We start from the raw sequence: 213,837 nt of genomic DNA on the forward strand, positions 1-213,837 counted from the left end.
ATGCTCGGCATGAGCTTCCAGTTGCTCAACAACCTGTTCTCGCATCTGGGATTGCTCAACACATGGCCGGCGTGGTTGACGGCGGCGTTACCGTCGCTGCTCTATCTGGTGCTCGCCATCGGGGCCTTGCGCTGGGTGGACAAACATTGAGCAAACACTGAGGTGATGACAATGCGTGGCAAACCCGGCGTCGTTCTCTTCGCTCACGGCTCGCGCGATCCGCGCTGGGCCGAGCCCTTCGAGCGCCTGCGCGACAAGCTGGTCGCACTGCGCCCGGACGCCGACGTCCGTCTCGCGTTTCTCGAACTGATGACGCCGAGCCTTGCCGACGCCGTCGACGCCCTTGCCGCGCAAGGCAGCGCCGACATCACCGTCGTGCCCGTGTTTCTCGGCCAGGGCGGCCATATTCGGCGCGATCTGCCGGTGCTCGTCGACGCCTGCCGCAACACGCATGCCGACGTGACGCTGCGCGTGAGCGCCGCCATCGGCGAAGACGACGCCGTACTTCAGGCGCTGGCAACGTACTGCGCGAGCCAGCTGGATCGCGACTGAACCGTCATCCCACCGCTCACCGGCCTTTGCGACGCACAGCAGCGTCGAGCCATCTCCTGAATCCCCCGGCGCGGGGGATTTGAACAAAATCTGCAATTCCTGCCCTTGCCTCGCGAACAGACTTGCGTTTCGCGACCGGCACGCCCTGCTGCGTGGTCTTAGCAGGCCTTTACTCGCGCTGGTCTCTTGTCGTTGCACGGTAGTGCATTCGGCGGTTTCCACGGGAGTTCCGGCATGCATGCAAACGCAGCAGGTGCACTGGCGATATCGATCCCACGTGCCAGGTTCGGCGACGCGTCCGTCGACGCGCAGCCATCGATCGTCATCGCCAACGTGGCGCGTTTCGATGCGCTGTCGACAGCGGCCTGCACGATGTTCGACGAGCCACCGGAAGCGCAGACTGCGCTGGGCCTGCTGTTGCGGCTGGCCGAGTACAACGTCTGCGTCGAGGACCTCGCCGCGCTGAACGATGACCTGATCGGGCGCTTTGCCGACGCATTCGGCGACGACCCGTGGCGGGCCACCTATCTCGTCGACCGGCTCCCCGTAGCACTCGCCGCACGCGAACCGGGAACGCGCGTGGAAGCGGTCTGCGAAACCCTGCTCGATGCGGCCGCCGGGCACGATTTCGAACCGGCCGTGGCATGCCCTGCGGCGCCGGCACCGGCAACCTCCCGCTTCGGTGGCGCGTGGCGACGCTACTTTTGCGACTGGCGCACATCGATCGTCGAGGCGTGGCGCGACTTCCTGTTGCTCGGCAGCGGGGCGCGCGCGTCGCATCGCCACCTCCGGAGGGCGAGTCCTCCCGAGGCTGCTTATGCCGCGCCTGCGCTCGATTTCACTCGCAACGGGAAGACGGGGTATGTGCTGGGGCTGTTGTTCATGTCATCGCTATGCCACGAGCGCCGCCCGGGCCTGCCGGACCGGCGGCATCCGGTTTTCGCCGCCCCCGGCATGGCGCTCGTCGACGAAGCTTGTTTCAATATCCCGGATAACATCGCGACGATGCCGACGCCGGACCGGACGATGCTCGACCGGATCGGCCGAATGCTCGCGGAATCGACCCGCGTCGTGAGAAGACTCTCACGACCTGCCGCCGGTGCGCTGCACGCGACGCTCGACCGGGTCCTGTCCTTTCCGTCGTGTCCGTTTCCTGCCGCCGAGGCTTATCTGCCCTCCCGTCCGGCCCTCCTCGTCACGAACGGCACCGCCAACGTGTCGCCTTTCCCGAGCATGGCCGCGTCTCCCGAAATGCAACGCCTGATGAGCGTTGCGCAGTTATGGCAGCACCGCGCCGCCACGCACACGGAGCTGCGTGCGGGGTTCTCGCCGATGCTCACGTTCACGCCGTTGCCCGACGAGCAAACGCTGCTCGACGGATTGCTCGGCGCCGCCGACGAACTCCGCTCGGTCACGTTGAGCGAGCTGCGACTCAGACGCTACATGCCTGCGGAAGACGACAAACGAGCCAAACGGGTAACGTACTGGCCCCTGCTCGAGGCGGCCGACAACATCCGCTCGGGCAAACTCAACCTCACCGCGACACCCGCCGGCGTCGACTTCGATATTTGTGTCGAAACGCCGGCAGGCGCCATCTACGAAACGCCCACGATCATGTCGTCCGGGCGCTTCGACGCGATCGTCTCGCGCTGGATCGTGGCGTGTCGCGAGCGCGCATCGCGCACGTGGGAACTGTCTGCCGACCTCGCCAAACGAGCGAACGGCAGTCTTATCGCGGCAGTGAGCACGTCACTGGCGAGCATCGACCTGTCGCTTGCCGGCAGTAGCGGTGTGCTCCCCTCTCAGGCACTGCGTCTGGGACAAGCCACGCTTGCCAACATTTCGCTCTCGGACGATCCGTCGGCCAACGTGTTTTTCTCCCATCGGCTCGAGTTCTCCGTGCGCCTCGACAACGGAACGACGCAACTGGCCACACCGGCGGGCACTTGCATCGTCAGTGCCCCTGCCATGAACGATACGACCTTGCTCTACGTTCAGGGGGACGCGCAAACCTGGCGGGCCTACCCGTCGCCCCAGGCGTTGCTCGACGATATCGGCAGCAACGAAACGTCTCTGCACAGCCTGCTTTGCGACCGCCTTCCGCTATCGCTGCGCCGGTGCGCCCGGACACAGTTGCCGGTCATCCGGTTGCGACATCAACAAGTCCGGCGTCCGCTGGCACTGGCGACGCAAGCCACGCTTGCCACCATCGCGGCAGATGGCCCGTTGCGCCTCATTCATCCGGGCACACGTCCCCGTCTCGCGCAATACCTTGCCTGGCTATCCGGTGCAGACTCGGGCGATGTGGCGCAACGTCTGCGGCAGCGCCGCGCACAGGAACCGCACGACGCGCCGCGCTCGCCCGACAGGTCGCCGGACGTGTCGCTGAGCGACGTCGCCGCGATCGCGCACATCGCCGACCTGCGGCACCGGGTGTCGTTATCGATTCCCCGTGTGCGCCTGATGACGCGGCAACATCTCACCACGCAACTGAAACGATGCGCAGCGCTGCGCACCGATCCCGAAAAGGTCTACGTCAAGACCAGTTGGCTCGAAGCGCAATCGCTCACCGATGTCGCCCTGAGCCCGACGCTGCGGCTGGACAAGCTTGCCAACCTGCCGTTGCTGGTCCAGGGGTCCAGCGGTCTGCGCGAAATGCCGGGTTCGCCCCCGTTGACGAAGCGCTCGCCATTGTTCAAAGACGTTTTCGATGCCACGTCGGCCCAGACCCTACGCACTAAGCTCGACAAAGCCAGCAAGACGTTCTGGGACACCTCACGCGATCACGTGCGCAATGTCATCAAATCCGAGTTCATCACCCAGGTCTGGCTACATCGCACATATGGGCGAATGTCGGACGCACTCGTCGCCATCGCGTCGCACGTGGCAGGCCCCATCGAGTTGGGTCGTCTCAGCAGCGATGCGCTCGAACAGACGATCGAAACGCCGGCGGTCGAGCGCGAATGGCTGCGTATTGCCGGCCGCACCACCACGCTGATGTCAGCGTCCGTCGCCGGGCAATCGCCGTGCCTGTTGATCGCGCCCTACACCGAAGGCCTGCGCGTGTACGGCTTCGACGATCGTGCGCAATTGACCACGTGGTTCGAGCGGCAAATGCGCAACGAAACGACACGAGCGCGCGTCGCAGCGACGCTTGCCGAGTTCACTTCGCCCACTGCCGCGTGGTTGGAGAAGGCTCGCCTCGACGAGACGGGCGAGCGCGAGACGGCGGCGCGCGACACCTTCACTGCGGTGGCGTCGGCGTACGAGACGCGACAGCAGATGCATTGGAAACACGATTCCGACGGCCACTCCGTCATGCGCCCCGTGCTGGCCATCATGGACGCACTGGCGAAATTCGATCTGGCGCTGGGCGCCGGCACCTGGCTGCAACCGGCGGCCCGCCCGATCAGCATCGCTTACTCCGCGGCGGATTTGGGGATCGGCATGATTAGTCTGGTCGGCGGTCTCATGGCCGACGACACGGACCTGTCGAAACAAGGCTGGCACTCCGTGCTGTCGGCCATCGGAGCCCAGGGGATGAGGGCCGCACACTTCCGGGCGCTCATGATTCTCACCGGGGACATGCGCTACAAGTACTTCGTCGCAGACGCGCCGCACGAAGAAGAAGTGCTGATCAACGGCCTGCATCGGGTGGCCGGCAGATTCTACGCTGCGATCGACGCGGACACGCGCGCTTATGTGTCCTTTGACGACGCTACCGGTTTTTTCCGTATGGTGCACGCCGATCCTGCCGCGCCGATAAGCGACACCGCGCCCCTGCTGACGCTGACGCCCGGTGGCGAGTGGCATGTTCCCGTGCAGTCCGATTTTCCCGTGCCTGCACTGGATGAGCCGCAGATCGCCTGGCGTATCGACCAGGGCTTCCGGGCTCGCCACGACCGGTTACGCGACGGCCGTCATGTGGTCTTCGAACGGGCGCGCCGGGCCGTCACGAGTGCGGGCGCCTCGGGCACCACGACACAGTTGCGGTGGCAATTGCGCTTGCGCAAGCTCGAATTTCTGGACTTGACCGAGCATGACCTGGAGACGCTCGGCACACTGGCCGGGCGCATCGACTTTCTGCAGAACGCAGTGGATGCCAGCGAGTTGTTCGTCATCAGTCCGCTGGCCAATGATGCGGCGCGTCTGGGGGCCGTCTACCGTGAAGTGATTCAACGTCCACGGGTGTATATCGGGTACGTACATGCCGGCTTGATGCGCGCGTGCGCACTGGTGTCGCCGGAGTTGCGAATCGAAGCGATGGTGGACATGTTCAATCAGTTGGCCCGATGGCCTCCTTCGGTGACCGCCGAATTCGTCAATGATCTCAGCGAATTCGGCCAGACGGCGATCCGTTACATCGACGAGCCGTCGCTATCGCTCGGGCTTCCCAGTCTCGACACGTTGTTCGATGGGGAACCGCGAGGCGCCCGGGCGTTCGAGATCACGGCGGGCACGCGCAAGCTCCTGCTCGGCCGCCGCCTTCGTGGCACCGGCGCGCAGGAGTATTACTTCATGGACCCGGCCGTGGCCATCGTCGTGCACGCGAACTATGCGAAGGTGCTGAGCATGATGCGCGCGCATCTCGGCGCATTGGCGCGCCCGTACGAACTGGTCAGTGAGGGCACGGTTCTCGCCGTCGAGACGAATGAAATCGACTTGCCGAGGCTCGCCGAAGTGAAGTTGTACCGAAGCCAGACGGAAAGGATACCGGCACGCATTGCCCTGCACATATGACGCACGTCGACCGGGGTTCGGACTCACGTGAGACACCCTATCCCGTTCACATCGGACAGCCTGCGCTTTGGACACCGAGCCGACTCCCCGATCCCTGCAACGCCGGCGATTTGGACGCTATCTGCAAGCTACCGGACACCCCCGCCGACAGACTGACATATCGCGACCGGCGCGCCCTGCGTTACCTCGCTCACGTCGGCCATCTGTCATTGCACGGTAGTTCCTTTCCGCTGGGAGCTCAGGCATGTTCTTAAACGCAGCAGACATTTCGCCGGCATCCGTCCACTTGCCGTGTCGGCATAACGAATGCGACGGCGCGACACACGACCTCGCCTTTCTCGACGTAACACGCTTCGATCGCCTCGCCTCGGGGGCGCAAGCCATCGTCGACGCGCCGCCCGAGGCACAACCCGCACTGGGTTTAATGCTTCGCCTAATAGAGGCCCATGTAACGCCGCACGATCTGGCGGCACTGAACGACACGATCATCGAGCGATTCGCCGCCACGTTCGACGACGCGCCGCAAGTCGCCACCTGCCTCGTGAACATGCTGCCCGATGCGCTCGCCCAACGTGCGCCGTCCGAAAGCGTTGAGGATATCTGCCGCCGCCTCCTCAGCAAGCGCGCACTGCGCGATCTCAAACGCTCGCTGTCACGCGAAGCCGCGCCGACCGTGGAATCCGCCCGTTATGGCAGCGCCTGGCATCGTTACTTTTCCGAATGGCGCGACTGGGTGGTCGACAAATGGCAGAACTTCCTGTTGCTGGGCAGCAAAGAGCGATCGCACGACCCCTGGTTCACGCTCATGCGCGGCGCAGAACCGACACGCACCGCCGGCCCGCTGCCTCGCAGACGTTCGGGGAAAACCGGCTGCGCCCTGGGAATGCTATATGCCACGTCGTTTGTCCAGTACCGCACCGAGCCGCTGCCGGCGCAGGGTTTCGCGCAAGGTTTCTCGCCGTCTCTCGCACACGGCGGCACGATCGGCCTGCCCGGGCAGACGATCGCACCGGCCACCTCGGTCACCTCCGAGACGATGCTCCTCGACCGGCTCGTTCAAACGTTCGCCGATGCGGCCCGTTACGTCGCCGATGTGGCCACACCGGTGTCGGAGCAGGTGGACTCGGCGCTGGCGGTCATATCGCCATTCATGTCGCTCGCACCGCCCGGCGCCGACGGGGCGAGCACGCCGCTGCCGGTAGTCATCAAGCGCACGGGCGTCAGTCCTGCGCCGGCGCCTCCCGACATGCAGGCGTCGCCGGAGCTGCAAAGTCTTTTCGACATCGCGCATCTGTGGCGACACCGGGGCGCGACGCACCAGGAGCTTCGCAAGTCGTTTCTCCCGTTGCTGACGTTTTCGCCACCGCCATCGGAGCGCGAGCTGCTCGACGGCTTGTTCGAGAACGCGCCCGAACTCGCCAACGCCGACCTGAGCGAATTGCGACTCAGGCGCCATACGCCCAACAAGGACGGCGGACGGCTCAAGCGAGTCTCGTACTGGCCGCTGCACGACGCCGCAGCACTGGTTCGGTCGGGCAAGCTGAACATTTCCGACACCGACGACGGCGTGCGCTTCGATGTCAGCCGCAAGACCCTTGCCGGCGCCGTGTATGAAGCGGCTTGCGTCATGTCGGCGAAACGATTCGATGACATCGTCGGTCAATGGCGCGAGGCATGCGAGCAGCGGACGGCCGCGACATGGCTCTCCCCGCCGGGGCTGGTGTCGAGGGCGAAGTCGAGCCTCACGCTCGCCATCGGCACGGCGTTCGCGCTCGACGAACTGTCGCTCGGGTACACCCATGCGTTGATCGGAAACAAGGCGTTCTATCTGGGACACAACGCGCTGACGAATCTTTCGCTCTCGAACGACGCATCGAGCCGATTGTTTGCGACCCATCGCCTCGAATTTACGATCCGTCATGCCGGACGGGATCACGTTGCTGCGCCGGCCGGCAGTTGCGTCGTGACCGAGGCGTCCGGCAACGGCACGACGTTGCTCTATCTTCAGGGCGACGTTGCGGCATGGCGCGCCTTCGCGTCGCCTGAGGCATTGCTCAGCGACATCGGACACAACGCGCTGAGTCTGCGCACGACGCTATGCGAGCGGCTTCCGCTACCGTTGCGCACCGGCGCGCTCACCGGTCGGATCACCACGAAACTGCACCCTCAACCCGGGCAGGAACCCGTCCGTATCGCAACCCAGGCCACCCTCGATACTGTGTATGCGGACGGCAAGCTGCGGACCAGCCACGCCGGCACCGGACCGCGTATCGCGCAGTACCTGACATGGCTCACGGGCGTCAGCTCGGAGAGCGTCGAACGAGGCCTGCAAACGTTTCGGGAGCGAAGTCGATCCGCGGGCGTGAGTTTGCCGGGCAAGCCGGCCAACATCGCCTTGCGCGATATCAGGAGCGTGGCGCATGTGGAAATGCTGCGATACGACATCTCGACGGCCATTCCCCGGGTCAAGCCGATGGTGCGGCAGCACATCTCGAACCGGCTAACGGATCTCGGGGTATTGCCGGCCGACGGCGATCAGGTCTATATCCGCGTCGCGGGGCGCGTCGTGCAATCGCTCACCGATGCCGTTCTGGTCGGCACCATTCCCTCGGACGCGGCGAAACGACTCCCGCTGCTGATCCCGGAAGTGGGCGGCAAATACACCGCAGTCCACGGCGCGAATCAGCCGACCGGGCAGCCCGTGTCGGTCGGGGACGTCTTCGACGAGGCGTCGATAGAAGCGTTGCGGCAGAACATCGACCGGGCCGCGACGCAGTTCTGGGAAACCTCGCGCGGCAAAGTGCGCAAGGTCCTCAAATCGGAGTTCATCGCGCAGGTCTGGATGTCGCGGGTGCAGCGACGAATGTCGGTGGATCAGGTGCACATCGCCGCCAGGATTGCCGGACCGATCGAGGTGGGGCGACTCGGCAGCGACGACCTCGAGCACGAGATCAACGCCCCCGACGTCGAACGGGAGTGGCTGCGGGTGAACGGATTGACGTCGCGACTGATGCGGGTCTCGATTGCCGGCCGCGCCCCTTGCCTGCTGATCGCGCCCTACCCCGAGGGCCTGCGGATCTACGGCTTCGACGATCGCGGCCGCATGACCACGTGGCTCACCGAGCAAATCCATAGCGAAGCGATGCGCGAGCGCATCGCCAGCATGTTCGACGCCCCGCCCGACAACGCCACGTGGTACCGGACAGCCAGCATCGACACGCAGGGCGTGAGCGACAACATCGTCACCGACACCTTCACCGCCATCGCGTCGGCATACGAGTCGCGGCAAAATCACACCGCGCCGCCCGTCGCGAAGTCCGAGCCTCGCTTGGTGCTGGAGCTCATGGACAAGTTCTCGAAAGTCGACCTGGCGTTGGGGCTCGGCACCTGGGCGCTGCCGTTCGCGCGCCCGATCAGCCTGGGCTACTCCATCGTGGACGCCTCGATCGGCACCGTGGGCATGGGCGTCGGACTCGCGACGCAAGACAGCGCGATGTTCAGGCAGGGCTGGGAAAGCACCTTATCGGCGATCGGCGCTCAAGGGTTGGCCGCGACACATTTCAAGACGATGCTGTTCCTGACGGGCGACGCTCGCTATAAATACTTCGTGGCCGAGGCCCCTCGCGCCGAGGACGCATTGATTCTGGGCCTGCACCGTTCGCAGGGCCGGTTCTATGCCGCCATCGACGCCGATACGCGGGCTTATCTCATCCTCGATAACGACACGGGCTTTTTTCGCATGGTGCCGGAAGCCGCATCGGATACCGTGAAAAAAGACGCCCCGCTGTTGCGCCGCTCGGCATCGGGCAGTTGGCGCGCCGTAACGCAATCGGAATTCGCAACGCCCGAGCTGGAAGATCCGGATACCGCGTGGCGCATCGATCAGGGCTTTCGTGCGCGTTTCGACGAGCTTCGCGACAAGCACGATCCGATTTTCGAGCGCGCGCGACTTGCCGCGTCGAGCGAGGAGACGCCGGGAAACGCTATCCCGCTCGAATGGCGGCTGCGCCTGTTGAAACTCGATTTCGTCGACCAGTCCGTGATGGACGTCGAGGCGCTCGGCAAGCTCGCGGGTCGCATCGACTCACTGCAAAACACCCTGGACGCCGCCGAGAAGTTCGTCATCAGCCCCCTCTCAGACGAGGCCACCCGGCTAGGCGCGATGTATCAGCCGATCACGCAGCGTCCCCGCGTATATCTCGGACATGTTCGCACCGGATTGTTGCGGGCTTGCCCGCTCGTGAATCGCAATCTCCCGATCGAGACGGCGGTGCGCATATTCAATCAGCAGGCGACGTGGGCGCCATCGGCCTCCGCCCGGCTCATGCAGGATCTGAGCGAGCTGGGGCGCGTGAAGCTTCAGTATTTGCCGAATCAGCGCTTGTCGCAAGAGGTGGAGACGCTCGATACGCTGTTCAGCGGCGCACCGAACACGGCGCGCGCCTTCGAAATGACGGCCGGCACCCGACTGCTGCTCGTCGGGCGCCATCTGCGCAATGGCGCGGCGGCGCAGTATTACTTTATCGATCCGGCGCTCGGCCTCGTGACGCACGCCGACAGCGAGACGTTGATCGGCATTCTGCGCACGCACCTGAACATCATGTCGGATTCGTACGCATTGGTCAGAGAAGGCCGCACCTACACGGTCAGGACGAAGGAGATCGACTTGCCGCATCTGGCTCGCGTAGACCTGCTGCGCGACTTCAATGACGTGGTGCCGATACGCGTAGCGCTGCGGCTATGATCGGGGGACCACCCCGGGGCGGCTGTTTTCGACGCGCCACGCACTTGGTTGCGATTTTCCGGCGGCGCGTGGTGCGAACTCAATGCGAACCAGGATGCGAATCAAATGCGGCATAAATACCGCCTAAATGTCGCCCAAATACCGCTTGAATGCGCCCCCATGTGACATCAAGCAGCCGCAGGCACCGGCGGTTGCGCGATGGCGACTGCCGATGTCGCCGCCGACGTCACCCCCTGCGACACCACATCGGCAAAGGCCTCGCCGACGAGTATCACGCTGGGTTGCGAGTTATCGAACCATGCGGCGGCAGCACCGTCGCGCAGCTCCGCGAGCGTCATGCCGATACGCCGCTCGCGCGACGTCGTCACCGACTCGACGATCGCCACCGGCGTGCCCGGCGACTTACCCGCATCGATCAATTGCGCCGCGATCCGGGCGGCGGCCTCGCGTCCCATGTAGTACACGAGCGAATCGGCCGAGGCGTCCTGCGCGATCTCAGGCGATCCGGGCGCACGGCTTTGCGTGACGAAAGCCACGCTGCGCGCCACGCCGCGCAGCGTGAGCGAGCGGCCCAGCGACGCAGCACTGGCCAGCGCCGCCGTAATGCCCGGCACCACCTCGACGTCGATGCCCGCCGCTTCAAGTGCACGCAGTTCTTCGTCCGCGCGGCCGAACAGCATCGGATCGCCCCCCTTCAGGCGCACGACCCGTGCATGCGTTCGCGCGTGATCGATCAGTTGCTTATTGATGAATTGCTGCGCGCTGGAGAGTTTGCCGCAGCGTTTGCCCACGGCCACGAGCTTGGCCTGCGGGCACAATGCGAGCATTTCCGGCTCCACCAGTGCGTCGTGGAGCACGACGTCCGCCTGAGCCAGCAGACGCGCGCCGCGCACCGTGATCAGGTCGGCGGCGCCCGGGCCGGCGCCCACCAGGTAAACCTTGCCCATGACCCGGGCCGGCTGCGATTGGGGGGGGTGCGTCGTCATGATGCTGCCGTCGTTGCGTGGGTCAGTCGATCTTCGGCCGGAATCAGGCCGCCAGTGCGCGGATCATACCGGCCGCCACGGTGTGATGCGTCGCTTCGTCGATGAGCACGAACGCCCCCGTAGCCGGGTTGGCGTCGTACGTATCGGCAGCGACCGGTTTTTGCAGGCTCAGTTGGACACGACCGATGTCGTTCATCGTCAGCGTCGTCTTGTCCGTGCCGTGCGAGAGCGTGCTGACGTCGAGGACCGTGTCCACGCTGCCGATCTTCACGTACACCGTGCTGGTCGCCTGCTTGAGCAGGTACTTGCGTTGCGGCGCGAGTGCGTCTTCGTCGAACCAGCAGACATCCGCCGAGAGCTTGCGCGACGGTTCGAGCGCCGAATCCGCCCCCACGAACGTATCGCCACGCGACACGTCCACGTCTTCCGTCAGACGAATCGTCACGCACTGACCGGCGAACGCTTCTTCGAGCAGTCCACGCGGGCCGACGATTTCGGCGACGGTGGCCGTGCGCCCGGCGGGCAACACGCGCAGCGACTGACCGACAAGCACCGTGCCCGATTCCACGCGCCCCATGTAGCCACGGAAGTCGTCGGCATGCGAGCCGTCCTGACGCGCAACCAGTTGCACCGGGAAGCGGAGTTCGCCGCCCGTTTGCGTGACCGGCAGCGATTCGAGGACGTCGAGCAGCGGCTCGTCCTGATACCAGGGCATGCGCTCGCTCGCGTACACGATGTTGTCGCCCTTGAGCGCCGAGACCGGCACGAAACGGACGTCCTGCAGGCCGAGGCGTTGCGCCAGTTCGAGATACGCCGCGCGAATATTGTCGAAGATCGTCTCGCTGTAATCGACCAGATCCATCTTGTTGATGGCGACGATCACGTGCTGCAAACCCAGCAGCTTCACGATGGCGCTATGACGCTTGGTCTGCGCGAGCAATTCGGTGCGACCGTCGACTTCGGTCACGCGCGTGGCGTCGACCAGAATGATGGCGGCATGTGCCGTCGACGCGCCCGTGACCATGTTGCGCGTGTACTGCTCGTGGCCCGGCGTGTCGGCGATGATGAACTTGCGGCGCGCCGTCGTGAAATAGCGGTACGCGACGTCGATGGTGATGCCTTGCTCGCGCTCGGCTTCGAGGCCGTCGGTCAGCAGCGAGAAATCGATGTCTTCGCCGGCGGTGCGCTTGTGCTTGGCGCGCGCGAGTGCGGAGAGCTGATCGGTCAACACCGACTTGCTGTCGTACAGCAAACGGCCGATCAGCGTGCTCTTGCCGTCGTCGACGCTGCCTGCCGTGATGAAACGCAGCACGCCGAGGTCTTCCTGATGCGGGGTGAGGCTCATGATCTTTTCTACTCGATGGCTTGGCCCCGGCGCGACGGTGTGGGTCGCCCGGCGGGCCGATATGTCTGAACGGGGTTCCGATCGCTACATGCGCAGCGAATCAGAAATAGCCCTGCTTCTTGCGCTGCTCCATCGCCGCCTCGGACGTCTGATCGTCCATGCGGGTGGCGCCACGCTCGGTAATATCCGTCACGGCCGTCTCGGCGATGATCTCCACCGGACTCGACGCGACGCTCGCCACCGGGCACGTGCAGCTGATATCGCCGACGGTACGAAAGCGCACCTGCGCCAGTTCGCTCGTCTCGCCGTCCTGCTTCGGTGTGAGCGGCGTGACGGGTACGAGCAGGCCGTTACGGCGCACGATCTCACGCTCGTGCGAGTAGTAGATCGAGGGCAGATCGAGGTTTTCGCGGGCGATGTATTGCCATACGTCCAGCTCGGTCCAGTTCGAGATCGGGAACACGCGCAGATGCTCGCCCTTGTGCAGACGCGCATTGAACAGATGCCACAGTTCCGGGCGCTGCGCCTTCGGATCCCACTGACCGAATTCGTCGCGGAACGAGAAGATGCGCTCCTTCGCCCGTGCCTTTTCTTCGTCGCGACGGGCGCCGCCGATCATCGCGTCGTAACCGTATTCGTCGATGGTTTCGAGCAGCGTGACCGCCTGCGCCGCATTGCGCGAATCGTTTTCGCGACGCAGGCGCACCGTGCCGCGCGCAATCGAGTTCTCGACATGGCCGACGACCAGTTCCGCACCGAGCGCCTCGGCGTGACGGTCGCGAAACTCGATCACTTCCGGATAGTTATGGCCCGTATCGATGTGCACCAGCGGGAACGGCAATTGGGTCTTGCGACCCGGGCCGAGCCCGAACGCCTTGAGGGCCAGATGCAGCACCACCACCGAATCCTTGCCGCCCGAGAACAGCAGCGCGGGTTTGCGGCACTCCGCCACGACCTCACGCAGGATGTACATCGATTCGGCTTCGAGCCAGTCCAGATGATCCATTCGCGAGCCGTTGGCCTGCGCAACTTCGTGCATCGCACCCATAGTGTTACCTTCCTTGACGATTCCGAGTGATTCCGAATACTTCACGATTCTTGTTGCCCGATGTGCGCCAGAGTCGTCTGGCCGTCACATCCGCTTCTATCTGATATCCAGTGAGTTGCCCGGCATGCCGATGATCGGATTGATCGGATCGATCGGGCCGGTCCGGTCAATCAGGTCGACTGCACCGACACCGGGATCTTGCTCAGGTTGCTCGCGTGCAACCCGCATTCCTTGCTGTCGCGCGACTCCCACCACCAGCGTCCCGCCCGGCTGTCTTCACCGGGGCGAATCGCGCGGGTGCAGGGCTCACAGCCGATGCTCGGGTAGCCGCGGGCGTGCAGCGGGTTGACCGGCACGTCGCGGGCGGTCAGGTAAGCCCACACTTGCGCTTCGGTCCAGTCGAACAGCGGGTTGTACTTGGCGATGCCACGGGCATCGTCCTGTTCCGCAAAGGCGAGTTCGCCGCGTGTGACCGATTGTTCGCGGCGCTGGCCGGTAAGCCATGCGTCGGCGTCGGCGAGCGCCCGCCCGAGCGGTTCGACCTTGCGGATCTGGCAGCAAGCCTTGCGCAGATCGACGCTTTCGTAGAAAGCGTTGGCGCCGTGCTCGGCGACATACGCCTCGACAGCCTCGGCGTGCGGTGTGTATTGCACGACGTCATAGCCGTAGCGCGTCTTGATCGTGTCGATCATGCCCACCGTCTCGTCGTGCAGACGGCCGGTGTTCAGCGTGAAGACGGTGATGGGCAGTTGCTGACGCAGGATTACGTGCGTGAGCAGCATGTCTTCGGCGGCCAGGCTGCTCGCGAACTTCACATGGCGATGCGAACCCGCGATGCGGGCGAGACGCTCGGCCAGCACGGCTTCCATTTCGTCGAGCAGCGCCATGTCCCGATGCTCGGCATCGGCCACATTCGACGGTACGGCGGCCGGGGTGGGGTCCCGGCGGGATTCGTTTCGCATGTCGCGAACTCCTTGTTTTCTGTGGGGTGTCAGCCGACCAGCTTGACTGCCGCGAGCGTGAGCGTCGCCGCCAGCGCGCCGCGCACGATGCGCTCGGGCAAGTGACGGGTGAGCCTCGCGCCCAGCCAGATCCCGGGCAGGGAGCCGATCAACAGACTGCCGAGCAGTGCCCAGTGCACTGTCTCGAGCCAGATATGACCCAACGCGGCAATGGCCGTCAGCGGCACCGCGTAGGCGATATCGGTACCGGCGACTTCGGCCGGTTCCAACTGCGGGTACAACATCAGGATCAGCGTCGCGCCAACGGCGCCCGCGCCAATCGAGGAAATCGTGACGAGTCCGCCGAGGAGCGCACCCACGGCAACCGTGGCCACGGCCTGCGGGCGTCCCCTCAACTGCCAGCTCGGATGCGCACGCAACGTCGCGAGCAACCTGGCCCGAAAGAGCAGCGAGAGCACCGTCAGCAGAACCGACGCCGCGATCGTGAGCTTGATGAACAGCAGCGCCGACGCATCGATACCGCCCAGCCGCTTCAGGAACAGGATGGTGACGAGCGCCGCCGGCAGCGCGCCGAGCGTGAGCCGACGCACGATATGCCATTTCACATGGCCGTGCGAGCGGTGCGCAAGCGTCCCGAAACTCTTGGTGATGGCGGCGAAGGCAAGGTCCGTTCCCACCGCCACCGGCGCGGCATACCCCAGCAGGAGCGTGAGCAAAGGCGTCATCAGGGAGCCCCCGCCGACACCGGTCAGGCCGACCAGCAGGCCGACGCCAAATCCGGAAAGGGGTTCAAGCCACAGCGACATGGATGACGTTCCTGGTGGTTCCTAAATGCCTGTAAGGAATAACGTTATCGAAACAGTGGCACCCACTGTAATGAAAAGGCTATATACTTCAAACGAATTAAAAATTGTTTGTATATTTTCTAAAGTTATACAAATGAACCTGCACCAGTTTCGCTTCGTGCGCGAGGCCGTCCGCCAGAATTTCAACCTGACGGAAGCCGCCAAGGCACTTTTCACCTCCCAGCCGGGCGTGTCCAAGGCCATCATCGAACTCGAAGAAGAGCTCGGCGTGGACATTTTTGCCCGGCACGGCAAGCGTATCCGTAACCTCACGGAACCCGGACGGATCATTTTCGAGTCGATCGAGCGGATTCTGATGGAGGTCGAGAGCCTCAAGCGGATCGGCAAGGACTATGCCGCACAGGATCAGGGCAGCCTGACCATTGCGACCACCCACACGCAGGCGCGCTACTCGCTGCCGCACGCCGTGGCCGAGTTCAAGAAGCGCTATCCGAAGGTGCGTCTGTCGATCCTGCAAGGCAGTCCCACGCAGATCGCCGAGATGGTGCTGCACGACCAGGCCGATCTGGCCATCGCGACCGAAGCTATCGCCGGCTATAAGGATCTGGTGTCGTTGCCCTGTTATCAGTGGCAGCATGTGGCCGTGGTTCCGCCCGATCACCCGCTGCTGCAATTGCCGTCGGTCGGCATCGAGGATCTGGCCAAGTACCCGCTCATTACCTATGACCCGCAGTTCGCCGGACGCGCCAAGATCGATCAGGCGTTCTCGCTTCGTCATATGCAGCCGGACATCGTGCTTGAAGCCATCGACGCCGACGTCATCAAGACTTACGTCGAATTGGGGCTGGGCGTGGGGATTCTGGCGGGGGTGGCCTTCGACCCGGAGCGTGACCGCAACCTCCGGGCCATTCAGGTGGGGCACCTCTTCGGCACCAATGTGACACGCGTCGCGCTCAAGCAAGGCGCTTATCTGCGTGGATATGTTTTCACGATGGTTGAGCTGCTTTCACCCATTCTCACGCGCAAGCTGGTGGAACAGGCCTTGCGCGGTGAGCACGAGAGTTACGAGCTTTGATCCGTCGGCCGGGGCTCAATGCTCCGGCAAGTCGAACGGCATCAGTTCGTCGCCGAATCGGTGCATCCATGCGGCGTTGTAGTCGAGCGCGTGCCTCAGCGTCGAGAGTTCCATCTGGATGACGGGGGACGGTCGTTGGGCCGGCGGATTGCCGGGATGCCCGTTGAGGACGCTCCGGAACGTTTTCTGCAAGTTTTCTACCCGCGCGAACTTGCTGGCGAACAGCAGCGGATTGTGCAGCCGGTGGGCATTGCGCAGCCCGTGCAGCGCCGCGTCGATGTGTCTCAGGTTGTCGACGATCTTCGTGTCACGCGCATCGAAGCGATAGCGCTGCGCATCGACATTGGCCAGCGCCTTGAACATCGCTCTGAACGCACTCGTTTTCACCCGCCCGTGGCCGTTCAGGGCGTTCGGGGCAATGCAGGCGTCGATCACTTTCCTGGCATCGGCGATTTGTTGGGCAAATGAGGGTTTTTCGGAGGGGAGGAAGACTTTCATACTGTCAGAGACTCTTATCAAACGTCGTTGGAAACCATGCGGCGATGACCGCGCCGTCAGTGACATGCCACGTCACCACGACGTTCCGCCCCGAATCGCGCCTGAACCGCTGATCGGGAAATCCCCTCAAGCCCTGTGTCGTGCGCCGATAGCGTTGCCGCAGAAACCGAAATTGACGGCAATCGGCCGGCATTGGAAGTTACCGCCGAGGTTTTGTAGCGGCAGCGGTACCCCTGCTAGAACGCTTCGTTGATCTGAAAATAGACGCCGCGCGTCTGCCGTCCGAAGCCGACATCGAACCGCACGTTCACGCGCGGCTTGAATTCGAAGCGATAGCCGAAGCCACCGTTGGGCAGCCAATGGGCCGACGCCAGATCGCCCGGCCGGTCGGCAATCGCCCCCGCGCCGACCCACGCGACCACGCCATGCCGGCCAACGAGATGCATCCGGTATTCGACCTGTGCCGTCAGCATGTTCCTGTCGCGATACTGGCCGAGGAAATAACCCCGCATGTGTTTGCCGTCGCCGAACGTCGGCATCATGCTCCATGGCACATCGCCCCAACTGAACTTCCCATAAATATCGAACGCCAGCACGTCACGCTGGCGAAACTTCGTGTAGTGGTCATAGGACCATTCCAGCGATTCGAACGACGTGCTGCTGCCGAAGGCGCGCCGGTAGACGGTCGTCGTCAACGCAAGCGCCTGGCCTTTGTATGGGTTGGGAATGAAGTCGCGCGTATCGTAGGAAAAGTTGGCGCTCAGGCCGATACTGCGCACATACGGGCCGACGGGATCGGAGACGAAGGCGCTCGCGTCGCCTTTGTCGCGGTTCACTGCGGCGTCGAAGTGGGCATCGACACCGAAGCCACCGTACGCACTCGGCCAAAGTCGCCACAGAAAGGTCGGACGCACGAACGCGCTGCGCTTCGTATATTTCTCCCGATAATCGTCGTTGCTCGCGCGGTCGTATCCAACGCCCCAGTATTGCGTCGGCATGTTCACGATGGCGCCCGCGAAGACGAAACGGAAACGGTCGTCGGTGAAGAAGGTCGTGTTGTCCACGCCGATCCCGAACGCACCGGTCGTGGTGCCGAAGCCATGGATCGTCATCGTGGAGAGTTGTGTCGTCGGCAGCGCGTCGCGCGTCTTGTAGAGTCCGACGGCTGCGGCGCCGATACCGAATCCCATCTCCGGGTTGTAGAACGGTCCGGGCATGACGCCCCAATCCATGCCATGACTGACGTCGACCGTGTCGGCGGCGCCGAGCCTGGCGAGCAGGCGATCTAGCCACCCTTGCGGCTCGGCCGGGGGTGGCGAGACAGCGACGGGTAGCGCGGTGTCGTGATGCGTCGTCTGCGCTATCGAGACGCCAACCTGCGTGAGCGCGATGCCCCACGCGGCGCAAAGCGTCGCGTGCAGCAGCGCGCGTTTGACGGCGATCGTCCGATGCGCGCGCATCAGAATCTCAGAAAGGCGGTCAGAATGACATCGTTACGGTTGTAGCCGTAACCGAACTCGGCAAGCAAGCCGAAGCGCTTGCTCGCTGCCCAACTGACGCCTGCCACACCGCTCCAGCTACCGGTCACGGACTGGTCTATCCGATAATCGAGCCGCTGTGTCTGGCCGCCGGCGGCTTCGATGGGAATGTCGAAGTGACCGGTGATGACGGCCTTCGTGCGGAACCATGTGGCGCCGACGTAAGGCGTGAGAATGCCTGCGGATCCGAGGTGCACGTTCCACCCCACGCGCGGCGAGATGTTCCACGAATGGATCAGCGATTCGGACATGGAGATGTCCGAGACGGTGTACGTCACCGGCAGCGAGAAGAACAAATCGCCGTAAGTGCCGACCAGCGTAAAGCCGCCACCGTAAGTGTGGCCGCTGTAATCGGCGTGCGCCGTCGGCAACTTGATCGGATTCGCGCAATTGGGGGGCGGACGTCTGCCCGCACACCCGATATTCAGCCCAAAGAACTGTTCGAGCGCCGTGAGCGACGAGAAGCTGATGTTGATGTCGCCGCCACCGCGCACGTTGCCCACGATACCGTAGACATTCATGAACGGGAACAGCCACGCGCCCAGTTGGAATTGATTCGATTCGCTGCGAATACGCGACTGATCGAACTGGACGAAATCGGCCGAGCGCAATCCGTTGCCGTTCGCCCCGACCATCAGATTGCTCAGTTGGTATCGCTGGGTGCCATTGAAGTACGAGTAGCCCACGTCATAGGGATTCGGCAGGTCGTAGCCACGATCGACGACGCGCTGCGCGAAAAAGGGAAGTTCACGGTCCCAGTGCTTGGGCGTGGGCGGCGCAGACGAGGCATCCGCCGATGCTGCCCCGGTCGATGACGCCGACGCATTGGCTGCCGCCTTGTCGTCGGGCAAGCCCGAGGCTGACGACGCCGTGCCGGCTTCCGGCGTGGCTGTCGGCCCGATCACGCCGCGATACCAGCCTTGACGCGCGGAAACGCTGCCGGGCGTGTCCGGTGTCGGCGCGATCATCGTAGCGCCGGTCGCGCCTGCGCCCCAGGCAGCGGCGTCGCGAGGCGAGCCGATCAGGCAGGCCGCGGCCATCGCCATCGACACCATCGCCGGCACTGAGCGCCAATGTCCGGCATTACGCCAGGTTCGCCAAGTACGCATGAGCATGCCCTGTACTGGAAACTGAGAAAAGGGACGACGAGCGAGGATCAGTGCCATGCGCTGCCGACCTGAATGTAGAAAGCGTTTTCGCCTTTACTGTGGGCGACATCCACGCCTACGGCCAGGCCCAGCTTGGCGGCGATCAGGTAACGAAAACCGGCGCCGACGCTGACAACGGCGTCCGCTTGCGAGAAGGATTTCCATTTGCCCCATGCACGGCCCGCGCCGCTGAAGCCGAGTACCGACCAGCGCGGTGCGACGTTCCAGCGCAACTCCGCTTCGACCATCGCCGCGTGTTGATCCTGATACCGGCCCTGCTGCACACCACGCAGCTTGACGTAGGGCTGGGCGTAGAACGGCGTGTCGCCGGCCGAGAAGCGGCCGTCGAGCCGCAAGCCGAGCACCCAGTCGCGTGCGAGCGGCAGCCATGTGTAACCGCGTCCGTTATATGTCTCGAACGATTGGGAGCTACCCGCCCACGGACGCGCCGCCTGAATTTCCAACTCCAGGTAGCTGCCTTTGTTCGGGAAAAACATGTTGTCGCGCGTGTCGTAGTCGATCACGAGACCGACCTTGCCGATACGTCGTTGCGCGTCCGGAATGCCGACTTCCTGTGCCGCCTGTCCGGTGAAATGCGTGTTCGAATCGAAGTAGGTGTATCGCGGGCCGACGAACCAATGCGATCTGCCGATGCGAAACAGGACTTGCTGTATCAACAGCCAGCCGTTGAGCTGATAGGCGCGCGGCGAGTTCGACAGACCGTAATAGTCCGTCTTCATGTTCACCTTGGCGAGACCACCGAGATAACGAATGGCGTCGCCGCCCCAGGTATGAAAGTGCATCAGACCGGCGCCCCACGTGCCGTTTTCCGTATACATACCGCCGAGCGCTGTGATATTTGGCGGCGACATTACCCCCGTTTCTTGCGCGTTTTTTGCCGCGTCGGCCATCGATTCGGAAAAAAAAATCAGCGCCACGCCGCCGCCATAGCCGATCGCCGGTTCCGTAATGATCATGGGAACGGGTAAGGCGCCACGGTGATTCAGCAGAAAATCGCTGGCATCGAAGTCTCCGTCTTCCGGTGCGCGCCAGGTGACTTTATGCGGCGCGGATTCGGCTGCTGTATTCGATGCCTTATTCGATATTGAATTCGCTGATGCATTCGGCTTGATATCGGTGGCATACGGCGCATCCGATGTGGCCGGCGTGCCTGTCGTTTGCGCGTGCGCCGCCACGGTGAGTGCGAGGCAATACGACGAGATTGCCATCGACAAACGTCGGCGGAGCTTGCCGGTCAATCGATGGCCGCTGCCGGCGTAAAGCCGCTCGCGAACCGCGATGCGCGTTGTTTGCGACCAGAGGAATCGGATCGACCGCGTTCGTTCGCATAACGCGGTCTCGCAAGCGTTCTCCCACGACAGTCTCCGCATCGGCTGTTCGCTCTCCGGAAGCGAGGATGAAATCGACCGTATTTAAATCGACAAAAATCACCTTGAAATCCACCAAAGTAATTTAAATTACTTTTAAATTACCAATAACTCACAAAAGCAAGGCAATCACATCAAAACACTAAATCAGCCCGCACGACTTCGTCAAAATTAATTTTCAATCCACCCGCCGCCCATTAAACAAGGGGCATTTATCGTGCACAGAAGATGACACGGCGGCCGGCACCCCGCATTCCGTGACGTTTGACGAGTATTTTTCCGGCTGGTCGAATGCTGTCGGTGCGGTATGCTTACGCGATTCGACCCAAAGGAGACCTCATGCGCTCACCTCTTCGCGGCATTCGCTTGTCGGGCATGCTGCTTGCTCTGGCGCTGACCGGTGTAGTGACGGCCGCGCGCGCCGATCTGACCGTCGGCATCGATCTGTCCTCGACGGGACCGGCGGCGGCCATCGGCATTGCCAGCAAGAACGCCATGCAACTCTGGCCTGATCGGATCGGTGGGCAAAAGGTGCATTACATCTTTCTGGACGACGCCTCGGATCCGGGCACGGCGGTGAAGAACACACGCAAACTCATCAGCGAGAACAAGGTCGACGTCATCGTCGGGCCGAATATCACGCCAAGTGCGCTGGCAATGCTCGATCCGGTATCCGAAGCGGAAACGCCGATGATCACGTTGATCGGTTCGGCGGTCGCCGTGGAGCCTCAAGACGCCAAGCGTCGCTGGGCATTCAAGATGGCTGCCAACGATTCGGCGATGGCCGATGTGATGACGCGTTATATGGCAAACCACGGTATCAAGACGGTGGGGTTCATCGGGTTTGCCGATGCCTATGGCGATAGCTGGTTCAAGGAATTCACGAAGTTTGCGGAGTTACGCAAGCTGAAGATCGTGGCGCAAGAGCGTTTTAACCGGACGGATACGAGCGTCACCGGTCAGGCGCTCAAGTTGATGTCTGCCAAACCGGATGCCATTCTGGTGGCCGGGTCCGGCACGCCGGCGGCACTGCCGCAGCGTACGCTCCAGGAGCGGGGTTACGCGGGCAAGATCTATCAGACGCACGGTATCGCCACGTACGATTTCGTGCGTGTCGGGGGCAAGGACGTCGAGGGCACGCTATTCCCGACGCAGCCGGGCGTCGTTGCAAAGACGCTGCCTGCGGGACATCCGGCGCGGACTGCGGCGTTGGCATTCACGAAGAAGTACGAGGCCAAGTACGGTACGGATACCGTGACGCAGTTTGCGGCTGACGCATATGGCGTATGGGATCTGCTCAACGATGCGGTGCCGCGGGCGGCGAAGGTGGCGGCACCGGGCACGCCGGCCTTCCGGGTGGCGTTGCGCGATGCCTTGGAGTCGACGCATAACCTTGCGATTCCCAACGGCATCATGAACCTGAGCCCGCAGGATCACGTGGGGCTGGATCAGCGTGCCGGGGTAATGGGGCAAATCAGGAATGGCAAATTCGTGTTTGTTTCGGACTGATCGCCGTCTGGCCGGAGGTTGACGCTGCCGCAGGCCCCTGATGGATTCGCGCCCACGGGGCCTGCGGCGACAAAAACCGAACGCGGCGGGCTTGTGGCCGAAGAAAATTTCGGTCATAATCTCGCCTTCGTCCGGTAAACCTTCAGGTTAATCGAACGTCTCACGCTGCGACACCGTTCGGTGCCCGCACACCCGCCCAGGTGGTGAAATTGGTAGACGCAGGGGACTCAAAATCCCCCGCCGCAAGGCGTGCCGGTTCGATTCCGGCCCTGGGCACCATCCGCAACTCGCGTATCCCCCCGCAACACCTTGCCCTGGGTGCGTTAATTAAATTTCAACTATAAAAATAGTACACGACTTTCACATCAACATCAGCAACTGGAAGCCAAACCCGGAGAATTCCCAAGCCGACGTACAGGGGGAGGTTTATTAAACAAAAAATCACTAAAAACGACCGAGCCTCCTGTCTTGGTGTAGCGCTTTTTTGGACAATCCATACGCATCCACCTCAATTGGTTTTCGAGCGCTATTACAAACGCAAAACTCACCTCACAGCCTTTCGAAGAAATCCCGGAAAGCCCCGTCTCTGCTACATCCCCAGCACCGCCCTGCTTGTCCTGATCAAGCACCTCGCCGCACGATAAAAACCAAATTCTCTCCACCACCCAACCAATTTTTTATCGTCAGAGTTCTCGCATCACATGCGTCGATTATTTGGCTTACGACGATCCAGTCTCCTGCTTCCAAGAATATTGGAAGAAGCAATCCCCTCACCCTCAAAAAATCATAGTCACCACCGATTTTTTTTTACAACACGCTTACCGAGGAACGACTGCCGTACTAATCACTCAAGACACACCGCCGAAAACCCTATAAAACCATCGACTCTTAGCGCATAACGCGGCCAAATTTTCCAACGCCAATCAAGAGAATTCGGCACAGCCATCATCAACTCTCATGACGCCGATATCTCATGAATTTTCATCACCGATTAGCGCACAAAGAAAATTACACATTAATCTCATTCTGCATACTTGCCCGGCGTCCCTCCCCCTCTCCAGACAACATATGGACATGAATCAGAGCTCGGTCCCCACGCTATGCCTCTGGGTTCGTACCGACAACCGCACAAGCTGCGACGTCCAAGATCCGGCAGATCAAATTTCGTAAGCGGACAACATCGGCTGCGCATCTCGGTAGACACTTGCCGTCGCGGATGTCGAAGCGGAAACGTCGCCAAGAGCATCCCCTTCAAGGAGGTCGTGGCGCGGTGCGCGCGCATGTGCGCGTATGTCCGCTCATGGAACAGCGCGTCGCTTGCGTAATACGCCCGCTGTCTACGGCATCAAGACAACGCATTATTCGCGATGGGTTACGTAAATTCTTAAACGGTTGCCGAGCCACGCTCACCCGGCGTCAGCCCCGCCTGCTTTCCGGGCAGTCCCGTGCGTTCCGGCGAAACGCGCGTAGCACATGGATTTGGAGATACACAGCACGTTCACACGGATTTGTGAAAAACGCCAAAACCTTTCGGGTCAGACGCGCCTGCGCTTCCTATTCGGATGATGCTGAAACTCAGGTGACTTCACTCCTGACATCATGGACTTACCCCCCATCGGAACAACTTTTGAATGGCTACTGGAGACTGGTATGAACGTTTCGAAGGACGTCAGACGCGTGAAACCCAATGGGGCAATCAAGAAGAAGCGTAAGGAGGAAGTCGTGCTGAAGGTGCCGAAGTCGCTAGCAAGAGAGGGCTATGTCGTCTGGTTTCATGACCACGGAAAGTATCTGGGACTCGCATGGAACGAAGACGCCGCGGAGATCGAAAAAGCGCACGTCACGGATGACGACCATGCGATCTACTTCGAGACGTTTGCGCAGGCGGCAGTCGCATGCGATAAGTTCGTCAGTCCTTGCCGGGTGCTCCACTCGCCCGGCCCCGGCAAGCGACCAAAACTCATGGGCTAGCAAGACGCGACGGTCCGTCGATGCAGACGGACCGTCGTTGCCTCCGACGCCGTCACCGCCCCGGACAGTGCGTCGCCCACGCGCTTTCGCACAGCGTTCATGATCACCCGGCCTTCGAAACAAAGTGCGTCGCGGCCACCAATGCGGTGCCAAGTGTCACCATTGTTCCGACCAACCGCCATGTCAGGACGTGCAACTCACGATGCAATGTTGAGAACCCTTCGCTCATCTCGTTGCGCACCTTGCCAAACTCATGATGCATTTCGGTTCGTACCTGCCCGAACTCCTCATGCATCTCGCTCCTCAGGCCACCGATCTCACGGCGCATCTCACTTCGCAGACCGCCGATCTCCCGGTGCATATCACTTCGCAGGCCACCGATCTCCTGGCGCATCTCACTTCGCAGGCCACCGATCTCCCGGTGCATATCACTTCGCAGGCCACCGATCTCCTGGTGCATCTCACTTCGCAGGCCACCGATCTCCTGATGCATCTCACCTCGCAGGCTGCCTATCTCCTGATGCACTTCCGCACGCGCCGCGCCGATCTCTTTGGCCAGATCCTCCTTCGTCGCAAGCGTGGGCAGCAACGCATCGACTGCCACAATGCGCTCGCGCATCCTCATTTCGTCATGCCTGGCTTTGGAATCTGCGGGGCTAACTTTCAAACGCGCGAACCGCGAGTCAATTTTCCGGAGTGTTCCCATCTTCATCAGCACCTTCTGTCGCATCGTTGCCTCTGAAACGGCCAACGACAACGCGTGAAAAAACGAAGTGCAATGCGAGTGATTCGGTATGAAAATCACGATGTTTCTCGGTGCTTTTCAAGGTTCGACGACTCGTTCTCGTCACTGCATGGAAACCACTCTATCCCGTCGTACGGGGCATTCGGCGCTACGTAGTCGCCGATGTCGCCTCGTTGAGATACGCAATGACTTCCTGTGCCGTCGCCCGAGCGCTGCGCATCACACCAATCAGCGTTGCCGACGCATACCCCGTCCACTCCCCATACCCCACGAGCCATAGTCGGGGTTCATCGATGCTTCGTGTCCCCGAGACGCGAATGCGTCCGTCGTCCTGCACAATCGGTAGCGACCTCAAATGCCCTAATGCCGGCCGAAACCCCGTGCACCAGATGACGACATCTACCGCCGAAAACGTGCCATCCTCCCAGATCACGCCATCCTCGACGAATCGGACGAACGGCCGCACCGTCTGCAACGCACCACGCTCGCGCGCCGCCATCACCGACGGCACCATGACGATGTGCCCGAGACCGTTATCCGGATACGGGTCGGGCAACCCGCGTTGTACCGCTTGCCACCGCGCCGTTGCACGCTCGAAGAGCACGCGCCCGTCGACATCGTCGGGAAGAAAGGACGGCGGCGCGAGCGTGACCCACTTCGCATCGCTCACGCCCGCCACTTCGGCAAAGATTTGCGCGCCGGAATTGCCGCCGCCGACGACCAGCACCCGCTTGCCGCGCACCGCGTCGTCGCCGTCGTACGCCGCCGAGTGCAACTGACGCCCGCGAAACAACGTCTGCCCCGGATACGGCGGCAAGTAAGGCGAGCGCCAGGACCCCGTCGCACTGATCACGGTACGCGCCAGCCAGTCACCCTGGTCGGTGCACACGCGCAATCCGCCGTCCTGCACGACGACACGTGTCACACTGACCGGACGTATCACCGGCACCTCATAGCGCGACTCATATTCGCGCAAGTACGCCACTACCTCGTCGCGCGACGGATAGTGCCGCTCCCCCCCGCGCATCGGCCAGCCGGGCAGCGAACTCCACTGTGCCGGCGAGAAGAGGTGCAATGACGGCCACGCGCGCTGCCACGCCCCGCCCGCCGTGGGTTGATCGTCGAGAACGACATAGTTCACCTGCCAGCGACGCAGGAAATACGCTGTCGCCAACGCCGACTGACCACCCCCGATGACGAGCGTATCGACATGCCGAAGCGGCACCGCGTTTTCCAGACCTTCGCGCAGAGGCTGTTGCCGACTCATACGGCATCCTCGTCGTCCGGTTGTGCCCGCGGCCCGACCTGCCGGAAATATCGACCCGGCGACTCACCGAACGCCCGCCGGAACATCGCGATGAAATTGCTCGGCGTGGAGTACCCCAGCGAGTCGGCGATGGTGCCGACGGGCTCGCCGTTGGCGAGTCGCTCGAGCGCGCTCACCAGACGCGCCTGCTGCCGCCACTGCGTGAACCCCATCCCCGTCTCCGCCACGAACAGCCGCCGCGCGGTGCGCGACGAAACCCCTGCATGCTGCGCCAGCATTTCGAGCGACGCCTGCCCACCCAGATCGTCGAGCACCGCACGCGCCACGCGCATCACGCGCGTATCGGTCGGCATCGGCAAGCCCAACGGCTCCGCCGGGGCACGCGCAATCTCGTCGATCAGCACCTGCGCCAGACGCATCTCTTCCTCCGTCAATACGTCGCGAGACGCCCACGCCACCGCCCGCTTCACAAGCGCCGCCAGCAACTCGGACACGCCCACCACACGCGGAGTCGACGGCAACACCGTCGCAGCGCCCGGCGCTACCAGCACGATCCATCCGCTCACCACGCCTGCGAACGATACGCGGTGCGTCACGCTGGGCGGGATCCATCCGGCACGGTACGGCGGAAGCACCCACGCCCCGTAAGGCGTGTGCACGTGCACCAGTCCCGAGTGAATGCAGAACAATTGCCCGCGCACATGCGAATGCCAGTCCAGCTCACGTGTGCCGATCCTGAAAAGACTGCGCTCCCGATCACTCCCGCCGAACGCCCATACCGGCGGACCGTCGGGACGATCGTTCGGCTTGTAACGGGCGAACGGCGAGTTGTCCAGAGACATCTTCGGAATGTCCGCCTTGCGTTGCGATTGCGCGGAGAGCGGGAACGGCTCAGCGGCATCGATGGGATCGATGGCGTCGATGGCGTCGATGCCATCGGCAGGGGCGCGGCGCATACCTTTGTCCGATTTGCATTGTTTTATGACCAAACGATGTTATCAGGTCAGCGCCCGGCGCGCAGACAATGAGCGAAGTACCACACTCAGCCGCCTCCGGGTGGCGCCTTCACGTTCATGTCAGCCTTGTATGTCAACATCATCGGCGCGGGTCTCGGGGGCCTGTGCCTCGCCCAGGGTCTGCGTCGCGCGGGAATATCGTTCGACGTGTTCGAGCGCGACACCGCGCCCGAAGCCCGTTTTCAGGGATACCGCCTGCGCATCGACGCCGACGGTCTCGACGCCCTCGCGCAATGTCTGCCCGAAAGCCATATCGACCGTGTGCGCGAGCGCTCGGCCGTCATGCGCAGCGGCGGCCGCTTCGTCACTCCGCACCTCGATGACGCCGACGTCGTGCTGCCGCCCAGTTGGCACGACGCCCATACGGACGACAGCGTCACCGTGCATCGCCGTCGCTCGACAGTGGCGGCTGCCCGTGCAGCATCACATGCCCCGGAGATTCCGGGCGACGTCAGCCTCCATCGCCAGACGCTGCGCGAAATCCTGCTCGACGGCATTCTCGATCGCGTGCACTTCGGGAAAGCCTTCTGCCGCACGACCACGACCGGAGACGGTCGCCGCATTGCGCATTTCGAAGACGGCGGACAAAGCGCTCCCGGCCTCGTCGTCGCCGCAGACGGCACCCACTCGCGCGTTCGAGAATACGTGCTGCCCGGCATGACCCCGCGTGATACCGGCGATGTCTGCATCTATGGCCTGACGCCGCTGTCCACCGCCCTGCTAGTCCTGATGGATGCGCACGGCGAAGCCACGACGATGGAGGGCAGCACCGTGGTGTTCGCCGACGGGTTCGCCGTCGTCATCGAAGCGATGCTGTTCCGCCGTCCGCTCGCCGGTTCGGGATCGACGCCCGACGCCTGCTGCGCAACGCAAATGCCGCTCTCCCCGGTCGCCGACTACCTGTACTGGGCGTTCATCGGTCCGTCGCACACGCTGCTGGGCACACCACGCACAGGCATCGGCCTGGCGGACAACGCACCGCTCGCCCGCATCGAAATGCTTACCGAGGGCTGGCACCCGCATCTGGGCTCGCTGTTCACGCATGCCGCCGCGGAGACCATCCGCACGATGCCCGTGCGCAGCACGACCAGTCCGCTGCCGTGGCAAATCGGGCACGTCACGGGCCTGGGCGATGCTGTCCACACCATGAGCCCGGCGGGAGGACTCGGCGCCAACACCGCACTACGCGACGCCGCCCGACTGGCCGGGCACCTGCACGCCGTGGCGCAGGGACGCACCCCGCTCATGCAAGCGATCGCCGACTACGAGCGCGAAATGTGTGAGCGCGCACGAGAGGCCGTCCGTCTGGCCGACGCCGGTGCGGCGTTGCTCAACGCCCGACGCCGCTCGCCCCATCAGTCGGGGCAAAGCACCTCCGACGCTATGCTGTTATGAGACGTTTGCCCTCCCGTGTTACTTTTACGGCAATGTGACTGCGCGCGAGGAGTGACCATGTACACCGTAATGGGTATCACGGGACGCGTCGGCGGCGTCATCGGCCACGATTTGCTGAAGGCGGGGCTCCCGCTGCGGGCTGTCGTTCAGGACCCCGTCAAATCGAGCCGATGGGCGACGCTCGGCGGTGAGATCGCCGTTGCCGAGAATGGCGACGTGGATGCACTGACCAATGCCTTTCGCGGCAGCGAAGCGATCTTCGTCATGCTGCCGCCGAACGCCGATCCCGAGCCGGACTTCTCGCACGCGCGCCACCTCATCGACGCCGTGCGTCAGGCGCTGGCCGCCACGCGCCCGAAGCGCGTGGTGTGTCTGTCGAGCATCGGGGCCGATGTCGAAGTCCCCAGCCTGCTCTCGGCGCTGCATATGTTCGAGACGGCAATGGTGTCGCTGCATCTGCCGGTCACGTTCTTGCGCCCGGCGTGGCTGATGGAGAACTTCGCGTGGGACATCTCGCCCGCGCGCGAACGGGGTGAATTCCCCAGCTATCTGGCCCCCGTCGACCGCGCCATTCCAATGGTGTCGACCAACGACGTCGGCCATTTCGCCGCCCGCGCCATGCAGGACGACTTCAACGACGAACGGATTTGGGAAATCGAAGGGCCCGAGCACTATTCGCCGGACGACATCGCCGCCGCCCTCGCCCGCACACTGGTTCGCGACGTACGCGCCGAAGCTGTCCCACGTGCCGGCTGGGATCCGCTGTTCCGCGCGCAAGGCATGCGCAATCCCCTGCCGCGCATTCAGATGCTGGATGCATTCAACGACGGCACGTTCCAGTTCCGTGACGGTGGCCAACACACGTTGCGGGGCGATGTCACGCTCCTCGATGCCATTGCGGCACTGGTTCGCGAAACCTGAACCGGCACGGTCATCAGTTCCGGCCACCCGACTCACCATGACGCGCGGCGCGTGAGCAAGGCATGTCGCCCATCGCTTAGCGGGACGCCCTGCACGCCGGCGTCTGCGCGAGCAGATCACGCCACTGCGCCGCCCAGTCGCCGTCGTGCGAAAGCCCCTTCACCACGGACGTCCTGACGCACTCGCCTCCCACCGCGGCAGCGAAGCGCTTCGCGACGTTCGGCGGCACGACCGTATCGTTGGCGCTGCTGAAATGGATCTGAGGAATGTCCGCGACCTGCCGAGCGACGTCGATCGGATTGCGCGACGCCGGCATCGCCGACACGTGATGCAATGCATTGACGTACTCGACATCGAGATTGCCCGCCACCGTACGTAACGAAGCGACGTCATGGCGACGGGCCGCGACCAGCACGGCAATCGCACCGCCGCCGGAAAACCCGACCAACTCCAACGGCTGGCCCGGGACGAGCTTCGCCAACTGGCCGATCTCGGTGTCCATCGCCTCGATCACTTCCTGCGCAAACCGTTTGCCTGTCCAGTAGACGACGCCACAACGCGGGTTGTCCGCCATCGGTGTGAACTGGCAGGGGCGTGCGAGATACACGACATTGGCGGACGGATCGGCGGCGGCCAGCGCAAGCCCCGTGGCGGCAACCGGCGTGGGGTCGAGCGACGGCTCCGTGCGCGACACCCACGCAAGTCCGTCGCCTTCAATGTAAATCCGCAGCGGCTTATCTGGGCGAGTGATGCGAGAGAACGCCGTCATGCGAAACGCGCCGCTGCTCAACACTTCGCGCTTCAGCCCCGCTGGCTGGGCGAGCGATTCGGCATGCGCGTTGCGATCACGACTCGCGCAGCCGCAAACGAGCGCGAGCACGCCCAGCGCCATGCCCCATCCTGCCCACTGCGCCCATCGCGGCATAACCAAACGCTCATTGCTCGCCATGGTCGCTCCTCGCGGGCGTCCACCTCGCCACGAACTGCGTCAGCTCGTGCGCCATGCGCGCGACCACCGGCGACCATTGGGCGTGGGCCGCCTGACGGAACAGTCGCACGCCGGGATACCAGGGGGAGTCGTCTCGCCCGAGCAACCAGCGCCAGTCCGGCACGAATGGCAACAACACCCACACCGGTCGCCCCATCGCGCCCGCCAGATGCACGGGAGACGAGTCGACGGAAATCAGCAGATCCGCGAGATGCAAAATCGCGGCGGTGTCTTCGAAGTCGCGAATCTCATCGCTCAACGACACCATCGACATACCGGCCGGCGGCGTATTCGCCTGCGAAGACGCCGGTCCCTTCTGAATCGACAGGAACGTCGCCCCGCTCGCCCCCAACGGGGCAAGCTGATCGAGCGCCACGGAACGGTTGCTGTCGTTCACATGCTCGGGACGCCCCGCCCACACCACCGCGACCCAAGGCCTCGGCACGTCGGCCAACCGCGCACGCCAATACGCCACGCGTGCGGGATCTGCGCTCAGATAGGCGGCATGGCCCGGCAAATCGTCGAGCGTCAGCCCCATCGCCATCGGCAAGCTCATCAGTTCGCAATGCTGATCGAACGTCACGGGCAACGTGCCGCGAGCGACGATATCGGCGTCGCCCCACATACGTCGCGCAATCGACAATGTCTCCGGATTCACCTCGAAGATCACACGCGCCTGACTCCGGTCGCGCGCCCACAGCGCCATACGCATGAACTGGAACGTGTCGCCGTAACCCTGCTCGTCATGAATGAGCAGTGTCTGCCCGGGAATCGGCTGGCCGTCCCAACGCGGGCGCTGCACCTTACGTTCGATGGATTGCGTGTGATCGAGACTGTACCGATAGCGATACTCCTGCCAGCCACGCGCGAAATCCCCCAGCAGGAGCGACGCCTCGGCCAAGTCGAATCGGTTGGACAAATCGCCCGGCACCTGACGCGCGAGCATCGCCAGCACGTCGCGGCCTTCCTCGGCCTTGCCTTGCGCGCGCAAGGCCACGGCGAGCAATCGCCACGTCGACATTGGTGCGGCGCCGGCGGACACGACCTCGCGAAGCAACGCTTCGGCCCCCTCGAAATCCTGTGACGCAATGCGTTTGGCGGCCGTCTCGTGAATCGCGGCAAGATCCTGCCTCGCGAGCACATGCGAAGCCCCATCGACACCGTCAGATGTGGGTCCTGACGACGCCCGCGCGGCGATGTCGGCTTCCACAGCCGCCAGGGTAGCGCGCAAATGGGCGTTATCCGGCGCGAGTTCGACCGCTGCACGGGCGCTGACCAGCGCCTCGTCGAGACGTCCCACGAGACGCAGGATGCTCGCACGCGCCACCAGGGTCGACGGATGCTGCGAGGCGAATGCCGACATCACCTCGACGACCTGCAACGCCGAAGCCAGATTGCCCCGCGAAAGCTCGATGTCGGCAAGATTGCGATAGGCGTCCACAAAACTCGGCGCCAGTTCGATGGCGCGCCGGGCCAGCGCCTCGGCATCGTCGAATCGCCGCAGCACGCTGAGCAACGACGCGAGATTGCTGAGCGTGTCGGCGCGCTGCGGATCGAGTTCGAGTGCACGCCGGTAATGCGCTTCGGCCACGTCGAAACGACGCAACAGACGCGCGGTGTTGCCAAGATTGTTCTGCGCGTCGGCCGAGCCGGGTTCCAGCTCGCCTACGCGGGCCAGGCAGGTCAGGCTCTGCTCAAGTTGCCCCACCTCCTGCAAGGCGATGCCGAGATTGTTCCACCCGGCAGCGAATGCCGGATCGATCTGCACCGCACGTCGCCCGGCGATCACGGCATCGTCCACACGCCCTGCCTGGCGATACATCTCGGCAAGATCCGACCAACAGGCCGCATGCACATTCGTCGCGCGACAGGTCGTCTCCAGATGCCCGATCGCCATGTCCCGTTTGCCGAAGGCATGCGCCATGAGACCCAGAAGATAGTGCGCATCGGGATGTTCGGGCGCGACTTCCAGCACGCGGCGGCACAGTATTTCGGCCTGCTGCGCCTGCCCTGCCTGCCAGTGCGAATTGGCCCGCGCCATCGCCTGCGCGAAGGTCAGCGTTTGCGGCGCGCCGTACGACGTTTCGGTGGCAGACGATGAGGATGACGTGGAGGTGGAGGCGGAGGCGGAAGACATCGGATGACGACCGGGAGAAAGCCAGAGAATGCTACGCGAGAGCGAGGCGCCGACCGGAGACATTGTACGGCCGGGCTACCGCATGATACTTCCACGGCGGTCGCAGCCGTGTCAATGGCTGCGACCGCCGGGTTTCCCCCGAACTCGTCAGACGGTCAGAAACGCTGTTGCACGCGCACGATACCCGTGTGCGACACGAAGCCCGAGCCGGCTTGCAGGTCATAGCGAATCGACGCGCTCAGATTGTTCGCCCGCATGAGCGTCACGCCCAGCGACATCTCCGCCAGATCCGACATCGGGGTGGCCCCCACGGTCGTGAACCCCGTCTGACCGGTCAGATCTGCGGCGAAGCTCGCACCGGTGGTCACGGTTCCGCGATTGACGAAAGTGCCGATCGTGCCGCTGTTGTAGGATCCCGAGCTATTGCCGGTGACATTGATCGCCCCATCGTTCTCGACGCGCGTCACATTCGCGCTTGAGCAAAACGCCAGCGCATAGGCACCCGTGAGCGTGCCAGCGTCCGAGATGGTGCCCAGAGCGCCGGTAATGATGGGGGAGATAAGCCCGCTCGTCCGAAGGTCAAGACGTTGGAATAGCCTGTGCGTGACACAGGCGTATCGATGCAGCGAGAAGCGACGCGGAACATTCGGACTACCCCGTTGTTATTGGCAAACGCGTGACGCGTGCTGTTTGTCGCAATTTTCTGATCCGACGAATCCTTTCGCACGCTTACACGACGATCAATCGCCAAACAACAATGCTCCTCGACACCGGTCTCCCCCACACGCGCGTCCTCCTCGATGCCAACGCACCCGTCACGGTCGTTGTCCCTGCAAGACCGGGCCAGCGTTCGCCCGCGCTCAGCACGCTCGCCGGGCGTGCGCTACACTCGCCGGACCCTCTGCGGCCCCTTGCCGCCCCCCTCCCATCCACAGGAATTTTCATGAGCACGAACATCGAAACCGTCGCCGTCAACCGCAACGACGGCACATCCGCCACGCTGGCCGATTACGCAGGCAAAGTGCGTCTGGTCGTGAACGTCGCCTCGAAGTGCGGTCTGACGCCGCAATACGAAGGCCTTGAGCGTCTCTATGAAGACAAGCGCCCCGCAGGGCTCGAAGTGCTGGCGTTCCCCGCCAACAACTTCAAGGGACAGGAACCGGGCACCGACGCGGAAATTCTCGAGTTCTGCACCACGCAGTACAACGTCACGTTCCCGCTGTTCGCCAAGCTCTCCGCGCTGGGCGACGACCGTCACCCGCTTTACACGGCGCTGGTCGAAGCACAACCCGACGCCGTCGGCGAAGGCCCGTTCCGTGAACGTCTGAAGGGATTTGGCGTCGAGCGCGAGAACCGCGCCGACGTGCTGTGGAACTTTGAGAAATTCCTGATCGGCCGCAACGGTCAGGTCGTGGCCCGTTTCTCGCCGGACGTGAAGGCCGACGATCCGCGTCTGGTCGCGGCCATCGACGCCGAACTGGCGAAGTAACTCGCCTCGCGGGGACGACACGTCCCCGCGCCCGCCACACCCCGACTCAGCGCTTGGTCGTGTCGGTCATGAACTTGCCGCCCGGCGCTTCCCCGCCCGTCTTCTGGCGACGCGTGTTGCCGTCCAGCCCGCCGTCCACGGCCCACTCCGCGAACACCGTCGGCCCCGGTTCGAAGTCGCGCGGCTGCCATTCCGGCGTGAGGATGTCCTCGTCGGCGTAATACTCGATAAGCGCGCCGCACGGATTCTTGAAGTACCAGAAATACGCCGACGAAATCGGGTGACGTCCCGGCCCCAACTGTGTTTCCCAACCGCAGCGGTCGATGTGCATGCCGCCGCCGAACACTTCGTGGATATCGCGCACGGTGAACGCCACGTGATTCAGGCCACGCTTGCCGTTGGGCAACGCAAGCAAGAACAGATCGTGGTGGCCGCCGTGCGGTGCACAACGCATGAATGCCCCGCGATCCGGATAGCGGTCGGACAATTCGAAACCGAGCTTGTCCTCATAGAACTGCTGCGTGGCCGCCAGCGCATTCGTGAAGAACACCACGTGACCGACTTCGATCGGTTGCGCGCGCTCATACACCGGGCTGGGTGTGTTCACGCGCTGCGCCGGCCGTCCCCACGGATTGGTCGGCGCCCCCTGTACATCGAGCGCACGCTTGCCCGTGACTTCCACGCGAACGGCCAACCCGTTCGGGTCGAGGCAGCCCGTCACGCCGTCCCTGAAGAAGTAGCCCGGCTGGTCCGCAAGGCGGTCGGCAACGGCCGCGACTTCCGCTATCGTCGTCACCCCCCACGTCACCTCACGCAGCGTCGGCCCCGCCTCCATCGCGGGCGGCAACGACGGATCGTCGTGACGCACCGCCAGCACGCGGCAGCCGTTGAGCGTCTCGAAGCGCGCGCCGCGCTCATCGGCCACGATTTCGGTCAGCCCCCAATCGGTGAGAAACCGGCGGCAAGCGTCGAGGTCGGTGACCCCGTAGGTAATTTGTTCGATGCCAAGAATCGTCATGACAGTCTCGGGTAAAGGTTCTGGGGCAGGAGATTCACAGATCCAGCGTCAGACGGTCGCCCTTGCAACCGGACACGCAGATCATCATGACCTTGTTCGATGCGCGCTCCGACGCGCTGAGCACCGAATCACGATGATCGGGACAGCCGTCGAGCACGCGCGTCTCGCACGCACCGCACACACCTTCCATGCAGCTATGCTCGGCGTCGATACCGGCGGCGAGCAGCGTGTCGAGCAGCGTCGCACCGGCCGGCACCGTGATGTCCTTGCCGGATTTGGCGAGCGTCACCACGTAGCCGTCGGACGTCGCGGGCGGCGGCGCGTCGGGCGCTGCGGCGAAGCGCTCGATATGTACATTGGCGATTCCCGCCTCGGCGCAGGCGGCCTCGAAGGCATCGAGCATCACGCCGGGGCCGCAGCAATAGGCATGCGTGCCCGCCGGCGGGTCCGCCAGAAATGCCGCAAGCGACGCCGGCTTGCCGTCATGCCGTTCGTCGAAGTGATACGTCACGTCGCCGCCGAGCGCATTCAATTCCTCGACGAAGGCAGCTTGCGATGCCGTGCGAGCGCAGTACAACAGCTTGACATTGCGTCCCAGCGAGCGCAAACGGCGATACATGCACAGGATCGGCGTCACGCCGATGCCACCGGCAACCAGCACCGAGTGCTCAGCGGTCTCGTCGAGTTCGAAGTGGTTGCGCGGGGCGGAAATCTCCAGTGTCATACCGACGCGGAAGTTGTCGTGAATGAAACGCGAACCGCCGCGGCTTTTCGGGTCGGCCAGAATACCGAGCACGTATCGGTCGACTTCGCCAGGCGCATTCACGAGCGAATAACTGCGCACCAGTCCGCTCGGCAGATGCAGATCGATATGCGCGCCCGCCGTAAATGGCGGGAACGCCGTGGTGCCGCCCGCCACAGGCACGAGTTCGATGCTCATGATGCCCGCCGCCTCGTAGCGAAGCGTGCGCACCATTGCCGACAGGTTTGACTTGCTCATAACGCCGCTCTCTGATGTTGCTGATCTACTGGATGGCCGCGCGGGTCAGCCCGCCACGGACAAATCGATGTCGAGGCGCGCGAACGCCTCGATCTCCACGCGCAGCTCCGGAAATACGAGCGCGCTGACTTCCACGAGCGTCGAGCACGGATACGCGCCGCCGTTGGCCGCCACGTCCGCGAAGAACACCCGGCGCGCACGCCGCACTTCATCCTTGTCCGCGATGTCGGTCACGTACACCACGAGCTTGTAGATGTTCGCGAGACGGCCACCGCCCGCCTCGACCAGTGCGCGAATCTTGCCGAGCACGACAAGCGTCTGTTCGTAGGTCGTGAGCGGCTGTTGTGTGTCACGCGTGGCCGGATGCGCGGTCATGCCCGACATGAGAATTTCATTGCCGAAGCGAATGCCGTTGCTCCACGTCGCCGTGCCGAGATCGGGCACGGCTTGCGCGCGGATACGCTCGGCCTTCCGGGGGTGGTCGATCTGCATGGGGTCCTTCGCGCTCCGTGCCCGTTAAGCCTTGCCTTGCTGCATGCGTTCGAGTTCCGCCTTCGCCAGTTGCTTCAGATGGCGACGCAGACGCACAATGCCCATGTCGTGCTGATACAGGTGCTCGTTCTGATTGGCGTCCGGTTCCATGTCTTCGAGCATCACGCGGTCCTGTTCCAGCACAGCCCAGTGACGCGCTTCCAGACGATTGCGATACAGGAAACGCCACGTGTCGCGCTGCCAGCCATCGAGCTTGCGGCAGCGCCAGTGAAACACGGCGGCGAGCGTGGGCGAGATCGGCGTGTAGCTGCCCACGATCACGAAGTTGCCGCCGGGGCCGCCCGTCTTCGGATACGGAATCTCCAGACGCATCCAATGCGTGCCCGTATCGGCCCACTCGGTCCAGTCGAAGTTCACGTCGCGCTGGCCTTCCTTCTCGAACACGAAGCCACGGTCGGTATCGCGAATGCGGAAGGCCGCCGAGTTGTCGCCCTCGGCCATCGAATGCGACTGCTTGTGCAGATAGGTGCCGTGCATCGGGTCCATCACGTTATCGAGCACGTAGCGATAATCGCCCTTCCATTCCGTGTAGCAGAGGAACGACGAGAACGGACCGTCTGCATCAAGTTCTTCCGGCAGCACGAGCGGCGGCGGTGTATCGATGTTCTCGGTGGCGTTGTATAGCCAGACCGCGTCGTTACGCTCGACAATGTGATACGCCTGTGTGGGACGCGAGCCTTCGAGCTTGCAGCCCGGGCTGCCGGGCACGCGCGTGACGGTGCCGTCGCAGCGCACCTGCACGCCGTGATAACCGCAGGCGATGCGGTCGCCCATCACGATGCCCTTCGAGAGCGGGGCGCCACGGTGCGGGCAGTGATCGTCGAGGGCATGCACCTTGTTGTCCTGGTCGCGCCAGAACACCAGCTTTTTGCCCAGACGGCGCAGCGAGACCGGCTCGCGGCCGATCATGTGCGAGGGGCAAATCGGATACCAGAGGTGCTTCAGGCCGCGCTCCAGAATGGCGTCGGCAGTAGGAATCGGCTGTTGCGTAGTCATGGGGGAACGTCTCCGTCGCGTTCGTCGCGCGCCATCGTGCAGGCCGCGCGCGGCGATCGCGCTGTGTGATGTTTTACTCTTCGGCCAGGCGGGCGATCTGCGCTTTGTAGACGTCTTCGGTCCACACTTCGCCGTCCTGCGGGCCGGGGCCGGTGCGATTCAGGTAAGCCACGAGGCCGGGCAAGTCATGCGTGCCGGCCGCATAGGCGCGCTCGATAGCGTCGCCCAGCAGGCTTTCGTATTGCGTCGGCTCATGGCGACGCGCTTGATGCGGTTCGAGATAACGGTCCATCATTTCCCTCCATTGCGAACCCGCTCGCGAATACGCGCGTGCACGGGTACGAAGTTGTAAGTCGGATAGCATTCGGTACGGAACACCCCCCACGCCGAGCGTTCCAGCTCGACGTTGACTGCCGGCAGCAAATGCGGCGGCAGCGCCAGCGTGACGATCTGGCCGAAGCCCATCGCCACGGTCCACGACACCACTTCCACGCCGGCGGGCGGGAAACGCTCCCACCACTCGGCCGCCTTCAGACGCGCCTGAAAATCGTCGAGATTGTTCGACTGATCGTGACGCAGGAACACCGTCAGCAACATGGTTTCGGACGGGGCGTCGCCTTGTGCGGTTTCACTCATCGCAAGCCTCGCGTTACTGCACGAACTGGTTGGTGAACAGGTCGTCCACCTTGGACTTCTCGCGAATGACCTTCTCCTGCGCATAGAAGTCTTGCAGCTTCGTCACGCGTGCCGTATCGAACGCGCCCAGACGCTGCTGGCCCGAATACACGTTGCGGGCGTAATACGTGAGGATTTTCTCGATCTCGGCTTCCGTGCCCTTGTAGCCGGGCACGGTCGCGCAGTACTCCTTCGCGGCACCCGCCGGATCCCGCATGATTTCGGCAACCGATTTGACCGTCGCGCGCACGAACTTGCGGATCATCTCCGGCTTCTCGGCAATGGTCTTGTCCGACGCCAGAATCGCCTGCGCCATGCCCGGGAAGTATTTGTCGGTCGACGTCATGGTGATCTTCACCCCGGCGTCTTCGATGTTCTGCGCCCACTCCGGCGTGCCGACCATCACCTCCGCCTTGCCCGTCGCGACCTGCTGCCACACGCCCGCCGGACCCGCGCCCTGAATACGGGCGTCGTTACGCGTGAGACCGGCGGAGGCGAGCAGACCGAGCGTGGCGTAGAAGCCCGTGTCCTGATAAGCCAGCACCGTGATCGTCTTGCCTTTCAGATCGGCGGGCGACTTGATGTTCGCGTCGTCGCGCACAACGAGTTGATGCAGCGTGCGGCCGCCGAGCAGTGCCACCCCCTTGATGGGAATGCCGTTCGGACGCAGCACGATCGGCGTGTCGCCCAGGCCACCGCCCAGATCGCCGTTGCCGGAGGCGAGCTGTTTGCCGACATCGGCGCCGCCCTGCACCGTCAGCCAGCGCACCGACAAGCCTTCGGCGGCGTAGTAGCCCTTCTTCTCAGCCAGCATCAACGGTGCAAAAGCCGGCAGGTTGGCCGGCGCCGGCAGCAGATAAGTGATCTGCTGGGTCGCCGGTTGCTGCGCCATGACCGGTGCGGCCACGCTCGTGAGTCCGGCCACAGCGCACAGGCCTGCCGTCAGAAAGGCGCGACGCGCCAACGATGCACGGAAAATCGACAACATATCTTTGCCTCGCTCAAGTTTCGGATGACCGCGATGCCCCGTGCATCGCGGCTTGCCACCATTCGTCGCCAAATTCAGACCCGGCCCGCCCAGGCGAGCGGGTGATCGTTCATGCCCCAGTAAAGACTCTTCTGGTTCGTGTATTCCAGCAGCCCCAGACGTCCCTTCTCGCGCCCCATGCCGCTCTCCTTCCAGCCGCCGAAAGGCGTCGAGATCGAGAACTGCTTGTAGGTGTTGATCCAGACGGTGCCCGTCTCGAGCGCACGCCCCACGCGCCAGGCGCGCTTGTAATCGCGCGTCCAGATGCCTGCCGCAAGGCCGTAGACGCTGTCGTTGGCTTCTCGCAGCAGGTCGTCTTCGTTCTCGAACGGCAGCACGGCCAGCACCGGTCCGAAGATTTCCTCCTGCACCATGCGCGCCTGATTCGTCAGCCCCGCGACGATGGTCGGCTGATAGAAGTAGCCCTTTTCACGGCCGTCTCCCACCGGACGCTCGCCGCCGCAAAGCAGACGTCCGCCCTCTTCCAGCCCGATCGCCACATAGCGTTCGATGGACTCGCGATGCGCCGATGTCACCAGCGGTCCCATCTGCGTGTCTTCGCGCAGCGGGTCGCCCACGCGCAACTGCTTTGCCCCGGCAACGAGACGCTCGACGAACGTCTCGAAAATCGCCTTGTGGACGAACAGACGCGAGCCTGCAATGCACGATTCGCCCGACGAGCTGAAGATGCCGTAGAGCACACCGGCCACGGCGTGGTCGATATCGGCGTCTTCGAAAACGATGGTCGGGGACTTGCCGCCGAGTTCCAGCGACACCGGCATGAGCTTGTCCGCCGCCAGCCGCGCAATGCCGCGACCGACTTCGGTACCGCCGGTGAAGGCGACCTTCTTCACTTTCGGATGTCGTACCAGAATGTCACCGATGACCGACCCCTTGCCCGGCAGCACCGACAGCACGCCGCGCGGCACACCGGCGGCTTCGCAGATGCGGCCCAGTTCGAGCGACGCGAGCGGCGTGACTTCCGCCGGCTTGAGCACCACGGCATTGCCGGCAGCCAGCGCCGGGGCAAGCTTTTGCGCGTCCGAGGCGATCGGCGAGTTCCAGGGCGTGATGGCCGCCACGACACCCAACGGCTCATGCACGCTCATCGTCAGGTAATCGCCACGCGACGGCGTGAGCGTCTCTTCCAGCGTCTCCAGGCACGAGGCGAAGTAGCGGAACGTGCCCGCTGCGCTCGCCACAAGCGCGCGCGTCTCGCTGATCGGCTTGCCGTTGTCGCGCCGTTGCAGATGCGCGAGCGCTTCGGCGCGTTGCGTAATGCCGTCGGCCACGCGGTGCAGCACCGCCGCACGCTGGTGCGGTTTGAGACCGGCCCAGTCGGCACGACGCCAGGCGGCATCCGCCGCTTCGACAGCCTCGACGGCATCGTCCGCACCGGCCGCCGCGATCTCGGCGTTCACGCTTTCGTCCGCCGGATACAGGCTCTGATAGCGCTTGCCGGTGCCGGCACGCCATTCGCCGCCGACCAGAATGTCGCTCGAAAACCCTTGCAGCAAATCTTGATGGCTCATGAGGCTATTCCTGCTAGATCACACAGTTCGCCACGCGATTGCGCAGCGCGCGAATGGCCGAATAGGCCGTCAGCGCCGAGGTCTTCGGGTTATCCGGCAACGGCTTGCCGCACATCTCCAGCGACATCTCGCCGAATGCGCCGCGCGCGGCGATGTGATGCACGTTGCGGGTGGTCGCCGGATCGGCGATCAGGCGCACGCGCGTCGCATCCAGCCCCAGGCCGGCGATGGCAACGGTTGCCGCCACATTGGCGTTCTTCGGGTACAGACGCGCGGCGTCGCGCGCACTGCCTTCGAAGATCACCCTGGCCGTGGTGAGCGTCGCCAGATCGCAGACCTGTTCGGCGGGCGTGCCCTGCCAGCCCATTGGCGGCTTGCGGCCGGTGTACAGCACTTCGTCCAGACCGCCTTCGCGGGCGGCAGCGATCGCGTCGATGCCACCGATCGCGCCCGAGAGCAGCGTGACGGTCGAGGCACCGTCCTTCGCGGCTTGTTCGAGCGCGGCGAGTAAATCGGTATCCGAGAGCGCGCCGATGGACGCCACCGCGCAATCCACACCCGACTTGAGCAGCGGCACGACGTGGCCCGACAACGCGCTATGACCGGCACACTCCAGCACGAAGTCAGGACGGCTCGTGAGCGCCTGCGCCGACGACACCACTTCGGTGCCCGCGCGCACGCTGCTGCGCACGCGCTCGGCAGCGTCTTCCGGCACGATCACGTGGCCCACGCGCAAATGGGGATCACTCGCGCACGCCTCGTAGACCTTCGAGCCAATCGCGCCGAAGCCGATCAGCGCCACGTCCACGGGACGGTGGTTCAGCTCATGCATTCGCTGGCTCCCGTACCGGCGGACCGGCAAAATGCGACGCGAAGTTGCCGACCGACAGCATGTCGACTTCGAGCAGCACCGGCCCGTCGTGTGCGACGGCGCGCGCCACGGCCCCTTCGGCCTGATCGATGGACGTGATGCGTTCGTGCTTGAGTTGCAGGCTGGCGCAGAATGCGGCGAAGTCCGGCTGATGCAGTTGCACGTAGTGACGACGCCCGCCGTACTGCGCGTCCTGAATATTGCGGATCACGCCGTAGCATTGGTCGTTCATCAGCAGAATCACGACCGGCGCCTTTTCCTGCACGGCGGTCGCCAGCTCACCGACGTTTACCATCAGGCCACCGTCGCCACACAGGGCGACGGTCTTCTTTGCGTTACCCGCGAGCGCTGCGCCGATGCCCATCTGCATGCCCTGACCGATGCCGCCGCCCAGCGCGTGCACCCCGGCGCGCGGCGAGAAGATCTTCAGCAGACGGTTGCCCCAGGTGCTGTTCGAGATCGTGACGTCGCGCACCCAGTTGAAGTCGCGACCGAGCGCGCCTTGCAGTGCGGCAACGAGTTGGCGATACGGACCGAGCCCTTCGGCGACTTGCTTGACGGCGGCGTCGCGCGCGGCGGCGAGATCTGCATGAAATGCCGGATCGACCGACACGCGCCCTTGCAGACGGTCGGCCAGCGCGTTGAGCACACTGGCCGCGTCGCCCTGAATGAACAGGTCGTTGCGATAGCCACGGTTGTCGGCGAGGCCGTCGGCGTCGATGCGATACAGCGCGCGCGGCAGCGCCAGCTTGTACTTGAGCGTTTCGTTGCCGCGCAGACGCGAGCCGACCACCACGATCGCGTCGCACGTCTTGTAAAACTTCTCGACCGTCGGGTGAATGTTGAACGCGCCGAGCGTCGCGGCGTGGTCTTCCGGCACGATGCCGCGCCCCTGCACGCTCGTCACCACGCCGAAGCCCATCTCGACGAGACGCTTGACGGCGCCTTGTGCGCCGCGCGCGCCGCCGCCCAGCCACAGCAGCGGACGACGCGCCGACGCCAGCTTGTCGGCCAGTGCGGCCACGCGGGCGTCGTCGTGGGTCGGCACCGGGATGTGGGGTGCGCCCAGATCGGCCGGCCAATCGATTTCGGCTGCCTGAATGTCGATGGGGATCTCGACGCTCACCGGGCCGGTCGGCGCCGTGAGCGCCGCGCGCACCGCTTCGCGCACGGTCGAGAGTGCCGTATCGACGCAACGCACACGGTACGCGGCCTTCGAAATCGAGTTGAGCATGCTCAACTGGTCCGGCGCCTCGTGAATATAGGCCAGATCGCGGTCGAGGAATTCGGTCTCGATCTGCCCCGTGATGTGCAACACCGGCGTGCCGGCGGTGAGTGCTTCGACCATCGCGCCGGCTGCGTTGCCCGCAGCGGTGCCCGTGCTCGTGAACGCCACGCCCAGATCGCCCGAGACGCGCGACAGGCCGTCGGCCATGTTCAGCGCGCCGGCTTCGCCGCGTGCGCCGACGTAACGGATCTTTTCGCGACGCGCAATGGCGTCGAGGATCGGCATGTTGTGAATCGAGATCACGCCGAACGCGGTCTTCACGCCGCACTGTTCAAGGAACGCCGCGATGACTTCGCCGACGGTGGTTTTGTTAGACATGTCTTGCCAAGCCTCCGGAAACATCGATGTGACTGCCCGTCGTATAGGACGATTGCGGGCTTGCCAGGAAAAAGATCGCTGCGGCCGCCTCTTCAGGCTTGCCCAGACGTTGCAACTGAATTTGCTTCTTGCGCGCAAGCTCGCCGGTCCATGCTTCCCAAGTCTGGCCTTCACCCTGCGCGGCAAAGCGCCGACGCCACTGGCCGGACTCCACCAGACCGATCAGGATCGAATTGACACGCACGCCGTGCGGCGCGAACTCGCTCGCCATCGAGCGCACGAGGTTCTGCACCCCGGCGCGCGCCGACGACGTCGCCACCATGTGCGGCTCGGGCTGCAACGCCAGCAGCGAGTTGACGCAGACGATGGCGGCGTCGCCCGTCTCGCGTGCGGCGTCGCGCAGCATCGGCAGGCACGCCCGTGTGGTCCGGATCACACTGAAGTACTTCAGTTCGAGTTCCTCTCGCCAGGCATCGTCGGTCGTATCGGCGAACGTCGAGACACGGCCCTGACCGGCGTTGTTGACGAGCATGTCGAGACGGCCGAACTCGCTACGGATGCGCCCGGTCAGCACGGCAACCTCGCTCTCGTCGAGCACGTTGCATTGCGCGGCGATGAGACGCGCGTCGGGGTGACGGTCGCGCAGATGGGCTTCGGCTTGCGCCAGCCGCTCGGTGTCGCGGCCGCAGATCGCAACAGCGGCGCCGGCGTCGAGCAGACGCTCGGCGGTGGCGAGTCCGATGCCGGACGTGCCGCCCGTCACCAGCGCGGCGCGTGCGGAAAGGTCGATCTTGATCATTTCAATCCCAGTGACTTCATGTAGGGGGTGGACGCGTTGTCGCTGCCGGGCCGGTAGTTCAGCCGGTGCGAGAGCGCGTCGGCGGCTTCGCGCACCTGTCCGATGAGGCCCGCGTCGAGCATCGACGAATCGATGTTCGCGCGCGGAATCGTGACTGTGATGGCGGCGCAGATGCGGCCCGCATCATTGCGCACCGGGGCGCTCACCACGCTGATGCCGCGCTCGAACGACGAGGCGGAGACCGCGTAGCCGCGCTCGGCGTCTTCGCGCACGCGCGCGAACAGTTCGGCGAGCGTCTCGGGGGTTTGCGGCGTGAACTTCTCCAGCGTCTTTTCCGGATACAGCGCACGCAGCTCCGCCAGCGTCAGGTCGCCCATCAGCACATGGCCGTGCACCGTTGCATGGGCCGGCAAACGCGTGCCGACGTTCACCTTGATCGAGTTGAAGACGCCGGCGACGCTCTGCGCCTTCGCCACGAACACGATGTCGCGGCCATCGCGGATCACGATGTGCGAGGTCAGTTGCGTGGCGTCCCGCAGACGCTCGATGATGGGAATGCCGAGATCCGTCAGTTCCAGCGAACTGAGGTACTCGAAACCCAGTCGCAGCACGGCCACGCCCAGACGGAAGTTCTTTTCACTGCCCGCGCGCTCGAGAAAGCCCATCGCTTCGAGCGTCTGCAACAGGCGAAACACGGTCGTGCGCGGAATGCCCAACCGCTGCGACAACTCCGGCGCGCTGAACACCGGCTCGCGCGGGGAGAACTGCGTGAGGATGCGCAGACCGCGCTCCAGCCCCGGCACGAGATAGCGGGACTCAGCGGGTCCCCCGTCATTGCCCCCATTGCCTTCATTGCCGTCAGGCGGCTCATTGGGCTCATTGGACTCATTGGGCTCGGCGGCACTCTCACCATCGACCAGCGTCGACGGCACCCGCAGGGCTTCGTCTTCCATGAGCGCTTTGCGCTTCGGCGTTGCCGGTGCCATCTCAACGCTCACCCGCCGCGACACGTCCGAGCCACGCGGCAAGCGCGGCGTTCAGCATGTCCGGCGTTTCGATACACGACGCGTGCCCCGCGCCTTCGATGATTTGCAGCGGCACCCCCGCCACGTTGGCAATGACCTCGCACGCCGCGGGCGGTGTGATGCCGTCTTGCGCCCCCACGGCGACGGCTACCGGCCCCGCGCTGGCGGCAACGTACCGGGCGAGTTCGCCCGCGACATCGCCATTCGAGAGCAGATGCGTCGCCTGGCGATAGCCAGCGGGCAGCACGCGCGCCATGTTCCACTTCACCCACGCGCGCGGCAGGTCTTGCGCGTTCGGTGCAACGAGGTTGTCGCTGCGCTCGCGCGCCATCCCCGCCGGGCCGAGCTTGTCGAGCATCGACAGACGCGCGTCACGCTTCGACACGCGCAGTTGCGGGTCGGCCCGGCCGTAGCCGTTGGCCGGTGAGCACAGGAAGAGCCCGCGCACGCGCTGCGGCGCGCGACTCGCGAACGTCGTCGCCATGATCGCGCCCAACGAATGGCCGACCAGTGCGACGCGATCCAGTCCGAGCGCGTCGAGCCACGCTTCGAGTGCGTCAGCATAGGCGTCGGCCTGCGGCTCGACAGCGGCGACGTTCGACGTCTGGCCGTAGCCCGGGGCGTCCCATGCGTAGCGCGAGGCATTCAGTCCCGTGGCATCGAGCTGTGCGACCCACGACGCAGCGCCCGAACCGATGCCGTGCAGCATCACGACCGGCACCCCCACGGCGCTCTCGCTCTGTGCACAGCGATAGCCGACGGTGCCGGCGCGCGTGGCGACGGTGCGGTAGGGGAAGGCGTCGAGTCGCGCGCGCAACGGCGCGACGACGGCATCTTCCGGTTCATCGGGCACTTCGGACGACATGGCTTCGGCTTGCATGACTTGTGGCTGAACGTCTGACTTCGTGAATTCCTGCCGGTGCCGCGTGCGTGACGAGACGACACTCGTAAGTTCGCCTCGCCCGCATTGCATGCATTGCACGCATTGCACGCGTGGCACCGGACTGCTTCGCGGCTTATTTCGCTTCTCGCTTGATCTTCGCGAGCGGCGAATCCGGCGGGTACGTCGGCGTGACCGGCTTTTGCGAGCCGAGCATCACGCACATCAGCGCATCTTCGTCGCCGATATTGATTTCCGTGCGGTACACGCCCGGCGGCACCGAGATCAGATCGCGCTCGCCGAGAATGGCTTCCCACGTCTCACCGTCGCGCTCGCAGATCACCTTCATCTTGCCGCGCATGACGAAGAAGATTTCCTCGACATCCATGTGAATGTGGCTCGGGCCGATGTTGCCGGCCGGAATCACCATCGTGGAGAACGTGAAGTGACCGGCGGGCACGGTGTTGATGTCCTTGGCTACTCCGGTGCCGCCCGTGCCGACGTAGCGCATTTGCGCGCGGCGGTACTTCGGGTCGTAGTCCGCCTGAAACTTGAGGGCGTCCCAGTCGTACTTGCGCGTAGCAAAGCGCGCCACGCGGGTATCGAGCCAATCGCCGAACGTCTGACCTTCGGCCTGTGTCCAGCTTTCGACGGCCTGCGGCGTCGCGGTGTTTTTAGCTTCGGCTTGCGCCATGGTGTAACTCCTTATAGGCGTTGCGAATGAGAGCGGCTCGTCAGGACATGACGAAGCCGCCGTTGACCGGCAGAACCTGACCGGTCACGAAACGGGAGGCGTCGGAGAGCAGGAACAGCACCGGGCCGACGACGTCGTCGGGCACCTGCGCACGCGGCAGGGCACGGCCTTCCAGATAGTGGCGATGGCGGGCCGCCGGCACATACGCCGTGGCCTCGACCTCGACGAGACCCGGCGCGATGGCATTGACGGTGATGCCGTCCGGGCCGAGTTCACGGGCGAGCGAGCGCGTCATCGACATCACGGCGCCCTTGCTGGCGGTGTACGCGAGCAGACGCGGCGCGCCCCACAGTGCGGTGTCCGACGCGATGTTCACGACACGGCCCTGCTTCGACGCGCGCAGGAACGGCAGCGCTGCCATCGTCATGAGCCACGTGCCGCGCACGTTGACGTTCATCACGGCATCCCACGTCTCGACGCTCAGTTCGGTGGCTGTCTTGCCGCCCGAGTTGGTGATCGCACCGTTGTTGACGAGGCCGTCGATACCGCCCATCTGCCGAGCCGCCGCCTGCGCTGCGGCTTGCACCGACGCCGGATCCGACAGATCGACCCGCACGAACCCCACGGCATGGCCGGCGTCGCGCAACTCGGCGGCGAGCGCCTCGCCCGCCGGCACGGCGATATCGGCAATCGTCACTTGCGCGCCGCGAGCGACGGCGGCACGCACGAAACCTTCACCGAGCCCGCGTGCGCCGCCGGTGATCAGGAGCGCCTTGCCGTCTAGCGGCGCGAGCGTGGCGATATCGAGTGGGAGGATGGGCAGCTCGTTCACGATCGATTCCTTGTGACGTCGTACGCTTACGCGATGTTCATGGCCGCACGCGGCACGTAATGCAGTGCGCGGCGCTCCAGCCAGACCACGGCGGCGTAGGCGGCGATACCGATGACTGTCAGGCCGGCGATGGCGACGAAGACCATCGCGGTATTGCCCTGGCCTTCGCCGTACACGAGCAGATAGCCCAGGCCGCGGTCGCCGCCGACGAGTTCGCCGACGGTCACGCCGATCACGGCCAGCGTCGACGCGATGCGCAGCCCCGCGAAGAGCGCCTGCATGGCCGACGGGAATTCGACGAAGCGGAAGATCTGCCAGCGGCGGCCGCACAGGGCACGCACCAGATTGACCATGTCCGGATCGACCGAGCGCACCGCACCCAGCACGTTGATCATCACGGGGAAGAAGACGATGAGTACGGCCACCAGGATCTTCGGGTAGATCGTGTAGCCCATCCACATCACGAACAGCGGTGCGAACGCGACCTTCGGCGCGATTTGCAACGCAAGGATGTACGGCGAAAGCATGGCTTCGGTCGACGGCGACAAGCCGAGGATCACGCCGATCAGCACGCCCAGCGCCGAGCCGATCACGAAGCCCGCAATGACTTCGAGCGCCGTCACGCCAATATGCAGCCAGAGGTTCTCGACCTCGAACATGCGCACGCCTTCGACGAGCGTCGACGAGAGCTTCGGCAGCACGAACTCAGGCACGCCGAACGCCGACGGGCCCCATTGCCACACGGCCGCGAAGATCAGCAGCAGCAGGAAGCTGCCGGCGGTCAGTTGCGTTTTGGAAAGGGATTTCATAGCGGAGATTCCAGTGTCTTGTGCTTGATTCGCTGAGATGAGCGGCGGTGATTCGTCGGGAGCGGTGGCGCGATCAGCCGAGGTGATCGTCGCGACCGACCTTGAGCAGTTCCATCAGATGCGCGACGTATTCGTTCATCCCGGCCTGCTTGCGGCGCTCGATAGGGTTCTCGCGATGCGGCAGATCGACGGTGATCTCTTCGATGATCGTGCCCGGTCGTTCGCTCATCACGAACACGCGATCCGACAGCGCAATCGCTTCGGCGAGATCGTGGGTGATCATCAATGCGGTCTTGCCCTCGGCGGCGAGCATCTGTGCGAGATCCTGCTGGAGCACCATCTTGGTCTGTGCGTCGAGCGCCGAGAATGGCTCGTCCATGAGCAGCACGTCCGGCTCGACGGCCAACGTCCGGGCGAGCGCGGCACGCTGGCGCATGCCGCCCGACAACTGATGCGGGTAGTGATTCTCGAAGCCCTTGAGGTGACAGCGCGCGAGCAGCGCTCTGGCGACTTCCGCGCGTTCGGCCTTGTGACGGCCGCGAATCTGCATGCCCAACTCGACGTTCTTCTGAATGGAGCGCCACGGCATGAGCAGATCCTTTTGCAGCATGAACGCGACTTGCTGCGACGGACCGCGCACCGGCTTGCCCGCAAGCGTCACCTGCCCTTCGCTCGGCGCGTAAAGACCGGCGCCCATGTTGAGCAGCGTGCTCTTGCCGCAGCCGCTCGGACCGATCAGCGAGACAAACTCTCCAGCCTTGATGCCGATGGACACATTCGACACGGCCGTCATCTCGCCCTTGCCCTGACGATTTTTGAACCGACGCGTGACGCCGTGGTACTCGATAGCGAACGGCAGAGGCGTTGCCCCCGGCTGCGCCTGACGGGCTTCGGCATAGGCCTCGGCTACGTTTGCGTCCTTCAACTGAATCGACCTGAGCATGGGAAACCACCGTGTTTCTGGATGTTCAACTTGCTTCGGGCAACGTGCGACGTCTGTTCCGGTGCACGGCTTGCCAGCCTGTCTTTCTCTTTCGCACAACGTCTCATTGGTGAAACATTGATTTACTTATGGATCAATTATAGGGAGTGACACGCGCAGTCAAAATTGTTTTTTGCCTAGGGGAAACCCGGATCCACCGGCCCGACGGACGATGGACGATGGACGACGAGGGGCGTACACGACCTCGGCGGCATCTCGCGTCCCTGACAACGTTGACAGCTGACGCGGGTCATGACGGTGTGCGCAAATGAAGCCCCAGCCGACGAAGAGGCAGCGATATCGTGACCACTTCACTTTCCGCTCGTCGCCCGCCCATATCGCGCACCGCCCGACGTGGCGCGTTGCGGGCGCTTCTTGGATGGCTCGCTTGCACGGCGGGCGGGCATGCGTATGCCATTGACGGTACCGACATCGCCTACCTGATGAATCAGCGCTATCAGGCGACGCCGAGCAAGTGCGCAGCGAATCGCCCCGCATGGATGTGCGCCGGCGTTCTGGTGCGCCCCCTGCCCGGCGACGCGTCGGCGTCGCTGACGTATCTGACGGAAAGCGAGCGAGCGCTGGGGTCGGCGAACGTCGCGTACTTGCGCAGGGATCTTGGGACTTCCGAGTTGTCGACGAGCGCCGGGATCATCTTCGCCGACGGGTTCACCGCCGCCGGATGGCAATTGCCCCTTTCCCCCCGGTGCGTCTATCCGGTCGCCGTCGCGCCGCCGTCGGGCACGCCATCGAACGGTTGCGATCTGACGTCGCCCGTGACGCGCGCCGCCGAGCCGGGCTCGTGCGCCGCCCACAACGTCACCGATGCCGCCGGTTGGCTACAGCATTTCGCGAGTGCGGACAACGACCCCGGGAAACAATGCTCGTTGAACGCCGCGAACGATCAGCAGTTCGCATCGACGCTGCAGGCGCATCAAGCGGCGGATCCCCGCGTGGCGACGAACGCTGTCGTCATGCTGCTGCCGGCCTGGCAACCGGATGCGGTGCAAAAACTGCCGATTCAGGCGTTCTTTTACGACGTGAATCACGGCGGTCAGTTGCCGCAAGCGCAGCGCTATCAACGTCAGTATTTCGACGCCACGGGAAAATGGCTGCCCATATTGCGCGTTGCGATCGCTGCCGGCGCCACGTCGTTCGGCTTCGACGAGCGCGATCAACTCGACGACGGAGAGCGCGTCGCAGCCCGGTTGAACGCCCGGTTCGCGGACGTGCGCGAGTGCCCTGGCGATCAGTCGGCATTCGTATGCAGTGGCGTGATCGTGCGAATCACCGGCTATGGCGAGAACTTTCACTCGTGGAATTTGAGTCCCACCAATATCCGGTTGAACGGTGTGGCGACGACGTGGATGCGACTCGACGCAGAAGTGTCGGGACTCGCTTACGGGGCCGGAGAAGGGTTCGCCTTTTCGGCGCTCGATGCCCCCGCGCAGGTAAAACTCGAGCCGCAGTGCTTCTACCCGAGCGACGGGTATACCTCGTTGCGCGAGACACGATGCGGCAAGTGGCCGACACACCCGACGAGCGCCTCGTGCGCCTCCCTCGGCATTCGCACCCTGAGCCAATGGCAAGCGCATTACGCAGTCACCAGCTATATGCATCAATGTTCTCTCGGCGTGGACAAGACGTCTTTTCAGCTCGGCATCGATGCGCGCCGTACGCTGAAAAAGCCGCACACCATCGCGGAGTCGTGGAACGAACTGATTCTTGCCGTATGGCCGGCCGACATCCCGACATCGCTCCCGATCGAAGCCATCGTTTATACGCCAGGCAGACTGGCAGGCGCGCAGTACATTCAGCAGGACTACTGGAGCGTGACCGGGCGCTTCTTGCCGGTGATTCAGGTCGATGTCGCCAAACGTCCGCAAGCACCCTTCGTCTACGCCCCCGCGGATCAGGCGAGCGCAGACGCCCCTCGGAAGTAGTCCGCGAAGCCTGCTTGCAGGAGGCTCCCCTACAACAATCGCTCAGCATTAAAAAACGCCGGCGGGCGATGGCCGGCCGGCGCGTCAAGAGAGACCACTGGGTGAATCTGCTGCGCGTCAGAACGAGTGATGCACGCCCGACATGATCACGAGCTGGTTCGAGGTGGACGACGGACTGATCGTGTTGATCGCCGTGACCGCACCGTTGCCGCTCGCGTGCTGATACGCGCCGCTCACGTACACCTGTGTACGCTTGGAGAAGGCGTAGACGTCACCGAGGCTGACCTGCGTCCAGCGTTTGCCGGACATGTTGGTCGTGGCTGCCCCGAAAGTGATCGTGTTGGCAACGCTCGTCGCATAGTTCACGCCGCCGTCGAATGACTGATACGTGTCGCTGCCGCCCGGCGACTGAAGCTTCACACGCGTGTACAACGCATGCAGCAGCCATGGTCCGAAGCCGTAGGAAACACCCGCCCCCATGTTCTCGACATTCTTCGCCGCGTACGTCGCGACCGGCTGCCCCTGGAACGTCGCGCCGCCGAGCACGGCAACGTTCGGCGTGCGGTCGTTCTCGTTCGAGTACACCGCCGACGCCTTGAAGCCGCCGTTCGTGTAGTTCGCGGCCACACTCCACTTGCGCCCGGTGGCGAAGTTCGTGGTGTTACCGAGCGAGATCATCGCCCCCGCCTTGAAGCCCCGGAAGTCCGGCGTCACGTAACGCACCGAGTTGTCGGTCTGCACCACGGACGTGTTCGCAAGTTCATCGAGGTTGCCCGGGTGGAACATGTACCAGTTCATGCCCAGATAGGCCGTGCTGAACGGGCCCAGCCAGTCGAAGTTGAACGAGGTCATGTGACCGATGGTGACGGTGCCCATCTTGTCCGACTGCAACCCGACCCACGACTGACGATTGAACATCGCACCAGCCTTGAGCGTGTTGCCCGTGAGCGTCGAGAAGCCGTTCTCCAGCAGGAAGATGGCGCGATTGCCGCCACCGAGATCCTCCACGCCGCGCAGCCCCCAGCGATCCGGCTGCGAACCGCCCTGTTGCGCGATCCAGTTCGCCTTGCCACCCTGGTTGTTCACGAAGGCCACCCCGGCATCCAGGCTGCCGTATAGCGTGACGTTGCTCTGCGCGTGCGCAGCAACCGGCACGCCCGTGGCCAGCAGCATCGCCGCCGCCCACCGGGTCATGCCCGGGATCCGCCCCATCGGAAACCGCTTCATCTGTGTACCCCCGTCGTTCAATGATGTTCGATGATTCAAGAACGATGGATACGTCCGGCATGTCGCACGCAAACCGGCCAGGCCCCGCCGATTGTGCCCCCTGCACGCGCCCACCTTTTCGTTCCATCTGTGAAACGTTGGATTACTTATGAAACCAACTGTGCAGAGCTTAGGCCAGGAGACGCCCGGTGCTCGCAGCGGAGATACACGAATTGATGGCGAGAAATTGGCGTGCTAACGCGCGGATGCCGATCCACGGGTGAACCGTCTTTGCCCTACATGGCAAGGTGCCGAACGTCCCGCCCGCGTTGCCGGAAGTCCCGCGCCGCGGACATTGCGCACTGCACGCGATGCTCAGGATTTACCCGAGGAGGACTTGCGATCGATCGAATCAAAAACAATAATATTTGAACGATATGTTCATATTTGAACGTTTTATTTTTTCCGATTTACGTCTCTTTCGTCAAAGGATGTCCCCATGCAACCTCCTCTCATCGGCATCAACGGTGCCGGCATCGGCGGTCTGGCCGCTGCCATCGGTCTGCTGCGCGCAGGTTTTCGGGTGCGCGTTTATGAGTAGGCGGCACAGTTCGCGCGTGTCGGGGCGGACATCAACCTGACGCCGAACGCCGTACGTGCGCTCGACGGGCTGGGGGTCGGCGACGAATTACGCAAGACGGCCGCGCAACCGAGTCACCGCATCAGCCGCACCTGGGATTCCGGGGAGGAGACGTCGCGACTCGAGATGGCGCAGACCGCACAGACGAAGTACGGTGCGCCGCAACTCACGATGCATCGCGCGGATCTGCTGCAAGCGCTGGAGCAAGCCGTGCCTGCCGAATCGATTGCGCTTGGCAAGAAACTCGTGTCGTTCGAAGCCCCGGGCGAGGGCCGGACAGGGCGCATTCGGTTGACGTTTGCGGATGGCACCCACGACGGCGTCGATGTGCTGATCGGTGCGGACGGCATCCACTCGGTGGTGCGCACGGGCCTGTTCGGCAAGGAGTCGCCCGAGTTCACGGGGGTGGTTGCGTATCGCGCGGTGGTGCCCGCCGAGAGGCTGGCCGGCGTACCGAACCTCGGTGCGTTCACGAAGTGGTGGGGGCCGACGCCGTCGAGTCAGATCGTGACGTTCCCGCTCAACCTCGGCCGCGACATCTTCGTGTTTGCGACGACACCGCAGGACAGCTGGACGCTCGAATCGTGGACTGCGCCAGGCGACGTGCAGGAGTTGCGCGCCATGTACGCCGACTATCACGCTGAAGCCCGCGCCCTGCTCGATGCCTGCGACAGCGTGCTGAAGTCGGCGCTGTATGTGCGCGATCCGCTGCCGCGCTGGTCGCAAGACCGCGTGTCGCTGCTCGGCGACGCGTGCCATCCGATGATGCCCTTCATGGCGCAAGGCGCCGGCATGGCGATCGAGGATGCTGTGGTACTGTCTCGCCACCTGACGCAGGCCGGTCCGATGGCGGATGCCGCGACACTCGCCGGCGCGCTGGCGAACTACGAGGCCGCGCGTCGCGAGCGCACGGCCCGCGTGCAGATCGGCTCGCGCGGCAATCAGTGGCTCAAGGAAGGCGGCAACGCCGATTGGGTGTACGAATACGACGCGTGGCAAGTACCGCTCGCTGCCTGAGACGTGGGCTAGCCGGCAGCGCCATCACGCGCTGCCCGCCGTGGGCAGCCGTGACGATCGTTCGCGGCGAGTGCGCCCTCACGCACGCTCGCCGACGCGCTGGGAAGATGCAGGCAACGCAAACGGGCGAGGACAATGGCCCTCCCCTCTCCCGTCCAACTCCGACGAGGAGTCAATAAAGGGTCGAAGAGGGGTCGACGAGGAGTCGACGAACGGTAACGAATGGAATCGAACGCATGACGAAAGCATCGCCCGCTGACGCGCCCAACATGGGTCCGACCGCAACCGACGCTCAGGACACCACGCAAACCGGCCTCGTGACGCCGGTCATGCGCGCGTTGAAGTTACTGCGTTACGTGGCCGACGGCGGCTCCACGGCGAACCTGAGCGATGTTGGCCGGCGCATCGGCGTGAACCGGGTGACGGTCATGCGCCTGATCGAGACATTGCAGTTCGAAGGCGTGCTGGAACCCCTGCCACACGGCGGTCATCGTCTCGGGCTGGGGTTTCTGACGCTGGCGGCCAGCGCACTGGCTGGCGAGGATCATCTGGCGACAGCCCGTCGCGTCCTTGCGCGAGTAACGAGTGAGACCGGCCTGTCGAGTTACCTGACGGTGCTCGACGGTGCGCAGCTTCGGTATCTGTTGTGCGAGACACCGTCCCTGCCGCTCGTGAGCAACATCCGTGCGGGCAGTCGTGTCACGGCGCATCTCACGGCGCCGGGCCGCTCGCTGCTCGCGCATCTGAGTACCGAGCGCCGCCGTGCGCTGCTGGGTCCCGAGCCTCTGGCCGCCGCCACGGCGCAAAGTGCGCGCACTTACGCAGCGCTCAATACGCAGTTGGCACGCGACCTCGAAGCGGGATGCGCCTGGAGCCAGGACGGTTTCGAAGCCGGTATCGACGCCTGCGCCGCAGCGGTACTGGACTCGCACGGCAGACCGCTCGCAGCGCTCAGCGTGGCGGGTCCGCGCTCACTGGTCGGCACCGACGCGGGCACGCGCGAGCGCACGGCGCGCGCCGTCAAGTCGGGCGCCGCCGATCTGGCAGTCTTACTGGCAGACGCGCCAGCATTCCTCGCAGCAGCGGAACGCGCTTGACGCGTCGATTGCGCCTCCGAAGTCGACCGCCGTCTCCCTGCGCACACGGTGCGCCATCCGATCGGAACCCGATTCGTCGGCATGACGCCGCCGTGAGGATCGCGGCTGCGCGTGCAACGCATCGGCCGACGCCGTAACACGTCGAACGCCCGCCCCGCCATCGCACTTCCCCTCGGCGCTGAGCCCCATGGGTCCCCGGCCTCGCGCGTGCCGCGGGCCAACGCTCTCCTCACGCCTCGCCCCCCCTGGATTTTTGTATCGCAGTGTATCTGCCGGGCTCCCGGAAACATGCCGTTGCACTGCCCCGCTTGCGCGGAAACATGCCGGCTACATGGCCGGGGTCAAATACCAACACGCAAGAAGCACGGTGCCTCTTGCGCAGTATCGACCCAACAGGCCCGACTGCCGGGCTACCCCTTCAGCCTCAGGAGAAATCTTCATGAAACTCGTTAAAGTCATCGCGCTTGCCGCACTCGCCGTCGCCCCTGCCCTCTCGTTCGCCCAATCGTCGAGCGGTGTCACACGCGCGCAGGTTGTCGCCGAGTTGGAACAGCTCGAACAAGCCGGTTTCAATCCGGCAAGCGACAACACGCAGTACCCGGCCGGTATCCAAGCTGCGCTGGCACGCATTCATGCCAGCGGCAACACGGTGGCAAGCGGCGCCTCCAATGCCGAGACGCCTCGCGCAGCGGCAAACCATGCATCCGCCCAGAACGACGTCACGGGCGTAGGTTCGATCTACGCACATTCGTGATCGCAACAGCATTCGCGGTCGGCGGCGTCGACCTAGCCAAGTCCCGGTATTACTGATTGCACTGAGCCATGAAAATCGACACATCTCCCGCTTCTGCCTCGCCATCACGGCGCAGGTTCGTCAGCGCGGCCGCAGCGACGGTTGCGGCCGGCTCGCTGAGTCCGCTCGTTCGCGCGGCCACGAACGAAACCGTCTTCACGGCTGCACCGACCGATCGCGAGGCGCCCGAAGCGATTCGGCGCATTCGGATACATGCGCAGGAAGCACAGCTCGTCGACTTGCGACGACGTCTTCGCGCAACGCGCTGGCCGGAGCGAGAGACCGTGGCCGACGACTCGCAGGGTGTTCCTCTGGCCATGGTCAAGGAACTGGCGCATCACTGGTCGACCGACTACGACTGGCGGCGATGCGAGCAACGGTTGAACGCATTACCGAACTTCGTGACCGAAATCGACGGGCTCGATATCCACTTCATTCATGTGCGCTCCAAACATGAGAACGCCATGCCGTTGATCGTCACACACGGCTGGCCAGGGTCGGTAATCGAACAACTGAAAATCGTCGATCCTCTGACCGACCCGACGTCCCATGGCGCGAGTGCCGACGACGCCTTTCATCTGGTCATACCGTCACTGCCCGGCTATGGATTCTCGGGCAAACCGACCACGACCGGGTGGGGTCCCGAGCGCACCGCGCGGGCCTGGGTCGTGCTGATGAAACGGCTCGGCTACGAGAAATTTGCGGCGCAAGGCGGAGATCTCGGCGGCGTGGTCGCGAACGTCATGGGCAAACAAGCCCCACCGGAACTGTTGGGAATTCACGTCAACTTTCCGGCGACCGTGCCGGCAGATATCGCCAAAGCGTTGCAAAGCGGCGCACCGCCGCTGCCGAGTCTGTCGGCAGAGGAGCGGCATGCCTACGAACAATTGGCGAGTGCCGCCGCGAAACGACGCGCTTACGCATTGGAAATGGGCACGCGCCCACAAACCCTTTACGGCCTGGCGGATTCGCCCGTTGGCCTTGCCGGCTGGTTGCTCGACCATGGCGACGGCTACGTGCAGCCCGCCGCCGCACTGACGTCAGCCGTGTTCGGACGTGCGGTCAATGGTGAGTCGGCGGGCGCCATGACACTGGATGACCTGCTCGACAACTTCACGCTGTACTGGCTCACCAACACGGGCGTTTCGGCGGCACGGTTCTATTGGGAGTCGCATTTCAATTTTCTGGCCGCCGCCGATGCGTCGGTGCCCGCCGCCGTCAGCGTGTTCCCGCGCGAGAATTATCAGGCGCCGCTGAGCTGGACCAAACAGGCGTATCACCAACTGATCTATTACAACCGCGTCGACAGAGGCGGACACTTCGCGGCGTGGGAGCAACCGGAACTGTTCGCCAACGAAGTGAGAGCCGGCCTTCGCGCCTTGCGGAAGGCTTAGGCCAACCGCAAGCCGTCGCCGGTGACTTCGCCGGTGACGTCGTCGAGCACGGACGAGGTCGCCGGTGCTCTGGCAGAGCCAGCCCGATCAACGGCCGGCTCTGCCAGAGACTTTCATCCGGACGAACCGGCGCGATCAGGCCGCAGGACGGTAGGCGGCACAAAGCTTGTTTCCATCTGCATCGCGCAAATACGCGAGATACAACCCACTGCCTGCCGGCCCCCGCCAGCCCGGTGCATTCTCCGCCGACTGCCCGCCGTTGGCCACACCAGCGGCGTGCCAGTCGTCGACCTCAGCGCTCGATCGGCACGTAAAGCCGATCGTGCCGCCGTTTGCGGGCGACGCGACCTGTCCGTTGATCGGCTCCGTGACAAAGAAAGCCCCCGTGCTTGTGCGATACGCATAACGCCGACGCGACCCGTTGTCATCGAGGCGGCCCTCGCCGATACCGAGTGCCCCCAGCACGGCGTCATAGAACCGCTTTGCATTCTCAAGGTTGTTCGTTCCCACCACGACATGACTAAACATCGATAAATTCTCCACGAAAAATTCAAACGTTCACAACGACAAACCGCATCAATCAACCTCGACATTCATCTCGATCTCGACGCACGCACCTAAAGGAATCTGCGTGACGCCGAACGCCGAACGCGCGTGCCGGCCGCGCTCGCCGAACAATGCCACGAGCAGTTCGGATGCACCGTTGGTCACCCGATGCTGCTCGATATAGTCCGGCGTCGAGTTGACCAGACTCATCAGTTTGACGACACGGGTCACGCGGTTCAGATCCCCCAGATGCGCGTGCAGCGTCGCCAGGAGATCGACAACGACTGCGCGCGCAGCGGCATACCCCTCGTCGGTTGTCATGCTATCGCCGAGTTTGCCGGTCCACACTTGCCCGTCTCTTTTGGCGATATGGCCGGACAAACATACCAAGTTGCCGGTTTGCGCGCACATGGCATACGCGGCCGCAGGCGATCCGGCGAGCGGCAGTTCGATCCCTAACGCCTTCAGTCTGGCGTAGACATCCTGTTCAGACATGTGATTCTCCGTTGTGACGACATATTTCACGCGAGGGCTATGCGGGCACCGTTTCGCGGCTGAATCTGTCCATTTCGCGAACGAGACTGTCGGCCGCCAGCGTGACCAGCGCCCCGCCTCTTTCCCTCGACGCCTGAGCCGGGTCCGATCCCATGCGCCCGTCGGCAAACCGTGCGCGAAAGTCCAGCGCTTCGCGTATCGGGCCCGATGGGGCGATCTGCGGGGTGTAATGGGCCGTCTTGATCGTTTCGGGAAGTGCCCACTGCGTGATGGCGATTTCGGAGGGCGTTGCGTGGGCGCCGTGCCCCTCGGGGAATTGCGCACGCGCCAGTTCACCCACCCCTTCGAGGTCCCACCAGTTGCACAGCGTCATGGCGAAGCCGAGGCGTCGCTTCGCGAAACTCGCCTCGGCATAGATTTCGGAAAATGCGGCTTCGATCGACGCAACATTACCGCCGTGGCCGTTCAGGAACAGGATCTTTTCGAAGCCGTGCACCGCCAACGAGCGGACCCAGTCGCCGATGGCGGCGATGAAAGTCGATGGACGCAGCGAGATCGTGCCCGCGAATCCAAGGTGATGCTGCGCCATGCCGATGTTGAAGGTGGGTGCGATCAGAATATCGGCACGCTTGTGCGCCTCGTGCGCGATGATTTCCGGGCATAGCCAGTCCGTTCCCAGCAGCCCTGTCGGACCATGCTGTTCGTTGGAGCCAATCGGAACGACGATCGAGCGGCTACGTTGCAGGTATTGCTCGATCTCGGACCACGTCGACAGATGTAAAAGCATTTCGGATTCTCTCCATTGGTATGCACCGCAAGTTGCGCGGTGCATTGAATCAGCCGCCGCCAGCCGACCGGCGGCGGCCCCTTTCCAGATACGTCGGACATATGTCGATCGCGGGGGACGACAGCTTCCCCGATCGTCATTCGGCCGGGAGTTTGTTCGTGAACAGGAGTACCGCGCCGCAGCCCGCCAAGGCCGCGATGATCAGCATTCCCAGGTGAAGATTTCCCGTCGATGTCTTGGCCCATCCGATGATGGCGGGCCCCCAGAATCCGCCCGACAGTCCGATCGTATTGATCAGTGCGATTCCGCCGGCGGCCGCGTCGCCTTTGATGTATTGAGGGGGGATCGCCCAGAAGACGGTATAGGCCATCCACAACATCGTCGTTGCCAGCGTCACCAGCACGAGCGAGGCGAAGAGGTGGCCGTCCGTGAGAACGAACGCGGCGAGCAGAACCCCGGCGAGCAGTGCCGGCACCGAACTGTGATAGCGCCTTTCCCCGCAGGCATCCGATCGACGACCGATCAGGACCATGCCGATCGCCGCACCGACGTAAGGAATGGCGGCGTACCAGCCGAGCAAAAGCGTATCTTCCACGCCTTGCGATTTGACAATGGTGGGCACCCAGAAACTCATGGCATAGATGGACGCGATGATGCAGAAATACGCGCAAGCCAGCACATAGACTTTGGGGTTACGCAAAACCGCCTTGAAGGAATGCCCGTGGCCGGTCCCGGTCATCGCGAGTTCGCTATCCAGCACGCGCTTTTCTTCGTCACTCAGCCAACGGGCTTGCGCAGGCCGATCCGACAGCACGAACAGTGTCAGGACTCCCAGTACGATGCACGGCGCCCCTTCGACGAGAAACATCCATTGCCATCCGGCAAGACCGGCCTTGCCGGCCAGCGCCGTCATCAGCCAGGCCGACACCGGACCGCCGACAATTCCCCCGATCGGCCCGGCCAGGAACACGATGGCGATGGCTCGCGCCATGCGTGACGGCGGGTACCAACGGGACAAGTAGAAAATCATGCCGGGTGCGAAGCCCGCTTCGAAAATACCCAGCAGAAAACGCATGGCGTAAAACATCTCCACATTGCGCACGAACAGCATGCTCGCGGAGGTGATGCCCCAAAGGACCAGGATGCGGCTAAACGTCTTGCGAGCACCGATTTTGGGCAGCATTAAGTTGCTGGGGATCTCGAACAGTACGTAGCCGATGAAGAATATGCCCGCCCCGACACCGTATGCCGCGTCCGAAAAGTGAAGGTCGCTTTGCATTTGCAGTTTTGCAAAGCCGACATTGACCCGGTCCAAGTAGGCGAATAGATAACAGATCAGCAGGAACGGAAGAATCCGCCAGTTGAGTCTGTCGTAAAGCGCGGGAACATCGCGCCCGGCGATCGCCGTCTGAATGGTTGCCATGCTCGTCTCCTTTACCCATGTTGTTTTCAGCGGATTCGTGGGTGCATCTTGGAGAGGACGAAATACTCTAGCAATAGCAACTAAGTTCACATTGCGTTGCTTCGTGAGCAACGGTTAAGATTCCGCCCATCGGGGGCAAACCGGTAGCCGGAGCGGCTACCGAGACGGGGGATGCGATCCATGCGGGAAATCAATCAGCAGCGCCTGCGTTATTTCTATGAAGTGCTGACGCACGGCACGATCCGGGGTGCGGCGGACCACCTCAATACGTCGCCCTCGGTGATCACACGGCAGATCAAGCTGCTGGAAGATGAGTTGGGCGCGATGCTTTTCGAGCGGCAGGCCCGAGGCGTCAAGCCGACCGAGGCGGCAGCACATCTGCTGGAGTTCTGGCGGGGATATCGCTCGCACCAGGAGAAGCTCGAAGATCGCCTTCATGCGTTGAAGGGCTTGCGGCAGGGTCACGTCCAATTGGTCATGAGCGAGGGGTATGCCGATGTGCTCGTCGATGAAGTTCTGACACCGTTTTGCGCGCAATATCCCGAATTGAGCATCGGCGTTCAGAGCCTCGGCGTGGATGACATCCTTAACGAAGTCGCGGAGAGCCGCGCGCACATCGGCCTTGCGTATAACCCGCCGCCCCACGAGCGCATCGAGTATCGCGCCACGTCCTCCCAGCCTGTCGTCCTGCTCGTGCGCCCCGGCCACCCGCTGGCGGTGAGCGGCCGGGCAGCGACGATCGACGATTTGCGCGCCTATCCGATGGCGATGATGCCGCCCACATTCGGTATCGGCCACGCGGTGAAGATGCTGGAGTTTGCAGAAAACATCGAACTCCGCCCGACGCTCGTTTCCAACTCGCTCACCACGCTCAAGCGGATCGTCGAGTCGAGCGATTTCGTCACGTTCGTCGGTGAATTTGCGGCGTATCGCGAAATCGCCGCAAGCGAGTTGACGATCGTCCCGATCGACCATCCCTTGTTTCAGGGCGCCAAGGCACGGTTGCTCGTGAGGTCGGGCAGGCCGCTCGTGGCCGCCGCGCAGGAACTACTCGACTGGATACTGGCCCGCATGTCCATGTTCTCGGAATCGGGCGACGCCAGCCAGGCTTAGCGAAGCGACTGCCCGGCGACTTCTGCGTCATGGACATCGACCGTGCGCCCACGAGCCATCTGGCATTACGTCGCAGTCCTTTTATTTAAGATATTTATTAGAGCGTTAATTCGAACGCACATCGCTTTTCGATGTGCTCGATGGCCTTATTCCATCGGGGTTTCGAGGCTTTTCGTTCTTCGCAATGCATTGTTGCGCCGTATGCGGTTACTCCTGCGACATGGACGTCCTACCTTAGAGGCGTAGGCGGTGCCGGACTCAAAAATGCGCCGGCCGACCACCAAGAAAAGCAATGACAGGAGAAAAATCATGACCCGCACACTTTCCCATCTGATGATCGCTGCGACCCTTGGCCTGGCTGCGGTTCCGGCCGCTTTCGCAGGCACTGGCGGTAACGGTTATCCGGACGAAAACTTCTTCTGGCAATCGAGCGTGTATAGCGAAAAGCTGGCCGTGCCGCGCGCCCAGGTGCGTCAGGAACTGATGCAAGCGCAAGGCTCGCTCATCCAGACCGATAGCCAGTACCCGGTGCTGAAGACCTACGGCACCCCGATCAGTGGCCGCGTGCACGGCTCGACCGAGTTGATGAACTCGACGTATCGGGGTAATTGATCGGAGCGTTCGCTGTCGATGCGTCGATCGTCAGGACACCGCAAACGACCGGCGCTTGCGATGTCGGGAGAATTTGACGAATAGAACGAATTGGACGAATCGAGTGAGTCGGACCAATGCAACCGCTTTGATTGCCGTCTCGGCATAAATACCGGAAGTCATTCGCACCCCGCCCCCTGCCGGCGGGGTGTTTCTTTTGGATGACGTGTGTCGTTGCGTGTCGACGGATCAGGCGGCGATGGCGGAAAGCTGACGCTCGCCTAGCGGCGTGACGCGCAACGCACGCGCCTCGCGTGTGGGTTCGAGCCATTTGGCGTCAAGACAGGTGCTGAGGAGCACTGCGCCCAAAGCGCCGCCGAGATGTGGCTTGCGCTCGCTCCAGTCGGGGCAGGTGCAGGCGAAACGACGGCGTCGGGCGCGAGCGATGTCGAGGTCGACGCCGAGGCCGGTAAGACCCTCGGTACCTGCCTCGGTCAGTGTCACGTCGCTACCGTCAATCCGGAGCCAGTGCCGGTCGTGCATCCTGGCAAAAAGATCGACGGCGATTTCCCCTGCGAGATGGTCGTAGCAGGTTCGGGCGTGACGCAACGGAACCGGCGTCGCGCGACTCACCGGCACCGGACGCGGCCGAAGCTCGCGCGTAGCTAGCACTGCACTGGCGAGCGCCTCGATAGCAGCCGCCGTCTCAGGCGTGGCAATCCGGAAATAGCGATGGCGCCCGCGCGATTCCTGCGCGAGCACGCCACCGTCGACGAGGCGAGCTAGATGCCCGCTGGCGCTGGACGGCGATAGCCCGGCGACAAGCGCCAACTCTCCGGCAGGACGAGCAGACCCGTCCATCAGCGCCCAAAGCATGGTCATGCGACCGGGATCGGCGAGAAGCGCGGCAAGCGAACTGACACCCGGGGTCGGGTCACGCACGGTGTCCACGGCAAGACTCCATCAGAGAACATGCATCGCAGTATAGGCCCGGCGATGCGCTCGACACTTCACAACGCGATGAAACGTGCCCGTCGTCAAAAAGCGCATGCTTGGCCGCATTGACACCCACACTCCCGGCCATCGACATGCCCTTCACTAACGCCGACGCCTTTGCCGCTTCGCATCCCAACCACGCTCCCGCCAACCCCATCGACGCCGTCGTCCACCCCGATCCGTACCCGTATTACGCGTCGCTCGCCGCGCAGCAGCCGTTCGGTTTCGATGCGTCGCTCGGGATGTGGGTCGCGGCGGGGCCAGAAGCGCTCGCTGAAGTGCTGCGGCACCCGGCTTGCGGCGTACGGCCCGCGGGTGGGGCGGTGCCGCCTGCATTGGCAGCCGGTCCTGCCGGGGAATGGTTCGGCGCACTCGTGCGCATGAACGACGGCCCCGCCCACGGCGCGATGAAGCCGTGGCTGGCGGCACGACTCGCTGCGCTGCACGCGGACCGGGCCGCCCTCGTCAGACTGCACGACGCCACTCAGGCCGCCTGTGCCGATGCATATCTCGGTCGCGGAAAAGCGCCCGGTGCTTGTCTCGACGACTTCGTCTTCCGGCAGCCGGTCTACGCACTCGCCGCCTGGCTGGGCGTGCCCGCCGCGCAATGGGCCGACGTCCATGACGATGTCCGGCGACTCGTCGCAGCGATGGCGGCGTCCGGCAAACCGTCACCGGACACAGACGTGCTGTCACTGGGTCACACCGCCGCCACCGCCCTTCGCCGTCGCGCCACCCGGTGGCTCGACAGCGAAGGCATACCCGGGACATGGCTGCGCGAGACGGCCCGCCGCGCCGCGCGCGACGACGCCATCGACTTCGGCATGGTGCGCGCGAATGTCGTCGGCCTCTTCACGCAGACACACGACGCCTGCGCAGGACTCGTGGCCAACAGCGTTCGACGGCTGGCCCGAATTGCCGCCACAGGTGAAACACCCGGCGCATCGATCAACGCACCGGGCCACGACGCAACGGGTGCCGTTTCCGCAACGACCGCCGACGCGATCCGAACCGTCGGCGACGTGATCCGCGTCGATCCGCCCATACAGAACACGCGCCGATTCCTGCATGCGCCCGCCGTCATCGGCGGGCACACGCTCGCCAAAGGAGACACGATTCTCGTCGTGCTGGCCTCCGCGCCGTCAGGCACCTCGCCCGACGGCGTCGCCTGGACCTTCGGAATCGGCACCCATGCCTGCCCGGGGCGCTCGCCCGCCAGCACCATTGCAGCCCTCGGCGTGCAGGCAATTCTCGACAGCGCCGTGGATCTGGCCCCCCTCGCCAGCGGTACGACTTACCACCCGCTGGCAAATGCCCGCATCGCCCGGTTTTCCGCATAGGGGCTGGCGCATCGCATCGATCCAGTCGGCCCGACGATGATGTTTTATCTGATGGAACTTTAATTTCAACAGATAAAACATGGTTTCGATTCCTGGAACCCAATGAATACAAGGCTTTGCGCGCCCCCGCATCGTCGTTTCAAGAATTCGTGCAGGATGACGCTTTCCCCTCGCCGCTCCCCTGTCGCGCCATTCCCGGGCACGATGGATGCTCGGCCGTCTACTGCGCCGCTCTCATGTCCGACACACTTACCGACGGTATGCCCACGCCCGCACGGCTTTGGGCCATTGCGACCGTGATGCTCGCGATCTCGCTCTCCGTCCTCGACAGCGCCATCGCCAACGTCGCGCTGCCAACCATCGCGCGCGACCTGAACACCAGTCCCGCCACGTCGATCTGGATCGTCAACGCCTATCAGCTCGCCATCACCATCTCGCTGCTGCCGCTCGCAGCGCTCGGCGAGATCGTGAGCTATCGGCGGGTCTACACCGTGGGCCTCGCGCTCTTCACCGTGGCGTCGCTGGCCTGCGCGCTGTCCGACTCTCTCGTTACGTTGACGCTCGCACGCGTGGCCCAAGGTTTCGGCGCAGCCGGCATCATGAGCGTGAATACCGCGCTGGTGAAGGCCATCTATCCGTCGCGCTGGCTGGGACGCGGCGTCGCGCTCAATTCGCTGATCGTTGCGGTGTCGTCCGCCGTCGGGCCGACGATTGCCGCCGGCGTGCTGTCCATCGCCCACTGGCCGTGGCTCTTCGCGATCAACGTGCCGCTGGGCATCGTCGCGTTCGCCATCGCCGTGCGCTCGCTGCCCGACAGTGCGCGGGCATCGCATTCGTTCGACTGGATCGGCGCTGTCCTCAGCGCGCTTACGTTCGGCTTGCTCATCTCCGGCATCGACTCGTTCGGTCACGGTCAGGAGCGCTGGCTCGTGGCGGTCGAACTCGTGGCGGCCGTCGTCATCGGTACGGTCTTCGTGCAACGCCAGCGCAACCAGCCCGTGCCGCTGCTGCCCGTCGACCTGCTGCGTATCCCGATTTTCGGGCTGTCGATCTGTACGTCAATGGCGTCTTTCTGTGCGCAAATGCTCGCGTTCGTCTCATTGCCGTTCTTTCTTCAGGACACACTCGGTTTCGATCATGTGCGCACCGGCCTGCTGATGACGGCGTGGCCGCTCACTATCGTCGTCATCGCCCCGGTGGCCGGACGGCTGCTCGAGTACTACAAGCCCGGCTTGCTCGGCGCCATCGGACTGGCCGCGTTCGCGCTCGGTCTGCTCGCGCTCGGCCTGCTGCCCGCGCAGCCGACCACGCTCGATATCGTCTGGCGGATGGCTTTGTGCGGATTCGGCTTCGGCCTGTTCCAGTCGCCCAACAATTACGCGATGCTGATGTCCGCGCCGAGGCATCGCAGCGGCGGGGCGAGCGGCATGCTGGGCACGGCGCGCCTGACCGGGCAGACGACCGGGGCCGCGCTCGTGGCGCTCGTTTTCAGCGTCGCGCCACAGGGGTACGGCACGCGCGCGTCGCTGTACGTGGCGGCCGCTTTCGCGGCGGTCGCCGCCGTCGTCAGCAGCCTGCGCACCCTGCCCGCCGCGCAGCCGGACACGAAATCGTCGCACGGATGAGTCGGCGCGCAACTGTGGGCCGATGCGGCTTACGTCGGTATTGGACGTCAGCATCGGAGATCGGCATGGGCGCCTGGCGTCGACGCGGGGCGCCCTTGAGCCGCGTCGGTTCCGGGCGGTCTGGCCGCATTCATCCGACCGACCGTCCGGCCGTGCTACACTGCCGACCTTTTACGGCTCGCCCGCGCGGGCCGCAAATGCCATGAGTTTCTGCGCCATCGATTTCGGCACTTCGAATTCTGCCGTCGCCGTGCAAAGCGGCGGCGCCATGCGTCTGGTCGAACTGGAAGCCGGCTACGGCACGCTGCCCACGGCGGTGTTTTTCAACGCCGACGAGGGCGGTCGCGCCTCGTTCGGCCGTCAGGCTGTCTCCGACTATATCGATGGCTACGACGGGCGTCTGATGCGCTCGCTCAAAAGCCTGCTCGGTTCCTCCCTGATCGAAAGCACCACCGACCTCGGCAACGGCTCGGCGATGCGCTATATCGACATCATCGCCACGTTCCTGCGGCACCTGCGCACGCACGCCCTCAAGGCCGACGGCGGTGAACTGCGTCATGTGGTCATGGGCCGCCCGGTGTTCTTCGTCGACGACGACCCCAAGGCGGATGCCGCCGCACAGCGCTCGCTCGAACAAAGCGCACGCGACGTGGGTTTCAAGGACGTTCACTTCCAGTTCGAACCGATTGCCGCCGCCTTCGATTACGAATCGCGTCTCACACATGAGCAACAAGTACTCGTCATCGACATCGGTGGCGGTACGTCGGACTTTTCGCTGGTGCGCGTCGGCCCGGAGCGGGCGCGTCATCTGGATCGCAAGGACGACGTGCTCGCGCACCACGGTGTGCACATCGCAGGCACGGACTTCGACCGCCGCATCGAACTGGCGACGATTCTGCGCGAACTCGGCTACAAGGCGCTCGGCCCGGACGGCAAGGAAGTGCCGAACCGCATCTACTTCGATCTGGCCACGTGGCACCTGATCAACACCGTCTATACACCCAAGCGGGTCGGTGAATTGGCGCTCACGGCGCATCTGTATGCGGATCCGGCGCATCATCGCCGCCTCATGCGCACTGTCGAGCAACGCCTCGGACATGCGCTCGTGGGCCATGCGGAAGATGCCAAGATCGCAGTGTCCGCCGGTGGCGATACGCGCATCGATCTCTCGGTGATCGAGCGCGAACTGAGCGTCGCGTTCTCGGAAGCCGCGTTGGTGGAGGCCGTGAGCGACGAGATCGCCAGCATCACGGCGGGCGCGGTGCACACGGCGTCGCTCGCGGGGCTGCGTCCGGAAGACGTGGATGCGCTGTACTTCACCGGTGGCTCGACCGGCTTGCGCTGTCTGTCCGACGCCATGTGCGCCGCATTCCCGAAGGCCACGCCGGTCTTCGGCGACCGTCTTGCGAGCGTAGCGCTCGGCCTCGGTATTCACGCGAAGCGGGTGTTTTCCTAATCGCCTCGTGGCCCACCGACCCCACGTTCACCGCATTCCATCGCATCAAATGAAAAAGCGCGCGACCAGCAGGTCAGCGCGCTTTTTTCATGCCATGAATCACACGGATCGGTTCACACCAGCAACTGCCAAAGCACCAACGTCATCACCAGCCCCACCACGGACACGATGGTCTGCAAGACGGACCAGACCCACAGTGTCTCCTTGAGCTTCAGGCCGAAGTACTCGCGCACCATCCAGAAACCCGCGTCGTTCACGTGGCAGAAAAACACCGAACCCGCGCCGATCGACAAGGCGATGAGCGAACCCTGCACCGGCGGCAGATGCATCACGAGCGGCGCGACAATGCCGGCCGTGGTCGTGGTCGCGACCGTGGCCGAGCCCGTCGCCTGACGCAGCGCCACAGCGATCAGCCACGCCAGCAAAATCAACGGCATATGTGTGCCGACCGCCACCTTGCCGATGGTCGTGGCAATCCCCGCCGTGACCAATGCCTGCTTCAGACCGCCACCCGCACCGATGGTCAGCAGCAGCCCGGCAATCGGCGGCAACGCACGGCGCAGCGTCTCGCCCACGCGGGCGCGCGGCACACCGCGTCCCCATCCCAGCACGACGATGGCAACGACGACCGTCAGCGCCAGCGCAATGATCGGTTCGCCCAGAAAGTTGAGCGCCTCGAATAGCGGTGTCTCGGGCGTAAGCGCCACCTTCGCGAGCGTACGACCCAGCATCAGCACCACCGGCAGCAGAATCACCAGCAGCGCCGCCGCGAACGGCGGCGGTGCGATGTCGTCGTCTCGCCTGGTGAAGAGCTCGCCCAGTTGCTGCGGCGCCTGCACCGGCAGACGCGGCGCGAGCCACATGCCGTACAGCGGTCCCGCAAGCATCACCGCCGGAATGGCGATCAGCAGCCCGAGCCCCATCGTCATGCCCAGATCCGCATGCAGCGCCGACACGGCGATCAGCGGGCCCGGATGCGGTGGCACCAGCGCATGCAGCGTCGTCATGCCCGCCAGCGCCGGGATCGCGACACGAAGAATCGGCGTATCGGCACGGCGCGCCATCACGAAGATGATCGGCACCATCATGACCAGACCGACTTCGAAGAACAGCGGCAAGCCGATGATCATCGCGACGAGCGCCATCATCCACGGCAACGCCGCCCCCTTCGCGAACTTGAGCAGCACGGTCACGATGCGATCCGCCGCGCCGGTGTCGGCCATCAACGCCCCGAGCATGGCCCCGAGCGCGATGATCATGCCCGCGTCGCCAAGCAAACTTCCCGCCCCCTTGCTGAACGAACTGGCCACCGCTTCGAGCGGCAAGCCGGCACCAAGCCCCGCAATGAACGTGCCGATGAGAATCGACAGGAACGGCGAGAGCTTTAGCGCGCTGATGAAAACGATGATGGCCACGAGGCCGACGAGACAGGACAGCAGAAGGCGAGTGTCGTGCGCTGCCCAAGGCACGACGTGGTTGACTATCTCCACGATGATCCTTGATGACGAGAAACGAAAACACCGGCGCGCAGCGCGCGGCCGGTGTGTGCAGGCATTGTGCTATCGGAGTCGGCCGCGTGCACGCACGGGCTACAACGCCCCGTGATACGGGGCAGGTGGAGGGCAGCAGCGAGTTTCAGTCGACGAAACATCGCGGCTGCCGGGTCGCGTTACTGGAACGCGACTTCGTTGAAACTGCGCAGTTTGCGACTGTGCAGACGGTCCAGACCGTTATCGCGCAGCAACTCCATCGCTTTGACACCGATTTTCAGGTGCTGATCGACCCGCTCGCGATAGAAACGATCGGCCATGCCGGGCAACTTCAGTTCGCCGTGCAACGGCTTGTCGCTCACGCACAGCAACGTGCCGTACGGCACCCGGAAACGGAACCCGTTCGCGGCAATCGTCGCGCTTTCCATGTCGAGCGCAATCGCGCGGCTCTGGCTCATGCGTTGCACCGGCTCGCGATGATCGCGCAACTCCCAGTTGCGGTTGTCGACAGTCACGACCGTCCCCGTGCGCATCACGCGCTTGAGCTCGAAATCGTCCAGTTGGGTCACGTCGGCCACGGCACGCTCCAGCGCCACCTGCACCTCGGCCAGCGGCGGCACCGGCACCCACAGCGGCAGGTCATCGTCGAGCACGTGATCCTCCCGCACATAGCCGTGCGCAAGGCAGTAGTCCCCCAGACGCTGGGAATTGCGCAGCCCGGCGCAGTGCCCCAGCATCACCCAGGCGTGCGGGCGCAACACCGCGATGTGATCGGTGATGGTCTTCGCGTTCGACGGACCGACGCCGATGTTGACCATCGTGATGCCGGTGTTGTCCGGGCGCACGAGGTGATACGCCGGCATCTGCGGCAGACGCGGCGGCGATGTGCCCTCCTCCGGGCGGGGGTCGACGTTCTGATTCCAGTGCGTCACGTTGCCCGGCTCCACGAACGCCGTGTACTGGCTGCGATATTCACGCAAGGCGGGATCGTCGGTGGCGCTCATCAACTCGCGTCCCAGTTCGACGAACTCGTCGATATAGAACTGGTAGTTGGTGAAAAGCACGTAGTTCTGGAAATGCTCGGGCGACGTGGCCGTGTAATGACGCAGACGGTGCAGCGAGTAGTCCACCCGCGGCGCCGTGAACAATGCCAGCGGCAGAATTTCGCCGGGCAACGGATCGCGTGTGCCATTGACGATGCTGTCGTCCATCTTGGCCAGATCGGGCACATCGAACACCGTGCGCATCGCGCGCAGGTGCGTCTGGTCGAGATCGCCTTCGAGATACACGCCGTCCTGATAGGCGAAGTGCACCGGAATCGGCTCATCGGACACGCCCACCTCGAACGCCACCCCGTGGTTGTGGGCGAGACGTCGCAATTGCTCGATGTAGTAGTTCTCGAACAGATCGGGACGCGTGACCGTCGTCTGATAACTGCCCGGCCCGGAAACGAAACCGTACGACAGGCGCTTGTCGAGCTGGGTGATGTCTTCCGTGGTGATGCGGATGAAAGGGTAATGCGCGCTCACCCGCCGCGCCTGATCCTTCTGCCTGGAAAAGCGCTCGAAAGCGGCGCGAAGATACGCCGTATTGGCGTCGTAAATCGTCTTCAGATAGGCGACGGCTTCCACCGGATCCGTGATCGATCGGGTGGCATGAACCGGTTCTTGTTCGGACATGCGCAAACCTCTTCTGTCTTTTTCGTGATCTCGAGTATGCGCCTATTGTGACACGACTGTACGACATCTGCGGGGCATTACAGCGTGCCGATTCTCATCGGCCGGGGCGGCCGAAAACCGCGACGCGCGGGGGAGGCGTTTCGGGAGATTGCTAGGGGATTTCCGAGCGATGTCGGAGAAATCGCGGCGAGACATCGGCACGAGAGCGGCAGGGGAAAGACGCCTTTGCCTCCCCCACCGGAAAAATCCTGCGCTCAGTCTTCCAGACGCATGCCGACCTTCAGCGTGACTTGCCAGTGAGCGACCTTGCCGTCCTCGATATGGCCGCGCGTCTCCGTGATTTCGAACCAGTTCAGGTTGCGCAGTGTCTTGCTCGCGCGCTCGATGGCCCCTTTGACGGCGTCATCGATGGACTTGGTTGACGAGCCGGTCAGCTCGATTTGCTTGTACACGTGATTCGTCATGTCAGTCTCCGGGTTGGGTTGGGAGACTTCCCATGCTAGGCCCGGACTACCGAGGCCGCAAGTCGGTGAATTCCGACATGTCGTCGTCAGTGCCGTCGAGGTGCCGCGCGGCAGCGCCCGCGCCGTCGTTCCCGCCGTCGTTCCCGCCGTCGTTCCCGCAGTCGTTCGTGCAGGCGGAACGGGAGCCCTCAACGACACCGCCGGCCGGCTCCCGACGCAGCATCGCGGGCACCACCGTGTCGAGCGGCGTGGGCACGACGTTGCTGAGATTACGTCGCACCTTTTGCAGCAGTTGCGTGAGCTGCACCGCCTCGAAAGCGGTCAGGCCGTGCAACGCCTCGTCGCGTACGTCGTCGGAGAGTTTGCGCGCGAGCTGCAACTGCGCGACGGCCGCACGCGTGACGAAAAGGCGTTCGATGCGGGCGTCGCGCGCGTCCGCACGGCGGCGAACCCAACCGGCCTCCTCCATGCGCTCGAGCATGCGGGCAAGTGCCTGCGGCGGGGTTTCGAGGATATCCGCGAGCACCGTCTGGCTCACGCCGCGATTGACGCTGAGATAGGCGAGCAAGCGGCATTGGGCGCGCGACATCGGCAGTGTGCGCTGTGCGAACTGCTCGAAGCGGCGCCCGAACAGACGTTGAATGTCTGCTACGAGAAAGCCGAAACGTTGGGCGGAATCGGTCACTTTCATATGCCGCATTATGCTGAACATGTTTAGGGATATCAAGGCGCCGAAGATTCGGCATCCGGTGTATCGCCGTCTTGGCCTACATGCCCTACATGCCCTACACGACATGGACGGCCGACGCGGCGCGTCAGGCCGCCGCAGGCGTCCCGGCGTCCTGTCCGCTGCCGTGGCCCAGCCAGTCCAGTGCCCCCTCGCCCGCCGTTTCCGCTCCCGGCCCCGCACGACGAATGGCCACGCCGACAGCGAGCACGTCGATGGCGGCCAGATGCAGAATGCGCGCGATCATCGTGACGTGCGCCCCCATCGTCTCGACGTGATCGTTAGGGAGAACCAGCGTCGCCTTGCGGGCGAGCGGCGAATTGCGTGCCGTGAGCGCAATGACCTTCGCGCCACGCGCGAGCGCGATATCGACGGCGCGGTTCAGATCGGCCGAGCGCCCCGAGGCCGAGATCGCGACGACCACATCCCCCTCGCCCAGCAAGCCCGCGGACGCCTGCAACAGATACGGGTCGCCGTACGCGATGGTCGGCTTGCCGAAGCGGAAGAACTTGTAGTGCGCGTCCTGCGCGATCACGCCGGAATTGCCCAGCCCGTAGAACTCGATGCGGCGCGCACCGTCGAGCAGTGTCACCGCCGCTTCCACCGTGCGTGCATCGAGATGCTCTCGCATTTGCAGAATCGACGAGACGGTGTTGTCGAGCACTTTGGCACTGAACTCCGCCGCCGTGTCACCCACGTGCACCTGCCCGTGACGCACCGGCAGCGTGCCCGTCAGTGCACTCGCGAGCTTCAGCTTGAAATCCGAGAGGCCCTGACACCCGAGCTTGCGACAAAAGCGGATGACCGTCGGTTGGCTGACTCGCGCCAGCCGCGCAATCTCTGCGACCGGCTCGGCCAACAACGCGCGCGGCTGCTTGAGCGTAAGTTCGGCCACGCGCTGCTCCGCCGGACTCAGGCGGTCGCGCAAGCGATGCAACCGGTCAATCAATGCGCCCGCGCCTGCGGCGTGCGTGCCGAGTTGCTCGGCGAGGATCGCGGACGTGCCGAGAAATGCCGGATGATCGGCGGTGATGACATACGTCGGAATCTTCTTCAGATACGCCTCGAAACGTCCCTTCGCCTCGAAGCGCTGGCGAAACGGCGAGTCCTCGAACAACTTGCCGAGTTTCGGAATCACGCCACCGCCCAGATACACGCCGCCGACCGCGCCGAGCGACACCGCGACGTTGCCGGCGAGGGTGCCGAGCATCGCGCAGAAGGCGTCGACGGTCTCGCGCGCCAGCGCATCGCCCGACTTTGCGAGTTCGACGATGGCCGGCGTCTCCAACGATGGCACACGACGCCCCGCACGTTCGGCCAGCGCCTGATAGACGAGCGCCATCCCGGGGCCGGCAACGAGACGTTCGAACGACACGTGCGGGAAGTGCTTCCATGCGTAGCGCAGCACGTCGATGTCACGCTCGTCCGCCGGCGCGAACGTGGTGTGCCCCCCCTCGCTGCCCAGGGCGATCCACCGGTCGCCCGCAGGAATCAGGCCGGACACGCCCACGCCGGTGCCCGGCCCCAACAGCCCCAGCACGCCGTTCGGACGGGGCTCGCCCCCGCCGATCTGATACTTCTGCGCTTGCGTGAGATACGGCAGCGCCATGGCCAGCGCGGTGAAATCGTTGACGACCAGCAGCGTCTCGAAGCGCAGCGCGCGACGCGTCGCTTCGATGGAGAAGCGCCAGTCGCGATTCGTCATGCGGATCTCGTCGCCTTCGATCGGATTCGCAATGGCGATGGCAGCATGCCGCACCGGTTCGGCGTGATCGGCCTGATCGAGATAGGCGCGAATCACTTCTGGCACGCCGGCATAGTCGTCGCAGGCGTAGTCGCGAATCTCGACGAGATCGCCCGGCGCAATCTCCAGCGCGAAACGGGCGTTGGTGCCGCCGATGTCGGCAAGCAGGCGCGGGCCGCTCAGATGCGGCGGATTATTCCTCACTCCAGAAGACATCGATTTTGACTCCTTCACGGTGGATCAGCCGGGAGATGGCGTTGTCCTGTTCGTCCGCCTGCGCTGCTTCGAGCACGGCACGTTTGGCCGGGCCCTGAATTTGCAGGATGAGCCGGTCGCAGGCCGCAAGCGCGGCGAGCGACCACGACACACGCTGATACGGCGCGCGCTGCGGCTGCACAAGGACGAACTTGTCGTGGGTGGTGATGGCGTGTTGCCACTGCGGGGCGTCGGCGAACAGCGACGCCGTGTGACCGTCCTCGCCCATGCCGAGCACGCAGACCTGCGGCACGCCATGCGTCCACGTGTCGTTGAGCGTGCGCACCTGCAAGGTCGCGGCCGTTGCCGTGTCGACGAGGGGCAGCCAGCGTGCCCCGGTCGCATCCGGCAATAACGTCTGCGCAAGCAAACGCGCATTGCTGTCGGCATGGTCGGGCGGCAACCAGCGGTCGTCGACCAGCGTGATGTCGACGTTGCGCCATGCGACGGGCAAGCGCGCGAGTTGCGAGAGAAACGCCCGTGGACTGGTGCCGCCGGAGACGGCCAGCAAGACGCGTGGCCGAATCGTCAACGCTTCGTCGATGCCCGCGACGACCGCGTTCGCGAGGGCATGCGCCTGCGCGTCGCGCGTGGGAAAGGTTCGCCAGTGGATCATGGGTGTGTGTCTCCGTGCCTTGGCTGTGGACGGTGAGCGCCGCGGCCGTTTCGGCCCCGGCGATCCGTCACGCTTGTTCTATGGGTGCTTCCGGATGGACGCTGCCGCGTCGATCAGTTGTCTTCCTCGACCCAGCTCGTGCCGTATTGCGCGAGGAGCGCGCTCGCGGCGGGCGGCCCCCAGGTGCCGGCGGCGTAACGCTTCGGCCCCTTGTGCTGGCGCGACCAGTACGCCTGAATCGGCGCCACCCAGCGCCACGCCTGCTCCTGTTCGTCGCGTCGCACGAAAAGCGCAAGGCGTCCGTTGATGACGTCGAGCAGCAGACGCTCATACGCGTCCATCCGGTGCCCCTTGAAGAACTGGTCGAATGCCAGATCGAGATGCACCGATTGCAGATTCATCCCCTCGCCCGGCTGCTTCGCGAGACAGTACAGACGAATCGACTCGTTCGGTTGCAGGCGAATGACGAGACGGTTCACGCCCGGCTGCGCGGTCGCGTCGCCGAGCAACGGGTACGGTGTTGCGCGGTAGTTGACGACGATCTCCGCCACGCGCTCCCCGAGGCGCTTACCGGTACGCAGAAAGAACGGCACCCCCGCCCAGCGCCAGTTGTCGATGTCGGCCTTGAGGGCGACGAACGTCTCCGTCTGACTGTCGGCCGGCACGCCCGGCTCGTCGACGTAGGCAGGCACCGCCGACTTGCCGATCGCGCCGCCGCCGTACTGCCCCCGCACCACATTGCGCGCCACGCTCTCGTCGTCCAGATGACGCAGCGAGCGCAACACGCGCATCTTTTCGTCGCGCACGGCATCGGCGTCCATCGACAGCGGCGGCTCCATGGCCACGATGGCGAGCAGTTGCAGCAAGTGGTTCTGCACCATGTCGCGCAGCGCGCCCGTCTGTTCGTAGAACTCGCCGCGCCCTTCGACACCGATCTCCTCGGCAATCGTGATCTGAATGCTGTCGATCAGTTCACGCCGCCACAGCGGCTCGAAAACCGCGTTGCCGAAGCGCAGCGCCAGCAGGTTCTGGACCGCCTCTTTGCCGAGGTAGTGGTCGATCCGGTAGATCTGGTCTTCGCGGAAGATCGCGCCCACGGCGTCGTTGATCGCTTCGGACGACGCCAGATCGTGTCCCAGCGGCTTTTCGAGCACGATGCGGCTGTTCTCGTTGAGCCGGGCGCTGCGCAGCCCCTCGCAAATGGGGATGAACAGCGACGGGCCGGTCGCGAGATAGAAAATGCGCACGCCCGGACGCGTCGCCAGCCGCTCGGCCAATACACCGAACTCGGCTTCGCGACCGAGATCGAGCGGCATGTAATCGATGGTGGCGAGAAAGCGCTTCCAGACGTCCCCGTCCCAAACGTCGGTCTTGATGTGCTGGCGCACATGGTGTTCGCACCACGCTTGATATTCGGCGGCGTCCATCGGCTTGCGGGCGACAGCCAGGATACGACCGGCATCGCCCGTCTGCTCGGGGCCGAGTTGCCCGGTGCGAAAGGCGCGAAACAACGACGGCAGCACTTTGCGCAGCGACAAATCGCCGGTGGCGCCGAACAACACAAAGGTATAGGGTGAAGGCGTGTTCATGACAAGACGTCCACGTGTCACTGGGAAAGCGCAACTTTGACACTGCATTGTAGTTTAACTACACTACAAATCAACAAAATCTCGTGCTTTGACTACATCGCCCTGTCACATGGCGGGGTTCGCAGATGAAGATCAGGGCCGCAACACAGCCAGCATGCGGGAGACGCGGCAGGCCGGGCAGCGTGCACATGGGCGGCCCGACGGCGATTCGATGCGCTCACCGTATGGGGCGACCCACAACGATGTCCCCCGTCCCGGAATCACCATGACCCAGTCTTCGCACAACGTGTCCCTGCATCCGGTGGTGCAACGCGTGACCGAGCGCCTCATCGAGCGCAGCCGGTCGTCCCGCCAGGCATATCTCGAAGGCGTCGCGCGCGCCACGCAGGGCCAGCCCGGTCGCGAAAGGATCGGCTGCGCCAACCTCGCCCATGCGCTCGCCGCCGCGCCCGCCGACGATCGCCTCAAGATCCGCTCCGAGCGCAGCCCCAACATCGGCATCGTCACCGCGTACAACGACATGCTGTCGGCGCACGCGCCGTTCGCCGAATTCCCCGACATCATCAAATCCGCCGCCCGCGCCCATGGCGCGAGCGCGCAGGTCGCCGGCGGCGTGCCCGCAATGTGCGACGGCGTAACGCAAGGGTACGCCGGCATGGAACTGTCGCTGTTCTCACGCGACTTGATCGCCATGGCGTCGGTCGTCGCCCTCTCGCATCAGATGTTCGACGCCGCCATGTTCCTCGGCGTGTGTGACAAGATCGTGCCGGGTCTGGTGATCGCCGCACAGGCGTTCGGCCATCTGCCCGCCGTGTTCAGCCCCGCCGGGCCGATGCCTTCCGGGCTGCCGAACGACGAGAAGTCGCGCATCCGGCAGGAATACGCGGCCGGGCGTGTCACGCGCGCCGCCCTGCTCGACGCCGAACTCGCGGCATATCACACCGAAGGCACCTGCACGTTCTACGGCACGGCCAACAGCAATCAGATGCTCATGGAGTTCATGGGCCTGCATCTGCCCGGATCGTCGTTCGTCAACCCGCATACGCCGTTGCGCCATGCGCTGACACAGGCCGCAACCGCCCGAGCGATCGCCCTGGCGAAGTCGGGCATCAACACGTCGCAAATTCTCGATGAGCGAGCGTTCGTCAACGGCGTGGTCGGGCTGCTCGCCACCGGCGGGTCGACGAACCACACGCTGCACCTCGTGGCGATGGCGCATGCGGGCGGCATTCTGCTCGACTGGCAGGACTTCGCCGAACTGTCGGACGTCACACCGCTACTCGCCCACGTCTACCCGAGCGGCAAGGCCGACGTGAACCAGTTCCACGCGGCAGGCGGCCTGAGCTTCCTGATTCGCGAATTGCTCGACGCCGGCTTCCTGCACGACGACGTGACCACCGTCATGGGGCACGGGCTGCGCACTTATACGCAGGAAGCGTTCCTGCGCGACGACGTGCTGTCGTGGCACGACGCGCCTGCCGAGAGCCTCGACGAGACCATCGTGCGCCCCGCGTCGCGACCGTTCGCCCCGGAGGGCGGGCTTCGTATGCTCGCGGGCAATCTGGGGCGCGCCGTCATCAAATCCTCCGCCGTCAAACCCGAACACCGGAAGGTGCGCGCCCCGGCACGCGTATTCTCCGACCAGGAATCGGCCCAGGCCGCGTTCAAGGCGGGCGAGCTCACGCGCGACGTCATCGTCGTGGTCCGCTTCCAGGGGCCGCGTGCGAACGGCATGCCCGAGTTGCACAAGCTCATGCCGATGCTCGGCCTGTTGCAGGACGAAGGACATCACGTGGCGCTCGTGACGGACGGCCGGATGTCGGGGGCCTCCGGCAAGGTGCCCGCCGCGATTCACCTGTCGCCCGAGGCCGAGCAGGGCGGTATGCTCGCACGGGTACAGGACGGCGACATCATTTCCATCGACTGCGAGACGAACTCGCTTCACTGTGAAGTCGACGACGCGACCCTCGCCGCCCGCGCGCCAGAACCCGCACCGCACCGGCCGTTCGATCCGTGGCGCAATATGTTCGGCTTGTTCCGCAACAACGTGGGCGCGGCGCCCCACGGCGCTTGCGTGCTGTTCAACGACGCGGACTATCCCGCGCAGGACTGATCGCGCCCCGCGATCCCCGCCAGAATGACGGTAAAGACAGGCGTCGAAATCTTGACGCCTTTTTTACCCGCGCGTCCCTAGACTGGCCTCGTTGTCACTTCAGTCGTCAAACGACACGTTGCCATGCCTGCTATCGCCCAACGCGCCAGCCTCGAACCTCCCGGTGCGAGCGCCGTCCCGTCCACTTCCGCCGACACGCTCCGAGCTTTCGGGGCCTTCGACCTCACGCCCGCCGCAGCGCGCGCCTCGGTCACGACAGCCAGCCCCGTCGCCGTGTCGACGCCGGCCAGCGCCCAGGCCGCACCTCCCGCCGACGCCTTCGCCGCAGCGCGGCAACGCAATCGATACAACCCACGCGCGCGTCTCGACGCCACGCTCGACATCACGCTCAGCCGTGCCGCCGTCTCCTCGCTGGCCGTCACGCTGGCGATGAGCCTGCCGCTGCCGTGGCGCGTCGAGACGATTCGTCCGATCCGCCGCGATACGGCCGCCGTCGTGTCGATTGCCCTGCCGCGAGTCGAAGCCTCGCGGGCGATGGATGTCGTCATGCAGTCGCTGCCGGAAGCGGAATTCGGCGCGCTGCGCCTGCGTCCGTCCGTCTGAGGTCCTGCCGTCAGAACGGCCGGCGTCGGAGAGTGTGCCGACGCCATTGGTCAAACACAGCATCTTCCGGTTATGAACACAGCCATCTTCGAAGGCGTGTGGGTTCCCCTCGTCACGCCCATGACCGGCGCCAATGGCGCCCAGATCGATCGCAACGCCTTTGCGCGCCTGGTCGACTACTACCTCGCTGCCGGCGTAAACGGTCTGGTCGTGGCCGGCACCACCGGCGAAGGCACGCTACTCGATGACGAAGAGCGCCGCTGGCTCGTCGAGACAGCCTGCCATCTGGCCCACGGCCATGCGCCGGTGCTCGCCGGGGTGGGCGCTGCCGACACGTCGAACGCCGCACGTCAGATCCGCAGTCTCGACGACCTGCCGCTCGCCGGGTACCTCGTGCCGCCGCCGTATTACCTGCGCCCCTCGCAGGAAGGCATTCTCTGGCACTACCGCACGCTCGCGGGAGGCACCCGCAAACCGCTGGTGCTCTACAACGTGCCGTTGCGCACGGGGGTCACGCTCGGCGTGGACACCATTCGCGAACTCGCCTCGCATGAAGCCTTCGCCGCCATTAAGGAATGCGACGCGCATCCGCTCACGCATCTGCCCTCGCAAGTCACCATGCGCGTGCTGTGTGGCGACGACATGCAGATCCTGCCCGCATTGCATGCGGGCGCCGTCGGCTGCATCTCCGCTGCGGCGCACGTCCGGCCCGACCTGTATCTGAAGCTCATCCGTTACGTGCGCGAGGGCGACATGGATCACGCCAACAAGCTGTTCAACGGCATGAAACCGCTGATCCGGCGTCTGTTCTCCGAGCCGAATCCGGTCGCCATCAAAGCCGCGCTCACATCGCTCGGCCTGTGTACGGAGACGGTCCGTCGCCCACTCATGCCCTGCTCCGCCGCGCTTCGCAAAGACATCGAAGCGCAGCTCGAAGTGATGATGGCGTTCTGACGTCGCACGTCGACAATCTCACGCGCGCCCTCGTCGCCCCGCATTTCCTCCGCTCTCACGACAGGACTTTCGTTATGGATGACATCGAACAGCGTCACCGCACCGTCGCCCGTCTGCTGATCAAACTCTCGGGCACGACACTGGCGCGACTGGCCTATGCGACCGGGATCACGGGCAATACGATCTCGCGCTGGGTGCACGGTGATTACTGCGCACTCGGCACACATGGACGAGACAAGCTGTTCGCCGCGCTCGGCGTGCGCAGCGACGGCGTGAACGTACGCTTCGCGCCTCGCGCCACCGGCGCCGCGCAACCGGTCTTCCAGATCAACGGCCTCGTGCAGGCCGAGCGCTTCGCGACCCTCGCCGCGCTGACCTCGACCCAATTCGTCGCCGCACGCGAGACGTGTCAGGGACAGACGCTGGTGAGCGTCGTCACCGACATCACCGGTCAAACGACCGCGTTGCTCGTCGGCACACGTGAAGCCCTCGACGAGTTGTATGCGGAGCTTGGCATCGCCGTCTCTCCCAAGCGCCGCTCGGACCGTCTCGACCGTTTGGAGGCAGACCTCCGTCCTTATGCTTCGGCTGGCACGGCCGTGCGGCTACACTCGAACTGACCGCTAAACACGTAGTGCCGCACCGCCTCGCGCAGCGCACTGCCCCAGCCGCCTTTTGCCCCGGCCGCCTTTTGCCCCGGCCCGGCAGCCCTCCCGGGGGTAAGGCGGCGTTCCATTCTTGGCCCCCCGTCAACTATGGAGCGTGTCATGACGACAGATCGCATCAACAAGCGCCTCAAGGTGTACGCCAAAGACGGCTGGCAGGACACCGGATACAAAGTCGGCGCACAAAACGCACCGAAAGTGATTTTGCGCGCCGAGGGCGAATGGTGTACCCGCACGGACGATCGCAAGTTCGGACGCCGCGACGCCAACGGCCGCACGCCGAACTCCGGCGCCACGTATCTCCACAAGGTCTCCGGCGACAAGGCTTACCCATACCACGCAAGCGACGCCTTGATGGGGCAACTGGTCGGGCGGTTCGGTGAACATGGCGAACCGTTTCTCGTCGGCAGTCACAAGTCGTTCCGCGTGGACGGCATGCCGAAGGACGTGACGCTCTGGCTGTGCTGCAACGACCCGCTCGACAGCGCCAAGCGCGACAACGACGGCGCGCTCGACGTAACGCTCGAACTCGATGACGCCCGCGACGTCTTCGCACCGCGCCCGCAACATTTCGACCGTCCGTCAGGGCGTTGGGTGGACGATTGAGCCGCTCGCCGACCCTGGTGCAGACGACATAAAAAAGCCAGCGGCGAGCCACTCGCCGCTGGCGCGATGGCGTGACATGACGTGACGCAGCGCGCGTCACCGCCATCCGAGCCGCCATCCCAGCCACCGCGCGCATGCTCTTCATGCATGGCGTGCGCACGGCGTGGGCCGGCGCAAGCGCGGCGAGCATCGGGACGTCAGGCGCGTCTGGCTTGGCCGTAGCGCTTCACGAGCGACCGCAGCCAACGTCCCACACGCGTCGTCACGCCGCTACGCGCGGCCATGTCATGGGACAAGGCAGCATCGGCGTGCGGATCGACGTGATAGTGATGCAGGCACTGGGACGGCAGCAGGAGCGCTTGCGGATTGCCCGAACGAAGGGTCATGGAGTAACGGAACACGATGAATCTCCCGGCCGCACGGCAACCGACCTTCGCAAACGTTCCGTTCGCGTCACCCCGAGGCTCAGGGACACACACGAACGCACGCGCACGACGGGACAGCCCGAACGGCAGACGTAAAACCAATAAGGGAGCGTGCTACGAGAGACGGACGCTAGCGACGGAGCCCAACCCGGTCCATGCCATGGTTACGCAACGAGTGCGGCCAAAGAAGGCAAAGAAGGCAAAGAGGGCAAACCATCGAAAGGTACGTCTGAGGTGCGCGCCAACCCGACTATGCGAGTTAGCGGCAGGGAAGATCCCGGGGACTAACTCGCGGTGATGGTGTCGACTTCGGTCGACCGGCAACTACCACTAGAACAACTGTCCACGGAAGGATCTCCTGAGAGCTATGACGGCGCGATTTTACCCCCGAGTGCGTCGAAAGAAAAGTGACAATTCAACGTGTTACAAAATGATGACGGAAGCCACTTTCCTCCGCGCGCCGGCTCGGCCAGAATCTGTCATCTATTCGTCACAAACCGCCTGCCGGCGGCCGACGGCCCGCTGCTGCGCCGGTATCCGGCGATCCGGCAACGCGCCGAACGTCCGGCAGGCACTCGATTGCCTCCGGACTTCATGGATTCGTTCAACCGCGCCCTCTTTCTGGCCATCAACGCCTCGCCCAACGTGAGCGAGGGCGAACTGGCGCTCGCCGTCTTCCTCGCGAAGTATCTGATTCTCCTGTTGCCGATCGGTCTCGCCACGCTCTGGCTGGCCGGGGGACGCGATCGCGAAGGCGCCGTTCACGGCCTGCTCGGCGTGGGCCTCGTACTGCTCGTCAATGCCGTCATCGGCCTCGCCTGGTTCGAGCCGCGTCCGTTCGTCGTCGGCCTCGGCACGAATCTGCTTGCGCATGCGCCGACGAGCGCGTTCCCCAGCAATCATGGCGCCATCATGTTCACGTCGGCCTTCGTACTGATGGGCACCGTCGCACGCACGCCGCGTCTGCTCGGCAAGCTTCTGCTGATTTGCGCGCTGCCGGTGTGCTGGGCGCGCGTCTATCTCGGCGTGCACTGGCCGGTCGATATGCTGGGCGCGCTGGTCGTGTCGATCGTCGTCGCGCTCATCATGCGCACGGCGAGCGCGCGCGAGACGAGCCGTATCGTCGCCGCCATCCTCGAAGGCGTTTATCGTCGACTGATGGCGTGGCCGATCGCGCGCGGCTGGCTGCGTCGCTGAGCGTGGCGTGACACGGTCGGCACCACGGGACGGCGGGACCGCGAAGCGCGGCGCTGAACGCTGCAAACGCGGTCGAGCCGGTTGGCGCGACTAAGTCGGCTAAAGCGCGGATAAACGGATAAACGGATAAGCGGATAAGCGGGTGAGGCGGGAAAGGCGGAAAGCGGGTGAAGGGGGTGAAGCGGGAACGTCGGAAGCGCGTGAGGGAAATGCCTGGGAGACTCGGGAGATCCGAATCTCCCAATGGTGCCGGGCAGACGTGAATCAGCGGTGGTACTCGCCAGCGGCTTCCGGCTGGTAGTCGAGGCCGAGCAGTTCAAGCTCGATCAGGTGACCGCCCGGCACTTGCCAGTGAATCGACTGACCGATGCGCAGCCCCAGCAGCGCACTGCCCACCGGCGCAAGCACCGAAATGCCGTTTTCCGTAGCCGCGAGATGCTGCGGATACACGAGCGTCACGCGATGCTCCTGCTGCGTGGCGAGGTCACGATAGCGCACCACCGAATTCATCGTAGCGACGTCGGCCGGCATTTGCTCCGGGTCGACGACGCTCGCACGGGCGAGCTCTGTTTCGAGTGCCTCCACATACGGCAATGCCGCGCGCGGCGCATTCTCGATGACCGAATAAAGACGATCGAGGTCGAGAGACGAGACAGTGATCGAGGGACGTTGCGAGTTGACGGTGGACATGTCGACGGGCCTTGAATTTCCTTGGGCGTTGAGTGAAGGTGCCCTCAATCTAACAGAAGCCCCGCGCGGGGAGAAGTCCCGGTCTCGGGCGGCATCCGCTAGAATCGACGCATTAAGGTGAATAGGCCTACGCGCCGCAAAGCTGAAGTCATGTCCGAAAACACTACGAACGACGCGCTGTTCGAGCGCGCCCAGCAAACCATTCCCGGCGGGGTGAACTCGCCCGTGCGCGCCTTCCGTTCGGTCGGCGGCACACCGCGCTTCATCGCTCGCGCACAAGGCCCCTACATGTGGGACGCCGAAGGGGTGCGCTACATCGACTACATCGGCTCGTGGGGCCCGATGATCGTCGGCCATCTGCATCCGGAAGTCGTTGCCGCCGTACAGGTCGCGATGTCGCAGGGCTTCAGTTTCGGAGCGCCGACGCAGGCCGAAGTCGAGATGGCCGAAGCCATCTGCCGCCTCGTGCCGTCCATCGAGCAAGTGCGCCTGGTGTCCTCGGGCACGGAGGCGACGATGAGCGCCTTGCGTCTGGCGCGTGGCTTTACGGGGCGCAACAAGATCGTCAAGTTTGAAGGCTGCTATCACGGCCACGCCGACAGCCTGCTGGTCAAAGCCGGCTCAGGCCTGCTGACCTTCGCCGACTCGACGCGCAATGCGCCCTCCTCCGCCGGCGTGCCGCAGGAAGTCACGCGCGACACGCTCGTGCTCGAGTACAACAACGTCGACCAGCTTCGCGAACTTTTCGCGGGACAGGGCAGCGAAATCGCCGCCGTCATCGTCGAGCCGGTCGCGGGCAACATGAATCTCGTGCGCGGCTCGCGTCACTTCCTTCAAACGCTGCGCGAGCTGTGCACCGCGCACGGCGCCGTGCTGATCTTCGACGAAGTCATGTGCGGGTTCCGCGTCGGTCTGGGCGGCGCGCAAGCGCTTTACGGCATTACGGCCGACCTCACGTGCCTGGGCAAGGTCATCGGCGGCGGTATGCCCGCTGCGGCCTTCGGCGGACGCCGCGACATCATGTCGCATCTCGCGCCGCTGGGCGGCGTCTATCAGGCAGGCACCCTCTCGGGCAATCCGCTTGCCGTGGCGGCGGGCCTCGCCACGCTCAAGCTGATCGAGGCGCCGGGCTTCTATGAGGAGCTCGCCCGACGTACGTCGAAGCTCGTGAGCGGGCTCGTCGATGCGGCACAGGCCGCCGGCGTGCCGTTCTCGGGCGATAGCGTGGGCGGCATGTTCGGTCTGTATTTCCGCGCCAACGTGCCGCAGAGCTTCGCCGAAGTCACGACATCGGACGTTGCGCGTTTCAACAAGTTCTTCCACGCCATGCTCGATCGCGGTGTCTACCTCGCACCGAGCGCGTTCGAAGCCGGTTTCGTCTCTGCAACGCATGACGACGCGATCCTCGATGCGACCATCGATGCCGCGCGCGATGCGTTTGGGACGCTCGTGTGAGCGCCGCGAGGCGCTCACTACCATTTGCACTGTGGCGCTTTCCACGTATTGCGTAGTCCGCCGGATGTCCGTCCGGCCATAACAAGGGGAAACATCATGCAAATGCTGCTGCCGATCAAGCTTCGTCAATCGTTCGTGCGCTGGCTGGCGTTGGGGCTGCTCACGTCGTTGCTCAGCGCGTGCGGATACAACGAAATTCAGGTCAAGGACGAAGCGGTCAAGGCGTCATGGAGCGAGGTCGTCAACCAGTACCAGCGACGCGCCGATCTGGTGCCGAATCTGGTCAATACCGTGAAGGGCTACGCGGCGCACGAGCAGGCCACGCTCACCGAGGTGATCAATGCGCGCGCCAAGGCAACGAGCATCACGGTCACGCCGCAGACGCTGAACGATCCGGAAGCATTCAAGCGCTTCCGGCAGGCCCAGGGCGAATTGTCCGGCGCCCTCTCGCGTCTGATGGCCGTCTCTGAGAACTATCCGAACCTGAAGGCCGACGGTCTGTTCCGCGACCTGCAATCGCAACTCGAAGGCACGGAAAATCGGATTACCGTGGCGCGCAATCGCTACATTCAGGCGGTACAGGACTACAACGTGTACGTGCGCCAGTTCCCGAACAATCTGACGGCCAAGGTGTTCGGTTACGCCACGAAGCCGAACTTCACCGTGGACAACGAGAAGGCCATTTCCACGGCGCCGGCCGTCAAGTTCTGAGGATCCGGCAATGGCGGCACTGCATCGGCCGAAGCGTTGGCTGTGGACATGGTGGGCACTGGCGCTGACCACACTGTGCTGGCTGTCGCTGCCGGCCAGCGCAGACGCGCTGGTCGCGGTGCCCGCCCTTACCGCTCGCGTGACCGACCTCACCGGCACGCTCACACCCGAGCAGCGCAACGCGCTCGAGAACCAGCTCGCGCAGTATGAGCAGCAGCGTGGCAGCCAGATCTTCATTCTGATGTTGCCCAGCACTGCGCCGGAGACCATCGATCAGTACAGCATCCGTGTCGCCGATGCCTGGAAAGCCGGCCGCAAGGGGGTCGACGACGGTGTGATCATGCTCGTCGCGAAAGACAATCCGAACGACTTGCGCAAGATGCGCATCGAAGTGGGACGCGGCGTGCAAGGCTCGCTCACCGACGCGATCTCGGGCCGTATTCTGCGCGACGTGATGGCCCCCAACTTCCGTCAAGGCGACTTCTTCGGCGGGCTGGCCGCAGGCGTGGCCGCCGTGCAGGCGGCGATGAACAACGAGGCGCTGCCCGCACCGAATCTGCCCGCCACGCGCGCGCCGCATTCCGATCTGTCCGATTTCCTGCCGTTGCTGTTCATCGTCTTCATCATCGCGATGGTCGTGATCATGGAGAGCCGCCGGCGTTTTCAGGGCGCCGGGCTACCCAGCGCCAACCCGAACGATCCGCGTTCGCGCGTGCTGACCGGACAACGCGGACGCATCGGTCCCGGTGGCTTCGGCGGTGGTATCGCCGGGGGGCTCGGGGGCGGACTCGGCGGCTGGGGACGTAACGACGGCGGCTTCGGTGGCGGCGGGGGCGGTGGTGGTGGTGGATTCGGCGGCGGGGGCGGCGGCGGTTTCGACGGCGGCGGCTCGTCGGGGAACTGGTGACGGCGATGGCGACGGCACACGAGAAGGAGATCGCGATGCAACACAGGCCGCACGACATCTCGCGCTGGCTGCGTCACGCCGGCACGTGGCGCGCGCATGCCCGCTGGCTGTTTCCGGACAATGCCCTCGATACCCTGGAGGCCTCGATCCGCGATTCGGAGCGCGAGCATCGCTGCGAGATCCGTCTGGTGATCGAGGCGGCAATGCCGCTATCGGCCGTCTGGCACGGGCAAACGTGCCGTCAACGCGCCGTTCAACTGTTTCATCAGTTGGGTGTCGCGCACACTGGCGAGCGCACAGGCATACTGCTGTACATCAACATCGCCGATCACGATATCGAGCTGATCGCCGACAAAGGCGTCAATGCGCTGGTGAGCGCTCATCGCTGGGACGCCATCGTCGAACAAATGAGCGCCGGTTTTCGTGACGAACGTTATGTCCAGAGCGTGCTCGACGCGCTGAACACCCTGCGCGGCATTGCGCGCGAATCCCTGCCGGCCCATGCCGGCGCAGCACCGGACAATGCGTTGACCGACCGGCCGCTGATGCTTTGACGATCTGACGTCTCATGTTTTCCGATCAGGATTTTGCTTACATGCGCCGCGCGCTCGCGCTGGCAGAGCGCGCGATGTTCACCACGACGCCGAACCCGCGCGTCGGTTGCGTGATCGTGCAGGATGGCCGCGTCATCGGCGAAGGCTTCACGCAACCCGCCGGTCACGACCACGCCGAGGTGCAGGCGATGAAAGACGCGCGCTCGCGCGGCGAATCGGTGCGCGGCGCCACGGCTTATGTCACGCTCGAACCCTGTAGTCATTACGGACGCACACCGCCGTGCGCCAAAGGCCTCATCGAAGCGGGCGTGAAGCGCGTGATCGCCGCGATGGAAGATCCCAACCCGCTCGTTGCCGGACGCGGGCTCGGCATGCTGCGCGAAGCCGGCATCGAGGTGCGCTGCGGCTTGCTGGAACAGGAAGCGCGCGAGATGAACATCGGCTTCATCGCCCGCATGACGCGCGGCACGCCGTGGGTGCGCATGAAGGTCGCCGCCAGCCTCGACGGCAAGACCGCGCTGAACAACGGCGTGAGCCAGTGGCTCACCGGCCCGGCAGCCCGTGCGGACGGCCATGCCTGGCGCGCGCGCGCCTGCGCCATCCTCACGGGCATCGGTACGGTGCGCGAGGACGATCCCGCCCTGACGGTACGTGAGGTGCAGACCCCGCGCCAGCCACTGCGTATCGTCGTCGATTCGCGTCTGGAGATTTCCCCGACGGCCAGGGTGCTGGCCGACGGCAATGCGCTCGTCGTCTGTGCGAACGGCGATCCGGACCGTGTGTCACGTCTGCGCGATCTCGGCGTGGGCGTGCTGGATTTGCCCAACGCGAACGGCAAGGTCGACTTGCCCGCGCTGTTGCGCGCGCTGGGGGAGCGTCAGCTCAACGAAATTCACGTGGAAGCCGGGTACAAGCTCAATGGCTCGATGCTGCGTGAAGGATGTGTGGACGAACTGCTGACGTACATCGCGCCGTGTATCGTCGGTGAGGCGCAGGGCATGTTCAACCTGCCTGCGCTCACGTCGCTCGACGACAAGCTCGCGCTCGAATTTACCGACGTGCGCATGATCGAAAGCGACCTGCGGGTGATGGCGCGTGTGGTGGCGCGTATGAAGCAGTGACGCTTGCGGGGGGCGGCGACACGACTGCCTCCGTCTTTGCCCACCCCTCCGCTCGCAGACTCACGCAACCCAAAAGCACACGGGGTGTGCCGCGTCGTATCGACCGGTACACCCCGTGTTGCTTTGCCCGGGCAGCACACACCGCCGCAGGCCGGACGATCAGACGTGGAAGCCCACGCGGCCGAGCGACTCCATTTCGACCGACACGTAGTGGCCCGGTTTGATGTATTCGGCCGGCGTGGCGCCGCCCGCCATCACGATCCAGCCCGCCTGCAACGGTTCGCCGGCGGCGGCCGACAAACGCGCCGCCGCCACCAGCGAGCGCAGCGGATGGCCGAGCAGCGCCGCCGTCGAACCGACCTGCACCGTGCGGCCGTCGATCGTCATCGCCAACCCGAGATTCGAGAAGTCGACGTGCGGGTCGTGCCATGCACCGATGACGAACCCGCTCGACGACGCGTTGTCCGCAATCACTTCCGGCAGCGTGAACTTGAAGTCCTTGTAGCGCGAATCGATGATCTCGATGGCCGGTGCAATCGCCTCCACCGCCGCGAGCGCCTGCGGCCCTGTGACGTTGCCTTCGAGCGGCGCCTTCAGAATGAACGCGATTTCCGGTTCGACGCGCGGATGCACGTAACGCTTGAAGTCGATGGCGGCCCCTTCCTCGACTTGCATGCCCGAGGTCAGACGGCCCCAGATCACGTCAGAGAGTCCCATCTGGATCATCTTGGCGCGACTGGTAAAGCCCATCTTCACACCGACGCGTGTCTCACCGCGCTCGGCGCGACGCGCAAGCGATGCGGCCTGAATGGCGTAGGCGTCGTCGAGCGACAGACGGTTATCGGTGTCGAACTGCTCGACTTCGTGGACGAAGTGCGCTGCGTCGTCGAGCAGCTTGGCGTAGTCGTGGATATGGCTCATCGTGCCGCCTCGCTGGCAGATTCAAAGACGGCGCGGACCGAGCCCAGGCCGTTGATACGGGTCTCGAAGATGTCGCCTGGCGTGACGGCGGCCATCGGGCCGAGTGCACCGGAGAGCACCAGATCGCCCGCCTTGAGCGGTGTGCCGACGGCCGCCATCGTGCGCGCGAGCCACACCACCGCGTTGATCGGGCTGCCGAGGCAAGCCGCCCCGGCCCCGACGGACACCGGCTCGCCGCGACGCTCCATCACCATGCCGCACAGGCGCACGTCGAATTCGGACAGCGTCTTCGGCGTATTGCCGATCACATAAGCCGACGACGATGCGTTATCGGCAATCGTGTCGGTGATGCGAATGTTCCAGTCGGCCACACGGCTGCCGACGATTTCCAGCGCGGGCAGCGCGTATTCGATGGCGTTCAGGACATCGAGCTGCCCCGGATTGTCGAGGTTCAGATCGCGTCCGATGACAAAGGCGATCTCGGCTTCGATCTTCGGTTGCGTGAGTATCGACGCGGGAATCGGTTCGCCGTCGCCATACCCCATGTCGTCGAACAACATGCCGAAGTCGGGCCGATCGACGCCGAGTTGCTTTTGCACGGCGACGGATGTCAGGCCGATCTTGCAGCCGACGATGCGACGCCCGGCGGCCAGACGGCGCTCGGTGTTGATGCGCTGGATTTCATAGGCGTCGTCAATGGTCAGCGGTGCAAACGTGTCGCGCAGCGGCGCGATGAAGCGATGCGAGCGCTCGGCGTCGAACAGCGCGTCGGCGGCCTGCCGCAGACGCGCCTGCGTGGCGGCGTCGCGCGGCGCGTGGGACGTGGCGGCGCGCATCACACGCCTGCCTTCGCCGGTGCCACCGGCTCGTCCTTGGTGCGCTCGCCCACCGCCCAGTGCGCCGCCGGCACCTGCGTCGCATAGACGCGAATCGATTCGAGCGGCGCGCCGAGGGTCTCGTGCACGGTGCGTACGACGGCCTTCACACAGGCCTTTACGGTGGCGTCGTCACGCCCCTCCACCAGATGGATATGAACGATCGGCATGTTGGTGTCCCCTGAGAATGCCCAAACAAAAGTCTTCGAGCGCCGATGATGCGGGCTCGACGGGATACCGTCCAATACCGATTTTCGAGAATCCGATACCATTTCGGTATCAGGATGGAGAACGTTTCATGGATATCAGGCAAATGCGGTACTTCCTCGCCGTGGCCCAGGAGGGCCATTTCGGACGGGCCGCCGAGCGACTCAACATGGCGCAGCCGCCGCTCACCCGTCACATTCATGCGCTCGAAGCGCAGTTGGGCACGGCGCTCTTCGTGCGCACCCCCAAGGGCGCCGCGCTGACCGCCGCCGGACAGACGTTGCTCGCCGAGGTGCCCAATATCCTGTCGCTCACGCGCCGGGCGGAGGAACAAACGCGGCTCGCAGGCGAGGGCTATATCGGGCGGCTCGACGTCGGCATATTCAGCTCCGGCATTCTCAACGTGATTCCGCGATTGCTGGCGAGCTTTCACACCGAGCGTCCCGAAGTGAAGATCGGCCTGCACAACCTGTCCAAGACCGAGCAGATCGCAGCGCTGCGCGAGCGGCGCATCGCCATCGGGTTCAATCGCCTGATTCCGGATGAACCGGACCTCGTCGTCGACTGGATTCATCGCGAACCGTTTCTCGTCGCGCTTTACGAAGGGCATGCGCTGTGCAAACGGACGTCGCTCACGCTCGCGGATCTCGACAATGAACGCATGATTCTTTACCCGAACGCGCCGGTGCCCGGCCTCGCGGAAGAAGTGACTGCGGCCTTCCGCGCGGAAGGCGTGACGTTACGGGTGGAGCAGGAGGTGGAAGACGTGGTGACGTCGATCGCGCTCGTGGCGAGCCGCTTCGGTATTTGCGTGACGACGGAGTCCGCCGCCAACCTGCGGTTGCCCGGCGTGGTGTATCGCCCGTTGAAATCGCAACGTTTGCGCGCCATCGAACTGAACTGCATGTACCGGCGCGACGACGACTCCCCCATCCTCGCCGCGTTTCTCGCCCTCATCCGGCAATCGCGTACTCGGCGTCATCCGTTATCGATGTAAGCGATCGGCCCCTCGGGCGCTTGCGCGCTATCAACCGTCAAATTCGGCCAGATGGATGCAAAACGTTGAACATTGGATTTCAATGCAATGCGGATTGTATCCAAAATGTCCTGATGCGTAATCCATTGTCGCCATTCAATATGGCCCCGATTCCACGATTTGATCGGCGGATATCGTATTAACAACCTGCGTAGTACTACGGAGTATCTCTGTGACGACTCTTATTTTTTTCTTGCGACCCTTTTGAAACCCTTTATCCATGGGGGTTTTCGGGGAACTCAGGATACCTGTTTCTATTGACGAGCGTATTACGCTACTATGGCGCATCGTTCGAGCCGCCGATGGCCAGAATGATCCAATACAGACCAGGTTCAGCAGTCGATTAAGACTATCGCATGCCCGGGTAGTCAAAAAATACAAATCAAGGAGATGTCCACAATGCAGTTTCGTCACAAATCCCTGTTCGTTGCCGCTGCTCTCGCCCTCCTCGGAACGGCTGCCAACGCCGAGACCGTCAAGATCGCCATCGCGGGCCCGTTCAGCGGCTCGGTGGCTCAGTACGGTGACATGGTCAAGGCCGGCGCACTGACCGCTATCGAACAGGTCAACGCCGCAGGCGGTGCGAACGGCAACAAGCTCGAAGCCGTGTTCATGGACGACGCATGCGAGCCGAAGCAGGCCGTCGCCGTCGCGAACAAGATCGTCAGCCAGAAGATCAAGTATGTGATCGGTCACGTGTGCTCGGGCTCGACGATCCCGGCATCGGACATCTACGAAAACGAAGGCGTGGTGATGATTACGCCGTCGGCCACGGCACCGCAGCTGACCGAAGGCAAGAAGCGTCACTTCATCTTCCGTACGATCGGCCGTGACGACCAGCAAGGTCCGGCAGCCGCGCAGTACATCATCAGCAAGGTCAAGCCGAAAAAGGTCGCTGTGCTGCACGACAAGCAGTCGTACGGCCAGGGTATCGCCACCTCGGTGAAGAAGGATCTGGACGCCGCCAAGGTGCCGGTCGTGCTGTTCGAAGGCATCAACGCCGGTGACTCGGACTACTCGGCCGTGATCACCAAGCTCAAGTCGCAAGGCGTGGACTTCGTGTACTTCGGCGGCTACCACCCGGAAATGGGTCTGCTGCTGCGTCAGGCGCGCGAGCAAGGCGTGAAGGCGACGTTCATGGGACCGGAAGGCGTGGGCAACAAGGACGTGACGGCCATCGCCGGCCCGTCCTCGGAAGGCATGCTCGTCACGCTGCCGGCCGACTTCGCTGCCGACCCGGCCAATGCCAAGCTGGTGAAGGCCTTCGCCGACGCCAAGCGTGATCCGAACGGCCCGTTCCAGATGCCGGCCTACACCGGTGTGAAGCTGATCGCCGACAGCATCGCCGGCGCCAAGAGCACGGACTCGGAAAAGGTCGCCAAGTACCTCCACGCCAACACGTTCGACACGCCGATCGGCAAGGTGGCGTACGACGCCGCCGGCGATCTGAAGTCGTTCAAGTTCGTGGTCTTCACGTGGCACAAGGACGCGACCAAGACCGCTGCCAACTGATTCCCTGACGCGTTACCGGCCAGCGAATCACCCTCAGCCGCCCGCCGACCCCGGCGGGCGGCTCGCATTCGCGCTCGGCCCCCGCTAGTCGCGAGGCTTCCCGCATGAACGAATTTTTCCCACAGCTTGCCCAGCAACTGGTCAATGGCCTGACGCTGGGCGCGATCTACGCGTTGATTGCCATCGGCTACACAATGGTCTACGGCATCATCGGCATGATCAACTTCGCCCACGGCGAGATCTACATGATCGGCGCCTATGTCGGGCTTGTCACACTGACTGCAATCGGAACGGCGGCAGGCTACCCCTTGCCGCTCGTGCTGGGCGCAGCGCTGCTGGTATCGGTGCTGATCACGGGCCTCTACGGCTTCGCGATCGAGCGGGTGGCGTATCGCCCGCTGCGCGGCGGACCTCGTCTCGGACCGCTGATCTCCGCGATCGGTATGTCCATCTTTCTGCAGAACTACGTGCAGATCGGTCAGGGCGCGCGTGACGTTTCCGTGCCGATGCTGATCTCGGGCGCCATCGACATTCCGATGGGCGACTTCACCGTGACCATTCCCTACGCTCGCATGCTGATCGTGGGCGTGACGGTGGCGCTGATGATTCTGCTTACGCTGTTCATCGCCAACTCGCGCATGGGCCGCGCCTGCCGTGCCTGCGCCGAGGATATGCGCATGGCCAACCTGCTCGGCATCGACACGAACCGCGTCATCTCGTTCACGTTCGTGCTCGGCGCCATGCTCGCGGCCGTGGGCGGCGTACTGATCGGCCTGACCATCGGCAAGCTCAATCCGTATATCGGCTTCATCGCCGGCATCAAGGCCTTCACGGCGGCGGTGCTGGGCGGTATCGGCAGCATTCCCGGCGCCATGCTGGGTGGTGTGCTGCTGGGGCTGGCGGAGACGCTCGCCTCGGGCTACATGCCCTCCGAGTACAAGGACATCGTGGCGTTCTGCCTGCTGGTGCTGGTGCTGCTGTTCCGCCCGACCGGCTTGCTGGGCAAACCCGACGTCGAGAAAGTCTGAGGTCGACCATGACACAACAACTCACCCTCAAGTCCGGCGCCGCCAACCGTGCACCGGCAGGAGAAACGCTCAAGGGTGCGGTCATCGCCGCAGTCATGACGATCATCCTCACGGCCCCGATCCTGGGCCTCCAACTGAAGCTCGACGGCTACAAGGTCGTGCTCGAACAACACTGGCGTCCGGTGTGGATCGCGACCGCACTGGTGTTCGTGTTCCAGTTGATCAAGCCGTTTCTGGTGCGCACGAAACGCGCCGTGAAGCTGCCGACGATGCCTGCGATGGGACGTCGTCAGCAACTCACGGCGATGTGGGTGCTGCTCGCCGTCGGGCTCGTGTGGCCGTTCGTGGGCTCGCGCGGCGCGGTGGACGTGGCGACGCTCGCCCTCATCTACTGCGTGCTGGGTCTCGGCCTGAACATCGTCGTGGGCTTCGCCGGTCTGCTCGATCTGGGCTACGTCGGCTTCTATGCCGTGGGCGGTTACACGTATGCCCTGCTCAATCAGTACTTTGGTCTGACCTTCTGGGAATGCCTGCCGCTCGCCGCGCTCATGTCGGCCACGTTCGGTTTCCTGCTGGGCTTCCCGGTGCTGCGCCTGCGCGGCGATTACCTCGCCATCGTGACGTTGGGTTTCGGCGAAATCATTCGCCTGCTGCTCAACAACCTGACGAGCATCACCGGCGGCCCGGACGGGGTGTCGGGCATTCCGAAGCCCAGCGTGTTCGGCTTCGAGATGGCGCGCTCGTCGAGCGTGGAAGGCGCGAAGACATTCCATGAACTGATCGGGCTCGATTACAGCGGCTCGCACATGGTGATCTTCCTGTACCTGCTCGCGTTCGCGCTGGTCGGCTTTACGCTGTTCGTGACGAGCCGTCTGATCCGCATGCCGATCGGCCGCGCATGGGAAGCGCTGCGCGAAGACGAAATCGCCTGCCGCTCGCTCGGCCTGAACCCCACGCGCATCAAGCTCTCGGCGTTCACGCTGGGTGCGTCGTTCGCCGGGCTGGCCGGGGCATTCTTCGCGGCACGCCAGGGGCTGGTCACGCCCGAGTCGTTCACGTTCATCGAATCGGCGCTCATTCTCGCCGTGGTGGTGCTCGGCGGCATGGGCTCGCAGATCGGCGTGATTCTCGCGGCCATCCTGCTCACGATCTTGCCGGAAGTCGCACGTGACTTCGCCGAGTACCGCATGCTGATTTTCGGTCTGGTGATGGTGCTGATGATGATGTGGCGTCCGCAAGGTCTGCTGCCCGCCACCCGCCCGCATGTGGAGTTGCCGCAATGAGTGCAGAACTGTTGAAACTCTCCGGCTTGCAGATGCGCTTCGGCGGTCTGCTCGCCGTCGATGGCGTCGAGTTCGACGTCCGCAAGAACGAAGTCTTCGCGATCATCGGACCGAACGGGGCCGGCAAGACGACGGTATTCAACTGCGTGGGCGGCTTCTATCGGCCGACCGGCGGCTCGATCGTGCTCGACGGCGACAACATCACCGGCCTGCCGAGTCATATGGTCGCGCGTCGCGGACTGGTGCGTACGTTCCAGAACATCCGCCTGTTCCGCCAGTTGACGGTCGTGGAAAACCTTCTGGTCGCCCAGCACATGACCGTGCACAGCGGTTTCCTTCAAGGGCTGTTCTCGACGGGCGCGTTCCGTCGCGCCGAGCGCAAGGCGCTGGAGCGCGCCAAGATGTGGCTCGATCGGCTCGGCCTCACCGGCGTTGCCAACCGTGAGGCGGGCACGTTGTCGTACGGGCATCAGCGCCGTCTCGAGATCGCACGTTGCATGATCACCGAACCGCGCCTGCTCATGCTCGACGAACCGGCGGCCGGTCTGAACCCGCAGGAAAAGGTCGAATTGCAGCAACTGGTCGACAAGCTGCGTCACGAGTTCGGTATCTCGGTACTGCTCATCGAGCACGACATGAGTCTGGTGATGGGCGTCTCCGACCGGATTCTCGTGATGGAACACGGCAAGCCGATCATGACCGGCAAGCCCGACGAGGTGCGCAACGATCCGCGCGTCATCAAGGCCTACCTCGGGGAGGAATAATGCTGAAGCTGGAACAGATCCACACCCATTACGGGGCCGTCGAAGCGCTCTCGGGCGTGTCGATCGAAGTGAACAAGGGCGAGATCGTCACGCTCATCGGTAGCAACGGCGCGGGCAAGACCACGCTGATGATGACCGTGTGCGGCACGCCTCGCGCGTCGAGCGGTCGCGTGCTGTTCGAAGGCAACGACATTACGGCGCGTCCCACGCACGAAATCATGCGCATGGGGCTGGCGATTTCGCCCGAAGGGCGTCGCGTGTTTCCGAGCCTGACCGTCATCGAGAACCTGAAGATGGGCGGTTTCTTCGCGTCCAGCGACGAAATCGATGCCGGCATGGACCACGTCTTCAAGTTGTTCCCGCGACTCGCGCAACGCGGCAAGCAGCGCGCGGGCACGATGTCCGGCGGTGAGCAGCAGATGCTGGCGATCGGGCGGGCGCTGATGAGCCGTCCGCGTCTGCTGTTGCTCGACGAACCGACGCTCGGTCTGGCGCCGCTCGTCATCGCACAGATCTTCGACATCATTCGCGCGATCCGTGAAGAAGGCGTGACGGTGTTTCTGGTCGAGCAGAACGCGAACAAGGCGCTACACGTGGCCGATCGGGGCTATGTGCTCGAAACCGGTCGTGTGGTGCTGGCCGATTCGGCCGACAACCTGCTCGCCAACGACGACATCAAGCGCGCTTATCTGGGCGCGTAAGTCAGTCGCAGGTATCGCCGACACGGCAGCGCGTTGGCGATCCTGTCATGCGACGTTGCCAACACGGTGTCCGTGGCGTTCGCGACATTCGGGAAGCTCGTCGGCAGCCGTTGCCGCGAGGCAAAAAAAGGGATGTGCCTTCGGGCACATCCCTTTTTTCTTGAGCCGACGACACCGTGCCGCCGTGTCACCGTGTCGCCGTACTCGTCACTTCATCAGGCCGACCAACTGATCGAGCGCCTTGCCCCAGCCGTCGTGGAAGCCCATCGCTTCGTGCTGCGCGCGGGTCTCCTCGTTACCGTGAATCGCAATCGCCGTGTAGCGCGTGCCCTTGCCTTGCGCTTCCATCAGCACGGCGGCCGTAAACGGGAAACCGCCATGCTCGGCCTCCGGCGCGGGCGCCGGACGAAAACCGGGCAGCACGGCATTGGTCCAGACCAGACGCGAGTTCTCGATGACCTCGAGATAGCAACCGACGTTCGGGAACTGCTGACCTTCGGGCGAACGCATCACGGTGTGGAAGCGTCCGCCCGGACGCAGATCGATCTCGCACTCCACCGTCTGCCATGGCGCAGGGGTGAACCACTTCTTGAGATGCTCAGGTTGCGTCCATGCCGCCCAGACGCGCTCGCACGGCACATCGACGTAACGCTCCAGCACCAGATCCAGCTTCGGGTCGACCGAGAAAAGCGTGGCTTGCTTTGCGAGGCTCATGTTCACGTCTCCTTCATCTGCAATAGATAGTCATCGAGTTGATCGAGGCGGCGCGTCCACTTGTCGCGCTGCAACTGGAGCCAATCCTGTGCGCCCGCCAGCGTCTGCGTCTCCAGGGCATAGGTCCGCACCCGCCCCGTTTTCCGTGAGACGACCAGCCCGCTCTCCTCCAGCACATTCAGATGCTGCGAGAACGACGGCAACGCCATCGAGAACGGACGCGCCAGTTCACTGACCGACGCCGGGCCCAATGTCAGGCGCTCGACGACCGCACGCCGTGTCGGATCGGACAACGCCTGAAAGATACGATCGAGAGGGATGGATTGGTTAGCCATACGCCTAACTATAGGCGCCCTCATTACTTAGGTCAATACCTTTGTATCGATGCTTTTTCCTTAGGTCGAAGCCCCAGATCGGGCGCAGGCGTGCACCGGCTTGGCGTAGAATAGAGCCTTTCCAAATTCAGCCCCGCGTCGCCCCTATGCCGTTGGCCACTACAGAAGAAATCATTGCCGAGCTGAAGGCCGGCCGCATGGTAGTCCTCGTCGACGAGGAAGATCGTGAAAACGAAGGCGACCTGGTCATGGCAGCCGAATTTGCAACGCCCGAGGCCATCAACTTCATGGCGAAGTACGGCCGTGGCCTGATTTGCCTGACGCTCACGCAAGCCCGCTGCAAACAGCTCAACCTGCCGCTGATGACGTATCGCAACGGCACGCAATACGGCACGGCGTTCACGCTGTCGATCGAAGCGGCCGAGGGTGTGACGACGGGCATCTCCGCCGCCGATCGTGCGCATACGGTGCAAACGGCGATCTCGCGCGATGCGCGTCCGGAAGACATCGTCCAGCCGGGCCACGTCTTCCCGATCATGGCGCAACCGGGCGGCGTGCTGGTGCGCGCCGGTCACACGGAAGCCGGTTGCGACCTCACGGCGATGGCAGGCCTCACGCCTGCGGCCGTCATCTGCGAAATCATGAACGACGACGGCACCATGGCGCGTCTGCCGCAGTTGCTGGAGTTCGCCGAGCAGCACAACATCAAGATCGGCACGATCGTGGACCTGATCCACTACCGCAGCCGCACCGAATCGATGATCGAGACGGTGGCGTCGCGCGAAATGCAAACGGCATGGGGCCCGTTCCAGGCAACGCTGTATCGCGACAAGCCGAGCGGCAATCCGCACCTCGCGCTGATGCGCGGCGCGCCGTCGCCCGACGAGGAGACGCTGGTGCGCGTGCACGAGCCGCTGTCGGTCATGGATCTGCTCGAAACCGGCGTGTCCACCCACTCGTGGACGCTCGCCGGGGCGATGCAGGCGATTGCCGACGCCGGCAAGGGCGTGGTCGTGCTGCTCAACTGCGTGGAAACGCCCGAGCATCTGTTCAATCAGTTCGAGGCGCTCGACGAAACCGAGAAAGCGGCCCGCGCCAAGCGCCGCCCGGTGGATTTCCGTACGCACGGTGTCGGCGCACAGATCCTGCGTGAGCTGGGCGTCGGTAAAATGCGCGTGCTGTCGAGTCCACGCAAGATTCCCAACATGGCAGGTTATGGCCTCGAGGTGACCGGTTTCCAACCGATGCCCGGTGCCGAATCAGCCTGAGTTATACCCCGTATCGATGCCTCGTCCAATGCAGACGGGGCGTCATCTTGCCGAGCATTGCCTGTCTCGGGCGTGCCGGCACAACGTTGGCCGCACCGCCTGGACGGTACTTTTTTGAGGAAGCCCATTATGGAAATCGGACAATACCAGCCGGAACTCGACGGTGTAGGCCTGCGCGTGGGCATCGTGCAAGCACGATTCAACGACGCCGTTTGCGCGGCGCTGCGTGAAGCCGCCGTCGCCGAACTCGAACGCCTCGGCGTCGACGGCGAAGACGTGTTGCTCGTGACCGTGCCCGGCGCACTGGAAATTCCGCTGGCCTTGCAGAAGATGGCCGAGTGCGGCCAGTTCGACGCGCTCATCGCGCTCGGCGCGGTAATCCGCGGCGAGACGTATCACTTTGAGCTGGTGTCGAACGAAAGCGGCGCCGGCATCACGCGCATCGGCCTCGATTTCGGCATCCCCATCGCCAACGCGGTGCTCACGACCGAAAACGACGAACAAGCCGAAGTGCGCGCCGCCGAGAAAGGTCGCGATGCGGCCCGCGTGGCGGTGGAAATGGCCAATCTGCTCGAAGCCATCGACATGCTCAGTGGCGACGAGGGATCGGATGAAGACGAAGACGAAGAAGAGGAAGATCGGTAATGAAGAGTGCACGGCGCCGCGCGCGCGAATTCGCGCTGCAAGGAGTGTATCAATGGCTGATTTCGCGCGGCCACGCGAGTGAGATCGATGCTCACCTGCGCTCCACCCCCGGCTACGACAAGGCGGATCAGGTCCTCCTGGAAGCTGTGCTGTACGGCAGCATCCGCGAGGCGGACGCCTTGTCGCAGCAACTCCAGCCCTATCTCGACCGGCCGGCGGCGCAGTTGTCGCCGATCGAACATGCCGCACTGATCGCCGGCGCGTACGAACTGATTCACCTTCAGGACGTGCCTTATCGTGTGGTGATCAACGAGGCAGTCGAAGTCGTGAAGACGTTCGGCGGCCCGGACGGCCACCGTTTCGTGAACGGCGTGCTCGACAAGTTCGCCGCGGAAGTCCGCCCGGTGGAAGTCGCCGCCAATCGCAACGGCGGTCGCGGCAAGAGCGCCTGATATCCCAATCCATCTGGACAACCCTCCCCCCGCCCCCATGGATCGCACGCCCAATCTCGCTCCCGCGCTCACGCTGGCGCAACGTGTCGACGATATCGCCCCCTTTCACGTGATGGAGCTGGCCAAGCAGGCCGCGCTACGCGAGAAGGCGGGGCACCGCGTGATCCATATGGGGATCGGCGAGCCCGACTTCACAGCACCCGAAGCGGTGATCGAGGCGGCGGCGAAAGCCATGCGCGACGGAAGCACGCAGTACACCGGCGCGATGGGCATTCCTGCGCTGCGTGAGGCCATCTCCGGCTACTACCGGAGTTTCTACGGTGTGGACGTCGACCCGTCGCGTATCGTCGTGACGGCAGGCGCATCGGCTGCACTCGTGCTGGCCTGTGCGGCGCTCGTAGGCGTGGGCGATGAAGTGCTGATGCCGGATCCCTGCTATCCGTGCAATCGCCACTTCGTCTCGACGTTCGACGGCAAGCCCGTGTTGATCCCGTCAGGGCCGGCCGAGCGTTTCCAGCTCACCGCGCAGCGCATCGAATCGCACTGGGGAGCGAAGACGAAGGGCGTGCTCCTTGCCTCGCCGTCGAATCCGACCGGCACATCCATCGAGACGGAGGAATTGTCCCGTATCGTGCGGACGGTGCGGGCACGCGGCGGCTTCACGCTCGTCGACGAGATCTATCAAGGCCTCTCGTACGACGGAAAGCCCACCACCGCGCTGAGTTTCGGTGACGACGTGCTGGTCGTGAGCAGCTTTTCGAAGTACTTCAACATGACGGGCTGGCGTCTCGGCTGGCTGGTCGTGCCGCCCTCGATGGTGCCGACGTTCGAGAAGCTCGCGCAGAACCTGTTCATCTGCCCGTCCGCCGTTGCGCAACACGCGGCAACGGCGTGCTTCCTCCCGGAAACGCTGGCTATCTACGAGCAACGCAAGGAAGCATTCCGTCAACGACGCGACTTCGTCGTGCTGGCGCTGGAACGTCTGGGATTCAAGGTGCCGGTGATGCCGGACGGCGCGTTTTATGTCTACGCGGATTGCGCCGGCGTCGCTCACGCCGATGCGGGCGACAGCGACCGTCTGACGCAATCGCTGCTTCAGCAGGCAGACGTCGTGCTGGTGCCGGGTCTCGACTTCGGTTTTGCCGAACCGCGTCAATACATCCGTCTCTCGTACGCTACCTCGCTCGAACAATTGCGCGAGGCCATGGACCGAATCGGCAAGGTGTTCGCAGCGGGCTGAGCCTGTGCCTGCATTTCAAAGTTTCCCGGATACTCGCTCGCCTGCCAGGCGCCAACAAAAAACCCATCGAAGCGATTTCGATGGGTTTTTTGTTGGCTGTTGCGACGCCTCTCTATATAGATAGCATCGCTGGCCGATGGACGCGCCGGCCGTGGCGCGTCACGCGAGGTCGTTGGCCGCCAGGGCCGCGCAGGCCGATCAGGCCGCCGTGCTGTCGTCCGCTTCCAGCGGCTTGGTGGCCGCAGCCGCCTTGCCCGACGACGTCGACGCTGCCGGCGCAGGCGCCGATTCCGTCGAGGCATCCGACTTGCCGCTCGAGACCGGCTTCGCCACCGGCTTGGCCGAGCTGACGATCACCGGTGCTTGCGGCTCGTTCGGCGACACCTTACGTCCCATGGACACGCCACGCAGACGATCGCGCTCGGCGAGAACCTTCGCGCCATAGCCGCCGTCGCCGGCGCTGGTCGATCCGACATACAGACGCAAACCACCGGCGAGCGAACCGCCGCGTGCAATGCATTCCTTCAGGATCAGCGCACCGACCTTGATGTTGGCCAGCGGATGCAGCGCCGCCTCCGGACCGCCGAAGTATTCCAGCTTGTCCTGATGCACCTTCGACATGACCTGCATGAGGCCCTGCGCACCGACGGTGCTCTCCGCATACGGGTTGAAACCCGATTCGATCGCCATTACGGCGAGCAACAGCAGCGGATCGAGGCCGACTTCCTTGCCGGTCGAATATGCCGCGCGCACGAGGTTGCCCGTCACGTCGCCCGCCACGCGATAGCGGCGTGCGAGATAGTCGGCGACCGCGATCTGCTCACGCGTATCGAGTACCTTGGTCGCGCGCGCATCGGCGGCGACACGCTGGTTCGGAATATAAGCCGCGAGGACAGCGGCCGAGGGCACGTGCTGCGCCGCTTGCGCCATCATCGTCGAATCCGACGGTGTGCCCTGTGCAAGCGCGCCGCCGGTGGCGCCCTGGCCGGCCGCATTGGCCGAACCGGTGGCTGCCTCAAGCAGCGGACCCACGCGCGACGCCAGATCGGCACGCCACGTCGGTCGGGCCCACAACGCCAGCGTGCCGACCACGGCAACCAGACCGACCGCGCTGGACGTATACAGTCCAACACGACCGCCGTGCCATGCAAGGCGACGCCAATCGCGGCGAGCCAAGGCTACCGTTGCCGCACCGCGTGCGCGAAGCGCAGCGAACACGGCCAGTAGCCAGGGTGATAAACCAGACTTCTTCATACTACGTACTCCGGTTACGCCGTCACCACGGGGTGGCCCCGGGGCGTAAGGAAGTAAGCCGGTATGCCCGCCAGGCATCCCGTGAAGCGCTTACTTACGGCATATGGAACGAGGCGGTGCATCGTGTTTGTCATGGACGATGCCGCTACCGCCGCAGCGCGCCGACCTGTTCAGGTCTTCGGCGCTGACGAGCTATCGCTCGCGCTGCTTCCTAAAACACTGGTTTCCCGACCTCGGCGAGAAAACCAGCCACTGAAAATCCACGTCGATGTTGTAGTTGTCGCTAAGCTTGAGCGGGTCGGCCTACCCGTCATCGAAGCCGCCTTTCTGGATTCAACGGGCGGATTGTAGCAGTGATATATAAACCGTCAATACTATTATTAGTGAAAATCATTACTAAAAGTAATTTGTAACGGCTGTTTTGCCGTGACGTTCGAACGCCCTGACCGGTAAAATGCCCTGCCCCGCCCCGCGTTTACAAGGGTGTTCCCCCGACATTCATCGATTTCAAACGACCGTTTACCCCGGGCGTATGAATTTCGTAAAATTTTTTGGTAACGGTTTGTTTCATGAAATATCTCGATCTTCGTGACTTCACCGCGCAACTGGAGCGATCCGGCCAGCTTCGTCGCGTAGACGTGCCGGTCTCGCCGGTGCTGGAGATGACTGCGCTCGCCGATCGCGTGCTCAAAGCGGGGGGCCCGGCCCTCTGGTTCGAGCGGCCGACCGGTTACGACATGCCGGTGCTCGCCAACTTGTTTGGCACCCCTGAACGTGTGGCGCTCGGCATGGGCGTCGAGCAAGGGGAGAATGCGCTGAGTTCCCTGCGCGATATCGGACGCCTTCTCTCGACGCTGAAGGAACCCGAACCGCCGCGTGGGCTGAAGGATGCCGGCAAGTTGCTCGGCATGGCCAAGGCCGTGTGGGACATGGCGCCCAAGGAGGTGAGCAGTCCGGTGTGCCAGGAAATCGTCTGGGAGGGGGACGATGTCGATCTCTCGCGTCTGCCGATCCAGAGCTGCTGGCCCGGCGACGCCGCCCCCCTGATCACGTGGGGTCTGGTGATCACGAAGGGGCCGCATCGCAAGCGCCAGAACCTTGGCATTTACCGCCAGCAGGTGATCAGCCGCAACGAGGTCATCATGCGCTGGCTCGCGCATCGCGGCGGGGCGCTGGACTTCCGCGAGTTCGCCCAGGCGAATCCGGGCAAGCCGTTCCCCATCGCCGTAGCGCTCGGCGCCGACCCGGCAACGATGCTGGGCGCCGTGACGCCTGTGCCCGACACCTTGTCCGAGTATCAATTTGCCGGCCTGTTGCGCGGCAGCCGTACCGAACTGGCGAAGTGCGTCACGCCGGGACTGGAATCGCTGCGCGTTCCCGCGCGCGCCGAGATCGTGCTCGAAGGGTTCATTTATCCCGCCGAACAGCCGCCCGTCGTGCCCGAAGGTGCACCGCCCGCGCCATCGCGTGGCGCGAGCGCCGCATATCAACATGCCCTCGAAGGCCCGTACGGCGACCACACCGGCTATTACAACGAGCAGGAGTGGTTCCCGGTGTTCAAGATAGCGCGCATTACGATGCGTCGTAACGCCGTCTATCACTCGACATATACGGGCAAACCGCCCGATGAACCGGCCGTGCTCGGCGTCGCGCTGAACGAAGTGTTCGTGCCGCTGCTGCAAAAGCAGTTCCCCGAAATCACCGACTTCTATCTGCCGCCCGAAGGCTGTAGTTACCGCATGGCCATCGTCCAGATGAAGAAGGCGTACCCGGGACACGCCAAACGCGTGATGTTCGGCGTGTGGAGCTTCCTGCGCCAGTTCATGTATACGAAGTTCATCGTCGTGGTGGACGAAGACGTCGATATTCGTGACTGGAAGGAGGTGATCTGGGCGATCACCACGCGCGTGGACCCTACACGCGACACGACGCTCGTGGACCAGACGCCGATCGACTATCTCGATTTCGCCTCGCCCACAGCCGGGCTGGGGTCGAAGATGGGGATCGACGCGACCAACAAGTGGCCGGGCGAAACTTCGCGCGAGTGGGGGCGTCCGATTGAAATGACCGCCGACGTGGACGCTCGCATGGCAGCGCTATACAAGGATCTCGGCTTGTAAAACCGGCATCACGATCCGCTGCCATGCCGAACGCCGGCGGCCGTCAGGCTGCCGGCGTTTTCATGGGTGCTACCGGCGCGGGAGATCCCGGTCCCTCGCGCCGTAGACGCCAGCCGGCTCCCGACGGACAGGTCAAACGATGTCGTTTCTTCCGCTTTCGTTGCTATTTCCGTCCCCTGCGCGACGCATTCCCCCCGGAGCGCGCCTCGCGGCCATCGAAAGGAGCCGATCGTGTCATCATCCCGCCCGTCCCATACCTCCCGGCAATCCCACTCGTCCGCCAGGCCGCATCCCGCGCTGGCCCGCCTGAACGACCCCGAACTGCTCAGATCCGACGCCTACATCGACGGTGACTGGACGCACGCCGACTCCCGCGCCACCTTCGTCGTCAGCGACCCGGCCACCGACGCCGAGATCGCGCATGTCGCCGACCTCGGTGCGAAGGAAACCGAGCGTGCCCTGGTCGCCGCCGAGGCCGCGCTGCCGGCATGGCGCAGCACGACCGGCAAGGAGCGCGCGCGCATTTTGCGCCGCTGGTTCGATCTCATCATGCAGGCGCAGGACGATCTCGGCGCCATCATGACCGCCGAGCAAGGCAAGCCGCTCGCAGAAGCCAAAGCCGAAGTGGCCTACGGGGCGTCGTTCATCGAGTGGTTCGCCGAAGCGGCCAAACGCATCGACGGCGACGTGCTCGCCTCGCCCGAGGGCGGCAAACGCCTGCTGGTGCTCAAACAGCCCATCGGCGTATGCGCATCGATCACGCCCTGGAACTTCCCCATTGCGATGATCACCCGCAAGATCGCCCCGGCCATTGCGGCCGGGTGCACGATCGTGGTCAAGCCCGCTCGCCTCACCCCGCTCTCGGCGCTGGCGCTCGCGGAACTCGCCGACCGCGCGGGGCTGCCGAAGGGTGTCTTCAACGTGGTGACGTCGAAAAATTCGTCCGAAGTGGGTGACGTCTTCACCGCCAGCCCGCGGGTGCGCCATCTCTCCTTCACCGGTTCGACCGCCGTGGGCGCGAAGCTCATGGCGCAGTGCGCATCGACCCTCAAGAAAGTCGCACTCGAACTGGGTGGCCTGGCGCCGTTCCTTGTCTTCGACGATGCCGACGTGGATGCCGCCGTCGAAGGCTGCATCGCCTCCAAGTTCCGCAATGCCGGCCAGACGTGCGTGTGTGCGAACCGCATTTACGCACAGGATGGGATTTACGACGCCTTCGTCGAAAAGCTCACTGCCGCCGTGAGCGAGCTGCGCGTGGGCAACGGCTTCGATCAAGGGGTCGTGATCGGCCCGCTGATCGAAGACGCCGCCGTCGCCAAGGTGGAGCGCCATGTGGCGGACGCCATCGCCAAAGGCGGGCGCGTCACCGTCGGCGGCAAGGTGCTGCATGGCCGCTTCTTCGAGCCGACCATGGTCGCAGACGCCAGCGCCGACATGCTCGTCGCGCAGGAAGAGACGTTCGGGCCCGTCGCGCCTGTCTTCCGGTTCAAGGACGAAGCGGACGGCATCCGGCTGGCCAACGCCTCCGATTTCGGGCTGGCGTCTTACTTTTTCGCCCGCGACGTCGGACGCGTCTGGCGCGTGGCCGAGGGCATCGAAGCCGGTATGGTCGGCATCAACACCGGCCTGATCTCGAACGAAGTCGCCCCGTTCGGCGGCGTCAAGCAGTCGGGGCTGGGGCGTGAAGGGTCGAAATACGGCATCGACGAGTACCTCGAACTGAAGTATCTGTGCCTCGCCGGCATCTGAGTTTTATCTGACCCTTTAACAATTTGTAATAGTGGGATTCTCACGGCGCGAGCCGCGCCGTGACTGGCTTGCGCCCATTTTGACCTAACGTCGGCGAACGGGATGTCATTGAGAAAGTGTTACAAAGTCCCACACACCCCCGTCGGCTCGGGTAGAATCGCGCTTTTTTTCGCGAACGGCGACCCCGACCCCAATTCCGGGTGCCACATGCCCCCTGCGGTGCAATGTCGGAAGCCGGTAGTTTTTCGCGAAGCCGATCAACAGAAGTCGCGTCCGTCAGCGCTACCCCCGCGCCGTCATGCTCCTTGTGATGGCGAATGGCCTGCCGGCGTGTCCGCCCTCGCGCAACGTGCCACCCCATCTCACGGGAGCGCCGCTTGCACCCCCCGGGCGTGGAGAAGACAGCAATGGACAACAACCCATCCCTCATGCGCAACATCGGGCCGTTCGCTTTGATGTTGACCGGCCTCGGCTCGATCATCGGCTCCGGCTGGCTGTTCGGCGCCTGGAAAGCCGCCAAGATCGCAGGTCCCGCCGCCCTGCTCGCCTGGCTCATCGGCGCCGTCGTGATTCTGGCCATCGCCCTCACTTACGCCGAACTCGGCGCCATGTTCCCCGAGTCGGGCGGCATGGTCCGCTATTCGCGTTACTCGCATGGCAGCCTTGTCGGTTTCATCGCCGCCTGGGCCAACTGGATCGCCATCGTCTCGGTGATTCCGATCGAAGCCGAAGCGTCGATCCAATACATGAGCACATGGCCGTACGACTGGGCGCACGCGCTGTTCGTGGACGGCACGCTCACCACCAGCGGTCTGACGCTGTCCGCCTTGCTCGTGATCGTGTACTTCATGCTGAATTACTGGGGCGTGAAGCTGTTCGCCCGCGCCAACACGGCGATCACGCTGTTCAAGTTCGCCATTCCGGCCCTGACGATTGCCGGACTGATGATCGCCGGCTTCCATGCCGACAACTTCAACATCGCCGAGCACGGCGGTTTCGCGCCGAACGGCATGTCGGCCGTGCTGACCGCCGTCGCCACTTCGGGCATCGTGTTCGCGTTCAACGGTTTTCAGAGTCCGGTCAACCTTGCGGGTGAAGCGCGCGATCCGGGGCGCAGCATCCCGTTTGCCGTGGTCGGTTCGATCCTGCTCGCCACCGTCATCTATGTGCTGCTGCAAGTGGCTTACATCGGTGCGCTCTCGCCCGAACAACTGGCCGGCGGCTGGCACATGGTGAGCTTCAGCTCGCCGTTCGCCGAACTGGCGATCGCGCTCGGCCTGAACTGGCTGGCGATCGTGCTGTACTTCGACGCGTTCCTGAGCCCGAGCGGCACCGGCACGACGTATATGGCCACGACGAGCCGCATGATCTACGCGATGGAGCGCAACCGCACGCTGCCGGCGATCTTCGGTCGCGTGCATCCGCTGTACGGCGTGCCGCGCCAGGCGATGTGGTTCAACCTCGCGATCTCGTTCGTCTTCATGTTCTTCTTCCGCGGCTGGGACTCGCTCGCCGCCGTGATCTCGGTGGCGACCGTCATCTCGTATCTGACGGGCCCGATCAGCGTGATGGCGCTGCGCTACTCGGCGCCGGACATGCACCGTCCGCTGCGTCTGCGCGGGCTGTCGCTGATCGCGCCGTTCGCGTTCGTGTGCGCGTCGCTCATCCTGTACTGGGCGCGTTGGCCGCTGACCGGCCAGATCATCGTGCTCGTGGTCGTCGCGTTGCCCGTCTACTTCTACTATCAGGCCAAGGACGAGTGGCAAGGGTTCGGTCGCGACCTCAAGGCGTCGTGGTGGCTTATCGGCTACCTGCCGTGCATGGCGTTGTGCTCGTACATCGGCAGCAAGGAATTCGGCGGCATCGGGCTGCTGTCTTACGGCTGGGACATGGCGATCGTCGCCCTGCTGTCGCTGGCGTTCTACCACTGGGGCGTGAGAGCCGGCTGGCGCACGCCGTACCTGTCGGAAGAGCGCGATCAGGACGCGGCCAGCATGGAAGGCATGCCCGCACTCTCGCACTGAATCCGCTGATGCACTGCGCCCGCCGAGCATCGGGCGTCGGGCCGACATCACCCGACATCACCCGACATCACCCGACATCACCCGACATCACGCAACATCACGCAACGAAAAGCCCGCCAACCGGCGGGCTTTTTCATGGCCGACGACAACCGCGTGAGTTGCTTTACCGATGCGCGCGCCGGCGCTCGATGAACAAGCTGTTGCCCAGCGCGCGCTTGGCCATCTTCTTGGCGTCGGCAGCGGCAGCCGAGACTTCGACATGAGAGGGGAAGCTCTCCGGCGTCACCGCAACCACACCGATGGACAGACTTGTGATCGGATGGAAGATGACCATCCCGCGACGATCCTCCGCCTCGAACCCTCCCGCCGCGATCTGATCCGGATGGAAGTATTCCGTCACCGCTTCGCCGAAACGCGTGAGGGCCTCGCGGCAACGCGCTTCCCAATCGGGGCTGCGGAACAGAATCAGAAAATCGTCACCACCGATATGCCCGAGAAAATCGCGCTCGGGATTGCGCACCGCCATCAGCACGCGGGCGACGAGTTGAATCAGATCGTCGCCACGCCGATAGCCGAACACGTCGTTGAACGGCTTGAAGTTATCCAGATCGACATAACACGCGTGGAACGACTGCCGCTCGCCGATCATGCGGTCCATATAGTCGTCGATCGGCACGTTGCCCGGCAGCAGCGTGAGCGGATTGGCATAGCGCGCCGCATCGAGCTGCATATCGGTGATGTGGCGCATCAGGGCGTGCCCTTGCGCGACACCGAAATAGCGCCCCTGATCCGTCACGATAAACCCTGCCGCAATCTGACGGCTGGCCCCTTCCGCGATCATCCGGCTCAGATCCTCGACGCGCGCGGCTTTGTCGAACGTCAGCGGACGCGGCTCCATCACGGCCGAGCAGGGTTTGCGTCCGTAAAGTTCGCGGGTAAACGGTCGCGCGAACCGGCCGATCAGCGAGGCGCGCCCGATCAGCCCCACGGCGCGCTCGCGCTCCACCACCGGCAGCACTTCCAGTGCGGGATCGCTCTCGAAACGGGCGACGACATCCTCGCTGCGCGTGTCCGGCGAGACCGGCGCGACATAAGACGCAATGCGCTCGAGCGTCACATTGCCAGCGCCCAACTGGCTCGGTTGCTGATGCACGTAAGCGCGGCGCTCGTTCACGACCTCCTGCACATTCGCCGTGATCGCCCGTTGCGGCTGCGCTTCGGGGCGCGCGATGAAGTATCCCTGCCCGAGGAAAATGCCCAGATCGCGCACGACCTGGAGTTCTTCGGCGTGTTCGATGCCTTCGGCGATCACGCGCGTGCCGCTCGTCTCGGCGATCTGACGCATCGAACGCACGAACTGAAGTTTCAGGGTGTCGGTATCGATGCCGTCGACGAAGTGCCGGTCGATCTTCACGTAATCGGGCCGCAATTCCGACCACAGCCGCAAACTCGCGTAGCCCTCGCCCATGTCGTCGAGCGCCACTTCGAAGCCCAGCGCGCGATACGCCGTCAACGACGCCCGCGTGCTCGCCAGATCCAGTGTCGGCGCGTGTTCCGTGAGTTCGAGCACCACGCGCTCGGGCGGGAGCCGAAACGACTGGAGCATGGCGAACGTCTCGTCCAGCCCGAGCGATTCGCTCACGCCGCCACCGGGCAACGCCCGCGTGACGGGACCGATGTTCAGAAAAAGACGCTCGGGCAGATCCTGCTCGACGAACCCTCGCAGCACGGTACGTCGACACGCGAGTTCGAGCGGTCCGAGCAGTCCATGGCGGCGCGCGGCGGCGAACAGCGCCATCGGCGAGTGGATCGACGTGCCGGCCGGCCCACGCACGAGCCCTTCGTAACCGGCAATTTCGGAGGTCCGGAAATCGAGTATCGGCTGAAAGACGCAGGTCAGGCCGATGCCTTCGCAAAGCTCGGCCAGCAGCGACGCCTCGTCGGGCTCGACGTAAGGCGTTGCAGACGAGACGGCAGACGCCGGCGGGGCAGAGGAAGCGATCGGGGAGGCGGGGGAAGTCGGAGCAGTCGGGACAGTGGAAGGCGAATGCGCATCGCGCGCCGTCACAGCAGCGCCAAAGCGGTCTTGCGGACGTATCCCAGCAGTGACGACAGGCGGGGGAGGGTTCAACTGAGACTCCGTTGGTCGATGCGGTGCGCCGGCATCATGCAAACCGCTTTACATTGTGCGGGCATCTGTCGGGCACACGCGTACGCACCGCAGGCATCGTGCCCCGATGAAGTCTCACCCGTTCCCCGTGCTTCGCGTGCGGTCGCTGCTCTTCGGCCCATATCCGCGTCTTGTGGCGGCGCCCGCAGGCACCTTATTTGACTTGCCGCTCAGGCTATCGCCGTTATTTGACAAAACCGTGACAGCACCGGCATCGCCACAACTGTCGGGACGACGCCTGTGCCGGCATCTTGTCACACGCGAATCCGGCGCCCGTACGCGAAAAAAACGGCAACGCCGCAAAGCGTTGCCGTTCTTGGCGCCGCTCGCCGCCGCGCGGCGAGTCGTCTCGAAACATCGTTGAACCGACGTGTTCGCGATTACCAGGCCGTAACCACCGAACCACCGAACTTTTGCTCGATGAAGGCCTTCACTTCCGGCGAGTGGTAAGCCTTGATCAGCTTGGCCACCCACGGCTTGTTCTGGTCGACCGAGCGGATCACGAGCACGTTGGCGTACGGACCGTTGGCGTCTTCGATGGCGATCGAATCCTTCTTCGGATTCAGACCGGCTTCCATCGCGAAGTTGGTGTTGATGACGGCCACGGCAACGTCGTCGAGCGAGCGCGGCAGTTGCGCGGCGTCCAGTTCCACGAACTTCAGCTTTTTCGGGTTTTCGGCCACGTCGATCGGCGTTGCCTTCAGGCCTGCGTCGGCGCGCAGCTTGATGAGACCCTGCTTTTGCAGCAACAGCAGCGCACGACCGCCGTTGGTCGGATCGTTCGGCAGCGAAACCTTGTCACCCGTCTTCAGATCGGCCAGCGACTTGAGCTTCTTCGAATAGATGCCCATCGGGAAAATGACCGTTTTGGCGATGGATTCGAGCTTGTAGCCACGGTCCTTCACCTGGGCGTCCAGATACGGCTGATGCTGGTAGCTGTTCACATCCAGATCGCCCGAGGACAGCGCCGCGTTCGGTTGCACGTAATCGCTGAATTCGATGACCTTGATGTTCAGGCCGTCCTTGGCCGCGACCTTCTTCACTTCGTCGAAGATCTGGGCGTGCGGGCCGCCCGTCACACCGACCTTCAGATTGATGGCGTCAGCCGCAGCCGCGGGAGCCGCGAATTGCGTAGCGAAAACCGTAGCGGCGCCAACACCGGCCAGCAGCTTGAATAGCGTACGACGTTGCATAGAAAACCTCGCGTGTGTGAGTGAGTGCCGGGCTCGTCGGCCCGGCGACATTGTGATGTGGGTCGTTACTTATGGCTCAGCCGGCGTACCAGCCAGTCGCCGAACGTCTGTACCAGTTGCACGAAAACGATCAGGATCAGCACAACGGTGATCATGACTTCCGGCAGGAAGCGCTGATACCCGTAACGAATCCCCAGGTCGCCCAGACCGCCGCCGCCGATGGCGCCGGCCATGGCCGAATAACCGACCAGACTCACGAACGTGATCGTCAGACCCGCCACGATACCGGGCAGCGCCTCGGGCAACAGCACCTTCATGACGATCTGACCGGTCGTCGCCCCCATCGACTGCGCTGCCTCGATCAGGCCGCGGTCGACCTCACGCAGCGCCGTTTCCACCAGACGCGCCACGAACGGCGCCGCCGCGATCGTGAGCGGCACCACGGCCGCCATCGTGCCGATGGACGAACCGACGATCAGACGCGTGAACGGGATCACGGCGACGAGCAGAATGATGAATGGCGTCGAGCGCACGGCGTTGACGATGATCCCGACGATCCGGTTGGTCGGCAGGTTCTGCAACACGCCGTTGCGGTCCGTCAGATACAGCAACACACCCAGTGGCACACCGACGACGGCGCCGATCAGGCCGGAAATCCCGACCATGACGAGCGTTTCCCAGAACGACGAGACGAACAGATCGAACATTTCACTCCACATGGCTCAGCTCCTCGACGACGACGCCTTCACTGGCGAGGAACGCCATGGCTTCGGCCACACGGGCCGGCGTGCCGCCCGCCATCACGGCGAGCGAACCGAATGCCTGGCCCTGGATCTCGTCGATCTGGCCATGCAGGATGTTGAAATCGAGTTCGTAGCGACGAATCGCCTCGGAGAGCAGCGGCTGGTCGACCCCCGCGCCCGAGAACGCCAGTCGATAGAGATGGTCGTGGCCGTTGCCGATGCGCGAGGCCACGCGCTCGCGCACGCCCGCCGGCAACTCCTGCGAGATCACATCGCCGATCAGCGCGCGGGTGACGTCATGACGCGGACGCAGAAAAACGTCGATCACGGCGCCCTGCTCGACCACACGGCCGGCGTCGAGCACCGTGACGCGGTCGCAGACCTGCTTGATGACTTCCATCTGGTGCGTGATCAGCACGATCGTCAGGCCCAACTCGCGGTTGATGCGCTTGAGCAGGTCGAGAATCGATCGGGTCGTCTCCGGATCGAGCGCCGACGTGGCCTCGTCCGAGAGCAGCACCTGCGGTTCGCTGGCGAGCGCGCGGGCAATGCCCACGCGCTGCTTCTGACCGCCGGAGATTTGCGAGGGGTAACGATCCTTTTGTGCGGTCAGCCCCACGAGTTCCAGCAACGGCAGCACCTTCGCGCGAATCTCGGCGGCCGACATGCCGGCGAGTTCGAGCGGCAGCGCCACGTTCTGATAGACGGTGCGCGAGCTAAGCAGGTTGAAGTGCTGGAAGATCATGCCGATGCGGCGACGCGCCTGACGCAGGTCGTCAGGCGATAACGAGGTCAGATCCTGACCGTCGACCCGCACCGAGCCGTCGCTGGGACGGTTCAGCAGGTTGATGACACGCACGAGCGTGCTTTTACCGGCGCCGCTCCGGCCGATGATGCCGAAGACTTCGCCGCGCTTGATCGACAGGCTGACGTTGGAAAGCGCGTCGATCGGCCCCTTGGGTCCAGCGAAGCGCTGGGTAATGTTCTGGAGTTCGATCATGCAAAAAAATAGCAGCCTCACTGCAAAACCGCCCGCAGTGCCGCCGCCAAGACTCTATTTAGCGCAAAGGCGACATTCTAGCCCATGCGCCTAAATAGTTGAAAATAATAAAATTTGATCTCTTTATATGGATTTCCGGGGGTCAAGAATCGATGCCCCCTGAGAGGGGGCTGTCAGGCCTGCCGGCCGGTCGCAAATTCGTCGAGCACCTCGATGACCCGGTCGAACTCCAGGGACTTGTCGAAAAAATGCTGCACGCCCAGTTGCTGGCAGCGTTTGCGATACGTCGCGAGGGCGTAATTCGTCAGCACGATGGCCATGAGCTTTTCCAGCAGGCCCCGCTCGTGCAAATACGACAGCACGTCCATGCCGGAACCGCGCCGCAGCTGAATATCGACGATGACCGCGTCGAAGGAATCGTTTTCCAGGGTGCGGACCGCGTCATCGGCCGTCTCCGCCACGCCTGTGACCTCCAGCATCCCGGTCGATCCGAGTGCTTCGGACAGGCTCTCGCGAATCACCGCCGAATCTTCGATCAGCAGCACCTTGAGGGGCAAACGGGACCCCGTAAGCGTTGCCGCGTTCCCGGTTGACATGACAGCCTCTCTCTCAACTGATCAAACCGTTCTTGAGCGCATACAGCGTCAGATCGGCATTGGTTTTCAAACGCATCTTTTCCAGCACCCGCGCGCGATACGTGCTCACGGTTTTCACCGACAGATGCAACTCGTCGGCGATTTCGGTCGGCGTGCGCCCCTGCGCGAGCTTGCAGAACACCTGAAACTCGCGCTCCGAGAGCTGCTCGTGCATCGGTTCGTCAACGGGCTTGTCGAGCTTTTGCGCGAGCAGATCCGCCGTCACTTCGCTCACGTAGCGATGACCGCGCGCCACCGTGCGGATCGCCCGGATGATCTCCTCGGGCGCCGCATCCTTCATCAGATAGCCGTCCGCCCCGGCGCGCAGCAGATTCACCGCGTATTGCGCCTCCGGATAGGTCGACAAGAACAAGACACCTTGCTCGGGCCGCAACTGCTTGATCACGCGCAAGGTGTCGATACCGTTCTTGTCAGGCATGGCGATATCCAGCAGCACGACATCGAATTCGGCGTCTCGCACGGCACGAATCACTTCGTCTCCGCTCGCGGCCTCGCCCAGCACTTCCATATCCGACTCGTCGGCGATGAATTGCTTGAAACCGGTACGAACGATGGCGTGATCGTCGGCAATCAGAATTTTTATTGTCAGTGACATCTAAGCTCCAGAGACTGTCCCCGTCGGCCTCATGGCCGCGCTCGAGCGACATGGGCGCGCGCCGTGCCCGTCATTCCCGGTCGAGCAGATCTCGCATATCGTCGGCATGCTCCTCCTCGACGGCGAGGATTTCTTCGAGCATGCGACGCGTTGTGGTATCCCGGTCGCCCAAATAATGAATCATCTCGCGGTAACTCTCAATCGCAATACGCTCAGCGACGAGATTTTCCCGGATCATGTCCCGCAAGGTGCTACAACTGACGTATTCCGCGTGGCTGCGGGCGGACAGACTGTCCGGGGAAAAGTCCGGCTCGCCGCCCAGTTGCACGATACGCGCTGCGATGCGATCCGCGTGATCCTGCTCTTGCGCCGCGTGCTCGGCGAATTCGGCCGCTACAGGCTCGGCGTGGATACCCGTGGCCATGAAGTGGTGACGTTTGTAACGCAGCACGCACACCAGTTCCGTCGCGAGCGCGTCGTTGAGCATGTGCACTACGGCGTCGCGGTCGGCACGATAGTCCTCGGTGACGGCGCCTTCGTCGAGGTGCTCACGGGCACGCTCGCGCAGGGCGCGAACGTCGATTTCGAATTCATCACCCGCGTGCTGGCTGTGACCATTACCCGTCATCGCGAGCTTGGCGGGCTTGGCGTGTAGCTTGGCTTGCTTGGCAGTATGCATGAGCGAATCCTCCTGTAGCGGTTGAGTGCGTGTGGCAGGGTTTCGGGGCATCAGAAAACGGGGGATGGCGACAGCGGACAGACGACGGCGCCGGCTACGGTAAAGGGCGCGACAGAGGGCAGCTCATGCCGCCCCCCGGGCCATGGCGCTATCTATCGTCGGACGACCCCAAAGAGCAGCGTGACCAGGAAGATCACCAGGAAGATGAAGAACAGGATCTTCGCGATCTCGGCGGCACCGGCAGCGATTCCCGTAAAGCCGAAAACCGCGGCGATCAACGCGATCACGAAAAAAACGACGGCATAGTGAAGCATCGCAACCTCCTTGAATGACGATGGCTAATCGACGATCTTCTTGGCGACGGTCAGTCCAAGCAGCAGGAAGATCACGAACAGGACCAGGAACAGAACGAACAGAATCTTCGCGATCCCGGCGGCGCCGGCGGCGATCCCGGTGAACCCCAACAGACCGGCCACGATCGAGATCAGTGCGAACAACAAAGCCCACTTCAGCATGGCGTTCTCCTTGTTTATTGCCTCGTATCCCGGAGACTTTTCCGGCTCCCCGTGGTCGGCTCGAACCGGGGGTCAGTAACTCCCTGGCAATGGGCAAACCCTGGGGCGCTGAATGCATAGTAGAAAAACGCCGCCGACGGGACTGCCCGCGCGGCGCTGTTTTTTGCGTAGGAATTGACTGACAAATGCCCGCATCCTGCGGTTTTCGCCGTATGATCAAAGCACCTGACGTCGCGTGATGCACGTCGAGATATGCCGGCGCACGCCACTCAACGCCATTTCACCGGCGATACACACCGTTCGCCGCCAGTCACCGCCATCCAAGGCCGCCATTTCCCCCATGCCCCGATTCACGTCCTGGTTACGTCGCAGAAGCTGGATCATCGCCATGATCGCCGCGATCGTCATCACGGTCGGCAGCCTGATCGGGCTGGAATCGGCGCACCGCCGTCTCGCGTCGACCTACGAGAGCGCGCTGCAAAGCATGATGGCCGCCAACGAACTCAACGAGATCATTGCGCGCACCTCGACCGTGGTGGCCAGTCAGCGCGGCTACCTGCTTACGAACAACCCGGCCTATCTCGATCCGTATCTGTCGGCGGTGCGGCGCATCCGCGACCTCTCGGCGCTCATCATTCAGCACTATCAGGACGTGAAAGACGATCAGGCGACACAGGAGTTCGCGCGCGTCATGAAAGTGTTCTCCCAGCGCATCACGGCGATGGACACGGCGCGCTCGGCCGTCACGCAGGGCGAGATGTCGCTGGAGGAAGCGCTCTCCCCGTCCAATCTCGGTATCGGCACGATGGAGCCCGTGCAGACCGGCATCACCGATCTTTACAACCGCGAGCTGGCGCGTGCGCGTACGGCGCAGGACGACGGACGCTTCGATCAGGCGATCTCGGCCATCAGCGCCGGCGCGCTCTCGGTGCTCACGATTCTGCTGTTCGTCATGCTCTTCCGCACGCTGGGCAAGCAGATGCGTCAGGAGCAACTCGCACGCGACCAGTTGCGCGAACAGCAGGCGCATCTGGACCGGCTCGTGCGCGAGCGCACCGAACAACTCGACGAACTGGCCACGCACTTGCAGAACGTGAGCGAGGACGAGAAAACGCGACTGTCGCGCGAACTGCATGACGAACTCGGCGCCATTCTGACCGCGTGCAAAATGGACGTGACGTGGGCGCATCACAAGCTGCGCAACGCCGATCCGGTCATTGCCGAAAAGCTCGCGCGCGCACAACGCAATCTCGACTCGGGCATTCAGACGAAGCGCCGCATCATCGAGAATCTGCGCCCGACGGTGCTCATCAACTTTGGCCTCGTCACCGCACTGCGCTCGCTCGCCGAAGAGACCGCCGACCAACAGCACTGGCAACTCGATCTCGATCTGCCGGAAGAAGACTTTGCATTGCCGGAATCGACGGCCATCGTGCTGTTTCGCGTCGCCCAGGAGGCCCTGACGAACGCGGGCAAGTACGCGCGCGCGACGACGGTGCGCGTGGCGCTGGCCTGCGACGATCAGCGCGTGCGGCTCGAAGTGATCGATAACGGCATCGGCCTCACGCGCGACCAGTTCAACAAACCCAAGACGCACGGTCTGTTCGGCATGCGCCAGCGCGTATCCGCCAAGGGAGGACGCATCGACATCCACTCCTTGCCGCAGCGCCTCGGCACCGAGATTCAGGTGGTGCTGCCGCTGTGCAATCCGGCGGATGCCCCCGAAATCGCCACGGAAGTCACCGAAAGCGCCGCGACGCAATCGTCACTGGACACGCACGGCATCAAGGCCGACGCGTCGACATCATCCGCCTCGCAAGCCCAGCCCCCGCGCCCGCCGGTCGGAATGCACTGACAGCGCAACCCGACTCCACCTACACCGCGACGAAAGCGCGGCTGACAGCGCGAACACTTCGCACTCCCTATCATGGAATCACCTGCCGCCGCCCCGACGGGCGCGGGGGCTGAACCCAACCCAACACGATAAGGAGTTGTCATGAACTCGGATCTGATCAAGGGCAAGTGGAACCAACTCAAGGGCGAAGCGAAGAAGCAGTGGGGCAACCTGACCGATGACGATCTGCTGAAGATCGAAGGCAATCGAGACAAGTTCGTCGGTGTGATTCAGGAACGCTACGGCAAGGCCAAGGCCGACGCCGAACGCGAAGTCGACACCTGGAACAACCAGCACAAGCTCTGGTAAGCGGGCAACGCAGCGCCCGATGCGTGGTTTAGCGTCGTCACATTCACAACGTCGCTCACGCAGACCATGCTCGCCGGGAGGCGGGCTTGGTCTCCCCCTCGCGCGCCCTATGCGCCTCGAACAACATCCTCTCTCGAAGGAGACATCAAAATGAAACGATTGATCGCCATCGCTCTGCTTTCGGGCTTCGCACTGGGCCTCGCAGGCTGCAACACCATCCACGGCGCGGGCAAGGACGTCGAGAAGGGCGGCGAAGCCATCCAGGGCGCCGCCGACCGCAACAAGTAATGCGACGCCACGCCGATACCCCCCCGGCGTGGCGCGCCGTTCCCCCGAATACACGAATCGCGGCGCCGCGGCGTCGCGCCTCATGCTCGCCACATCCCCAGCCAAGGAGGACTCTGAGATGAACCATCGAATCGCCATGAACGTCCTGACCTGCGCCTGCATCGCGGCAGCCGGCATGCTGAGCACCACGGCAGCCAGCGCGGCCGATGCTGCCGCCAAGGATCGCTACGACGCCGCGCAGAAGGCTGCCGAAGCGGACTACAAGGCGGCCGCCGCGCGATGCGACGACATGAAGGACAACGCGAAGAAGATCTGCGTCGAGGATGCGAAGGGCAAGGAGAAGATCGCCAAGGCCAACGCAGAAGCCGACTACAAGCAAACGCCCAAGGCCCGCTACGACGCCGCCGTCGCCAAGGCCGACGCCGACTACAGCGTCGCCAAGCTGCGCTGCGACGACAAGAAGGGCAACGACAAGGATGTCTGCGTGAAGGACGCCGACGCCGCCAAGACGAAGGCCTACGGCGACGCCAAGGTCATGCGCACGAGCCGCGAGTCGTCGAAGGACACCATGGCGGCACGCCAGGATGCCAACGCCGACGCCAACAAGGCCCAATACAAAGCCGCGATGGAGCGTTGCGACAGCCTGAGCGGCAACAGCAAGGACAACTGCGTGGCCGAAGCCAAGACGCGTTACCACCAATAACCCGAGTTATTTCCCAAAGAACGGCACCGGTTTCGCAGGGAGGAGAAGGCGTCTCACGCGAATTTCGCTGAGCGTCGGCAACGGGCGAATGTCGCGCAAGTGGCATTCGCCCGCTGTTTTTGCGCGACATCCCGAGCGCGTGATGTAAATGAATGTAACAAGTGTCGCGCGCCGTCCGCGTATCCGTAGTGCCCGCGTCACCGCCCCATGTCAACCGATACCAGCGCAAAGCGTTGATTCTGCATAGAATAGTGGTCTGATATACACGTTTGGCGGCCGCTTTTCTACACCCGAACGTTCCTCATACCGGTCAAATGCGCATACTTTGCAACAATTGCGACGAGACCGCGTTTCGGAACTTCAGTAAAGTAAAAGCTAGGAAATCCGACGAATCAGGGTGCCGGCGGGCACCAGGCGCGTCGAACGGCATGGTGCCGTCCGGGCGCTGTCATCAGTACGCTGCCAAGTCCGCAGGAGAAATGTCATGAAAACCAAGTTTGCCGCCCTTGCCATCGCCGGGGTCGCGCTCGCCGCAGGTGCGGTCGGGACGGCGCAAGCGCACGTCTCGGTCGGGATCGGCATCGGCGTGCCGCTGATCGCGCCCGCGCCGGTCTATGCGCCGGCACCGGTCTACGTGGCACCGCCTCCGCCGGTCTACGTCGCGCCGCCGCCCCCCGTCTACGTCGCGCCGGCCCCCGTCTACTATGGCCCGCCGCCGGTGTATTACGGTCGTCCGTATGGCGGCTATTACGGTCGCGGTTACTGGCGTCATGGCCGCTGGTACGGTTATTGATCGACGACGGCTCGACGCGCGACGCGCGTCACGGGTCCAGCGCAAAACGCGCCGCCGACGGCAATGTCGGCGGCGCGTTTCGTTTGTGCCGCAAAAGCGTTGTGTGACGCTCAGCGCGCGACACGGTAAGCGATACGGAAACCGCCCCAGTGGCGCCCGTTCACGTAGATCGGCGCGGAGGCGTCCTTCATCACCACGAACTCCCCGCCGCCCATGTCGCGACGATAGGTTTGCAGCAACAGCGGTTTGGTATTGCGGCCGGCCGCCGCCCCGGTGCGGTCGTTGAATAGCCGCCGGTTGCGGCAATGCGCGGCGTTCCATACGGGATCGTTCGTCGGGGCCTGCGAGAACTTGCGGTTGTGCGTGGGCAGATAACCGTTCTCATCGACGGCCGCGCAGAACGTAATGCGCTCGTTCATACCGAGCAACGGTTCCTGAATCGCCGGCAGCGTCTCGTCGGTAAAGCGCGTGAAGCGCGCCATCAACTGTTGCGGATTGGACCCCGGAATCGGCTCGTAGCGACGGTCGAACAATTCCTGCTCGCTGATCTTTCCCTTCGCCAGCGCCGCCTCGAAACTCTCACCGACCTGTTTGGCCGCACGACGAACCGCACGAATGAACGGCGTGTCTTCAGTCTCGACATCGGCCTCGGCGATCAGGCCGATCAGATGCTCGGACACCGACAGCAGGCCGTTAATACGCTCGCGGGCACTCTCGACGTGGTCGGCGGAATGCGTCACGCCGTCGGCCATTTCATCGACGTGCGCGGCCAGCGTGCTGCATTCGTTTTCGATGGCCTCGCTCGCCTGTGCGATCTGCCCGGCCTGACGGTCGAACGTATCGAGCGCGCCGCCAGCCGTCTCGATCACGCTGGCAATGGCGCGCGTGCCTTCGCGGGCGTCGTTGGCGCGTGCCACGTTGGCGTTGCTCTCGCGCATGAGACGCTGGGTGCGCTCGCTCAGCGCGGCGAGCGTGTGCTCGATCTGCTGCGTCGCCTCGGCGGTCTTGCTGGCAAGCAACTTCACTTCCGTCGCCACCACGGCGAAGCTGCGACCGGCCGCACCGGCGCGCGCGGCTTCGATCGCGGCGTTCAGTGCGAGCAGGTTCGTCTGTCGGGCGATGACGGAAATCCCTTCGGCCACTTTGCCCACGTGATCGAGCGCTTCACGCAGCCCCGATATCTCGTCGGCCATGCCCGACACCCCTTCGACAAGACCGTGGATCGACGCGAGCGAGGCGTCCGCCGTACTGCGCGACGCGGAAATTTCCGCGCTCGCGCGCTCAGCGACATCACGTGCCTCGCGCGCGGCGCTGGCGATGCGTTGATTGCCTTCGCTGGTATCGGTGGCGGCACGCCGAAGCTCCTGAAACACTTCGGCCTGACGCTTGATCCGAACGGCGATTTCGTCGACGTTACCGGCGATATCGCACAACTCCACTCCGAGGGTGCCCGCGTTGGCGGCCACCTCGCTCATGATATTGACGGTCTGCGCGGCTCCCCTTGAGCGCGTGAATAGCCCCATCGTCAGTCTCCTCGCATCTCTGATCTGCTTGTTATGACGAGGGCGCGACGGTCGCCGGCACTACGGGAAAACGTAAAACGCCGGGTAGACGTCTGCGCCACACGTTCGGGTATCTCGTTACCCTTGTGTCGAAAAGTATAACGGGAGAAAAAACGGCGGACTTGAGGGTGGCGTTACCTGCCCTCGCCTCGCGTCACCCGCGTTTTCTCCACTTTTTCGACGCTTTCGATGTGATGGAGCCACACTCTCACGCAAGGCTTACGCGGGACTTACTGCGCAGCGGCGGCTTCATCAGCCCCCCCCAGTGCCCGGCGCAACGCCTCGCCCACGGCGACGACCAGTGTCCCGGCGTCGCGGCGGCGCAGCAAGGCGACTTCGCTATCGGCATGGGCGTCGTCGAGCGCGACGCGGCTGACGTCCGGCCCCGCCAGCGCCGCGAGGCTTTCAGGCACGATCGCCACGCCGAATCCGGCAGCGACCAGATGGACGAGCGTTGTCTTGCGCGATGTCGCCACCGCTGCCGTGGGGAAAAACCCGTGCTGCTGGCACAGTTGAGCCACGCGATAGCTCAGCCCGCCGCGCTCACGGTGCGGCAGCGACACGAACGGCACAGCGGCCAGCGCCGCTACGCTCACCGACGCCCGTCCCGCCAGCGCGTGTGCCTTCGGCACGAGCAGCAGCAGACGTTCGCGCGCCACCGTCTCGCACACGAGCGACGGCGCCGGGCGCAGCACCGGCAGGCGCACGAGCCCCACGTCGATGCGTCCCGCTTCGATTTCGTCCTGCTGCTGTTCTGACGACAGCGTAGAGATGTCGACGCTCACGCCGGGATGCGCTTGCAGATGGGCATATAGCGCCGGGGGCAACGCACCGACGAACGGTACCGAGCTGGAATGCGCCAGCCTCACCGTGCCTTGCTCGCCGCGCGCCACACTGCGGGTCAACGCCACGGAGCCTGCCAGTTCGGTGAGCACGCGCCGCGCCTCGCCCACGAACGTGCGGCCTGCGGGCGTGAGCGTCACCCCTTTGGAGGAACGTTCGAGCAGCACCGCCTGCAATTCCCGCTCCAGCTCCGAGATTTGCCGGCTCAACGCGGATTGGGCGACGAACAGACGTTCGGCCGCCGCGCTGAAACCGCCTGCGTCCACCACTTCGAGGAAATAACGTAACTGCCGCAGCGACACCATGACCATGCCGTTTCGAGATCGAACATCGCCACATTCTATATTGGCGCGATACCCGCACACGGCCCTAAGCTGACGGAAAACCCGCGTGCCACCGGCTTTCCCGCCCCCGCCCGCATCACCACAACTTCCCCTCGAACGCTTGCCCTTCCTCATGCTCGCAACGCTGTCCGCCGCTCTGTCCCCGTTCTTCCACACGCTGATCGACGCCCTCCCCACGCCCGGCCACTGGCTGCTGATGAGCGTAGCGCTGGTCGTCGCCTATGTGATTTTCGGCATTGCCGGTTTCGGCACGGCGCTGGTCGCCAGCCCGATCCTCGCTTACGCGATGCCCGTCGCACAGATCGTGCCGATGCTCGCGCTGCTCGACTTCGGCGCGGCGTCGGGCAATGTCGTGCGCAACGCCCGTGCGGCCGATAGGGACGAACTCCGGCGTCTGGTGCCGGCCATCGTGCTCGGCAGTCTCGCGGGCGGCGCGCTGCTGCTGCACCTCCGACCGGACGTCCTGCTGCGTGCGCTCGCGTGGTTCGTCTGCGCTTATGCCGTCTTCGCGTTGACCGGTCCGCGTGCGAAATCGCGTCTGTCGCAGGCGTGGGCGGTGCCGTTCGGTGCCGTCGGCGGCATGTTGGGCGCGATGTTCGGCAGCGGCGGCTTCGTCTTCGCCATCTATCTGACGCGCCGGCTGGAGCGCATCGAGGCGATGCGCGTGACGCAGGCGACGCTCATCGGTCTGAGTACCCTCGTGCGCGCCGCATTGTTCCTGTTCGCCGGGGTCTATGCCCACGCGCCGATGCTCGCCACCGCTGTCTCGCTAGTGCCCGCGATGATGCTCGGCATGTGGCTCGGCAAGCACATGACATTGCGCCTCTCGCGAGAGCAGTTCGTCAAAGCGGTGAACCTCGTGGTGCTGGCCGCGGGCATCGCGTTGCTGATGCGCAGCCGGTGAGCGTGGGGCGCCGGCCGGGCGTATGACTATCGGTCATGGCTAGCGACCACGGTTATCGGAGCCGACGGGAACGGACCCGGTGTGCGGCAGGCGTCTAGGAGCGCCGCGTACGCGAGCGTGCTGCGCCCGGATCCGGGTATGCTGACGACCGTTCTGGAATGATCGTCACGCGACCTTTACATCATGTCTCTGCCCGCTTTGGTGGTTTTCAGCGAAGCCCTCACCGATCTGATTCGCCGGCCTGACGGCGCCGGCCGACGATGGATTAGCCGCGCGGGCGGCGCCTGCTGGAACGTAGCCCGCGTGAGCGCCGCGATGGGGGTCGCAACGGGCTACGGCGGCGCGATCAGCACACGCGCGCCTTTCGGCGCCGAATTGCTCGCGCTCACGCGTGCGGCGGGACTGGACGATCGCTATGTGCAAGCCGTCGATGCGCCACCGCTTCTGGCCGTGGTCCATCGTCACGATCCCCCCGCGTACTACTTTCTTGGCGAAGGGGCCGCCGATCTGGCCTTCGATCCGACCGCCCTGCCCGACGGCTGGCAGAACGCCGCCCGCGTTGCGCACTTCGGTTGCATCAGTCTCGTGCGCGAGCCGCTGGCGAGCACCCTGCTCGATCTGGCGACCCAATTGCACGCCCGCGGCGTGGCGATCAGCTTCGATCCGAATCTTCGCAATCTGATGGGGCCGGACTACTTCGCGACGTTTGCGCGAATGGCGAAGCTCGCCACGTGGCTCAAGCTCTCCGTGGAGGATTTGCGAGGCCTGTACCCCAAGCGCACCGACGACGAAGCGCTGGCGCACGTGCGTCGCATCGCGCCGCAGGCAACGGTTTTGCTCACGGACGGCGAGCGCGGCATGCGACTTGTGTCGCCCGACGGCGCAACGCGCGTCCAGCCCGCCTTCACCGTGGACGTGGCCGACACGGTCGGCGCGGGCGACGCCGCCATCGGCGGCTGGCTCGCGAGCCTCGCGCGCGCGCCGCAGGCACCGGTGGAAGATCATCTGCGACGCGCCGCTGCGGCGGCCGCCCTCGCCTGCACCCGCACCGGGGCGCATGCGCCGGACTGGAAGGCCGTCGAATCCCTCATCGCGTCGCAACGCTTCGCCTGAGCGTTCCCCTGCCGTTGCGCCAATCATCCGAATTATGGCTATGATGAGAGACAATCATCACTTCAGCCGATAATTTCACGCCATGACGCCGGACCAATTGCTGACTTTCGCGACGGTAGCCGAACTGGGCAACATCAGCCACGCGGCGCAGGCGTTGCATCTGTCGCAGCCGGCGGTCTCGGGCCAGTTGCGGCTGTTGCAGGAGTCGTTCGGCGAGCCGCTTTACCGGCGCGACGGTCGCGGCATCCGCCTGACCGCCGTGGGCGAGCAGGTGGCGGTGTACGCCAACAAGCTGCGGCAGGACTACCGTCAGGCCATCGCCCTGCGCGACAGCCTGCGGGGGCTGGAGACGGGCGCGTTACGCATCGGCGCCAGTACGACGCCCGCGAGCTACCTGTTGCCGTACGTGATCGCGGAATTCCATCAGCGTTACCCGGCGGTAGCGCTTCACATCATCGACGGCAATACCAGCGAGATCGTCGCGCAACTCGACCAGCTCGACGTGGCGTTCATCGAGGGCGCGGTGCCGCCGGGGCTGTCGCCGGAGATTGCCGTGCGGCCGTGGCGGGACGACGAAATCGTCGCCATCGCGCGTGCCGACCATCCGCTTGCGCAGCAGCCGGAAGGCGCGTCGTTGCAGGCCATCGCCGCCTATGCGCTGATCATGCGCGAGCCGGGCTCCGGCGTGCGGGCGCTGGTGGCGCGAGCGTTCTCGGTATCGGGACTGGCGCCGCGCGTGGCGCTCGAACTGGCAGGGGTGGAGAGTATCAAGGAAGCGGTGCGCGCCGGGATGGGCGTGGGTTTCGTGTCGGCGATGTCGATGCGCCATGAAGACGCGGCGCTCGCCGCCGTGCGCATCGATCCGCCGCACGGCCTCAAGCGACTGCTCACCGCGCTCGTGCCGCATGCGGATGCGCTGTCGCGTCCCACCGAGCGCTTTCTCGCACAATGCTTCGCCGGCGACGCCTCAGGTCCTATTTGAAATCCCAGGCCATTTGTTCAGCAACGGACGTGGCTTCGGACGACCGCACGCACACCTCCAGATAGTCCGTGACCGCCGGCGCAGGCGGTGTGCCTTCGGACAGCAGACGACGATTGTCGAACACGTAGTCGAGCGCGGCGAACGCGCCGTAGCGTCGCAGCGCCTTGGCCATCAGACGGCTGTTGCCATGTCCCACCTGACGCGCGAGTGCGGGCGTCAGACGATCGATCTCGGCGTCGCCGATGTGCCGGAAGCGCTCGCCCAGCGGGGCAACGCCACGCGCTTTCGCCAGCGCCGCCTCGATTTCCCGAATGGTACGCGCACCGCGCTCGCCCGCCGACACGTGATACAGGTCGTGACGCAGATGCGGCAGGAACGCGAGATCGATCAATGCATCGGCACAGTAGTCGACGGGCACCACATCGAGCCGGTCGTCCAGTCCGCACGTGAAGGCCCCGAGCAACTGCACCATCCGGAACATCCAGAAAATGCTGCCGGACGGCTCGCAACCGAGACGCGTATGGCCCACCACGATGGAGGGTCGCGCGATTACCAGCGGCAGGCCCGGCCATTCCTTGCGCAGCCGTCGCTCGGCCTCCGCCTTGGACGCCGTGTATGCCACGACCTGATGATCGGCCAGCGCGAGTTCGTGCGACTCCATGACCCGCCCGCGCAGCGAATTGCCGCAAGCCATCGCCGTGCCGACGTGCACGAAACGCTCCAGCACCGGGGATGCCGCCACCGCACGGGCCAGCGCCAGCGTGCCGCTCACGTTGACGGCATCGAGCTGCGGATGCGCCGAAAAGCTGGCGATCGCACCGGCGTGAATCACATGCGTGACGCTGCGCATGCGCGGGTCGTCGTCGAACGTGACCGGCTGCGCCAGATCCCCGCACACGATGTTCGCCTCGCTCAGCGCGAGCCGGTGCACGGGCGCGACACGGAAACGGTCCATCGCCGCGCGCACGCGGGCAAGACCGTCGCTGACGGTGCGCGCGCGCACGAGCAGCAACAACGACGGACCGAACCCGTCCTTGAGGAGCTGGGCGACAACGGCGCCGCCCACAAAACCAGTACTGCCGGTGACGAGAATTCGCATGGCTTGGGCCTCGCAACACTAGGGAGAACGAAACCGCGACGTCAGAACGTATAGTCGAGCGTGGCGGCGACCTGGTAGTTGGTCTTGTTGAAAACGATGGGACTCTTCGACGCGTTGCCGGTGTAGCGCATCACCCCGCCCGCGACCGTCGTGCTCCAGTGCCTGGTGAACTTATGCGTCCAGTTGGCGGTGAGACTCACGCCGTAAAGACCGCCGCCGACGGCGTATTGCCGGTAGCCGGAATTCAGGCTCTGGTTGGCCGTCACACCGAAATACGTTTGTGCGTATTTGCCGCTGGCGAAGTGCGCCGCAGCGCCCACACCGACGGAATCCGTCGGCGTCTCGTAGACCACGCTGTCCACCGCGAAGCGGTAGACGTTGCCGCGATCGCGGTTCGTGAGCGGGATATCGGTCGCCACGCTCACGACAGCCAGATCGCCGATGGCGTAACCGGCTTGCAGCGTGGTGAAGAGCGAACCCTTGATGTCGCCCATGCCGCGCAGCTTGTCCGAGCCGGAATCGAGGCCTTTGGCGCGGTCTTTGCGGCCGTCGTCGTACGACAGCGCGGCCGACAGGAAGAAGCCGGCCGGCAGCGTGAGGCGATAGCCGATACCGCCCAGTCCGACGAACACGCCGAAGGGCGTTTGCATCGCGAGGTTCAGGGCGGGCGTGGCGCGGTACTCGTCGCTGCCCATGTAGCGCGGGGAATAGCCGACGCCTCCGCCGATGGTGAATTCGTAGCCGCTCTCGGACGCATTGGTCGGCAGGCTCTGATCCGGCTGAATGCCGCTGTAGCGGGCCGGTTCGACGGCATACGCCAGCGAAGCCGTGCCGGCGAGCAGCAGGCCCGTCACACCGGCCGCTGCGAGGCGATGCGAAGCACGGCGGTTTCGATCGTTCCGACGCGAACGAATGTAACGAACGAGGCTGGCGGGGCGGCTTTTCATGGCACTCCTACAAAATCCGGTGAAGGGTTGAATATCGATGGCGGGGATGTCGTTGCGATTTGCAAATGGATCGCAAGGTGAACGCATAGTAGGAAAGAAGCCGCCGCGTGGCTGTTATCCGATTTAGGAGAGTTGTGAACAAATGTTTTCATTTGTTCGCAGGTTTGAAACGCCCGCCCGGAGGGGCTGCCGGGCAGTAAAATGCCCATCACCGGAGTGCCGCCGGCGTTGTGCGGCACCGCACAACAGGAAAGGAATACCGGCCATGTACCGTGTCTTGCTGGTCGAAGACGATGCGCGTCTGGCCGCGCTCGTCACCGAATATCTGCACGCTTACCGCTTCGAGGTGCTGGTGGTGGGCGACGGCTCGCGCGCGCTGGAGCGTTTTCGCGCGTTTTCTCCCGATATCGTGGTGCTCGACATGATGCTGCCCGGCATGGACGGCATGGAAATCTGCCGTCAGTTGCGCGCGGTCAGCACTACGCCGATTCTCATCCTCACGGCACGGGAAGACACATACGATCAGGTGGCCGGGCTGGAAGTCGGTGCGGACGACTACGTCGTCAAGCCTGTCGAGCCGCGTTTGTTGCTGGCGCGCTTGCGCGCCTTGTTACGGCGTGCCTTGCCGGCAGCCGAAGTGGACGTCGGGAGCGACGATGGGCTGACCTTCGGCCAGTTGCGGATCGTGCCGCGTGACCGCATGGTGTTCTGGCGCGGTGCGAGCGTCGAACTCAAATCGAACGAATTCAGCCTGCTCCTGATCCTGGCGCGCGGTGCGGGGCGGGTCGTCACGCGCGACGAAATTCTCCAGCAACTGCGCGGCATCGAATTCGACGGCATCGATCGCACGGTCGATGTCGGCATTTACCGGTTGCGCAAGCGGTTCGAAGACACCGACGGCGAACCGCAGCGTATCAAGACGGTTTGGGGCCGTGGCTATCTGTTCAGCCCGTCCGCCTGGGAGAGTTGACGCATGTTTCGCGTGCTTTTGAAGTTGTACGCGCTGGTCGGCATCTCTGTCGTCGCCGCGATTCTGATCATCACCTATACGTTCGGCCATCTGTTCATGGACACCATGAACCGCTCGGCGCAGACGCAATTGGGCGGCTACGTCTGGCTCATCAACGAGAAGCTGGCCGACATTCCCGAATCCGAGTGGCCCGCCTTCATCGAGGAATTCGCCGCGAAGACGCAGGACAAGCTTGAAATCAAACCGCTCAAGGACTTTCCGGTCGAGCGTGAATATCTTCGCAAGGAGCTCGAAGCGGGACTGCCGATCGTCAACGGCACCGATGGCGAGCATTACGCGATGCGCCTGCGCGATTCGCAGTGGGTTCTGACGTCGGAGAGCGGCACCGACCTGAGCATGAAGCAGATCAACTACCTTGCCTATGCCGTGGTGGCGCTACTGATGCTGATCGCTGTCCTCACGTGGGTGCGCTGGTACTGGTCCGATCTGAAGTCGCTCAACCGGGCAGCGATTCGGTTCGGCGAAGGCGATTTCAGTTCCCGGGCGAAGGTGTCGAGCTTCTCCAACCTGACGGCGCTGGTGCGCGTGTTCAACACGATGGCCGATCGCATCGAGCGCTCCATCAAGGCGCAGAAGGACATGATCAATGCGGTGTCGCACGAGTTGCGCACACCGATTGCACGGCTGGATTTCGGGCTGGAGATCTTGCAGCAGCGGCGTCACGACCCGGATGCGGACGACCGGATCGATGCGCTCAAGGGCGACATACGGGAGTTGGACGAACTTGTCACCGAACTGTTGTCGCTGGCGCGTCTGGACCAGATCACAGCGCCGCCAACGCGTCAGGTAGTCTCGCTGCGACTGATGTTCGACAGTCTGGCGGCGAATTGTACGGAAGTGCTGGCGGCGCGCTCGATTGCGCTGGATATTGCCGCAGAGCCGGGGGCCGATCGTGTCGACGTCGAACCGAAGCTGCTGGCGCGAGCGGTCCAGAACCTGCTCAGTAACGCGATGCGCCACACCACGCGACGCATCGTTTGCGGCGCCAGGACGAGCGAAAACGGCGAGATCGTGATTTACGTCGACGACGACGGCGATGGGGTTCCCGCACTGGAGCGGGCACGCATCTTCGAGCCGTTCCACCGACTGGACAGCAGCCGCAATCGCGCGACGGGCGGCTTCGGTCTGGGATTGGCCATCGTGCGTCGCATCGCCTTGCTGCACAGCGGACGCGTTGGCGTCGAAACCTCGCCACTCGGCGGCGCCCGCTTTACGATCACCCTCCCCGCGAGCCACGCGGCCCCGCTCGACCTCGCGCGATAAGCGACGACGACACCACGAGCGATCCGCGTTGCCTTTTGGCAGAATCCGGCAGGAACGTTTGCGTTTTTTGCCAATCTTCCCACCATCAATCACGCGCGCGGCACGCATCGCCCTCCCGGCAGCCGCCTGCCACGCCGCTTTCGGATGACGGGTCATTGTCATTTTGGCGACATGTTGGCCGCTTACATTGGCGGCTCAATTTAATCCCAAAGAGGACCTTGTCATGAAACCCAACCTCCGCTTCGCGGCGGCAGGGTGCTGTCTGGCGCTCGCCGGCAGTCTGCCCATGCCCGCGCTGGCCCAGTCGAACGTTCAGCTCTACGGACTGATCGACTCGGGTATCGAATTCCTCACCAATGCCGACAAGAACGCCGCCGGCAACACCGTCAGCCTCTCGCGCGTCACCTCGGGCAACCTCGCCGGTTCGCGCTGGGGCCTCAAGGGCACCGAAGACCTCGGTGGCGGCAACAAAGCGCTGTTTCTGCTCGAAAACGGCTTCAACCTCGGCAACGGTCAATCGCTTCAGGGCGGTCGCGAATTCGGACGTCTCGCCTACGTCGGCCTGTCGAACCAAAACATCGGCACTTTCACCATCGGTCGTCAGGGCGGTGTCTTCCTCGACTGGGTTTCCAAGTTCAACCCGCTCAACAACGCCGTCTACGCGATCAAGATGCACGACACGGCGTTCTCCGATCGCCTGGACAACAGCCTGCGCTACACCGGCAAACTCGGTGACTTCGAAGGCATGATCCAGTATTCGAAGGGATACGACGACGTGAGCTTCGGCGCAGCCAGCACCACGCCGGGCGACAATCGTCGCGCGCAAGTCGTCGACGCCGGCCTGCGCTACGCCAGCGGCCCGCTCTCGTTTGTGATCGCCTACGATCAGAAGAACGGCGGCTCGACCCTGCCGAACGCCGCCATGACCTCGAAGGTCGGCGGCTATGAAGGCAATATGGATCGCCGTATCGCCGCCGCCGTGCAGTATTCGCTGCAAAGCGTCGATCTGTATGTCGGCTACCGCTACCTGAACGCCAAGGCCATCCACCTCTCGGCCCTGAACAAGAGCCCGGTGGAAGCGTCGAGCTACTACTGGGTCGGCTCGACATGGCACGCCACGCCGGCACTCGATCTCTCGGCCACGGCGATGTATCAGGATTTCTACGGTACGAACCGCGATCCCCTGTCGTTCCAGGTCAGCGCCGACTACAGCTTCTCGAAGCGTACCGATGTCTACGTCAACCTCGGCTACGTCTTGAACCGCAACGGCTCCGACCTCGGCCTGAACGGTTTCGGCACCAACGTGGTTGCCGGCAAGCACCAGTTCGGCACGATGGCCGGCATCAAGCACGCGTTCTGATGACGAGCGACACTCGCGCTTTGCATGACGGCACGACGCCGTCGCGCCCGGGCGTGTGCGTGTCGCTGCGCGCGCTGCACCAGACCTTCGGTGCGGCGCGCGTGCTCGACGGCATCGACATCGATGTCCCGGCCGGCACCACGACCGCCCTGCTCGGCCCGTCGGGATGCGGCAAGAGCACGTTGCTCAAACTGCTCGCCGGCCTGCTTGCGCCCACCGGAGGCGAAATCCTTTTCGACGACACCGTCGTCGCCAGCGCCAGCGTATGCCACGCCCCCGAATTGCGCTCCCTCGGGATGGTCTTTCAGGACTACGCCCTTTGGCCGCACATGAGCGTGGCCGCCAACGTGGCCTTCCCCCTGGAGATGCGCGGCGTCAAGCGTCATGAGCGCGCCGAGCGCGTTGAAGACGCCCTCGCGCTCGTTGGCCTCGCGGGTCTCGGCGCACGCCGTCCGCAAGCGCTCTCCGGCGGTCAGCAGCAACGTGTGGCGCTCGCACGCGCCATCGTCTCGGCCCCGCGTCTGCTGTTGTTCGACGAACCGCTATCCAACCTCGACCGCGATCTGCGCACGCGTTTGTGCGCCGATATCGGCGCGCTGCTCTCGCGCCTGGGCACCACCGCCGTCTATGTCACGCATGACCGCGATGAAGCCGAGGCGCTGGCCGACCAGATCGTGATCCTCGCCCACGGGCGCGTTGACAAACGCATTACGAGGTAGCCCATAATGCTCCACCGCAAAATTATCGCGACACTCACCATGGCCTTTGCTGCAAGCGTCGGCGCGCAACATGCGCATGCGCTGACCGTGTATACCGCCGGCCCCGGCAATCTCAGCAAGAAACTCGCCGCGGGTTTCGAGAAGAAGACCGGCATCAAGGTCGATGTCTTTCAGGCCACGACCGGCAAGGTGATGGCCCGCATCGAAGCCGAACAGGCGAACCCGCGTGCCGACGTGCTCATCTCGGCCTCCTGGGACACCGCACAGGATCTCGAAAAGCGCGGCTGGCTCGCGCCGTTCCAGAGCGCCAACGCCGCGCGCGTGCCGGCCCCGTTCAAAACGACGCATTACATCGCGCAAGGCCTCTCCGCGCTCGGCATCGTCTGGAACGCCAAATCGGGCACGCCGGAACCTCACGACTGGCGCGATCTGACCCAGCCGGCCTACCGCAATCTCGTGACGATGCCGGACCCGGCGCTCTCGGGCGCATCGGCCGACCTGCTGCTGGGCCTGCAAGCGCGTCTGGGCAGCGAAGCCTGGAAACTCTTCGACGATCTCAAGCAGAACGGCATGGTCGTCTCGGGTCCGAACGCGCAGGCACTCAACCCGGTGCTGCAAGGCGCAAAGGCCGCCGTGTTCGGCGCGGTCGATTACGTCGCGTACGCCGCCGCTGCCAACGGCGAAGCCGTGAAGGTGCTGTTCCCGACGAGCGGCACGGTCATCGCACCGCGCCCGATGATGATTCTGAACACGTCGAAGCGGCAAAACGAAGCACGTCAGTTCATCGACTACGTACTCTCCGAAGAGGGCCAGCAGATGGTCGCCGAAGCGTGGCTGATTCCGGCCCGCGAAGACATCGCCATCAAGCGCGCCTCGTTCAAGGATCTGCGTTTGCTGCCGCAAGGCGACGCGCAATCGTCGAGCGCCTCGCGTGCCGATGTCCTGGCGCGTTTCGCCAAACTCAACGGCCAGCACTCACGGTGAAATCGCTCCGACTTCTGACGACGGCGACCGTTGCTGCGCTCGCCGTCGTGGTGGCGTTGCCGGTCGCGTTCGTGCTGTTGCAGGCGATCTTCCCGCATCTCGCGCAGGGCGTGTTCACAGCGCCCTTCTCCGCTGTGCGGCCGACGTTGGCGCATGACGACACGCTACCGCTCGTCACCAACACGCTGCGTCTGGGCTTGTCGGTGGCGCTCGGCACGGCGCTGGTCGGCGGCGCGCTCGGGGCGGTTCGCGGTCTGTTTCACGTACCGGGCGCGCGGTTCTGGGATCTTTGCTTTCTCCTGCCGTTTCTGGTGCCGCCGTATCTCGCGGCGCTCGGCTGGATGCTGCTGTTGCAAACGGGGGGCTACGCCCAGCAACTCACCGGGCTGGATGCCGGTCGGTTCCTGTTCTCGCTGCCGGGCCTTGTCTTCGTGATGACGCTCAACATCTTCCCCGTCGTGTACTTCGCTGTGTCTCGCGCGCTCGCTACCACCGGCTCGCGACTGGCCGACGTCGCACGCGTGCACGGCGCCTGCGCCTGGCGCGCGTTCGTTCGCGTGACGCTGCCGCTCGCGTTACCGGCGTTCGCCGCGAGCTTGCTACTGGCGTTCACCATGGCCATCAAGGAGTTCGGCGCGCCCGCGGCGCTCGGCGCGCGCGCCGGTTTCTCCGTGCTCGTGACTGCCATCGAAGGCCGCTTCGCCGACTGGCCGATCGATCTGCCGGGCGCCTCGCTACTGTCGGTGGTGCTCGCCGCACTCGCGTTGTTCGCCTTCGTCTTGCAGCATCGACTCGCTACGGGCAGGGATGTCGAGACGCAGACCGGCAAACCCATCGCATCGCCCCCCCGTGAATTGGGACGCTGGACGGCGCCTGCGATGATCGGCTTCGGCGCGGTCGCGCTGCTCGCCACCGTCGCCCCGTGGTTTTCGATTCTGGCGACGGCGTGCTCGGGCACGCTTTCGGGCGGCCTGTCGCTCGCCAACCTGACGACCGCCCACTTCGCGGCATTGTTCTGTCAGGGCGCGGAAGGCCTCGAAGCGTTGGTGACGAGTCTGTCGCTGGCGCTGGGCACGTCGCTCGTGACCGGCGTGCTGGGTTTCCTGTGTGCATGGTGCGTGGTGAGGTCGACGATGCGCGGGCGCATGCTGATCGACGGCCTCTCGCTGCTGCCGCACGCCTTGCCGGGCATCGTCGTCGGCGTGGGTCTGATCCTCGCGTGGAACCTGCCTTTCTGGCCGCTCACGCCATACAACACCTGGGGCATTCTGCTGCTCTCGTACAGTTGCCTGTTGTTGCCGTATCCAGTGCGTTACACCAGTGCGGCATTGCGTCAGATGGCCGCGTCTCTCGAAGCGGCCGCGCGTGTTCACGGCGCCCCGGCAGGCGTCGCACTGCGACGCATCACGCTGCCGCTGGTCATGCCCGCGCTGGGCGCATCACTGATGATCGTGTTCGCCATCGCCTCGCGCGAACTGGTGACATCGTTGCTGCTCGCCCCCAGCGGCGTGCAGACCGTCTCGATCTTCATCTGGCGTCAGTTCGAGCAAGGGTCCATCGGTCAGGGCATGGCGATGGGCGTAGTGTCGATGACGGTCAGCGCGACGCTGCTCATGCTGGCCTCGCGGCTCGGCAGCCAGCGGGAGCGCGCCGCCTGAGCATTGCCAACGGCCGTTGCACCGAGCGTCGACACGAACGGCGCGCCACCGCACACCGGTCGGCGCGCTTTTTTTGTTAACGTCCACGCCGCCCTGCACCGACACCCGCGTGCACACCTGTCCATTAGTTGTACAGGTGTCATTGCAGCGAACGTCCGCCGGTCGGCGAAAAATCCATTTGATTGTCGAGATTCTTGCGTTTCGAGACGCTGGCATCGAACTTGCTGATCCCTGTGGGCGACGACGTGAAAGTCGCGCCGCACTCCCCCTCGCACAGGTTGATTTCCATTTCGTTATCACAAGGATGCCTATCGTGGACAAGATCGAACATCTCGAACGTCAGATCAAGGAACATCACGCGACGCTTGCACACCACCCCGTTTTCCACTCCATCGAATCGATGCAGGGCTTGCAGACGTTCATGGAATGGCATGTCTTCGCGGTCTGGGATTTCATGTCGCTGGTCAAGCGCCTCCAGGCCGATCTCACGACAATCACGCTGCCGTGGATCGCGCCGCGCAACATTCACGCTGCGCGTCTGATCAACGAGATCGTCCTCGGCGAGGAGTGCGACGAGACGCCGCAAGGGCCGAGGAGCCATTTCGATCTGTACCTTGCCGCGATGCGCGACGTGGGCGCCGATACGCGTCAGATCGAGAAGCTCATCGACCTGCTGGTCAAAGGACACAGCGTGAGTGCGGCGCTCGCCGCCGTCGAAGCGCCCGCCCCCGTGCTTCGATTCGTCAACTCGACCTTCGCCACCTGCTACGAAGGCAAAACGCATCAGGTGCTCGGCAACTTCTTCTACGGTCGGGAGAACGTGATTCCCGACATGTTCCGCACGCTGCTCGACGGCTGGCAGATCGATCCGAAGCGCGTGCCGCTGCTCACTTTCTATCTCGAACGTCACATCGAGGTCGACTCCGGCGAACACGGACCGGCCGCGCGCGCCATGATCGTGGAGGCTGCGCACAACGACGAGCGCCTGCTCGTCGAAGCGCTGGAGGCTGGTCTGCGCGCCATCGACGAACGCCTGCGTCTGTGGGACGGCCTGCACGAGCACATCGTCGCGACGCAAAAGGAAGCCGTCGCCGCGTAACCCGCGACGGGCGGGACGGGAACGATGGACACGCCCATCGTCCTCCCGTCCTCACGCCGAATGCTCTCTGCCGTCCCCCATCTACCGAGGCAACGCCATGTCATTGCAGAGTTACGTCAGCCACGCTGACCAATGGGAACAACGCGCCACGATCCGCTCGCGACCGCGCCGCATCGTCGAAGACGACGATCTGAGCTACTACCCCGTCGAGCGCCAGCCGCTGTACGCGCATCCCGCCGTGATCGACGCCGGTCGCGACGTGCAGGACTACATCCTGCTGCAAAGCTTCTACAAGTACATCAACGACGTCATCATCTTCGAGACGGAAATCGTCAACCGCACGGCGCTGGCGATCGCTAAGTCGCGCTTCCCGTTCACGTTTCCGTTCGCGTGCCGCAGCGACGCCATGTCGGTCGTGATCGACGAGAACTACCACGCGTATGTCGCGATGGACTACCTCGATCAGGTCGAGCGCAGCACCGGCATCGGCCCCATCGAGCAGAACAAGGAAATCGAACTCTCGCGCGCGATTCCCCGCGCCATGGCGTACGTGCCGCCGCAGTACGCCGCCGGCATGGAATTGCTCGGCGTCGCCATTTCGGAGAACACCGTGACCGCAGAAGTCGCCGCCTTCTCGCGCGACGCCACGCTCAAACGCTCGGTCAAGGGGGTGATGGCCGATCATCTGGCGGATGAAGGCCGTCATTCGGTCTTCTGGATCAATCTGGTCAAGCTGTACTGGTCCGAGATCGACGAGACGGCCCGCGTCGAACTCGGCAAGGGGCTGCCGTTCTTCCTGCGCGAGTACCTCACCAACGAGCTTCAGCTCGAATTCGACCGGCGCCTGATCGGCACGCTCGATCTGCCCGCCGCGACGCGCGAACAGATCGCCAACGACATGGTCGGCGCGTATCCGATCACGAATCAGCACCCGATGATCGTCAACATCCGCAAGTTCTTGAAGATGGCCGGCCTGCTCGACCACGAGCCCACGCGCGCAGCCATCGCGCAATACCTGTGAGGAACGAGTCATGAGAGCGATTTCCTTCGCCATCGCGGGCAACAACCGCCTCGGGGCACGCCTGTTCGCCGCGCTTCACGACATGGGGCACGACGTAACCCCGCTGTGCCACTCGGCCGGTCCGCTCACGCAGATGGCCGAGCAACTCGGGGCGTCGGCACCCACGCCGGGCGCGACGCCGTTGCCCGTCGAATGGCGCATCGATTGCGGTGACATCACACCGGAGATCGCCTGCACCGCACGGCAGGTGCTCACGTTCCGTGCCTTCGCGCCCGCATTTGCGCCCGCATTTGCGCCCGCATTTGCGCCGACCCGCGCCGTGCTCGCATGGCAGTGGCCCGGCGTCAGCGGAGACATCGATGTCGCGACCGCCGAATGCGATTTCGGCCATGCGCGCTGCGGCGCCGATCTCGTCGCACGGATCGATGCCGAAGCCGAGGCGATGCTCGTGGATATCGTGAGCCAGCTCGGCCGCGGCATCCTGACGCCCGAATCGCTCGCCTCGCGCCCCATTGCCGTCGTCACGCCGGGCAGCATCGCACTGGACCTGCATCGCTTGTCCGGCTGGCACGCGAGCAACGAGACCGCACGCACGATCGCGCTGGCGCCTTCGCTGCCGGAGATGGTGTCGCGTCGCGCTCTGGAGACCCCTTCGGCCATCGCGTTGCGCGACGCACACGGCGACGTCGATTACCGAACCTTCGTGGCGGCGTCGATGCAACTCGCCATCGATCTTGCCGCACGGTTGCCGACAGTTGCGCCGGAAGACGGCTCGCCCCACGTCGTCGCCGTGCGTTTGCCCAAGTCGCGGTTGCTCTACACCGCGATCCTCGGCGCGATCGGCGCGGGCGCGGCCTATGCGCCGCTCGACCCGTCGTTCCCGCCCGAGCGCGTGCGCCAGATCCTCGAACAGAGTCGCGCCGCGTGTCTCGTGACGGACGACGATTTCGATGTCGGCATGCTCGACGGTCTCGACATCAAAGTGATCCGTCTGCGTGCGCTCAACGTGGCGGATGTGGCCATCGGCGCCACCGCATGGCCGGTGGAGGCCTTCGCGGACCGCGCCAGCCGCTGCGCCATCACGATCTTCACGTCCGGCTCCACGGGCACGCCCAAGGGCGTGATGCTCACCCACCGGAACATCGTGCACTTCTGCCACTGGTATCGCGATTACATCGGCCTCGACGCCGGCGCCCGCGCGTTGCAGTTCTGCACGGTCGCGTTCGACGTCTCGCTGCTCGACATCTTCCCGACCTTTCTCGCGGGCGCGACGCTGGTGATTCCCACCGAAGCACAACGCCACGCGCTCGACGACCTGAGCGCGCTCATCGAACGTGAAGCCGTCACGCACGCCTTCCTGCCGCCCGCGCTGCTCGGTGTGATGCCCGATGCGAAATGGCCGGCGTTGCGCCACCTGCTCACCGGCGGCGACGTGTGCTTCCCCGACACGATTGCGCGCTGGAGTCGGGGGCGCGAATTTCACAATATCTTCGGCCCGGCCGAATGCACTGTACTCGTCACCATCGCGCGCCTGAAGGCCGGCGACAGCAACCGACTGATCGGACGTCCCATCGCGAACGTGCGCTGCTACGTCCTGACCGAGACGGGGCAACCGGCGCTGACCGGCGAGCCGGGCGAGCTGTGTGTGGCGGGCGCAGGCGTTGCCGACGGCTATCTGCATCGCCCGGACCTCACCGAACACAGCTTTGTGCCGAATCCGTTCGCGGATCCGGCAGGCGCCTGGCCGTCGGCGCGCGACGAGAAGCGCTATCGCACAGGCGACATCGTGCAATGGGACGACGACGGGCAATTGCATTTCGTGGGACGCCGCGATGCGCAGGTCAAGATTCGCGGCTTTCGCGTCGAACTCGGCGAAATCGAGTCCGCCGCCCTGGCCACGGGACTCTTCGGCCAGTGCGCCTGCGTGGTCGACGACCGCAAGCGCATCCGCGGCTTCGTCGCCCGCACGCTGACGGCCGGTGCGACGGGCGAGGCCCTGCGCGAGCGGCTCGTCGCCAGGCTGCCGGACTACATGGTGCCGTACGAGATCGTCGTGCTCGACGCACTGCCCGCCACGAACAACGGCAAGATCGACCGGAGTGCGCTCGCACGACTGTCCGTACAGCGCGCGCTGCCGCTCGACGCCGATGCACAAGCGCCGCTGACCGAGACCGAAACGAATTTGCGCGCGCTCTGGGCGCGACTGCTCGATCTCGAACCGTTCGAGATCGGCAAGGACGATTCCTTCTTCAACCTCGGCGGTCACTCGCTGCTCGTCTCGCGACTCATGCTCGCCGTCAAGAAGGAGTTCGGCGGCAACGCGCCGCTGGCGCGCTTCATGGAACGGCCGACCATCGCTGCGCTGGCCTCGCTGCTGGCGAACGACGACGTGAACAAGGGCGAGCGTATTCCGCAACGCGTGTTCGACGACATGGCGCTGCCCGACGAGATCCGTCCCGTCGACGGCCTGCGCCCGGTCGCCGATCACGCGCGCGCCGTGCTGCTCACCGGCGCGAACGGCTTCCTCGGCACGTTCATCGCCGCCGAACTCATCGCGCAGACGTCGGCCACCGTGCATTGCCTGGTACGTGCGGCGAGTCAGAAGGAAGGCGAAGCGCGGCTGGCGCAGGCGTTCCAGGCCAACGGGCTGGCGTCGCTTGCAGGTCATCCGCGGCTGAAGGTCGTACTCGGCGATCTGACCCAACCTAGACTCGGCGTATCACCGCAGACCTGGCGCACGCTCGCGCGCGACATCGACGCGATCTATCACAACGGCGCGCACGTCAATCACGTCTACGACTATCCGTACCTGTACGACGCGAACGTCGGCGCCACGCTCGAACTGCTGCGCCTGGCCTGCGAGTTGCGCAACAAGTCGATGCACTTCGTCTCGACGTTGTCCGCTGCGAGCGCGATGGACGCCAACGGTCATGTCCTGGAGCAAGGCCCGGCCCGCAACGCCCCCGCGTTTGTCAACAACGGCTACAACGTGACGAAGTGGGTCGCCGAGCATCTGGTATGGGAAGCCGCCGAGCGGGGTGTCGATGCCACCCTCCTGCGCCCCGGCAACATCACCGGCGTGGCGGGCACCGGGCTGTGCCAACCCACACGCAACCGCATCCTGCTGCTCGTCAAAGGATCGTTGCAACTCGGCGCGGCCCCCGCCGGCGACACCGACTTCGACTTCACGCCGGTCGACTTCCTTGCGCGCGCCATCGTCCGCTGCACGACGGACCCCAAGCGCGATCTGCGCGTGTTCCATCTTCAGAACCCGCAGCCGCTCACATGGGAGGACTATCTCGGCGCGCTCGCGCAATGCGGCTATTCGCTCACTCTCGAAGAGCCGGCGCACTGGCGTCACCGGCTGACGTCCATCGACGAGAGCAATGCACTGTTCGACGTCGTCGCGTTCTATCTGGACGACAGTCAGGAGGATATCGGCGACATGGCGCGTATCGCCCACCGCCGCACGGCGCAGGCGCTGGCGCGTCTGGGCCTTGCGTATCCGCGCAAAGACGCCGCCCTCCTGTCGCATCACTTCCGCTATCTCATCGACAGCGGCTTCCTGCCCGAGCCGGGCGGCAGCAGTACCCGGCGCACCGAACGCGAAACCGAGACGGCGCCCGTCGCCTGATCGCACGTCCCGTCGACACTTCCCCTGATTTTCGCGCAGTCCCTTTTCTTTATCGAGGAGTTCATCATGCTGCAAAAAGTCCGCACCGAACTGCAACCCGATACGCTGATCCACAACCTGACGACGACGGTCCACGCCGGCGTGGCGGACCTCGACGCCCCTGCGCGCGACGTCTGGAACGTCGTGGGCCGCTTCGACGGCTACAACCGCTTCGTCACCGGTCTGGAATACATTCAGATGACCGGCACCGCGACCGGGCCTCGCTCGCTGCGCCACAAGCACTTCACCGGTGGCGATCTGGTCGTCGAGCAACTCAACACGCGTGACGACGACGCCATGACGATGAGCTGGACGCTCATCTACACCACGTTCGACATCGGCAACATGTGGGCGTCGATGGAAGTCGTGCCGCGCGGCGACAAGGCGTGCACGGCGACCTATCGCATCGTGGGCGAAGCGCGCTCGGGCAATCCGAAAGACCAACCGGCGTTCGACGCCTTCGCCGTGGCTTTCCTCAAGATGGCGATGGACAACCTGCGCAAGATGTTCAACGACTGACGGGGCGACGGCGCGCATCTGCGCGCCTTCACCGGTATTTCAGGCACTTTTTTCCGCCCTTCACCGGCATGCATCCGGGATTCCCTCCGGATGGTTCCGGCCTCACGCCCCCACCTGCCGCACGGTGGGGGCGATCCCCATCGCTTCGCTTCGTCACGGACCGCTCTATGGACAGACATCTCCCGCCCGCCGGTCGCTGGCCACTCGCGGCGCGCGCGCAACGCATGCAGCCGTCGGCGCTGCGCGAACTCCTCAAGGTCGCCGAGCGCCCCGACATCATCTCGTTCGCGGGCGGCCTGCCCTCCCCCTATGCGCTACCGGTCGAACGGCTCCGGGCGTCGGTGGAACGCATCCTGCATCGCGATGCGCTCGGCGCACTGCAATACGGTCCGTCCGAAGGCTATCTGCCGTTGCGCGAGGCCATTGCGGCGCGGCTGACACGCCAGGGCGCGGCGGTCAGTCCGTCGCAAGTGCTCGTGACGACCGGCTCGCAACAGGCCCTCGATCTCGTCGCCCGGGTACTCATCGACCCCGGTTCACGCGTGCTGATCGAGACACCGACTTACCTCGGTGCCGTGCAGGCGCTCGCGCAATACGAACCCGTCTTCGAGGAAGCGCCCGCCGACGCCGCCGGTCTGCTGCCCGAGCGCATGGACGAGACGTCGATGCGCAACGCGCGCCTGCTCTACACGCAGCCGAACTTCCAGAACCCGACGGGGCGCACCCTCGCGCTCGACCGACGCATGACCCTTGTGTCGCGTGCGACTCGCAACGGGTTGCTGCTCGTCGAAGACGACCCTTACGGCGAGCTGGTCTACAGCGGCGTCACCCCACCGTCGCTGCTATCGATGGCACCCGATGGCGTCGTGCATCTCGGCTCGTTTTCCAAAGTCATCGCGCCCGGTCTGCGGGTGGGGTATGTCGTGGCGCCTGACGAACTGATGGTCAAGCTGCTGCAAGCCAAGCAGGCAAGCGATCTGCACACGACCGGCATCACCCAGCGTCTGGCGCACGCGCTGCTGACGGATGGCGAATACGACACCCATCTCGAAGCGATTCGCCTGCGCTACCGGGCGCAATGCGCGCTCATGCTCAAATGCCTCGCCGAACACATGCCCGAGGGCGTGTCGTGGACGCGTCCCACCGGCGGCATGTTCCTCTGGGTGACGTTGCCGTCCGGCATCGACGGCGCGAGCCTGTTCGACGATGCGCTGGCGCGCGGCGTCGCCTTCATTCCGGGGGCCGCTTTCCATGCAGTCGCGCCGAAGGCGAACACGATGCGTCTGAACTTCACGACCGCGACGCCGTCGCAGATCGAAACCGGGATTGCGCGCCTCGCCCAAACGATCAAGGCGCGTTTGCGCGAGCCGCAAGCTTGTCTTAGCGTCTGCTGAAGACCGACGCTGCACGCCGTCGTCGGCCGGGCGCCGACGGCGGCGTCATGCGCACGCCTGAAGCGCAGCGTCCGACGGCCCGAACAGACCGAGGTTCTGCGCGGTCTTCACGAATCGGGGCACACAGGGGTTGAGGCTTTTCTCATTCCACACGAGCGCCACATCGATATGCGGCGCGTGCAGCAACGGCACGAACTGCACGTTCTCTGCGCGGGTACTGCGCATCGAACTATGCACGAGCGCCACGCCGAGGCGCTGTCCGACGAGATTCACGATCGTCTGCTGAAAATTCGTCTCCAGCCGCACACGCGGAGAAAACCCCGCCTGCCGGCAGTGCTCGGTGATCGTGTTGTGGATGAACGGCGAGGCTTCGTGCGGCGAGATGATGAAAGCGTCGTCGCGCAGCTCGCCGATGGAAATCGCGGTGCGGGCCGCCAGCCTGTGACCGGCGGGCAGCGCCGCCACCAGTGGCTCGCGGAAGATGGTTTGCGTGCACAACTCGTCGGTGGCGTCGGAGGAGTACATGATGCCGACGTCCACTTTGCCGCAGCGCAACTCGTCGGCAAGCTCCGTCGGGATGGTCTCCTTGAGCTTGACTTCGATACGCGGAAACGCCGCCGCAAATGCGCGAGTGAGGACCGGCAGCACGCTGCAGGCAACGGCGAACATGAAGCCGGCGCAAAGCATGCCCGAATCGCCGACTTCCGCCGCACGGGCGTGCGAGCGCGCCTGATCGAGCGTTGCGAGCACCGACCGGGCGTCGCGATAGAAGCGCTGTCCCGCCGCCGTGAGCGCGACACTGCGCTGCGTGCGTTGAAACAACACCACCCCCAACTCCTCTTCGAGCATTGCGATCTGGCGCGACAACGGCGGTTGCGAGATATGCAGCAGGTTCGCTGCGCGCCCGAAGTGAAGTGTTTCAGCCAGGACTACGAAATAGCGAAGTTGCCTCAGTTCCATGGAGCCTTACCCCTTAAAAGAACATCGGTTTCTATTCATAGCGAACCGGTATCAGTCATCGCATCATATGGTATTGGAGACCGCGTGCGAATCGAACTATGCTTGGTTTTGCTTTATGGAGCACCCCCCAAGGCATTCGCCACGATGCGATCTTGCGCCGCCAAACGCAGCGCTTGCCAATTCCAATAAAGTCAATGAGAGACGCTATGTACGCCCACGATCCGCTGGACCGTTCAAACGCAAACTTTCAACCTTCTTCCAGGCCGTCGCTCGACCGGCTCTGCGGTAACGACCCCTCGATGCTCGCCACCCTCGCCCGCGCCCGTCTGCTCATCGATCGGCAGCTTCCCATTCTGATTCTCGGAGAAACCGGTACCGGAAAGGAGTATCTGTCGCGTGCATTGCACGACTACAGCGCTCGCCGTCAGGCCAGCATGGTGTCGGTCAATTGCGGCTCGATTCCCGAAAATCTCATCGAAAGCGAACTGTTCGGCTATCGGCGCGGCGCGTTCTCCGGCGCACTCAACACCGGCATGAAAGGCAAAGTCGTGCAAGCCGACGGCGGCACGCTGTTTCTCGACGAAATCGGCGACATGCCTTTCGCCCAACAAACCCGTTTGCTGCGAGTGCTCTCCGAGCGGGAAGTCACGCCCATTGGCTCGGCAACGCCCGTGCCCGTCGATCTCCAACTCATTTGTGCGACGCACCAGAATCTGGAGTCGCGTGTTCAGGCAGGCGCGTTTCGCGAAGACCTCTACTACCGGGTCGCCGTAGGCATCGTGCATCTGCCGCCGCTACGACTCAGACAAGACCGCGCGTGGTTGCTCGACGCGATGATCGTCGCGGAGTCGCGTGGTCACGCCAGTTTCGAATCGCTCGACAATGAAACGCGCGAGCTGCTGCTGTCTTACTCGTGGCCGGGCAATCTTCGCCAGATGCGCGCGGCGGTCCAGTATGCGTGCGCCGTCAAGAGCGACGACACGATCCGCGTGCACGATCTGCCGGCGAATCTCGTGCAAGGTGCCACCGTCGCGACAACGTCCACGGTGCCGATGCCGACCGTACCGGCAAGTTCGTCCGGCAACATTCAGGCCACCCCGCTCGCCACGCTCTCGGCCATCGCCAACGGCGAACGTGAAATCATCATTCGCGTGCTGTCCTCCCGACGCTGGAACATCTCGGCCGCGTCGCGAGAACTCGGAATCTGCCGCACGTCGCTCTATCGAAAGTTGCGCGAACTGCATATCCCCCATGTGCGCGACATGGGCAGCGACGTCCTGCTCGGCACGCAGCGCTGAACGAATCGACGGGCGGTATGGCTTGCCGCCCGCCATGCTCGTTCAACGTGTCTCTCTTGCCTTCTCCTGTCTGTCCCGCATCGCCGGCGCTATGGTGGATCTTTATGGTGGATCTCTATGCCGGATCTGCCAGCAGCGCCATCATCGCCGTGGCCTTGTAGCGGGCACCGGTTGTCGCCCCGGCCCCGAAATGCGCTTCGAGTGCGCGCGACATGGCGGGATCGATGGGCACGCTCGTGGCGCCGAGGTTTTCTTCCAGACGGCTCACGCGCCGCGTGCCGGGAATCGGCACGATATCGTCGCCGCGCGAGAGCAGCCACGCGAGAGCGAGTTGCGCGGGCGTCACGCCGATTTGCGCGGCGTAGCGCGCGAGCGTTTCGGCCAGTTTCACGTTGGCGTCATAGTTCTCGCCTTGCACACGCGGATCGGACGTGCGGCGCGAATCGCCTTCCGGGAAGTCCTCCGCACGTCGCGCGGTGCCGGTGAGAAAACCGCGTCCGAGCGGCGCGAACGGTACGAGTCCCACGCCCAGTTCGCGAAGACAGGGCAGAATCGACGCTTCGAGATCGCGATGCCAGAGCGAGTATTCGCTTTGCAGCGCGCTCACCGGATGCACCGCGTGCGCGCGGCGAATCGTTCGCTCCCCCGCTTCCGATAGCCCGAAGTAACGTACCTTGCCCGCTTTCACAAGGTCGCCGACCGTACCCGCGACGTCTTCGATCGGCACATTGGGATCGACGCGGTGCTGATAGAGCAAATCGATGTAGTCCGTCCCCAACCTGGCGAGACTGGCGTCGACGACCTCCCGGATATGCGACGGCCGGCTATCGGCACCGGTCACGACACCGTTCTCGAAACGGAATCCGAATTTGGTCGCGATGATCGCCTTGTCCCGACGGCCCTTGAGCACGCGACCGAGCAACCGCTCGTTCTCGAACGGCCCGTACACCTCGGCCGTATCGAAGAAATTGCACCCCATCGCCATCGCCCGTTCCAACACGCGAACCGACTCGGTGTCGTCGGCAGGCCCGTAGGCATAGCTCATGCCCATGCAACCGAGTCCAATAGCGGGGACTTCCAATCCCTGATTCCCTAGCCGGCGTGTTGGCAGCATCGCAAAACTCCTGAGGTGTGGTCGTGGGTCCGGCATCGCATGAACGGCACACGGGCGACACCGGTACGTCGTCATGGCTATGCAAGTTTCGAACCATTGGCGCGCGATCCGTCCCGGCGTTGGCGTCTCTGCGACGTTGCGAGCGACGCAACCGTCTCACAACCCGCATGCCTGCACGTGATGAATTCGCCTGCGGTTTTTTCGCGCGGCGCGAGCTGTCGCGCAAACCGCGCCCGGATCGACGCGCTGTCGACGAGTCCGGCATGACACAGCTGTGACACAGCTGTCCGAGGCTGCGACACCTGTCGCACGCTGCTACAGGTGTCCGCGCGCACGAGCCATTGGCGAACAAAAGAGGGAGTCGTGAGAAATACTCGAGAAATTCGTGAGACATCGTTATTTTTATGATGGCATCCAAATTGCTTGGAGTCCGTTATTTGTCTTCGCCTCCCACACCATGCAGGGCGCACGACACACGATGACGAACGACAACACGGTCACACAAGCCCAACGCAGGCTTGGCGGGCCAGACCAATCCGACGGCCCCCACGCCCCCCACGCCCCCCACGCCCCCCACGCGCCCCAAGGACTCGCAGGGCTTAGCGGACTCGCGCTATACGGCGCGTCGAGCAGCGTATTGGCGCGCTTTGGCGGCTGGACGTCGCATCTCACGCCGGACGAACGTCGGCGGGCCGACGCCTTTTCCCGACCGGCCGATCGGGAGGATTATGTTGCAGCGCATATTCTCGCGCGCGTGGCGGCGGCCCGCGTCACGGGCAGCCCCGATACGCCGGGCGCCGCGGCACGGACTTACGTGCTCGTACAGCGCTGCGAGCGATGCGGCGGCGCACACGGACGCCCTCGCCTGCCCGCGCATCCCGGCTTGCATGTGAGCCTCAGTCACACCCGGGGCTCGGTGGCCGCGGCATGCGCCATTGCCCCGGTCGGCATCGACGTCGAACACTGGGACGAGACGTTGTCGCTCGATGTCGATCTGCCCGGACTGAACGCGCGCGAGCGCAGCCGTCTCGGTGCGTTCGCGAGCGTGGCGCACACCCATCACGCGCCGTCGCCGCGAGCGCTCGCCTGGCTGCGGCTATGGACACGCAAGGAGAGTCTGATCAAGGTCGGCGGCACGACGCTCGAAGGCATGAGCGGCATCGACCTGTCCGGTCTGCCGATGAGCGAGGCGCCGTTGCGCGCGTGGCAGCGCCGCGTGGCACACGGCGCCTGGGCGATGACGGACTGGCTCGACCCGGCGCTTCGCATCACCGGCACGGTATCGAGCGCGGGCAACGTGTGTGTCGAGCGTATCGACGTGTAGCCTCGCGTTTTAAGCGGGACTAATGTGCCCGTTAATGTGCCCGTTAATATGCCCATTAATGTGCCCGCTAATGTACCCATTAATGACGCGATGCCGCACGTCAACCCTCGGCCACGAAGTAACACCGACACACGACGCCCGCAACGCGGCAAGCCGCCCGTGGGCGGCTTGTTGCGTTGCAGCGATGATGCCTGACGGGGGTCTCAGGCCACAGCGGCTTCGTTCTGCGCGACGTCGGCCTCATCTTCCACCGAGCTGAGCATGAGATGCTCGAACGCGCCGAGCGATGCCTTGGCGCCCTCGCCGACCGCAATCACGATCTGCTTGAACGGCACGGTCGTGACATCGCCCGCGGCAAACACGCCGGGCACCGACGTCGCGCCCTTGGCATCGACTTCGATCTCGCCGTGACGTGACAGCGCGACCGTCCCCTTGAGCCATTCCGTGTTCGGCACAAGGCCGATTTGCACGAATACGCCTTCGAGCGCAATGGTCGAACGCTCGCCCGTCGCACGATCGAGATACGTCAGCGCGTTGACCTTCTGGCCGTCGCCGACGATTTCGGTGGTTTGCGCATTCACCAGCACACGCACGTTCGACAGGCTGCGCAGCTTGCGCTGAAGCACTTCGTCTGCACGCAGTTGCGCGCCGTATTCGATCAGCGTGACTTCCTTCACAATGCCCGCCAGATCGATCGCCGCTTCCACGCCCGAGTTGCCACCGCCGACCACCGCAACGCGCTTGCCCTTGAACAACGGGCCGTCGCAATGCGGGCAGTAGGCCACGCCGCGATTGCGGTACTCGCGCTCGCCCGGCGCGCCGATTTCACGCCAGCGGGCGCCGGTCGCCAGCACCACGGCGCGAGCCTTGAGCACCGCGCCGCTGGCGAGATGCACTTCATGAATCTTGCCCGGAATCAGGGCTTCGGCGCGCTGCGTGTCGATCACGTCCACCTCGTACGACTTCACATGCTGCTCCAGCGCCATGGCGAACTTCGGCCCTTCGGTGTGCGTGACGGAGATGAAATTCTCGATCGCCATCGTGTCGAGCACCTGACCGCCGAAACGCTCGGCGACGACGCCCGTCACGATGCCCTTGCGTGCGGCGTAAATCGCCGCAGCGGCCCCTGCCGGCCCGCCGCCGACGATCAGCATGTCGTAGACAGGCTTGTTCTCGAGCGCCTTGGCCGCCCGCGCCGTGGCCCCCGTGTCGAGCTTGGCCAGCAATTCCTTCACGCTGGTGCGGCCTTGCGTGAACGATTCGCCATTGAGGAACACCGTCGGCACCGCCATCACCTGACGGGCTTCGACTTCGCCCTGGAACAGCGCGCCGTCGATCGTGACTTGCTGGATGCGCGGGTTGATCAGCGCCATCACGTTCAGCGCCTGCACGACTTCCGGGCAGTTCTGGCACGACAGCGAAATGTACGTCTCGAAGCGGAAGTCGCCATCCAGCTCGCGAATTTGCGCGATGGTGTCGTCGTCGAGCTTGAGCGGATGCCCGCCGACTTGCAGCAGCGCCAGCACCAGCGACGTGAACTCGTGCCCCATCGGCAAGCCTGCGAAACGGATACGTGGCGCCTCGCCCGGCGTGCCGATCGCGAAGGACGGACGACGCTCGTTGGCATCGTCGCGCGACACGACCGCAATCTTGTCCGACAGCGGCGCGATCTCGTCGACCAGCGCCTTCATTTCGGCGGACTTGGGGCTATCGTCGAGCCACACGGCGATCTCGATGGGGCGCGTGACTTTCTGAAGATACGTTTGCAACTGGGCTTTGAGGTTCGCGTCCAACATGGCTTTGTTTCCGTCTCGATAGGGTGAGCGAGGTCCGCCGCGTCGGCCATGGGCTGGCGCAGCAGGCGCAAATGCGCGTCGGGAATTCGGGGTGAGGTGCCGGCGCAGCGGGGTTTAGGGGGAGCCCGAGCGCCGGCAGGACACGCCGCTGCATGACGCGAGCGGCGCTTACAGCAACGAAACGACGATATCGTTTCTCGTTTCGATAACGCGTGAAGCTTAGATCTTGCCGATCAGGTCGAGCGACGGGCTCAACGTTTCAGCGCCCGGCGTCCACTTGGCGGGGCAGACTTCGCCCGGGTGAGCGGCGATGTACTGCGCTGCCTGCACCTTGCGCAGCAGTTCCTTGGCGTCGCGGCCAATGCCGTTGTCGTGGATTTCGCACAGCTTGATCTCGCCTTCCGGGTTGATCACGAACGTGCCACGCAGCGCCAGACCTTCTTCCTCGATCAGCACGTCGAAGTTGCGCGAGATCGCCAGCGTCGGGTCGGCAACCATCGGATACTGGATCTTTCGGATCGTGTCCGACGTGTCATGCCAAGCCTTGTGCGTGAAATGCGTGTCGGTCGAAACGCTGTAGATCTCAACGCCCAGCTTTTTGAAGGCTTCGTAGTGGTCGGCCAGATCGCCAAGCTCGGTCGGGCACACGAAGGTGAAATCGGCCGGGTAGAACACCACCACCGACCACTTGCCCTTGAGGGTCTCGTCGGTCACGGTGATGAAGTCGCCATTCTGGTAGGCGTTGGCTTTGAACGGCTTGATCTGGGTGTTGATGATCGGCATGTCGTTGTCTCTTGGACGGGGTGGAAAGTGTTGACAGTATGCCGAATGCTATCGATCAATAGAAATTGATTATTGAAATCTATACGATAAAGCCAGACTATCGGGGTCGATAGTCTGGCGGCTATGGCGTCGCCCCAAGTCCGGGAGCCTTGGCGGCGACGGGGACGCTCACCCCTTCGGATAACGCACGGCGCGCACCTTGCCGCTGGCCGCGCCGCCGCAGTAGAAGGTGCCGTGACCGTCATACTCCAGGCCGCTCACGACCACGCCGTCGGGCATCCGCACCCGCGTGAGGACCTCGCCGCTGGAGCAATCGACCCGGCGCAGCTCGCTCTCGTCGTTCTCCCATGTGCCGTGCCACAACGCATCGTTGGCCCACGTCACACCGGTGACGAAGCGGTCGGACTCGATGGTGCGCAACACGCACCCGTCCGCCGGATCGATTTGCAGAATGCGACGGTCGCGATACTGGCCGACCCACAGGCTGCCTTCGGCCCATGTCAGGCCGGAGTTACTGCCGCGATCTGCCGGCGCGGGGATCGAATGCAGCACGCGCCCGGTCGCCGGATCGATCTTGTCGATGCGCGACCCGGCGATTTGGTAGAGATGCTTTCCGTCGAAGGCGGTACCGGCGTCGCTCGGGGCGTCGAGCGTGCGGCTGACTTCGCCGCTCGACGGATCGAAGGCGACCAGCGTTTCGCCGGTGGCGGCCCAGACTTGCCGTCCGTCGAAAGTCACGCCGTGAATCCGGTCGATGCCCGGGAACGGCCCGTATTCGCCGGTGATGTCGGCCGCGCTCACGGCGGTCGTCGGGAAGCTGCGTTGCGGTTTGCTCGTCATGCCAGGCTCCTGTCCTCTGAAGTCACACCGTGTTCGGCGCGCAAGTCCACTCTAGCCAAACGCCCATCCGGCAGGGAGTAACAATATCGTCGTGAATTCGGTGAGCGGCGGGGCTATCCAGCGACGCGCGCGGGCCACGCCGATCGCGCGCACACGGCCCTGCGCTTCGAGATCGCGCAGCGCACGCTGAACCGTGCGCTGACTGGTGCCGAGCGCCAGCGCGAGCGCCGAGGTCGACCACGCCGCGCCGTCGGCAAGCAACGCCACGAGCGACGCGCGCTCGCCGTCGATGGGCGGGAGCAGAATGGCGACATCGTGCCCGCCTTCGCGGGCGGAGGGCCGCAGCGCAAATCCGGCGGCAGTGGCGTCGATGTTCGCGATGCCTTTCAACAGCGCGCGCAGGCGCCCGATCTCGACGCGCAGTCGCGCCCGGTGTGTCTCGTCCATATCGTCGGCACGCCGCAGCCGGAACGCGTCGGCCATCAGCGTTTGCCGAGCGACGTCGCCCGGCCAGGCACGCGCAAGCGTCAATGCCAGCGTAAAGAGCACCGGTCGTCCGGCAAGCGGACGCCATATGTTGCCCGTGCCGACCCCGCGACGGCAGGCGTCGACCACGAGCGTTTCCGAGTGCAAGAGCGCTGCCGCAGCCTCGACGGACACCGACTGCTCGCTGCCGCGCTGCCACCGTCTGGCGGCGGGGCGTATGAGCGCGTCGAGAAGGCCGTCGACCTCGGCGCTGAGCGCGGGCACACCGGCCGCATCGGCGGCGGATCGCGCGCGAGTGAGCGCACGGCGAGCGTCGTCGACGCGCAGGGTGCGCAGCGCCAGTTCCGCGACGATCAGCGCATGAACGGCGGCCAGACGCGCCGGGACATCGCCGCAAGGGGCCTCGTCGAGCGCCTGCGCGGCGGCGTCGAGCTTGCCCACGAGCAACGCACGGCGCGCGACGATGAGCCGTGCAAGCATGGCGTTGGAAATGTCGGCATGCGCGGTGAGAAGCGCTGCGGCCGCTTGCAGCGCGCGCGGGGTGCCGCCGAGATCGCGCGTCGCGAGCGCGACTTCGGCGTCGGCAACGACACATCGTGCCCGCGCGACGGCCTCGTGCGTACCGAAGCGGCGGGCCGCGCGCTTGAGCAGGTCGCGGGCGCGCGGATAATCGCCGAGTTGCGCCATCGCGATGCCACGCAGCGCGAGCGCCGGCGGATCGTCGCGAAGGGCGACACGCTGCAACGCGCCGAGCGGATCGCCTGCGGCGAGCGCGCGGGAGGAAGCGGCAAGGAGGGAGTCCATCGGGGGATATTACCCTGCGACGTCTCGCGCCCTCTCGGGTGCGCCCAAGGCGGCGGGCACGTCGGACGCGTCGTCAGGCGCACGCCTATCGAACGCACGGCAGGAACCGCCGCCACAAGCGCAGCGCAAGCATAGGAAGGGGAGGAAGAAGGGGCAGGATTACAATCGAGCCATCCCGACGCGAGGTCATCCATGCCAAACGTATCGCATGACACCCACGACCACGATCACGGCCACGGCAGCCATGGTCATCATCATCACGGGCACGCAGGACACAGCCACGCCAGCGGCGTGACCGATCAGAAACGAATCGGCATCGCCTTCGTGCTGATCGCGGTTTTCATGGTGATCGAAATCGTGGGCGGCATACTCTCCGGCTCGCTCGCCCTGCTGGCCGATGCCGGTCATATGGTGAGCGACGCCGCCGCCCTCGCCTTCAGCTGGATTGCGATTCACTACGGCAAGCGACCGGCGACGCTGCAACTCACCTATGGTTACAAACGGCTCGAAGTGCTGGCGGCGTTCGTCAACGGGTGCGCGCTTTTCGTCATCGCGGGATGGATCGTGATCGAGGCGATCCGGCGGTTTGCCGAGCCGGTGCCGATCGTGGGCAGGACGATGCTCATCGTGGCGTTTGCAGGACTGCTCGCCAACATTGCCGCGTTCATGGTGCTGCATGGTGGCAACCGCGAGAACCTGAACATGCGCGGCGCATGGCTGCACGTGCTGGGCGACATGCTCGGGTCGGCGGCGGCCATCGTCGCGGCGCTCGTCATTTTGCTGACCGGCTGGGCGCCCATCGACCCGCTGCTCTCGATCTTCGTCGCAGTCATCATCCTGCGCAGCGCGTGGGGCATCGTGAAATCATCCGCCCACATCCTGCTCGAAGGCACGCCCGATTCCCTCAACCCGACAGAGATCAAAGCCGATCTGGAAGCCACGGTGTCGCAAGTGCGCAGCGTGCATCACATTCATGCGTGGTCGATCACGGGCGAGCGTCACATGATCACCCTGCACGCCGTCCCCGCGCCGGGCGTGAGCGCGCGCGACGCGATGGTCGCCGTGCAGCAGCGGCTCGCGACGCGCTTTAACGTCGAACACGCCACGATCCAGATGGAAGATGCGGCATGCGGGCCGGCATCGTCATGCCACGCACGTGAGGAATGACGCCGGGTAGCGGCCCGCACGGCGTCAAACGTCGCGGGCCCGCCCGCATGCGTTACCAGTGATATGTCGCGCCCAGCTTCACGACCGGGTAGAAGCGAAGCCGGTCGGCCTTGTCCTGAAGCTGCTGACGCTGCGCGTCGACGGTGGCCTGCCCCACGATGGACGTGATGAGCGGCGGCACATCCAGCTCGACCGTCGGTCGGCCGTAAGCGACGCCGGCATCGAAGGACATCGACCAGCCCGGGGCGCCTTCGGGCGTGTGGCCGAAACCGATACCGAGATACGGACGCACCGTCGGCAGCTTGATCCGGCCGGTCACCGCCTGCCCCGCCGTCGGATACGCAACGCCGCCATAGACGTAGGTGTCCTGCACCGCGTGCCCCACGAGATCGACATGGTCGTTGCCGACCAGCATGCCCGCCGTCAGACGAAACGGCAGCGTCGAGGGTGCCGGGAAAAAGTCGGCGTAAAGGCCACCATGGACGAAACGCGCCTTTCCGTCGTAACGGACTTCGCCGGCCGTGAAGCTATGCGACAGCGCCAGTCCGTTCACGTCGGCCCGCGCGCCGATATGAGGCGTAATACCGACGCCCATACCGTAACCCAGACCTTCCGTTCCGACGGTGCCGTACATTTCGATGGCGTACGCATGTGCCGTGCAGGCGAACGCCGCCACGGCAAAAGCCAATGCTTTGCAGTTCATGTGTTGCTTGAGACTCGAATAAGGGAGAAAAACGTCGGGGGACGTTCAAGGGCGAGCGTCGGTTGACGACGCGCATCGCTGAGGCAGCTGAGAGGATCGAACGACGTGGCGCGGCGAACCGCGCTCGCGCACGTCTGTTTCGACATTGCTGGCCGATGCCGGGATCGCGCAGCGATCGACGCGACCGGTCCTACGGTGGATTCCGAATTCAAACTTCACTACATTCCCCGCTGTGATGTTGCGCCCCTGACGATTGCCGTGATGTTCGGCATCGTTCTGCTTTAGTGCGGGGATGCTAGCACGCGCGCTGTGACAGTCCGATGGACAGTGAACATGCGTTGCCGTCGCACAACATGGGCGCTGCGGGCAGAGGAAATCGACGGTCGGCGGCCCCGGCCTGTCGCGCAGACACGCCGTGGACGACAGCCCTGGGTGACAGCGCTAAGTGACAGCGCTAAGTGGCGGCCGTGGGTGACGGCCGTGGGTGACGCCCTCGGAACGCGCATTCAGTGCGGTGTGGACTCGCCGTCGTCGGGGCAATCGTTGCCCGCGCAACGCGACGGCGCGCCGCGTACGTGCGCGCCCGCGCCGGGCGACGCGCCCTGACGTCCGAAGCCGATCTGCTCAAAGACACCGCCACCGATTTCGAAACCGGTGGCGTAGTGATAAGCGGCAACGGTCGAACCGAGTGCCACCGACAGCAACAACAACGTTCCCGTACGCCAGCGGCGTCGGACCGTGGAAGCCATGTCTCCTCCCTGTCAGAGGTCGGCCCGCGCGGGAGACGCCTGTCACCGGCATACGGCAAACAGCACGCCGGCACTGCTACGTCCTGGCGGGGATCGAGTTTCCAGTCACTACTGAGTCTCGTTTTTTCGCGATTCTGCACGCGCTGCCCCCCATTTGTCATCCCGGCTATCCCTAAGACCGTCAAATATATCGTTATGTGATATATTTTTCGCCTTTCGGACCTTGCCTATATCGTTGGCCGCCGACTTATGACTGCATCGACGCCGCCGGATCGTCCCGATCCCCTTACTACCGCAACGGCACCGGACACGCCGAACGTGACGAACGTCACGAAAGCGCCCACCACGTCCGCCACGTCCACCACGCCGGTCACTGCCGACGCACTGACGAAGCAAGATTTCGAAGCGCTCTCGGCATTCCGCTATCGCCTGCGACGCTTTCTCAACTTCAGCGAGACGGCCGCACGCGAGGGAGGCATCACGCCGCAACAGTATCTGTTGCTGCTGCACGTCAAAGGTATCCCGGGGCGGGATTGGGCGTCCATCAGCGAGTTGGCGGAACGTCTCCAGGCCGTGCACCACAGCGTGGTGGCGCTTGTCGCGCGGTGCGAAAAGGCGGGGCTGGTGACGCGTCGCCAGAACGAGAGCGACCGGCGTGTGGTGGAGGTGCATCTGTCGCCAGCCGGCGAAGCGTGTCTCGCGAATCTTGCCGCTCAGCATCGCAACGAACTGAGCACCTTCGCCGACATCTTCCACATTCGTGGCGTTCACCTGTAATCCCGGGGCAGCCATGGCTCGCGTACCTCTCGATAGGGCACCAGACACAGGCACGGCACGGCCGGAAAATCCGCACAAACATGCGCCCGGCCCTGCGCGCGATTTCGCGCGTACACCGGGCCTGCCGCGTCTCATGGCGCTGGCGGCCGTCATCGGCGCGTGCGGCGTGCCGGCCGCGTGGTTGCTGCTGAATCTGATTCAGGGCTTCACCAACCTCTTTTTCTACCAGACGCTATCCCTCGCCGCGCGCTCGCCGGCGCAGAATACGCTGGGGCTTGCGGTCATCGCGCTGCCCGTGGTCGGCGGTCTTGTCGTCGGCGCGATGGCGCGCTACGGCAGCGACAAGATTCGGGGGCACGGCATACCCGAAGCCATCGAGGCGATTCTCTTCGGCAAGAGCCGGATGTCGCCTCGTGTGGCCGTGCTCAAGCCGCTGTCGTCGGGTATCGTCATCGGCAGCGGCGGGCCATTCGGCGCGGAAGGACCGATCATCATGACGGGCGGCGCCATCGGCTCGCTCATCGCGCAGCATTTCCACCTGAGCGCCGCCGAGCGCAAGACCTTGCTCGTCGCCGGAGCGAGCGCCGGCATGACGGCCGTCTTCGGCACGCCGGTCGCGGCCGTACTGCTCGCGGTCGAGTTGCTGCTGTTCGAGTGGCGTCCGCGCAGCCTGCTGCCGGTGATCGTGGCGTGCGCCGTCGCGGGATTCGTTCGCCCGCTGTTGCTCGACGCCGGCCCCCTCTTCCCGATGGCGACGCCCGCCGTCTCGCCGATTGCGCTGTTCTCGTGCCTGATCGCCGGCGTGTGCGCCGGTCTGCTGTCCGCCGGCATGTCGCGCGCCCTGTACGCCATCGAAGACGCCTTTCACAAGCTGCCCGTGCACTGGATGTGGTGGCCCGCCATCGGCGGACTCGCCGTGGGTATCGGCGGGTATCTCGAACCGCGCGCGCTGGGTGTCGGCTACGACGTGATCGCCGATCTGCTCGCAGGCCACTTTACGATGCCTGCGGCGCTCGCTTTGCTGCTCGTCAAGGCGCTGATCTGGGCGATCGCGCTCGGCTCGTGCACATCCGGCGGGGTGCTCGCCCCGCTGCTCATGATCGGCGCGGGACTCGGCACCTTGCTCGCCCCGCTGCTGCCCGGCGGCGACGTCACACTGTGGGCGCTGGTGTGCATGGCCGCAACGCTCGCAGGTGTGCTCGGCGCGCCGCTCACGGCGATCGTGTTTGCGCTGGGACTCACGCACGACGTGAACGCCCTGCTGCCGTTGCTGCTGACATGCGGTATGTCGTACGGCGTTACGGTATGGATCATGCCGCGCTCGATCATGACGGAGAAGATCGCGCGACGCGGGCGTCACATCCATCGCGAATACGGCGTCGATCCGCTGGAGCGCCTGCATGTGGGCGAACTGATGACGCACGACCCGGAATCGCTGAGCGCCGATATGACCATCGACGACGCGGCACGGCAGGCGTTCGGTGCGAACCAACGTCATCGCGCTTACCCCGTGGTCGACGCGTCGCGCGCGGTGCTCGGGATGCTAGACCGGCAGGCGCTCGCGCAGGCGCAGGCACAGGGGCTGCAAACGCTGGGGCAGTTGTACGGCGTGAATCCGCCCCTCGTCGCCCTGCCTTGCGAGACAGGACGCATCGTGTCGGCACGCTTTGCCGCGCATCATCTGGAACGCTTGCCCGTGGTGAGCAATGCCACGTCTCGCCAGCTTGTCGGCATCATCAGTCGCAGCGATCTGGTGAAACCGGCCGAGCACTGGCGCGCCGAAGAAGAAGTGCGCGAGCGCATGCTGCGTTTCGGGCGCTAGCGGAACCGATAGCGAAACCGATAGCGGGACTGATAGTGAGACTGAGTATCCGGGCGGCGACGCTGCACAGCGCGTGGCGCGCATCGACGTGCGTCGCGGCAACCTCGGACTGGCGTCATGGGCAGATCTGGTTGACGCGCGCCACTCCGTTGATTCACCATCGGAGACTTCATCCCACCGAAAGCGCACCGCCGCGTGCGCCCCTACCCGATGGCGACGACCCGATCCCCCCAAACAACCGCCGGTGCAGACGACATGCGCATTCGCATCGGCGTCGGCGGCTGGAACTTCGCACCGTGGCAAGGCACGTTCTATCCCGAGAAGTGGCCCAAGCGCCGCGAGCTTGAATACGCGAGCCGGCACCTCACGTCCATCGAAATCAACAGCACGTTCTACGGTTCGCAAAAGCCTGCGACCTTTCGCCACTGGTTCGAGCAAACGCCGGACGATTTCGTCTTTTCGGTGAAGGCGTCGCGCTATGCGACACATCGTCGTGTGCTGGGCGAAGCGGGCGATTCCGTCGCACGCTTCTTCGACAGCGGTGTGCTCGAACTGGGCAAGAAGCTCGGCCCGGTGAACTGGCAGTTCGCGCCGACGAAGACGTTCGATGCGCAGGACTTCGAACACTTCCTGAGTCTGCTGCCGACGACGGCGGGCGGACACCCCGTGCGCCATGCGCTCGAAGTCCGGCACGAGAGCTTCGCCGTGCCTGAATTCGTCGCGTTGGCGAGAAAGTACGGAATGGCCATCGTGCTCGCCGGCGACGCCCGGTTTCCCTGTATTGCCGACGTCACCGCGCCGTTCGTCTACGCGCGCCTCATGGGCACTGAAGCACGTTACAAGCTGGGCTATGCGCCGAAGGCGATGGCGCAGTGGCTGGACCGTGCGCAAACGTTCGCCGCCGGTGGCGTGCCGCGCGATCTCGACACCGTCGCCAAAGCCCCACCCCAAACGCCACCCAGAACGCCACCCAAAGCGAAACAACGCGACGTGTTCCTCTATGTCATCAGCGGCTTCAAGGCGCGCAATCCGGCCGCCGCAATGGCGATGATCGACGCGCTCGGAAAGCGCTGACGTTCGCGTCGCCATGAAAAACGCGGCGCACATGGCGCCGCGTCGGATTCAGCAATGGCGACGACGGTCAATCGTCGGGGGCCGTCTGTGCTTCGGCCCGTCCACGGATCAGTGCATCGCGGCGGAATTGCGCGCATCGGCGGCGTTTTGCGCCGGCATGTTGCCGCGCGTCCGCTCCCAGGCATTTTTGGCCAGCAGCGCGACGGTCGCGAGTACGGCCGGAATCGCCAGCAACGAGAACGTCGCCGAAAACCCCAGATGACGACGCACGAGCTCGGCGCCGAGCAACGCGCCCGCGATACCGCCGAATCGACCGATGCCGAGCATCCACGCCACGCCGGTCGCGCGACCGTTCGTCGGGTAGAACATGGCGGCCAGCGAGGGCATCGACGACTGCGCGCCGTTCATCGCCGTACCGGCGAGAAAGATCAGCGTGACCAGCATGCCGATGTTGCCGATCGCCTGCCCGACGGCGTACACCAGCACCGCCGTGAGCGCATACCCGAACGCCACCACTTTCTGTGCATTGAACTTGTCCATCAACCAGCCCGAGAGGATCGTGCCGATGCCGCCACCCAGCGGGAACAGCGCCGTAATCAGCGCGGCGCGCTCGACTGTGAAACCGGCGTCCTTGAAGAGGATCGGCATCCAGCTCGTGAGCAGATAGAAGATTACGAGCCCCATGAAGTAAGTCACCCACAACATGACCGAGCCGAACCCGTACTGTTTCGAGAGCACCACGCCGATGGCCGAACCGCTGCGCTTGGGCGCAGCTTCGTTCACCGTGAACGTGGCCACGTCGTCGAACGATTCGCCCGAGATGCGCGACAGAATGCGACGCACGCGCGCCACCGGCTTTTGCTTGACCACGAGGAACTTCACCGACTCCGGCAGGCAAGCGATCAGCAGCACCGACAGCGCCAGCGGCAGCACACCGCCGAGCACCAGCACGCTGTGCCAGCCGAAGTGCGGAATCAGCCATGAGGCCACGAAGCCGCCCACGGACGCACCAAGCGGGAAGCCGCAAAACATCGTATTGACGATCACCGCACGGCGCGCCTCGGGAGCGTACTCGGAAATCAGCGTGACCGCATTCGGCATAGCGGCGCCAAGACCGAGGCCGGTCAGAAAGCGCAGGATGGTCAGCGTCTGAAGATCCTGAGCGAAGGCCGTCGCCAGGCTCGCCACGCCGAAGAACACCACGGACGAGACGAGCACCGTCTTGCGACCGACCTTGTCGGCCAGCGGTCCGGCGAAGATCGCACCGCCCGCCAGACCGAACAGCGCCGCCGAGAGCACCGGGCCGAGCGAGCCCTTGTCGATGTGCCACTGCTGCACCAGCGACGGCGCAATGTAACCGATCGCGGCCGTATCGAAGCCGTCGATGGCCACGATAAAGAAACACAGGATCAGCACCAGCCACTGGTAGCCGGAAAACCGTTGTGCGTTGATGTAGGCGGGCACGTCCACTGTGCGCGGATGATTCATGACGCTGTCTCCTCGGGGCGGGGGCGCCCCGTTGTTCATTCCATTATTTTTTTGAAATCGCTCGCCGCCTGTGCGCGTGCCTGTGTCGGGGGTAACGCGGATAACGTGGATAACGCGCGAACCGGCGATCCGACTGCCCGGCCGTCTTGATGCGGCATCGTAGCAAAGTGGATTTCTGCCGCTAATGTACGTCCTTATCTCGCCAGACGAAATGATCTTTCGTCAGGCCATCCATAACGGACGGTTATGCTTGACGCCACTGGTGGCCGTCATCACACACCGGCGGCGCGGTCCCGATGACGGCGGTGGCCTGCCCGGGCTCGTTCATGTGCCGGCGGGCACGAATCAGGTCAGGCGAGCGGCAGGCCGACGTAGTTTTCCGCGAGCATGAGCGACGCTGCGCGCGAGCTCACGACGTATTCCAGCTCGGCACGCTGCATTTGCTGCTCGAACGGCGTGGCGTCGTCCAGACGGTGCAGCATGCGCGTCATCCAGTACGAGAAATGCTCGGCGCGCCAGATGCGCCTGAGCGCCGCCGCCGAATAGCCTTGCAACGCGGTTTCACTGTCACGATGAAAGAAGTCGTCGAGCGCCTGCGACAACCGCCACACATCGGCGACGGCGAGGTTCATCCCCTTCGCACCGGTCGGCGGCACGATGTGCGCGGCGTCGCCCGCGAGGAACAAACGACCGTGCTGCATCGGCGTGGCCACGAAGCTGCGCATGGCGACCACGTTCTTCTGGAAAATCGGCCCTTCCTTGAGGCGCCAGCCGTCGTCGCTCTCGGTGCGCGTATGCAGTTCTTCCCAGATGCGCGCGTCGCTCCACGTCTCGGCGCGCTCGTTCGGATCGCACTGAAAGTACATCCGCTGCACCGTGGGCGAGCGCGTGCTGATCAGGGCAAAACCCCGATCGTGCGCCGCATAGATCAATTCGTCAGATGACGGCGGCGCCTCGACCAGCACCCCGAACCAACCGAACGGATACACGCGCTGGTACTCCTTGCGCACCGAGGCGGGCATGGCCGGACGGCACACGCCGTGAAAACCGTCGCAACCGGCGATGAAGTCGCATGTGAGGCGGCGCGGCTGACCGTCGACGACGAACTGCACGCTCGGCTGCGCGCTGTCGACGTCGTGCACGGACACCTCCGACACGTCGAACAACATCTCGCCGTGCACGGCCTCGCGCGCGGCGATCAGGTCCTTGATGACTTCGTGCTGCGCATAGACGGTGATGGCGCGTCCGGTCAGTTCGGTAAGCGCGATGCGATGGCGCTGCCCCCCGAACGCGAGTTCGACGCCGTGGTGCTCCGCGCCCTCGCGGCGCATACGCTCGCCCACGCCCGTGTCGTTGAGAATGTCCATTGTGCCCTGCTCCAGCACACCGGCGCGGATGGTCGACTCGACCGCCGCCCGCGAGCGCGATTCGAGCACGATCGAATCGATGCCCTTGAGATGCAGCAGATGGGAAAGCAGCAGGCCGGCGGGACCGGCGCCGACGATGACGACGGGGTAATGGGTGCGCATAGGTTGTCTCCTGTCATGGCACCGCCCACGTCCGGCACACCTGCGCCGGGCATCTCGCGACAGAAAACAGGGGCAGCACCGACAGACGGCGAGTTGCATTTCTTGGATGCCTTACGCTCGCTGCACCACTTAGGACTGCGCGTAAACGCGAACGTCCGAAGTGTTTTTGACGCCTTGTCACGAGGGGCGAATGCGTCATATCTTATGGAGCGCGTACGACGCATTGAATGGATGAATCGACGACTTTCTTGTACTTTTTCGACAACTTCGACCAAGGGAAAACCAGTATGCCAGGCGCGTCATCCCGGCTGCGCGCGGCGCGCGAGACGATTCCGGAATTCTCGTTGTACGGCGAGTTGACCGAAACCGACAGCGGCGATTTCGTCCATATCGAGTGGATCGAGACACGCAGCCGCCTCTACGACTGGCATATCGATACGCATCGTCATCTGGGACTGTTTCAGGTGCTCGCGATCTTCGAGGGGACTGTCGAAGCGAACGTCGACGATGCGACGTGGGAGGTCGAGGGCCCGGCCGTCATCACAGTGCATCCGTCGGCCGTGCACAACTTCCGCTTCTCGCGCGGCGCACACGGCTTCGTGCTCACCATGGCGCAGAGCGTGCCGTTCGATGCCGCCATCGGCGCGGACGCCGACATGACATCGCTGCTTCGCAAGCCGTGGCTTTTTCCGCTGGCCGAGGCACCGCAAACACGCGACCGGCTCTACACGCTGCTCGGGCTCATCATGGACGAGTTTTCGCGCCCGCAACTGGGGCATGCGGAAATGGTCGGATGGCTCACGCGCAGCGTACTGCTGTTGCTCGCACGACTGCACGCGCATCAGGATTCCGCAACGCGTACCGGGCGCATGGAACTGGATCTGTTCGCACGGTTTCGCGCGCTCGTGGAAGCGCACTACACCGAAGCGTGGGCCGTGCCCGCCTATGCGGCGCGCCTGCACGTGACGGAGAGCAAACTCAATCGCCTGTGCCGCCGGATCTCGGGTAAGTCCGCGTTCGATCTGGTGCAGGATCGGCTCATGCTCGAAGCGCGACGCAAACTCATCTACATTCCCGCGCCGGTCTCACACGTCGCCTACGAACTCGGCTTTCAGGATCCCGCTTACTTCTGCCGCGTCTTCAAACGCCATGTCGGCGTGACGCCTTCGGCCTTCCGGCGAACGGCCCAACACGCGCATCTGGGGGATGACGCCGACCTGCCTGCCGCCCCCTTGCCCTGAGGCCGTTCAGCGCGGGGGGGTGGCGGCGGTGGCTGGCGGTGGCGCCGACCAGCGGCTCAACAAGCGAACGAGCGATCGACACCGGCGCCATCGAAACCGCTCAGACCCGCAGAAAGTGCAGCAGGGCGTCGTTCACCGCCGATGCACACTCGATGTTCGACAAATGCGCGCCGGGCACGACGACCTGCTTCGCGCCGCGAATGCGTTCGACCATCGCGGTAGACATCGCGGGCGGCGTCGCCAGATCGTTCGCCCCGGTGACGACCAGCGTCGGCGCGATGATCGCCGCGATCTCGTCGAGCTGATTCATATCGCGCACTGCCGCACACGCCGCTGCGTAGCCGGCCGGAGAGAGCGAGCGGAACATCGCCTTCATGCGCTCGACGGTGGCGCTTTCGCGCTCGGCGTATGCCGGCGTGAACCAACGCGACACGACCGCGTCCGTCACGGCGTTCATTCCGTCGGCCTGCACTGCGCGAATCCGCCCGTTCCACACGTCCTCGGCGCCGATATGCGCCGACGAGCAGACGATGGCAAGACGATCGAGACGCTGCGGCGCATGAATGCCCAGCCACATCCCCGTCATGCCGCCCATCGACACGCCGACGAGACTGGCGCGTTCGATGTCAAGCGCGTCGAGCAGCGCGACGACATCGCGCCCCAACTGGCCGATGACGTACGGTCCCGGCGTAACGGACGACCCGCCATGCCCGCGCGTGTCGTAACGAATCACCCGAAATTCGCGTGCGAGCGCGGACACTTGCGGCGCCCACATCTCCAGCGTCGTGCCCAGCGAGTTCGACAGCACCAGCGCCGGCGCACGGTCGTCGCCATCGACGGCCACGCGCAGTTGAGCGTCGCCCACGTCGATCAGACATTCCACGGTCATTTGTCCTGACTCCTCAACCTTGTTCCTCAACCTTGTGCATCGGACGCCGCAGTTGCCGACCCGCGTGTTGTCGACCCCGGCTCGGCGGCTTCCATCTCCGCGAAGACCTTCTCCGCGTCGTGAATCGCCTGATTGGCTGCGGGCAGACCGGCGTACAGCGCGGCGTGCATGAACAGCTCCTTCATTTCTTCACGCGTCACGCCGTTGTTGAACGCGGCGCGCACGTGCATGCGGAATTCGTCGCCGCGATTGAGCGCAATGAGCAGCGAGAGTGTGATCATGCTGCGCATGTGCCGCGTGAGGCCCGGGCGCGTCCAGATGTCGCCCCAGGCGAAGCGCGTAATGAAGTTCTGGAAGTCGTCGTTGAAGTCGTTGCGGCGTGCGAGTGTGCGTTCGACGTGCGCGTCGCCGAGCACGCCGCGACGCACCTGCATGCCGTTGTCGTAGCGTTCCTGATCGTTCATGGGGATGTCCTGCCAGGGGGTGAGGAAGGTGCAGCCGTCGCCACGTCGGCGAGTGCGAGCACGCGGTTCACGAACGTGTCGGCGGCACCGAGATAGTGTTGGGGGTCCGTCAGGCGCGCCAGCGCTTCGACGGACAGGATGCGGGTGATGTCGGCGTCCTCGCGCAGCACGTCGAGCAAGTCGCGCTGCTGCGCGAGCGCGTCGCGGCAGTGCGCCTCGACGCGTCGGTGCGCTTCGAGCCGCCCCATCGATTCGCCGAGCGCCATCGTCACGGCTTCGGCCATGATGAGCCCGTGCGTCACATCGAGGTTCGCGCGCATACGGGACACGTCGACCGTCCAGTCGTGTACCAGCGTGCGCGCCGTTGCCAGTGCGCCGCCGCACAGCATGAGCAGTTCGGGCAGCGTCTCCCACTCGGCGTGCCAGGTGCCGAGTCCGCGCTCATGGTCCTGCTGCATCGCGCCGAACAGCGTGGCGACGAGTTGCGGCGTGCGCGCGGCCGCCGCCAGAATCGCCGCGCATCCCACCGGATTGCGCTTGTGCGGCATGGTGGACGAGCCGCCGCGCCCCGGGCCGGACGCTTCCGCGATCTCGCCGACTTCCGTCTGCGTGAGCAAGGCCGTGTCGCGCGCGAACTTGCCGAGCGAGCCGGTAAGCGATGCCGCCCAGCTTCCCACGCGCACGATGCGGTCGCGCTGGCCATGCCACGGGGTCGCGACGTCCGACAGGCCGAGATGACGCGCCAGCGCCGCCGCGACGGCCGGCCCCTGCGTGCCGAGCGACGCCAGCGTGCCTGCCGCACCGCCGAACTGCACGCAAAGCGCCTGGTCGCGCACATTGGCCAGTTCGATGCGCGCCCGCAGCAAGGCGTCGAGCGTCCCCGCGAGCTTGAGGCCGAACGTGATCGGCAACGCATGCTGAAGCCACGTTCGCCCGATCATGACGGTCGCGCGATGCTCGCGAACCTGCGCCGCGAGTCGATGGATCAGCGCGTCGAGATCGGCGCCGAGGTCGTCGAGCGCACCGCGCACTTGCAGCACGAGGCCGGTGTCGATGGCGTCCTGACTCGTCGCGCCCCAGTGCACATAGCGGGCGGCATCGGCGTCGAACGTCTTGACGCGGGCGGTGAGTTGCTTGACGAGAGGAATCGCGAGGTTGCCCGCGCACGCGGCCGCGTCGCGCAGTGCCTCCCAGTCGAGGTCGCCGGCGCGGGCGGCTTGGGCGATGGGGGCGACGGCAGCGGCCGGGATCAGGCCGGCGTCGGCTTCGGCGGCGGCCAGCGCCACCTCGAAGTCGAGCATGCCCTGTAGCGTGGCATCGCGAGAAAAACGCGCCGTCACGGCAGCGCCGCGCAGCAAGGAGTCAAGCAGTTCCGTCATCGGGATATCGATGTTAGGTGCGTTGTTGATGCATCGCAAAAAATGCACATACGGCGGCGGGCCACCGGCGTTGGCATGCCGACGGCCCGAAGCCGCCCCAGTCTCCGTTTTACATCGCCGACGTCAGATATCGAGGAACACCGTCTCCTCGTCGCCCTGCATGCGGATGTCGAACCGGTACGACACTCGCCCGCCGCTCACCTCGCGACGCGCAATCAGCGTGTGACGCCGCTCGGCCGGCACTTGTTGCAGCACGGGGTCGAGCGCATTGGCCGCCGCCTCGTCGTCGAAATAGATACGCGTAAACAGATGATTGAGCAAGCCTCGCATCGTGAGAATGACGTCGATGCGCGGCGCGTCGCCCGGCGCAGCCACGCCCGGCTTGATCGTCTCGAAGACGAAACGGTTTTCGGCGTCCGTGCCGGTGCCGCATCGGCCGGTCCCGGCGAAGCCGGTGCGCTCGATATCTTCGGCCGTCTGCACATAGCGCCCATGGGCGTCGGCCTGCACGACTTCGATCAGGGCATCGTTGACGGGATTGCCCGCACCGTCGAGCACCTGACCGACGAGACGGATTTGCTCGCCGTCGGCGCGCTCGCTCGCGACGAGCGGCGTGAACGCGCTCTTGAAGTCGTACAGGTATTGCGCCGGCGACAGGCCATAAGCGAAGTACGGACCGACGGTCTGCGACGGCGTTTGCTTGAATTCGGCGGTAAGGGACATGGCTCAGGACTCCATCGGCGTTTGGTCGGCACCGCGCAGCACGATGTCGAACTCGTAACCCAGCGCGTACTCGGGCTCGGTGATATCCATCGAGAAGCGCGCAATCAGTCGGTCGCGCGCCTGCGCCGGCGTCGCCTGGAAGATCGGGTCGTAGGCGAGGAGCGGATCGCCCGGGAAGTACATTTGCGTCACCAGCCGGGTTGCAAAGTAGTGCCCGAACACCGAGAAGTGCAGATGCTGCGGACGCCATGCATTGTGGTGGTTCTTCCACGGATACGCGCCCGGCTTGATCGTCAGAAACTTGTAGCGGCCTTTGGCATCGGTCAGCGCACGGCCCGCGCCCAGGAAATTCGGGTCGAGCGGCGCATCGTGCTGGTCCACTTTGTGAACGTAGCGCCCACACGCGTTGGCCTGCCACAGTTCCACCAGGGTGTTCGGGACCGGACGGCCGCCTTCGTCGAGCACACGGCCCGTGACGATCATGCGCTCACCGAGCGGCTCGCCGTTACGAACGGCATTGCGCGTGAGATCGCCGTCGAGTGCGCCGATGATGCCGTTGCCATAGACCGGCGCGCGCAGATCCGCGAGGTTCTGCCTGACCGGCACCAGCGGTTGTTTGGGGCCGCGCAGCGCCGTGGACTTGTACCCACTGTCGATGAGCTTGGGATGGGAATCCCAGTCGCGGGGGCGCAGGACGGTTGTCGTCTTCGACATGGTCTCACTCCGTTTTGTGTTGACTGATCTGGCAGGCATCTCGGCCAGTCGCCAGCGTGTTTTCGACACTATATCCATAATCAACGGATATATTTATTGACATTTTCTTAGGCTTTTCATAACTTTCCGGCATGGAAAGACACCGACTCGACGGACGGATCAAGCTGCGCCATCTGCAATGCCTGCTGGCGGTCGCCCAGCACGGCAGCTTGCAACGCGCGGCCGAAGCGCTGTCCATTACGCAACCGGCCGTCAGCAAGACGATTGCCGAGCTGGAGGGCCTGCTGGGCGTGCGCCTGTTCGACCGGGGCCGCAACGGCGCCCGGCCCACGGCACAAGCCGAGTTGTTTCTGCGGCATGCGGGCGCGAGCGTCAGTGCGCTGCGCCAGGGTATCGACGTGCTCTCGCGCGCCGTCGGCCAGACCGGCGGCGTGATCGAGATCGCGGTGCTGCCCACACTGGCCGCCGCGATGATGCCGGGTGTGCTCGAAGCCTTCCGGCGCGAGTGGCGCGGCATCGTGGTGCAGGTGCATACCGGTGCGAACCAGCAATTGCTCACGCAGTTGAAGTCCGGTCAGGTCACGCTCGCGCTGGGCCGGATGTCCGACCCCGACGGCATGGCGGGTCTCACCTTCGAGCACCTGTGCGCAACACCGTTGTGCGTGGTCGTGCGCCCCGGGCATCCGCTCGTGCAGCAGCGCAGCGTGTCGATGGCCGACATTGCGGGCTATCACGTCGTGCTGCCGCCGCACGGCACCATCCTTCGTCACACGGCCGACAGCTTTCTGCGCACGCATGGCGTGGGCACGCTGGACGACTATTCCGAACTGTTGTCGATGTCGCTGGCGCGCGCCATGACGTTGCGCGACGACGTCGTGTGGATCGCCTCCGAAATCACCGTGCAGGACGACCTCGCCGATGGCGCGCTGTGCGCTCTGCCCTTCGCGACGAAAGGCACGGAGGAGTCCATCGGCATTCTGTGGCGCAACGACACCGTTCCCACGCCGCCCGAACAGACGCTCATCAGCGCCATGCGCGAGGCCGCACGGGTACGCTACGGCATGCCGGGGCTGCGCTGACGTCAACGGCTGCATGTGGGCGTGTGGGCGTGTGGGCGTGTGGGCGTGTGGGCGTGTGGGCATGGTGGCTGGTGGGCACGCCGGGCATGAAGATTCACGCAGCGTCGGCTCGCATCGTCGTACCGACCGGCAATCCCAGCATGCGCGCGGCATTGTCTTTGAGCAGCAGCGGCTTGACCTCGTCGCGAAATCCCGCCGTCTCGAAATCCTTTAGCCAACGGTCGGGGGCAATGAGCGGAAAGTCGGAGCCGAACAACATCTTGTCGCGCAACAGCGAGTTGGCGTACTGAATCAGTTCCGGCGAGAAGTACTTCGGCGACCAGCCCGACAGATCGATGTAGACGTTCGGTTTGTGCAACGCGATGGACAACGCCTGCGATTGCCACGGCCACGACGGGTGCGCGATCACGATGTTCATGTCCGGGAAATCGGTCGCGACATCGTCGAGGTGAATCGGCTCCGAGTACTTCAGACGTAGCCCGCCGCCGCCGGGCATGCCCGAGCCGATGCCCGAATGACCGCTGTGAAACACCGCCGTGAGCTTGTACTCGGCGATGAGTTCGTACATCGGATACGCCATGCGATCGTTGGCGAAGAAACCCTGCATCGTCGGGTGGAACTTGAAGCCACGCACGCCGAACTCGTCCACCAGCCGGCGCGCCTCGCGCACCCCCATGCGCCCCTTGTGCGGGTCGATGCTCGCGAACGCGATCATGATGTCCGCGTTCTCCTGCGCGAAGCCGGCGATCTCTTCGTTCGGAATGCGCCGGCGGCCGATGTTTGCCTCGCAGTCGACGGTAAACATGACGAACCCGATACTGCGCTCGCGATAGTGCGCGATGGTTTCGGGAATCGTCGGACGGCGATGCTGCCTGAACACCGTCCCGAAATACTTGTCGGCGGCATCGTCGAAGGCTTTGCCGAACAGATCGGGCGGCTGGCAGCACGACACCTCCGCGTGCACATGCGTGTCGATAGCGACGAGGGTCTCGAGATTCATTGGGCCGTCTCCGGATCGTTGATCTGCGCCCGGACGATCGCCATGGCGCGACGCGTCTCCGGCAATTCGTACTTCAGCCAATAACGGGCGGCGCGCGACTTGCCGCCCTCCGGCGAATCCGCCATCGCAGCGTGTGCCCAGAGGCCAGCCATCGACAATCCGTGCACCGCACGCATCACTTCGTCCGCCACGCACAGCGCGGCGCGTGGCGACGTGCGCGCCAGCGCAACAAGGCACGGCATCAACGCAGTCCAGTCGTCGAGACACCATTGCGCGTCGGCGAAACCGCGCAACGTGTCGAGCGCTGCCGCTTCGTCCACGGTCGCACGCACCCACGTCAACCAATCCGAGAGCGCGGCCCCGTCGTCCTTGACGATCTTGCGCATCAACAGGTCGATGGCCTGAATCTCGTTGGTGCCCTCGTAGATCATCGGAATCCGCGCGTCGCGCACGAACTGCGAGATACCGGTCTCTTCCACATAGCCGTAACCACCGAAGACTTGCAGCGCGTCGCTCGCGCCGCGAAACGCCTGCTGCGTCGTCATCGCTTTGATGACGGGCGTGAGGAGTGCGGCGAGCGCCCCGGCCCCCTCTGCATGATCGGCACGATCATCATGATGGGCCTGATCGACGGCTAACGCCGCCCGGTACAGCAACAGCCGAGCGCCCTCGATGGCAACGCGCTGCCCTTCCAGCAAACGCCAGACCGCCGGATGCTGTGCGATCGGGGCGTCGGTAGGCGCACCCGGCGCACGCGACTGAACGCGCTCACTGGCGTGATGCACGGCCATTTCATAAGCGCTTTGCGCCAGCCCCACCGCCGACGCTCCCACGTGCAGACGCGCCGAGTTCATCATCGCAAACATCGCTTCCAGACCGCGATGCGGCTTGCCGACGAGATAGCCCGTCGCCCCCTCGAACGCCATCGCGCACGTTGCGCTGCCGCGAATGCCCATCTTGTGCTCGATGCCCGTGCAGTGCACTGCGTTGCGCTCGCCGTTGGCCAGCACCTTGGGAACGAGAAAGAGCGAGAGACCGGCGCTGCCGGCAGGCGCGCCGGGCGTGCGCGCAAGCACGAGATGGACGATGTTCGGCGTCAGATCCTGATCGCCGCCGGAGATGAAAATCTTCTCGCCGGTCACGCGCACGGCCCCTTCCTCGGGCGTGCCGATCCATTCCGCCCGCGTGCGGATCCGGCCGAGATCGCTGCCCGCGCCCGGCTCCGTGAGGCACATCGTCGCGAGCGATTCGCCGCTCACGAGCGGGCCGAGCCACGCGTCGCGCAGCGCGTCGCTCCCGAAGCGATGCACACACGCGTAAGCGCCGTGCAGAATACCGGGATACATGGTCCATGCGAGATTCGCACCCGCCGTCAGTTCCTGCACAGCGATCTGTGCGACGAGCGGCAGGCCCTGCCCGCCCAGCGACGGATCGCACGGCAGCGACGGCCACCCCGCCTCCCGGTAACGACGGTAAGCGTCGGCGAACCCCGTGGGGGTTCGCACTGCGCCGTCGCGCCACGTGCAACCCTCGCGATCTCCCACGGCGTTCAACGGTGCGAGCACCTCGCGGGAAAACCGGGCCGCTTCCTCCACCACCTGAACGAGTGTGGCCGTATCGAACTCGCGATACGGCGCGAGGCGCGTCAACGCCTCGCCGATGCCAAGCCGCGACAGCGCGAACGCGATATCGTCGGCCGCGCTGCGCAATGCCGCAAGCTGCATGTCAGCCCCCTGCCGGCGCGAGGATCACGCGCGGGTCATCCGCGTTCGCGGCGTGCAGCATGTCCACCGTCGACGCGCGATGGTCCTGCACCGCCCGTTGATTGATCGACCCCTTGTCGGTGACTTCGCCGCGATCGAGCGACGGCGGCGTGTCCAGCAGCACCAGACGCGCCACACGCGTGGCGCTGCCGCTCGCGCTGGCGTTGAGCCGGCTCAGCAGCGACACGAACACGTCGCGCACCGCCGCCGACGCCAGCACGTCGGCCAGCGGGGCGTCCTGCGACAGACCGCTCAGGCGGCGGCAATCCTCCACGCGCGGGAAGATCATCAGTCCGATGTCGTCACGGTTGATGCCGGTGATCACGACGTCCTGCACATACGGCGCGCCTTCCGAAATCACGCGGGCGCGCAGCGGCCCGACGCTCACGAAGGTTCCCGAACTCAGCTTGAAGTCTTCGGTGATGCGACCGTCGAATTGCAGGCCGGCTTCCGGCGCGTTTGTGTCGTGGAACGTGGCCGCATCGCCCGTGCAGTAGTAGCCTTCCTCGTCGAAGACCGGATCGGACGACGCGTGTCGCCAGTACCCGGCCATGACGTTCGGGCCGCGAAACCGCACTTCGAGCTTGCCGCCCACGGGCGCGAGCTTCACTTCGCATCCCGGCGCGGGCAGGCCGATGTAGCCGGCGCGCATGACCGGCCCCGTGGTGAACATGCAGCTCGGCGACGTCTCCGTCATCCCCAGCCCGGACATGATGCGAATTCGCTCGCCGCAATGCGCCTGCGTCACACGTTCGAGCCGATCCCATGCGGCTTGCGACAACCCCGCGCCGCCGAAGAAATACAGATTCACGCGCGCGAAGAAGCGTTCGCGCAGTGCAGCGTCGCGCTCCAGCGAGATGGCGAGGTCTTCCCAGCCCTTCGGCACGTTGAAATAAACCGTGGGGGAAATCTCGCGCAGATTGCGCAACGTTTCTTCGAACTTGCCCGCAACGGGCTTGCCGTCGTCGATGTACAGCGTGCCGCCGTTATAGAGCGCGATGCCGACGTTGTGACTGCCGCCATAGGTGTGATTCCACGGCAACCAGTCGACCAGCACCGGAGGCGTCTCGCCGAACGTCGGAAAGGTCTGGAGCAGCATCTGCTGGTTGCTGCACAGCATGCGCTGTGTGGTTGGCACGGCTTTCGGGGCACGCGTCGAACCGGAGGTGAACAGGATCTTCGCGACGGTATCGCCGTTCACCTGCGCATGCGTGGCGTCGATGTTGCGCGGCACGGCGTCGAGCAGCGCGTCGAACGCCAGCGTGTCGTCGTCACCGTGCGCCGTGACACGCATCACGTCGGCATCGAGCACGGCATCCATTGCCCGGCCATAGGCCCTCGCATCGCTCGCGTAGACCAGCCCCGGGCGCAACAGGCCGAGCGTATGACGCAGCTTGCCGTAATCCGTCGACACGATGGAATACGCCGGAGAGATCGGCGCGAACGGCACGCCGGCGTACATCGCCCCCAGCGCGAGCTGAAAATGTTCGAGATCGTTGCCGGAGAGAATCGCGATCGGACGCGCAGCCGACAACCCACGGTCGCGCAGCGACTGAGCGATGGCGCGCACGCGCGGCAGCATCTGCGCGTAGGTAATGCCGACCCACGCGCCGTCGACACCGCGTCGCGCAACGAGCCACCGCTCGGGGTGCTTCGCCGCGCCCGAGACGAGCCGGTCTGTCAGACGCTCCGGGAAATCGCCCAGCGCCTCGCGCGAACGCAGATACCAGCACGCGCCGTCGCGACGGACGTCGACACCGGGATTGCCGATGGCGACCGGCCGATAGCGATGCCCGGCCATGTTGTTGCCTTGGTTCAAAACACTGTCTCCTGCCTGCTTTGTGCTTGCTTCGTGCTAGCTTTTTGCCGTCTGGCGCCGGTTTCCCGCATCGGCGCGTCCGCGCATCTGCGCATAGCGACGCTTTCTCGGTAGCGTTCGCGCATGCGCCCTCCTCATCGAGCGCCGGACGCGATCAGATCGGGTAGTGACGCGGCGTCGTCTGCACCGTGATCCAGCGCAACTCGGTGAATTCGCCGATAGCCGCCTTGCTACCGAAGCGACCGTAGCCGCTGGCTTTCACCCCACCGAACGGCATCTGCGCTTCGTCATGCACGGTCGGGCCGTTGATATGGCAGATGCCCGATTCGATGCGTTTGGCCAATTGCAGCGCGCGCGACACGTCGCGACTGAAAATCGCCGCCGACAGACCGAATTCGCTGTCGTTGGCCACGCGCACGGCTTCGTCGTCGCCGCTCACCCGCTGCACCGTCACCACCGGGCCGAACGACTCTTCGCGATACAGCCGCATCGCCGGCGTGACACCGTCCACGATGGCGGCTTGCATGATCGCGCCCGCCACACGACAACCGAGCGGCAGGTGTGCGCCATACTCACGCGCGTCCTCCACCAACGCGGCCACGCGCGACGCCGCCTGCGCACTGACCATCGCGCCGAGCACGCTGTCGGGCGACGTCGGCGAACCGGCGTTCAGCGTCGCAGCCTTTGCCGCGAGCTTCTCGACGAACGCGTCGGCAATGCGCGCATCGACGATCACCCGTTCCGTCGACATGCAGATCTGTCCCTGATTGAAGAACGCACCGAAAGCCACGCCATCGACGGCAGCATCCAGATCGGCGTCGTCGAGCACGAGCACGGGGGCCTTGCCGCCGAGTTCGAGCAGCGCCGGCTTGAGATGTTCGGCCGCCAGCCGCGCGATAATGCGGCCCACGTGCGTCGAGCCGGTGAAGTTCACACGCCGCACCGCGGGGTGCGCGATCAGACGTGCGACGATCTCGCTCGCGTCCTGCGGCGCATTCGTCACGACGTTGACAACGCCGTCGCCCAGCCCCGCCTCGTGCAGACACGCGCCGATCAGCGCGTGCACCCCGGGACATTGCTCGGACGCCTTGAGCACCACGGTGTTGCCGCACGCGAGCGGCATGGCGAGTGCACGCGTCGCGAGAATCACCGGGGCATTCCACGGGGCGATGCCGAGCACCACGCCGACCGGCACGCGCACGGCCATCGCGAGGCTGCCGGGTATATCGCTCGGGATGACGCTGCCATCGATCTGCGTGGTCATCGCCGCTGCTTCGCGCAGCATGTTGGCCGCGAGCATGACGTTGAAGCCATACCAGTTCGCCATTGCGCCTGTCTCCGCCGCACCGATGGCGACGAACTCCGCCGCACGCGCGTCCATGCGCTCGGCCGCCGCGAGCAAGCGCTGACGGCGCGCCGTCGGTGAAAGCGCGGCCCAGGCGGGGAACGCCGCGTGGGCAGCATCGACCGCCGCGTCGGCATCGGCCAGTGTGGCGGCCGGCGCGCGCGTCGCCACCTCGCCCGTCACCGGGTCGACGCGTTCGAACGTCGCTCCGCCCTGCGCGCCACGCCACTGGCCGCCGATCAGCATCTGCACTTCATGCATTGCGCTACTCCCCTGTCATTCGGTCACTGAACGATGCCGCGCATCAACGCTTGTAGGCTTGCAGGCCCGGCTTGATCGACTTCTCGTCGAGGAACTGCTTCAGGCCCTGTTCGCGACCGTGCTCCGGATCGCGCAGTTGCGCCTGATCGAGCTTGGCGTACAGATAGTCTTCGCACTGCTCCCACGTGAGTTCGCGCGAACGCTTGAAGCCGTGCTTCGCCGCACGCAGCACCACAGGGTTCTTTTCCAGCAGCTTGGCGGCGAGCGCCAGCGTGGCGTCACGCAGTTGCGCCAGCGGCACACTCTGGTTCACGAGGCCCATGTCGGCGGCTTCGCGGCCGGTGAAGGTGTCGCCGGTCATGATGTAGTGCAGCGCGCGACGATGACCCACGGTGTCCGCCATCGCCTTGCTCACCAGATTGCCCGGCGGAATGCCCCAATTGATTTCCGACAGGCCGAAGACCGCGTCGTCGGCGGCAATCGCCAGATCGCAGGCCACGAGCGGCGAGAAGCCGCCGCCGAAGCACCAGCCGTTGACCATCGCGATGGTCGGCTTGCCGTACATGCGCAAACGACGCCATTGCCAGTCCGACGCGTCACGGCGAATGCGCTCCTGCACGATTTCCGGCCCCCCGTCGATCTCGCGGAAGTACTCCTTCAGATCCATGCCCGCCGTCCATGCCGCGCCGGCGCCAGTGAGCACGACGACGCGTGCGTCAGCATCGAGTTCTAGCGCGTCGAGCACCTGATTCATTTCCGTGTTCAGCGTCGGGCTCATCGCATTGCGCTTCTCGGGACGATTGAAGGTGATCCAGCCGATGCCGCCCGCCACCTTCACGTCGATCGTTTTCCAGCGTCCTTCGTATGCATTCATTTTGCGTAATTCCCAAGTGTCCGGGGCAGCAGGGCCGCGCGCCGGTCATGGCGCGCGGTGTGCCCGAAGTGATCTCAAGTCGACATCCGCCAATCTCGACGTGTCGCCGTCAGACACCATTTAATATCAGGCAACCTTACATTGCAAGCGCGACGTTTTCAGGGGAAACCCTGAACGCGACCGATGCCTGCGATCAGAACGTGTGGCGCATGCCGAGCATCACGCCGGTCTGGCCTTCGCCTGCGGGCGGCGTGGTGCCGCCGCCACCGCCGCTGACCGAGTAAGCCGCACGCGCGCTGTTGAACAGGTAAGCCGCCTGGGCATAGACTGCCGTGCGCACGGAGAGCGAGTAAGTGGCGCGCAGCGTCGTCATGGTGCCGCGCGTGTCGTGGTCGCTATTGATGATGCGATAGACCTGTCCGTCGATCAGCCACGCCGGCGTGACGTTGTATGCCGCGCCGAGATAGAACAGGTTCGAGTGCGTGTTCGTGGCGGACGTCGAGACACGACGCCCCAGCCATCCACCGCCGACCTTGAACGCGCCGTACTTGTAGTACGCCCCGAGGGTCGTGCGTGTGTCCTTGTCGTTGCTGCTGGCGAGGGCGGTCGTCGCCTGCCCGTCGAAGAAGTTCGCCGCCGCATTAGCGCCGCCGCGCTGCGCTTCATACGAGGCCGCGACGCCGAAGTTGCTGGCGTCGTACTTGAGCATGACCGACCAGTCGCGGCACTGCACCGACTGCCCCGGCACCTGTCCCGCGCACGTGCCCTGTCCCGGTGAATTGCCAGTGCCGGCGGCGTCGCGTCCGAAGGAATAGCCCACGCCGAACGTCAGGCCTTGCCAGCCGATCTGATACGTCACCGAGTTGTCGGTGCGCGCGTTGGGAATGTAGGCATCGAACGAGCCCATGCCGTAGATGTCAGGACCGAGAACGTCGGAACCGAGCAACGCGTAGTACGTCATGGTGTACTGACGGCCGAACGACAGCGTGCCGTAGGGGCCCTTGAGGCCGACGAACGCTTGGCGGCCGAACAGGCGTCCGCCTTGTCCGAGGTCGCCGCCACGAATGTTGAAGCCGCTCTCCAGTTGGAAGATGGCGGCGAGGCCGCCGCCGAGATCTTCGACGCCGCGCAGCCCCCAGCGAGACGGCAGCTCGCCGGTCACGCCCGGCATGCGCACGACCGCGCCTTTCGCACTCGCATGCGAGACGTACTCGATGCCCGTGTCGACGATGCCGTACAGCGTGACGCTCGATTGCGCAGCGGCGAGGCCGGGCGCCGTCATGATGGCCAACGCAGCGAGCGGGCAAAGCGATGGGAAGGTGCGACGAGAGTGCGGGAATGCCATGCGTGTCTCCAGGTTATCGATATCGTTATGGGTGTACTGCAAGAAGAACGCGACGGTGGCAGTTGTCTGCCATCCGTCGCGTGCAAGCGGGCCGACCGCAATGCCACCGGTGAAACCACCGGTTCAGTCAGCCGCGCGGGGACGACGGATCAGCATGAGCGCTGCCAGTGCAGCGACGACGGTGACGGGAATGCTCGCGCCGATCACCACGGCCGCACTGCTGCCGACGGCGAGCAGCATGCCGGCGGCGAGCGGACCGACCACCGAGCCGATTCGTCCGACAGCCACGGCCGCGCCGACGCCCGTGCCGCGCATCGCCGTCGGGTAGTAGGCGGCGGCCAGCGCATAGAGCACCGACTGACCGCCGATGATGAACATGCCCGCGAAGCATGCCGCCGCGGCAAGCACGCTGAACCCTTGCGCTGCGGCCAGTCCGACGAGCGACGCGATCATGCCGAGATACATGCCGCCGATCACGAACGACATACGCGCGCGGTCCATCAGATAGCCGAGCCCCAGCACCCCCACCGCACTGCCGACGTTGAAGAGAATCTGTACCCAGCCGATTTCGCCGCGCGCCAGACCGCGCGAGCCCATCAGCGACGGCAGCCAGTTAAGCAGGAAATACAGCACGATGAGCGTGCAGAAGTAGGACAGCCAGAGCTGCACCGTGGAGACGCCGCGCCCCTGCGAGAACAGCACCGTCGTCATCGGCGCAGGCGTGGCGCGCCGGCCCTGCAATGCGGTGGCGGCGAATGCACGCGACTCCGGCAGCAACCATGCGAGCAACGGCAGCAGCAACAGCGGGCCGACGCCGCCGACATAGAAGATGTGACGCCAGTCGGCTTCGCTCACCGCCAGCATGCCGATGGCCGCCGCAATGCCGCCGCCCAGCGGAATGCCGCAATACATGATGCTCACCGCCGTACCGCGCAATCGCGGCGCGACCGCCTCCGACGACAACGCGATCAGGTTGGGCATCGCCCCGCCCAACCCGATGCCCGTGAGCACGCGCACGATCACCAGCATCCAGAAGTCCGATACGAACGCCGTGGCGATGGACAGCACGCCGAACATCGCCGCCGAGAGCATGAGCACGCGCTTGCGGCCGATGCTGTCGGCGAGGCGTCCGCCGACCATCGCGCCGGGCAGCAGCCCGAAGGTGCCGGCCGAGAACGCGATTCCCATCTGCGCGACGCTCAGCCCGAACTCGCGCGCCATGCCGCGCGCCGCCACGCCGACCGATTGCAGATCGAGGCCTTCGAGCAACGCGACGGCGAAACACAACGCCAGCGTAAGGGCGACCGGACCGACCGCACTCACCGCACTCCCCGCACCATCCGCCCCCAATGGCAGCGCCCGAACGCCGCCCTCCCGATTCGATTCCATGGTGTCTCCTGTGATCTTCTTTATGAACGTCGGTCGTCACCCCGCATGCGCAGTCGACACCCGCACCGCCTCCCCATTTGCACTCGACGCCCAGCACTTAATCAGGAAACCTGATATTAAGGACGAGCATATGACGGGCGCGGCGACACCACGACAGCGGTGCATTGCTTTCGGTTTACGGGGTCACTGGGATTCGGTCGCGCGATTCTCGTTCGCTCGCGCGCGGCAAGCGACGGGGCGCAATCCGGTTAGTTGCCGGCAGGCATCGTGCGAAGCCCGCCAGGGCGACGGACTCCATTTAATATCAAGCAACCTGACAATACAAGCAACCGGCAGGTCGGGACAAACCCGGAGTCAGTCGCGCAGATTGCGCACGAACATTTCGAGATGACGCTGAACGGCGGCGGCGTCTTCGCGCGGTACACCGGCACGCATGCGCGTGTCGATTTCCTTGGCCACGGCTTCACATTGCGCGAGCACGCGGCGGCCTTCGTCGGTCAGCTGCAGCAGCACGATACGACCGTGATTGGGATCGGGCTCACGCGTGATCCACTGGTGCGAGGCCATGATACCGACCACTTCGTTGGCCGACTGCGGCGTGATGAACGAGCGTTGCGCGAGTTGGGCGTTGGAGAGCTTGCCGCGTGCGTCGAGTACGGAAAGTGCGGTGAATTGCGCAAGCGTGAGGCCCAGCGGGGCGAGCGCCTCCGACATGTGGCGTCGCAGCAGCCGGTCGAGACTGGCGATGACGTAAGTCAGGCGCAGCTTGGAACGACGCGGGCGTGCCTCCGACGCGGTATCGGTCGTTCCCTGAGCAGCTTCGGCGCCGGACACCGCCGCGACGTGATCGAGCGCGGCGGCGGAGGCAGTGGATGCGGCCGAAGCGACAGTCGTGGCGGCAGCCTTCTTTTTCTGGGGGACGACGCTCATGATGAGAAAGCGAGAATGCGCAGATTTTCGCGGAATGCGGGAAAGTCAGCAGTGTAACGCCGCCGCCGTGCGGTGGCGACGGTCTGCCTGCGATTCATCCCATCGATGAGCGGTATGCGGGGCATCAGGGGGCATGAGGTGCGGCACGATCGTCAAGGCGCCTGCGCCCCCCTTGCTCCCCGGCCCCTTTTGGACGCCGCTACGCGCCGTCGCCCGTTTTAGCTGGCGAGCTTGCGGAACGTCTCCAGCACGGCGTCGCCCTTGAACGGCTTGACGATCCAGCCCTTCACGCCGGCGGCCTTGCCGCGCTCCTTCATTGCGGGGCTGCTCTCCGTGGTGAGCATCACCACATTGACGGACGCATTCGCGAGTTCGCCGCGAATCTTCTCGACCATCGTCAGGCCGTCCATATTCGGCATGTTCACGTCGCTGATGACGAGACGCACACCGGGGCTGGCCTTGATTTTGGCCAGGCCGTCGCGACCGTCGACGGCCGTGTCCACGTCCAGGCCGTTTTTACGCAGAAAACCCGCAACTTCGTCGCGTACGGTGCTCGAATCGTCGACCACGAGAATCTTCGACATGGTGTTGTCCTTGTGTATGAAAGTGAATGTGCAATGGCGGTTGTCGAGCGGGAATCTCAGAACAGTTCCAGCGCCCCGGTCTCGACAGGCCCGGCCGCGCCCTGTGCCGCCTCGCGAAACGCCTCGGGCGACCAGTTCAGACTGAAAACGAAATGTTGGTGCAGCGTGACGATCTGTGCGCTCACCGGATCGGTCAGGCGGTAGACGAAACACAACTGCGGGTTGTCGGTGCCGAACGTGATGTACTTCTGCTTGTGATTGATAAGCAGCGGCACTTGCACCTGTGTGCGGTCCACGGCGAGCGGATCGCCCATGTAACGATGCTTGAATGCCCCCCAGACGAGGTTCGTGAGCTCGCCCAGCATGCCGTTCAGTTCACGAAAGCCGGCCGGCCCTTCGCAACGGCCGGTGTGTTCGAGCAACTGCATGAACGGCACCTGCTCGGCCTGCATCATCATGTAGCCACGGCACCAGGCGCTCTCGAGCGGAATCAGGCTGAACACTTCGCCGAAAATGATGCGATCGCGCACCACGCTGGGCGAATCGCAATGGATGTCGATATCGCCGAACAGGCCGCGAAACACGCCGTCGGTGATGTCGATCATGCCGCGCACGAGGGCGTCGGGATACTCGTGCTCGACGCTGTCTTCAAGAATCAGAAACGGGCCGACCGACTCGCGGGGGTTGCTTCGGTTCATTGTCTTAATTTCCTGGGGCGTGGTGTGTAAAGCGCTTGAGCGCGATGAGAAAAGCAACGCGCAAAGGTCGGCAACAGGCAGCCGGGGACACCCCGTCGATGCCACCTCAAAACAACTCGAGTTCGCCGCCGCTGTCCTGCGCTTCGCTGATATCGGCGTTGAAGTCCAGCGGTGCATGCGCACAGACACACAGCGTGGCGGCAAGACTCACCGAGTTGTCGAGCGTGATGTCCCACGACGCCAGATGGTTCGGCTTGAGTTGCATGAGATGAGGCACGCAGCGCGCGCTCAGCACATAAGGCGTCGACATGCCCAGATCGGGGAAATACCCGAGCAACGCCTGATTGATCGCGCCGCAGCACAGGTTGCTGATTTCGAGGAAGGTCTCGCGAAAGGACTTGTCCTGATCGTCGCCCAGGAAGTAGGCCTTCGTGGCGTCGTCTTCGTCGAAATGCAGCACGAGCAGCATGCGGAAGTCGATACCTGAAATGGTGAGCACCACCACATGTGCGTGGCGAGCGGTCAGTGCGGCGCCGCTTTCCTGCGGCGACGTGTCGCCCAGCGCGCTCTGGCGCTGTGCGAGCGGCGCGATGTCGCACGGGGTGTCGACCGAACGGGCCAGACGCGTGCGTGCCGCCTTGTGAAAAATGCGTTCGAAACTGTCGCGTGCGTGAGCGCTGATCACAACGAAACCTGTTGGCTGACGGATGCTGGATGGCGGATAAAGCGAAGACGACGACTCAATGAAGTCGCGAATGCAGTTGCTGCGCCAGCGCCTCGACGCTGGAGAGCGACGCGGCGATCATCTTGCCGCCCGCCTGAATGTCCTGGAATGTCGCGGTGGTCGTGACGTCGTTGCGATGCAGACTGTCGCGATAGCTTTTCGACAGTTCCTCCGAACGCGTGGCGAGGGCGCGCACTTCGCTTGCGACGATGCCGAAGCCGCGCCCCGCGGTGCCGGCGCGCGCCGCTTCGATGGACGCGTTGAGCGACACGATCAGCACATGGCGCACGATCGACGCCAGTTCGTGGTTCTTCGCGTGCATGTCCTGATTCTGCGTCATCAACGAAATCATCTGTTCGTGCCAGCGCTCGAAGGTCGCCGCGAGGCCACGCAGGCGCGCGGCTTCACCGGCGATGCGCTGCGCTTCGCTCTGCCACATCGCTTTCGCTTCGAGCACGGCGGCTTCCGACTTGAGCGCGACCTGCAAGTCCTGTTCGGCTTGCGTCAGGCGCGCCTGCAACGCGGCGATGGCGGTGTCGTGGGTTCGGGCGAATTCGTCCTTGCCCGCGAGCGCGACACGCTCGCGCTCTAGCGCTTGTTCGAGCGCCTCGTCGTGCGTCTTCGTCAGCGCACGCCAGTGCGCCGTGGCCTGCGCCATGCGCCAGCGATGCACCACGAATCCCGCCACCCCCGCGCCGACAATGCCGGCGAGCGCACCGGCCAACAACCATTGCACTGCTTCCATCCCTGCCTCTCCCAGAACGCTTCGAGCGTTCATCGTTCCCCTGGCGTCCGAAACGCCGATACCCCACAGGCCAGCCGGGCCACGCCAGGCCGCTCCGACCGGATATTGCGCTCCGAACGGCGAGGCGGCGGCAAACCCTTCAGGTCTGCGCCGCCTCGCCCATCGTGCTCGCCGAGCGCTCAGGCGTCAGACCTTGCCGGTTTGCGACAGGTCGTCACGCGACGTGTGCTGCGCCGCATCCCGCACGGCGACCGTGCTCGCGACCGTCTGCGCATCCGGTCCGATACGGGGTACGACGGCATCCAGTGCCGGCAGGTCGACGGCGTCGGCCGCGACGCTGTTCAGATCGAACCCGTCGACGACGAGGTTGTCGGGCAGACACACCACCGTCTGGAACTGACGGAACTCCGCGCCCTTGCGGTCGTCCGTGAACCGCAGTTCGATGCGGCCATGCTCGCGACGCACGAAGTCCTGCACGGCGTCCATGCCGACGCCGCGCCCGGAGACTTCGGTGATTTCCGTCGCCGTCGAGAAGCCCGGACGGAAGATGAACTGCGCAATCTGCTCGTCGGTGACGTACGTCTCCGCCGTAATCCAGCCACGCTGCACAGCGATGCCGCGAATGCGGTGCAGCGCAAGTCCACGGCCGTCATCGGTGAGCGTGACTTGCAACATGTTGTGATCGAGACCGACCTCGATGTCGATGGTGCCCGCCGCCGGCTTGCCCTTGGCAAGACGCTCGTGCGCGCCTTCCAGGCCGTGGTCCATCGAGTTGCGCATCAGGTGCATGAACACATCGCGCAGAATTCGGACGGCCGGCGCACGCAGGCGATAGCCGTTGTCGTCGATACGCACGGCCGGCGCCGGTTTGCCGAGTTCGCTCGCGAGCGACGGCAGCGAGTCCAGCACGCCGCCGAGCGCCTCGCCAACGCCTTCGGTGCCCAGCAGGCGCAGCGTCTGGTGCACGGCGTCGCGCATGGCGACCAGTTGATGCAAATCGTTCGGATCGGCCGCTTCGAGCATGCGCAGGCTGGCGCGGATGTGGGCGCGATCGACCACCATCGACTGATCGTCCGTGGCGCGGCCCGGCCCCTTGCGACCCAGGCTGATTTCGTTGATGTGCGCGTAGGCGTCCACGGCTTCCCGCACGCGTTCGAGTTCGCGCATCATGCCGTCCTGATCCCACAGGCGGCCGACGTCCGGCTGACGCAACTCGTGATAGCGCTGCTCGGTCTCGTGCACGACGTTCGTCAGGTATTGCAGGTTGTACGTGCGGGCGTTGCCCTTGATCGTGTGCATGTTGCGGAACAGCTCGGCGATGGCGGCACTGTCGGCCTGCGAGTGCTTGCGGATGATGCGCTCGTTCTCGCGGATGAAGTCCGACGAGCTTTCGATGAAGTGATGGAATTTCTCCTGGCTTACCGCCAGAATCTCGCCGATCATCTCCAGACGCTGCTTCTGCTCGTTCGCTTCGGCGGCGAGTTCGCGCAGTTCGGTCACATCGCGCACGCACAGCATCAGACGCAGAATCGTTTCGCTCTCGTCCGTGATCGCCGACCAGGTCAGGTCGAGTTGCTTGACGCGGCCGTCCGGCATGCGCTTGCCGATCTCTCCGACCAGCAGATGTTCGTTGAACGCGAAGTTGATGGCGTCCTGCCCGATACAGGCGTCGATGGCGGCCTCGACCTGCGAGAGCGCGTCCGAGCCAAGATCGCTGTCGCCGAAGACCAGCGCCATCACACCGCGACCGGCGATGTCCTGTGTCTCGAAGATCGCTTCGAGATACGCGGAATATTCACCGTGCACCTTCGAGCCGTCGACCACGGTCAGAATGCCCTGCTGCATGTTCTGCAACATCGCCTGAATATCGGCCGTCTTCTGCTTGAGTTGCGCGGAGCGCTCCTGGATTTTCTCGATCATGCCGTTGAACGCCACGATCGAATGGCCGATTTCGTCCATGCGGCCCACCGGCACGCGACGGGTGAAGTCCTGGCTGTTGGCGATCTCGCTCATCATGGCCTGCATACGCGAGAGCGGACGCGTGATCTGACGGTACAGTAGCGCGCCGATGGCCGTGAGCAGCACGATCGCCAGCGCGGTCACGATGCCGATGGCGGTCGTGGTGGTGGAGAGCGTGTCGTTGAGTGTGGTGATGGCCGAGTCTTTCTGACGGTTCTTCTCGACGCGCAACGTGTTGACCACGCCTTCGAGTTCGTCGCGGTACTGCGCGACCATGGCGAAAAGGAACGCCTGCGCCATCTCGGTTTTGCCGGCCTGCTTGAGCTTGGCCGTGTCGTTGATGGCCTTGAAATAATTCTCGACGCTCTCGCGCGCCTGCGCCACGAGCCCCTTCTGAGCGTCGCTGGCGGCGCCTTCGGCCTGACGCGCGAGCGACTGGTCGATGTCACTGCGCAGCGTCTTGAGATTGTCGAGCGCCTGCTCGACGACGGTGTCGTCCGGCGCATAGACCAGGGTCATCGTGGCGATCTGCACCGCCTTGACTTGCGAGACGAGATCGGCGGAAGCCAATGCGCTCGGCACCACGCCCGCCGTCACTTGCCGAACTTTCTGAGCGCTGGCGCGTGTCTGATACACCGCATAGCCACCGATGATCGAGAGCGCGACAAACGTCAGGATCACCAATAGCGTAATTCGATGACGGATGGTCATTGCGTCATTTCCCCGGGTCGCACCGGCGCCCGGTGCCACGCGTGATTTGACGCAGTAGATCGGCCGCCGAATTAGTGTGTAGATTCCTCGTGCGCCGTGATTATTGCGGGTGAACTGTGACGATTCGATGAATCGAGAAGCTTTACGTCACTCTGATGACGCCCCATCGCGTAGGAATCCGAGATGAGTGAGTGCGCACTGACAATTTTATGTAAGGCGAACGCTTGAGGTTTCGCTCCTCACACCGCCCCCTGCACTTTGCGACCTGATGCGCGTGCGGTGAGGCGCAGGCGGTCTGCGATCCGGATGCGATCCGTCTGCGATCTGACTTCGCGGTAGCAGCGCGCCTGCGCAAGCGAGCTATCTGCGAGCGCCGTCACGATGCGGCGCCGCAGCCTCACGGCGGTCCGATCAGTAGCCGGCCGCCAGACCGTCGCGTCGGCTGTCGCTCGCGGCCACGTAGCCGCGCGCCGGATCGTTGCGATCCAGACGCCAGATGTACTGCCCGGAGCCGAAGTCCATGTACGGATCGTCGATGGACTTCAGCTTGTGGCCGAGCGCCACCAGCCCCTGCACCGTCTCCCGATGCATCGTCGATTCGATGTCGACGGTGAAGTCGCGATTCACTTTCCAGCGTGGCGCGTCGCAAGCAGCCTGCGGCTGCTGACCGTAGTCGAGCATACGCACGACGGATTGCAGGTGCCCCTGCGGCTGCATGTCGCCGCCCATCACGCCGAAGCTCATCACGGCTTCGTGCTTGCCGTTCACCTTCTGCGTGAGGAACGCCGGAATAATCGTGTGGAACGGACGCTTGCCGCCCTCGACCACATTGGCCGACTTCGGATCCATCGAAAAGCCGCAGCCACGGTTTTGCAGCGCGATACCGTAGTCCGGCACCACCACTCCCGACCCGAAGCCCATGTAGTTCGACTGGATGAAACTGACCATCATGCCTTGCTCGTCGGCGGCCGTCAGATAGATCGTGCCGCCGGATCTCGGCATGCCGAAGTCGAAGTGCGTCGCCTTGTTCGGGTCGATCAGCTTCGCGCGCTCGGTGAGATAGCCGTCATCGAGCATTTGCGCCGGCGTCACTTCCATCGAACGCGGGTCGGCCACGTACTTGTACAGATCGGCGAAGGCGAGCTTCATCGCCTCGATCTGCAAGTGCTGCGAATGCACGCGGTCCACGGCGTGGCTGGAAACGTCGAACTTCTCCAGAATGCCCAGCGCGATCAGAGCAGCGATCCCCTGTCCGTTCGGCGGAATCTCATGCACGGTATAACCGCGGTAGTCCTTCTCGATGGGCTTGACCCAGTCCGCGCGATAGTTGCGCAGATCGTCGGTCGTCATCGCCCCGCCATGCTCGGCGTTCCACGCTGCGATACGCTCCGCGATCTCGCCCTCGTAGTAGGCACGCGGCCCTTCCTTGGCGAGCAGGCGCAGCGTGCGCGCATGCCCCGGCATACGCATCATCTCGCTGGTGGTCGGTGCGCGACCGTTCGGCATGAACGTCTGCGCGTAGCCCGGCTGGTCCTTGAGTTCCGGCACGGCGGCGGCCCACTTGCGTGCGACGATATGCGCCACGGCGTGACCGCGTTCGGCGATGTCGATGGCCGGCGCCATCAGATCCGCAAACGGAAGCTTGCCGAACTTCGCATGCAACGCCTCCCAACCGGCGATCACGCCGGGAACGGTCACCGTATCGAGGCCGCGGATCGGCTGCCTGGCGATGCCATTCGCTTCGCCGTACTTCTTGCGGAAGTAATCGACGTTCCATGCGGCAGGCGCGGTGCCCGAGGCGTTCAGGCCGTGCACTTGCTTGCCGTCCCAAACCAGCGCGAAGCAATCCCCACCCAGACCGTTGGAGACCGGCTCGACGACGGTCATGCAGGCGGCGGCGGCAATCGCGGCGTCAACGGCGTTGCCGCCCTGCCACAGCATGCGCAGACCGGCCTGCGCGGCAAGCGGGTGCGACGTCGACACGATATTACGGGCGAACACCGGCAGGCGCGGCGTCGGATAAGGGTTTTGCCAATTGAATTGCGTCATGGGAGTCGCTGTTGTCCTTGGGTTTATGTTGGTTGAAATCATGATGCAGGCATCTTGCGGCTATTGCTCTCGAGGATCCAGCGCATCGCGCAGCCCGTCGCCCAGCAGGTTGAAACCGAGCACCGTCAGGAAGATGGCGATGCCGGGGAAAATAGACATCCAGGGCGCCTGCTCGACGAAGTCCTTGGCCGTGTTGAGCATCGAGCCCCAGGACGGCAACGGCGGCAGTTGCCCCAGCCCGAGAAACGACAGGCTCGCCTCCGCGATGATGGCGGTCGCGACCGTCAGGCTCGCCTGCACGATGATCGGCGGCAGCACATTGGGCAGGATGTAGCGCACGACGATGCGCGCATCCGTCAGACCGATGGCGCGTGCGCCCTCGACATACTCCTCGGCCTTCACGCTGAGCGCCTGCGCCCGCGCGAGCCGCACGAAGCGCGGCATGGCCGACACGCCAATAGCGATCATCGCGTTCGTGAGGCTCGCGCCGAGAAACGCCGCCATCGCAATCGCGAGGATCAGGAACGGAATGGAGAGCAACGCGTCGGCCAGCCGCGAGACGATAGCGTCGACCCAGCGGCCGAAGTAGCCCGCGAGCAAGCCGAGCGGCACGCCGACGATCACCGCGATGCCCACCGATACCACGCCCGCCGCGAGCGACGCCCGCGCGCCGAAGATCATGCGCGCGAGAATGTCGCGTCCCAACTCGTCGGTACCGAACCAGTGCAGCGCGCTCGGCGCCTGACGCACCGTAAGGAAGCTCGTGGCGATCGGATCGTACGGCGAGATCCACGGCGCGAGAAGCGCCACGAACACCGCGAACGCCACGATGATCGCCCCCGCGACCGCCGCCTTGTTGCGCATGAATTTGCGCAGGCCGCGATAGCGCCGACGCGGCAGGCGCTCCGCGCCCGCCAGGGACGCTGCCGGCACGGCGGGACGGTTCGCGTCGCACGCCGGCGATTCCCGCGATTCCAGCGACTCCAGCGATTGGCCGGCCGGATCCGATGGCGCGGTGGTGGATGACGTCTGAATAGCAACCATGTTCGAAGGAGTCTCAGGCGCGACGCAGGCGCGGGTTAAGCAGGACGTAGAGCACGTCGGCCAGAAGATTGAGCACGATGAAACTGACGGCTGTCACCAGCACCACGCCCTGCACCACTGCGTAGTCGCGGTTGAACACGGCGTCGACGACGAGTTTGCCGAAGCCCGGAATCGTGAAGACCTGTTCCGTGAGCACGGCGCCCGCAAGCAGTTCGCCGAAGAGCAGCGCCAGCACCGTCACGATGGGAATCAGCGCGTTGCGAAACGCGTGCTTGAGCACCACGGTGCCGCGCAGCAACCCCTTGGCACGCGCGGTGCGAATGTAGTCGGTGCGCAGCACGCCCAGCATGGCGCTGCGCGTATGACGCATCAGTTGCGCGCCGAGCGCCGCCCCCAGCACGAACGCGGGCATCACCATCGTCTTGACGCTCATCCACAGGTCCTCGCCCGGCGGCACGTAGCCGGACGACGGCAGCAACTGCCACCGCACCGAGATGAGAAAGATCAGCAGAATGCCGAGCCAGAAGTTCGGGATGGACATGCCCGAGAGCGCGAGCACATTGGCGCCGTAATCGATCGCCTTGCCGCGATTGGCCGCCGACAGAATGCCCAGCGGAATGCCGATGCCGATCGCGATGATCAGCCCGAACATCGCCAGTTGCAGCGTGACGGGCAGCTTCTGGGCGATGAGCGACGTGACCGGTTCGCCGGTGCGCAGGGAGTTGCCGAGATCGCCGCGCAGCACGCTGCCCATCCACAGTGCGTACTGCGTGGGCAACGGCTTGTCGAGGTGGTACTTTTCGCGCAGCGCGGCGATGACCTGCGGGTTCTGGTCTTCGCCGGCCATCGCGAGCACGGGATCGCCGGGCAGCATCTTCTGCAGCCCGAAGATCATCATCGACACGATGATAAGCGTGGGAATCGCAACCAGCGCACGATGAACGACGAGGCGCAGCATGGCGGCAGTCCCCTTAACCCTTGAGGCTCACGCCGCGCAGACGGATCAGTCCGTCCGGATACGCGACGAAACCCTGCACCTTCTTCGTGAGCACGTACGGCCACGGTTGCACGTACAGATAGAGGATCGGATCTTCGTCGGACAGGATCTTGTTCGCGGCGTCGTACAGCGGCTTGCGCTCGGCCAAGGTGGATTTCACACGCGCCTCGCCCAGCAGCTTGTCGACTTCGGCGTTGCAATACTGCCCGTAGTTCAGATTCCCCTTGCACGACACGAACTGGTGCAGGTTGCCGTCCGGATCCACACGCCCCGACCAGCCGTTGTAGAGCACGTCGAAGTCGCCGCGATGCGCGGCGTCGAGCGCCGCCGCGTAGTCCATCGGGCGCAGTTTCACGGTAATGCCCGACTCGGCCAGCATCGCCTGCAACATCTGCGCCATCTGATTGGAGACGGTGCTGTTGCCGAAGCTCAGTGTGACCTCGACCTTCTCGAAGCCGGCGGACTTCAGCAGCGCCTTGGCCTTGGCAACGTCGCGCTTGGTCGTCTTGATCGACGTGTCGTAATACTGGCCCGAGTGCGGCAACGCCTGATTCGCCGGCGTGAAGATGCCACCGCCGATGACCTGATTGATCGCGTCGCGATCGATCGACAGATCGAAAGCCTGACGCACGCGCTTGTCGCGCAGCGCCTTGTTCGCATTGGCTGCGACGTTGAACGTCAGGCCGTAGTAACCCAGTCCGTCCATCGAGATGAACGTGAGGTTGACATCGCGCTTGACCGATTTCACGTCGGACGGCGAGAGACGCTCAAGCATGTCGAGCGAGCCTGAGCGCACATTCGCCAGGCGCACCGTCGTGTCCGGAATCGGCAAGTAAATCACCTTCTGGACGGGATATTTGTCGGCCTCCCAGAATCCCGCGAATTTTTCCAGCACCACGCGGTCGTTCTGCACGCGCTGCACGAACTTGTAAGGTCCCGAGCACACCGGACGCGACTGCACGGCGGCATCGTCGGACAGCGTCTTGGGCGCGAGCATCATGCCGGCACGGTCGGACAGTGTGGCGAGCAGTGCCGAGTCGGGCGTCTTGAGCACGATGTTGACGGTCGAGTCGTCCACCACGTCGACGTGATCGATCGACGACAACTCGCTCTTGCGGTTGCTCGCCGGCATGCTGCGCGCACGGTCCAGGTTGGCTTTCACGGCCGCCGCGTTGAACGGCTCGTCGTCGTGGAATTTCACGCCTTTGCGCAGCTTGAACGTCCATGTCTTGCCGTCGGCACTCACATTCCAGGCGGTCGCGAGCATCGGCACAAACTTCAGGTCCGTGCCGATATCGACGAGCGAACTGCACAGCGAGCGCAACACCATGCGGTCGACGACCTGCGAGCTGCGCGCCGGGTCGAGCGAGCCGATGTCTTCCTGCAAGCCGATACGCAGGGTGGACGCGGTCGATTGCGCCATGGCCGAAGCTGCACCGGTCGTCAGAGCCGCCGCCAATACAAGATCGAGCAGAACGTTGCGCATGCGTGTGATCCCTTGTCTGTGTGATGGTGTGTGAGGTTGGGGTAAAGGTGTCGCAACTCGGGTAAGGCAGGGCGGGCGTGGCTACGCGCCGGTCGTACCGGATATCGCTGATGTCGCCGATGTGCCTGCCCCAGCGGTACCGGCACCCGGCACATCGGCCTGCGCCTGTCTTGCGCGATACACCGCCAGCCGCTCGCTCAGCTTTTCACTTGGCGCGGCTGCGCGCGCCGGGCTCGCGCCGGCGTTCTGAATCGCTTCCCAGAAATGACAGGCGATCTGCCGCCCGTCGGGGAGCACTTCGGTGATCGGCTGCCGCTCGCGGCAGGCGGCACGGGCATGCGGGCAGCGCGGATGAAAGCGACAACCGGGCGGCGGTGCGGTCGGGCTCGGCAGTTCACCGCCGAGCGGCGCACGCGCCCGGCGCAGGTGCGGACGACTGGCCGGAATCGCCTGAAGCAACGCTTGCGTGTAGGGATGCAACGGGTTGTCGAAGAGCGCATCGGCACTCGCCAGTTCGACGATTTCCCCGAGGTACATCACCGCCACGCGGTCGCTCATGTGACGAATCACCGCCAGATCGTGCGCGACCATGATGAGCGTGAGACCGAAGTCGTGCTTGAGCCGCTCCAGCAGGTTGATGACCTGCGCCTGCACGGAGACGTCGAGCGCCGAGACGGGTTCGTCGCCGACGATCACCCGCGGCTCGCCGGCCAGTGCGCGCGCGATGCCGATGCGTTGCCGCTGACCGCCGGAGAACTCGTGGGGAAAGCGTTGCGCGTAATCGGGTTGCAGCCCGACGGTGCGCAGCAGCTCGGCGACGCGCTCGTCCTTCGCGCGCCCTTTTGCCAGGCCATGCAACGCCATCGGCTCACCGATCAGGCCGCCGACCGTCATGCTCGGGTTGAGCGAAGCGAACGGGTCCTGGAAAATGATCTGAAGCTCCCGTCGCAGACGCCGCATCGCACCCGCGCCCAACGTCATGATGTCGTTGCCCTGATAACGCACCTCACCGCGTGTCGCGTCGATCAGGCGCAGCAGCAGACGCCCCAGCGTCGATTTGCCGCACCCGGACTCGCCGACGATGGCGAACGTCTCGCCCGCCTGCACGCAGAACGACACACCATTCACGGCATAGACCGTAGGTGCTCGCGAAAAACCGACGCGATGACCGCCGAAGTGCTTCGTCAGGTCGCGCGCTTCGAGAATCGGCGGGTGTGCGGCGTGGTGCGCGCTCATGCGGCCACCTCGTCGCGAATGGACGGGGGGGGCGTCAGCGCCTCGACCGGCGCCAGCCAGCAGGCCACGCGATGCGCACCGGACAACGTCCGCTCGGGCGGCGCCTCGCGGATACACCGCGCCTCGGCGAACGGGCAGCGCGGCGCGAATCGGCAACCGGCGGGCATGCGCTCGGGCGACGGCACCGAGCCGCGAATCGTCGCGAGCGTGCCTTTCCGTTTGCCGATGGAGGGGATCGCCCCCATCAGCCCGATGGTGTAGGGATGCTGAGGGTCGTCGAAAATCTCGCTCACGGTGCCGTGCTCGACGATGCGCCCGGCGTACATCACGGCAACATCGTCCGCCACTTCGGCCACCACGCCCAGATCGTGCGTGATGAGCACGACGGCGGTGCCGGTCTCGCGTTGCAGCGTCTGAATCAGCGTGAGCACCTGCGCCTGAATGGTGACGTCCAGCGCCGTGGTCGGTTCGTCTGCAATGAGCAGCGCAGGCCGATTGGCAAGCGCCATCGCGATCATCACACGCTGGCGCATGCCGCCGGACAATTCGTGCGGGTAGTTGTCGAGACGCGTCTCGGGCGCGGGAATGCGCACGCGCTTGAGCATATCGAGCGCCTCGGCACGGGCGGCGCGCCGGTCCAGCCCACGATGACGCCGGATCCCCTCCTCGATCTGATGACCGATGGTGAAGGACGGATTGAGCGAGGTCATCGGCTCCTGAAAGATCATCGCGAGCCGATTGCCGCGCAAATCGGCAAAGTCGCGCTCGTCCAGCGCCAGCAGGTCCCGGCCTTCGAAGACGGCGCGTCCGGCCACGACATTCGCCGGCGGGCTGGGCAGCAAGCCCATGAGGGCCAACGATGTCACGCTCTTGCCGCATCCCGATTCGCCGACGATGCACAACGTCTTGCCGGGATGCACGGCAAACGAGACGCCATCGATCAGATTCGGCGCGTCGGACGCATTGGAAAATTTCAGCGACAGTCCGGTGACATCAAGCACCGGCCCAGCGTCTGCGAGCATGGTCATGGGGCGCGTTGTGTGGGTCGGTCTTTTTCCGCCCCCGTGCGCGGCGTGTTTCGGCATGCCGGTCATGAGGGATGTGCATGACACGATTATGTCTCCCACGGACTCAAAGTAAATATTAATATTTCTTTTTTATACTTAACTTATTTTTAGCCTCGGAAGGCGTTACCCAATGCTGACGTTACGCATGTTGAAAACCTTTCGGCTGGTGGCGCAAACCGGATCGTTCGCGGCGGCCGCCGAGCGCGCTGCGCTGACGCAGGCGGCGGTCAGTCTCCAGATGCGGGGGCTCGAAGACGCCGTCGGTCAGCGACTGTTCGACCGGCGCGCGCGCCAGATCACGCTCACCCGGCAGGGGCGCGACCTGTTTCCGCGCGTCGAGCAGATTCTGGCGCTCACCGCCGAACTCACCGCCACGCCCATCGACGCCATGCAGGGTCCCGTGACCATCGGTGCCGTGGTGTCCGTCATCGGCGCGTTGTCGCTGGTGGTCGCGGAATTGAAGACAGCGCATCCCCGGCTCGATGTGCGGCTGACGTCCGCACGTTCGGACGAACTGACCGAACTGGTGGAACAGGGAGAGGTCGACATCGCGGCGGTGGTGGCGCGCGCGGACGATGCACGCGCCGACAGTCTGGTGTGGACGCCGCTCTACACCGAGCCGATGGTGATGGTCGTGAACCGCGACGTGACCGAGCCCGACCCGCAGCGCATTCTCGACGCCCATGCGTTCCTGCGCTTCGACCGTCGCGTCCGCACGGGCCTCGTTGTGGAGCAGGCATTGCGTGCCGCCCGACTCAGCGTGACGGAATATCTGGAGCTGAACTCCATCGAGACGATCGTCGCACTCGTGCGCAAGAATGTCGGTGTGTCCGTGCTGCCGTTACTGCATCGTGGCGACTGGCAGTCCGATCCGTTGTTGCGCATTGTGCCGATCGCCGACCCGCCGCTATTGCGCACCGTCGGCATGATTCACCGCGAACACGACTCCCGCACGCACAACATCACCGCCGCCATCGCGGGCATGTTGCACGAGGTGTGATGGGCTGATGGGCTCATGGGCTCATGGGCTGATGAGAGCAAAGCCCGAACGGAAAGAGAACGTCGAAATAACGTGCGGAGACAAGACGTCGATATGACAACGGCGCGAATGCTGCCGCGCCGTTGGAGAGAAACAACGCAGGCAGGCGAAATCAGTCGCGAGTCTCCAGCGCCTTGTTGATGCGCAGCGCCAGCAGCGTGCAGACTGCGCCGGAGAGCAGATAGCCGCTCACGGCGATCAGGCCGAACTCGGCAGACAGCCCAAGTGCGACCAGCGGTGCGAACGCCGCGCCGAACAGCCACGCGAAGTCGGTCGTCAGCGCAGCCCCCGTGTAGCGAAAGCGCTGCTCGAAGTTCGACGTCACCGTGCCGGCCGCCTGTCCGTAAGACAGGCCGAGCAAACCGAAGCCCACGAGAATGAAGATGTCCTGCCGCGTCGACCCGCCGCCCATGAGGAACGGTGCGAATAGGGCGAAGACCGCGATGAAGATGGCGAAAAGGCCCAAAGTGGTCCGGCGTCCGATGCGATCGGCGATGCGCCCGGAGAGCACAGTGCAGACGATCGCGATCACTGCGCCGCATAGCTGGACGATCAGCACACTGTTCAGATCCTGCGTGTTTTGCAGCGAGATCCATGACAGCGGGAAGACCGTCACCAGATGGAACAACGCGTAGCTCGCCAGCGCCGCGAATGCCCCGAGGAAGATGTTGTAGCCCTGCGAGCGCACCATCTCCCGCGTGCTAATGGGCTCCAGTTGCCCCTCTTCGAGCATGGCGGTGTACTCGTGCGTCACCACCAGACGCAGCCGCGCGAACAGCGCCACCACGTTCACGGCGAAGGCGACGTAGAACGGATAACGCCAGCCCCACGTAAGGAAGTCGTCGGCTTCGAGACTCCAGTGCAGGAACAGGAACAGCGACGCCGCGATGATGAACCCGATCGGCGCGCCCAACTGCCCCATCATCGAATACCAGCCGCGTCGCTGCGGCGGTGCGTTCATCGCGAGCAGCGACGGCAGCCCGTCCCAGGAACCCCCGAAGCCGATGCCCTGCAACAAACGGAAGAATGCGAGCAGCCAGATGGCGCGATCACCGAGCACCGCGTGGCCCGGCAGGAAGGCCATGCCGGCCGTGGCCGTGCCGAGCACGAACAGCGCCGCCGTGAGCTTCACGCTGCGTCCCCAACGACGTTGCACGTTCATGAACAACGCGGTGCCGAACGGGCGGGAGATGAAGGCGAAGGAGAAGATCGTGAACGAGTACAGCAGGCCGTGCAGCCCGTCGGCGAACGGGAAGAAAACATGTGGGAAGACCAGAACGGCAGCGATGCCGAACACGAAAAAGTCGAAGTACTCGGAGGCGCGGCCGACGACCACGCCAACCGCGATTTCCTCCGGCGCGATGCGGGATTTGCTCCCGTGATCGTGCGCCGTCGACGCGGCGGGAACGCCCGGCGTGGGCGATTGATGAGCACTGCTTGACATTATCGGACCCCCTCACGGATCGGTCGGATCGGGATGGCGCGGGCTGACGATGAGACACTTGTGCCAGAAAAGCATCGCAGGTATCGCGAGTTGCCGCTATAGGGTTTACCCTAAATTGCTGCATGAGGGAGGGCGGTCCATGATGATCACGGTCTACGGCTACGGTTCCATCGATCGCAGCATGACTTCCCCCAAGTTCCTCCGCGGGGTACTTTTACTCCCCGCCTTCGCATTGGTCGCGTTGTTGTCCGGCTGCAATACCGTCCTGATGTCGCCTTCGGGGGATCTCGCGGTGAGGCAGCGGGACATCATCATCATTTCCACGGTTCTGATGTTGCTGATCATCGTGCCGGTGATCGTGCTGACATTGCTGTTTGCCTGGCGATACCGGGCATCGAACAAGAACGCCGTCTACACCCCCGAGTGGGATCACTCGACGCTGCTCGAACTGTTGATCTGGGCAGCGCCCCTGCTCATCATCATCGCGCTCGGCGCCCTCACGTGGGTCAGCACGCACAAACTCGATCCGTACCGGCCGCTCGAGCGCATCGACGCCAAGCGCGAGATACCGCCCGACACCCGTGCGCTTACCGTGCAAGTGGTGGCGATGGACTGGAAGTGGCTCTTCTTCTATCCCGATCAGGGCATTGCGACGGTGAACGAACTGGCCGCGCCCATCGACAGGCCGATTCGCTTCGAGATCACGTCGACGACGATGATGAACTCGTTCTTCATCCCGGCGCTGGCCGGTCAGATCTACGCCATGCCGGGCATGGAGACCAAGCTGCATGCGGTCATCAACAAGCCCGGCGTGTACGACGGCTTCTCCGCGAATTACAGCGGAGCGGGCTTCTCCGGCATGCGTTTCAAGTTCCACGGCATGTCGGCGGACGAATTCGATGCGTGGGTCCGGCAGGTCAAGGCAAAGGGCGAGAACCTGTCGCGCGACAAGTACGAGGCGCTCGCCAAGCCGAGCGAATGGGTGCCGGTGAAGTATTACGCCGATGTCGCGCCCGACCTTTACGATGCGATCCTGAATCGTTGTGTCCAGCCAGGCCAGACCTGCCTGAAAGACATGATGGATCAACCGAATCACTCGCATGCCAGCCGCGCGCGCTCGCGCAGCACCGACGCCTCGCTCTCCGACACCATGTGTACCGCGCAGAACACCGTGCGGTTCGCGTCCGAGGTCGTGCGCGCCCCCGGCGCCGCGATTGCGCAGTGATGGACCACCGCGCCCAACCGTCGACAATGATGCGCCTCGCGCGCGAATGATCCCAGGTTCGAGCTTATGGACATCGTCAAGCTGATCTTCGGCCGTCTCACGCTAGAGGCCATCCCGTACCACGAACCGATTCTCATCGCGACCTTCGCAGGCGTGGCGATCGGCGGCATCGTGGTGCTGGGCGCCATCACCTATTTCAAGCTGTGGGGCTACCTCTGGCGAGAGTGGTTCACGAGCATCGATCACAAGAAGATCGGCATCATGTACGTGATCCTGGGCATCGTCATGTTGCTGCGCGGCTTCGCCGACGCCGCGATGATGCGCATGCAGCAGGCGATCTCGTTCGGCGACAACATGGGGTATCTGCCGCCGCATCACTACGATCAGATCTTCACGGCGCACGGCGTGATCATGATCTTCTTCGTGGCGATGCCGCTGGTCACGGGCCTCATGAACTTCGTGGTGCCGTTGCAGATCGGCGCGCGCGACGTGGCGTTCCCGTTCCTCAACAACTTCAGCTTCTGGATGACGACCAGCGGCGCGGTGCTGGTGATGATGTCGCTCTTCGTCGGCGAATTCGCCCGCACCGGATGGCTCGCCTATCCACCGCTGTCCGGCATTCTGCAAAGTCCGGACGTCGGCGTCGATTACTACATATGGGCGTTGCAGATCGCAGGCGTGGGCACATTGCTCTCCGGGATCAACCTGCTCGTGACCATCGTCAAGATGCGCGCGCCGGGCATGACGATGATGCGCATGCCGGTGTTCACGTGGACGTCGCTGTGCACCAATGTGCTGATCGTCGCCGCCTTCCCGGTCCTCACCGCCGTGCTCGCGCTGCTCGCGCTCGATCGCTACGCGGGCACCAACTTCTTTACGAACGATCTCGGCGGCAACGCCATGATGTACGTGAACCTGATCTGGATCTGGGGCCACCCGGAGGTCTACATTCTCGTGCTGCCGGTGTTCGGCGTGTTCTCGGAAGTCGTCGCCACGTTCTCCGGCAAGCGGCTGTTCGGTTACGCGTCGATGGTCTACGCCACGGTCGTGATCACGGTACTGTCTTACCTCGTCTGGCTGCACCACTTCTTCACGATGGGCTCGGGCGCCAGTGTGAACTCGTTCTTCGGGATCACAACGATGATCATCTCGATACCGACCGGGGCGAAGATATTCAACTGGCTGTTCACGATGTATCGCGGACGGATCCACTTCGAAGTGCCGATGCTCTGGACGGTCGGCTTCATGGTGACGTTCGTGATCGGCGGCATGACCGGCGTGCTGCTGGCGGTGCCGCCCGCCGACTTCTCGCTGCATAACGGCCTGTTCCTGATCGCACACTTCCATAACGTCATCATCGGCGGCGTGATCTTCGGGATCATGGCGGCCATCACCTACTGGTTCCCGAAAGCGTTCGGCTACAAGCTCGATCCGTTCTGGGGCAAGTGCTCGTTCTGGTTCTGGTTCATCGGCTTCTATGTCGCCTTCATGCCGCTTTATCTGCTGGGCCTGATGGGCGTGACGCGCCGGGTGAGCCACTTCGACGATATGTCGCTCCAGATCTGGTTCCAGGTCGCCGCCGTGGGGGCGCTGCTCATCGCCATCGGGATCGGCTGCTTCATCATCCAGCTGGTCGTGAGCTTCATACGCCGCGATCAACTGCGCGACGACACGGGCGACCCGTGGGGAGGGCGCACGCTGGAATGGTCGACGTCGTCGCCGCCGCCGGTCTATAACTTCGCCTTCACGCCGCTCATCCACGACAACGACGCCTGGTGGCAAATGAAGCAGCACGGCTTCACGCGTGCGCAGCAGGGCTTCATCCCGATCCACATGCCGAAGAACACCGGCGCGGGCATCATCCTTGCCGGGCTGGCGACGGTGTGCGGCTTCGGGCTCATCTGGCACATGTGGCTGGTGGTGATCGTCGCGTTCGTCGCGTTGCTGGCGGTGGCGATCGGTCACACGTTCAACTATCACCGCGACTACTACATCCCGGCCGACCAGGTCGAACACACGGAGGCAGCGCGCACGCGACTGCTCGCCCAGCATGTCTGAGACGACCGCGACCTTCCCGACAGGCGGCGCCCCGCTCGGCGGCGGCGCCCATGCCCCCCACACGCCGGCGCCGCCGGGCAACGGCGGCCTGAAGTTCATGATGACGACCGACTACCACCCGCCGGGTGGCACGTTGCTCGGCTTCTGGATCTACCTGATGAGCGACTGCCTCGTCTTCGCCTGTCTGTTCGCGGCGTACGGCGTGCTCGGTCGCAACTACGCCGGCGGGCCGACCGGCGCGGAGTTGTTCGATTTGCCGCTCGTTGCAGTGAACACCACGTTCCTGCTGCTCTCCTCGATCACGTACGGTTTTGCGATGCTGGAGATGCAAAAGCGCCGCCAGCGCGCCGTGACCGGCTGGCTGATCGTGACGGGCCTTCTCGGTGCGGCGTTTCTCGCGCTGGAACTGTATGAGTTTGCCCACCTCATCCACGAGGGCGCGGGACCGTGGCGCAGTGCGTTCCTGTCGTCGTTCTTCACGCTGGTGGGCACACACGGGCTGCACGTGACGTTCGGCATCGTCTGGCTGGTCACGCTGCTGGTGCAGATCGGCAAGCACGGGCTCACCGCGCCGAACCGCCGTCGCCTGATGTGTCTGTCGATGTTCTGGCACTTTCTCGACGTCGTGTGGATCGGCGTCTTCACGTTCGTCTATCTGATGGGAGTGCTGCCGTGAGCACCCATGACTCGACCCTGCACGGTGCCGACGGGCACGATCACGACCATGACCACGATCATGGCGACGAAGGACCGCACAGCACCCTGCGCGGCTATGCGACCGGCTTCATTCTCTCGGTCGTACTCACGGCGATTCCGTTCTGGTTCGTGATGGGCGGCGTGTTTGAAAAATCGAGCACGACCGCGATCATGATCCTGTTCCTCGCCGCCGTGCAGATCGTGGTGCACATGATCTACTTCCTACACATGAACGCGAAGTCCGAAGGCGGCTGGAACATGCTGTCGCTGATCTTCACGATCGTGCTGGTGGTGATAACGCTCTCGGGCTCGCTCTGGGTGATGTATCACCTGAACCAAAACATGATGCCGGGTATGATGCAGGATACGAAAAACCTCCCTTGAACGGCATTTCCCCTTGAGCAGCGATCGACTTCACGAATCGGGGGACGCACAGCGTCCCCCGCGCGCTTGCAGCGCATCTTCCCAAGCTTCCCCCCTGCGGCTGGTCATCCTCGGCGTCATCACGCTGGTACTCGTGAGCGTGTTCGCCTCGCTCGGCACGTGGCAGTTGCACCGCCGCGCATGGAAGCTCGATCTGATCGAACGGGTCAATTCCCGCGTGCATGCGCCGCCGTCCGCCGCGCCGACGCGCGCGCAGTGGCCGTCCATCAATGCCGGAGCAGACGAATATCGGCACATCTCGCTCACTGGCACATACCGCTTCGATAAGGACACCCTCGTGCAAGCCGTGACCGATCTGGGCGGCGGTTACTGGGTGCTCACCCCGTTACGCACGGCAGACGGCAGTGAGGTGCTGGTCAATCGCGGCTTCGTGCCGCCGGGCTGGAAGGAATCGGTGCCGCCCGCGCCCGCCGGCGAAGTGACCGTGACGGGCTTGTTGCGCATGCCTGAGCCGGTCGGGGGCTTCCTGCGCAAGAACGTGCCGTCAGAAAATCTCTGGTATTCGCGCGATGTGAGCGCCATCGCCGCCGCGCGCGGACTCCCGGCGTCCGAGGTCGCGCCGTATTTCGTCGATGCCGACGGCAAGCCCGGCGCCGGCGGCAGCGCGAACGCAATGACCAACGACGCCGAAGCCGTGACCAGCCGCATGCAATCGCAGGATCGCGATTACCCGGTCGGCGGACTCACCGTGGTGCGATTCCCCAACAACCACATGAGCTATCTGCTGACGTGGTACGCGCTGGCCATCATGTCGGCCGCCGCCGGCGCGTTCGTGATCCGGATGGAAATGCGCAAGCGTTCGGGCTGAAGGCCGGGCAACGCGCAGACGCAGCTTCATGCAGCATCAAACGACATCAAACGGCCCCTGCCGTGTCGATGGCCAGGGCGATGCACGTCGCGATCTCCGGCAGCCGCGCGTCCTCCAGCGCGGCGTAGCCGAGCACCAGCGCCGGGGCCATCGTCTGCGCGTGGGCGAACTCGCGCAGTCCTTCCACGAAGACGCCCTGCTCACGTAGCGTCGCGACGAGCGCCGCCTCGTCCCCCCGAGGCGGCAGCCAGAGCACGCAGTGAAAGCCGGCGTGATCGCCGGTGATACGGCATGGCGACGGCATCCGGGCACGAAGCGTTTCGAGCAGCAGATTGCGACGTCGCAGATAAACGCTGCGCGAGGCGCGCAAATGCCGCGCAAAATCCCCCGCATCGATATAGCTCGCGAGCGCCATCTGTTCGATGAGGCTGTTCGCTCGGCCCGACGCCGAACGCAGTCCGGCGATGCGCGCGAGCAACGCCGGCGGCGCCAGCAGATAGCCGATGCGCAGCGACGGGAACAGCGTCTTGTTGAAGCTGCTGCAATGGATCACACGTGCCTGCGTGTCGATGGCCCTGAGGGCAGGCAGCGGTGCGCTGCCGTAGCTGAACTCGCTGTCGTAGTCGTCTTCGACGATCCACACGTCGCGCGCGGCGGCCCATTCGAGGAGTTGCATGCGACGATTGATCGACATCGTGGTGCCCAGCGGCGCCTGATGGGCCGGCGTCACGTAGGCGATGCCCGCACGGCCCGCGCCCGCGCGGTCGGCCGCCGCCACGACAAAGCCTTCCTCGTCGACCGGCACGCTCACGCAACGGTGCAGCGGCGCGCGGATCAGCGACGACAAATTCTTGTAGCCCGGATCTTCGAGATAGAACACGGTGGCGTCGTCCGCCAGCACCTCCGTGACGAGATCGATGGCATGGCGGATGCCTGTCGTCACGACGATCTCGGCTGCCTCGCACGCAATGCCGCGTGTCATCCTCACGTAACGGGCGATGCTCTCGCGCAGGGGCAGATAACCGCGGGGATCGGTGTCGGCGAGCAACTCGGGCGTTACCGCGCGCAACGCACGGTTCATATGCTTGCGCCACACGGGGAGCGAGAACAGGCCGGCGTCGGGCGAGCGGCCGGTCTTCGACGCGAGCGACGCGGCGTTTTCAGGTAACGGATCCGTCGTCGCAATAGCCTCGCCCGCGGCTTCCGTATCCGCGTGTGCGCTCGCCCGCGCGCGCGGCAGATCCGCCACGACTTCCGTCCCCGCGCCCACACGACTTGCCACATAGCCCTCGAGCGTCAATTGCTCGAACGCGAGTTCGACGATCCCGCGCGACACGCCCCAACGCTCGGCCAGCGTGCGCGTGGACGGCAGACGATCGCCGCGGCGCAATTCGCCGGAAACGATGCGCTCGCGGACACAGCGATAGACCCACGCCTGACGCGTCTCCTTCTCATGACGGTCCGAGAGCGGCAATTCGAGCGACTGGCTGAGGTGACGTCGGCGCATGCGGCGATGAATGGGCAGAAGGGGCGGCAGGGGCAAGGGGCGGAAGAGGCAGAAGGGACGGAAATGGGATCGCGTCGATGATCGGGCGACCGTAAACGCGCCGGCCTCAGCGAGCCCATCTCATCGGACCGACACAAAGTGGCCCAATGGCGCCGGCAACAAATGGCGCTTCGAATTATACAAGTCAGGCCTTATCCTTGATGCCACGACGTTCGCGCCGCAGGTTTCACCGCCGACGGACGTCCCCCAATCAAAATAATCAATGGAGAAATTCGATGGAGTTGACGGAGTTGGCTCGACGCGAAGCGGTCGGAGCGAAGTACAGCGTCGAAGCCATGACGCGGGCGCAGGCCCTGACATGGGAGGCGACCGAGAAAATCGCCGCCATCATTAGGCCCGGCATGCGTGAGTCGGAAGCGATTGCGGCCAGCAAAGCGCTGCTCGGCACGCTCGGTATGGACCGTATCTGGCACCCGGTGCTGATCCGCTTCGGCGAGAACACGCTGCGCACGTTCAGCGAGCGTAGCGAGAACGATCCGGTGCTCGGTGACGACGACATCTATTTCATCGACATCGGCGTGGTGTTCGGCGCGCATGAAGGCGACTGCGGCTTCACCCGCACGACCGGCGCCGATCCCGAGATGCAACGCTGTGCCGACGATGCGAAGCGCCTGTTCGACATCGTGCATGCACACTGGCGCACCGAAGGCGTGAGCGGTCAGGCGCTGTATGAATTCGCGAAAACACAGGCCGAAGCGATGGGCTGGGTGCTCAACCTCGACATCAAGGGACATCGCGTAAGCGACTTCCCGCACGCGATCTACAAAGGCGGCAAGCTCGGCGATCTGGGCGGCACACCCAACGGCGGCCTCTGGATTCTCGAGATCCAGATCGCACATCCGACGCGGGCCTTCGGCGCTTTCTACGAAGACCTGCTTATCTGAGTATCGGGGCGTCCTTAGGTGCCTCTAGGTGCCCTAATAGGTGCCCTCAGGTCGCCCGCGCCTCGTAGCAGTATCGATCGGCCATCGGCCCTCGTGTCCGGCGACTGCCGCGAGAGCCGCGGCGCTAAAGCTCAACAAATACTCAACACGCAGTTCAATCTCGCTCAACCCTGCGTATCCTGCCTGTTTATTGCGCAGTGACTCCCCTTCGTCAGCCATCTTTTCGCAAAAAGGCTACGCGCGCCACAACGTAGTGATAACGCAACATGCTCGGGTGAATTCCGAACTTTTCCCGCTGGTTCCCGTCCCGATACCCACCGTTTCGACACACAACCCCCTCCTTTCATCCGACCCCAAATCACGTCAAACGCACATCTTTCGAGGCTTGCGGGCAGTTTCGCCAATTGTCCAGAGCCACCTGATCGCGCGTCGTGGCCCGTCGTCCGGACTTTTGGCACATCTTTCCCCAATTAGCCGTTATGCGTTACCGTTCGGTGGTCGACGGATATTTCCCAAAGTACGACACACAGCAGCGGAGACGTCACCCGTAGCCGTGCCACTCGCTCGGGCACAGGCGCGAGCGTGAGCTGCCCGTCGTGCGTCCGCCGAATGCGGCATTGAAGTGACCGCAATCGAAGTTCCTTTTTATCTCGCTTACGACAAAAACCACAGAAAGACGATGAAAAACCCAACCTTCACCAAAGCGCTACTGGCGACTGCGCTGAGCTGCGCGCTGTTCAACGTTCACGCGGCATCGCTGGCACCGGTCGCCGCGGAGAACGGCATGGTCGTGACGGCCCAGCATCTCGCGTCGAAAGTCGGCGTCGATGTGCTCAAAGCCGGCGGGAATGCCGTCGATGCCGCGGTTGCCGTGGGCTACGCGCTCGCCGTGGTGTACCCGGCAGCGGGCAACATCGGCGGCGGCGGCTTCATGACGATCCAGCTCGCAGACGGCCGCAAGACCTTCCTCGACTTCCGCGAAAAGGCCCCGCTCGCCGCGACGGCCAACATGTATCTCGACAAGGACGGCAACGTCATCAAGGGCGCCTCCACCACCGGCTATCTGGCCGTAGGCGTGCCGGGCACCGTGTCGGGCATGGAGTACGCACGCAACAAGTACGGCACCAAGACGCGTCAGCAACTGCTGGCCCCGGCGATCACGCTGGCCGACAAGGGCTTCGTGCTCGATCAGGGCGACGTCGACATGCTGTGGACGTCCACCAAGGACTTCGAGAAGGATCGCGCCAACTCGGGCGCCATCTTCCTCAACAAGGGGCAGCCGTTCCAGCCGGGCGAGCGCCTCGTGCAGAAAGACCTCGCACGCACGCTCAAGCTGATCAGCGCCAAGGGCACCGACGGCTTCTACAAGGGTGAAGTCGCCGACAAGCTGGTCGCATCGATGAAGGCGGGCGGCGGCATCATCACGCAGGCCGACCTCGACCAGTATCAGACGCGCGAACTCGCGCCGGTCGAGTGCGACTATCGCGGCTATCACGTGGTGTCGGCGCCGCCCCCGAGCTCCGGCGGCGTGGTGATCTGCGAGATCATGAACATTCTCGAAGGCTACCCGATGAAGGAGCTGGGTTATCACTCGGCTCAGAGCGTGCACTACACCATCGAAGCGATGCGTCATGCGTACGTGGACCGCAACAGCTATCTGGGCGACCCGGACTTCGTGAAGAACCCGATCGCACAGTTGCTCGACAAGAACTACGCCGCCAAGATCCGCGCCGCGATCCAACCGCAGAAGGCCGGCATCTCGCAAGAGATCAAGCCGGGGGTGCCGCCGCATGAAGGCAGCAACACCACGCACTATTCGATCATCGACAAGGACGGCAACGCCGTGTCCGTCACCTATACGCTCAACGACTGGTTCGGCGCGAAGGTCATGGCCAACGGGACGGGCGTGCTGCTCAACGACGAAATGGACGACTTCACCGCCAAGGTGGGCGTGCCGAACCTGTATGGTCTGATCCAGGGTGAAGCGAACGCCATCGGCCCGGGCCGCCGTCCGCTGTCGTCGATGAGCCCGACCATCGTCACGAAGGATGGCAAGCCGGTCATGGTGGTGGGTACGCCGGGTGGCAGCCGCATCATTACGGCCACGCTGCTGACGATGCTCAACATGATCGACTACGGCATGAACCTGCAAGAAGCCGTGGACGCCCCGCGCTTCCACCAGCAATGGATGCCGGAGGCGACCAACCTCGAACCGTTCGCCCTGAGCCCGGACACGCAGAAGATTCTGGAAAGCTGGGGCCAGAAGTTCGCGGGTCCGCAACCGGCGAACCACATCGCGGCGATTCTCGTGGGCGCGCCGTCGCTCGGCGGCAAGCCGATCGGCAAGAACCGTTTCTACGGCGCGAACGATCCGCGTCGCAATACGGGTCTCGCCCTCGGGTACTGATGCGCGATCCGGTCCGGACACGTTCCGGATCACCGGCATCGCCAACGAAACGGGGCCGCAATCGCGGCCCCGTTTTTTCGTGGCTCATGTCTCACATGTCAGCGACGATGATCGACGCGGCGCGCCAGTCGTTCGCCGGCGAACTGTACGAGCGTGACCAGCGCCACGAGAATCACGATCACGTTGAACATCACGCTCGTCTCATATCGCTCGTAGCCGTAGCGTACGGCCAGATCCCCCAACCCTCCCGCGCCCACGGCACCGGCCATGGCCGATGCGCCGACCATGGCGATCACCGTCACCGTCGCGCCGCCCAGAATCGCCGGCAAGGCTTCGGGCAAGAGCACGTGCCGCACGATATGCCAGCGACGGCACCCCATCGCCCGCGCCGCTTCGACCAGGCCCGGATCGATCTCGCGCAGGCCGACCTGCGTGACGCGCGCGAAGAACGGGATGAGATGCACGGCGAGCGGCACCACGGCGGCCCACGTGCCCATCGTGGTACCGACGATCCAGCGCGTGACCGGCAGCAACGCCACTAACAGAATGATGAACGGCACCGCACGAAACAGGTTCACGACGACCGACAACGCGCGATTGAAACGGGGACGCGGCGCCAGACCGCCCGGTGCGGTGATCACCAGAACGACGGCGAGCAACATTCCCACCGCAAAGACGATGGCGCACGCGCTCGTGACCATCAGCAAGGTTTCGCCGAGCGCGCGCAGATATTTGTCGAGCATGGAATTTCCTGAACATTCAGACGGCGTGAGCTTGCCGTGTTGCGGTGTGCGGATCGTGCTGCCCCCGCGGGAGCGAACGCCCCTGCCACGCGTGTTGCAGCGGACGCAATAACGCACGCGTCGCCTCGGCCTCGGGATGCTCGAAGACGTCGCCGACCGGACCGAGTTCTGCGATGCGCCCCTGATCGAGCACCAGCACGCGGTCGCAAGCCTGATGGATGACGCCCATGTCGTGCGTGATGAGCACGACCGTCAGACCGAACTCTCGCTGCACGTCGCCGAGCAGAGCGAGAATGGCGTCGGTCGTCTCAGGATCGAGTGCGGACGTGGCTTCGTCGCACAGCAGAATTTCGGGGCGATGCACGAGTGCGCGGGCAATCCCTACGCGCTGCTTTTGCCCGCCCGAGAGCATCGCCGGATAGGCATCGGCCTTGCCCGAAAGTCCAACGAGCGAGAGCAACTCGTTCACGCGCGGTGCGATCTCCGCCCTCGGCACCCCGGCCACTCGCAGCGGTAACGCGACGTTCTCGAAAACCGTTTTCGCCGACAGCAGGTTGAAGTGCTGGAAGATCATGCCGACGCGGCGGCGCAGACCGACCAGCGCGTCTTCGTCGAGCGACGCGACGTCCACCCCCTCCACCTTGACGTGCCCCGCGCTCGGCAGCTCCAGCGCGTTGATCGTGCGCAGCAGCGTCGACTTGCCCGCCCCGCTGCGTCCGATGATGCCGAAGCTCTCACCGCGTTGCACCGCGAAGGAGATGTCTTGCAGTGCGGCGCTCGATGCCCCCGGATAGACCTTGCCGAGTGCGTCGAAGGTGATGTGGGCGACCTCGCGCGCGGCGGCCGTGGGCAGACGCGTGACGGGGGCTGCGCCGGAGTTTCGTGTCGTCATCGTTGGCTCCTCGTGGGGAATGAGTGGCATCGTCGGTCGAATGTCGAATACCGTTCGCGATCGCTACGCGGGCACCTCAGAACGCCGGGACCACCGACCCCTGATACTTCGTCTCGATGAACTTGCGCACCTCCTCCGACTGGTACGCTTTGACCAGCGGCGCGACCCACGGCGCGTTCTTGTCCTTCTCACGCACGGCGATGATGTTGACGTACGGATTGTTCTCGCGCTTTTCCACTGCAATGCCGTCGCGCGTGGCAATCAGGCCCGCCTGATAGGCGAAGCTGTTGACGATGGCCGAGGCATCGACATCCGGCAACGAACGCGCGAGCACCACCGAGGCGCTTTCGATGAACTGAAGTTTGCGCGGGTTGGCCGTCACGTCGGAGAGCGTGGCCGTGCCGGTGTACGCATCGAAGCCGTCGCGCAGCTTGATCAGGCCGTGATCGCGCAGGATCACGAGCGCGCGCGTCTGATTGCTCGGATCGTTCGGCAAGCCGATCTTGGCGCCTTCGGGCAGCGATTCGAGCGACTTGTACTTCTTCGAATAGAAAGCGATGGGCGAGATCAGCGTGTCGCCGACCGACACGAGCTTGTATCCGCGCTGCTTGATCTGATCGCGCAGAAACGGAATGTGCTGGAACGAGTTGGCGTCGAGATCGCCGTTGTTGAGGGCCTCGTTCGGGCTTGCCGTGCCGCTCACCACGATCGGTTCGACGTTCAGACCCCGCGATTTCGCAACCTTCGTCACCACTTCCCAGATCTCTTCGTCGACGCCGCCGCGCACACCGACCTTGAGCGGTTTATCCGCCGCATGGGCGCCCATCGAACCCAGCGAACCCACCGAGCCGACGGCGAATGCGATCGAGAGACTACCGAGCAGACGAAACAGTTGGCGGCGTTGCATGAAGAATTCCCCTTGATGTTGGTGTCGGTGACGCCAGTTGAGGCGAACGCACAGTTTAGGAATTTGCCTAAAGCGCTGTCCAACAACCAATGGCGTAAAGCTAATCGGCCTCGTCGTGCAGAGCTTTCGTAGGCCGAACGTTCTGCATATGTAACTTTTTGTAATACGCATTCGAGAAATTCAGGAACTCCTCATCGTCTCGCCGTCCAACAGGTTCCCACCGTAAGTTGCGTCTGCCTTCTGCGTTGCCCGTCCGGCCGCGCGGGGATGCTTTGCATGCAGACGTCAGCCGTCCACCACTTTTCTCTACGGAACCGCGCCAAGATGCCTGCCATGTGGTCCCCGCGACACCCGCTGCTCAGTCCGTCCCTGCCTCGCCTTTACCGCATGTCGCCCCGGGTGATCGCGCTTGCCCGCCTGATGATGTTCGGCGTCATCCTGCTCATTGCCGGGCTGCCGGTGAGCGACGCGCTCGCCGCCAACGCGCATCAGGCAAGTACGGGTAAGCGCAAGCACGACGCCGTCAAAAAGAAGAAACCGGCCGCAAAAAAGGCCCGGGTGGCCCCTCAGCGCAAGGCGGTGGCAAGCACGTCGCGCAAGCGCACGGCGAGCCCGTCGGCGAAATCGCGGGCGGCGCGCACCGCCAGGCAGGCTGCGCCGCCACGTCAGGCGACGACGACGAGGGCAAGGGCGACGAGGGCGACGGCGACGGCGAGGGCGGAGAAAAAACGCGCACCGACGGTGGCCAAACGCAAAGCCGTGCCGAAGGCCGCTGTCGCAGCAGCGGGAGCGGCCGGTGTGAGCGGTGCGGCGAAGGCCGGCGCCACCGCCGCGTCGGCTCAGGTCAGCACCGACGCCAAGCCGCGCTTGCTCGCGCGATGCGGGTTCACGCCCGCGTCTCGCAAGCGTCTGTTCTCCAAGGCTGTGTATATCGTCGACGAGAAGACCCGTACGCCGTTATTCGCGCTCAACGCAGATCAGGTGCGCCCCATCGCGTCGCTCTCGAAACTGATGACGGCCGTCGTCTGGCTCGATAGCGATCCCGCCATGCGCACGCGGCTTACCGTCACGAACGCCGATCTCGACACGCTCAAATTCACGCATTCGCGTCTGGCCGTGGGCTCGACGCTCTCCCGCGCGGACATGCTGCACATCTCGCTGATGGCCTCCGAGAATCGCGCCGCTGCCGCATTGAGCCGTGATTACCCGGGCGGTCGTCCTGCGTTTATCTCAGCGATGAATGCCAAGGCGCGCTTGCTGAATATGCCGAACACACGCTTCGAGAATTCCACAGGGCTGTCGCCGCGCAACGTGTCGACGGCGCGCGAACTGGCGCAGTTGGTGCGCGTATCGAACGGTTATCCGCTCATCCGCCGCTATTCCATCGATCATCAGCAACTCGTGCCCACCGGCAACGGGCAGTTGCAGTACGTCAATACGAACCGGCTGGTGCGATACGGCAAAGTCCACGCGAGCGTGCAGAAGACCGGCTTCATCAACGAGTCCGGACACAACATGGTGATGCGCGTGATGGTGCACAAGACACGCCCCGTCATCGTGACGATGCTCGGCAGCGATACGCCCGAAGGGTCGCGCATGGACGGCGTTCGCATCGCGCATTGGTTGTCGTGCTCTTTGCGGTAAGCGGCGCGCGGGAATTCGGTTCGGGCCTCGCGCCTGGAAGACTTGCCCCTCGGCGCCCGACGAGGGTCGCGGCGCTCCCCCGGTGGACGAGTTCACGCGATGGCGCGCGGAAAATGCGAGGCGCGCAGCGCTATTTGCCAGCACTGCGCGCCATCGGGTAGCACATTGGAAGGATGAAGGCGTGCGACTATCGCTTGCGTGCGTGCCAGCGCACCCACACGGCGGCGGCAAGCAGCAGCAGCGCGCCGCCGCCGATCACGGCGTCGAAGCCGTGATTGAAGGCGGTGTTGGAAATCGTTGTCAGCACGTTTGCCATCTCGGGCGACAGATGCTCGGCGACGAGCTGCGCCTCGTCGAGGCTGTCACGCACGGTGTCGGGCAACGAGGCGACTTGCGGCACGTCCATCGCACGACCGTAGACAAACGTGAGCAAGCTGCCCATGAAGGTCACACCGAGCGCGCCGCCAAGTTCGAACGACACCTCCTCCACCGACGCAGCCATGCCCGCACGCTCTGGCGGCGCGCTCTGCATGATGGTGCTCGACGCAGCCGCTATCGTTGACCCAACGCCCAGGCCGAGCATCACCAATGCCAGCGCCCACAGGACGAAATCCGCGTCGCGAAGCAAGAGATAGCCCGCCATTCCCGCGGACGACATCGTCAGCGCAATCGGCAGCAAACGGGTACTTCCCATGCGCGGCAGCAGCCGCCCGGCAATCGGACCGGCAACGAACGCCGCCAGTGACAACGGCAGTCCCCCCAATCCTGCTTCGAGCGGCGAGTACCCCATGACCAGTTGCAGGCGCTGGCTGAACACCAGTTGCATGCCGATCAATGCGGCCGCCGCCATCAGCGCTGCGGCAACGGCCCCGGCGAACACCGGGTTACGGAACAGCGTAAGGTCCAGCAACGGATGCACGCTGCGTTGCTGACGTTTGACGAAGGCCCACAGGAAGATCACGCCGACGAGCACGGCAATGCCGACCGACATCCAATCGGGCGACGTCTTGCCTGCGCTCTTGATCGCGTACGTCACGCCGATCAGACCGATCATGAAGAGCAGCGAACCGAGCCAGTCCCATGGTTGCGTTGACGTAGCACCCCGGTTCGGGATGAGCCACCAGGCAACGGGCAGCGCAATCAGCACGATCGGCACGTTGATCAGGAAGACCGACCCCCACCAGAAGTGTTCAAGCAACGCGCCACCGATGATCGGCCCGAATGCGGCGCCGCCCGAAGCGACCGACGCCCAGATACCAATAGCAAGGGCTTGCTCACGCGGATCGTCAAAGGTCAGGCGAATCAGGGAAAGCGTTGCGGGCATCATCATTGCAGCGCCAACCCCAAGGCCTCCGCGCGCGACGATCAGAATATCCGGACTCGGCGCGAAGGCGGCCGCCAGCGATGCCGCGCCGAACACGACGAGGCCCGATAGAAACAACTGCTTATGACCAAGCCGGTCCCCGAGCGTACCCATGCCGAGCAACAGACCCGATACGACAAGTGCGTAGGCGTTGACGATCCACAGCTTGGCGGAGGCCGTCGCTGCAAGATCGTGGGTCAGGCGAGGCAGTGCCGTATAGAGCACCGTCATGTCGATCACGATGAGCAACAGCGCCACCGAAACGATAGCCAGTACCCACCAACGATGCACGCCGCTGGGACGAGGGACAGGATGTGTTGAGGTAGGCAGACTGGACATCGGAAAGCTCCTTTCCTTACGGTTGGCGGGTGCCGCTTCCGTCTGGAATTCACCATCGGATGGACGCACGCACATGGTTGCGAGGGAACAACCGCATCATCTATCAATAAATCGATTGATAAAAGTTAGATTCCATCTGAAAAGCAGATGATTATGGTGGATGTTCGGCGTATCGCGTAGGCGGGACGGGGATGCCGGCGATTTGCGGCTTGAAAGGGTCAGGTTCGGTTCGAATTCGAACGGTCGTTCTATCGCGCCCGTCAAGACTGGCGGTGCACCACGTGGGCGCATACAATCTGCGCCACATTCCCATTGGGCGAAAAATCCCCCTATTCGTACATGGCATCTCATCCGACCCGAATTCCCGACGCCGTCTCGCTCCCCGAGTTGACGGTGCGCGGCATGATCCTCGGCGCGCTGATCACCGTGGTGTTCACCGCCTCCAACGTATATCTCGGCCTCAAAGTCGGCCTCACCTTTTCGTCTTCGATTCCTGCTGCCGTCATTTCGATGGCGGTATTGCGTGCGCTGCGGGGCGGCAACATCCTCGAGAACAACATGGTGCAGACGCAGGCGTCTGCGGCCGGCACGCTCTCATCGATCATCTTCGTGCTGCCGGGTCTGCTGATGATCGGGCATTGGCAGGGTTTCCCGTTCGGCCTGACGCTTGCCATCTGCGCGTCGGGCGGCATTCTGGGGGTGTTGTTCACCATCCCGTTGCGACGCGCCATGGTCGTCGACAGCGAACTGCCCTATCCCGAAGGCGTGGCGGCGGCGGAAATTTTGCGCGTCGGCAGTGAGGGAGACGAAGGGACGCCCTCGTCTGGCAAGAACGCCTCCGGTAACGAAGCCAGCGGCGTGCGGGAGATTGCGTTCGGGGGTGTCGTATCGGCGCTGTTCGCGTTCGCGACGGCTGGACTGAAGGTATTGGGCGAGAGCATTACCGCGTGGATTCCCGCCGGCGCCGCCGTCTTCCGTCTGACGACGGGTTTCTCGCTTGCATTGATCGGCGCCGGATACCTCATCGGCATCGTGTCGGGACTGGCGATTCTGCTCGGCGTGGTGCTGACGTGGGGTATCGCGGTGCCGGTGCTGACAGCCGTCACACCGAATCCCGACGGCGTAGCGATGGCTGCGTTTGCCAACGGGCTTTGGCAGCACAAGGTGCGCTTTATCGGCGCCGGGGTCATTGGCGTGGCAGCGGTCTGGACGCTGATTACCCTGGCGAAGCCGATGGTCGATGGCGTGAAGACGTCGTTTGCGGCCCTGGGCAAATCTCGCGGTGCACGTGGCAAGGCAGAGGCGCCGGGACGCACGGAGCAGGATTTGTCGCCGTACTGGGTGATCGGGCTGACACTGGTGTGCGTGGCTGTCTGGGTGGTGACGTTCGGCGTCTTTCTCGCGGACGCCCCGCTCTCGTTCGGCGGCATTGCGACGCTGGTCGTTTGCAGCGTGGTGTTCGCCGTCGTCTTCGGTTTTCTGGTCGCCGCCGCTTGCGGCTACATGGCCGGGCTTGTAGGGTCGTCCGCCAGTCCGATTTCGGGCATCGGGATTGTGGCAGTGGTGCTCGTCTCGCTGCTCATTCTGAGCGTCAGTCAGGCCAGCGGGTTGCTTGACACGGGGGCCGGCAGCAAGCTTGCGATTGCATTGGCGCTGTTCACAACGGCGGCCGTGATCGCCATCGCGACGATCTCGAACGACAACCTTCAGGACTTGAAGACGGGTTGGCTGGTCGGTGCGACGCCATGGCGTCAGCAGGTCGCGTTGCTCGTCGGTTGCGTGGTGGGTGCGGCGGTGATCCCGCCGGTGCTGAACCTGCTCTATAACGCTTACGGCTTTACGGATGCGTTGCCGCGTCCGGGAATGGATCCGTCGCAAGCATTGTCGGCGCCGCAGGCAATTCTGATGACGGCGATTGCCAAGGGCATCTTCACGCACCAGCTCGACTGGTCGATGTTGGGAATCGGCGCGGTGCTCGGTCTCACGTTGATTGCCATCGATGCCGTGTTGGCCAAGCGCGGTGGTGTTGCGCGGGTACCGGTCATTGCCGTGGGTATTGGTATCTATTTGCCACCGACGATCGGGTCGGTGCTGGTAATCGGTGCGCTGCTGGGATGGATTGCGCAGCGTGTATTGAAAGCACGTGCGAAGGCGAAGGGTGAGGACTATGGTCCATACGCGGAAGCGTCGGAGCGACGTGGCGTGTTGCTGGCGTCTGGCCTGATCGTGGGCGAGAGCCTAGTGGGTGTCGCGATGGCGATGGTCGTCGGCTTTACCGGCTCGGACGCCCCGCTCGCGCTTGTCGGCAGCAGTTTCGCCTCGACGTCCGAATGGCTCGCGCTGATCGTTTTCGCCGGTATCTGCGTAGTCATCGTGCATAGGGTCCTGGCCACTGCGCGCTAACGACTTTGCAGCACCGACGACCGACGTCGTCGGCTAGCTGCTTAGCTGTTTCAGTGGTCTCTACGAGTCGTTGCCCAGCAAGTTGAAGGCATCGGCTCGTATATCCCTCGTATCTCCCTGCCCCTCAATCACAAGACGATTACCGCGCTATCCGCAAGTTGGTAGCCGCATCCTTGAAGGCGTTGTCCCACAACGAGTCATTCGTCCCAATCCCCTGGAATCGCCGTTATCCCTGCGGGTCATTATCGACTTGCTGGTTGCCATCGGCTCGAAACGCCTAAGCCGCTGCGATCGTTTCAATTGCCGCAGTACTCTTGAGCGCTGTTGACTTGGTCAAATGGGGCGGCCGCTGCTGTGTGGCCATCGCGATTCGGTGATGGCGTCAGGTCACGATGCTCAGCCCCCCCGTGATCTCGTCAATTGCGCAGCACATCACGAGCAATGTCGATTCGATGGTGCGAGGTGACCACCACCAGATCCTTGATCGCGTTTTCACAAAGCTGACAGAGATGCGATCACTTGATCGAGAACATCCCGTTGCAGAGGCGCCGCCAGGACAGCACGCGTTTGAGCGAAGCAAACTCGAATCTCGTGGCATCGGAACCGGGGAAGTTCTCCGCGTGTCGGCCCCATCGAAGCTGACGCATTCGATCTGCCTGCTTCAATGACTTCGTTTTGATACACCGGAGAAGATATGCAGTACAAACTACCTATTTGTGCATTTGTCTTAAGTGTTTCCAGCACGGTACACGCAGAGAGTTCAGCACCGCCCTTGACCATTGAGGCCAATCAGACGAAAAGCGTCGCAGAAAATACGGTGCTAGCCGCGGGCCAGGTAGTGATTAAGGCGGGAGCCACAGAAATCCGAACCGACAAGGCAAGGATTGTCACCGGGGTGACATGCCCCCTTCAATCGGGCCAATGGGCTTCTAGCAAAGTCCCTTTAAACCAACTCCTGGAAAGCGGTAGGAG

The 213,837-nt window shown here is 64.3% G+C and carries 191 protein-coding genes, 1 tRNA gene and 3 pseudogenes (1 of these 195 cut by a window edge); 84 read left to right on the forward strand and 111 right to left on the reverse strand.

Translation table 11 applies throughout. From position 1 onward, the window contains the following. The 4 genes from lptG to PAN31108_RS11860 form a co-directional block, all read left to right on the forward strand. Positions 1–150: the 3' end of an LPS export ABC transporter permease LptG gene (gene lptG, locus PAN31108_RS11845; protein WP_150669212.1), read on the forward strand. It extends 990 nt beyond the left edge of the window; the window shows 150 of its 1,140 coding nt (coding positions 991–1,140); its start codon lies off the left edge, out of view; its stop codon occupies positions 148–150. Between the two features lie 21 nt (positions 151–171). Continuing rightward, positions 172–552, forward strand: coding sequence for a sirohydrochlorin chelatase (locus PAN31108_RS11850; protein WP_150669061.1), 381 nt, complete (start codon positions 172–174; stop codon positions 550–552). 234 nt (positions 553–786) lie between these two features. After that, positions 787–5,292, forward strand: a complete 4,506-nt coding sequence (locus tag PAN31108_RS11855; RefSeq protein WP_150669062.1) for a dermonecrotic toxin domain-containing protein — start codon at positions 787–789, stop codon at positions 5,290–5,292. A gap of 244 nt (positions 5,293–5,536) precedes the next feature. After that, entirely contained in the window at positions 5,537–10,036 is a 4,500-nt protein-coding gene (locus PAN31108_RS11860; RefSeq protein WP_150669063.1) for a dermonecrotic toxin domain-containing protein, read from the forward strand. Between the two features lie 167 nt (positions 10,037–10,203). Here the strand turns inward: PAN31108_RS11860 and cobA are convergent, their stop codons facing one another. The 5 genes from cobA to PAN31108_RS11885 form a co-directional block, all read right to left on the reverse strand. Further along, positions 10,204–10,983: a uroporphyrinogen-III C-methyltransferase gene (cobA, locus tag PAN31108_RS11865; RefSeq protein ID WP_150669213.1), complete on the reverse strand. Its 780-nt coding sequence runs from the start codon at positions 10,981–10,983 to the stop codon at positions 10,204–10,206. Between the two features lie 82 nt (positions 10,984–11,065). Beyond that, positions 11,066–12,367 (reverse strand): sulfate adenylyltransferase subunit 1, encoded by a 1,302-nt coding sequence (locus PAN31108_RS11870; protein WP_150669064.1) that lies wholly within the window; start codon positions 12,365–12,367, stop codon positions 11,066–11,068. A 100-nt stretch (positions 12,368–12,467) separates the two neighbouring features. After that, positions 12,468–13,415, reverse strand: coding sequence for a sulfate adenylyltransferase subunit CysD (cysD, locus tag PAN31108_RS11875; RefSeq protein WP_150669065.1), 948 nt, complete (start codon positions 13,413–13,415; stop codon positions 12,468–12,470). Between the two features lie 170 nt (positions 13,416–13,585). Beyond that, positions 13,586–14,302 (reverse strand): phosphoadenylyl-sulfate reductase, encoded by a 717-nt coding sequence (locus PAN31108_RS11880; protein WP_150669214.1) that lies wholly within the window; start codon positions 14,300–14,302, stop codon positions 13,586–13,588. A 104-nt stretch (positions 14,303–14,406) separates the two neighbouring features. Then, a complete protein-coding gene (locus PAN31108_RS11885; protein ID WP_150669066.1) occupies positions 14,407–15,183 on the reverse strand; it encodes a sulfite exporter TauE/SafE family protein in 777 nt (258 codons plus the stop codon). A 133-nt stretch (positions 15,184–15,316) separates the two neighbouring features. Between PAN31108_RS11885 and PAN31108_RS11890 the strand changes: the two genes are divergently transcribed. Next, positions 15,317–16,258, forward strand: coding sequence for a CysB family HTH-type transcriptional regulator (locus tag PAN31108_RS11890; RefSeq protein WP_150669067.1), 942 nt, complete (start codon positions 15,317–15,319; stop codon positions 16,256–16,258). A 15-nt stretch (positions 16,259–16,273) separates the two neighbouring features. On the opposite strand, the gene PAN31108_RS11895 is transcribed toward PAN31108_RS11890, so the two are convergent. The 5 genes from PAN31108_RS11895 to PAN31108_RS26760 all read right to left on the reverse strand — a co-directional run bounded on the left by PAN31108_RS11895 (position 16,274) and on the right by PAN31108_RS26760 (position 20,894). Further along, a complete protein-coding gene (locus tag PAN31108_RS11895) occupies positions 16,274–16,822 on the reverse strand; it encodes a hypothetical protein (protein ID WP_150669068.1) in 549 nt (182 codons plus the stop codon). 170 nt (positions 16,823–16,992) lie between these two features. Next, the gene (locus PAN31108_RS11900) at positions 16,993–18,216 is read right to left on the reverse strand and encodes a BamA/TamA family outer membrane protein (RefSeq protein ID WP_217426300.1); all 1,224 of its coding nucleotides are present in this window, start codon (positions 18,214–18,216) and stop codon (positions 16,993–16,995) included. Next, positions 18,216–19,409, reverse strand: coding sequence for a hypothetical protein (locus PAN31108_RS11905; RefSeq protein WP_246183909.1), 1,194 nt, complete (start codon positions 19,407–19,409; stop codon positions 18,216–18,218). The genes PAN31108_RS11900 and PAN31108_RS11905 overlap by 1 nt, the downstream gene beginning before the upstream one ends. Positions 19,410–19,450: 41 nt before the next feature. Then, complete coding sequence (locus PAN31108_RS27280) at positions 19,451–20,419, reverse strand: BamA/TamA family outer membrane protein (RefSeq protein ID WP_306440144.1); 969 nt, start codon at positions 20,417–20,419, stop codon at positions 19,451–19,453. Between the two features lie 118 nt (positions 20,420–20,537). Then, on the reverse strand, positions 20,538–20,894 hold the full coding sequence (locus PAN31108_RS26760; protein ID WP_246183934.1) for a hypothetical protein: 357 nt from the start codon (positions 20,892–20,894) through the stop codon (positions 20,538–20,540). Positions 20,895–21,205: 311 nt separating this feature from the next. Here PAN31108_RS26760 and PAN31108_RS11915 point away from each other — a divergent pair, with 311 nt between their 5' ends. From PAN31108_RS11915 to PAN31108_RS11925, 3 genes are all read left to right on the forward strand, one after another. After that, positions 21,206–22,339, forward strand: a complete 1,134-nt coding sequence (locus PAN31108_RS11915) for an ABC transporter substrate-binding protein (RefSeq protein ID WP_370819642.1) — start codon at positions 21,206–21,208, stop codon at positions 22,337–22,339. 194 nt (positions 22,340–22,533) lie between these two features. After that, positions 22,534–22,618, forward strand: a tRNA-Leu gene (locus PAN31108_RS11920). A 1,371-nt stretch (positions 22,619–23,989) separates the two neighbouring features. Further along, positions 23,990–24,310 carry a hypothetical protein gene (locus PAN31108_RS11925; protein WP_174994946.1) on the forward strand — a complete coding sequence of 107 codons (321 nt, stop codon included), beginning with the start codon at positions 23,990–23,992 and terminating at the stop codon, positions 24,308–24,310. 103 nt (positions 24,311–24,413) lie between these two features. Here PAN31108_RS11925 and PAN31108_RS11930 read toward each other — a convergent pair whose 3' ends face one another. The 3 genes from PAN31108_RS11930 to PAN31108_RS11940 form a co-directional block, all read right to left on the reverse strand. Further along, entirely contained in the window at positions 24,414–25,040 is a 627-nt protein-coding gene (locus tag PAN31108_RS11930; RefSeq protein WP_150669071.1) for a hypothetical protein, read from the reverse strand. A 163-nt stretch (positions 25,041–25,203) separates the two neighbouring features. Then, positions 25,204–26,322, reverse strand: coding sequence for an ArsO family NAD(P)H-dependent flavin-containing monooxygenase (locus PAN31108_RS11935; RefSeq protein ID WP_174994947.1), 1,119 nt, complete (start codon positions 26,320–26,322; stop codon positions 25,204–25,206). Beyond that, positions 26,319–27,278, reverse strand: a complete 960-nt coding sequence (locus PAN31108_RS11940; protein ID WP_306440145.1) for an AraC family transcriptional regulator — start codon at positions 27,276–27,278, stop codon at positions 26,319–26,321. The genes PAN31108_RS11935 and PAN31108_RS11940 overlap by 4 nt, the downstream gene beginning before the upstream one ends. Positions 27,279–27,395: 117 nt before the next feature. On the opposite strand from PAN31108_RS11940, the gene PAN31108_RS11945 reads away from it, so the two are divergent. Together PAN31108_RS11945 and PAN31108_RS11950 are read left to right on the forward strand one after the other, a co-directional pair. Further along, positions 27,396–28,733, forward strand: coding sequence for an FAD-dependent oxidoreductase (locus tag PAN31108_RS11945; RefSeq protein WP_150669072.1), 1,338 nt, complete (start codon positions 27,396–27,398; stop codon positions 28,731–28,733). Positions 28,734–28,790: 57 nt separating this feature from the next. Next, the gene (locus tag PAN31108_RS11950) at positions 28,791–29,654 is read left to right on the forward strand and encodes an NmrA family NAD(P)-binding protein (RefSeq protein ID WP_150669073.1); all 864 of its coding nucleotides are present in this window, start codon (positions 28,791–28,793) and stop codon (positions 29,652–29,654) included. A gap of 76 nt (positions 29,655–29,730) precedes the next feature. Here PAN31108_RS11950 and PAN31108_RS11955 read toward each other — a convergent pair whose 3' ends face one another. The 4 genes and pseudogenes from PAN31108_RS11955 to PAN31108_RS11965 all read right to left on the reverse strand — a co-directional run. Then, positions 29,731–30,579: an alpha/beta hydrolase gene (locus tag PAN31108_RS11955; RefSeq protein ID WP_306440146.1), complete on the reverse strand. Its 849-nt coding sequence runs from the start codon at positions 30,577–30,579 to the stop codon at positions 29,731–29,733. A gap of 10 nt (positions 30,580–30,589) precedes the next feature. Continuing rightward, the gene (locus PAN31108_RS27170; protein WP_370819644.1) at positions 30,590–31,783 is read right to left on the reverse strand and encodes a glycosyl transferase family 8; all 1,194 of its coding nucleotides are present in this window, start codon (positions 31,781–31,783) and stop codon (positions 30,590–30,592) included. Positions 31,784–32,065: 282 nt separating this feature from the next. Next, positions 32,066–32,842 (reverse strand): annotated as a pseudogene (locus PAN31108_RS27175) (tetratricopeptide repeat protein); the annotation flags it as partial. A 92-nt stretch (positions 32,843–32,934) separates the two neighbouring features. Then, a pseudogene (locus PAN31108_RS11965) lies at positions 32,935–33,141 on the reverse strand (hypothetical protein); the annotation flags it as partial. 581 nt (positions 33,142–33,722) lie between these two features. Between PAN31108_RS11965 and PAN31108_RS11970 the strand changes: the two are divergent. Then, positions 33,723–34,268, forward strand: a complete 546-nt coding sequence (locus PAN31108_RS11970; protein WP_150669074.1) for a glutathione peroxidase — start codon at positions 33,723–33,725, stop codon at positions 34,266–34,268. 46 nt (positions 34,269–34,314) lie between these two features. On the opposite strand, the gene PAN31108_RS11975 is transcribed toward PAN31108_RS11970, so the two are convergent. The 17 genes from PAN31108_RS11975 to PAN31108_RS12055 all read right to left on the reverse strand — a co-directional run bounded on the left by PAN31108_RS11975 (position 34,315) and on the right by PAN31108_RS12055 (position 49,527). Beyond that, complete coding sequence (locus PAN31108_RS11975) at positions 34,315–35,286, reverse strand: VOC family protein (RefSeq protein ID WP_150669075.1); 972 nt, start codon at positions 35,284–35,286, stop codon at positions 34,315–34,317. 34 nt (positions 35,287–35,320) lie between these two features. Further along, entirely contained in the window at positions 35,321–36,286 is a 966-nt protein-coding gene (locus PAN31108_RS11980; protein WP_150669076.1) for a PDR/VanB family oxidoreductase, read from the reverse strand. 45 nt (positions 36,287–36,331) lie between these two features. Continuing rightward, entirely contained in the window at positions 36,332–36,778 is a 447-nt protein-coding gene (locus tag PAN31108_RS11985; RefSeq protein ID WP_150669077.1) for a RidA family protein, read from the reverse strand. Between the two features lie 24 nt (positions 36,779–36,802). Next, the gene (locus PAN31108_RS11990; protein WP_150669078.1) at positions 36,803–37,834 is read right to left on the reverse strand and encodes a Rieske 2Fe-2S domain-containing protein; all 1,032 of its coding nucleotides are present in this window, start codon (positions 37,832–37,834) and stop codon (positions 36,803–36,805) included. Between the two features lie 73 nt (positions 37,835–37,907). Next, on the reverse strand, positions 37,908–38,126 hold the full coding sequence (locus PAN31108_RS11995; protein ID WP_150669221.1) for a recombinase-like helix-turn-helix domain-containing protein: 219 nt from the start codon (positions 38,124–38,126) through the stop codon (positions 37,908–37,910). Beyond that, positions 38,126–38,470, reverse strand: coding sequence for a hypothetical protein (locus PAN31108_RS12000; protein ID WP_150669079.1), 345 nt, complete (start codon positions 38,468–38,470; stop codon positions 38,126–38,128). Before PAN31108_RS12000 ends, PAN31108_RS11995 begins: the two co-directional genes overlap by 1 nt. A 13-nt stretch (positions 38,471–38,483) precedes the next feature. Further along, positions 38,484–39,497 carry an ABC transporter substrate-binding protein gene (locus PAN31108_RS12005; RefSeq protein ID WP_150669080.1) on the reverse strand — a complete coding sequence of 338 codons (1,014 nt, stop codon included), beginning with the start codon at positions 39,495–39,497 and terminating at the stop codon, positions 38,484–38,486. Between the two features lie 74 nt (positions 39,498–39,571). Further along, positions 39,572–41,068, reverse strand: a complete 1,497-nt coding sequence (locus tag PAN31108_RS12010; protein WP_150669081.1) for an aldehyde dehydrogenase — start codon at positions 41,066–41,068, stop codon at positions 39,572–39,574. A gap of 13 nt (positions 41,069–41,081) precedes the next feature. Further along, positions 41,082–41,900: an aspartate dehydrogenase gene (locus PAN31108_RS12015; RefSeq protein WP_150669082.1), complete on the reverse strand. Its 819-nt coding sequence runs from the start codon at positions 41,898–41,900 to the stop codon at positions 41,082–41,084. After that, positions 41,893–43,545, reverse strand: coding sequence for a thiamine pyrophosphate-binding protein (locus PAN31108_RS12020; protein WP_150669083.1), 1,653 nt, complete (start codon positions 43,543–43,545; stop codon positions 41,893–41,895). Before PAN31108_RS12020 ends, PAN31108_RS12015 begins: the two co-directional genes overlap by 8 nt. After that, a complete protein-coding gene (locus tag PAN31108_RS12025) occupies positions 43,538–44,344 on the reverse strand; it encodes an SDR family oxidoreductase (RefSeq protein WP_150669084.1) in 807 nt (268 codons plus the stop codon). The genes PAN31108_RS12020 and PAN31108_RS12025 overlap by 8 nt, the downstream gene beginning before the upstream one ends. Continuing rightward, positions 44,341–45,330 carry an IclR family transcriptional regulator gene (locus PAN31108_RS12030; protein ID WP_246183911.1) on the reverse strand — a complete coding sequence of 330 codons (990 nt, stop codon included), beginning with the start codon at positions 45,328–45,330 and terminating at the stop codon, positions 44,341–44,343. Before PAN31108_RS12030 ends, PAN31108_RS12025 begins: the two co-directional genes overlap by 4 nt. A gap of 1 nt (position 45,331) precedes the next feature. After that, entirely contained in the window at positions 45,332–46,249 is a 918-nt protein-coding gene (locus PAN31108_RS12035; RefSeq protein WP_246183912.1) for an alpha/beta fold hydrolase, read from the reverse strand. A gap of 136 nt (positions 46,250–46,385) precedes the next feature. Further along, positions 46,386–46,958, reverse strand: a complete 573-nt coding sequence (locus PAN31108_RS12040) for a cupin domain-containing protein (protein ID WP_370819646.1) — start codon at positions 46,956–46,958, stop codon at positions 46,386–46,388. A gap of 25 nt (positions 46,959–46,983) precedes the next feature. Further along, complete coding sequence (locus PAN31108_RS12045; protein ID WP_174994966.1) at positions 46,984–47,745, reverse strand: SDR family oxidoreductase; 762 nt, start codon at positions 47,743–47,745, stop codon at positions 46,984–46,986. Positions 47,746–47,801: 56 nt separating this feature from the next. Then, positions 47,802–48,584 (reverse strand): ABC transporter permease, encoded by a 783-nt coding sequence (locus PAN31108_RS12050; protein ID WP_150669087.1) that lies wholly within the window; start codon positions 48,582–48,584, stop codon positions 47,802–47,804. 73 nt (positions 48,585–48,657) lie between these two features. Continuing rightward, a complete protein-coding gene (locus tag PAN31108_RS12055; RefSeq protein WP_150669088.1) occupies positions 48,658–49,527 on the reverse strand; it encodes an ABC transporter ATP-binding protein in 870 nt (289 codons plus the stop codon). A 341-nt stretch (positions 49,528–49,868) separates the two neighbouring features. On the opposite strand from PAN31108_RS12055, the gene PAN31108_RS12060 reads away from it, so the two are divergent. Continuing rightward, complete coding sequence (locus tag PAN31108_RS12060; RefSeq protein WP_150669089.1) at positions 49,869–51,509, forward strand: hypothetical protein; 1,641 nt, start codon at positions 49,869–49,871, stop codon at positions 51,507–51,509. Positions 51,510–51,626: 117 nt separating this feature from the next. Here PAN31108_RS12060 and PAN31108_RS12065 read toward each other — a convergent pair whose 3' ends face one another. Further along, positions 51,627–52,703, reverse strand: a complete 1,077-nt coding sequence (locus PAN31108_RS12065; protein WP_174994950.1) for a porin — start codon at positions 52,701–52,703, stop codon at positions 51,627–51,629. A gap of 511 nt (positions 52,704–53,214) precedes the next feature. Between PAN31108_RS12065 and PAN31108_RS12070 the strand changes: the two are divergent. The 4 genes and pseudogenes from PAN31108_RS12070 (at position 53,215) to PAN31108_RS12085 (ending at position 57,656) form a co-directional block, all read left to right on the forward strand. After that, positions 53,215–54,372, forward strand: a pseudogene (locus PAN31108_RS12070) (FAD-dependent monooxygenase). Between the two features lie 236 nt (positions 54,373–54,608). Then, complete coding sequence (locus PAN31108_RS12075; RefSeq protein WP_150669091.1) at positions 54,609–55,469, forward strand: IclR family transcriptional regulator; 861 nt, start codon at positions 54,609–54,611, stop codon at positions 55,467–55,469. A 439-nt stretch (positions 55,470–55,908) separates the two neighbouring features. Beyond that, on the forward strand, positions 55,909–56,223 hold the full coding sequence (locus PAN31108_RS12080; RefSeq protein ID WP_150669092.1) for a DUF4148 domain-containing protein: 315 nt from the start codon (positions 55,909–55,911) through the stop codon (positions 56,221–56,223). A 68-nt stretch (positions 56,224–56,291) separates the two neighbouring features. Beyond that, positions 56,292–57,656, forward strand: a complete 1,365-nt coding sequence (locus PAN31108_RS12085) for an epoxide hydrolase family protein (RefSeq protein WP_150669093.1) — start codon at positions 56,292–56,294, stop codon at positions 57,654–57,656. Between the two features lie 135 nt (positions 57,657–57,791). Here PAN31108_RS12085 and PAN31108_RS12090 read toward each other — a convergent pair whose 3' ends face one another. The 4 genes from PAN31108_RS12090 to PAN31108_RS12105 form a co-directional block, all read right to left on the reverse strand. Continuing rightward, positions 57,792–58,184 carry a VOC family protein gene (locus tag PAN31108_RS12090; RefSeq protein ID WP_150669094.1) on the reverse strand — a complete coding sequence of 131 codons (393 nt, stop codon included), beginning with the start codon at positions 58,182–58,184 and terminating at the stop codon, positions 57,792–57,794. Between the two features lie 48 nt (positions 58,185–58,232). Further along, complete coding sequence (locus PAN31108_RS12095) at positions 58,233–58,697, reverse strand: RidA family protein (RefSeq protein WP_150669095.1); 465 nt, start codon at positions 58,695–58,697, stop codon at positions 58,233–58,235. Between the two features lie 37 nt (positions 58,698–58,734). Beyond that, positions 58,735–59,484: a creatininase family protein gene (locus PAN31108_RS12100; protein WP_150669096.1), complete on the reverse strand. Its 750-nt coding sequence runs from the start codon at positions 59,482–59,484 to the stop codon at positions 58,735–58,737. A gap of 136 nt (positions 59,485–59,620) precedes the next feature. Further along, positions 59,621–60,907 (reverse strand): MFS transporter, encoded by a 1,287-nt coding sequence (locus PAN31108_RS12105; protein ID WP_150669097.1) that lies wholly within the window; start codon positions 60,905–60,907, stop codon positions 59,621–59,623. 180 nt (positions 60,908–61,087) lie between these two features. On the opposite strand from PAN31108_RS12105, the gene PAN31108_RS12110 reads away from it, so the two are divergent. Beyond that, the gene (locus PAN31108_RS12110) at positions 61,088–62,020 is read left to right on the forward strand and encodes a LysR family transcriptional regulator (RefSeq protein WP_150669224.1); all 933 of its coding nucleotides are present in this window, start codon (positions 61,088–61,090) and stop codon (positions 62,018–62,020) included. Positions 62,021–62,329: 309 nt separating this feature from the next. Next, positions 62,330–62,632 carry a DUF4148 domain-containing protein gene (locus PAN31108_RS12115; protein ID WP_174994951.1) on the forward strand — a complete coding sequence of 101 codons (303 nt, stop codon included), beginning with the start codon at positions 62,330–62,332 and terminating at the stop codon, positions 62,630–62,632. 228 nt (positions 62,633–62,860) lie between these two features. Here the strand turns inward: PAN31108_RS12115 and PAN31108_RS12120 are convergent, their stop codons facing one another. Next, positions 62,861–63,493 (reverse strand): ArsR/SmtB family transcription factor, encoded by a 633-nt coding sequence (locus tag PAN31108_RS12120; protein ID WP_246183930.1) that lies wholly within the window; start codon positions 63,491–63,493, stop codon positions 62,861–62,863. Between the two features lie 206 nt (positions 63,494–63,699). On the opposite strand from PAN31108_RS12120, the gene PAN31108_RS12125 reads away from it, so the two are divergent. The 3 genes from PAN31108_RS12125 to PAN31108_RS12135 all read left to right on the forward strand — a co-directional run bounded on the left by PAN31108_RS12125 (position 63,700) and on the right by PAN31108_RS12135 (position 68,028). Continuing rightward, the gene (locus PAN31108_RS12125) at positions 63,700–64,947 is read left to right on the forward strand and encodes a cytochrome P450 family protein (RefSeq protein WP_150669100.1); all 1,248 of its coding nucleotides are present in this window, start codon (positions 63,700–63,702) and stop codon (positions 64,945–64,947) included. A 236-nt stretch (positions 64,948–65,183) separates the two neighbouring features. After that, positions 65,184–66,572: an MFS transporter gene (locus tag PAN31108_RS12130; protein WP_150669101.1), complete on the forward strand. Its 1,389-nt coding sequence runs from the start codon at positions 65,184–65,186 to the stop codon at positions 66,570–66,572. 202 nt (positions 66,573–66,774) lie between these two features. Next, positions 66,775–68,028: an Hsp70 family protein gene (locus PAN31108_RS12135; protein ID WP_150669102.1), complete on the forward strand. Its 1,254-nt coding sequence runs from the start codon at positions 66,775–66,777 to the stop codon at positions 68,026–68,028. A 113-nt stretch (positions 68,029–68,141) separates the two neighbouring features. Here PAN31108_RS12135 and PAN31108_RS12140 read toward each other — a convergent pair whose 3' ends face one another. The 7 genes from PAN31108_RS12140 to zwf all read right to left on the reverse strand — a co-directional run bounded on the left by PAN31108_RS12140 (position 68,142) and on the right by zwf (position 76,592). After that, positions 68,142–69,518, reverse strand: coding sequence for a GntT/GntP/DsdX family permease (locus PAN31108_RS12140; RefSeq protein ID WP_246183913.1), 1,377 nt, complete (start codon positions 69,516–69,518; stop codon positions 68,142–68,144). 179 nt (positions 69,519–69,697) lie between these two features. Continuing rightward, positions 69,698–71,197: an AMP nucleosidase gene (locus PAN31108_RS12145; RefSeq protein ID WP_150669103.1), complete on the reverse strand. Its 1,500-nt coding sequence runs from the start codon at positions 71,195–71,197 to the stop codon at positions 69,698–69,700. Positions 71,198–71,451: 254 nt separating this feature from the next. Continuing rightward, the gene (locus PAN31108_RS12150; RefSeq protein ID WP_150669104.1) at positions 71,452–71,661 is read right to left on the reverse strand and encodes a dodecin; all 210 of its coding nucleotides are present in this window, start codon (positions 71,659–71,661) and stop codon (positions 71,452–71,454) included. A 46-nt stretch (positions 71,662–71,707) separates the two neighbouring features. After that, entirely contained in the window at positions 71,708–72,352 is a 645-nt protein-coding gene (locus PAN31108_RS12155) for a MarR family winged helix-turn-helix transcriptional regulator (RefSeq protein WP_150669105.1), read from the reverse strand. Positions 72,353–72,476: 124 nt separating this feature from the next. After that, positions 72,477–74,348, reverse strand: a complete 1,872-nt coding sequence (locus PAN31108_RS12160; protein WP_174994952.1) for a bifunctional transcriptional regulator/glucokinase — start codon at positions 74,346–74,348, stop codon at positions 72,477–72,479. Next, the gene (pgl, locus tag PAN31108_RS12165) at positions 74,326–75,003 is read right to left on the reverse strand and encodes a 6-phosphogluconolactonase (protein WP_150669106.1); all 678 of its coding nucleotides are present in this window, start codon (positions 75,001–75,003) and stop codon (positions 74,326–74,328) included. The genes PAN31108_RS12160 and pgl overlap by 23 nt, the downstream gene beginning before the upstream one ends. Positions 75,004–75,116: 113 nt before the next feature. Further along, positions 75,117–76,592: a glucose-6-phosphate dehydrogenase gene (zwf, locus tag PAN31108_RS12170; protein WP_150669107.1), complete on the reverse strand. Its 1,476-nt coding sequence runs from the start codon at positions 76,590–76,592 to the stop codon at positions 75,117–75,119. 265 nt (positions 76,593–76,857) lie between these two features. Between zwf and edd the strand changes: the two genes are divergently transcribed. The 5 genes from edd (at position 76,858) to PAN31108_RS12195 (ending at position 81,533) form a co-directional block, all read left to right on the forward strand. Continuing rightward, positions 76,858–78,705: a phosphogluconate dehydratase gene (gene edd / locus PAN31108_RS12175; RefSeq protein ID WP_174994953.1), complete on the forward strand. Its 1,848-nt coding sequence runs from the start codon at positions 76,858–76,860 to the stop codon at positions 78,703–78,705. Positions 78,706–78,828: 123 nt separating this feature from the next. Then, the gene (locus PAN31108_RS12180) at positions 78,829–79,308 is read left to right on the forward strand and encodes a hypothetical protein (protein ID WP_150669108.1); all 480 of its coding nucleotides are present in this window, start codon (positions 78,829–78,831) and stop codon (positions 79,306–79,308) included. A gap of 72 nt (positions 79,309–79,380) precedes the next feature. Further along, the gene (dapA, locus tag PAN31108_RS12185; RefSeq protein WP_150669109.1) at positions 79,381–80,262 is read left to right on the forward strand and encodes a 4-hydroxy-tetrahydrodipicolinate synthase; all 882 of its coding nucleotides are present in this window, start codon (positions 79,381–79,383) and stop codon (positions 80,260–80,262) included. A gap of 74 nt (positions 80,263–80,336) precedes the next feature. Then, positions 80,337–80,882 carry a hypothetical protein gene (locus tag PAN31108_RS12190; RefSeq protein WP_150669110.1) on the forward strand — a complete coding sequence of 182 codons (546 nt, stop codon included), beginning with the start codon at positions 80,337–80,339 and terminating at the stop codon, positions 80,880–80,882. Positions 80,883–81,029: 147 nt separating this feature from the next. Then, complete coding sequence (locus PAN31108_RS12195) at positions 81,030–81,533, forward strand: hypothetical protein (protein ID WP_150669111.1); 504 nt, start codon at positions 81,030–81,032, stop codon at positions 81,531–81,533. A gap of 197 nt (positions 81,534–81,730) precedes the next feature. Here the strand turns inward: PAN31108_RS12195 and PAN31108_RS12200 are convergent, their stop codons facing one another. Further along, positions 81,731–81,934 carry a hypothetical protein gene (locus PAN31108_RS12200; RefSeq protein ID WP_150669112.1) on the reverse strand — a complete coding sequence of 68 codons (204 nt, stop codon included), beginning with the start codon at positions 81,932–81,934 and terminating at the stop codon, positions 81,731–81,733. Positions 81,935–82,552: 618 nt separating this feature from the next. Here PAN31108_RS12200 and PAN31108_RS12205 point away from each other — a divergent pair. Beyond that, complete coding sequence (locus PAN31108_RS12205) at positions 82,553–83,155, forward strand: phosphatase PAP2 family protein (RefSeq protein WP_150669113.1); 603 nt, start codon at positions 82,553–82,555, stop codon at positions 83,153–83,155. A 264-nt stretch (positions 83,156–83,419) separates the two neighbouring features. On the opposite strand, the gene rnk is transcribed toward PAN31108_RS12205, so the two are convergent. Further along, complete coding sequence (gene rnk, locus PAN31108_RS12210; protein ID WP_150669114.1) at positions 83,420–83,845, reverse strand: nucleoside diphosphate kinase regulator; 426 nt, start codon at positions 83,843–83,845, stop codon at positions 83,420–83,422. A 150-nt stretch (positions 83,846–83,995) separates the two neighbouring features. Between rnk and hemL the strand changes: the two genes are divergently transcribed. The 5 genes from hemL to ribD all read left to right on the forward strand — a co-directional run bounded on the left by hemL (position 83,996) and on the right by ribD (position 88,593). Then, the gene (gene hemL / locus PAN31108_RS12215; protein WP_150669115.1) at positions 83,996–85,300 is read left to right on the forward strand and encodes a glutamate-1-semialdehyde 2,1-aminomutase; all 1,305 of its coding nucleotides are present in this window, start codon (positions 83,996–83,998) and stop codon (positions 85,298–85,300) included. A 96-nt stretch (positions 85,301–85,396) separates the two neighbouring features. Next, positions 85,397–86,011, forward strand: a complete 615-nt coding sequence (locus tag PAN31108_RS12220) for a LemA family protein (RefSeq protein ID WP_150669116.1) — start codon at positions 85,397–85,399, stop codon at positions 86,009–86,011. 10 nt (positions 86,012–86,021) lie between these two features. Further along, a complete protein-coding gene (locus tag PAN31108_RS12225) occupies positions 86,022–86,918 on the forward strand; it encodes a TPM domain-containing protein (RefSeq protein WP_150669117.1) in 897 nt (298 codons plus the stop codon). Between the two features lie 35 nt (positions 86,919–86,953). Beyond that, the gene (locus PAN31108_RS12230; RefSeq protein ID WP_174994954.1) at positions 86,954–87,472 is read left to right on the forward strand and encodes a TPM domain-containing protein; all 519 of its coding nucleotides are present in this window, start codon (positions 86,954–86,956) and stop codon (positions 87,470–87,472) included. A gap of 14 nt (positions 87,473–87,486) precedes the next feature. Then, a complete protein-coding gene (ribD, locus tag PAN31108_RS12235; RefSeq protein ID WP_150669119.1) occupies positions 87,487–88,593 on the forward strand; it encodes a bifunctional diaminohydroxyphosphoribosylaminopyrimidine deaminase/5-amino-6-(5-phosphoribosylamino)uracil reductase RibD in 1,107 nt (368 codons plus the stop codon). Positions 88,594–88,752: 159 nt separating this feature from the next. Here the strand turns inward: ribD and PAN31108_RS12240 are convergent, their stop codons facing one another. The 3 genes from PAN31108_RS12240 to PAN31108_RS12250 are packed head-to-tail and all read right to left on the reverse strand — an operon-like array spanning position 88,753 to position 90,559. Further along, on the reverse strand, positions 88,753–89,514 hold the full coding sequence (locus PAN31108_RS12240) for a 2-keto-4-pentenoate hydratase (protein WP_150669120.1): 762 nt from the start codon (positions 89,512–89,514) through the stop codon (positions 88,753–88,755). Further along, positions 89,511–90,350: a 2-keto-4-pentenoate hydratase gene (locus PAN31108_RS12245; RefSeq protein ID WP_150669121.1), complete on the reverse strand. Its 840-nt coding sequence runs from the start codon at positions 90,348–90,350 to the stop codon at positions 89,511–89,513. Before PAN31108_RS12245 ends, PAN31108_RS12240 begins: the two co-directional genes overlap by 4 nt. Continuing rightward, positions 90,350–90,559: a tautomerase family protein gene (locus PAN31108_RS12250; protein ID WP_150669122.1), complete on the reverse strand. Its 210-nt coding sequence runs from the start codon at positions 90,557–90,559 to the stop codon at positions 90,350–90,352. Before PAN31108_RS12250 ends, PAN31108_RS12245 begins: the two co-directional genes overlap by 1 nt. Before the next feature lie 128 nt (positions 90,560–90,687). Between PAN31108_RS12250 and PAN31108_RS12255 the strand changes: the two genes are divergently transcribed. From PAN31108_RS12255 to PAN31108_RS12280, 6 genes are all read left to right on the forward strand, one after another. After that, entirely contained in the window at positions 90,688–91,593 is a 906-nt protein-coding gene (locus PAN31108_RS12255) for a LysR family transcriptional regulator (RefSeq protein WP_150669123.1), read from the forward strand. A gap of 438 nt (positions 91,594–92,031) precedes the next feature. Next, entirely contained in the window at positions 92,032–93,144 is a 1,113-nt protein-coding gene (locus tag PAN31108_RS12260; RefSeq protein WP_150669124.1) for a branched-chain amino acid ABC transporter substrate-binding protein, read from the forward strand. Between the two features lie 104 nt (positions 93,145–93,248). Beyond that, positions 93,249–94,172, forward strand: a complete 924-nt coding sequence (livH, locus tag PAN31108_RS12265) for a high-affinity branched-chain amino acid ABC transporter permease LivH (protein ID WP_023597247.1) — start codon at positions 93,249–93,251, stop codon at positions 94,170–94,172. An 8-nt stretch (positions 94,173–94,180) separates the two neighbouring features. After that, positions 94,181–95,455 (forward strand): high-affinity branched-chain amino acid ABC transporter permease LivM, encoded by a 1,275-nt coding sequence (locus PAN31108_RS12270; protein ID WP_150669125.1) that lies wholly within the window; start codon positions 94,181–94,183, stop codon positions 95,453–95,455. After that, the gene (gene livG / locus PAN31108_RS12275) at positions 95,452–96,219 is read left to right on the forward strand and encodes a high-affinity branched-chain amino acid ABC transporter ATP-binding protein LivG (RefSeq protein WP_150669126.1); all 768 of its coding nucleotides are present in this window, start codon (positions 95,452–95,454) and stop codon (positions 96,217–96,219) included. Before PAN31108_RS12270 ends, livG begins: the two co-directional genes overlap by 4 nt. Next, positions 96,219–96,920 (forward strand): ABC transporter ATP-binding protein, encoded by a 702-nt coding sequence (locus PAN31108_RS12280; protein WP_150669127.1) that lies wholly within the window; start codon positions 96,219–96,221, stop codon positions 96,918–96,920. The genes livG and PAN31108_RS12280 overlap by 1 nt, the downstream gene beginning before the upstream one ends. 207 nt (positions 96,921–97,127) lie before the next feature. Here the strand turns inward: PAN31108_RS12280 and PAN31108_RS12285 are convergent, their stop codons facing one another. Beyond that, complete coding sequence (locus PAN31108_RS12285) at positions 97,128–97,634, reverse strand: SRPBCC family protein (RefSeq protein WP_150669128.1); 507 nt, start codon at positions 97,632–97,634, stop codon at positions 97,128–97,130. Between the two features lie 2 nt (positions 97,635–97,636). After that, on the reverse strand, positions 97,637–97,969 hold the full coding sequence (locus PAN31108_RS12290) for an ArsR/SmtB family transcription factor (protein WP_150669129.1): 333 nt from the start codon (positions 97,967–97,969) through the stop codon (positions 97,637–97,639). Between the two features lie 146 nt (positions 97,970–98,115). Here PAN31108_RS12290 and ribBA point away from each other — a divergent pair, with 146 nt between their 5' ends. From ribBA to PAN31108_RS12310, 4 genes are all read left to right on the forward strand, one after another. After that, entirely contained in the window at positions 98,116–99,237 is a 1,122-nt protein-coding gene (gene ribBA, locus PAN31108_RS12295) for a bifunctional 3,4-dihydroxy-2-butanone-4-phosphate synthase/GTP cyclohydrolase II (RefSeq protein WP_150669130.1), read from the forward strand. 129 nt (positions 99,238–99,366) lie between these two features. Next, a complete protein-coding gene (gene ribH / locus PAN31108_RS12300; protein WP_150669131.1) occupies positions 99,367–99,882 on the forward strand; it encodes a 6,7-dimethyl-8-ribityllumazine synthase in 516 nt (171 codons plus the stop codon). Next, positions 99,882–100,334 carry a transcription antitermination factor NusB gene (gene nusB / locus PAN31108_RS12305; RefSeq protein WP_069340618.1) on the forward strand — a complete coding sequence of 151 codons (453 nt, stop codon included), beginning with the start codon at positions 99,882–99,884 and terminating at the stop codon, positions 100,332–100,334. Before ribH ends, nusB begins: the two co-directional genes overlap by 1 nt. Before the next feature lie 37 nt (positions 100,335–100,371). Beyond that, positions 100,372–101,574 carry a pyridoxal phosphate-dependent aminotransferase gene (locus tag PAN31108_RS12310; protein WP_150669132.1) on the forward strand — a complete coding sequence of 401 codons (1,203 nt, stop codon included), beginning with the start codon at positions 100,372–100,374 and terminating at the stop codon, positions 101,572–101,574. A 198-nt stretch (positions 101,575–101,772) separates the two neighbouring features. On the opposite strand, the gene PAN31108_RS12315 is transcribed toward PAN31108_RS12310, so the two are convergent. Continuing rightward, entirely contained in the window at positions 101,773–102,828 is a 1,056-nt protein-coding gene (locus tag PAN31108_RS12315) for a lytic transglycosylase domain-containing protein (protein WP_150669133.1), read from the reverse strand. A gap of 132 nt (positions 102,829–102,960) precedes the next feature. Between PAN31108_RS12315 and PAN31108_RS12320 the strand changes: the two genes are divergently transcribed. The 4 genes from PAN31108_RS12320 to PAN31108_RS12335 all read left to right on the forward strand — a co-directional run bounded on the left by PAN31108_RS12320 (position 102,961) and on the right by PAN31108_RS12335 (position 108,721). Further along, a complete protein-coding gene (locus PAN31108_RS12320) occupies positions 102,961–103,179 on the forward strand; it encodes a hypothetical protein (RefSeq protein WP_150669134.1) in 219 nt (72 codons plus the stop codon). A gap of 218 nt (positions 103,180–103,397) precedes the next feature. Beyond that, complete coding sequence (locus PAN31108_RS12325; protein WP_150669135.1) at positions 103,398–104,948, forward strand: UbiD family decarboxylase; 1,551 nt, start codon at positions 103,398–103,400, stop codon at positions 104,946–104,948. 297 nt (positions 104,949–105,245) lie between these two features. After that, on the forward strand, positions 105,246–106,697 hold the full coding sequence (locus tag PAN31108_RS12330) for an NAD-dependent succinate-semialdehyde dehydrogenase (protein WP_246183931.1): 1,452 nt from the start codon (positions 105,246–105,248) through the stop codon (positions 106,695–106,697). Positions 106,698–107,104: 407 nt separating this feature from the next. Beyond that, complete coding sequence (locus PAN31108_RS12335; protein WP_150669137.1) at positions 107,105–108,721, forward strand: APC family permease; 1,617 nt, start codon at positions 107,105–107,107, stop codon at positions 108,719–108,721. 163 nt (positions 108,722–108,884) lie between these two features. Here PAN31108_RS12335 and PAN31108_RS12340 read toward each other — a convergent pair whose 3' ends face one another. The 11 genes from PAN31108_RS12340 to PAN31108_RS26365 all read right to left on the reverse strand — a co-directional run bounded on the left by PAN31108_RS12340 (position 108,885) and on the right by PAN31108_RS26365 (position 116,683). Beyond that, positions 108,885–110,852 (reverse strand): GGDEF domain-containing protein, encoded by a 1,968-nt coding sequence (locus PAN31108_RS12340; RefSeq protein ID WP_150669138.1) that lies wholly within the window; start codon positions 110,850–110,852, stop codon positions 108,885–108,887. 48 nt (positions 110,853–110,900) lie between these two features. Then, positions 110,901–110,960 (reverse strand): 4Fe-4S binding protein, encoded by a 60-nt coding sequence (locus PAN31108_RS27180; protein WP_150669228.1) that lies wholly within the window; start codon positions 110,958–110,960, stop codon positions 110,901–110,903. Between the two features lie 311 nt (positions 110,961–111,271). Continuing rightward, positions 111,272–112,084, reverse strand: a complete 813-nt coding sequence (locus PAN31108_RS12350; protein WP_150669139.1) for a MetQ/NlpA family ABC transporter substrate-binding protein — start codon at positions 112,082–112,084, stop codon at positions 111,272–111,274. 65 nt (positions 112,085–112,149) lie between these two features. Further along, on the reverse strand, positions 112,150–112,803 hold the full coding sequence (locus PAN31108_RS12355; protein WP_150669140.1) for a methionine ABC transporter permease: 654 nt from the start codon (positions 112,801–112,803) through the stop codon (positions 112,150–112,152). After that, entirely contained in the window at positions 112,793–113,827 is a 1,035-nt protein-coding gene (locus PAN31108_RS12360; RefSeq protein ID WP_150669141.1) for a methionine ABC transporter ATP-binding protein, read from the reverse strand. Before PAN31108_RS12360 ends, PAN31108_RS12355 begins: the two co-directional genes overlap by 11 nt. A 173-nt stretch (positions 113,828–114,000) precedes the next feature. Beyond that, positions 114,001–114,423 carry a response regulator gene (locus tag PAN31108_RS12365; protein WP_150669142.1) on the reverse strand — a complete coding sequence of 141 codons (423 nt, stop codon included), beginning with the start codon at positions 114,421–114,423 and terminating at the stop codon, positions 114,001–114,003. A gap of 13 nt (positions 114,424–114,436) precedes the next feature. Further along, entirely contained in the window at positions 114,437–115,078 is a 642-nt protein-coding gene (locus PAN31108_RS12370; protein ID WP_150669143.1) for a response regulator, read from the reverse strand. A gap of 70 nt (positions 115,079–115,148) precedes the next feature. After that, positions 115,149–115,706, reverse strand: coding sequence for a ferritin-like domain-containing protein (locus PAN31108_RS12375; protein ID WP_150669229.1), 558 nt, complete (start codon positions 115,704–115,706; stop codon positions 115,149–115,151). A 203-nt stretch (positions 115,707–115,909) separates the two neighbouring features. Next, positions 115,910–116,071 carry a DUF1328 domain-containing protein gene (locus PAN31108_RS12380; protein WP_039374862.1) on the reverse strand — a complete coding sequence of 54 codons (162 nt, stop codon included), beginning with the start codon at positions 116,069–116,071 and terminating at the stop codon, positions 115,910–115,912. A gap of 24 nt (positions 116,072–116,095) precedes the next feature. After that, positions 116,096–116,272: a DUF1328 family protein gene (locus PAN31108_RS12385; RefSeq protein WP_042114863.1), complete on the reverse strand. Its 177-nt coding sequence runs from the start codon at positions 116,270–116,272 to the stop codon at positions 116,096–116,098. A 216-nt stretch (positions 116,273–116,488) separates the two neighbouring features. Continuing rightward, positions 116,489–116,683 carry a hypothetical protein gene (locus tag PAN31108_RS26365; protein ID WP_174994955.1) on the reverse strand — a complete coding sequence of 65 codons (195 nt, stop codon included), beginning with the start codon at positions 116,681–116,683 and terminating at the stop codon, positions 116,489–116,491. Between PAN31108_RS26365 and PAN31108_RS12390 the strand changes: the two genes are divergently transcribed. From PAN31108_RS12390 to PAN31108_RS12410, 5 genes are all read left to right on the forward strand, one after another. Beyond that, complete coding sequence (locus tag PAN31108_RS12390) at positions 116,661–118,127, forward strand: sensor histidine kinase (RefSeq protein WP_174994956.1); 1,467 nt, start codon at positions 116,661–116,663, stop codon at positions 118,125–118,127. The two genes, PAN31108_RS26365 and PAN31108_RS12390, sit on opposite strands and share 23 nt — an antisense overlap. A 141-nt stretch (positions 118,128–118,268) precedes the next feature. Beyond that, complete coding sequence (locus PAN31108_RS12395) at positions 118,269–118,475, forward strand: CsbD family protein (protein WP_039374866.1); 207 nt, start codon at positions 118,269–118,271, stop codon at positions 118,473–118,475. Positions 118,476–118,625: 150 nt separating this feature from the next. Continuing rightward, a complete protein-coding gene (locus PAN31108_RS12400) occupies positions 118,626–118,763 on the forward strand; it encodes an entericidin A/B family lipoprotein (RefSeq protein WP_039374867.1) in 138 nt (45 codons plus the stop codon). Positions 118,764–118,881: 118 nt separating this feature from the next. Further along, complete coding sequence (locus PAN31108_RS12405) at positions 118,882–119,466, forward strand: hypothetical protein (protein WP_217426301.1); 585 nt, start codon at positions 118,882–118,884, stop codon at positions 119,464–119,466. A gap of 484 nt (positions 119,467–119,950) precedes the next feature. Beyond that, a complete protein-coding gene (locus tag PAN31108_RS12410) occupies positions 119,951–120,259 on the forward strand; it encodes a hypothetical protein (protein ID WP_174994957.1) in 309 nt (102 codons plus the stop codon). Between the two features lie 110 nt (positions 120,260–120,369). On the opposite strand, the gene PAN31108_RS12415 is transcribed toward PAN31108_RS12410, so the two are convergent. Both PAN31108_RS12415 and PAN31108_RS12420 read right to left on the reverse strand, forming a co-directional pair. Continuing rightward, positions 120,370–121,782, reverse strand: coding sequence for a methyl-accepting chemotaxis protein (locus tag PAN31108_RS12415; protein ID WP_150669145.1), 1,413 nt, complete (start codon positions 121,780–121,782; stop codon positions 120,370–120,372). A gap of 269 nt (positions 121,783–122,051) precedes the next feature. Next, entirely contained in the window at positions 122,052–122,975 is a 924-nt protein-coding gene (locus tag PAN31108_RS12420; RefSeq protein WP_246183914.1) for a LysR family transcriptional regulator, read from the reverse strand. Between the two features lie 79 nt (positions 122,976–123,054). Between PAN31108_RS12420 and PAN31108_RS12425 the strand changes: the two genes are divergently transcribed. The 3 genes from PAN31108_RS12425 to PAN31108_RS12435 all read left to right on the forward strand — a co-directional run bounded on the left by PAN31108_RS12425 (position 123,055) and on the right by PAN31108_RS12435 (position 126,007). Further along, entirely contained in the window at positions 123,055–123,912 is an 858-nt protein-coding gene (locus PAN31108_RS12425; protein WP_246183915.1) for a sulfite exporter TauE/SafE family protein, read from the forward strand. A gap of 183 nt (positions 123,913–124,095) precedes the next feature. Then, positions 124,096–125,025 carry a carbohydrate kinase family protein gene (locus PAN31108_RS12430; protein WP_150669147.1) on the forward strand — a complete coding sequence of 310 codons (930 nt, stop codon included), beginning with the start codon at positions 124,096–124,098 and terminating at the stop codon, positions 125,023–125,025. A gap of 82 nt (positions 125,026–125,107) precedes the next feature. Then, positions 125,108–126,007, forward strand: coding sequence for a LysR family transcriptional regulator (locus tag PAN31108_RS12435; protein ID WP_150669148.1), 900 nt, complete (start codon positions 125,108–125,110; stop codon positions 126,005–126,007). Here PAN31108_RS12435 and PAN31108_RS12440 read toward each other — a convergent pair. Together PAN31108_RS12440 and PAN31108_RS12445 are read right to left on the reverse strand one after the other, a co-directional pair. Further along, positions 126,000–127,106 carry an SDR family oxidoreductase gene (locus PAN31108_RS12440; RefSeq protein ID WP_150669149.1) on the reverse strand — a complete coding sequence of 369 codons (1,107 nt, stop codon included), beginning with the start codon at positions 127,104–127,106 and terminating at the stop codon, positions 126,000–126,002. The genes PAN31108_RS12435 and PAN31108_RS12440 overlap by 8 nt on opposite strands. A 41-nt stretch (positions 127,107–127,147) precedes the next feature. After that, the gene (locus PAN31108_RS12445; RefSeq protein ID WP_174994958.1) at positions 127,148–128,053 is read right to left on the reverse strand and encodes a MipA/OmpV family protein; all 906 of its coding nucleotides are present in this window, start codon (positions 128,051–128,053) and stop codon (positions 127,148–127,150) included. A gap of 265 nt (positions 128,054–128,318) precedes the next feature. Between PAN31108_RS12445 and PAN31108_RS12450 the strand changes: the two genes are divergently transcribed. The 6 genes from PAN31108_RS12450 to PAN31108_RS12475 all read left to right on the forward strand — a co-directional run bounded on the left by PAN31108_RS12450 (position 128,319) and on the right by PAN31108_RS12475 (position 135,067). Beyond that, positions 128,319–129,023 (forward strand): response regulator, encoded by a 705-nt coding sequence (locus tag PAN31108_RS12450; protein WP_150669151.1) that lies wholly within the window; start codon positions 128,319–128,321, stop codon positions 129,021–129,023. A 3-nt stretch (positions 129,024–129,026) separates the two neighbouring features. After that, positions 129,027–130,346: an ATP-binding protein gene (locus tag PAN31108_RS12455; protein ID WP_150669152.1), complete on the forward strand. Its 1,320-nt coding sequence runs from the start codon at positions 129,027–129,029 to the stop codon at positions 130,344–130,346. Positions 130,347–130,569: 223 nt separating this feature from the next. After that, positions 130,570–131,706, forward strand: coding sequence for a porin (locus PAN31108_RS12460; RefSeq protein ID WP_150669153.1), 1,137 nt, complete (start codon positions 130,570–130,572; stop codon positions 131,704–131,706). Next, complete coding sequence (locus tag PAN31108_RS12465) at positions 131,706–132,425, forward strand: ABC transporter ATP-binding protein (protein ID WP_150669154.1); 720 nt, start codon at positions 131,706–131,708, stop codon at positions 132,423–132,425. The genes PAN31108_RS12460 and PAN31108_RS12465 overlap by 1 nt, the downstream gene beginning before the upstream one ends. A gap of 39 nt (positions 132,426–132,464) precedes the next feature. Continuing rightward, on the forward strand, positions 132,465–133,409 hold the full coding sequence (locus tag PAN31108_RS12470; protein WP_246183916.1) for an ABC transporter substrate-binding protein: 945 nt from the start codon (positions 132,465–132,467) through the stop codon (positions 133,407–133,409). After that, positions 133,406–135,067, forward strand: a complete 1,662-nt coding sequence (locus PAN31108_RS12475; protein WP_150669156.1) for an ABC transporter permease — start codon at positions 133,406–133,408, stop codon at positions 135,065–135,067. Before PAN31108_RS12470 ends, PAN31108_RS12475 begins: the two co-directional genes overlap by 4 nt. Positions 135,068–135,206: 139 nt before the next feature. Here the strand turns inward: PAN31108_RS12475 and PAN31108_RS26370 are convergent, their stop codons facing one another. Then, on the reverse strand, positions 135,207–135,356 hold the full coding sequence (locus tag PAN31108_RS26370; RefSeq protein WP_174994959.1) for a hypothetical protein: 150 nt from the start codon (positions 135,354–135,356) through the stop codon (positions 135,207–135,209). A 24-nt stretch (positions 135,357–135,380) separates the two neighbouring features. Between PAN31108_RS26370 and PAN31108_RS12480 the strand changes: the two genes are divergently transcribed. The 5 genes from PAN31108_RS12480 to PAN31108_RS12500 all read left to right on the forward strand — a co-directional run bounded on the left by PAN31108_RS12480 (position 135,381) and on the right by PAN31108_RS12500 (position 142,773). Beyond that, positions 135,381–136,166: a DUF3050 domain-containing protein gene (locus tag PAN31108_RS12480; RefSeq protein ID WP_150669157.1), complete on the forward strand. Its 786-nt coding sequence runs from the start codon at positions 135,381–135,383 to the stop codon at positions 136,164–136,166. A 97-nt stretch (positions 136,167–136,263) separates the two neighbouring features. Continuing rightward, positions 136,264–137,187, forward strand: a complete 924-nt coding sequence (locus PAN31108_RS12485; RefSeq protein WP_150669158.1) for a diiron oxygenase — start codon at positions 136,264–136,266, stop codon at positions 137,185–137,187. A 10-nt stretch (positions 137,188–137,197) separates the two neighbouring features. Beyond that, positions 137,198–140,821: an amino acid adenylation domain-containing protein gene (locus PAN31108_RS12490; RefSeq protein WP_150669159.1), complete on the forward strand. Its 3,624-nt coding sequence runs from the start codon at positions 137,198–137,200 to the stop codon at positions 140,819–140,821. A 66-nt stretch (positions 140,822–140,887) separates the two neighbouring features. Further along, positions 140,888–141,379, forward strand: a complete 492-nt coding sequence (locus tag PAN31108_RS12495) for an SRPBCC family protein (protein WP_150669160.1) — start codon at positions 140,888–140,890, stop codon at positions 141,377–141,379. A gap of 167 nt (positions 141,380–141,546) precedes the next feature. Further along, the gene (locus PAN31108_RS12500; RefSeq protein WP_150669161.1) at positions 141,547–142,773 is read left to right on the forward strand and encodes an aminotransferase-like domain-containing protein; all 1,227 of its coding nucleotides are present in this window, start codon (positions 141,547–141,549) and stop codon (positions 142,771–142,773) included. Positions 142,774–142,818: 45 nt separating this feature from the next. Here PAN31108_RS12500 and PAN31108_RS12505 read toward each other — a convergent pair whose 3' ends face one another. Next, positions 142,819–143,733 carry a LysR family transcriptional regulator gene (locus PAN31108_RS12505; RefSeq protein ID WP_150669162.1) on the reverse strand — a complete coding sequence of 305 codons (915 nt, stop codon included), beginning with the start codon at positions 143,731–143,733 and terminating at the stop codon, positions 142,819–142,821. 299 nt (positions 143,734–144,032) lie between these two features. Between PAN31108_RS12505 and PAN31108_RS12510 the strand changes: the two genes are divergently transcribed. Continuing rightward, the gene (locus PAN31108_RS12510) at positions 144,033–145,031 is read left to right on the forward strand and encodes a sigma-54-dependent Fis family transcriptional regulator (protein ID WP_246183918.1); all 999 of its coding nucleotides are present in this window, start codon (positions 144,033–144,035) and stop codon (positions 145,029–145,031) included. Between the two features lie 115 nt (positions 145,032–145,146). Here the strand turns inward: PAN31108_RS12510 and PAN31108_RS12515 are convergent, their stop codons facing one another. Continuing rightward, positions 145,147–146,145, reverse strand: a complete 999-nt coding sequence (locus tag PAN31108_RS12515) for an aldo/keto reductase (protein ID WP_150669164.1) — start codon at positions 146,143–146,145, stop codon at positions 145,147–145,149. Between the two features lie 478 nt (positions 146,146–146,623). Between PAN31108_RS12515 and PAN31108_RS12520 the strand changes: the two genes are divergently transcribed. Beyond that, positions 146,624–147,469, forward strand: coding sequence for a 4'-phosphopantetheinyl transferase family protein (locus tag PAN31108_RS12520; RefSeq protein ID WP_174994960.1), 846 nt, complete (start codon positions 146,624–146,626; stop codon positions 147,467–147,469). A 203-nt stretch (positions 147,470–147,672) separates the two neighbouring features. Here PAN31108_RS12520 and ahpF read toward each other — a convergent pair whose 3' ends face one another. The 4 genes from ahpF to PAN31108_RS12540 form a co-directional block, all read right to left on the reverse strand. After that, positions 147,673–149,265 (reverse strand): alkyl hydroperoxide reductase subunit F, encoded by a 1,593-nt coding sequence (ahpF, locus tag PAN31108_RS12525; protein WP_150669166.1) that lies wholly within the window; start codon positions 149,263–149,265, stop codon positions 147,673–147,675. A 219-nt stretch (positions 149,266–149,484) separates the two neighbouring features. After that, on the reverse strand, positions 149,485–150,048 hold the full coding sequence (gene ahpC, locus PAN31108_RS12530) for an alkyl hydroperoxide reductase subunit C (RefSeq protein WP_150669167.1): 564 nt from the start codon (positions 150,046–150,048) through the stop codon (positions 149,485–149,487). Between the two features lie 168 nt (positions 150,049–150,216). Continuing rightward, a complete protein-coding gene (locus tag PAN31108_RS12535; RefSeq protein WP_150669168.1) occupies positions 150,217–150,888 on the reverse strand; it encodes a Vgb family protein in 672 nt (223 codons plus the stop codon). Positions 150,889–150,939: 51 nt separating this feature from the next. Further along, complete coding sequence (locus tag PAN31108_RS12540) at positions 150,940–152,178, reverse strand: helix-turn-helix domain-containing protein (RefSeq protein WP_150669169.1); 1,239 nt, start codon at positions 152,176–152,178, stop codon at positions 150,940–150,942. Between the two features lie 192 nt (positions 152,179–152,370). Between PAN31108_RS12540 and PAN31108_RS12545 the strand changes: the two genes are divergently transcribed. Next, positions 152,371–153,345 (forward strand): cation diffusion facilitator family transporter, encoded by a 975-nt coding sequence (locus PAN31108_RS12545; protein WP_150669170.1) that lies wholly within the window; start codon positions 152,371–152,373, stop codon positions 153,343–153,345. Positions 153,346–153,397: 52 nt separating this feature from the next. On the opposite strand, the gene PAN31108_RS12550 is transcribed toward PAN31108_RS12545, so the two are convergent. Then, entirely contained in the window at positions 153,398–154,048 is a 651-nt protein-coding gene (locus tag PAN31108_RS12550) for a hypothetical protein (protein ID WP_150669171.1), read from the reverse strand. Between the two features lie 506 nt (positions 154,049–154,554). Further along, on the reverse strand, positions 154,555–154,797 hold the full coding sequence (locus PAN31108_RS12555) for a hypothetical protein (protein WP_150669172.1): 243 nt from the start codon (positions 154,795–154,797) through the stop codon (positions 154,555–154,557). 384 nt (positions 154,798–155,181) lie between these two features. Between PAN31108_RS12555 and PAN31108_RS12560 the strand changes: the two genes are divergently transcribed. The 3 genes from PAN31108_RS12560 (at position 155,182) to PAN31108_RS12570 (ending at position 158,470) form a co-directional block, all read left to right on the forward strand. Next, the gene (locus PAN31108_RS12560) at positions 155,182–155,574 is read left to right on the forward strand and encodes a MarR family winged helix-turn-helix transcriptional regulator (RefSeq protein WP_150669233.1); all 393 of its coding nucleotides are present in this window, start codon (positions 155,182–155,184) and stop codon (positions 155,572–155,574) included. A gap of 133 nt (positions 155,575–155,707) precedes the next feature. Continuing rightward, positions 155,708–157,396 carry a chloride channel protein gene (locus PAN31108_RS12565; protein ID WP_150669234.1) on the forward strand — a complete coding sequence of 563 codons (1,689 nt, stop codon included), beginning with the start codon at positions 155,708–155,710 and terminating at the stop codon, positions 157,394–157,396. A gap of 255 nt (positions 157,397–157,651) precedes the next feature. Then, positions 157,652–158,470: a DUF72 domain-containing protein gene (locus PAN31108_RS12570; protein WP_246183919.1), complete on the forward strand. Its 819-nt coding sequence runs from the start codon at positions 157,652–157,654 to the stop codon at positions 158,468–158,470. A 108-nt stretch (positions 158,471–158,578) separates the two neighbouring features. On the opposite strand, the gene PAN31108_RS12575 is transcribed toward PAN31108_RS12570, so the two are convergent. Further along, positions 158,579–159,958 carry an MFS transporter gene (locus PAN31108_RS12575; protein WP_150669174.1) on the reverse strand — a complete coding sequence of 460 codons (1,380 nt, stop codon included), beginning with the start codon at positions 159,956–159,958 and terminating at the stop codon, positions 158,579–158,581. A 350-nt stretch (positions 159,959–160,308) separates the two neighbouring features. Next, positions 160,309–161,487: a 4-hydroxybenzoate 3-monooxygenase gene (locus PAN31108_RS12580; protein WP_150669175.1), complete on the reverse strand. Its 1,179-nt coding sequence runs from the start codon at positions 161,485–161,487 to the stop codon at positions 160,309–160,311. Between the two features lie 287 nt (positions 161,488–161,774). Between PAN31108_RS12580 and PAN31108_RS12585 the strand changes: the two genes are divergently transcribed. Continuing rightward, positions 161,775–162,728 carry a helix-turn-helix domain-containing protein gene (locus PAN31108_RS12585; protein WP_174994961.1) on the forward strand — a complete coding sequence of 318 codons (954 nt, stop codon included), beginning with the start codon at positions 161,775–161,777 and terminating at the stop codon, positions 162,726–162,728. Positions 162,729–162,828: 100 nt separating this feature from the next. Here PAN31108_RS12585 and pcaD read toward each other — a convergent pair whose 3' ends face one another. The 5 genes from pcaD to pcaH all read right to left on the reverse strand — a co-directional run bounded on the left by pcaD (position 162,829) and on the right by pcaH (position 166,897). After that, entirely contained in the window at positions 162,829–163,617 is a 789-nt protein-coding gene (gene pcaD / locus PAN31108_RS12590; RefSeq protein ID WP_150669177.1) for a 3-oxoadipate enol-lactonase, read from the reverse strand. Positions 163,618–163,643: 26 nt separating this feature from the next. After that, on the reverse strand, positions 163,644–164,081 hold the full coding sequence (gene pcaC / locus PAN31108_RS12595; protein ID WP_150669178.1) for a 4-carboxymuconolactone decarboxylase: 438 nt from the start codon (positions 164,079–164,081) through the stop codon (positions 163,644–163,646). Beyond that, positions 164,078–165,460 carry a 3-carboxy-cis,cis-muconate cycloisomerase gene (locus tag PAN31108_RS12600; protein WP_150669179.1) on the reverse strand — a complete coding sequence of 461 codons (1,383 nt, stop codon included), beginning with the start codon at positions 165,458–165,460 and terminating at the stop codon, positions 164,078–164,080. Before PAN31108_RS12600 ends, pcaC begins: the two co-directional genes overlap by 4 nt. Positions 165,461–165,583: 123 nt before the next feature. Continuing rightward, a complete protein-coding gene (gene pcaG / locus PAN31108_RS12605; protein WP_150669180.1) occupies positions 165,584–166,183 on the reverse strand; it encodes a protocatechuate 3,4-dioxygenase subunit alpha in 600 nt (199 codons plus the stop codon). 3 nt (positions 166,184–166,186) lie between these two features. Next, positions 166,187–166,897: a protocatechuate 3,4-dioxygenase subunit beta gene (gene pcaH / locus PAN31108_RS12610; RefSeq protein WP_150669181.1), complete on the reverse strand. Its 711-nt coding sequence runs from the start codon at positions 166,895–166,897 to the stop codon at positions 166,187–166,189. A 131-nt stretch (positions 166,898–167,028) separates the two neighbouring features. Here pcaH and pcaQ point away from each other — a divergent pair, with 131 nt between their 5' ends. After that, complete coding sequence (gene pcaQ, locus PAN31108_RS12615; protein ID WP_150669182.1) at positions 167,029–167,976, forward strand: pca operon transcription factor PcaQ; 948 nt, start codon at positions 167,029–167,031, stop codon at positions 167,974–167,976. Between the two features lie 94 nt (positions 167,977–168,070). Here pcaQ and PAN31108_RS12620 read toward each other — a convergent pair whose 3' ends face one another. The 19 genes from PAN31108_RS12620 to PAN31108_RS12710 form a co-directional block, all read right to left on the reverse strand. After that, positions 168,071–168,976: an amidohydrolase family protein gene (locus tag PAN31108_RS12620; RefSeq protein ID WP_150669183.1), complete on the reverse strand. Its 906-nt coding sequence runs from the start codon at positions 168,974–168,976 to the stop codon at positions 168,071–168,073. Further along, a complete protein-coding gene (locus tag PAN31108_RS12625; RefSeq protein ID WP_150669184.1) occupies positions 168,973–170,700 on the reverse strand; it encodes an acyl-CoA dehydrogenase family protein in 1,728 nt (575 codons plus the stop codon). Before PAN31108_RS12625 ends, PAN31108_RS12620 begins: the two co-directional genes overlap by 4 nt. A 1-nt stretch (position 170,701) precedes the next feature. Further along, the gene (locus PAN31108_RS12630) at positions 170,702–172,540 is read right to left on the reverse strand and encodes a feruloyl-CoA synthase (protein WP_150669235.1); all 1,839 of its coding nucleotides are present in this window, start codon (positions 172,538–172,540) and stop codon (positions 170,702–170,704) included. A gap of 172 nt (positions 172,541–172,712) precedes the next feature. After that, entirely contained in the window at positions 172,713–174,164 is a 1,452-nt protein-coding gene (locus PAN31108_RS12635; protein ID WP_150669185.1) for an aldehyde dehydrogenase, read from the reverse strand. 43 nt (positions 174,165–174,207) lie between these two features. Then, on the reverse strand, positions 174,208–175,038 hold the full coding sequence (locus PAN31108_RS12640; RefSeq protein ID WP_150669186.1) for a p-hydroxycinnamoyl CoA hydratase/lyase: 831 nt from the start codon (positions 175,036–175,038) through the stop codon (positions 174,208–174,210). Between the two features lie 193 nt (positions 175,039–175,231). After that, positions 175,232–176,383 carry a porin gene (locus PAN31108_RS12645; RefSeq protein WP_150669187.1) on the reverse strand — a complete coding sequence of 384 codons (1,152 nt, stop codon included), beginning with the start codon at positions 176,381–176,383 and terminating at the stop codon, positions 175,232–175,234. A 123-nt stretch (positions 176,384–176,506) separates the two neighbouring features. Beyond that, on the reverse strand, positions 176,507–177,772 hold the full coding sequence (mhpT, locus tag PAN31108_RS12650; protein ID WP_246183920.1) for a 3-(3-hydroxy-phenyl)propionate transporter MhpT: 1,266 nt from the start codon (positions 177,770–177,772) through the stop codon (positions 176,507–176,509). Between the two features lie 354 nt (positions 177,773–178,126). Then, the gene (locus PAN31108_RS12655; RefSeq protein ID WP_246183921.1) at positions 178,127–178,702 is read right to left on the reverse strand and encodes a MarR family winged helix-turn-helix transcriptional regulator; all 576 of its coding nucleotides are present in this window, start codon (positions 178,700–178,702) and stop codon (positions 178,127–178,129) included. Between the two features lie 218 nt (positions 178,703–178,920). Further along, positions 178,921–179,286 (reverse strand): response regulator, encoded by a 366-nt coding sequence (locus tag PAN31108_RS12660; RefSeq protein ID WP_046290992.1) that lies wholly within the window; start codon positions 179,284–179,286, stop codon positions 178,921–178,923. A gap of 56 nt (positions 179,287–179,342) precedes the next feature. After that, positions 179,343–179,984, reverse strand: a complete 642-nt coding sequence (locus PAN31108_RS12665) for a chemotaxis protein CheX (RefSeq protein WP_246183922.1) — start codon at positions 179,982–179,984, stop codon at positions 179,343–179,345. A 106-nt stretch (positions 179,985–180,090) separates the two neighbouring features. Then, on the reverse strand, positions 180,091–180,669 hold the full coding sequence (locus PAN31108_RS12670) for a hypothetical protein (protein ID WP_150669189.1): 579 nt from the start codon (positions 180,667–180,669) through the stop codon (positions 180,091–180,093). A 55-nt stretch (positions 180,670–180,724) separates the two neighbouring features. Then, the gene (locus PAN31108_RS12675; RefSeq protein ID WP_150669190.1) at positions 180,725–181,453 is read right to left on the reverse strand and encodes a methyl-accepting chemotaxis protein; all 729 of its coding nucleotides are present in this window, start codon (positions 181,451–181,453) and stop codon (positions 180,725–180,727) included. A gap of 186 nt (positions 181,454–181,639) precedes the next feature. Next, the gene (locus tag PAN31108_RS12680) at positions 181,640–184,123 is read right to left on the reverse strand and encodes an MCP four helix bundle domain-containing protein (protein WP_246183923.1); all 2,484 of its coding nucleotides are present in this window, start codon (positions 184,121–184,123) and stop codon (positions 181,640–181,642) included. Positions 184,124–184,534: 411 nt separating this feature from the next. Further along, on the reverse strand, positions 184,535–186,172 hold the full coding sequence (ggt, locus tag PAN31108_RS12685) for a gamma-glutamyltransferase (RefSeq protein WP_150669191.1): 1,638 nt from the start codon (positions 186,170–186,172) through the stop codon (positions 184,535–184,537). Between the two features lie 60 nt (positions 186,173–186,232). Continuing rightward, positions 186,233–187,216 carry an ABC transporter permease gene (locus PAN31108_RS12690; protein ID WP_246183924.1) on the reverse strand — a complete coding sequence of 328 codons (984 nt, stop codon included), beginning with the start codon at positions 187,214–187,216 and terminating at the stop codon, positions 186,233–186,235. A 13-nt stretch (positions 187,217–187,229) separates the two neighbouring features. Beyond that, positions 187,230–188,174, reverse strand: a complete 945-nt coding sequence (locus PAN31108_RS12695) for an ABC transporter permease (RefSeq protein WP_150669192.1) — start codon at positions 188,172–188,174, stop codon at positions 187,230–187,232. Positions 188,175–188,187: 13 nt separating this feature from the next. Further along, complete coding sequence (locus tag PAN31108_RS12700; RefSeq protein WP_150669193.1) at positions 188,188–189,699, reverse strand: ABC transporter substrate-binding protein; 1,512 nt, start codon at positions 189,697–189,699, stop codon at positions 188,188–188,190. Between the two features lie 81 nt (positions 189,700–189,780). After that, positions 189,781–190,935 (reverse strand): ABC transporter ATP-binding protein, encoded by a 1,155-nt coding sequence (locus PAN31108_RS12705; protein WP_246183925.1) that lies wholly within the window; start codon positions 190,933–190,935, stop codon positions 189,781–189,783. Continuing rightward, complete coding sequence (locus PAN31108_RS12710; protein ID WP_217426302.1) at positions 190,932–191,957, reverse strand: ABC transporter ATP-binding protein; 1,026 nt, start codon at positions 191,955–191,957, stop codon at positions 190,932–190,934. The genes PAN31108_RS12705 and PAN31108_RS12710 overlap by 4 nt, the downstream gene beginning before the upstream one ends. Before the next feature lie 175 nt (positions 191,958–192,132). Here PAN31108_RS12710 and PAN31108_RS12715 point away from each other — a divergent pair, with 175 nt between their 5' ends. Then, complete coding sequence (locus tag PAN31108_RS12715) at positions 192,133–193,002, forward strand: LysR substrate-binding domain-containing protein (RefSeq protein ID WP_150669195.1); 870 nt, start codon at positions 192,133–192,135, stop codon at positions 193,000–193,002. A gap of 151 nt (positions 193,003–193,153) precedes the next feature. On the opposite strand, the gene PAN31108_RS12720 is transcribed toward PAN31108_RS12715, so the two are convergent. Further along, positions 193,154–194,485 (reverse strand): MFS transporter, encoded by a 1,332-nt coding sequence (locus tag PAN31108_RS12720; RefSeq protein ID WP_150669196.1) that lies wholly within the window; start codon positions 194,483–194,485, stop codon positions 193,154–193,156. 181 nt (positions 194,486–194,666) lie between these two features. On the opposite strand from PAN31108_RS12720, the gene cyoA reads away from it, so the two are divergent. The 5 genes from cyoA to PAN31108_RS12745 all read left to right on the forward strand — a co-directional run bounded on the left by cyoA (position 194,667) and on the right by PAN31108_RS12745 (position 199,716). Next, positions 194,667–195,710: a ubiquinol oxidase subunit II gene (cyoA, locus tag PAN31108_RS12725; RefSeq protein WP_174994968.1), complete on the forward strand. Its 1,044-nt coding sequence runs from the start codon at positions 194,667–194,669 to the stop codon at positions 195,708–195,710. 66 nt (positions 195,711–195,776) lie between these two features. Then, positions 195,777–197,768 carry a cytochrome o ubiquinol oxidase subunit I gene (gene cyoB, locus PAN31108_RS12730; RefSeq protein WP_150669198.1) on the forward strand — a complete coding sequence of 664 codons (1,992 nt, stop codon included), beginning with the start codon at positions 195,777–195,779 and terminating at the stop codon, positions 197,766–197,768. Then, complete coding sequence (cyoC, locus tag PAN31108_RS12735) at positions 197,761–198,444, forward strand: cytochrome o ubiquinol oxidase subunit III (RefSeq protein WP_174994962.1); 684 nt, start codon at positions 197,761–197,763, stop codon at positions 198,442–198,444. The genes cyoB and cyoC overlap by 8 nt, the downstream gene beginning before the upstream one ends. Beyond that, positions 198,441–198,848, forward strand: coding sequence for a cytochrome o ubiquinol oxidase subunit IV (gene cyoD / locus PAN31108_RS12740; RefSeq protein ID WP_150669199.1), 408 nt, complete (start codon positions 198,441–198,443; stop codon positions 198,846–198,848). Before cyoC ends, cyoD begins: the two co-directional genes overlap by 4 nt. A 13-nt stretch (positions 198,849–198,861) precedes the next feature. Continuing rightward, positions 198,862–199,716, forward strand: a complete 855-nt coding sequence (locus PAN31108_RS12745) for an SURF1 family protein (RefSeq protein WP_174994963.1) — start codon at positions 198,862–198,864, stop codon at positions 199,714–199,716. A 46-nt stretch (positions 199,717–199,762) separates the two neighbouring features. Here the strand turns inward: PAN31108_RS12745 and pdxR are convergent, their stop codons facing one another. Continuing rightward, positions 199,763–201,223 carry a MocR-like pyridoxine biosynthesis transcription factor PdxR gene (gene pdxR, locus PAN31108_RS12750; protein WP_150669200.1) on the reverse strand — a complete coding sequence of 487 codons (1,461 nt, stop codon included), beginning with the start codon at positions 201,221–201,223 and terminating at the stop codon, positions 199,763–199,765. A 275-nt stretch (positions 201,224–201,498) separates the two neighbouring features. On the opposite strand from pdxR, the gene PAN31108_RS12755 reads away from it, so the two are divergent. Further along, a complete protein-coding gene (locus tag PAN31108_RS12755; protein WP_150669201.1) occupies positions 201,499–202,167 on the forward strand; it encodes a M24 family metallopeptidase in 669 nt (222 codons plus the stop codon). 784 nt (positions 202,168–202,951) lie between these two features. Next, positions 202,952–204,574 (forward strand): gamma-glutamyltransferase, encoded by a 1,623-nt coding sequence (gene ggt, locus PAN31108_RS12760; protein WP_246183933.1) that lies wholly within the window; start codon positions 202,952–202,954, stop codon positions 204,572–204,574. A gap of 98 nt (positions 204,575–204,672) precedes the next feature. Here the strand turns inward: ggt (PAN31108_RS12760) and PAN31108_RS12765 are convergent, their stop codons facing one another. From PAN31108_RS12765 to PAN31108_RS12775, 3 genes are all read right to left on the reverse strand, one after another. Continuing rightward, on the reverse strand, positions 204,673–205,317 hold the full coding sequence (locus PAN31108_RS12765) for a methionine ABC transporter permease (RefSeq protein ID WP_150669203.1): 645 nt from the start codon (positions 205,315–205,317) through the stop codon (positions 204,673–204,675). 16 nt (positions 205,318–205,333) lie between these two features. Further along, positions 205,334–206,209 carry a methionine ABC transporter ATP-binding protein gene (locus tag PAN31108_RS12770; protein WP_150669204.1) on the reverse strand — a complete coding sequence of 292 codons (876 nt, stop codon included), beginning with the start codon at positions 206,207–206,209 and terminating at the stop codon, positions 205,334–205,336. Positions 206,210–206,285: 76 nt separating this feature from the next. After that, on the reverse strand, positions 206,286–207,116 hold the full coding sequence (locus tag PAN31108_RS12775; RefSeq protein ID WP_150669205.1) for a MetQ/NlpA family ABC transporter substrate-binding protein: 831 nt from the start codon (positions 207,114–207,116) through the stop codon (positions 206,286–206,288). A 333-nt stretch (positions 207,117–207,449) separates the two neighbouring features. On the opposite strand from PAN31108_RS12775, the gene PAN31108_RS26765 reads away from it, so the two are divergent. Beyond that, complete coding sequence (locus tag PAN31108_RS26765) at positions 207,450–208,760, forward strand: serine hydrolase (RefSeq protein ID WP_246183926.1); 1,311 nt, start codon at positions 207,450–207,452, stop codon at positions 208,758–208,760. 187 nt (positions 208,761–208,947) lie between these two features. Here the strand turns inward: PAN31108_RS26765 and PAN31108_RS12785 are convergent, their stop codons facing one another. Further along, entirely contained in the window at positions 208,948–210,462 is a 1,515-nt protein-coding gene (locus tag PAN31108_RS12785) for an MFS transporter (RefSeq protein ID WP_150669206.1), read from the reverse strand. A 339-nt stretch (positions 210,463–210,801) separates the two neighbouring features. On the opposite strand from PAN31108_RS12785, the gene PAN31108_RS12790 reads away from it, so the two are divergent. Together PAN31108_RS12790 and PAN31108_RS26600 are read left to right on the forward strand one after the other, a co-directional pair. Next, positions 210,802–212,865: an OPT family oligopeptide transporter gene (locus PAN31108_RS12790; RefSeq protein ID WP_150669207.1), complete on the forward strand. Its 2,064-nt coding sequence runs from the start codon at positions 210,802–210,804 to the stop codon at positions 212,863–212,865. Positions 212,866–213,559: 694 nt separating this feature from the next. After that, positions 213,560–213,837: hypothetical protein (locus PAN31108_RS26600; RefSeq protein WP_217426303.1), on the forward strand; the 278-nt coding region annotated here is incomplete at its 3' end.

The sequence above is a fragment of the Pandoraea anhela genome (genome assembly GCF_902459655.1).
GTDB classification, from domain to species: Bacteria; Pseudomonadota; Gammaproteobacteria; order Burkholderiales; family Burkholderiaceae; genus Pandoraea; species Pandoraea anhela.

Excerpts from the sequence above, each read along its gene's own strand:
- PAN31108_RS11850 (WP_150669061.1), top strand. The coding sequence starts at position 172 with ATGCGTGGCAAACCCGGCGTCGTTCTCTTCGCTCACGGCTCGCGCGAT.
- PAN31108_RS11855 (WP_150669062.1), top strand. The coding sequence starts at position 787 with ATGCATGCAAACGCAGCAGGTGCACTGGCGATATCGATCCCACGTGCC.
- PAN31108_RS11860 (WP_150669063.1), top strand. The coding sequence starts at position 5,537 with ATGTTCTTAAACGCAGCAGACATTTCGCCGGCATCCGTCCACTTGCCG.
- cobA (WP_150669213.1), bottom strand. The coding sequence starts at position 10,983 with ATGGGCAAGGTTTACCTGGTGGGCGCCGGCCCGGGCGCCGCCGACCTG.
- PAN31108_RS11870 (WP_150669064.1), bottom strand. The coding sequence starts at position 12,367 with ATGAGCCTCACCCCGCATCAGGAAGACCTCGGCGTGCTGCGTTTCATC.
- cysD (WP_150669065.1), bottom strand. The coding sequence starts at position 13,415 with ATGGGTGCGATGCACGAAGTTGCGCAGGCCAACGGCTCGCGAATGGAT.
- PAN31108_RS11880 (WP_150669214.1), bottom strand. The coding sequence starts at position 14,302 with ATGGCGCTGCTCGACGAAATGGAAGCCGTGCTGGCCGAGCGTCTCGCC.
- PAN31108_RS11885 (WP_150669066.1), bottom strand. The coding sequence starts at position 15,183 with ATGTCGCTGTGGCTTGAACCCCTTTCCGGATTTGGCGTCGGCCTGCTG.
- PAN31108_RS11890 (WP_150669067.1), top strand. The coding sequence starts at position 15,317 with ATGAACCTGCACCAGTTTCGCTTCGTGCGCGAGGCCGTCCGCCAGAAT.
- PAN31108_RS11895 (WP_150669068.1), bottom strand. The coding sequence starts at position 16,822 with ATGTCACTGACGGCGCGGTCATCGCCGCATGGTTTCCAACGACGTTTG.
- PAN31108_RS11900 (WP_217426300.1), bottom strand. The coding sequence starts at position 18,216 with ATGCGCGCGCATCGGACGATCGCCGTCAAACGCGCGCTGCTGCACGCG.
- PAN31108_RS11905 (WP_246183909.1), bottom strand. The coding sequence starts at position 19,409 with ATGCTCATGCGTACTTGGCGAACCTGGCGTAATGCCGGACATTGGCGC.
- PAN31108_RS27280 (WP_306440144.1), bottom strand. The coding sequence starts at position 20,419 with ATGATCATTACGGAACCGGCGATCGGCTATGGCGGCGGCGTGGCGCTG.
- PAN31108_RS11915 (WP_370819642.1), top strand. The coding sequence starts at position 21,206 with ATGCTGCTTGCTCTGGCGCTGACCGGTGTAGTGACGGCCGCGCGCGCC.
- PAN31108_RS11925 (WP_174994946.1), top strand. The coding sequence starts at position 23,990 with ATGAACGTTTCGAAGGACGTCAGACGCGTGAAACCCAATGGGGCAATC.
- PAN31108_RS11930 (WP_150669071.1), bottom strand. The coding sequence starts at position 25,040 with ATGCGACAGAAGGTGCTGATGAAGATGGGAACACTCCGGAAAATTGAC.
- PAN31108_RS11935 (WP_174994947.1), bottom strand. The coding sequence starts at position 26,322 with ATGAGTCGGCAACAGCCTCTGCGCGAAGGTCTGGAAAACGCGGTGCCG.
- PAN31108_RS11940 (WP_306440145.1), bottom strand. The coding sequence starts at position 27,278 with ATGCGCCGCGCCCCTGCCGATGGCATCGACGCCATCGACGCCATCGAT.
- PAN31108_RS11945 (WP_150669072.1), top strand. The coding sequence starts at position 27,396 with ATGTCAGCCTTGTATGTCAACATCATCGGCGCGGGTCTCGGGGGCCTG.
- PAN31108_RS11950 (WP_150669073.1), top strand. The coding sequence starts at position 28,791 with ATGTACACCGTAATGGGTATCACGGGACGCGTCGGCGGCGTCATCGGC.
- PAN31108_RS11955 (WP_306440146.1), bottom strand. The coding sequence starts at position 30,579 with ATGCCGCGATGGGCGCAGTGGGCAGGATGGGGCATGGCGCTGGGCGTG.
- PAN31108_RS11970 (WP_150669074.1), top strand. The coding sequence starts at position 33,723 with ATGAGCACGAACATCGAAACCGTCGCCGTCAACCGCAACGACGGCACA.
- PAN31108_RS11975 (WP_150669075.1), bottom strand. The coding sequence starts at position 35,286 with ATGACGATTCTTGGCATCGAACAAATTACCTACGGGGTCACCGACCTC.
- PAN31108_RS11980 (WP_150669076.1), bottom strand. The coding sequence starts at position 36,286 with ATGAGCAAGTCAAACCTGTCGGCAATGGTGCGCACGCTTCGCTACGAG.
- PAN31108_RS11985 (WP_150669077.1), bottom strand. The coding sequence starts at position 36,778 with ATGCAGATCGACCACCCCCGGAAGGCCGAGCGTATCCGCGCGCAAGCC.
- PAN31108_RS11990 (WP_150669078.1), bottom strand. The coding sequence starts at position 37,834 with ATGACTACGCAACAGCCGATTCCTACTGCCGACGCCATTCTGGAGCGC.
- PAN31108_RS11995 (WP_150669221.1), bottom strand. The coding sequence starts at position 38,126 with ATGGACCGTTATCTCGAACCGCATCAAGCGCGTCGCCATGAGCCGACG.
- PAN31108_RS12000 (WP_150669079.1), bottom strand. The coding sequence starts at position 38,470 with ATGAGTGAAACCGCACAAGGCGACGCCCCGTCCGAAACCATGTTGCTG.
- PAN31108_RS12005 (WP_150669080.1), bottom strand. The coding sequence starts at position 39,497 with ATGTTGTCGATTTTCCGTGCATCGTTGGCGCGTCGCGCCTTTCTGACG.
- PAN31108_RS12010 (WP_150669081.1), bottom strand. The coding sequence starts at position 41,068 with ATGAGCCATCAAGATTTGCTGCAAGGGTTTTCGAGCGACATTCTGGTC.
- PAN31108_RS12015 (WP_150669082.1), bottom strand. The coding sequence starts at position 41,900 with ATGCATGAGCTGAACCACCGTCCCGTGGACGTGGCGCTGATCGGCTTC.
- PAN31108_RS12020 (WP_150669083.1), bottom strand. The coding sequence starts at position 43,545 with ATGTCTAACAAAACCACCGTCGGCGAAGTCATCGCGGCGTTCCTTGAA.
- PAN31108_RS12025 (WP_150669084.1), bottom strand. The coding sequence starts at position 44,344 with ATGATCAAGATCGACCTTTCCGCACGCGCCGCGCTGGTGACGGGCGGC.
- PAN31108_RS12030 (WP_246183911.1), bottom strand. The coding sequence starts at position 45,330 with ATGGCACCGGCAACGCCGAAGCGCAAAGCGCTCATGGAAGACGAAGCC.
- PAN31108_RS12035 (WP_246183912.1), bottom strand. The coding sequence starts at position 46,249 with ATGCAAGCCGAAGCCATGTCGTCCGAAGTGCCCGATGAACCGGAAGAT.
- PAN31108_RS12050 (WP_150669087.1), bottom strand. The coding sequence starts at position 48,584 with ATGAAATCCCTTTCCAAAACGCAACTGACCGCCGGCAGCTTCCTGCTG.
- PAN31108_RS12055 (WP_150669088.1), bottom strand. The coding sequence starts at position 49,527 with ATGCTCAGGTCGATTCAGTTGAAGGACGCAAACGTAGCCGAGGCCTAT.
- PAN31108_RS12065 (WP_174994950.1), bottom strand. The coding sequence starts at position 52,703 with ATGACCCGGTGGGCGGCGGCGATGCTGCTGGCCACGGGCGTGCCGGTT.
- PAN31108_RS12075 (WP_150669091.1), top strand. The coding sequence starts at position 54,609 with ATGACGAAAGCATCGCCCGCTGACGCGCCCAACATGGGTCCGACCGCA.
- PAN31108_RS12080 (WP_150669092.1), top strand. The coding sequence starts at position 55,909 with ATGAAACTCGTTAAAGTCATCGCGCTTGCCGCACTCGCCGTCGCCCCT.
- PAN31108_RS12085 (WP_150669093.1), top strand. The coding sequence starts at position 56,292 with ATGAAAATCGACACATCTCCCGCTTCTGCCTCGCCATCACGGCGCAGG.
- PAN31108_RS12090 (WP_150669094.1), bottom strand. The coding sequence starts at position 58,184 with ATGTTTAGTCATGTCGTGGTGGGAACGAACAACCTTGAGAATGCAAAG.
- PAN31108_RS12095 (WP_150669095.1), bottom strand. The coding sequence starts at position 58,697 with ATGTCTGAACAGGATGTCTACGCCAGACTGAAGGCGTTAGGGATCGAA.
- PAN31108_RS12100 (WP_150669096.1), bottom strand. The coding sequence starts at position 59,484 with ATGCTTTTACATCTGTCGACGTGGTCCGAGATCGAGCAATACCTGCAA.
- PAN31108_RS12105 (WP_150669097.1), bottom strand. The coding sequence starts at position 60,907 with ATGGCAACCATTCAGACGGCGATCGCCGGGCGCGATGTTCCCGCGCTT.
- PAN31108_RS12110 (WP_150669224.1), top strand. The coding sequence starts at position 61,088 with ATGCGGGAAATCAATCAGCAGCGCCTGCGTTATTTCTATGAAGTGCTG.
- PAN31108_RS12115 (WP_174994951.1), top strand. The coding sequence starts at position 62,330 with ATGACCCGCACACTTTCCCATCTGATGATCGCTGCGACCCTTGGCCTG.
- PAN31108_RS12120 (WP_246183930.1), bottom strand. The coding sequence starts at position 63,493 with ATGACCATGCTTTGGGCGCTGATGGACGGGTCTGCTCGTCCTGCCGGA.
- PAN31108_RS12125 (WP_150669100.1), top strand. The coding sequence starts at position 63,700 with ATGCCCTTCACTAACGCCGACGCCTTTGCCGCTTCGCATCCCAACCAC.
- PAN31108_RS12130 (WP_150669101.1), top strand. The coding sequence starts at position 65,184 with ATGTCCGACACACTTACCGACGGTATGCCCACGCCCGCACGGCTTTGG.
- PAN31108_RS12135 (WP_150669102.1), top strand. The coding sequence starts at position 66,775 with ATGAGTTTCTGCGCCATCGATTTCGGCACTTCGAATTCTGCCGTCGCC.
- PAN31108_RS12145 (WP_150669103.1), bottom strand. The coding sequence starts at position 71,197 with ATGTCCGAACAAGAACCGGTTCATGCCACCCGATCGATCACGGATCCG.
- PAN31108_RS12150 (WP_150669104.1), bottom strand. The coding sequence starts at position 71,661 with ATGACGAATCACGTGTACAAGCAAATCGAGCTGACCGGCTCGTCAACC.
- PAN31108_RS12155 (WP_150669105.1), bottom strand. The coding sequence starts at position 72,352 with ATGAAAGTGACCGATTCCGCCCAACGTTTCGGCTTTCTCGTAGCAGAC.
- PAN31108_RS12160 (WP_174994952.1), bottom strand. The coding sequence starts at position 74,348 with ATGTCTTCTGGAGTGAGGAATAATCCGCCGCATCTGAGCGGCCCGCGC.
- pgl (WP_150669106.1), bottom strand. The coding sequence starts at position 75,003 with ATGATCCACTGGCGAACCTTTCCCACGCGCGACGCGCAGGCGCATGCC.
- zwf (WP_150669107.1), bottom strand. The coding sequence starts at position 76,592 with ATGAACACGCCTTCACCCTATACCTTTGTGTTGTTCGGCGCCACCGGC.
- edd (WP_174994953.1), top strand. The coding sequence starts at position 76,858 with ATGACCCAGTCTTCGCACAACGTGTCCCTGCATCCGGTGGTGCAACGC.
- PAN31108_RS12180 (WP_150669108.1), top strand. The coding sequence starts at position 78,829 with ATGCCTGCTATCGCCCAACGCGCCAGCCTCGAACCTCCCGGTGCGAGC.
- dapA (WP_150669109.1), top strand. The coding sequence starts at position 79,381 with ATGAACACAGCCATCTTCGAAGGCGTGTGGGTTCCCCTCGTCACGCCC.
- PAN31108_RS12190 (WP_150669110.1), top strand. The coding sequence starts at position 80,337 with ATGGATGACATCGAACAGCGTCACCGCACCGTCGCCCGTCTGCTGATC.
- PAN31108_RS12195 (WP_150669111.1), top strand. The coding sequence starts at position 81,030 with ATGACGACAGATCGCATCAACAAGCGCCTCAAGGTGTACGCCAAAGAC.
- PAN31108_RS12205 (WP_150669113.1), top strand. The coding sequence starts at position 82,553 with ATGGATTCGTTCAACCGCGCCCTCTTTCTGGCCATCAACGCCTCGCCC.
- rnk (WP_150669114.1), bottom strand. The coding sequence starts at position 83,845 with ATGTCCACCGTCAACTCGCAACGTCCCTCGATCACTGTCTCGTCTCTC.
- hemL (WP_150669115.1), top strand. The coding sequence starts at position 83,996 with ATGTCCGAAAACACTACGAACGACGCGCTGTTCGAGCGCGCCCAGCAA.
- PAN31108_RS12220 (WP_150669116.1), top strand. The coding sequence starts at position 85,397 with ATGCAAATGCTGCTGCCGATCAAGCTTCGTCAATCGTTCGTGCGCTGG.
- PAN31108_RS12225 (WP_150669117.1), top strand. The coding sequence starts at position 86,022 with ATGGCGGCACTGCATCGGCCGAAGCGTTGGCTGTGGACATGGTGGGCA.
- PAN31108_RS12230 (WP_174994954.1), top strand. The coding sequence starts at position 86,954 with ATGCAACACAGGCCGCACGACATCTCGCGCTGGCTGCGTCACGCCGGC.
- ribD (WP_150669119.1), top strand. The coding sequence starts at position 87,487 with ATGTTTTCCGATCAGGATTTTGCTTACATGCGCCGCGCGCTCGCGCTG.
- PAN31108_RS12240 (WP_150669120.1), bottom strand. The coding sequence starts at position 89,514 with ATGAGCCATATCCACGACTACGCCAAGCTGCTCGACGACGCAGCGCAC.
- PAN31108_RS12245 (WP_150669121.1), bottom strand. The coding sequence starts at position 90,350 with ATGCGCGCCGCCACGTCCCACGCGCCGCGCGACGCCGCCACGCAGGCG.
- PAN31108_RS12250 (WP_150669122.1), bottom strand. The coding sequence starts at position 90,559 with ATGCCGATCGTTCATATCCATCTGGTGGAGGGGCGTGACGACGCCACC.
- PAN31108_RS12255 (WP_150669123.1), top strand. The coding sequence starts at position 90,688 with ATGGATATCAGGCAAATGCGGTACTTCCTCGCCGTGGCCCAGGAGGGC.
- PAN31108_RS12260 (WP_150669124.1), top strand. The coding sequence starts at position 92,032 with ATGCAGTTTCGTCACAAATCCCTGTTCGTTGCCGCTGCTCTCGCCCTC.
- livH (WP_023597247.1), top strand. The coding sequence starts at position 93,249 with ATGAACGAATTTTTCCCACAGCTTGCCCAGCAACTGGTCAATGGCCTG.
- PAN31108_RS12270 (WP_150669125.1), top strand. The coding sequence starts at position 94,181 with ATGACACAACAACTCACCCTCAAGTCCGGCGCCGCCAACCGTGCACCG.
- livG (WP_150669126.1), top strand. The coding sequence starts at position 95,452 with ATGAGTGCAGAACTGTTGAAACTCTCCGGCTTGCAGATGCGCTTCGGC.
- PAN31108_RS12280 (WP_150669127.1), top strand. The coding sequence starts at position 96,219 with ATGCTGAAGCTGGAACAGATCCACACCCATTACGGGGCCGTCGAAGCG.
- PAN31108_RS12285 (WP_150669128.1), bottom strand. The coding sequence starts at position 97,634 with ATGAGCCTCGCAAAGCAAGCCACGCTTTTCTCGGTCGACCCGAAGCTG.
- PAN31108_RS12290 (WP_150669129.1), bottom strand. The coding sequence starts at position 97,969 with ATGGCTAACCAATCCATCCCTCTCGATCGTATCTTTCAGGCGTTGTCC.
- ribBA (WP_150669130.1), top strand. The coding sequence starts at position 98,116 with ATGCCGTTGGCCACTACAGAAGAAATCATTGCCGAGCTGAAGGCCGGC.
- ribH (WP_150669131.1), top strand. The coding sequence starts at position 99,367 with ATGGAAATCGGACAATACCAGCCGGAACTCGACGGTGTAGGCCTGCGC.
- nusB (WP_069340618.1), top strand. The coding sequence starts at position 99,882 with ATGAAGAGTGCACGGCGCCGCGCGCGCGAATTCGCGCTGCAAGGAGTG.
- PAN31108_RS12310 (WP_150669132.1), top strand. The coding sequence starts at position 100,372 with ATGGATCGCACGCCCAATCTCGCTCCCGCGCTCACGCTGGCGCAACGT.
- PAN31108_RS12315 (WP_150669133.1), bottom strand. The coding sequence starts at position 102,828 with ATGAAGAAGTCTGGTTTATCACCCTGGCTACTGGCCGTGTTCGCTGCG.
- PAN31108_RS12320 (WP_150669134.1), top strand. The coding sequence starts at position 102,961 with ATGGACGATGCCGCTACCGCCGCAGCGCGCCGACCTGTTCAGGTCTTC.
- PAN31108_RS12325 (WP_150669135.1), top strand. The coding sequence starts at position 103,398 with ATGAAATATCTCGATCTTCGTGACTTCACCGCGCAACTGGAGCGATCC.
- PAN31108_RS12335 (WP_150669137.1), top strand. The coding sequence starts at position 107,105 with ATGGACAACAACCCATCCCTCATGCGCAACATCGGGCCGTTCGCTTTG.
- PAN31108_RS12350 (WP_150669139.1), bottom strand. The coding sequence starts at position 112,084 with ATGCAACGTCGTACGCTATTCAAGCTGCTGGCCGGTGTTGGCGCCGCT.
- PAN31108_RS12355 (WP_150669140.1), bottom strand. The coding sequence starts at position 112,803 with ATGTGGAGTGAAATGTTCGATCTGTTCGTCTCGTCGTTCTGGGAAACG.
- PAN31108_RS12360 (WP_150669141.1), bottom strand. The coding sequence starts at position 113,827 with ATGATCGAACTCCAGAACATTACCCAGCGCTTCGCTGGACCCAAGGGG.
- PAN31108_RS12365 (WP_150669142.1), bottom strand. The coding sequence starts at position 114,423 with ATGTCAACCGGGAACGCGGCAACGCTTACGGGGTCCCGTTTGCCCCTC.
- PAN31108_RS12370 (WP_150669143.1), bottom strand. The coding sequence starts at position 115,078 with ATGTCACTGACAATAAAAATTCTGATTGCCGACGATCACGCCATCGTT.
- PAN31108_RS12375 (WP_150669229.1), bottom strand. The coding sequence starts at position 115,706 with ATGACGGGTAATGGTCACAGCCAGCACGCGGGTGATGAATTCGAAATC.
- PAN31108_RS12380 (WP_039374862.1), bottom strand. The coding sequence starts at position 116,071 with ATGCTTCACTATGCCGTCGTTTTTTTCGTGATCGCGTTGATCGCCGCG.
- PAN31108_RS12385 (WP_042114863.1), bottom strand. The coding sequence starts at position 116,272 with ATGCTGAAGTGGGCTTTGTTGTTCGCACTGATCTCGATCGTGGCCGGT.
- PAN31108_RS12390 (WP_174994956.1), top strand. The coding sequence starts at position 116,661 with ATGATCGCCGCGATCGTCATCACGGTCGGCAGCCTGATCGGGCTGGAA.
- PAN31108_RS12395 (WP_039374866.1), top strand. The coding sequence starts at position 118,269 with ATGAACTCGGATCTGATCAAGGGCAAGTGGAACCAACTCAAGGGCGAA.
- PAN31108_RS12400 (WP_039374867.1), top strand. The coding sequence starts at position 118,626 with ATGAAACGATTGATCGCCATCGCTCTGCTTTCGGGCTTCGCACTGGGC.
- PAN31108_RS12405 (WP_217426301.1), top strand. The coding sequence starts at position 118,882 with ATGAACCATCGAATCGCCATGAACGTCCTGACCTGCGCCTGCATCGCG.
- PAN31108_RS12410 (WP_174994957.1), top strand. The coding sequence starts at position 119,951 with ATGAAAACCAAGTTTGCCGCCCTTGCCATCGCCGGGGTCGCGCTCGCC.
- PAN31108_RS12415 (WP_150669145.1), bottom strand. The coding sequence starts at position 121,782 with ATGGGGCTATTCACGCGCTCAAGGGGAGCCGCGCAGACCGTCAATATC.
- PAN31108_RS12420 (WP_246183914.1), bottom strand. The coding sequence starts at position 122,975 with ATGGTCATGGTGTCGCTGCGGCAGTTACGTTATTTCCTCGAAGTGGTG.
- PAN31108_RS12430 (WP_150669147.1), top strand. The coding sequence starts at position 124,096 with ATGTCTCTGCCCGCTTTGGTGGTTTTCAGCGAAGCCCTCACCGATCTG.
- PAN31108_RS12435 (WP_150669148.1), top strand. The coding sequence starts at position 125,108 with ATGACGCCGGACCAATTGCTGACTTTCGCGACGGTAGCCGAACTGGGC.
- PAN31108_RS12440 (WP_150669149.1), bottom strand. The coding sequence starts at position 127,106 with ATGCGAATTCTCGTCACCGGCAGTACTGGTTTTGTGGGCGGCGCCGTT.
- PAN31108_RS12445 (WP_174994958.1), bottom strand. The coding sequence starts at position 128,053 with ATGAAAAGCCGCCCCGCCAGCCTCGTTCGTTACATTCGTTCGCGTCGG.
- PAN31108_RS12450 (WP_150669151.1), top strand. The coding sequence starts at position 128,319 with ATGTACCGTGTCTTGCTGGTCGAAGACGATGCGCGTCTGGCCGCGCTC.
- PAN31108_RS12455 (WP_150669152.1), top strand. The coding sequence starts at position 129,027 with ATGTTTCGCGTGCTTTTGAAGTTGTACGCGCTGGTCGGCATCTCTGTC.
- PAN31108_RS12460 (WP_150669153.1), top strand. The coding sequence starts at position 130,570 with ATGAAACCCAACCTCCGCTTCGCGGCGGCAGGGTGCTGTCTGGCGCTC.
- PAN31108_RS12465 (WP_150669154.1), top strand. The coding sequence starts at position 131,706 with ATGACGAGCGACACTCGCGCTTTGCATGACGGCACGACGCCGTCGCGC.
- PAN31108_RS12470 (WP_246183916.1), top strand. The coding sequence starts at position 132,465 with ATGGCCTTTGCTGCAAGCGTCGGCGCGCAACATGCGCATGCGCTGACC.
- PAN31108_RS26370 (WP_174994959.1), bottom strand. The coding sequence starts at position 135,356 with ATGGAAATCAACCTGTGCGAGGGGGAGTGCGGCGCGACTTTCACGTCG.
- PAN31108_RS12485 (WP_150669158.1), top strand. The coding sequence starts at position 136,264 with ATGTCATTGCAGAGTTACGTCAGCCACGCTGACCAATGGGAACAACGC.
- PAN31108_RS12490 (WP_150669159.1), top strand. The coding sequence starts at position 137,198 with ATGAGAGCGATTTCCTTCGCCATCGCGGGCAACAACCGCCTCGGGGCA.
- PAN31108_RS12495 (WP_150669160.1), top strand. The coding sequence starts at position 140,888 with ATGCTGCAAAAAGTCCGCACCGAACTGCAACCCGATACGCTGATCCAC.
- PAN31108_RS12500 (WP_150669161.1), top strand. The coding sequence starts at position 141,547 with ATGGACAGACATCTCCCGCCCGCCGGTCGCTGGCCACTCGCGGCGCGC.
- PAN31108_RS12505 (WP_150669162.1), bottom strand. The coding sequence starts at position 143,733 with ATGGAACTGAGGCAACTTCGCTATTTCGTAGTCCTGGCTGAAACACTT.
- PAN31108_RS12510 (WP_246183918.1), top strand. The coding sequence starts at position 144,033 with ATGCTCGCCACCCTCGCCCGCGCCCGTCTGCTCATCGATCGGCAGCTT.
- PAN31108_RS12515 (WP_150669164.1), bottom strand. The coding sequence starts at position 146,145 with ATGCTGCCAACACGCCGGCTAGGGAATCAGGGATTGGAAGTCCCCGCT.
- PAN31108_RS12520 (WP_174994960.1), top strand. The coding sequence starts at position 146,624 with ATGACGAACGACAACACGGTCACACAAGCCCAACGCAGGCTTGGCGGG.
- ahpF (WP_150669166.1), bottom strand. The coding sequence starts at position 149,265 with ATGTTGGACGCGAACCTCAAAGCCCAGTTGCAAACGTATCTTCAGAAA.
- ahpC (WP_150669167.1), bottom strand. The coding sequence starts at position 150,048 with ATGCCGATCATCAACACCCAGATCAAGCCGTTCAAAGCCAACGCCTAC.
- PAN31108_RS12535 (WP_150669168.1), bottom strand. The coding sequence starts at position 150,888 with ATGACGAGCAAACCGCAACGCAGCTTCCCGACGACCGCCGTGAGCGCG.
- PAN31108_RS12540 (WP_150669169.1), bottom strand. The coding sequence starts at position 152,178 with ATGGACTCCCTCCTTGCCGCTTCCTCCCGCGCGCTCGCCGCAGGCGAT.
- PAN31108_RS12545 (WP_150669170.1), top strand. The coding sequence starts at position 152,371 with ATGCCAAACGTATCGCATGACACCCACGACCACGATCACGGCCACGGC.
- PAN31108_RS12550 (WP_150669171.1), bottom strand. The coding sequence starts at position 154,048 with ATGAACTGCAAAGCATTGGCTTTTGCCGTGGCGGCGTTCGCCTGCACG.
- PAN31108_RS12555 (WP_150669172.1), bottom strand. The coding sequence starts at position 154,797 with ATGGCTTCCACGGTCCGACGCCGCTGGCGTACGGGAACGTTGTTGTTG.
- PAN31108_RS12565 (WP_150669234.1), top strand. The coding sequence starts at position 155,708 with ATGGCGCTGGCGGCCGTCATCGGCGCGTGCGGCGTGCCGGCCGCGTGG.
- PAN31108_RS12570 (WP_246183919.1), top strand. The coding sequence starts at position 157,652 with ATGCGCATTCGCATCGGCGTCGGCGGCTGGAACTTCGCACCGTGGCAA.
- PAN31108_RS12575 (WP_150669174.1), bottom strand. The coding sequence starts at position 159,958 with ATGAATCATCCGCGCACAGTGGACGTGCCCGCCTACATCAACGCACAA.
- PAN31108_RS12580 (WP_150669175.1), bottom strand. The coding sequence starts at position 161,487 with ATGCGCACCCATTACCCCGTCGTCATCGTCGGCGCCGGTCCCGCCGGC.
- PAN31108_RS12585 (WP_174994961.1), top strand. The coding sequence starts at position 161,775 with ATGCCAGGCGCGTCATCCCGGCTGCGCGCGGCGCGCGAGACGATTCCG.
- pcaD (WP_150669177.1), bottom strand. The coding sequence starts at position 163,617 with ATGACCGTGGAATGTCTGATCGACGTGGGCGACGCTCAACTGCGCGTG.
- pcaC (WP_150669178.1), bottom strand. The coding sequence starts at position 164,081 with ATGAACGATCAGGAACGCTACGACAACGGCATGCAGGTGCGTCGCGGC.
- PAN31108_RS12600 (WP_150669179.1), bottom strand. The coding sequence starts at position 165,460 with ATGACGGAACTGCTTGACTCCTTGCTGCGCGGCGCTGCCGTGACGGCG.
- pcaG (WP_150669180.1), bottom strand. The coding sequence starts at position 166,183 with ATGTCCCTTACCGCCGAATTCAAGCAAACGCCGTCGCAGACCGTCGGT.
- pcaH (WP_150669181.1), bottom strand. The coding sequence starts at position 166,897 with ATGTCGAAGACGACAACCGTCCTGCGCCCCCGCGACTGGGATTCCCAT.
- pcaQ (WP_150669182.1), top strand. The coding sequence starts at position 167,029 with ATGGAAAGACACCGACTCGACGGACGGATCAAGCTGCGCCATCTGCAA.
- PAN31108_RS12620 (WP_150669183.1), bottom strand. The coding sequence starts at position 168,976 with ATGAATCTCGAGACCCTCGTCGCTATCGACACGCATGTGCACGCGGAG.
- PAN31108_RS12625 (WP_150669184.1), bottom strand. The coding sequence starts at position 170,700 with ATGCAGCTTGCGGCATTGCGCAGCGCGGCCGACGATATCGCGTTCGCG.
- PAN31108_RS12630 (WP_150669235.1), bottom strand. The coding sequence starts at position 172,540 with ATGGCCGGGCATCGCTATCGGCCGGTCGCCATCGGCAATCCCGGTGTC.
- PAN31108_RS12635 (WP_150669185.1), bottom strand. The coding sequence starts at position 174,164 with ATGCATGAAGTGCAGATGCTGATCGGCGGCCAGTGGCGTGGCGCGCAG.
- PAN31108_RS12640 (WP_150669186.1), bottom strand. The coding sequence starts at position 175,038 with ATGAATGCATACGAAGGACGCTGGAAAACGATCGACGTGAAGGTGGCG.
- PAN31108_RS12645 (WP_150669187.1), bottom strand. The coding sequence starts at position 176,383 with ATGGCATTCCCGCACTCTCGTCGCACCTTCCCATCGCTTTGCCCGCTC.
- mhpT (WP_246183920.1), bottom strand. The coding sequence starts at position 177,772 with ATGGAATCGAATCGGGAGGGCGGCGTTCGGGCGCTGCCATTGGGGGCG.
- PAN31108_RS12655 (WP_246183921.1), bottom strand. The coding sequence starts at position 178,702 with ATGAGCGTCGTCCCCCAGAAAAAGAAGGCTGCCGCCACGACTGTCGCT.
- PAN31108_RS12660 (WP_046290992.1), bottom strand. The coding sequence starts at position 179,286 with ATGTCGAAGATTCTCGTGGTCGACGATTCGAGCACCGTACGCGACGAA.
- PAN31108_RS12665 (WP_246183922.1), bottom strand. The coding sequence starts at position 179,984 with ATGAACCGAAGCAACCCCCGCGAGTCGGTCGGCCCGTTTCTGATTCTT.
- PAN31108_RS12675 (WP_150669190.1), bottom strand. The coding sequence starts at position 181,453 with ATGGAAGCAGTGCAATGGTTGTTGGCCGGTGCGCTCGCCGGCATTGTC.
- PAN31108_RS12680 (WP_246183923.1), bottom strand. The coding sequence starts at position 184,123 with ATGACCATCCGTCATCGAATTACGCTATTGGTGATCCTGACGTTTGTC.
- ggt (WP_150669191.1), bottom strand. The coding sequence starts at position 186,172 with ATGACGCAATTCAATTGGCAAAACCCTTATCCGACGCCGCGCCTGCCG.
- PAN31108_RS12690 (WP_246183924.1), bottom strand. The coding sequence starts at position 187,216 with ATGGTTGCTATTCAGACGTCATCCACCACCGCGCCATCGGATCCGGCC.
- PAN31108_RS12695 (WP_150669192.1), bottom strand. The coding sequence starts at position 188,174 with ATGCTGCGCCTCGTCGTTCATCGTGCGCTGGTTGCGATTCCCACGCTT.
- PAN31108_RS12700 (WP_150669193.1), bottom strand. The coding sequence starts at position 189,699 with ATGCGCAACGTTCTGCTCGATCTTGTATTGGCGGCGGCTCTGACGACC.
- PAN31108_RS12705 (WP_246183925.1), bottom strand. The coding sequence starts at position 190,935 with ATGAGCGCGCACCACGCCGCACACCCGCCGATTCTCGAAGCGCGCGAC.
- PAN31108_RS12710 (WP_217426302.1), bottom strand. The coding sequence starts at position 191,957 with ATGCTCGCAGACGCTGGGCCGGTGCTTGATGTCACCGGACTGTCGCTG.
- PAN31108_RS12715 (WP_150669195.1), top strand. The coding sequence starts at position 192,133 with ATGCTGACGTTACGCATGTTGAAAACCTTTCGGCTGGTGGCGCAAACC.
- PAN31108_RS12720 (WP_150669196.1), bottom strand. The coding sequence starts at position 194,485 with ATGTCAAGCAGTGCTCATCAATCGCCCACGCCGGGCGTTCCCGCCGCG.
- cyoA (WP_174994968.1), top strand. The coding sequence starts at position 194,667 with ATGACTTCCCCCAAGTTCCTCCGCGGGGTACTTTTACTCCCCGCCTTC.
- cyoB (WP_150669198.1), top strand. The coding sequence starts at position 195,777 with ATGGACATCGTCAAGCTGATCTTCGGCCGTCTCACGCTAGAGGCCATC.
- cyoC (WP_174994962.1), top strand. The coding sequence starts at position 197,761 with ATGTCTGAGACGACCGCGACCTTCCCGACAGGCGGCGCCCCGCTCGGC.
- pdxR (WP_150669200.1), bottom strand. The coding sequence starts at position 201,223 with ATGCGCCGACGTCACCTCAGCCAGTCGCTCGAATTGCCGCTCTCGGAC.
- PAN31108_RS12755 (WP_150669201.1), top strand. The coding sequence starts at position 201,499 with ATGGAGTTGACGGAGTTGGCTCGACGCGAAGCGGTCGGAGCGAAGTAC.
- ggt (WP_246183933.1), top strand. The coding sequence starts at position 202,952 with ATGGTCGTGACGGCCCAGCATCTCGCGTCGAAAGTCGGCGTCGATGTG.
- PAN31108_RS12765 (WP_150669203.1), bottom strand. The coding sequence starts at position 205,317 with ATGCTCGACAAATATCTGCGCGCGCTCGGCGAAACCTTGCTGATGGTC.
- PAN31108_RS12770 (WP_150669204.1), bottom strand. The coding sequence starts at position 206,209 with ATGACGACACGAAACTCCGGCGCAGCCCCCGTCACGCGTCTGCCCACG.
- PAN31108_RS12775 (WP_150669205.1), bottom strand. The coding sequence starts at position 207,116 with ATGCAACGCCGCCAACTGTTTCGTCTGCTCGGTAGTCTCTCGATCGCA.
- PAN31108_RS26765 (WP_246183926.1), top strand. The coding sequence starts at position 207,450 with ATGTGGTCCCCGCGACACCCGCTGCTCAGTCCGTCCCTGCCTCGCCTT.
- PAN31108_RS12785 (WP_150669206.1), bottom strand. The coding sequence starts at position 210,462 with ATGTCCAGTCTGCCTACCTCAACACATCCTGTCCCTCGTCCCAGCGGC.
- PAN31108_RS12790 (WP_150669207.1), top strand. The coding sequence starts at position 210,802 with ATGGCATCTCATCCGACCCGAATTCCCGACGCCGTCTCGCTCCCCGAG.